Below are 223213 nucleotides of genomic sequence, written 5' to 3'. Positions count from 1 at the left end.
CGATCGTGCGGTGGAACGCGAGGTCGTGGGAGAGGATCTCCTCGGGGTCCTCCGTGGCGTTCATCGCCTCCAAGTGCTTCTCCACGTCCGCCAGTTGATCGGACGAGATGCGCGCCGCCGCCAGCGCCGTCGCCGTGGACTCCAGGACCCTGCGTACCTCCAGGAGCTCCACCAGGCGTGGGCCGCGTGACAGGTCCGCCACTACGCCGAACGTCTCCAGGAGGTCCCCGGCCTCCAACTGCGTGACGTAGATGCCCGAGCCGTGCCGGGCCTCCAGGACCCCCATCACCGTCAGCGCGCGGATCGCCTCGCGCATCGAACTGCGAGAGATGCCCAGCTGGGTGGCCAAGTCCCTTTCCGTGGGGAGGCGTTCACCCGGTTCGAGCCTGCCCTCGCCGATCATCGCCTTGATCTGCTCGATGGCCCGCGCAGTCACGGTGCCCTTCTGCGGGGCGGTCTGGTCCACGTAACGCTCCTCCACTAGCCGAGTGCGCCGCAGTCTAATCAGAGATGTGGTCGGACCACTACGGCCTGAAAGCAGGAAAACTTGGCGCCGAGGGGTGTTGTGAGCGTCAAGTGGTCTGATAAATATTCGCCCATCGGTCGCTAGGACTCACTAGGACTCACTAGAACTCGCCAGGACCCGCCAGGACTTCGTCCGTTCACGCTCGATGAGGAGCCGTCAGATGGCCGGCAGAACAGTGCGCAACAGGAGCAGTAGGCCGGAGACTTCGCGGGTGGTGCGGATCGCCGCCGCGGCCGCCTGCGCGTCCCTCGTGCTCACGGCATGCGGCAGTACGAAGGACAGTGCGGCGCCCGCGGGTGGTGCGGGCGGCGGCGAGGGCAAGGTGGGGGTGATCCTGCCCCTGCTGACCTCGCCGTTCTGGCAGTCGTACAACGACTACGTGCCGAAGATGGCGAAGTCCGAGGACGTCGACACGAACAAGACGGTCAACTCCAACAGCGACCCCTCGCAGCAGATCACCGACATCAACAACCAGCTCAATCAGGGGGTCAAGGGCCTCGTCGTCGCACCCCTCGACAGCGCGGCGATCTCCGCCGGACTCGACCAGGCCGAACGCAAGGGCGTGCCCGTGGTCGCCGTCGACGTCGCCCCCGAGAAGGGCAAGGTCGCGATGGTGGTGCGGGCCAACAACGTCGCGTACGGCGAGAAGGCCTGCGACTACCTCGGTGACCAGGTCAAGACCGGCAAGGTCGTCCAGATCATGGGAGACCTCGCCTCCGTCAACGGCCGTGAGCGCTCCGAGGCGTTCCGCACCTGCGTGAAGAAGAAGTACCCCAAGCTCAAGGTTTTGGAGATCCCCGCCAAGTGGGAGTCCGACACGGCCGCGTCGAAGCTGGACACGCTGCTCAACTCCAACCCCGACATCAAGGGCATCTACATGCAGGCGGGCGGCGTCTATCTCGCGCCCACCCTGCAGACCCTGAAGTCCAAGGGAATGCTGAAGAAGGCGGGCGAGCAGGGGCACATCACCGTCATCTCGAACGACGGCATCCCGCAGGAGTTCGACGCCATCCGCAAGGGCCAGATCGACGCCACCGTCTCGCAGCCCGCCGACGCGTACGCCAAGTACGGGATGTACTACATCAAGGCCGCGATGAACGGGAAGAAGTTCAAGCCGGGCCCGACCGACCACGACTCCACGATCGTGAAGCTGCCCAGCGGCATCCTTGAGGACCAGCTGCCCGCTCCACTGGTCACCAAGGAGAACGTGGACGACTCCAAGCTGTGGGGCAACACGGTCAAATGAGTACGCCGATGACCAAGTCCCCGGATCCGGGGCCGACGGCGCTCGTCGAAGCGACCGGCATAGCCAAGCGGTACGGGCCCACCGTCGCGCTGCAGGACGGTCAGCTGGCCGTCCTGCCCGGTGAGTCCCACGCCCTCGTCGGCCGCAACGGCGCGGGCAAGTCCACCCTCGTCACCATCCTCACCGGCCTCCAGGCCCCGGACGCGGGCACCGTCCTCTTCGACGGCGAACCGGCGCCCGCGCTCACCGACCGCGACGCCTGGCGCCGCAAGGTCGCCTGCGTCTACCAGAAGCCCACGGTGGTGCCCGACCTCACCGTCGCCGAGAACCTCTTCATCAACCGGCAGCCCGAAGGGCGCGGCGGCTTCATCAGCTGGCGCAAGCTGCGGGCGCAGGCCGCCGAGGTGCTCGACACCTGGGACGTCCGGGTCGACCCGGACGCACGGACCGCCGACCTCAAGGTCGAGGACCGGCAGATGGTCGAGATCGCGCGGGCGCTCAGCTTCGGGGCGCGGTTCATCGTCCTGGACGAGCCCACCGCGCAGCTCGACAACCGGGAGATCGAGCGGCTCTTCACGCGCATGCGGGCGCTCCAGGAATCCGGCGTCACCTTCCTCTTCATCTCGCACCACCTCCAGGAGGTGTACGAGGTCTGCCAGACCGTCACGGTCCTGCGCGACGCCCGCTGGATCACCACCGCGCCGGTGGCCGACCTGCCGCGCGCCGCCCTGGTCGAGGCGATGGCGGGGGAGGCACTGCGGGAGAAGGAGGCCGCCGAGGAGTCTGTCGCCCGGACCGAGGTCCCCGCCGACGCCCCTGTGATGCTCGACGTCACGGGCCTCACCAGCGAGTCGTACGAGAACATCGACCTGACCGTCCGCAAGGGCGAGGTCGTCGGCCTCGCCGGATCCAGCGGCAGCGGCAAGATCAACCTCGCGGAGACCTTCGCCGGGCTGCACACGCCGACCGGAGGCAGCGCTCAACTGGACGGCAAGCGGCTCCCGTTCGGGGATGTCTCCGCCACGCTGCGGGCCGGCGTCGGGTGCGTACCGCGCGACCGGCACGACCAGGGTCTGGTCTTCGGGATGACGATCGGCGACAACGCCACGATGACCGTGCTCGACCGGCTCGGGAAGTACGGCTTCGTCCGCACCGAGCGCAAGCGCGGCTTCGCCGAGGAGCTGATCGACCGCCTCGACATCCATGCCGAGGGACCCGACCAGCCCGTGTCCGACCTCTCCGGCGGCAACGCCCAGAAGGTGGTCATGGCCCGCGCCCTGGCCTCCGACCCACGGCTCCTCGTCCTCATCAACCCCACCGCGGGCGTCGACGTGAAGTCCAAGGAGTCACTCCTCGCCCGCATGGACAACGCCCGCGAGGACGGCACCGCCGTCCTCGTCGTCTCCGACGAGCTGGACGACCTGCGGCGCTGCGACCGCGTCCTGGTCCTCTTCCACGGCCGGGTGGTCGCCGAGCATGCGGCGGGCTGGCACGACCACGAGCTGATCGCGTCGATCGAGGGCGTGGAAGAAACCGAAGGAGCGCAAGGAGTGAATGACCGTGGCTGACACGAAGGCCCCGTCGGCCTCGACCGCACCGGAGCTGACCGAGAAGACCGACAACGCCCGAGCCCAGGCACGCTCCGTGCTGCTGCGCAGGGCGCGCGAACTCGCCCTGGTTCCCGCCCTGTTGCTGCTCATGCTGCTCGGCACGCTGGTGAACGACTCGTTCCTCACCGAGCGCAACCTCATCTCCATCCTCGGCGCCTCCGCCGCCCTCGCCATGGTGGTGCTCGCCGAGTCGCTCGTCCTCATCACCGGCAAGTTCGACCTGTCCCTCGAATCGGTCGTCGGCATCGCGCCCGCCGTCGGCGCGCTGCTCGTGCTGCCCGCCGCGCAGGCCGGGTTCGGCGCCGAGATGCCCGTCGCGGTGTCGCTGCTCGCGATCCTCGTCGTCGGCGCGGTCATCGGCGCCTTCAACGGCATCCTCGTGGTGAAGCTCAAGCTCAACGCGTTCATCGTGACGCTGGCCATGCTGATCGTGCTGCGCGGACTGCTGGTCGGCGCGACCAAGGGCAAGACGCTCTTCGGCATGCCCGAGGCCTTCTACACCCTCGCCACCTCGACGTTCCTGACCATCCCGCTCTCGGTCTGGCTGGCCGCCGTCTCCTTCGGCGTCGCGGGTTTCGTCCTCAAGTACCACCGCGTGGGTCGCGCGCTGTACGCCATCGGCGGCAACGCGGACGCGGCACGCGCGGCCGGCATCCGCGTCGAGCGCGTGATGCTCGGCGTGTTCATCGTCGCCGGATGCCTCGCCGCCGTCGGCGGACTGATGCAGACCGGTTACGTCGGCGCGATCAACGCCAACCAGGGCCAGAACATGATCTTCACCGTGTTCGCGGCCGCGGTCATCGGCGGCATCAGCCTCGACGGCGGCAAGGGCACCATGTTCGGCGCACTCACCGGCGTCCTGCTGCTCGGCGTCGTGCAGAACCTGCTCACTCTCGCCCAGGTGCCGTCCTTCTGGATCCAGGCCATCTACGGCGGAATCATCCTGGTCGCCCTGATGATCGCGCGCGTCACCACCGGCCGCGCACAGGACTGACCCCGCTCCGGGTTCCCCGTCTCCTTGCCCCTTTCCGGAAAGGCCTCCTGTGTCCCCGACTCCCGCCCGCATCACCGCGGTTGACACCTATGACGTACGGTTCCCGACCTCGCGGGAGCTGGACGGATCCGACGCGATGAACCCGGACCCCGACTACTCCGCCGCCTATGTGGTGCTTCGCACCGACGCCGACGACGGCCTGGAGGGGCACGGCTTCACCTTCACCATCGGGCGCGGCAACGACGTCCAGGTCGCCGCGATCGAGGCGCTGCGCCACCACGTGCTCGGCCGGTCCGTCGAGGAAGTCTGCGCCGATCCGGGGACGTTGAACCGCGACCTCATCGGAGACAGCCAACTGCGCTGGCTGGGACCGGAGAAGGGCGTGATGCACATGGCGATCGGCGCCGTCGTCAACGCGCTGTGGGACCTGGCGGCCAAGCGTGCGCGCAAGCCGCTGTGGCGCTTCCTCGCGGACGCCGAACCCCAGTGGCTGGTCTCCCAGATCGACTTCCGCTACATCGCCGACGCCCTCACCCCGCAAGAGGCCCTGGACATCCTCCAGTCGGGCAGACATGGGGCCGCCGAGCGCGACGTCCTGCTGCGCGAGCGCGGCTACCCCGGCTACACGACGTCGCCGGGCTGGCTCGGCTACAGCGACGAGAAGCTGACCCGTCTCGCCCGCCAGGCCGTGGCGGACGGCTTCACCCAGATCAAGCTGAAGGTCGGCGCGGACCTGGCGGACGACGTACGCCGCTGCCGCACCGCCCGCGAGGCGATCGGACCCGGCATCCGGATGGCGATCGACGCCAACCAGCGCTGGAACGTCGGCGAGGCCGTCGAATGGACGCGCGCCCTCGCGGAGTTCGACCCGTACTGGGTCGAAGAGCCCACCAGCCCCGACGACGTCCTCGGCCACGCGGCGATCCGCACGGCGGTCGCCCCGGTCAAGGTCGCCACCGGCGAGCACGTCCAGAACCGCATCGTTTTCAAGCAGCTCCTCCAGGCGGGCGCGATTGATGTATTGCAGATCGATGCCGCCCGCGTCGGCGGCGTCAACGAGAACCTCGCGATCCTGCTGCTCGCCGCCAAGTTCGGCGTCCCGGTCTGCCCGCACGCGGGCGGCGTCGGCCTGTGCGAACTAGTCCAGCACCTTTCCATGTTCGACTACGTGGCGCTGACCGGGACCACCGAGAACCGCGTCATCGAGTACGTCGACCACCTCCACGACCACTTCATCGACCCGGTCGTGCTGCGCGAGGGCCACTACGTCGCGCCCACCGCACCGGGCTTCTCGGCCACCATGCGGGCCGAGTCCCTCGCCGAATTCACCTATCCGGACGGCGCCTTCTGGGCCGCCGACCTCGCACAGGGCAAAGGAGCAGCCGCATGACGGACGCCCAGGACTTCGAGGGCCTGAAGGCCCTGGTCACCGGCGGAGCCTCCGGCATCGGCCGGGCCACCGCCGAACTGCTCGCCGCGCGCGGCGCCCGGGTCGCCGTGCTCGACCTCGACCCGAGCGGCGTGGAGAAGCCGCTCACCGGTCACCGCGCCGACGTCTCCGACGACGCCTCGGTGCGCGAAGCCGTCGCCGCCGCGGTGGCCGACCTGGGCGGACTCGACGTACTGATCAACAATGCGGGGATCGGCGCGCAGGGCACCGTCGAGGACAACGACGACGCCCAGTGGCACAAGGTGCTCGACGTGAACGTCCTCGGGATCGTCCGCACCACCCGCGCCGCCCTGCCGCACCTGCGTGTCTCCGCCCATGCGGCGATCGTCAACACCTGCTCGATCGCCGCCACCGCGGGCCTCCCGCAGCGCGCCCTGTACTCGGCGTCGAAGGGCGCGGTGCTCTCCCTGACGCTCGCCATGGCCGCGGACCACGTCCGCGAGGGGGTGCGCGTGAACTGCGTCAACCCCGGCACCGTCGACACCCCGTGGGTCGGCCGCCTCCTGGACGCCGCGCCCGACCCGGCGGCCGAGCGCGCCGCGCTCGCGGCCCGCCAGCCCACCGGGCGCCTCGTCTCGGCGGCCGAAGTCGCGGGCGCCATCGCCTACTTGGCGAGCCCGCTCTCCGGCGCCACCACAGGCACCGCGCTCGCCGTCGACGGCGGCATGCAGGGCCTGCGGCTCCGGCCGGCCGGCCGGTGAGGGGCATGGCCCGGCGCGGCATCGGACCCGGCGGCGTCGAGGTGACCGAGCTGTCCTTCGGCGCCGCCGGACTCGGCAACCTCTACACCCCGATCACCGACGAGGAGGCCGCCGCGGCGATCGACGCCGCATGGGACGCGGGCATCCGCCACTTCGACACGGCGCCGCACTACGGCATCGGCCTGTCCGAACGCCGGGTGGGCGAGGCACTGCGGACACGCCCCCGGGAGTCGTACACGCTCTCCACCAAGGCGGGCCGCCTCCTCGAAGCAGTGGAGCGGCCCGTGGGCGACGACCTTGCCCACGGCTTCGCCGTCCCCGCCACACACCGCCGCGTCTGGGACTTCAGCGCGGACGGCATCCGCCGCTCCCTGGAGGCGAGCCTGACCCGGCTCGGCCTCGACCGCGTCGACGTCGTCTACCTCCACGACCCGGACGACCACGCGGAGGAGGCCTTCCGTGAGGGGTATCCGGCCCTGGAGCGGCTGCGTTCGGAAGGTGTCGTGGGCGCGATCGGCGCGGGCATGAACCAGACGGCGATGCTCACCCGCTTCGTCCGTGACACGGACGTCGACGCGGTCCTGTGCGCGGGCCGCTACACGCTCCTGGACCAGAGCGCCCTGACCGACCTGCTCCCCGCCGCGCACGAGTACGGCAAGGCGGTGGTGATCGGGGGCGTCTTCAACTCGGGCCTGCTCGCCGACCCCCGGCCCGGCGCGACCTACGACTACACGACCGCGCCCCGGGCTCTGGTGGACCGCGCCTGCCACCTGAAGGCGATGGCGGAACGGCACGGCATCACGCTGCGTGCCGCCGCCCTCGCCTTCCCCTTCGGCCACGCGGCGGTCGCCACCGTCCTCGTCGGTGCCCGATCACCCCACGAAGTCCGGGACGCGGCAGCGCAGTTCGCGCATGTCGTCCCCGACGACTTCTGGAAGGAAGCCCGCGCCGAAGGGCTGCTGCCCCTCGGCACCCCCGTCCCCGGAGAGGACCCCGCGTGAGAATCGCCCTGCACACCAAGGTCCGCGCCGACCGCCTCGCCGAGTACGACGCCGCGCACCGCGAGGTGCCCGCCGAGCTGGTCGCCGCCATCCGCGCGGCGGGCGCCACCTCCTGGACGATCTGGCGCGACGGCACCGATCTCTTCCACGTCCTGGAGTGCGAGGACTACGCCCGCATGCTCGCGGAGCTGGACAAGCTGCCGGTCAACATCGCCTGGCAGGCCCGTATGGCCGAGTTGCTGGACGTCGTCCACGACTACTCGGCCGAGGGCGCGGACGCGGGACTGCCCGTCGTATGGGAGCTGCCGTGACACCGGACCTCGTCGACGCCCATCACCACGTGTGGGACCTCTCCGTGCGCGACCAGGAATGGATCACCGGCGAGGCGCTCGCCCCGATCCGCCGGAACTTCTCCCTTGACGACCTCCTGCCCGAGGCGCGTGCCGCGGGCGTCGGCGCGACCGTGCTCGTCCAGACGGTCACCGTCGCCGAGGAGACCCCGGAGTTCCTCGCCCTGGCCGCGGAGAGCGACCTCGTGGCGGGCGTCGTCGGATGGACCGACCTCACCCACCCGGATGTCTCCGACGCGCTTGCCGGAATGCGTCAACTCCCGGGCGGGCAGCGCCTTGTGGGCATCCGGCATCAAGTCCAGGCAGAGCCCGACCCGCAGTGGCTGCTGCGGCCGGACGTGCGCCGGGGCCTGGCCGCGGTCGGCACGGCGGGCCTCCCCTACGACCTCGTGGTCCTGCCCCATCAGCTCCCGGCCTGCGTCAAGGCGGCTCAGGAGCACCCCGAACTCACCTTCGTGCTCGACCACCTGGGTAAGCCGCCCATCGCATCCGGCGCCCTCGAACCCTGGGCGGCGGCCGTACGCTCGCTGGCCGCGCTCCCCAACACCTTCTGCAAACTCTCCGGCCTGGTCACCGAAGCCGACCCGAAGACCTGGACGGTGGACGACCTGCGCCCGTACGCGGACACCGTCCTGGAGGCCTTCGGCCCCGACCGACTGATGTTCGGATCGGACTGGCCCGTCTGCACCCTGGCCGCCACGTACGCCCAAGTCATCGAGGCGGCACAAGAGTTGACCGAGTCACTGAGCGCCACCGAACGCGCCGCGCTGTTCGCCGGGACCGCGACCCGCGTCTACCGCCTCCGGCCGCCCCGGCTCAGCGTGGTGGGCTGACCCGGGTCGGCGGCCAGAACTCCCGCACGTACGTCCGCTCCCAGCAGGCACCCGTCTTCCGCAACTCACGCCAGGTCGTGTAGCGGTAGCGGTAGAGGCGGGCGCGGATGTACGCGGGAGGCTCGTCCGGCGGGAACGGGACGTGGCGCAGCAGCCGCAGCGTGTCCCGGTCGCCGTCCAGGAGCCGCTCCACCAGCGGGCCGAACCACGGGCGCGCGTAGGCGGGGGAGAGCGCCGCGAACCACATCATCCAGTCGAGCCGCAGATGGTACGGCGCGAACTGGCGTGGCCAGCGGCGCACATCGCCCGGCTTGCCCTTGAACCCGTACTCGCGCCACTCCGAATCCTGGCGGGGGGACGTGTCCGACGTCCCCTCGATGACCACTTCCTGGCGGACGCGGCTGACGCTGCCGAACGCGCCGTACGTGTTGACGAGATGCAGCGGGTCGAAGGAGGAGTTCATGATCTGCCGGCGCGAGAACAGATTGCGCGCGGGCCGGTAACTCAGCCCCAGGACCAGGGCCGTCGCCGCGATGACGACCACCTCGTACCAGAGCGGGGCGGCGGGCGACGTCGACGGGGTCCCCGTGCCGCCCAGGTCCACGACGGACACGGCGAGCACGATCGTCATCCAGTTCAGCCAGGAGAAGTTCCCCGAGAGGACCAGCCACAGCTGGGTGACGATCATCAGGCAGGCGGCGGCGGTCGCGACCGGCTGGGGCGTGAACAGCAGCACGGGAACGACGAGTTGGGTGAAGTGGTTCGCCGCGACCTCCATCCGGTGGACCGGCCGCGGCAGATGGTGGAAGAACCAGCTCAGCGGGCCCGGCATCGGCTGTGTCTCGTGGTGGAAGTACAGGCAGGTGAGCTTGCGCCAGCACGCGTCGCCGCGCATCTTGATCAGCCCGGCCCCGAACTCGACGCGGAACAGCACCCAGCGCAGCAGGAAGAGGACGAGCACCGGCGGCGCCGTCTCGTCGTTGCCGAGGAAGACCGCGAGGAAGCCCACCTCGAGGAGCAGTGACTCCCAGCCGAAGCCGTACCAGGTCTGCCCCACGTTCACGATCGACAGGTACAGGGCCCACGGCACCACCCACAGCAGCATGCCGCCCCAGAGGGGGAGGAGACCGTCGGCGCCCGCGAGCAGCGCGACCGCGCAGGCGCAGCCCGACCACGCGACGAAGGCGAAGAAGCGGTCCGAGTAGTGCAGCTGGAAGAGGCTCGGCGCCCGGCGGAACGGCACGCGCCGGACGTGGCGCGGCACCGGCAGCATGCCACGCTCCCCGATCAGCGCCCGGAACTGCAGCGCCGCGCCCAAAAACGCGACGAGGTAGACCGCGGCGAGAGCCCGCTGGAAGACGAGGCGGCCGAGCCAGTACTGATCCGCTGTGAACCACTCCACAAGGCCATCTTGCGCCCTGACCGGACCGACGCCCTCCGGGCTCGTCCCCACCCGGCTTGCGCGCCGGCCGTGACTGCCTCAGAGAATGGGGCAAAGTGTCCGATAGCAGGCGGGAGAACGCGGTGCGTGTGCCCACCAGGACCTATGCGACGGCCTTCGCGATATCCGCGGCCCTCGCCGTCGCGGGATGCTCCGGCGGAGGCGACAAGAACTCCGCCGACGGCGGCTCCGAGCTGTTCATGCAGCCGGTCGCCGCCCAGGGCCCCGACCCGTTCACCGACTCCACGGCGACGTCCACGGCGACCCCCTCGCCCGTCACCCGTTCGCAGCAACCCTCGCCGAGCGGAACCTCCTCGCCCACGGCCCAGGGCGTGCGCTCCCTCTCGGGCGGTACGCCCGGCCTCTACGGCGGCACGCACTCCGTGAGCAGCTGCGACATCGCCGCCCAGGTCCGCTTCCTCACCGCCGACCAGGGCAAGGGCCGCGCCTTCGCCCAGGCATCGGGCATCTCGCAGGCCGACATCCCGGGCTTCCTGCGCGGCCTGACACCGGTCGTGCTGCGGGCCGACACCCGCGTCACCAACCACGGCTACCGCGACGGTGCCGCCACCGCCTTCCAGTCCGTGCTCCAGACGGGTACCGCGGTCCTCGTCGACAACCGGGGACTGCCCCGTGTGCGGTGCGCCTGTGGGAACCCCCTGAAGCCGCCGGTCGCGCTCAAGGGCACCCCGAGCCACCAGGGCAGAGCGTGGTCCGGCTACCGCCCGGCGCAGGTCGTGGTGGTGACTCCGGCCCCAAAGATCATCGTGAACATCACCATCGTGAACATCGTCGACAACACCTGGATCGAGCGGAAGATCGGCGACCAGGACGGCGGCAAGGACCACACGGTGCCGCCGCCGCACCCGACCCCCACGCCCACCCCGACCACGCCCACCCCGACCGACCCGAGCGACAGCGACACCCCGAGCGGCAGTGACACCCCCAGTGACAGTGACACTCCGAGTGACAGCGACTCGCCGAGCGGCAGCGACTCGCCCAGTGACAGCGACTCGCCGAGCGGCAGTGATACCCCCAGTGACAGCGGCACCCCCAGCGACCGGGGCAGCAGCACCTCCACGGACTGCCCCACGGCCCTTCCCGCCACGGGTACGCAGCCGCCCCCCGGCACCCCGTCCGGTATCCCGCCCGGCTGTCCGACGCCCACGCCCAGCGGCTGAGCGTGCGCGCTCGGGCCCGACAGCGAAGAATCATGATGTGTCATGACGCCCACGTCACCGCCGGACGACTGGCCAGCGGATCCACGGTCGATCCTGGCGTCCAACAGCACAGGCTGCTTCGACTGGGACCTCGACAGCCGCCTGCTGCATTTCGACGCCTCGGCACTGGACGTCTTCGACCTGCGGGCCGACGAGTTCGACGGTCACCCGGAGAGCCTCGCCATCCGGGTCTCCGCGGTCGAGTCCCACCGCCTGGACGCCCTCGTCTCGCGCGCGCTGAAGGACGGCAGCGAGACCTACGGCGTCTACTTCCGGGTACGGCTGCGCGCCGGGGGCCTGCGCTGGACCCATACCCAGGGCTTCATCCACCGGGACGGGACGGGGCGGCCGTACCGCATCGTGGGCATCGTCCGTGACGCCACCCAGGAACTGCGCGACAGCTCGGCCCGCCACCAGCGCGCCGACGAGGAGGAGGACCGCCGCCGCCGTACGAGCATCGTGCAGGGCACCACGGCGGCCCTCGCGCACGCCCGTACCGTCCGGGACGTCATCGACGTACTCAAGGACACCCACGGCCTCGCGCACCTGGGCGCGTCGAATCTGGTCATGGGCCTGGTCGAGGCCGGGCGGATCCGGCTGGTCGCCGAGGGGCCCGTGGGCAGCTTCGTGCCGGGCACCAAGTTCACGCGCATCGACGAGCGGTATCCGATGAGCGACGTCGTGCGCACGCTCTCGCCGCGCTTCATCGAGACGGCGGCCGAGTTCGCGGCCTCGTACCCCGACCTGTGGCCGCACATAGACAAGCTGGGCATCACGTCGGCCGCGTATCTGCCGCTGATCGCGCAGGCCAAGCCGATCGGCGTGCTCGGCCTGCTCTACCAGGACAAGACCGGCTTCACCGAGGAGGAACGCGACGTCCTGGTCGCCCTGAGCAGCGGCATCGCGCAGAGCCTGCAGCGCGCCATGTTCTACGAGCAGGAGAAGGACCTCGCCCAGGGACTCCAGCAGGCGATGCTGCCGCGCACCATCCCCGGCGTGCCCGGCGCCGACATCGCGGTCCGCTACCGCTCGGCGGCGCTCGGCCGGGACATCGGCGGCGACTGGTACGACGTGATCCCGCTGCCCGGCGGTCGCGTCGGGGCGGTCATCGGCGACGTACAGGGCCATGACACCCACGCGGCGGCCGTCATGGGCCAGCTGCGCATCGTGCTGCGCGCCTACGCCGCCGAGGGGCACACACCGGCCACCGTCATGGCCCGTGCCTCGGGCTTCCTGCACGAGCTGGACACCGAACGCTTCGCCACCTGCCTCTACGCGGAGGCCGACCTGTCGTCGGGCGTGGTCCAGCTCGTGCGGGCCGGCCACATCGACCCGCTCGTCCAGCAGACCGACGGGAGCTGCCGCAGGGTGCCGGTCGACGGCGGTCTCCCGCTGGGCCTCTCGGCCGAGTTCGGCCGTCTCGAATATCCGGTCACCACTTTCGAACTCGACGTGGGCCAGACCCTGTTGCTCTTCACCGACGGGCTCATCGAGGAGCCGGGCGCCGACCTCGACGACGGTCTCCGGGCCCTGGGCGAGCTCGCCTGCTCGGGGCCGCGCGACCTCCAGCAGCTCGCGGACCGGCTCTGCGGGATCGTGGACGAGCGGGGCGGCGAGGACGACGCGGCGCTGCTCCTCATGCGCCGCCGCCTGAACGACGCGCCCCGCTCCGGGGGCCGTCTCCAGCAGCACGTGGGCCCCGGGGACCCGGAGGCGCTGGCCGAGGCCCGGCACATGATCCGGGCCGCGGTGCGCGCCTGGGGTGCCCGGGAGCGCGCCGACGAGGTCGAGCTGGTGGCCGACGAGGTGATCACCAACGCGCTGATGCACACCGACGGCGCGGCGGTCGTGACCCTGCGGGTCGTCAGCGGCACCGACCGGCGCCTGCGCGTCGAGGTCGAGGACTCCTCCAGCGCACTGCCGCGCCGCCGGGAGGCGGGGGAATCCGGAGTGTCGGGGCGGGGGCTGCTCCTGGTGGACATGCTCGCGGACGCCTGGGGCGTCGAGTCGCGGGGCAGCGGCAAGTGCGTGTGGTGCGAGTTCGTCGTGCCCCCGCGGGAGAGCCAGGGTTAGGGGCGAGCTGATGACGCCGTCGGAACTGGGTCAGGAGTGAACGGATGCCGGAACTTCCCGAGGTCGAGGCGTTGCGTGCCTTCCTCACCGACCACCTCGTCGGCCACGAGATCGTCCGGGTGCTGCCCGTGGCGATCAGTGTCCTCAAGACGTACGACCCGCCGCTCACCGCCCTCGAAGGGCGCACCGTCACGGCCGTGGGGCGCCACGGCAAGTTCCTCGACCTCGACGCGGACGGCCTGCATCTGGTCACCCACCTCGCCCGCGCGGGCTGGCTGCACTGGAAGGACCGCCTCCCCGACGGCACGCCACGCCCCGGCAAGGGCCCCCTGGCGCTGCGCGTCGCCCTGGAGACGGGGGAGGGCTTCGACCTGACGGAGGCGGGCACGCAGAAACGCCTCGCGGTGTACGTGACCGGCGCCCCGGCGGAGATCCCGGGCATCGCCCGCCTGGGCCCCGACCCGCTGGCCCCGGACTTCGACGAGGCCCGCTTCGCCGCCCTCCTGTCGGGCGAACGCCGCCAGATCAAGGGCGCGTTGCGGGATCAGAGCCTGATCGCGGGCGTCGGGAACGCGTACAGCGACGAGATCCTGCACGTGGCCCGCATGTCCCCGTTCAAGCTCACGTCGAGCCTCACCGAGGAGGAGGTCCACGGGCTGTACGCGGCGCTGCGGACCACGCTGACCGAGGCGGTGGAACGCTCGCACGGAGTCGCGGCGGGCCGCCTCAAGGCGGAGAAGAAGAGCGGCCTGCGCGTCCACGGCCGCACCGGCGAGCCGTGTCCCGTGTGCGGCGACACCATCCGCGAGGTCTCCTTCAGTGACTCCTCGCTGCAGTACTGCCCCACCTGCCAGACGGGCGGGAAGCCGCTGGCCGACCGGAGGATGTCGCGGCTCCTGAAGTAGCCGCGGGCGAAGCCGGGTTCAGGGCCGTCGCAAGGTCAGCAGGCGCTGTCCGTCCGTCGTGCGCACCTCGTAGCGTGCGATGTCCTGGCGGGGCAGGGCCGCGCCGCCTCGGGTCGAGAGGGCGGCCCACGGCTCGTCCGCGGGCACCTTCCACGTCGTCACCGTCTGCTCGGAGCCGTCGGTGCCGACGGCGACGAGCTCGCAGACATGGGCGCCTTCCGGATCGCGGACGCGGAGCCCGATGTCCGTGCCCCAGTCACGGCCGCGCGCGGTCAGGGTCGCCGAGACGCCGGTGCGGCCGTCCCGTGCGGTGATCTGTTCAGGGCCGGGTCCCTCGGCGTGCAGGAGGGCCGCCGCGGGAGCCGCGAGCGCCAGTGCGACGGCCGCCGCGACCGCGCACAGCCACCGTCTGCGCCCGGCCCTGCGCAGCCGCACGGCCTCGACGAGCAGCCGGCCGAGGAGGCCGGGGCCGGGCACGGCCAGCGGTTCCACGCGGGGCGGCGTGAGACGGTCGTAGGCCGCCAACTGCTCTGCCGCCGGGCCGAGTTCCGCCACCAGGGCCCGGCATTCGGGGCAGTCCATGAGGTGGTCGTCAAAGCGGAAGGTGTCCGCCGCGTCGAGGACACCGAGCGCGTAGGCGCCGGCGTCGCGATGCCGCTCCAGGGACCTCATGGCGTTCCTTGCGTGACGAGACGGGCAGGGGGTGCTTCCTGCCCTCCCGTACGCAGCGGACCGCCGAATCACTCAAGGCATGGGGCGCGAACACACGCGCGGGGCGCCAGAACAGATCAGAACAGATGGATCGCCAGGTGCCCGAGCGGCAGCCCCAGGCGCCAGGCCGCCGTCCACACCTTGGGTCCGTCGTCCTCGCCGCACGGCGAACCGCCGCCCGGCACCGCGTCCAGATCGGGTGCGAGCAGCTCCGTCTCCTCCAGCCATCGCCATGCCAGGTCGGCCAGTTCCAGGTCGGGTGCGGGTTCACCGGAGGCGACCGCATCCGCCGCGAGCACGGCCATCCGTTCGCCGACCCAGTCCAGCCATGGCTGGTCGTAGGCCGTCAGGGACAGCCAGGTCTCCAGCTGCGAGACCACGCGGATGCCCGACAGCTCTCCATTCATGTCGGAGAGGAAAATAGTCAGGGCCAGAGCATCACGCCCCGCGCGGTATTCGAAAGATGTCGGCGGCATCAAATCGCCGGTGCGCAGCAATTCGTCCGCGATGTACTCGGCGTACAACCACGCCATCGGCACGGCCAGTTCGCCACCACTCGGGCCCTCCGTGTTTCCTCGGCTCTCGTGCAGCATCCCGTCTCGCCTTCCTCCGATCCGTGCGCGTCGCCGGCCTCTGGCCCCCAATCCGGAACACGGATGAGGACAGCCGATTACCAGAAGGGGGCGCTGAGCAAGGCGCTTTACGGAGCCTTGACCCGGCCCTCGGTTTCGTCGCAGGTCGGAGCCAGTCTGTTCTTCGTGTCACATGGCTGGATGATTTACATCCTTTTCGGGGAGTATGACGGCATTGCTGCTTGACTCGACAGTGTGTCCGAATGTGGATTCGTTTCGCCGAATATCCCCCATTCACGGAGCCTGGTCGATGACGCAGCGAACACCGCGGAAAACCGCCGTTCTGACCGCCGTAATGATCGGAGCCGCACTCACCACGACCGCCGCCTGCACGGCGAATGCGGAGCCCGAACAGGAGCGGGGTCCGAAGCACGGAAGCGAGAGACACCAGGAAGGCGCCCGGGACGGAAATCGGGACGCTTCGCCCCCCGCCCCGTCGGCCGCCGGCGGCGCTCAAGAGGCCCGGCGCGCCTTCACGCTCGTCGCCTCCGGGGACGTGCTCCCGCACTCCTCGATCATCAGCAGGGCCAACGCCGACGCGGGGGGCGACGGCTACGACTTCGAGCCGATGCTCAAGGGCGTCAAACCCGTCGTGTCCAAGGCCGACCTGGCGATCTGTCACATGGAGACGGTCTACGGGGAGAACGGCGACTACACCGGCTACCCCAACTTCAAGTCCCCTCCCCAGATCGCCCACGCCCTGAAGGCCACCGGCTACGACGCCTGCTCCACCGCCTCCAACCACACCCTCGACGACGGCGCGGCGGGGGTGCGCCGGACGCTTCACGCGCTCGACAAGGCAGGCGTCAAGCACGCGGGTTCGGGCCGCACGGCCGCCGAGGGCAGGTCCCCGGCCTGGCTGAGCGCGGGCGGCGCGAAGGTGGCGCAGCTCGCCTACACGTACGGCACGAACGACTATCCGCTGCCCAAGGGCAAGCCCTGGACGGTCAACCTCATGGAGCGCGGGCGGATCGTCGCGGACGCGCGCGCCGCGCGGAAGGCGGGCGCGGACGTGGTCGTCGTCTCGGTCCACTGGGGCACGGAGTGGCAGGACACCCCGGACAGTCAGCAACTGAGCCTGGGCAAGCAGCTCACGGCATCCCGGACGCGGGGCCGCCCCGACATCGACCTGATCCTGGGCACCCACGCGCACGTCCCGCAGGCGTACGAGAAGGTCAACAAGACCTGGGTCATCTACGGCATGGGCGACCAGATCGCCGGCGACATGATCAACGACGAGGGCGCGCACGACCCGCGGGGCAATCAGGGCACGCTCGGCCGCTTCACATTCGCCCCGCCCGCGGCGCCCGGCGGACGCTGGGAGGTCAGGAAGGCCGAGTTCATCCCCCAGTGGTTCGACACGGGGACGGGACGCGTGACGAACCTGAACGCGGCGCTCGACCGGGGTGCCGACGTCTCCGCCGTCCGCGACCGCATCCGCCGGATCGTGCTGGGCCGGGGCGCGGCCAAGGACGGCCTGGTCATGGGCCAGTAGGCGGGACGCCGCCCGCGAGAACCTCCGTATGTCACAGACGTCCGGGGCTGCCTCGTCTCTGGAGTGAGAGGCAGCACCTGACGTCCGTATCCGGCCGTCAGGTGGCCGGAGATCAGGAAGGTGATGCGGGATGCGCGTTTTTGTGGCCGGTGGGACCGGGGTCCTGGGGCGGCGCCTGGTGCCCCAGCTCGTGGCCAGGGGGCACCAGGTGACGGCCACGACGACGAGCGCGGCCAAGACGGTCCTGCTCGCGCGGCTGGGCGCCGAGGCGGTCGTGATGGACGGGCTCGACGCCATGTCGGTCGGCGAGGCGGTGGCCGGGGCCCGGCCGGACGCGATCGTGCACCAGATGACCGCCATCTCCGTGGCGCACGCGGGCAAGCCCGACATGAAGCACCTGGACCGCTGGTTCGCCACCACGGTGCGGCTGCGCACCGAGGGGACGGACCACCTGCTGGCCGCCGCCGAGGCGACCGGCGTGACCCACGTCGTCGCACAGAGCCACGCGAGCTGGAACGGCATCCGCCGGGGCGGCTGGGTGAAGACCGAGGAGGACCCGCTCGACCCCGAGACGGGCACCCTCGCCCACGCGGGCGCGGACGCGCTGCGCCACGTCGAGACCGCGGTCGTCGAGGCAGGCGGCGCGGCTCTCCGGTACGGCGGGCTCTACGGCCCCGGCGCCACCGACGACCAGGTCGAGCTCGTGCGCAAAAGGCAGTTCCCGCTCGTCGGCGGCGGGGCGGGCCACAGCTCCTGGGTGCACCTCGACGACGCGGCGAGCGCTACCGTCCTGGCCGTGGAGCAAAAAGCGAGGGGTGTGTTCAACATTGTCGACGACGAACCGGCTCCGGCGAGCGAGTGGTTGCCGTACCTGGCCGCCTGCGCGGGCGCGAAGCCTCCGATGCGGGTGCCCAAGTGGCTGGCCCGCCTCCTCGCCGGAGATGTGGCGGTGACGATGATGACCGAGGGGCGCGGTTTCTCCAACGCCAAGGCCAAGCGGGACCTCGGCTGGGAGCTGCGCCATCCCTCGTGGCGCCAGGGGTTCAAGGAGGACCTCAGGTGAACCGGACCGAGGAATTCGAGGAGCTGCGGCCCCTGCTGTTCGCGATCGCCTACCGGATCCTCGGCAGCGTGAGCGAGGCGGAGGACGCGGTGCAGGAGAGCTGGCTGCGCTGGGAGGCCTCCCCGACGGAGCCCCGGTCGACCAAGGCCTTCCTGTCGGCGGTGGTCACCCGGGTCTCGATCGACGTGCTGCGCTCGGCCCGCGTCCGGCGGGAGGCGTATGTCGGGCCGTGGTTCCCCGAGCCGCTCCTGACCGACCCCTACCAGGACCCGGAGCGTTCGGCGGAGCTCGCCGATTCGCTGTCGATGGCGGCACTGGTGCTGCTCGAACGGCTGACCCCGCTGGAGCGCGCGGTGTTCGTGCTGCGGGAGGTGTTCGGGTTCGGCTTCCCGGAGATCGCGTCGTCCGTGGAGCGCTCGGAGTCGGCGTGCCGCCAGCTCGCCGTGCGGGCGCGGCGGCACATGGACGCGGGTCGGCCCCGGTTCGAGGCCGACCGCAGGGATCGGGAGGAACTCGCCGACCGCTTCTTCGGCGCGTTCAGGGAAGGCGACGTCGACGGGCTGCAGGAGCTCCTGGCCGCCGACGTCACCATGGTCGGGGACGGCGGCGGCAAGGCACCGCAGTTCGCCCAGAGCATCATCGGCGCCGCGAACGTGGCCCGGGTGTTCGCCGCGCTCGCCCCGCAGTTCCTCAGCATCGGCGTGGTGGTGGAGCCGCGCCGGATCAACGGCCAGCCCGGCGCGATCTTCCGGGACCGGGAAGGCAAGGTCGTCAGCACCTTGGTCCTGGAGTTCCTGGACGGGCAGATCCAGACGATCCGCTCGGTGCTCAACCCCGACAAGCTCGCCCACGTGGGCCCGGTGGCGGACGCCTGGGCGCTCAAGCGGGAGGCGGGCGAGGCCCGCAGGCCACGGACCGGCCGGCAGGGCTGAACCGTTCCGGTGGGGCCGGCCGCACCTCGGCCGCCCCCACCGGAAGGCGCGCCTCAGCCGATCCGCACCAGCCACCCCCGCCCCGGCTCCACCCGCATCGCCTCACCCGCGGCGAACGTCCGCTCCGGCTGGAACCCCTCGATCGCGGGAGCGTACGCGGCGAGGGGCCCGCTCTCCGAGGAGAGGACCACGTCCACCGCTTCGGGGGCCCACGAGGCGAGCGCCGTCACGGTCCCGCCGGGCCCCTCCCACGTGGTGGCGAGGACGTCGTCCCGCCCGGTCCGCACCGGCGGCGTGCCGGTGGCCCACCACCCCGTCATCTCCGCCTCCGGGAGCCGGAGTCGGTCGAAGGCCCGCCACAAGGGCCGTACGTCCGTCATGGGTGCCCGCGCGGTCATCCCGAAGACGAGTCCGCGCCAGGGATTGCCGCCGCCCTCCAGCATCTCGCCCATCAGGCCGAAGGGGATGCCCGAGATCTCCACGAGCCAGTACGCGGGGTCGGCTCCGGCGGACCCGTCCGCGCCGTCGTAGTCGAAGAGCTCGCCCAGCCAGAGCCGGTCGACATAGGGCAGCAGTTCCGCGTACAGGTTCGCGCTCGACGCGAAGCCGTCCGGCTCGCGGAACTGGTTGCAGGAGTGCAGGTCGACCAGGGGCGGCGTCTCGCCGGACGCGGAGAGCACCTTCCGGACCCGCTTCATGGTCGTCCGGTCGTACGCGACGTCGTCGAGGTAGAGCCCGTCGACGCCCACGACCCTGCGCAGCCGCTCGATCCCGTTCACATAGGAGTTGTGCCACCGCGAGTCGCCGCACGTGACGACCGCGACGTCCCCCACGTCGGGCGCCACCCACCCGGGCACGTAGTCCCCGCCAAGATGCTCGCGCAGCCACGCGTGCCCGCCGCCGGGACCGGGCGCGAAGATCTCGTCGCCCAGCGACGCGAGCACCGGCAACTCCGGTGTGTGGCGCGTCAGTTCGCGCACGGTGTCATACACCTTGACCTGGATCCCGAGCCGGTGCGCCTCCTCGGTGTAGGAGCGCAGGGCGTCCGCGCCCAGGAGCGGGTCGTTGATGTACGGATTGGGCGGCGTGGCGTGGTGCAGATTGGCGACGTTCGCGCCGTACTCGGCGATCTCCGGCGGTGACGCGTACGCGTGGTAGTAGCGCTCGGAGAGCTGCCGTGCCGGGTCGAGCGGCTTGAACGGGGTCAGGAGCAGCCGGAATTCGAAACACCGGATCTCGCCCGCGCGCAGCACGAGCGGCCCGCTGAAGGCGGTGAGGCGGCGCACCCCCTCGCTCGTGCGCAGCCGCACCCCGCCCGCCCCGTCGCCCGCCCAGGAGCGGGGGGTGCGCAGGGGCTTCTCGCGGTAGTAGTTGGTGTTGAGCGGCCGTGCGTAGTGCTCGTCACGGAGGCTGAGCTGGAGTCCCGCCGCCGGGTCGCCGAGCCAGAACGCGTCCTGGTTGCGGGTGGGCGTGTCCCACTCCCAGTCGTACGCCGCCGGGCACGCCCGGCCGGTCAGGCCGAGCCCCATCGCGTACCGGGCGATCTCCTCGTGGACCGGCACCTCCAGTGTCACGTCGAGTTGGGTGTCGGCGGTGGCCTCGACGGTGGCGCGGATCACGAGGAAGCCGTCGGCCTCCAACTCACCCTCGGTGCGCAGGAGTACGTCCTGCCCGGCGGCCCGTGCCGACCAGCACACCCGCGCCGGTCCCGGCCGGTCCAGGCTGAGCGGCCCGTGCTCCAGGGGGCGGCCGAGGTCCATGGTGACGGGTGCGGCGAGCAGGTCGCGCGGCGGTCCGTCGGCGCGCGTGACGGTCGGTGTGAAGGTGGAGACCAGCCGCCGGGGGAGTCCCTGCGGGCCGAGCTCGACCGTGCGGCCGAGCAGCGTCAGCCGCTGACCGCCGGCCGTGGTGACCGCCTCGACCGGGGTGAACGGCGCGACCGGCTCGTCGTCCTGCGCGAGCGTCGAGTCCAGCCATCCGAGCCGCGAGAGCCGCCATGGTTCACCGGCACCGCCGTCGCGGACGAGGCCGGGGCCGACGGTCAGGCGCAGCGGCAGCACCTGCTCCGGGACACCGGTCGCGTGGACGGCGACCTCCCCTTCGTACCGGCCGGGCCGGGTGTCCTCGGGTACGTCCACGCCGAACCAGAGCGATCCCGCGCGCCCCTCGCCGACCGTGACGCGCCGTTCGAAGGTCCGGCCGCGCGCATCGGTGCCGCCCGTGCTGACGCACCGGGCGGAGAAGGGCAGCCCGCGGATCTCGGCACGCACGTCCGTCAGCTCCTGGAGCGCGTACACGCCGACCTGCACCGCGAGGAACTCCCCGCGGTCCGCCGTGACGTCGAGCGGCGCGAAGGGAGTGGCCAGCGCCCAGCGCGCGGGCAGCCGTTGGTAGCGGCCGAGCGGATGGGCGCGGTCCTCGCCGAAGAGCAGGAGCCGGGCGTCGCCGTGCTCCTGCCGGAGGCGGGCGCACTCGTCCTCGGTGGCCGCGAAGCCGAGCGGCGCGAAGGAGTCGACCGCGCTCGCAGCCTCGTAGCCGAAGGCCTCGGCGCGCGGCAGCTTGTCCCATCCGGAGTCGTCGTGCAGGCCGCAGCGGTGGACCCAGCCAGGGTCCGCCGTGCGTGTCGGAGGCCGGTAGGCGGCCTGCGGATAGTAGGGCTTGCCCGTGTGCGCGTACGGGAGGTAGTGCACGGCGTAGGTGCCCGGGCCGTCCACCGGCTCGAAGGCGATGCGCCCCACCTCGCCGGTGACCTGCACGGCGACGGTGTTGCGCACACGTTCCCCGGAGGGCCCGACCACGATCACGTCCACCGCCGCGGGGGCCGGGTCCTGGCGCCGCCACGGAAGTTCGGCCGCCACGGCGGGTGCCGCGGTGTCGGAGGCTTCGGCGCGCACGAGAAGCCGGTGGTTACCGTAGACGTCGCTGTCCCAGGAGCCGATCCCGCAAGCCAGCTCCGGATGACCAGTCTCACCCATCTGTGCTCCCCCAAGGGCGCTATTTATTAGGTAAGTTTCTCAATCGCTCCGGGTCACCCTGGAGATCAACCGACCGCGCTGTCAAGGGGGACGCCTTGAATCGCGGAGACCGGGAGCGGAGTCCATGAAGAAGGAACCCATGAGCCCCACGAGTGCCGCGGGCGCCCTGAGCACCACGGGTGCCATGAGCGGTGACCCGTCGCTGCTGCGCCGCCTCAACGCGGCCGCCGCCCTGCGGGTGCTGCGCGAGCGGGACGAGATCACCGTGCCCGAACTCGCCTCCCTCATCGGGGTGTCGAGGCCCACGGCCCAGGACCTCACGGCCCAGCTCCTGCGCGAGGGCCGCCTGGTGGAGCTGACGCCGGGCAGCGGCAGCGTGGGCAGGCCCGCCCGCAGGTTCCGCTTCCGCGCCGAGGCCGCCCATGTCCTCGGCGTGGACATCGGCGCGCACAAGATCCTGGTGCACGCCGCCGACCTGCTGGGCCGCACCGTGGCAACCCAGCGGGTCGCCGTCACGCCCGAACTCCCGGCGGACCGGCGCCTCGACGCCGTCCGCGAGGCGATCGCGGGCTGTCTGGCCCAGCCCGCGGCGGCGCACGTGCGCCCGCTGGCGACCGGCGTCGGCACCAGCGGCATGGTGGATGCCGCGGGCCGGGTCGTGGAGAGCGACTCGCTGCCCCAGTGGACGGGCCTGGACCTCACCCGCGAACTCGCCGACCCGGGTCACGGCCCCGTCGTCGTGGGCAACGACATCCAGCTCGCGACCCTCGCCGAGTGCACCGGGGGAGTGTCGGTGGGCACGGGCGACTGCGTGTACCTGTACGTCGGCAACCGGCTCGGCATCGGCCTGTGGCTCCGCGGCGAGCTGCACCGCGGACACCGTGGCGCGGCGGGGGAGATGGTCGCCGGGGACGGCTGGGAGCGGTGCTACCAGCGGCTTCTGGACTGGTTCGCGGGGCACGAGGGCGCGGACAGGCCCACGCGGGAGAACGCCGCCCGCGCGGTGGTGACCGCGGCGGCGGCGGGCGACGGCGGGGCCCGGTACACCCTGCGTGCCTTCGCCGAGGCGCTGGCCGACAGCCTGGCCCGCCACGTTGCCGTACTCGACCCGCGGTCCGTCGTGCTCGGCGGCGGCATCTCCCGTGCGGGCGCCCTGCTGAGCGAGCCGTTCGAGGCACGGCTCGGCGCGCTCTGCCCCTACCGGCCGACGGTCCAAACCTCCGTACTCGGCGAGGAATCCACCGCAATCGGGGCAGCTCGTCTCGCACTGGAGCACATCGACCACGCCGCGGAGAAAAGTCCAACTCTCTAGGACCGGCAGGTGGTTGACGGGCGGGAGTCACGCTTCGATGATGTGGCTCTCTTTCGGCAAGTTGGCTTCTTAATTGGCCGGCTCTCGACGGCCGTCCCGGCTGTCGGCTGCCATTTTTCTGTTCCGTCGTGCCGCCAGGCCAGGGAGTACGTGTGACATCCCCAGCAACGCAACGCAGGCCACGCGCCGCGTCGCCGCCACCGTCCGTGTCGGATCCGAAGTCCCCGAACCCGCCGCGCCACCGCCGCGTCCCGCTCCGCGTCCGACTGCGGAACAACTGGGTGATGCTGGCCCTCATGGCCCCTGGCCTGCTGTTCTTCCTGCTGTTCTTCTATCTGCCGATGCTCGGCAACGTCATCGCCTTCCAGGACTACCAGCCCTTCATCGGCTTCAAGGACAGCCCCCTGGTGGGCCTCGCCAACTTCCAGGAGCTCTTCGCCGACCCGGCGTTCTGGGAAGCGGTCCGCAACACCCTCGCCTTCGCCGCGCTCCAGCTGATCTTCTTCTTCCCGGCACCGCTCGCCCTCGCCCTGCTCATCAACAGCCTGGTCAGCCCGCGCATCAAGAAGTTCGTGCAGAGCGTCGTCTATCTGCCGCACTTCATCTCCTGGGTCCTGGTCGTCGCCCTCTTCCAGCAGGTCCTCGGCGGCGCGGGCCTGTTCAGCAACTACCTGCGCGACCACGGCATGTCCGCCCTGGACGTGATGACCGACCCCAGCACCTTCTCCCTCCTCATCACCGGGCAGGTCATCTGGAAGGACATCGGCTGGGGCATGATCATTTACCTGGCGGCGCTCGCGAGCGTCGACCAGAGCCTGTACGAATCGGCGGCCGTCGACGGAGCCGGACGCCGGCGCCGCATGTGGCACGTGACCCTGCCCGCCGTGCGCGGCGTCACGATCATGCTGCTCGTGCTCCGCCTCGGTGACGTCCTGTCCGTGGGCTTCGAGCAGTTCCTGCTCCAGCGCGACGCGGTCGGCGCCCGCGCCTCGGAAGTCCTCGACACCTACATCTACTACCACGGCGTCGTCTACGGCGACTGGGGCGTCGGCGCCGCCGCGGGCCTGGTCAAGGGCGTCATCGGGGCCCTGATGATCTACGGCGCCAACAAGGTCGCCCACGCCTTCGGAGAGCACGGGGTGTACAGCAAATGAGCAGCTTCGGATTCCCCCTGCGATCGCCGCGGCCCCGCGAGGAGCGGCCCGCCTGGGAAGAGCCGCCGACGAAGATCGGCTCGACCGCCAAGGCCGTCGTCATCACCGTCATCTGCGCCGTGATGATCCTGCCCTTCCTCACGGTCCTCTCCACCAGCCTCGCTTCCCGCGAGGAGATCACCGAGGCGGGCGGCTTCGTCCTCTTCCCCACGGACCCGACCCTGGAGGCGTACCGCACGATCCTCTCCGGCGGCATCGTCTCCCGCGCCGTCGTGGTCAGCGTCCTGATCACGCTCGCCGGCACGGCACTCTCGCTCCTGACGACGATCGCGCTCGCCTACGGCCTCAGCAAGCGCGGCGTCCCCGGGAGCAAGCCGATCCTCCTGATGGTGCTCTTCACGCTGCTCTTCGTGCCGGGCATGGTGCCGATGTACGTGGTGGTCAAGGAGCTCGGACTCCTCGACTCCTACTGGTCGTTGATCCTCCCCGTCATGATCAACGCCTTCAATCTCGTCGTTCTGCGGGCGTTCTTCATGAACATCCCCGAGGAGCTGTACCAGGCGGCGCGCATCGACGGCGCGGGCGACTGGCGGATCCTGACCCGCATCGTGCTGCCGCTCTCCAAGGGAGTCGTCGCCGTCGTCGGCCTCTTCTACGCGGTGACGTACTGGAACGCCTTCTTCAACGCGATGCTCTACCTGAACGACTCGGGCAAGTGGCCCATCCAGCTTGTTCTGCGCACCTACGTCGTCCAGGGCAAGTCCATCTCGGGCGACCAGCTCGGCGTCAGCCACATGCCGCCCCAGCAGTCGATCTCCATGGCGGTCGTCATGATCGCGCTCATCCCGATCCTGCTGCTCTTCCCCTTCCTGCAGAAGTACTTCACCAAGGGCGTGCTCACCGGCGCCATCAAGGGCTGAACCTCCCTCCCCCTCCGAGACCCCCCTGACACCTTTCGCGGAGATTCCCATGACAGGCATGTCCCGACGCACGTTCCTGAGCCTCTCCACCGCCGTCGCCGCGGGCGCGGCGGCCACTTCGCTGACGGGCTGCGGCTCGGGTGCGAAGAAGACCGGCGAGGCGGCATCGTCGAAGGTGAGGCTGCCTTCGTACGTCCCCTACACCAAGGTCAAGCCCGACCTGCCGCCGAACGCGAAGGGCCTGTCGGCGGGGTTCCTCTCGTACCCCAAGGACCTGGTGCGCAGCGTCCCGAAGAAGCCCGGCGACGGCTCGAAGATCACGCTGCTGACCGAGATCTGGACCCAGCCGCCGGCCCCCGCGGGCTCCAACTCCCACTGGAAGAAGGTGAACAAGGAACTCGGCGTCGACCTGGAGGCGATCCTCGGCACCGATCCCGGCTACGAGGAGAAGTTCTCCGCCGTCATCGCGGGCGGCGATCTGCCCGACCTGATGTGGATACCGCCGAACCAGGGCATCCAGCACGTCGCCGAGCTCCTGGAGGCCAAGTGCGCGGACATCACGGAGTACGTCTCCGGTGACGCGGTGAAGGACTATCCGAACCTCGCCGCGATGACCCCCGCCCACTGGAAGACCGCGGTGGTCAACGGCAAGATCTGGGGCGCGCCCAGCCCGTACCCGGCCCTCGGGCAGGTCTACGGCGGCAACCCCAGGATCTGGGAGAAGGCGGACGGCTTCTCGGCGAGCAGCCCAGAGGAGTTCCTCGCCAAGTGCAAGGAGGTCACGGGCGGCAAGGTCTGGGCCCTTGAGCCGATCTACGTCAACGCGGCCAGTGTGCTGAGCCAGTGTTTCGGCGCCCCCAACAAGTGGCGCAAGAACAAGGATGGTTCGCTCACCTGGTTCCAGGAGACCGACGAGTACACCGAGGCCCTGAACTTCGTCCTCAAGCTGAAGAAGGCCGGCGTCTTCTACCCCGGCAACCCCAAGATGGCGGACGCGAACACCAAGCTGGCGCAGGGGTCGATCGGCGCGGTCGTCTTCGCCAACCCGTTCAACGCCCGCAAGGACATCCGGGTCCAGGACCCCGGCCTGGCAGCCGAGATCCTGATCCCGTTCGGCGCGGGCGGCAACAAGCCGAACCACCACTACCACCTCGGCACGATCGGCTACACGGCCATCAAGAAGGGCGACGAGAAGCGTGTGCGCATGCTGCTCGGCGTCCTCAACTACCTGGCCGCACCCTTCGGGACCACCGAGCGCGAGTTCCTCGAGTTCGGCACCGAGGGCGAGGACTTCACGTACGACAAACACGGCTTCCCGGAGCGCTCGAAGCAGGGCAAGCAGCAGGTCGAGGGCCTCTTCAGCGGGCTGACCACGGCAACCACCTCACCGTTCGCGCTGGTCGCCTCGACGTTCCCGGGCAGCGACCGTGCCCAGGACGTCGAGGACCTCTACGCCGCCGAGCAGAAGCTCATCGAGACCGCCGTCCAGAACCCGGTCGTCGGCCACTACTCGGACGCGTACACCCAGCACTACGGCCGCATGTCGACGGAGGCGAACGACCTGGTCAACGACATCGTCAGTGGCCGCAAGAAGCTGAGCGAGTGGAAGCCCTTCTGGGCGGAGTGGCGGAACAAGGGCCTGGAGCAGATGGCGCGGGAGTTCCAAAAGTCCATCGAGAGCGCCTGACTCCCGGCCCGCCCCGCCGCGACCCGCGTCCCCGGCGCACCGCGCCGTCCGGGACGCGGAACGCGGGTCGTGGTTCAGGGAGCGACGGGCTTGTGGAGGAAGCCGGTCAGCGGTGCGAGGGCCTTCCAGTCGAGCGTTTCGTAGAGCGCCCGGCCCGCGACGGTCGCGCCCAGGAGGCCGGTGGCCGCACCGCTCTCGATGGCCGCGTCGGTGAGTGCGCCCATCACGAGGGTGCCGAGGCCGAGGCGCTGGTGCGCCTCCTCGGTGACGATCTGGTCGAAGACGCAGGCGGCATCCGTCAGACCGATCTGACCGCGCGCGGCGAGCTCCCCGTCGGCGGCCAGGACGCGCACGGTGACCACACCGTCGGCGGTCTCGGTGGTGGCCGTATAACCGTCGGGTGCGCGCACTGGGGACGGACGCAGGTCGACCGCCATCAGGAAGCCGGGATCGGTCGGCTCCCACTCGGGCGGGAACCAGGGCTCCATGACGTCCGGTTCCAGAAAGGCCTTGATGCAGGTGGCCGGTTCGGTGACCGATCCGATGAGCTCGCGGGCCGTCCCGGTATCGGCGTCGAGCAGGACGTGACGGACCGTCTGGGTCGGCAGTCCGACCTGGATGCTCAGCCCCCACGGTTCGTCCACCGGCTTCGGTGTCCGCCGCGAGACGGTCCATCCCTCGACCCACGCGCGCGCGAGCTCCCCCATCAGAACACCCCTCCGAGTAATGACTGAAACCCGAAAGTGGATGTTACACAAGCTCCCTGCTCGTGTGTGCGCCGGCCGGAGCCCGGCCCTTCCGGAGCCCGGCCCTCAGGGAACGCGGTCGGTCTTGGCAAGCTCCGACTTCCGGTAGGAGTACCCGAAGTACACGATGAGGCCGACCACGAACCACACCGCGAACCGCACCCACGTCTGCCACTGCAGGAACGTGATCAGCCAGATGGAGAAGACGACCCCGATGGCGGGTACCACCGGCATGCCGGGGCAGCGGAACGTACGCGGCAGGTCGGGCTGCTTGTAGCGCAGCACGATCACCGCGACGCACACCACGACGAAGGCCAACAGGATGCCGATGTTGGTGAGTTCGGCGGCCTCGCCGATCGGCAGGAACCCGGCGATGGCGGCCGACGCGAAGCCGACGATCCAGGTCACGCGGGTCGGCACGTGCCGGGTCTTGTGCGTCTTGGCGAACCACTTCGGCAGCAGCCCGTCGCGCGACATGCTGAACCACACGCGGGTCACGCCGAGCATGAAGGTGAACATCACGGTGAGGATGCCGATGATCGCGCCGACCGCGATGACATCGGCGAGACCGCCCAGGCCCACCGACTTGAACGCGGTGGAGAAGCCGCTCTCCGGGTCGATGTCCTCGTAGCTCTGCATGCCGGTGAGGACCAGGCAGGCCAGGACGTACAGGACCATCGAGATGCCCAGCGAGTAGAGGATCGCCTTCGGCATGTGGCGCTGCGCGTCCTTGGACTCCTCGGCGGCGGTGCTCATCGCGTCGTAGCCGAAGACCGCGAAGAAGACCGTCGCCGCACCCGTGAACGCCCCGCTGACCCCGAAGGGGAAGAACGGCTTGTAGTTCCCGGTGTTGATGTGGAAGAACCCGACCGCGATGACGATGAGCACCACGATGACCTTCAGGACGACCACGATCATCTCGAAGCGGGCCGCGTTCTTGATGCCGAGGGTCAGCAGGTACGCGATGAGCAGGCAGAGCACCGCCGCGAACAGGTCGACCCTGTGGCCGTCCCCGGTGCCGGGCGCGCCCAGCATCCAGTTCGGCAGCTCGGCGCCCATGTCCTCGATCAGGAAGTTGAAGTAGCCGGAGATGCCGATCGCGACCACCGCCACGATCGCCGTGTACTCCAGGAGCAGGTCCCAGCCGATGAACCAGCCGGTGAGCTCGCCGAGCACCACATAGCCGTACGTGTAAGCCGATCCCGCCTTCGGGATGAGGCCCGCGAACTCGGCGTACGAGAAGGCCGCTGCCGCGCTCGCGACACCGGCGATGAGGAAGGAGATGAGGACGGCGGGTCCGGCCGTGCCGTTGGCCACCGTCCCGGCGAGCGTGAAGATGCCGGCGCCGATGATGCCACCGACGCCGATCGCGGTGAGCTGCCAGAGGCCGAGCGAGCGGGAGAGTCCACCGCCCGCTTCTGCCTCGGTCTCTTCGATGTTCTCGATGGGCTTGCGGCGCAGTACGCCATGCCCCATCCGGAGTCCCGCCATGAGCTCCACCTTTTCGCGGACGGCAGTCGGCTGATGGCGGATCATGATGGCGCAGGCATGGGCATGACGGAAGACGCCACACCCCCTGTACCTGTGCGGGTTCAGCAGTCTGGCGGCTGTGGGCTACGGCACCACGGTGACGGGCCAGCGGCCCGCCTTGACGAGGCGCACCGCGACCGAGCCGACGATCCGATGGCCCGCCTGCTCGGATGCGCCGACGACGACGGCGTCCGCCTTGAGGTCGTCCGCCGCGGTGACCAGACCGCTGTAGGGGTCACCGCGGAAGGTGTGGAACTCCCAGCGGATGTCGAATATGTCCTTCACCCGCTCGGTCGCCTCCCTGATGTCGGCGATCAGGCCCTCCGCGATCTCGTCCGTCGTCTCGGCCACCGGGGCGCCGAGGGCGGCGCCCGCGGCCATCACCGGCTGGATGTAGACGACGGCGAGCAGGGCGCGCTGCCTCCGCGCCAGACCACCGGCATATGCCGCGGCCCGGAGGGAGGAGTCCGAACCGTCGACGCCGACGACGATCACCTTCGGCCCGTCGGTGCCGCGTTCGAACTGGTGGGAGTGGTCTTCAGTCACAGCCGAGAGGTTAACGGAGAGCGCCGTTCCCGTTGACGGCGCCCACGGCCGACGCGGTGTGCCCGTCCCGACGGGCGCACGGTCCCGACGGCGTGATCCGTCTCGACGGGCGGCACCGGCCCACCCTTCCTAGGGTCGGTCCATGAGCATCACCGTGGAGAGGCCGACCGCCGAGCCGCCGCAGCACGCACGAGACCGCTTCCTGAGGCGCGTGCCCGAAGGGTTCGCCACCTTCTTCGGCACCCTGGGCCTCTTCTGCGCGATCCTCGCGGTCATCGCCCCGCTGCGCCGTCTCCTGCGCCCGGTGGTCCGCGTCCTCGACCTCCTCACGGTCCCGGTCAGCCCCAACCTGGCGTACGCCGTCTTCCTCTTCCTTCTCGCCGCGGCCACCGCGGCCCGCAAGAAGGTCGCGTGGTGGCTGGTCATCAGCTACCTGGGGCTTCTCCTCGCCTTCGACGTACTGGGCATCGCCCTCGGCTTCTGGGCGGACTCGCTCCCTTCCCTCATCGTCTGCGCCCTGGCCTTCGTCCTGCTGGTCCTGGCCCGCAAGGAGTTCTCCGCGGACTCGCGCCGCGGGGCGGTCCGGCGGGCCGTCCTGGTGCTCGTGGCGGGCCTCGCCGTGGCGGTGCTGGTCGGCTGGGGGCTCGTCGCGCTCTTCCCGGGGACGCTGCCGCGCGGGCAGGCCCTGCTCTGGGCGGCGGACCGCGTCTGCGGCGGGCTCTTCACCGGCGGCGACTACTTCGACGGCAGACCGCCGCGCGCCCTGCACTTCTGGCTCGGCCTGTTCGGCGCCCTCGCCCTCCTGAACGCCGCCGCGACCCTCTTCCGCTCCCAGCGCATGGAAGCCGCCCTGCACGGCGACGAGGAGCCCCGCATCCGCGCGCTCCTCGGCACGTACGGCGCCCAGGACTCACTCGGGTACTTCGCCACCCGGCGCGACAAGGCCGTCGTCTTCTCGCCCAGCGGCAAGGCCGCCGTCACCTACCGCGTCGAGGCGGGCGTCTGCCTGGCCAGCGGCGACCCCGTGGGTGACCGCGAGGCCTGGCCGCACGCGATCGGCGCCTGGCTCGACGTGGCCCGGCGGTACGCCTGGGCGCCCGCCGTGATGGGCGCGTCCGAGGAGGGCGCCACCGCGTATGCACGCTCCGGGCTCGGCGCGCTCCAACTCGGCGACGAGGCGATCCTGCAGGTCGCCGGCTTCGACCTGGACGGCCGCGACATGCGGGTCACCCGCCAGGCGGTGAACCGCGTCCGCCGCACCGGCGCCACCACCCGCATCCGCCGCCACTCCACCCTCACCGACGAGGAGATGGAAGAGATCATCGACAAGGCGGACGCCTGGCGGGACACCGAGACCGAACGCGGCTTCTCGATGGCGCTCGACCGCCTCGGCGACCCCGAGGACGGCGACTGCTTGCTCGTCGAGGCGCTGGACGGCGACGGCCGGCTCATCGCCCTGCTCTCCCTCGTCCCCTGGGGCAGGGACGGCGTCTCCCTCGACCTGATGCGCCGCGACCGCGCGACCGCGCCCAACGGTGTCATGGAGTTCATGGTCGCCGAACTCTGCGCGGGCGCGGCGAAGTTCGGGGTGCGCCGCGTCTCCCTGAACTTCGCCGTGTTCCGCTCGGTCTTCGAGGAGGGCGCCCGCATCGGCGCCGGTCCCGTCCTGCGGCTGTGGCGCAAGCTGCTGCTCTTCTTCTCCAAGTGGTGGCAGCTCGAAGCGCTCTACCGCTCCAACGCCAAGTACCACCCCGAGTGGTATCCCCGCTTCATCTGTTACGGCGACGCGGGTGCCCTCGCCCGGATCAGCCTCGCCTCGGGCATCGCCGAAGGCTTCGTCTCCGTGCCCTCGCTGCGCAAGCTCTGGGGCAAGGGCCGGGGCCCCAAGGGCGTCACCAAGCCCACCAGCACCGAGGGCCTCCCGCCGATCTCCGCCCTCGGCCTCGCGGGCCACGGCGACACCACGGACGCCGACCCCCTGGCCGCGCTGTCCGACCAGGTCCGCATCCGCCACCGCAAGCTCGACCGGCTGCGGGCCGACGGCATCGACCCCTACCCCGTGGGCCTCCCGCCGCGCACCCACACCCTGGCCGACGTGGCCCCCGCCCTGGCGGGGGAGGAGGTCACGGTCGCGGGCCGCGTCATGCTCGTACGCGACTTCGGCGGGGTCGTCTTCGCCGTCCTGCGCGACTGGTCCGGCGACCGCCAACTCGCCCTGACGCGCGACCGGTCGGGCCCCGCAGTCCTGGACCGCTTCACCTCCGGCACCGACATCGGCGACCACATCACCGCCACCGGCACGGTCGGCACCAGCGACCAGGGCGAGCTCACCGTCTTCGTCACCGCCTGGCAGCTCACCGGCAAGTGCCTGCGCCCGCTGCCCGACAAGCGCCGCGGCCTCACCGACCCCGAGGCCAAGGTCCGCCGCCGCTACCTCGACCTGGTCGCGAGCCCCGGCGCTCGCGACGTCGTCCGGGCCCGCTCCACCGCCGTACAGGCCCTGCGGCAGGGGCTGCTGGACCGCGGCTACCTGGAGGTCGAGACGCCGATGCTCCAGCAGATCCACGGCGGCGCCAACGCCCGCCCCTTCACCACCCACATCAACGCCTACGACCTCGACCTCTATCTGCGCATCGCACCCGAGCTGTATCTCAAGCGGCTCTGCGTCGGCGGCATGGAGAAGGTCTTCGAGATGGGCCGCACCTTCCGCAACGAAGGCGTCTCGTACAAGCACAACCCCGAGTTCACGATGCTGGAGGCCTACCAGGCGTTCGCCGACTACGACGTGATGCTCGACCTCACCCGCGAGCTCATCCAGGGCGCCGCCACCGCCGCCTTCGGCGCACCCGTCGCCCGCAAGGCCGACGCGGACGGACGGCTCACCGAGCACGACATCTCGGGGCCCTGGCCGGTCAAGACGGTCTACGGCGCGATCTCCGAGGCGCTCGGCGACGAGGTCGACGCGGACACCCCGCTGCCGCGGCTGCGGCAGCTCTGCGACCGCGCGCACGTCCCCTACCAGCCGGACGACGGCCGCGGTGACGTCGTACTGGAGATGTACGAGCGCCTCGTCGAGGAGAAGACCACGCTGCCCACCTTCTACAAGGACTTCCCGACCGACGTCTCCCCGTTGACCCGCCAGCACCGCACCGACCCGCGCCTCGCCGAACGCTGGGACCTGGTCGCCTTCGGCACGGAACTCGGCACCGCCTACTCGGAGTTGACCGACCCCGTCGAACAGCGCCGCCGCCTCACCGCGCAGTCGCTGCTCGCCGCCGGGGGAGACCCGGAGGCCATGGAGCTCGACGAGGACTTCCTGGACGCCCTGGAGTACGCGATGCCGCCCACCGGCGGGCTCGGCATCGGTGTCGACCGCCTCGTCATGTTCCTCACCGGCCTGACGATCAGGGAGACGCTGCCGTTCCCGCTCGTACGCCGCCGCTGACCCCTTTGCCGCTGCTGGTCCCATCGGGTGCTTTCGGCGCCCGCCCCGGTGTTGATGTGCCGTGTCGGCCTTCCGCCATGCGAATGATTAGTAATGAAAAAGGATCAAATGACTCCAGGGCGTCGCGCGCTCCTGCGCGGCGCCGCTGTCTTCGGTCTGGCCGCGACCGCCGGCTGCGCGGGCACGGAGCGCTCGGCTGCTCCAGGACCCACGGCTCCCAGCGGTGCGGCGGCCGGTGGCCCGCCCGCCGCGCGTGCCGCCCTCAAGCCCTCCGCGTACCGCCTCCAGCCCATGGCGGGCAACGGCCCGCCGCGCGCCGCACGCGCACTGCCCCGGGTCCGCAAGGCGCCGATCCTGCGCATGGACGGGCAGGGCCGCACCATGGTGCTGACCTTCGACGACGGGCCCGACCCCCTCTACACGCCGGGCATCCTGAGGACGCTGCGCAAGTACGACGTTCGTGCGACGTTCTTCGTCTGCGGCGAGATGGCCGTCGACAACAAGGACCTGCTGCGCGAGATGGCCGACGACGGGCATGTGATCGGCAACCACACCTGGACGCATCCGCTGCTCCTGAAGATGAGCCGCAACGCGATGCGCGCGGAGATCGAGCGCACCTGCGAGGTCATCGAGGACGCCGTGGGCGAACCCCCCGCCTGGTTCCGCGCCCCCTACGGTGCCTGGAACCGCAACGCCTTCCAGCTCGGCGCCGACCTCGGCATGGAGCCGCTCGCCTGGACCGTGGACACCCTGGACTGGACCGAGCCCGGCACCGCCACGATCATCCGGCGCGTACGGGCCGGTGCGGCGCCCGGCGTCGTGGTGCTCTCGCACGACGCGGGCGGCAACCGTTCCCAGAGCGTGGAGGCCCTGCGGACGTATCTCCCGGAGCTCATCGATTCCGGTTACCGGCTCACGGTGCCGAGCCGCCACGGGATGTAACGGAACGCAGGACGGGATTTCGCCCGCCCGGTGCCGTGTGCCGCCGCCGCATGCGCCGTCAGCGCACGTCCACCAGGCGGGCGAAAGCGACGACGTTCCCGTCGTATCCGGACCGCTTCGAGAATCCGCCGCCGCAGGTGATGACGCGCAGTTCCGGGGCCCCCTTGTCGCTGTAGACGCGACTGCCCGGGAAATTGCTCTTCTCGAAGACTTCGATTCCATAGATCTCGAAAACCGCGGTCTTGCGGTCCCTGCGCAGGACCTCGACGCGATTTCCCTTCTTCAGCGAGCCCAGGCCGTAGAAGACAGCAGGGCCCTGCTGATTGTCCACATGGCCGACGATCACGGAGGTGCCCCGCTCGCCCGGCGAGACGGCTCCGGTGAACCAGCCGGCCAGGTTCGGGTCCTCCGGGGGCGGCGCGTCCACCCAGCCGTCCTGGTCGAGGCCGACCGGCACGACCGGCGCGTCCACCTGGATGCCCTTGATCCCCACACGTTCGGCGGGCGAGAACGTCAGCGGCGCGACGCCCTGCCCCGACCCGTCGGGCGCCTGGTCCGCCGCGGCGGCCGACGCCGGCTGCGGAGGACCCACGTCGAATTCCCCTGAGCCATTCCGGATCAGCGCGAGGCCGGTCAGCAGAACCAGCGCCATCACGCCCCACGGCGCGCGCTTCCGCTGCGGTTCCTCTTCATCGGCCGGCTGGGACGAAGGCATTCTCTGATCCCCTCTCAACGCGGCATTCGAACCGCGTCCGTTGCGCGTACAAGAACGCTAAGCGCGGCGCGCGCGACGGGCGACAGAGCGGGAGCGAACGGGTGGCGGCCATACCGGGCATGCGCCATCCGAGTCGCGGTCTGCAGGAAATTTCTGACGGTCCGTGACCTGCGGCAATATCGGCTTGTGCGTGCGCGCTTCGGCGTGTCGCCTCACCAGGACGGCCGAGCGCCGAAATGCGGGTCTGTGCAGGGCAACTGAGGGTCGGTTTGGGAGGCGCTCTCGCCGATCGACCGGGGACGGTTACCCCGGGGCGTCTTCCGCGGAGGATTCACATGCGTGCTTCTCGTATGCGCACCACTCGTGCCCTCGCGGTAGCAGTCACCGCGGGTGCCGTCGTCGGCCTCGCCGCCCCGACGGCATCGGCCTGGGCCGACCCGTCCAACATCGTCGCCATGCCGAGCGTGATCCCCCGCGGGGGACAGCTGACGGTCACGGTCGACGGTTCGGCCTGCCACACCCCTGGCAGCAAGGTCACGTCGGACGCCTTCCCCGACACGAACCTGCGGACCATGGGCGGCGGCACGGCCAGCGCGAACCCCATGATCCACCACCACGCCACTCCCGGGGCCCACAGCATCACCGTGCACTGCGGCGGCAAGACCCTCACCAAGCCCGACGCGTTCACCGTCATCCACGGTGGTGTCCGCGGTGGTCTCGGCGGCAGCAACAGTTCCGGGGCGACCGGCACCGACATGGCGATCGGCGGGGCGCTGGTGACGGTCGCCCTGGTCGGTGGCGGGGTGTTCTGGATGCGCCGCCGCTCGGAGAACGCGGGGCGCGGATTCTGACGTCGGGTACCGGCTACCGGCACGCCCGTCACTCGCACGGAGGGCGTCGCCCACTCGCCTCCTGCCTTGCTCGCCCGCTCGCTCACGCCGGGTGACAACCGTTCCGCCTCGCCTCCCCGACCGGTGCGTCCCCCTTCCGTGCCGGTCGGGCGGCGGTCCGCGCCCGGCCCGGCCGCATGCCGCTGCCCGGTCACCCGCTGAGCGCAGCGGGCGACCGGGCAGCGGCATGCGGTTGAGTCAGGAGTCGCCGTTCCCGGTGCGGCGGCGCGTCCGGTAGTACGCGGTGCCGAGTGTGCCCGCGATCAGGGCGCCGCCGAGGGCGATCTCGTGCAGGTCGAGCCCGCCGAAACTGCCGCCGACGCCTGCCTTGACCCCGTGGTGGGTCGGGCCGGTGGGGTGCGAGGTGGGGTGATGGGTGGGCCGGCCCGTGGCGATGGTGAGGTCCGTGGTCCCCTTCTCGCCCTTGCAGTCGAAGGTCACCTCGTACATCGCGCCCGGCTTGGCGTCCTCGAAGACCGTCGCGGTGGCCGACTGCTGCCCCTGGGTGATCTTGGTGTCGTCGAAGACGCCGGAGGTGACGGTCGCGTCGCCCTCGCAGCCGTCCACGCTGAGCGTGACCTGGCCGCCGGCGGCGATGGTGGACGGGGTGACGCGGAAGCCGAACGAGGTGATGTTGCTGTCGGAGCCGCCGTCGTCCGCGAAGGCCGTCGTAGCGGTGAGGGTCAGGGTGGTGGTGGCGGCGAGCAGAGCGGCCGAGGCGACGCGTATCGCGCGCATGATGATTCCTCCGGGTCCCCGAGGAGCAGCCGCGGACCTTCTTCCGCTTTCACCTGATATGCACCTCGATACCGCAGACGCTAAGCACCCCCCTGCCGCCCCGCGATCGCAGCCGCGCGAACGGGGCAACGGTGTGGGCCGGACAGGGGAACGGGGCGGGGTGTCGCGGGGGTGGCGAGGGGGTTCGGGGGGTGGGGCGTGTAGGGGGTGGGGCGAGCTGGGGGGCTCGCGCTCGGCGAAGGGGGAGTGCGGCTTCTGGGTCGACTGGGCTGGGCGTGGGGGCGGGGCCCAGTGAGGCGTGGGGCGGCCGGTCAGGTACGTCGCGTCCGTGAGGGCTGCTACGTCGCGTCCGCGAGGGCTGCACCGAGCTCGTGCCGAGTGTGCGGGAGAGGCGGGGCGAGTCCGAGGACTCGGGCTCGGCCCACATCAGGTCCCGCTCTCACGGCGACGGTACTGAGCTCGTGCTGAGGGCTGGGGCGAGGGCGCGAGAGCGGCGGGGTGAGCTCTCCGGTGGGGCCAGGCTCGAACACGGGTAGGTGCAGCGTCTGCGACTGCGCGTGGGTCGTGCGGGAGGGGCAGACCGGCACCGGGCGAGTCCTGCCCTGTGCCGTCTGCCGTTAGTTGGTGGGGCGCCGGTAGGCAGTCCGGAGTCGCTCGTCGGTCTTGCTTCGCACGTTGCCGCCCCTTCGGTGCCGGTACGGGCTGAGTGCTCGCCGGATGACCGCATCGCCCTACGCGGCGACGGCCAAGGCGGCAAGGCCCCGGGATACGTTCCCGGAAACCGCCGCGGCGCACGTCGCAGTGTGATCCGCACCAGGTGGCCGTGTTCAACCCGCCCTCCTCGCAGAGGAGTCCGGGCCCGCGGACGCTCGGGGGACGCGCACCCCGAGGCCGGGTCAGGAGCTCTTCGCCCATTCATGTGCCCCGCCGCCGCGCCACTCCACGAGGTGGGGGTCGTCGAGGGCCATGTCGGCGTCGCCGAGGCCCGCGCGGCGCAGGAACTCCACCAGGTCGCGGTCGTCACGCGCGACGCCGACGTCCTGCCCGCGCACGGTGATCCGCCGTCCGCCGTCGGGAGCGGGCGGGTGAACGATGATGGGTGTCTGCCAGGTCATGCCACCAGAGTGCGCCGCGCGAGGCCGCCGCGCAGCCCGGTTTACGGACCTGTGTGCGAAGCCGGTGCCACGGAGCCGGGCTCGGAGCCCGGGCGGGGCCCTGGGTACCCCCTGCATCGGCCTCCTCCCCGGGCGCGCCCGCCGACCGGCGCGCCAGCGCGTCGGGGTGCCATGCCTCGGTCAACTCCTTCGCGGTCCGGGTGGGTTCGAGGCTGTCCATGGCTCGGCTCTGCCGCATCTTCGTGGCGTACACGTGAACCCGCCTGCGCGGCGCGGGCCAGGCGGCCGGTCGGGGCGGGGTGGGCCCATAGGCTGGGCCCGATGATTGAGACCGTCGTGTTCGCCGTGGGGGAGACCCTCACCAAAGATGACCGCTACTGGGCGTCCTGGGCCGATTGGCTCGGCGTGCCCCGTCACACTGTCTCCGCGCTCGTGGGAGGTGTCGTCACGCGGGGCCGCGACAACACCGAAGCGCTGCGGCTGCTGAGCCCGGACATAGATGTCGCCGCCGCCTATCAGGCCCGCGAGGTCGCGGGGCGCGGCGAGCACCTGGCCGAGACCGACCTCTACCCCGATGTGCGTCCCGCTCTCGGCGGGCTGCGCAAGCAGGGTCTGCGGGTCGTCATCGCGGGGAACCAGACGCCCCGCGTGGGCGAGCTGCTGCGTGCCCTGGATCTGCCCGCCGACCTCGTCGTCACCTCGGGGGAGTGGGGCGTGGCGAAGCCCGACCCGACGTTCTTCTCCAGAGTGATCGAGGTGGCTCAGGCCGCGCCGGAGCAGACCCTGTACGTGGGCGACCATCCCGCGAACGACATCTACCCCGCGAAGGCCGCCGGGCTGCGGGCGGCGCACATCCGGCGCGGGCCCTGGGGGCACTGGTGGGCCGACGACCCGACCCTCGTCGAAACCGCGGACTGGCGGATCGACTCCCTCACCCAGGTAGCTTCGATCATCGCTGAGTGAGCGTCAGCCCGGAGCCGACGCCAGACCTGCTGCCCCACCCGGCACTTGAGGGCGGGGCAGCAGCGCATCCCTCATCTTCCGAGATTGCTGAACAGCGCCTGGAAGGGCTCCGGAGTCGCCGCGACGCCGCGGCTGTACGGCGCGTCGAAGTCCCAGATGAGGAAGAGCAGGAACGCGAACAAGGCCGAGAACAGCCCCGCGAGGACGAGTTCGCGCGGGGTCCGGCGGATCTGCAGGACGAAGATCATGCCGATGGTGACGAGACCGCCCGCGATCAGGCCGAACCAGACCACGCCGGGCATGGTCGCCCCGGCACTGTCGCCCCGGGAGGAACGCGCGTCGTCGGCGGCGGCGACCTGGTCGACGAGCGGCTGGTAGGCCTGGGCCTCGAAATCGGATTTGGGCTCGTAGTCGGTGACGTCGTGGCGTACCCGGGACAGGAGTTGGGAGCCGCGGTCGGTGAGTGCGCCGTGCTCGGACATGTAGTCCCACTCGGTGGTGACGACATGGCTGACGTACGCGTGCACGTCCGTACGGATACGCTCGCGTACGTCGGCCGGATAGACCCGCGCACGCTCGGACACCTCGTGCAACGCCTGGGCCTCGGCGTGCACATGGTCCTGGGCGACGCTGCGGGCCTCCCAGACACCGGCGATGGCGAGGCCGAGGACGATGGCGTACACCACGCCGATCATCATCGTCATGTACTCGATGACGTCCGGGGTCTCCGAAGCGTCATAATCCGGACTCGTCCTGCGGTGCCGCAGGAAGGTGACGACCAGGACGACGCCGCACGCGGCTGCCATCGCGAGGGTGAGAACAAGCCATTCCGACATGTGACCTCCTACGGTCAGCGAGGCCGCAGCGCGGCGACGGCGAGCACCGCGGGCGCGGTGATGAGCAGGGTGAGGGTGACCAGGGACGGACCGCCCCGTGGCGGCGGTTTGCGGGGCGCGGCCCGCTGCGAGGGGTAACTCACCGGCTCCGGCGTGATCTTGGCGCGCACGGAGGGGGTGGGCTTCGGCTTCGGTGCCGGACGCGGCGGCGGGGGCGGCGCGGGCTCAGGAGGGGCCGGGCGCACGGGCAGTGGCGGAGGCGGCGGAGGTGGCGGCTGCGGCGCCGGTGGCTCCGGGCGGGGCGGTGGAGCCGGAGCGGGCGGTGGCGGTGGTGGAGGCGGCGGAGGTGGTGGTGGCGGCGGTGGCTTCGGGTGCCGGGTGGGGCCCGCCCTGCAGACGACTCCGTCCCCCGCGACCGCCACCGCGTCACCGCCGGGATCGTCGCCGATCGAGGCATAGGCGCAGTTGTCGGCGGGCGCGATGGCAGGCGAGATCGCCGGCGCCGCGGCGGCCGTCGGCGCACCGAGCAGCCAGGCCAGCACCAGAAGCGCCAGTAAGCGTGTGACCAGGCCGGACGAGGCTCTAGTGGATCCATGCACGACAGGGATCATGGGCAGCATGTCGCCCTGCCACGCCGCTACGGCCCTCCTGTGACCCGAAGGGGGGAGACGCCGGGTGTCAGATTGACGAACAAAAGAATTTTGCACCCGGGTTGAACGCATCAGCTGTTCCCACCCGTACCTAGGGCCATGCGTGACGCACTCAGCGGCGCGACACCCAAGCGGACAGCGGGAGTTAGAGATGCTTCATCCATCAGGGGGTTCCCCCCGAGCCTGGCGGAGCGCCTCGCTCGTAGCGACGGCCGCGGCCATGCTGGCGCTGACGACGGCGTGCGGTCAGGACCAGGGTGACCAGTCGCCGACCGGACAGAACGTGGGCAACCAGGCCCCGGCCAAGCAGGGCGGATACGGGGCGGGCGACGGCTACGGCGCCGACACGGGTGACGCGAAGGAAGGCGCGGGGAAGGCGAAAGCCGCAGGTCAGCTCGCTGTCTGGGACAGCAAGAAGCTCGGCAAGGTTGTCACCGACAGCGAGGGCTTCACGCTCTACCGCTTCGACAAGGACACCGCCCAGCCCCCCAAGTCGAACTGCGACGGCGCCTGCGCCACGACCTGGCCCGTCGCGTCGCCCGATGGCGTGGTCGCCCCGCCCGGCGTCGACAAGTCCCTGCTGGGCGAGGTCACCCGGTCCGACGGCAGCAAGCAGCTCACCATCGACGGCTGGCCGATGTACCGGTACGCCAAGGACACCAAGGCCGGCGACGCCAAGGGCCAGGGAGTGGGCGGCACTTGGTACGCCTCCGCCCCCGACGGCAAGAAGGCCGCACCGGCGGCCGAGGCCGAACCCCCCGCCGAGAAGGCCCCCGTCGACCCGGCGGGGCTCTCCACCCGCAAGGACCCCAAGCTCGGGGAGATCGTCGTCGACAAGAACGGCATGACCGTCTATCGCTTCACGAAGGACTCCGCCTGGCCGATGAAGTCCGCGTGCACCGGCGCCTGCCTCCAGAAGTGGCCGGTGGTTCCGCCCGTCGAGAAGAACGACACCAAGGGAATCCTCAAGAAGGGGTTCGTCGTCTTCGACCGCCCCGACGGACAGCGTCAGCAGACGATCGACTGCTGGCCGATTTACACCTTCGCCGGTGACAAGAAGCCCGGCGACACCAACGGTCAGGGCGTGGGCGGCACTTGGTACGCCGCCGGGCCTGACGGAAAGCCTGTCGGCGCCCCGAAGTAGGCGTACAGGAAATAGACGTACAGGAAATAGAGGTACAGAAGCAGGGCGCCGAAGGGCACGTGCGAAGAAGAAGTCAGCCAGGAAGGGGGGTCGGTCAGAAGTACCTCGCGTACGGTCTACCGGTCCGTTCCTTTCCCCCTCCCGGGGAGGAACGGACCGGTTCTTTGGGTTGATATTCGGCACTTGCCACAGGCAGTGACCGAGAACGGACGGCCAATTTCCGTTTTGACTCGCTCCCTTGGCGGACGATCAGTAGCCTCACCTTCGAACACCGGCTCGTCTCGCCTACGTCTTGGAGTCCTGATGGAGCGTCCCGCCTGGGCCCCGCAGGGCATCGACATCACGATGCCCAGCGTGTCCCGCATCTACGACTACTACCTGGGCGGTTCGCACAACTTCGAGGTCGACCGGGACGCGGCCCGCCGGGCCATGGAGTTCATGCCGGGACTGCCCAAGATCATGCAGGCGAATCGTGCCTTCATGCGCCGAGCGGTGCGTTTCGCCGTGGACGAGGGCATCACCCAGTTCCTCGACATCGGTTCGGGCATCCCCACCTTCGGCAACGTCCACGAGGTCGCGCGGCGGGCGGACCCCGAGGCCCGTGTGGTGTACGTCGACCACGACGCCGTGGCCGTCGCGCACAGCCGTGCCGTGCTCGACGGCGACGAGAAGGCCGCCGTCGTCGCCGCGGATCTGCGCAAGCCACAGGACATTCTGGGCAGTTCGGAGGTCAACGGACTGCTCGACCTGGACCGCCCGGTGGCCCTTCTCCTCGTCGCCGTCCTGCATTTCGTGGAGGACGCGTACGATCCCTACACAGCGGTCGCCGAACTGCGGGACGCAACTGCGCCCGGCAGCGTGATCGCCCTCACGCACGCCTCGTACGAAGGGATGCCGATCCCCGCCGAGCAGGCCGGTCAGGCCGTCGGCGTCTACAAGGACATCCGCAATCCACTGATCATGCGCTCGCGCGAAGAGATCGCGCGGTTCTTCGAGGGATACGACATGGTGGAACCCGGCCTCGTGCCGATGCCGCGCTGGCGGCCCGAGACCGCGCCCGAGGAGGAGGATCCGTACTCCTTCTCCGGGTTCGCCGGCGTTGGGCGCAGGGCATGAGCGGGGAACCGGACGGCCCCGAGGGCAGAGTGCGCAGGTTCGCCACGATATGGAGCCGCGCGATCTTCCCGGTCACGGCGACGTCGCTGACCCGTCCCGAGTTCGAGCTGCAACTGGTGCCGCTGGCCCAGAGGTTGCGTGCCGCGCTGCACGAGCGGATCTTCGACGCCGCCGAGGGCCAGGCGATCGGCGCCGCGCTCGTCGGTACGCACTGCACCGACCCCGAGGCGCTCAGCCGCACGCTCGACTGCGTGGACGCCTACCTCGTCCTGTACTGCGGCGACGACGGCCCCCAGGAGGAGCTGCGGGCCCGGTGCGCACGCGTGCAGCACGCCGTGGCCGCGGGGTTCGCGGCAGCCCTGCGCGAGCGGACCCTCGCCGAGCAGGAGGCGATATCCCGGGCGGCCCTGAACGCCCGCAGTGCCGTCGCCGAAGCCCTGCACGCGAGCGAGGCACGCTTCCGTGCCGTCTTCCACGGCGCGGCGATCGGCATCGGCATCGCCGACCTCACGGGCACGGTCCTCGAGGTGAACGACGCGCTGATCCGCATGTTCGGCGGCCTGGAGAGCCAGCTGCGCGGACGCAACGTCGCGAACTGGACGCACCCCGACGACTCACCCCACGTATGGAAGCTCTACGAGGAGCTGGTGCGCGGGGAGCGCGAGCACTACCGCGTGGAGAAGGCCTTCTACCGGCCCGACGGCACCGTCCTGTGGACCAACCTGACCGTCTCGCTGCTGCGTGACGCGGACGGAGTGCCGCAGTACCAGCTGGCGTTGATGGAGGACACCACCGAGCGCCGGCTGCTCAATCTGCGCCTTCGCTACGAGGCCACGCACGACGCGCTCACCGGCCTGCCCAACCGCACCCTGTTCTTCGAGCGCCTGGAGAAGGCCCTCGCGGCGGGCGACGGCGCCCGGTTCGGGCTCTGCTACCTCGACCTCGACGGCTTCAAGACCGTCAACGACAGCCTCGGGCACGCCGCGGGCGACCGGCTCCTCGTCGAGGTCGCCGACCGGCTCCAGTCGTGCGCCACCGCCCCCGGCGAGATGGTCGCGCGGCTCGGCGGCGACGAGTTCGTGGCGCTGACCACCGGCCGCGACACCGAGGCCGAGGTGGACGAGCTCGCCGGGCGCATCATGCACGCGCTCTCCACGCCCATCCGCGTCGAGGGCCGGGAACTGACCGTGCGCGGCAGCATCGGCATCGTCGAGGGGCCGGCCGGGGAGCGCGGCGCGGCGGAGGTGCTGCGCAGCGCGGACATCACGATGTACCGCGCGAAGTCCGCGGGCGGCAACCGCTTCGAGCTCGCCGACCCCGAGGCCGACGCCCGCGCCATCACCCGGCACGGACTGACCACCGCACTGCCCGCCGCCCTGGAGCGGGGCGAGTTCTTCATCGAGTACCAGCCCCTGGTGCACCTCGGTGACGGCAGCGTGCGCGGGGCGGAGGCGCTGGTGCGGTGGCTGCATCCGCAGCACGGCATCATCGGCCCCGACCGGTTCATCCCGCTCGCCGAGCACACCGGTCTGATCGTGCCGCTCGGCCGCTGGGTCCTGGAGGAGTCGGTCCGCCAGGCCCGTACGTGGGAGGCGCGCCACAAGGACGCCGGGCCGCTGCGCGTGAACGTCAACCTCTCGCCCATGCAGCTGAGCCACCCCGGCCTGGTCTCGGACACGGTGGAGATCCTGGAGCGCGCCGGGCTCGAACCGGGCGCCCTGTGCCTGGAGGTGACCGAGTCCGCGCTGATCGGCGCCGACGACGACCTGCTCAAGCCGCTGCGGCGGCTGGCCGAGATGGGCGTGGACATCGCGCTCGACGACTTCGGCACGGGCTACTCGAACCTCGCCAACCTGCGCCGCCTGCCGGTGAGCATCCTCAAGCTCGACCGCTCCTTCACGCAGGGCATGCAGCACTTCCCGGCCGACCCCGGGGATCTGAAGCTCGTCGAGGGGATCGTCTCGCTCGCCCACAGCCTGGACCTCGCGGTCACGGTCGAGGGCGTGGAGACGGGCGCCCAGGCGGATCAGCTGCGAGAGTTGGGCTGCGACACGGCCCAGGGCTGGTACTACGCACGGCCCGGCCCGCCGGACCAGCTGCACGAGCTGGCCCTCGCGGACGCGACGACCTGAGGAGCACGAGCATGGCGCCCGGAACGATCCAGTGGGTGTATGCCTTCGTGGACCGGCCCAAGGACTGGTTCGCGCAGGCGCACGCCTTCTGGGCGGCGGTCACCGGGACGCGGCTCTCCGCGTTCCGCGGCGAGGACGAGCAGTTCGTGACGCTGCTGCCGGACGGGGCCGACGCCATCCTCAAGGCGCAGGCCGTCGGCGGCCCAGGCGGCGCGCATCTCGACTTCGCCGTGGACGACGTGGTCGCCAAGGCGGGCGAGGCCCGCGCGCTCGGGGCCACGCCGGTCTTCGCGGAGGAGGGCCTTGAGGTCCTGCGCTCTCCGGGCGGGCAGTTGTTCTGCGTGGTGAAGTGGCAGGGCGAGCGGGTACGCCCCGTGCCGCTCGCCCAGGCGGACGGCACCACGAGCCGCCTCGACCAGGTGTGCCTCGACGTGCCGCCTGCGGTGTTCGAGGCGGAGAAGGCGTTCTGGCCCGCCTTCACGGGGTGGTCCGACCGCCCCGGTTCGCGCCCCGAGTTCCACCTCGTCGAGCCCGACCCGCGGCTGCCGATGCGGATCCTGCTCCAGCGCCTCGACGATGACGGATCCGCCGGAGCGCACCTGGACTTCTCCTGCTCCGACCTCGACGCGGACCGCGTCCGGCATGAGCGGCTCGGCGCCGAGACCGTGTGGCGCGGCCCGCACTGGATCGTGATGCGGGACCCGGCGGGCGGGACGTACTGCCTGACGATCCGGAATCCGGAGACCGGCGGTCTGCCTGACGCGCGCTAGCTCCACCGGAACCTGCGGGCCGGTGGGGACTGGTCGCGCAGTTCCCCGCGCCCCTGAAGGGGCGCTGTCGCTCACCGCTCCAGCAGCATCCTCTGCAGCTCCCGTGCAGCCCGCGGCGGAGCCACATCGCTGCGGTGGGCCAGCGCGATCGTGCGGTGCAGGGCAGGGCGGGCCAACGCGGTCATCCGCAGGCCGCGCCCGGCGCGCTCGGCCACCATGCGCGGCACGACCGCCACCCCGAGCCCGGCCCGCACGAAGCCGAGGACCGCGTCCATCTCGCCGCCCTCGACCGCGAATTCGGGCTCGAACCCCTCGGCGCGGCAGGCGGCGACCGTCAGCTCCCGCAGGTCGTAGCCGTGCCGGAACATCACCAGACGCTCCCGCTGCAGATCCGCGACGCGCACCGTCCTGCCGCCGAACCCCGGCGCGTCCGGCGACGACACCACGACCAGGTCCTCACGCAGCAGCTCCACGGTGGTCAGGGCGGGCGACGGGCTCGGCAGCGGCAGCACGACGACGGCCAGATCCAGGGCGCCGCGCGCCAGCTCGCGCACGAGGTCGTGGGAGCCGCTCTCCTCGAGAAGGAGCTGGATGCCGGGGTGTTGGTCGTGGAAGGCGCGAAGGACCTCGGGCAGCAGACCGGTGCAGACGCTGGGCGTCGCCCCCAGGCGGATCCGGCCGCGCCGCAGCTGTGCCAGCTCCTGGACCTCGATCCGCGCGGTGTCGGCGTCCGCGAGGATCCTGCGGGCCAGCGGCAGCAGCGCCTCGCCCGCGTCGGTCAGGGCGATGTTGCCGCGGGCCCTGCTGAACAGCTCGGCGCCCAGCTCCTTCTCCAGGGCGCGGACCTGCTGGGAGAGCGAGGGCTGGGAGACGTGGACCTGCTCGGCGGCCCGGGTGAAGTGCCGGGTCTCGGCCACCGCGACGAAGTAGAGGAGCTGCTGGAACTGCATACACGCAGCGTACGGCCGATGATAGCCAATCGCTATCGAGATGAGCTGATCCATCTCTTGGACCGATCGGGACCTTCGGCCTTAGCGTCGGTCCCATGGCTCTGGCAACGCGGACGGACCGAAAACGGTCGTCGATGACGCGCACGATCTGGGACTCGTCCGTCGGCAAGAAGACAGTGATGGCGGTGAGCGGCCTGATCATGCTGCTCTACCTGATCGCCCACATGATCGGAAACCTGAAGATCTTCTTCGGGCCGGAGGAGCTCAATCACTACGCCCACTGGCTGCGCACGGTCGGCGAGCCGTTCATGCACTACGAGTGGACGCTCTGGCTGATCCGTGTCGTCCTCGTCGTCGCCGTGGTCGCGCACGCCGTCTCCGCGTACCAGCTCAGCCGCCGTGACATCAGGGCGCGCCCCGCCAAGTACGTCAACAAGAAGGCGGGCAAGAGCTTCGCCACGCGCACGATGCGCTGGGGCGGGATCATCCTCGCCCTGTTCATCGTCTGGCACATCCTGGACCTGACGACCGGCACCGTGCACCCGGGTGGCTACGAGCACCTGCACCCGTACCAGAACATCATCGACACGTTCTCCACGTGGTACGGCAACGCCGTCTACATCGTCGCCGTCGTCGCCCTCGGCTTCCACGTCCGCCACGGGCTCTGGAGCGCCGCGCAGACCCTCGGCGCGGGCAGGGCGACCCGCGACCGCGCCCTCAAGATCATCGCCAATGGCGTCGCGTTCGTCCTGACGGCGGGCTTCGTCGTCGTCCCCGTGGCCGTCATGACCGGAGTGGTGAGCTAGCCCATGAATTCCTCCCGTGATCACGCCTCCCGTGAGTACGCCGATTACGCGACCGGGGAGCCGGTGGCCGATACCAAGGCCCCGGCAGGGCCCGTCGCCGAGCGCTGGGACACCCGCCGCTTCGAGGCCAAGCTGGTCAACCCCGCCAACCGCCGCAAGCACACCGTGATCGTCGTCGGCACCGGCCTCGCGGGTGGCTCCGCCGGCGCCACGCTCGCCGAACAGGGCTACCACGTCGTGCAGTTCTGTTACCAGGACTCACCGCGCCGAGCCCACTCCATCGCCGCGCAGGGCGGCATCAACGCCGCGAAGAACTACCGCAACGACGGCGACTCCGTGCACCGCCTCTTCTACGACACCGTCAAGGGCGGCGACTTCCGCGCCCGCGAGTCCAACGTGCACCGCCTCGCACAGATCTCGGTGGAGATCATCGACCAGTGCGTCGCGCAGGGCGTGCCGTTCGCCCGCGAGTACGGCGGCCTGCTCGACACCCGCTCCTTCGGCGGCGTACAGGTCTCCCGGACGTTCTACGCGCGCGGCCAGACGGGCCAGCAGCTCCTCCTGGGCGCCTACCAGGCGCTCTCGCGGCAGATCGCGGCCGGGAACGTCGAGATGCATCCGCGCACCGAGATGCTCGACGTCATCGTCGTGGACGGGCGCGCCCGCGGCATCGTCGCCCGCGACCTGATCACCGGCAAGATCGAGACGTACTTCGCCGACGCGGTGGTCCTTGCCTCCGGCGGCTACGGCAACGTCTTCTACCTGTCGACGAACGCCATGAACTCCAACGCCACGGCCGTGTGGCGGGCCCACCGGCGGGGTGCCTACTTCGCCAACCCCTGCTTCACACAGATCCACCCCACGTGCATTCCGCGCACCGGCGACCACCAGTCGAAGCTGACGCTGATGAGTGAGTCGCTGCGCAACGACGGCCGCATCTGGGTCCCGAAGGCGCAGGGCGACGACCGTCCGGCCAACCAGATCCCCGAAAACGAGCGCGACTACTACCTGGAGCGCATCTACCCCGCCTTCGGCAACCTCGTGCCCCGCGACATCGCCTCGCGCGCCGCCAAGAACGTGTGCGACGAGGGCCGCGGGGTCGGCCCCGGCGGTCAGGGCGTCTATCTCGACTTCGCCGACGCCATCAAGCGCATGGGCAAGAAGGCCGTCGAGGAGAAGTACGGCAACCTCTTCGACATGTACGCGCGGATCACCGCGGAGAACCCGTACGAGACGCCGATGCGGATCTATCCCGCCGTGCACTACACGATGGGCGGACTCTGGGTCGACTACGACCTGCAGACCACCGTCCCCGGCCTGTTCGCGATCGGTGAGGCCAACTTCTCCGACCACGGCGCGAACCGGCTCGGCGCCTCGGCCCTGATGCAGGGCCTCGCAGACGGCTACTTCGTTCTGCCGTCCACGATCAACGACTACCTCGCGCGCAATCCGCACCACGAGGAGGTCTCCGACGAACACCCCGCCGTACGGGAAGTTCTCGACGAGACCTCGGAGCGGCTCGCGAAGCTCCTCGCCGTCGACGGCGACCGCACCCCCGACTCCTTCCACCGTGAACTCGGCGAGCTGATGTGGGAGTTCTGCGGCATGGCCCGTACGGAGACGGGGCTGCGCAAGGCCCTGGAGCGCATACCGCAGATCCGCGAGGAGTTCTGGCGCCGCCTCAAGGTCCCCGGCACCGGCGAGGAGTTCAACCAGTCCCTGGAGAAGGCGAACCGCATCGTCGACTACCTGGAGCTCGCCGAGCTGATGTGCCTCGACGCCCTGCACCGCGCCGAGTCCTGCGGCGGCCACTTCCGCGAGGAGTCGCAGACGCCGGACGGCGAGGCGGCACGCGTGGACGAGGAGTTCTCGTACGCCGCCGCCTGGGAGTTCACCGCCACCGGTGATGCCCCCGTCCTTCATAAGGAAGACCTCGTCTTCGAGTACGTCCACCCCACTCAGCGGAGCTACGCATGAAGCTCACCCTGCGCGTCTGGCGCCAGCAGAACGCCGACGCCGACGGCGCCATGTCCACGTACGAAGTAGACGGCATCTCGTCCGACATGTCCTTCCTGGAGATGTTGGACACCCTCAACGAAGAGCTCATCGTCAAGGGCGACGACCCCGTCGCCTTCGACCACGACTGCCGCGAGGGCATCTGCGGCGCGTGCTCGCTCGTCATCAACGGCGACGCGCACGGGCCCGAGCGCACCACCACCTGCCAGCTGCACATGCGGTCCTTCGACGACGGCGACACGATCGACATCGAGCCGTGGCGCGCCTCGGCCTTCCCGGTGGTCAAGGACCTGGTCGTGGACCGCTCCGCCTTCGACCGGATCATCCAGTCCGGCGGCTACATCAGCGCCCCGACCGGCGCGGCACCCGAGGCGCACGCGGCGCCCGTGCCGAAGCCGGACGCGGACTTCGCGTTCGAGCACGCGGAGTGCATCGGCTGTGGGGCGTGCGTGGCCGCCTGTCCCAACGGCTCGGCGATGCTGTTCACCTCGGCCAAGGTCAACCACCTGAACGTCCTGCCGCAGGGTGCGCCGGAGCGCGAGACGCGGGTCCTGGACATGGTGGCGCAGATGGACGAGGAAGGCTTCGGCGGCTGCACGCTTACTGGCGCCTGCGCCACTGCCTGTCCCAAGGGTATCCCGTTGCCTTCCATCTCAGCGATGAACAAGGAGTGGCTGCGGGCTACCCGGAAGGTCAATCGCTAGCCGAACCACCAGGTCCTCTACGGGGTCTGACGTCCCGTCAAGGCGCTCCTGTACCGTCGCCGCATGCATCCGGGAGCGTACGACCCCGCCAGGTTGGCCGTCGTCACCGCCGACGGCACACGGACCCTCACCTACGGACAACTCGAAGAACGCTCCCTGCGGCTCGCGGATCATCTGCGGGCCGCAGGTCTGCGTCGGGGCGACCACTTCGCCCTCCTCTGCGACAACGACCCGCGCGCCCTTGAGGTCTACTGGGCGGCGCTGCGCTCGGGTCTCTATCTGACCGCCGTCAACCATCACCTCACCACGGACGAAGCCGCGTACATCGTGAAGGACTGCGGGGCGAAGGCGCTGATCGTCTCCGGGTCGCTGACCGAACTCGGCGCGGCCGTGCGGGAGATGGCGGGCGGGCCGCCGATCGTGCTCGGTCTCGACGACGGAACGTACGAGAAGGCCCTGGAAGCCGCGTCCGCCGAACCGCCCGCCCACCAGCCGCGCGGCACCGACATGCTCTACTCCTCCGGCACCACGGGCCGCCCCAAGGGCATCAAGCCCGCGTTGCCCGAGGGTGACGTGCGCGACGAGCCGAGCACCTACGTGCTGATCTTCCAGGCCATGTACGGCTTCGGCGAGGACACCGTCTACCTCTCGCCCGCCCCGATCTACCACGCGGCGCCCCTGCGCTTCTGCGGGGTCGTCACGGCGCTCGGCGGCACGGTCGTCCTCATGGACGCGTTCCACGCGGAAGGCGCTCTCGCCGCCATCGAGAAGCACCGGGTCACGCACAGCCAGTGGGTGCCGACCATGTTCGTACGGATGCTGAAGCTGCCCGCCGAGGTGCGCGAGCGCTACGACCTGTCCTCGATGACGACCGCCATCCACGCCGCCGCGCCCTGCGCCGTCGAGGTCAAGCGGCGGATGCTGGAGTGGTGGGGCCCGATCCTGTACGAGTACTACTCCTCGACGGAGGGCAACGGCATCACGTTCATCTCGCCCGAGGAGTGGCTGCGCAAGCCGGGCTCCGTGGGTCGGGACGGGTTCCTCGGCGCGCTGCGGATCTGCGACGAGACGGGTACGCCGCTGCCGGCCGGCGAGACCGGCATCGTCTACTTCGAGCGCGACGAAACGCCCTTCCGCTACCACAACGACGACGGCCGCACCCGCGAGGCCCAGCACCCCGAGCATCCGAACTGGACCACCACGGGGGACATCGGGCACGTCGACGAGGACGGCTACCTCTTCCTCACCGACCGCAAGGCGTTCATGATCATCTCGGGTGGCGTGAACGTCTATCCGCAGGAGGCCGAGGACTGTCTCGTCCTGCATCCGGCGGTGGCGGACGTCGCGGTGATCGGCGTACCCGACCCGGAGATGGGGGAGGCGGTCAAGGCGGTGGTGCAACCGGCCGACGGGGTGGCCACCGGGCCCGAACTGGAGCGGGAGTTGGTCGAGTTCGTACGGGAACGCCTCGCGCACTACAAGGCGCCGCGCTCGGTGGACTTCGCGGAGTCGCTTCCTCGTACCCCCACCGGCAAGCTGGCCAAGTCCTCCCTGCGGAAGTCCTATTGGGCGTGAGCGGCCCCCGTCTCGGGAGTGTGCGGGTCCGCGTCTCAGTCGATCGTGCCGCCCTCCAGGACCGTCTCACGGAAGGACGCGACCACCGGGCGCAGGTCGATGGAGTGCCACGCCGCCCAGAGGTGAACGGATGCCTTGTGCCAGGGCAGTTCGCGTACGGCGACTCCGTCCGTAGTGCCGCGCACCATGCTCTTCTGGATGAGGGCGAGGCCGAGTCCGGACGCCACCAGGCCGAGCGCGGTGAGCGGTTCGGCGGCGTCGAGGCGGATGTCCGGGGTGAAACCGGACGCCACGCAGGAGGCGAGGAACGCGTCACGCCAGGCCGGATCCTGGGAGTTCTCGACCGCGATCCACGCCTGGCCGTCCAGGTCGCCAGGCGTCAACTCCTCCCGCGCGGCCAGCGGATGGTGTGCCGGCAGGGCGAGCAGCAGCGGGTCTTCGAGGAGGGGTGCGGCGAGCAGATCCGGATCGTCCTTCGCGGGGGGCTCCTGGACGAGCGCGATGTCGAGGCTCCGCTGCCGCAGCCCCTCGAACTGCTCCGCCGTGGAGAGGCTGTAGAGCGCGACGTGGATCCCCGGACGCTCCTCCTGGAGGCTCCGCAGCGCGCCCGGCAGGACGCCGGTGTGCATGGCGTCGCCCACGTACCCGATGCAGAGTCCGCCCTCCTCGCCGCGCCCGAGCCTGCGGCCGAGGTTTTCCAGCCGGTCCGCGTGCCGCAGCAGGGCGCGGGCCTCGCTCAGGAAGACCCGGCCGTCGGCCGTGAGGCGGATGCGCTGCTGGCTGCGCTCGAACAGGACGAGACCGAGCTGCTTCTCCAACTGGGCGATCTGGCGGCTGAGCGGCGACTGCGAGATGTGCAGCGCCTCCGCCGCCCTTCCGACGTGTTCGGTCTCGGCGACGGCCACGAAATAGCGGAGTTGTCGCAGGTCAAGCATGTAAGACCTCGGGGGACTCAAGTGTGTCCAAGCGAGTCTTGGACAGTCTCAAGCATCGATCCTAACCTCGAACTCGCAAGGCCGACGGATCACCTGAACCGCCGGGAAACACCAGATAACCCCCATCAGATACCCGCCATCGCGAGGACCCCTCATGAGCATCAAGTCCCTCCTCCCCGGAGCACTCGGCTTCGGCACCGCCCCGCTCGGCAACATGTTCCGCGCCATCCCCGACGAAGAGGCCGCGGCCACCGTCGAGGCCGCCTGGGACCAGGGCATCCGCTACTTCGACACTGCCCCCTTCTACGGCGCGGGCCTCTCCGAGATCCGCCTCGGCGACGTCCTCGCCGGCCACCCCCGCGACGCATACGTCCTGAGCACGAAGGTCGGCCGCGTCATCCTGGACGAGGTCGAGGACCCGGCCGCGCGCGACCTCGGCGAGAAGGGCGGCCTCTTCGAGCACGGCCGCCCGAACAAGATCGTCAACGACTACACGGCCGACGCCACCCTCCGCTCCATCGAGGACAGCCTGAAGCGGCTCAGGACGGACCGGCTCGACATCGTGTGGGTGCATGATGTCGCGCAGGACTTCTACGGCGACGAATGGCTGGCCGCCTATGAGCAGGCCCGTACGGGCGCTTTCCGCACCCTGGACCGACTGCGCGACGAGGGTGTCATCAAGGCCTGGGGCCTTGGCGTCAACCGCGTGGAGCCGCTCGAACTCACCCTCGACCTGGACGAGCCGAAGCCCGACGCGTTCCTCCTCGCGGGCCGCTACACCCTCCTCGACCACGACCGCGCCCTCCAGCGCCTGCTGCCGGCCGCCGCCGCGCGGGACGTCGACGTCGTCGTGGGCGGGCCCTACAGCTCGGGCATCCTCGCGGGCGGGCAGCACTTCGAGTACCAGAAGGCGCCCACGCAGATCGTCGCCAAGGTCGAGCGCATCAAGGCGCTCACCGAGCGGCACGGCGTCGGCATCAAGTCCGCCGCCCTGCAGTTCTCCCTCGCCCACCCGGCGACGGTGGCGGCGATCCCCGGCGCCACCAGGCCGAGCCGCATCGCCGAGGACGTCGCAGCGCTGGGCGAGAAGGTCCCGGCCGCGTTCTGGGCGGACCTGCGCGCGGAGCAGCTGATCGCCGCCGACGCGCCCGTGCCCACCGCCTGACCCGCCAACTGCCCCCGCCCACAACCCCGTACCCCTCTCAAGGAGCAACCATGGCTTCCACCTCCGCGTCCATCGAGATCCCCGTACCGGCCGACCGTGTCTGGCAGCTCATCGGCGGCTTCGACTCGCTGCCCGACTGGCTGCCGTTCATCCCCGCCAGCGAATCCAGCGAGGGCGGCCGCGTCCGCAGCCTCACGAGTGAGGACGGCGGCGTCATCGTCGAGCGGCTGCTGACCTTCGACGAGAAGGCGTGCACCTACAGCTACTCCATCCTCAAGGCCCCCTTCCCCGCCACCGACTACGTCGCCACTCTCGCGGTGCACGAGGTGCCCGGCCAGGATGTGTCGCGGGTGGAGTGGTCCGGCGTCTTCACGCCGGTGGGTGTCGAGGAGGAAGAGGTCGTCGCCTTGTTCCACGGCATCTTCAGCGATGGTCTCGCCGCCCTGAAGCAGACCCTCGCCGCCTGAGCGGACACCGGATCCGCCGTCGCGTTCCGCACTCGCGTTCGCAGCCGCCCCCGCCCCCGGAATGATCTACTGGACCGGGGGCAAGGCGGGCCCGCGCACGGAGTCCCGCCCCGTCACACCACAGCAGGAGGTACGCAGCATGCTCGTCGATCTCTCCGGCAAGACCGCCCTCGTCACCGGATCGACCCAGGGAATCGGGGCGGCCATCGCGGTCGGCCTGGCCAAGGCGGGGGCCCGGGTCGCCGTCAACGGACGGTCCGCCGCCTCTGTCGACAAGGCCGTCGAACGGCTGAAGGAGGAGCACGGCGGCGCCGAGTTCATCGCGTCTCCCGGTGACATCTCCACCGACGAGGGCGCCGCACAGGTCTTCGCGGCCGTTCCCCGGGCGGACATCCTCGTCAACAACCTGGGCATCTTCGGCGCGGAGCCGGCGCTCGACATCAGCGACGACGAATGGCGCCGCTACTTCGAGGTCAACGTACTGACCGCCGTCCGCATGATCCGGCACTACCTGCCCGGGATGAAGGACCGCTCCTGGGGGCGGATCCAGAACATCGCCAGCGACTCGGCGATCGTCACCCCCGCCGAGATGATCCACTACGGCACCTCGAAGACCGCGCTCCTCGCGGTCTCCCGAGGCTTCGCGAAGGAGGCCGCCGGTTCGGGCGTGACCGTCAACTCCGTGATCGCGGGCCCGACCCACACCGGCGGAGTGGAGGACTTCGTGTACGAGCTGGTCGACTCCGCACTGCCCTGGGACGAGGCGCAGCGCGAGTTCATGGTCAAGCACCGCCCGCAGTCCCTCATCCAGCGGCTCATCGAGCCGGAGGAGATCGCGAACATGGTCGTCTATCTCAGCTCGCCGCTCGCCTCGGCCACGACGGGCGGCGCCGTGCGGGTCGACGGCGGCTACGTCGACGCGATCGTCCCGTAGCCGTGACCTCCGCCACCGAGCCGTCACGCACCGGCTTACTGCTCGGCGTCGATATCGGGACGTCCTCCTCCAAGGGTGCCCTCGTCCGCCCCGACGGCACGCTCGTCGCCCAGGCGCAGCGCGAGCACACGACGTCCACCCCGCACCCCGGCTGGTTCGAGCACGACGCGGATGGCGTGTGGTGGGCCGAATTTCGTTCTCTGGCACGGGAGTTGCTGGCCGGTATGCCCGCGGGCGAGTCGCTCGCCGCGGTCGGCGTCAGCGGCATCGGACCCTGCCTGCTCCCTGTCGACGAGAAGGACACGCCGGTCCGCCCCGCCATCCTGTACGGCGTCGACACCCGGGCCGGCGCCGAGATCGCCGAGCAGAACGAGCGCTACGGCCCCGACGAGATCATCCGCCGCTGCGGCTCGCCCCTGACCAGCCAGGCGATCGGCCCGAAGCTGGGCTGGCTGCGGAGCCAGGAACCGGTGGCCTATGGGCTCACCCGCCGCTGGTACATGGCGAGTTCGTACCTCGTGCGCCGCCTCACCGGCCGGTACGTCCTCGACCACCACTCGGCGAGCCAGTGCACCCCGCTGTACGACTTGGCCGCCCGGGAGTGGATCGGCGAGCGCTGCGAGGAGATCGCCCCGGGTCTCGAATGGCCCGAGCTGGTCTGGCCGTCCGATGTCGTCGGCGCCGTGACTCCGCGGGCCGAGGCCCTCACCGGCCTTCCCGCGGGCACCCCCGTCGTCGCGGGCACGGTCGACGCCTGGGCGGAAGCGGCCGGTGTCGGTGTCGCCGCTCCCGGCGATCTCATGCTCATGTACGGCACGACGATGTTCCTGGTCGGCATCCTGGCGGAGCCGCTGACCAGCCCGCACCTGTGGGGCACGGCGGGCGCGTTCCCCGGCACGTACTGCCTGGCCGCAGGGATGGCGACGTCGGGGGCGGTCACCGGCTGGCTGCGTGACCTCACCGGCAGCTCGTACGAGCAACTGACAGCGGAAGCAGGGGAGTTGCCGCCCGGCGCCGAGGGGCTGCTGATGCTGCCGTACTTTGCGGGGGAGCGCACCCCGCTCTTCGACCCCGACGCGCGGGGCCTCGTGCACGGCCTGACGCTGCGGCACGGCCGCGGCCACCTCTACCGGGCCGCCCTGGAGGCCACGGCGTACGGCGTCCGGCACAACCTCGCCGCCATGACGGAGGCGGGCGCCACCGCCGAGCGCCTGGTCGCGGTCGGTGGTGGCGCCCGTGCGCTGTGGACCCGGATCGTCTCCGACGTGACCGGACGCGAGCAGCACCTGCCGCGCCACACCGTCGGAGCCGCCTACGGCGACGCCTTCCTCGCGGCGGTCGGCGCCGGGCTCGCCGGGCCCGGCGACATCGCGCACTGGAATCCGACGGTCGAGGTGGTGGCTCCGGACGCCACCACCTCGACCGTCTATGACCGGCTCTACGGGCTCTACCTGGACCTGTATCCGGCGACCCGCGAGGCCGCGCACCTGCTGGCGCGGCTCAACTAGCGTGCGCTGCCTAGGTGTTGGTGGTCACGTGGACGTAGTCGACGACGAGCTGCTGGGGGAAGCTCGTGCTGCCGTCCGGGTCGCCGGGCCAGTAGCCGCCGACGGCGAGGTTGAGGATCAGGAAGAAGGGCTTGTCGAAGACCCACTGCTTGCCGCTGACGTCGGCCGGGGTGCGGGTCTGGTAGACGTTGCCGTCCACGGACCATGTGACCTTGTTCGGTGACCAGTCCACAGCGAAGGTGTGGAACTTGTCCGCGAACGCCTCGCCGCCGGGCAGCGTGTAACCCGCGCCGACGCCACCCGAGCCCGAGTAGCCGGGCCCGTGCAGGGTGCCGTGGACGGTCCCCGGTTCGAAGCCGACGTTCTCCATGACGTCGATCTCGCCGCTCTGGGGCCAGCCCACGCTGCCGATGTCGGCGCCGAGCATCCAGAACGCGGGCCAGATGCCCTGCCCCCGCGGGATCTTCATCCTGGCCTCGACATGGCCGTACGTCTGCGTGAACTTGCCGGAGGTGTTGAGCCGGGCCGAGGTGTACTCGCAACGCCCGTACCAGCACTGGTAGTTGGCGGGGTTCTCCTTGCGGGCGGTGATGACCAGGTTGCCCTGGCCGTCGAGGGCGGCGTTCTTGTTGCCCGAGGTGTAGTACTGCCGCTCGTGGTTGTTGACGTTGTCGCCGGTCTCGACCTGCCACTTGCCGCCGTCGACCGCCGAGCCGGCGGGCCCGTTGAAGTCGTCGGTGAAGGTGGCGGCCGCGGCGGAACCGGTGGGGGAGGGGGCCGCCGACGCTCCGGCGGGCAGTCCGGCCAGGGCCGTGGCACAGCAGGCCAGGGCGGCCGTGGAGAGCGCCGCACGGCGGCGCCAAGAGGTGTGCACTGTCATCACATCGCTTCACGTGGGGGTGGCGAGGGAGTGGGGGGTGCTGGCGGGTAGAGGGAGGCGCCAGGCAAGGAGACATGCGCATGACAACTCGGTGTCGAGAACTGAACGCGGCGGGCGATCAACCCCGACGCTTTGTTCAGTACTTGATTTAAGGCAGACTCCGGTGCGCAGTCAAGGAGTTGGTGCGGACCAACCTCACCGGCTGCCGGTCGTCGCCCGCGCCAGATACGGCGCCGTCCGGCTCCCCGCGGCCTCCGCCACCACCGCGGGCGGCCCCGACGCGACGACACGTCCGCCCTCGTCGCCGCCGCCCGGCCCCAGGTCGATCACCCAGTCCGCGCCCGCCACCACCGCCATGTCGTGCTCGACGACCACCACCGAATGGCCCCCGTCCACCAGGCCGTGCAACTGGCGCATCAGGACCTCGACGTCCGCCGGGTGAAGACCGGTCGTCGGCTCGTCCAGGAGGTAGAGCGTGTGACCGCGCCGGACCCGCTGCAGCTCGCTGGCCAGCTTGATGCGCTGGGCCTCGCCGCCCGACAGCTCCGTCGCGGGCTGCCCGAGGCGCAGATAGCCCAGACCCACGTCCAGGAGGGTCCGCAGGCTGCGGGCCACGGCCGGCGTGTCCGCGAAGAACTCCGCCGCCGCCTCCACCGTCAGGTCGAGCACCTCCGCGATGTTCCGTCCCTGGTAGGTCACTTCGAGGGTCTCGGGGTTGTAGCGCGCACCCCCGCAGTCGGGGCACGGCGCGTACGTACTGGGCAGGAAGAGCAGCTCCACGCTCACGAACCCCTCGCCCTGACAGGTCTCGCACCGCCCGCCCGCGACGTTGAACGAGAAACGCCCGACGCCGTAACCCCGGCTCCGTGCCGCGTCCGTGGCCGCGAAGACCTTGCGCACGACGTCGAAGAGGCCGGTGTAGGTGGCCAGGTTGGAGCGGGGCGTGCGGCCGATCGGCTTCTGGTCGACGCACACCAGGCGCCCCACGCCGTCCAGTTCCTCGGTGACCTCGCCGATGAGCGTGGACTTGCCCGAGCCGGAGACGCCGGTGACGGCGGTGAAGGCACCGAGCGGGAACTCGGCCGTCACGTCGCGCAGGTTGTGCCGGGTGACGGGCCCGACCTTCAGCCAGCCGCGCGGGACGCGCACCTCGCGCGGCCCGCCGGTCTCACGGCCGAAGAGGAAACGGGCCGTCGCGGACTCCGTGACGGCCTCCAGATCCGCCACCGGGCCGCTGTGCAGCACCTGCCCGCCGTGCTCACCCGCGTCAGGACCCACGTCGACGAGCCAGTCCGCGTGGCGCATGACGTCGAGATGGTGCTCCACGACGAAGACCGAGTTCCCCGCGGCCTTGAGCCGGTCCAGGACGGTGAGCAGGGACTCCGTGTCCGCCGGGTGCAGGCCGGCCGACGGCTCGTCCAGGACGTACACGACACCGAAGAGCCCGGAACGCAACTGGGTCGCAAGGCGCAGCCGCTGCAGCTCGCCCGTCGAGAGGGTGGGCGTGGCGCGGTCCGGGCTCAGATAGCCGAGGCCGAGTTCGGTGATCGTGGCGATGCGGGCCAGGAGGTCGTCGGACAGGACGCGGGCCGCCTCCGAGCCCGTGCCGCTCTCCAGCGCCCTGGCCAGCTCCGACAGGGGCAGTGCGGCGAGGTCGGCGATCGTGTGGCCCGCGAACGTGACCGCCATCGCCTCCGGGCGCAGCCTGCTGCCGCCGCACGCCGGGCAGTCGGCGCTCGCCAGGAACCGCTCGGCCTTGGCGCGCAGCGTCTGGCTCTTGGAGTCCGAGAACGTCTTCAGCACATAGCGCCGGGCGCTCATGTACGTGCCCTGGTACGGGCGTTGGATGCGGTCCGCGTCCCGCACCGGGTGCACCGTCACCACCGGCTGCTCGTCCGTGAACAGGATCCAGTCCCGGTCCGTCTGCGGCAGCTCGCGCCAGGGCCGGTCGACGTCGTACCCGAGGGCGTCCAGGACGTCGCGGAGGTTCTTGCCCTGCCAGGCACCGGGCCAGGCCGCGATCGCGCCCTCGCGGACGGAGAGGGTCGGATCGGGGACCAGGAGCTCCTCGGTGGTGCCGTGCACCCGGCCGAGGCCGTGGCACCGGGGACAGGCCCCGGCGGCCGTGTTCGGTGAGAAGGCGTCCGAGTCGAGCCGCTCGGCGCCCTCGGGGTAGGTGCCGGCGCGGGAGAACAGCATGCGCAGGGAGTTCGACAGGTTCGTGACCGTGCCCACCGAGGAGCGCGACGTGGGCGCCGAGCGGCGCTGCTGGAGCGAGACCGCCGGGGGCAGCCCGGTGATCTCCCCGACCTTCGGCGCCCCCACCTGATGGATCAGCCGCCTGGCGTACGGTGCGACGGACTCGAAGTAGCGCCGCTGCGCCTCCGCGTAGATCGTCCCGAAGGCGAGGGACGACTTCCCCGATCCCGAGACGCCGGTGAAGACCGCGAGGACGTCACGCGGGACGTCCACGTCGACGTCCCGGAGATTGTGCTCGCGGGCACCCCGGACGCGTACGAACGGATCGTGGGGGCTGTGCATGGGGACTCCGTACGCGGCTCGGGGGCAAACCCCACGATTCTAGGTCCCGGCCAGACCCGCGACCCGGGCCAGGCGCCGGAAGGAGTCGAGGAGGCCTTCGCGGTCGTACGTACTGGTCGTGACCAGCACTTCTTGTGCGCCGCTCTCCTTGATCAGCGTTTCAAGCTCGTCGGCCACCTGTTCCTCCGTGCCGTGGATGTGGCCGGCGAGACCGGATTCGTAGAAGCCGCGCTCCTTCTCGGTCATCGTCATCGCCGGTGACTCGACGCGCTCGGCGGGCGGCAGGGGCGGGAAGGTGCCGTGGGTGCGTGAGTACGCCATCGACCAGGCTTCCGGTATCAGCAGGCGGCGGGCCTCCTCGGGGGTCCCGGCGACGGCGATCGTGCCCGAGACGACCACGTACGGCTCGCTCGACCACTCCGAGGGGCGGAAGGAGGCGCGGTAGTGCTCGATGCCGCGGAGCATCTTGTCGCGGCTCCTGATGTCGCCGATGACCATGGGAAGCCCGGCCCGTGCCGCGATGGTGGCGCCCTCGCCGATGGCCAGGACGAACGGCGGGACGGTCATGCCCTCGCTGGGGCGGGCGTGCGCTCCGGTGTCCGAGGTGCCGCGGAACCAGCCGAGGAGCTCGGTGAGCTGCGCCGCGAAGTCCTCGGCGTCGTGCTTGTCCCGGCCCAGGGCCTTGCGCACCCCGTCGGTGAACCCCACCGAGCGGCCGAGCCCCATGTCGACGCGTCCGGGGAAGAGCGCTTCGAGGACCCCGAACTGCTCGGCGACGACGAGGGGTTGGTGGTTGGGCAGCATCACGCCGCCGGTGCCGACCCGGATGGTGCGCGTCGCGGCGGCGACCGCCGCGGCGAGCACGGTCGGCGCGGAGCCCGCGACGCCCGGCACCGCGTGGTGCTCCGACACCCAGAGGCGGTGGTACCCGAGCCCTTCGAGCTCCTGGGCCAGGCGCACGGTGTCGCGCAGCGCCTCGGGGCCGTCGTGCCCCTCGCGGGTGCGGGAACGGTCGAGGACGGAGAACCGGGTCGTTTCCACGCGAGATCCCTTCGCCTGCGCTGTGCTCTCCATGATCCGCGAGGTTCGGGGTGCGGGCAAAGTGATTTTGGTCGCCGCGGGGGGCGGGGGCGGCTATTCCTCGGGCATCCTCTGCCGCAGCCCCTGGACACGGACCACGAGCGCGGAATGCGCCTCGGTCCACTGGACGGCGGGTGCCATGGCCGTCAAGAGTTTCCGGGCCGGCGGGGCGAGGCGGTACGTCGTGGCGTACGGGTGGCCCACCGGCCGTACGCGTTCGATGAGTTCTCCCTGCGTGAGACGCTGCAGGGTCCGGCTCAGTATGCCCTCCTGGAGGTACTGGTGGGCATTCCCGGGCCAGTTGCTGACGGGGGTCTGCGCGCGAACCGTATTCAACAATTCCGTGTACCGCAGTGGTCCGTCATTCAGGGCCACCAGGACATCCCAATGCCATTCGCCATTCAATAAGTGGAAAAGGTCGTGGATTTGCTGGAGGTATCGTTCGCCGATCGGTGGCAGCTCCGTGTGAACCGGGTGCCCTGTTTTTGATTTCAACTTACGTGCTCTCACGGAAAGTTGATCATTCCTTCTCTCGGCCCGGTCCTGGGCTTTCGCCATAGGGAATAGGGACATACAAAGGGTTGTGCGCAGCGATTGCAAGGTACAGAGTGTGCACTGTCCATAGATTGCGGCAAGTGCCGGAAGGGCGGAGGTGTTTGTGGCTCGTGAGCGATCCGGAAGGACTGTCGCGCACCTGGTTCTGGCCACTCGGCTGAAGACTCTGCGCGAGTCCGCGGGGCTGAGTTTCGGACAGGCCGCCGAGGCCCTCGGTGCCCATCCGGCGACCGTCCGCCGTATCGAGCAGGCCCAGACATCCCTGGACGCGGGCCAGGTTTCCACGCTCCTTTCGGTGTACGGGGCGAGTGCGGCGGAGACCGAGGAATTCCTCGGCAAGCTGGCGGCCGCCAACCGCCCCGGCTGGTGGCACCCGTGGCGCGCCGTCATGGACGCGTGGCAGCTCGACCTGATGAGCGTGGAGTCCGCCGCCAGCATCATCCGCACCTGGCACCCGGCACTCGTGCCCGCCCTGCTGCGCACCCCGGCATACTCCCGTGCCGTCGACGACATCCTGCGCCCGGACCTGTCCCCCGCGGACAAGGACCGCCGGACCGAGTTCCTGATGGAACGTCAAGAGCGGTTGCGTACCCAGCAGACGCGCATCTGGGCCCTGACGTCGGCGGCGGCCCTGCGCACGCGGGTAGGGAGCGCGGAGGTCATGGCCGGGCAGGTGCGGTCGCTCAGATCAGCCGCCGACCGGCCCGAAGTGACCCTGCAGATCCACCCGTTGGACGGACCGGCGCACGCCATGACCGGCAGTCCGCCGCTGACCGTGTACCGGGTCGAGGTGCCGGAGATCTCCGACCACGTCGTCCGGGAGGGCGGCCTGCCCGGCACGGCCGACGTCTGCGACGCGCACGAGACCGTGACGGCCTATCTCATGCTCCTTGACTACTCCTGCACCGCCGCACCCCACCCCCACGAGTCGAAAGAGGAACTGGCGTGACCGAACCGACCAAACTGCCCCCGGAGATAGACACGTCCGTGGCGCACAGCGCGCGTGTCTGGAACTACTGGCTCGGCGGCAAGGACAACTTCCCGGCCGACCAGCAGGCCGGTGACGCCTACCGCGACAAGTACCCGCTGATCGAGCAGTTCGCCCGGGAGTCCCGGGACTTCCTGCGGCGCACCGTCAGCCACCTGGCACGGGAGGCGAAGATCCGGCAGTTCCTCGACCTGGGTGCGGGGTTACCGACCGCCAACAACACCCACGAGGTCGCCCAGCGCATCGCCCCCGAATCCCGGGTGGTCTACGTGGACCACGACCCGCTCGTCCTGCTGCACGTGCACGCGATGCGTACGAGCACCCCCGAGGGCGCCACCGCCTATGTGCTCGCGGACATGCGCGACACCGAAGCCGTCCTGCGGGGAGCGGCCGAGACCCTCGACCTGACCCGGCCTGTCGCCCTGGTGATCAACGACGTCCTCGGTCACATCGTCGACTGGGACGACGCCCTGTCCCTCGTACGCCGCCTGGTGGAGAAGCTCCCCTCGGGGAGTCATCTCGCCCTGAGCCACTCCACCGCGTCGGACGAGGAACACCGCAAGGTCCAGGAGGAGTACAACAACTCCGGCGCGATTCCCTACATCTTCCGCGAGCCGGAGGTGACGGTCGCCTTCTTCGAGGGCCTTGAGCTCGTCGAACCCGGCTTCGTCTCCTGGCCCAACTGGCGACCCGACTCCACCACGGACCGCACCACCGAGCGGGCGGGCTGGGGCGCCGTCGCACGCATTCCGTGACACCGAGCAAGGCGGGCCGCGCGCAGGACGGCGCGGGGCCCGCGCCCGCCGCTCCTGCCCCTTCCGGCTCGCCCGCGCCTCCCGCCTTCCCCGTGGAGGACACGGCGTACGGAGTGGCGCGTCGGCTCACGCAGGCGGCGGGCCGCTCCGGTGCCGAGCTGATCGCCGAGGCCGCCGCCCTGGCCGACGGCTGGGCCGCCGTGGTGAACCCCGTGGTGGGCGCCGTGCACAGCCACCCGCACACCGCGGGGCCCGCGGCGGTGCGGGCCGCCGCGCACCCTCGGACCCATCCGCACCTGACCGTTCAGCAGGTGGCCGACGCCGTGCTCGTCCTCGGCCCCGGGGAAGCGACGCCCGCACCGCGCGTCGCCCTGATCGCGCAGTGCACCGCCGACCTGCTGCTGGTGCGGGCCCGGCAGGCGGAGGAGACACGAGGCGCCGAGCAGCGACTGCACGGCGCCGCGCTGCACCTGCTGCTGAGCGGCCGGCACCGCCTGGCCACCGAGGTGCTCGGCGTCGGCGGCGGAGGAGGCAGCACGGCCTCGCACGCCGCACACGCAACACACCCCACGCCCGCCCCGCTCCCCACGCACGCCACCGTGTACCGGCTCACCGGCAGCAACGCGCACACCGCCCACCAGGCCCTGTGGCGAGCGGCGCAGCCCGCCCTGCCCCCCGGCGGCCCCCGCATCCTGATCACCCGGGACGACAACGAACTGGCGGTGGTCGCCCTGCACGGCGCCCAGGGTGACCAGAGCGCGACGCTCACGCTCCTGGCCCGCATCGCCGAGCGCCACCAGCTGGCCGGAGGAGCGGCGGACCCCGTACCCCTGGACATGCTCCCCACGGCGTGGACCGAGGCCGGGACCGTGCGGAACGGCGCTGCCGCCGGACAGCTCGTCCCCGCGGCCGGCCTCGGCGCACACGGGCTCCTCCGCGTCGTGCCCACGGACCGGCTCACCGCATGGTCCGCCGCCGTCCTGCGGCCCCTGGGCCGTGCGCAGCGCCGGACCCTGGAGGCCTGGCTGCGGTCGGGCTCGGCCCAGGCCGCCGCCCCGGCCCTTGACGTGTCCGAGGGCACGGTCCGCTCACGCCTGCGCGGCATCAGCGCCCTGCTCACCGCCGATCTCGACGACCCCACCGTCCAGGCGCAGCTCCTGCTCGCCCTGCGGGCCCCGGAGCCACCGGAGCCGGCCGCTGCGCCCGTACGCCTTCCCGCCTCGCCGCTGCCCGCCGACCTGCTCGGCTGCGATGAAGCCCGGCGCTGGGCCACCGCCCTCCTCGCACCGTTGGACACACGCCTGCGCACCGCGCTCCGCTGCTGGCTGAGGCAGCGCGGCCGGACGGCCCCCGCCGCCACCGAGCTGGGACTGCACCGGTCCACCCTGACCGCGTGGCTGGCCAAGTGCGGCACGCTCCTGGGCGTCGACCTGTCGTCCGCGACCGTCAGGACCGAGCTGCATTTGGCCGCCGAGACGATCGCGGTTCCGGGGGATGCGGTCGCGGCGTTGCCACGGCGCGGGGGTAGGACCTACCGGGGTCCGCGGTCCTAGGAATGTCTACGCTGGGCGCGTGACGGACGACAGCAGATCCCTGGCCGTGTTCGACCTGGACGGCACCCTCGCGGACACCGCGCACCGCCAGCGCTTCCTGGAACGCAAGCCGCGGGACTGGGCCGCCTTCTTCGCGGCGGCACCGGACGACCCGCCGCTGGAGAAGGGCGTGGCGCTCGCCCTGGAGAGCGCGCGGGAGTGCGAGGTCGTCTACCTCACGGGCAGGCCCGAGCGGTGCCGCCAGGACACCGTGGCGTGGCTGGCGGCCCAAGGGCTTCCGGAGGGGCGCGTCTGGATGCGCCGCAACGACGACCGGCGGCCCGCCCGCCGTACCAAGCTGGAGATCCTGCGGAGGATCTCCCGGTCCCGCGAGGTCCGGATGCTGGTGGACGACGACGAGCTGGTGTGCGACGAGGCGGAGCGGGCGGGCTTCACGGTCGTACGGGCGCGCTGGACGAGCACGTCCGCCGCGCTCAAGGACGCTCAGGAGCGTGAGGGGCGGACGTGAGGGCCCGGCGCCCAGGTCAGGCGCTGTCGCCGTCGTCGAGGCGGAACCCGACCTTCAGGCCCACCTGGTAGTGCTCGATCTCGCCGTTCTCGATGTGGCCTCGCACCTGGGTGACCTCGAACCAGTCCAGCGAGCGCAGCGTCTGCGAGGCGCGGGCGATGCCGTTGCGGATGGCCTGGTCGACTCCTTCGTGCGAGGTGCCGACGATCTCGGTGACCCGGTAGGTGTGGTCGGACATGAGGCTGTTCCTCTCCGCCGTGTGGTGACCTCACAGCTGTGGGGTGACGTCACTCCACCGTGCCCCACCACGCGGCGGTGCGCGAGACGGTGGGCGCAAGGCCTTGACCGACTCATTGGTACAGACCAAAATCCAGACATACCCGTTCGAGCCATCAGCTCACCCCCCCGCGTCGGGCCGACCTTCCCTGTCCGCAGGCAGAAAGTGACCCACGTGAAACCGCACCGCCGCGTCGCCATGTCCCTGACCCTCGTTCTCGCCGCCACCGTGCTGCTCCCCGGCTGCGGCGTCCTGCCGGGCGGAGAGGACGAGCGGCGGACCGTCACCGTGTGGCTCATGCGGGGCAGCGCGTCGCCGGAGTTCATCAAGCGGTTCACCACGGACTTCGAGAACCGGAACGGCGACATCGACCTGGAGATACGCCTCCAGGAGTGGACGGGCATCGGCGGCAAGGTCAAGGCCGCGCTCAAGGCGGAGGAGGGGCCCGACGTCATCGAGGTCGGCAACACGCAGGTGGCCCAGTACGTCGACGAGGGCGGGCTCTACGACCTCACCCTGGAGTCCGCCCGCGACCTCGGCATGAAGGACTGGCTGCCGGGCCTGGCCGAACCGGGGCGCTACAACGGCAGTCAGTACGGCATCCCTTGGTACGCCGCCAACCGCGTCGTCATCTACAACAAGGACCTCTTCGCGCAGGCCGGAATCGAGGAGCCGCCGAAGACCCGCGCCCAGTGGCTCGATGCCACGGAGCGGCTCAACTCCGGTGGCGGCCAGGGGATCTATCTGGCAGGCCAGGACTGGTACACCCTGGCCGGATTCATCTGGGACGAGGGCGGCGAACTGGCCACCGAGGCCAAGGGGTCCAGAGGCGTGTGGGAGGGCAGCCTGCACGCGCCCGCGGCACTACGGGGGATGGACTTCTATCAGCGGCTGCAGGCGCTGGGCGAGGGTCCGCGGGACGCGGACGAGGAGCATCCGCCGCAGGCCGGGGTGTTCGCCGAGGGAGACGTGGCGCAGATCGTCGCCGTGCCCGGGACGGCGCGGGCCATCGAGGAGGCGAACCCGAAGATGAAGGGGAAGCTCGGCTACTTCCCGATCCCCGGCAAGACGGCGGCGAAGCCGGGAGCCGTCTTCACCGGCGGCTCCGACCTCGTGGTGCGCGGGAAGACGGACGACCGCGCGGGTGCGGTCGCCGTCATCGAGGCGCTCGCGGGCAAGAAGTGGCAGAAGGACCTGGCACGGACCATGAACTACGTGCCGAACAAGACGACTCTCGCCTCCGCCGTCTCGGACGAGGAGGGCGTCGCCGCGATGGCCGCGGGCGCCGCGCGCGGGCGGGCGACACCGGCCTCGCCGAAGTGGGCGGCCGTGGAGGCGGACAACCCCATCAAGGAGTACATGTCGAAGGTGCTCGCCGGGGGTGATCCGGCGACGGAGGCCAAGGCGGCCTCGCGCCGGATCACCAAGACGCTGGACGTCAGCGGCCCGTGACGGTCACGGGCCTCCGGCCGGCCTAGCGCGCCTCACTCAGCGACAGCGCGAAGCGAGCCCGCTCGTCCGTCCACCAGTGGGTGAGCTTCAGGTCCGCCGCGGACAGCTCGGCCCGTACCGTCTCCTCGCGGAACTTCGCCGAGATCTCGGTGCGCATCTCCTCGTGGCGGTCGAAGTCGACCGCCAGGTCGAGCGCGGGGATCTTCACCGTCTGGGCGGCCAGGGAGCGCAGCCGCATCTCGATCCACTCGTGCTCGCGGTCCCAGACGGCCACGTGCGAGAACGCGTCGGGGTCGAAGTCCGCGCCCAGCTCACGGTTGATCACGGCCAGGACGTTCTTGTTGAAGGAGGCGGTGACGCCCGACCCGTCGTCGTACGCCGAGACGAGGACCGACTCCTCCTTCACCAGGTCCGTGCCGAGCAGCAGCGCGTCACCGGGGGAGAGGAGAGTGCGCACCGACGCCAGGAACGCCGTGCGCTCGGCGGGCAGCAGGTTGCCGATCGTGCCGCCCAGGAAGGCGACGAGCCGCGGGCCCGGGGTGCCCGGCAGGGCGAGGCCGCGGGTGAAGTCGGCGATCAGGGCGTGCACGTTGAGCGAGGGGCGCGAGGCGATCAGGGTGTTCGCGGCGCCGGTGAGCGCGCTCTCGCTCACGTCCACGGGTACGTACGTGTGCAGGTCCGCGAGCGCGTCGATCAGGTGGCGGGTCTTCTCCGACGAGCCAGAGCCCAGCTCGATCAGCGTGCGCGCGCCCGTCGCCGCGGCGATCTCCGCGGCGCGGGTCTGCAGGATCTCCCGCTCGGCGCGCGTCGGGTAGTACTCGGGCAGCGTGGTGATCTCGTCGAAGAGCGCGCTGCCCCGCGCGTCGTAGAACCACTTGGGCGGCAGCGTCTTGGGCGTGCGGGTGAGGCCGTGCAGGACATCGGCGCGCAGGGCGGCGTCCGTGGTGTCCTCGGGCAGGGTGCGGGTCAACTGGAACGGGCTCACGCGGATGGCTCCTTGAGCGGGGTCAGCAGGACATCGGTACGGCTGGCGGCGAGCAGGGTGCGGTCGGGCACCTGACGCCAGTGCGGATCGTCGTCGTAGGGCTCGGAGGCCACGACGGTGCGGCGGCCCGGTTCGGAGAGGTACCAGAGGGTGTCGCCCCAGGCGGTCGCGGCGATCGTCTCGCCGTTGGTGAGCAGCAGGTTGAGGCGTGATCCGGGGGCCGCCTCGGCGACCTCGACGACTGTGTCCGCGAGAGCCTGGCCCTCGTCGTCGCCGCTGCGCAGCCGGTGCAGGACGAGCGCCCACACCAGGGCGGAGTCGCAGCGCGCCTCCATGGACAGGAGGTCATCGGGCGGCAGCAGACGGGACACCGGGGCCAGCGAACGGGGCCAGCCCGTGACCGCGCCGTTGTGGCTGAACAGCCAGGTCCCGGCGGCGAACGGTGCCGCCGCGGCCTCGCCGTCCGCGCCCGCCTCGGTGGCGTCACGCACCGCGGCGAGCAGCGCACCGGACCGCACGACCCGGGCGAGGTCCGCGAAGGACTGGTCGCCCCAGATCGGCCCGGAACGGCGGTAGCGGGCGGGCACCGGGTCGTCCCCGGCGTACCAGCCCACCCCGAACCCGTCGGCGTTGACCGTGCCGTGGCGCTGCTGCCGCGGCGCCCAGGACTGGCGGAACAGGCTGTGCAAGGGGTCCACGAGGAGCTTGCCCAGTGGCTCCTCGGGACCCAGGAACGCGAGATGACGGCACATCAGGGAGCCTCCGTCGGATCCGCGTCGCGAGCGGTGCGGAACCCGGAGAAGATCTGCCGCCGGACCGGGTGGTCCCAGTTGCGGAACGTGCCCCGGCAGGCCACCTCGTCCACGGAGAACGCCCCGCCGCGCAGCACCTTGTAGTCGCCGCCGAAGAAGACGTCGGAGTACTCGCGGTAGGGGAAGGCGGCGAACTCCGGATAGGGCAGGAAGTCGCTGGAGGTCCACTCCCACACGTCGCCGATCAACTGGCGCACGCCGAGCGGGGATTCCCCGGCGGGATAACTGCCGACGGGCGCCGGACGGAGATGGCGCTGGCCCAGGTTGGCGCGCTCGGGCGTGGGGTCCGCGTCGCCCCACGGGTAGCGCATCGAGCGGTCGGTGGCCGGGTCGTGCCGGGCGGCCTTCTCCCACTCCTCCTCGCTGGGCAGCCGCCGGCCCGCCCACCGGGCGTAGGCGTCCGCCTCGTACCAACTGACGTGCAGCACCGGCTCGTCGGGCGGAACGACTTCGACGGTCCCGAAGTGGCGGCGCAGCCACTGGCCGCCTTCCCGGCGCCAGAACAGCGGAGCCGAGAGGCCGTTGCCGCGGACCACGTCCCAGCCCGCCGGGGCCCACCACCGCGGCTCCTCATACCCGCCGTCGGCGATGAAGCGCTGGTAGTCGGCGTTGCTCACCGGCGTCGTGTCGATGTGGAACGGCGGCACGAGACGGTGGTGCGCCGGACGTTCGTTGTCCAGTGCCCACGGCTCGGTGGACGTGCCCATCGTGAACGGGCCGCCCGGCACGAGGACTTCGGCCGGTCCGCTGAACGCCGGGGCGGGCGCGGGATCCGGTGCCGTGAGCGCCGTGGGGCCCGAGCGCAGCTGATGAGTGATCAGCATCGTCTCGTCGTGCTGCTGTTCGTGCTGCGCGATCATGCCGAACGCGAAGCCCGCGTCGGTCAGCGGGGAACCGCGGAACGGCGTGCTCTCCAGGACGTCCAGTGCGCGCCCGCGCACCTCGGCCGCGTAACGGCGGGCCTCGACGGGGGCGAGCAGCGGCAGGCTCGGCCGCTCGGAGCGCGGGTGCTCGAAGGCGTCGTACAGGCCGTCGATCTCGGGCCGCATGGCGTCACGGCCCGCCACCGCCCGCAGCAGCCACAGCTCCTCCTGGTTGCCGATGTGCGCCAGGTCCCAGACGAGGGGCGACATCAACGGGGAGTGCTGTGCGGTCAGTTCGGGTTCCTCGACGCAGGTGGTGAGGAGCGAGGTGCGGTCCCGGGCGGTGAGGAGCGCCGTCAGGGCGCGCTGTCGAAGCGCATCGGGGTCGCTGACTGTTCCGGTCATCGGAGGATGCCCTTCTCGTGCTCGTGGTCGTAGGTGTCGCCCGCGAGGTGCCCGTCGAGCAGGTCGTCCGCCGGGCAGCGGCCCCGCGCGACATACCGCTCGGCGTACGCGGCGACCGCGTCGCACACCTCGGCGCTCGCGCCCATCCGGGGCAGCGCGTCGGCGGCGGCCGCGAAACACACGGTCGCGGCCTCCCGCAGCTCCGGGTCGGCGAGCCCGTGCCGGGCCGCGTCCAGCCACAGCGGGCTGCGCGGCGCCGCGGGCGCGCCGGGCGGGCAGGCGCGCTCGGCCAGCGGCTTCACGGTGCGGTAGGCGGTCTCGGCGGCCTGCGGGTCGTCGAACAGGGCGCTCGTCACCGCCAGCGGCACGATCCAGCCGTGCCGGCCCGGCTGGGCGTCGACCATCCGCAGCTCCAGATGGCCGCGCGGGCGTACGGGCGGGAACAGCGTGGTCAGGTGGTAGTCGAGGTCGTCGCGTGTGGGCGGGCGCGGGCCGCCGGAGCGGGCCCAGGTGCGAAACGTCAGCCCCTCCGGGACGGCCCAGGGCGTCTCGCCGCCGTCGTCCCCGCCGGCGCCCCGGATGAACATCACCGGGGCGTCCAGCACGTGCCGCGCCCAGGCCTTCCGTGGCTCCGCGTCCAGCGGCGGTGCGCCGGACGTGCCCGGGTCGATCGACGCCCACACGGCCTGCCGCGTGGAGCGCCAGCCGGTGGAACGCCCGTCCTGGACCGGCGAGTTGGCGAAGGCGGCGACCAGTACGGGGCCCAGCAGATGGGAGAGCCGCCAGCGCCGTCCGTAGCCGAGCGGACCGGGCTCCTCGTGCCCCGCGTCCAGGCAGATCTGCACGGATGCCGTGGAGCACATCATGCGGCGGCCCGCGGGGCCGGTGCGGTCGAGATAGCGCTCCATCGCGTCATAGCGAGGGCGTTGCAGAATGCGGGACGGCGGGCGCCAGGGATCGGCACCGAGGCCGGTGAGCGTCAGATCCAGGGTGGCAAGGCGGTCGCGTACCAGGGAGAGATCGGCCGATACGGCGGATACGCACTCCATGAGCGAGGCGGCGGGGAGCGAGCTGAGCTCCAGCTGGCCGCCTGGTTCGACGGTGATCAGGGAGTGCAGGGGCAGGGCCCGCAGTGCGGCGTAGGCCGCTTCCAGGCGGGCGGGGGACACGGGCAGATGGAGCCGGTGCGGCTCGTGGATCAGCCATTCCAGTTCGACACCGGTGATGCGCGGTGGTCCGGTCTTGAAGCAGATGCCGGTGACCAGTGCCTCCGCCTCTGACTCGGATACCGCGGTGCCGTACCTCGCGCGGTAGGTCGTACAGTCGCCCTCGGGCATGCAGGGGTCCTCCTGTTCAAGTTCTGCCTGGTCCAGCGGTTGTGGACCACCCGGTCAACTCGACATGGGGTCGATCGGGCCGGTCTGGGTCGGCAGCGCTCGTACCACCCAAGACCCTGTCGGCCAATCGCACAAGAGTGCCCCTAAGGCCAAATCGGTGCCATCGAATTCTGTTGCGGCGGGGGACGCCGAGAGCTCACGATGCGTTCATGTGCGAGACGGGGGACAGGACAGCAGTGGTCGGAACGGGGGAGCGGGCATGAGTGCGCGACTGCGTGGCATCGCCGCGCAGACCGAGGACATCGTGGCGGCAGGGTGGTACGCCGCTCCGGGGGGCCGCGAGGTGGTGATAGCGGATGCGGTGGACGCCGCGCGCTCCGGCACGCGGATGTTCGGTCCGGCGGCCCTGGACGTGACGTCCGTGACGCCGCCCGAGCTGATCTCCACGGTAGTCGAGGTCACCGGGGAGAGCAGCTTGGAGGCCGCGCGCCGCCTGACGGGCGGGGAAGGGGGCCCGGTGGCCGTCCTGAACTTCTCCTCGGCACGCAATCCCGGCGGCGGCTATCTGAACGGCGCCCAGGCGCAGGAGGAGGCGCTGTGCCGGGCATCGGCGCTGTACACGTGCGTGCGGTCGGTCAGGGAGTTCTACGACCACCACCGCGCCCACCGCGACCCGTTCTACACGGACCGCGTGATCCACTCCCCGGCCGTGCCGGTCTTCCGCGACGACCGAGGGCGGCTACTGGACGAGGCGTACAGGGTCGGCTTCCTGACCTCGGCGGCGCCGAACGCGGGCGTCGTGCTGCGCCAGTCCCCGGAGCGCGCCGCCGACCTGCCGTCCGCCCTGGCCCGGCGCGCGGAGCGGGTCCTGGAGACCGCCGTGGCCTGCGGCTACCGGCGGCTCGTGCTCGGCGCGTGGGGCTGCGGGGTCTTCCAGAACGATCCCGCCCAGGTGGCGGACGCGTTCCGGGTGCCGCTCGACGAGGGCGGCCGGTTCCACGGGTCCTTCGAGCACATCGTGTTCGGGGTGCTCGACCGTACGCGCGGCGCGGTGACGCGGGCCGCCTTCGAGGAGGCGTTCGGGGCGGGGTTCAAGGGCGCGGCTCGGCCCGCTTAGGGGCTACCGCCAGCCGTAGCGCTCCTGGAGCCGCCGCACGACCAGGTTGAACCGCATCCGGTCGAGCGCGCACGCCTCACGCCGCATGCCCGCGTCGTGCACCCGAAGCACCCGGTCGATGGCGACCCAGGATTCACGGCCCTCGCGGTCCCAGGGACCGCTGCCGATCGGCACCCACTCCCTGTCGTTCGCGTGCTGCTTGCTGGAGAGCTGCACCGCGAGCAGCGTGCCGCGCGCCTCGCGGGCGACGACCAGGACGGGACGGTCCTTGCCGCGCCCGTCGTTCTCCTCGTAGGGAACCCACGTCCAGACGATCTCGCCGGGGTCGGGATCGCCGTCGTGGGCGGGGGCGTACGTCGTCTGGACCCGGCCGACCTCCCGGGGCTCGGCCTCGGTGGTCGCGGCGGGGCCCATGCGGCCCGGATGCTCGGACATCTGCTGGTCATCGGTGTTGGCAGTCACGCGGGCCACCGTAGAACCTGTCTGGCCCAACCCGCAGGGCGGGTCCGCCCGATGGGCCGCAGGCTCGGTCCATGGCGCACCGACGACACCTCAGCCGAGCCCGGGTCATCGCCGTCCTCGCCCTCTGTGGCACGGCACTTGCCCCGACACTCCCGCAATCCGCCGACCGACCCGTGCCGCCGCCGCGCACCGTCTCCGGCTGGCTCCCCTACTGGGACCAGGAGACCGCTTACCAGGACGCCCTGCGCCACGCCGGCCAGCTACACACCGTCAGCCCCTTCTGGTACGAGGCGAAATCGGCCGGAAGCGTGGCGGGCCACACCGGGGCGGGCTCGCGTCGCGTCATCGACGGACTCCACAGGGCGGGCATCAAGGTCGTGCCGACCGTCATGGAGCGGATGCGGCCGGGAGCGCTCGCGGCGGTCGTCACGGACAAGGCGCGCCGCGCCGAACACATCGACGCTCTCCTGCGGATCGTGCGCAGCCGTTCGTACGACGGGATCGACCTGGACTACGAGTCCATCGCGCCCACCGGTGACGCCGCCTACAAGAAGGTGGGGGCGGGTTACGCGACGATGGTCACCGACCTGTGCGCGCGGCTGCACGCGCTGCGCAAGCAGTGCCTGATCACGGTGTCGCCGAAGACGCGGATCAGCGGGCGTGTCTGGGACTACCGCCGACTGGGCGCCGCCGCCGACCGGTTGCGCATCATGGCCTACGACCAGCACTGGGCGTCCGGCTCACCCGGCCCGCTCTCGTCGCCCGCCTGGTACGAGGAGATCCTGCGCCGCGCCACCGCCGAAGTCCCGGCCGCCAAACTGGAGATGGGCCTGCCCGGCTACGGCTGGGACTGGCAGGTCGGCAGCCGCGACCGCGCCAGGCACGTCACCTGGAAGGAAGCGGAGGCCCTGCGCCGGCGGGTCGGCGCCCCTTACCGGATCGACCCCGAGTCGAGCACGCCCCACTTCACGTACAAGGAGGGCGGCAAGAGCCGCACGGTCTGGTACCAGGACGCGCGCGGGACGGCCGCGCACCTCCCGATCCTACGGAAGTACGGCGTGCGCCACACCGTCCTGTGGGCCCTCGGCTTCGAGGACCCGGCGGTGTGGCGGACCCTGGCCACCGGTTAGGCGGCCTGCGGCCACTGCTCGTACCACCGCTGGTCCGCCTCCAGCTGTGCGGCGAGCGATATCAGGAGCGGCTCGCTGCCCGCGGGGCCAAGGAGCTGCGCGCCGACCGGCAGGCCCCCGTCCGCCTTGCCCGCGGGCACGTTGACGCCGGGCCAGCCCAGCACGTTCCACGTCCACGCGTAGGGGCAGGCTGCGATCATGGCCTGGTCGGTGCGCCAGCCGCTGAGGTCGGCCATGGTGCCGATGCGCGGCGGCGGAGTGGCGGTGGTGGGCGTGAGGACGACGTCGTACGTCGAGAAGATCGCGCCGACCCGGCGGTGCAGGGCTGCTTCCGCGCGGCGGGCCAGGCGCAGCGGGGCGCCGCCGAGCACGCGCCCCAGGCGCGCCGCCTCCTTGGTCCGCGGGTCGAGGAGGTGCGGGTGGGGGATCTCGCGGGCCCATTCGGTGATGCCCGCCGTGGCGCGCGGCACGAAGTCGAGGCCGATCTGGCCGTAGCGCGGGTCGGCCTCCTCCACATCGTGGCCGAGCGCGGCGAGCCGGTCCGCCAGGACGATGACCTTCCGGCGCACGACGGGATGCAGGCGCTTGGGGGTCGCGGTGAACGGCATGCGCAGGGAGAGGGCGATCCGCAGCCGCCCCGGTTCGCGGGTCGCCGCGTCCGTGGCGCTGATGGCGGGCGGCTGGTGCAGGTCACCGCTGTGGTTGCCGCTCGCCGCGTCGAGCAGCAGGGCAGCGTCGGCGACGGTCCTGGCGAGCGGGCCGTTGACGGTGATGCCGTTGAAGGACTCGGGCCAGGGCCAGGTCGAGATACGGCCGCGCTGCGGTTTGATCCCGACGAGGTGGGTCCAGGCGGCGGGGATGCGCACCGAGCCCGCGCCGTCCGAGCCGAGCGCCGCGGGGACGAGGCCCGCGGCGACCGCGGCCGCCGAGCCGCCCGAGGAGCCGCCGGGGGTGTGTCCGGTGTGCCACGGGTTGCGGGTGTCCCCGAAGCCGGGACCCTCCGTGAAGGGCCACTGCCCCAGCTCGCAGGTGTTGGTCTTGCCGACGATCACGGCTCCGGCCGCCCGCAGCCGGCGCACCGACTCGGCGTCCTCCGTCTTCGGCGGGAAGTCACCCCGGCAGCCGAACGCGGTTGGTTCGCCAGATATGTCGGTGTCGTCCTTTACGGCGAGCGGCACACCGAGCAGCGGCCGCCCCGAACCGCCGGCCGCCAACTCCCGGTCGGCGGCGTCCGCTTCGGCGAGCGCGTCCTCGGCCCGCACCAGCTTGAAGGCGTTGAGCACGGGCTGCGAGGCCTCGATCCGCGCCAGCGTGCGCTCCGTCAGCGCACGCGAGGACACTTCTCCGTCGGCCAGCGCGCGAGCGGTGCGCGCGAGTCCATCGGCACGGTCGACAGTCATGTGGGGCACCTTTGATCGCCGGACAAGTGCACGCACGCTAACCGGCGCGGGAGGAACGCGGTACGTGGGCGGGGCAGTTCACGCCGTGCACGGCGGTCGTGAGCGCCCCGCCGCAGGCCGGTGGCGCTGTGGCGCCCGCCTGGGAGCGCGCCCACACCGTCTGGAAAGATGAGCCCTGCCATGGCGCAGATACCGAACAAGACCGCACACCAGTCCGAGCAGTATTCCGTGCCGACGAGCGCCGACGTGGCGCGTCTGGCGGGAGTCTCGCGCGCGACCGTCTCGTACGTCCTGAACAACACGAGCGCCGTCCGCATCAGCGAGCCCACCCGCCGCCGTGTCCACGAGGCCGCCAAGGAACTGGGGTACGTCCCGCACGCCGCGGCCCGCAGCCTGCGCGCCGGGCACACGCGGGTGGTCCTCATGCCCACGCCGCAGATCCCGGCGGGCCCGCTCTTCAGCGAGTTCTTCAACGAGCTGCAATGGGCACTCAGCAGGTTCGACTACACCGTCGTGCAGTACGGCAGCCTCGGCCTGACCGGCGAGGAGGCGGCCCGCGCCTGGGCCGAGCTGCGCCCGGTGGCGGTCCTCGCCCCCGACGCCTCGGGACTCGGTGCGCGCGGTGTGAGCGTCCTGAAGCGCTCGGGCGCCAAGGCCGTCTTCACGATCGGCCCGCAGCGGGCCGAGGGCGCCCACGCCCTGCTCATGGACCAGCGTCTGGTGGGGCAGTGCGCCGCCACCCACCTCCTGGAGCGCGGCAGCCGGCACATCGGCGTCGTGATGCCCGAAGAACGGGGCCTTGAGCCTTTCGCCCGTCCGCGCGCCGAAGGCATCCGCGGCACCGTCGCACGGCACGGCACGGACGCGACGGTGACCGATCTGCCCCTGGCCTACGACGAGGGGTCGGCGGCCCGGCTCGCGGCGCGCTGGCGCACACTGGGCGTCGACGGAGTGTTCACGTACAACGACGAGTACGCGATGCTGCTGATGCGGGCGCTGCAGGACGAAGGCATCGCCGTCCCCGAGGAGACGGCGATGATCGGCGCCGACGACTTGATGCTCGGCAGGCTCCTGCGGCCGCGGCTCAGCACGGTCCGCATCGAGCTGCCGTCGGGTCAGAAACTCGCGGAGCTCGTCGACCGGGTCGTGCGTGACCCGGGCATGGAGCCCGAGGTGCACGACGTGCTCGGTGCGACGGCAGTGCACCGCGAGTCGAGCTGACCCTTCTGCTGGTGGGTCTTCCTTACTGCTCCTGCCCCTGAGCCTGCGCCTTGGCCTGCTCCTCGGCGACGGACTGGCGGACCTCGTCCATGTCCAGCTTCCTGGCCTGCCCGATGACGTCCTCGAGGGCGGCCTCCGGCAGGGCGCCGGGCTGCGCGAACACGGCCACCTGATCGCGGACGATCATCAGCGTGGGGATCGACTGGATGCCGAAGGCCTGAGCGAGCTCAGGCTGCGCCTCCGTGTCCACCTTGCCGAAGACCATGTCGGGGTTGGCCTCGGCGACCTTGTCGTAGACGGGCGCGAACGACTTGCACGGACCGCACCACTCCGCCCAGAAGTCGATCAGGACGAATTCGTTGTCCGTGACCGTCTGGTCGAAGTTTTCCTTGGTGAGCTCCACAGTCGTGCTGCTCATGGTGTTTCCCTCTTCCTGCTGCTGTCGGTCGAAGCCGCTGTGCACAACGGCCCGGGCGGCGGACGTATTCCACGCGCTCACCCGATGCTCGTTCCGCGCGCGTACCCATGTGGCCACGTCGCACACCTGCGACCACACTGGCTTCCATGACGGATTCGAAGACGTACGACGTAGTGGTTCTGGGTGCGGGTCCAGTGGGGGAGAACGTCGCGGACCGCGCCCGTGCGGGCGGCCTGAGCGTGGCGATCGTGGAGAGCGAACTCGTCGGGGGCGAATGCTCGTACTGGGCGTGCATGCCGAGCAAGGCGCTGCTGCGCCCGGTCATCGCCCGCGCGGACGCCCGCAAGGTGCCCGGGCTGCGCCAGTCGGTGCAGGGCCCCCTGGACGCGGCGGCGGTCCTCGCGCACCGCGACTACTACACCTCGCACTGGAAGGACGACGGCCAGATCGGCTGGCTGGACTCGATCGGCGTGGACCTCTACCGCGGCCACGGCCGCATCGCCGGAACACGACAGGTGACCGTCGCGGGCTCCGACGGCACCGAGCACACCCTGAACGCCCGCCACGCGGTGGCGGTCTGCACCGGCACCCGTGCCGCCCTGCCCGACCTGCCGGGCCTGGCCGAGGTGAAGCCCTGGACGAGCCGCGAGGCCACCAGCGCGGACCACGTGCCCGGCCGCCTCGCGGTGGTCGGCGGCGGTGTGGTCGCGGTGGAGATGGCCACGGCCTGGCAGGCGCTCGGCTCGCAGGTCACCGTGCTCGTCCGCGGCGATGACGGGCTGCTCCCGCGCATGGAGCCGTTCGCCGGAGAGCTGGTCACCAAGGCGCTGACGGAAGCGGGCGCGGAGGTCCGCACCGGCGTCTCCGTCACGGGCGTGCGGAGGGAGGACGGCACGGTCACGGCGACCCTGAGCGACGGCGGCACCCTGGAGGCCGACGAGATCCTGTTCGCCACGGGCCGCGCCCCGCGCACCGACGACCTCGGCCTGGAGACCATCGGCATGGACCCCGGCTCCTGGCTGCCGGTCGACGAGAGCCTGCGGGTGCAGGGCAGCGACTGGCTGTACGCGGTGGGCGACGCCAACCACCGCGCGCTCCTCACCCACCAGGGCAAGTACCAGGCCCGTATCGCCGGCGCCGCGATCACCGCCCGCGCCCAGGGGGTGCCGCTCCTGGAGACCGACGCCTGGGGCGCGCACGCGGCCACCGCCGACCATGCCGCCGTGCCCCAGGTGGTCTTCACCGACCCCGAGGCGGCATCGGCGGGCCTCACCCTCGCGGAGGCGGTAGCCGCGGGCCGCCGGGTGCGTGCCGTGGACTACGACATGGCGGGCGTGGCGGGTGCCGGGCTCTACGCGGACGGCTACGAAGGCCGGGCGCGCATGATCGTCGACCTCGACCGCGAGATCCTGCTCGGCGTGACCTTCGTGGGTCCGGGCGTCGGCGAACTCATCCACTCGGCGACGGTGGCGATCGCGGGGGAGGTGCCGATCGACCGCCTGTGGCACGCGGTCCCGGCGTATCCCACGGTCAGTGAGGTGTGGCTGCGGCTACTGGAGACCTATCGCGGGGCGTGACCCCGCGCCGCTCGAACCACTAGGAGCCCGTCACCACTGCGGTGACGGGCCCCGCCGCGTGCGCGTGCTTCAGGAACTGCCTCAGGAGCTCCGGGCCGGCTGGAGGAGGCGGAGGATGAGGGGCGCGATCTCCTGTGCGGGGCGCACGTGGTCGACCTGGCCGGTCCCGATGGCGGACTTGGGCATGCCGTGGAACTCGGCGGTGGCGGGGTCCTCGACGATGACGATCCCGCCACGTGATTTCACCGCCTCGACTCCCCGGGCGCCGTCGCCGTCGGCTCCGGTGAGCACACAGGCGATGATCTGCGTTCCGTAGACCTTCGACGCGGATTCGAAGAGGGGGTCGGCGGCCGGGCGGGCGTAATTGACCGGGCCCTGCTGGGTCAGCGCCAGCGTGCCGCCCTCGGTCACGCACAGGTGGTGGTCGGGCGGCGCGATGTGGACACATCCGGCCTGCGGGTGCTCGCCGTCGTCGGCCAGTTTGACGCGGAGGCCGGTGGCGCGGGACAGGACGGCGACGATGTGCGTGCGCCGGGAGCGGCGCAGGTGCTGGGCCACCAGCACGGACGCCGGAAGATCGGCACCGAGGCCGCCGAGCAGGGTCTGCAGCCCCTGAACGCCACCGGCGGACGAGGCGACCATCACGATCGCGCGGTGCCCGGGGGACGGTTCGCTCTGCCTGCTGTTCACGCGTCGACCCTAGCCCGGTCAGGTCGTCGCGGCGGGGACGGCTGCGGGTGTCGACGGATCGGCGGATGGCGGATGGCGGACGATGGATCCTGAGGTGGGCGGCGCCGCCCGGTCGACGCCCCCAAGGCTCGGCGCGGATGCCGCAGGCCGGGGGCGTTCGGTCAGTGGCGTGCGTTCTGCCGTGCCGCGTCTCGTAGGAGTCGTAGTCCGTTGAGGCCGACGATCGCGGCGGCGGCTTCGTGGCCGACGGTGCCGAGGGCGGGGCGGGAGGTTGCCGGGCGGTTCCCGGTGGGCCGGGAAGGTGGATGCCGTAGGCCGGGGGCGTTCGCTCAGTGGCCTGCGCCCTGCCACGCCGCGTCCCGTAGGAGCCGCAGCCCGTTGAGGCCCACGAGCACCGTGGAGCCCTCGTGGCCGAGTACGCCGAGGGGGAGCGGGAGGTTGCCGAGCAGGTCCCAGGTGACCAGGGCCGCGATGAACGTTCCGGCGATCACCAGGTTCTGCACCACGAGCCCGCGGGCGCGCCGGGACAGGGCGATCACCCTCGGCACGGTGGCGAGTTCGTCCCGCACGATGACGGCGTCGGCGGTCTCCAGGGCGAGGTCGGAGCCGGTACGGCCCATCGCGATGCCGGTATGGGCCGCGGCCAGGGCAGGCGCGTCGTTGACTCCGTCTCCGACGACCAGGACCCTGCGCCCGGCGGCCTCCGCCCCGCGCACCGCCGCGACCTTGTCCTGGGGGAGCAGCCCGGCCCGTACGTCGTCGATGCCGACCTCCGCCGCGATGCGGGCCGCGGCCTGCGCGTTGTCGCCGGTGAGCAGCATCGGAGCCGTGCCGGTGAGGGATTCCAGGGCGGCGACGGTCGTCGCGGCGTCCGGGCGCAGGCGGTCGGCGACGCCGAGGACACCCGCGGGGATCCCGTCGCGCAGGACGAGCACGGCGGTCTGACCGTCCTCGCCCAACTGCCCTGCCCGACGCAGGACTTCGGCGCTAGCCGGGTCCTCGCTCCCATCGGTCGGCCCGGTGCCGAGCAGCCGTGCCGGGGCGCCCACCTCCACGGTCGCGCCCCCGACCGTGGCACTCACCCCAACCCCCGGCGCCGACGCGAAGTCCGCCACCGGCGGAAGGTCCAGGCCGCGAGCGCGCGCCGCGCTCACGACCGCGCGGGCCAGCGGGTGTTCGCTGCGGTGCTCGGCCGCCGCCGCGAGAGTGAGGAGGCCGTCGTCGGTCAGGCCGCTGCCGGGCAGCGCGTGGACGGCGGTCACCCGCGGCGTGCCCTCGGTCAGGGTGCCCGTCTTGTCGAGGGCGACCGCGTCGACCTGCCCCAGACGCTCCATCACGATGGCCGACTTGACCAGAACACCGTGCCGTCCCGCGTTCGCGATCGCCGAGAGCAGCGGCGGCATCGTGGCAAGGACCACCGCGCACGGCGAGGCCACGATCATGAAGGTCATCGCCCGAAGCAGCGCCCCGGTCAGGTCGTCGCCGAACGCCAGCGGCACGGCGAACACGGCGAGCGTGGCGACGACCATGCCGAGCGAGTACCGCTGCTCGACCTTCTCGATGAACAGCTGGGTGGGCGCCTTGGTCTCCGACGCCTCCTCGACCATCGCCACGATCCGCGCGATCACCGATTCCGACGCGTCACGCCCGACCCGCACCCGCAGCGCCCCCGCCCCGTTCAGCGTGCCCGCGAACACCTCGTCCCCGGCCTCCTTGACGACCGGCAGCGGCTCCCCGGTGATCGTCGCCTGATCGACGTCGCTCGCACCCTCAAGTACCTCGCCGTCCGCGCCGACCCGCTCACCGGGTCGTACGAGGATGACGTCGCCGACCTTCAACTCCGCCGTGCCGACCGTCTCCTCACCGCCCGCGACGGTCAGCCGCGTGGCCGTGGCGGGCGCCAGGTCGAGGAGGCTGCGCACCGAGTCGGCGGTGCGCGCGGTGGCAAGGGCCTCAAGGGCGCCCGACGTGGCGAAGATGACGATGAGCAGCGCCCCGTCCATCACCTGCCCGATCGCCGCCGCGCCGAGCGCCGCGACGATCATCAGCAGATCGACGTCCAGGGTCTTCTCGCGCAGCGCCCGCAGCCCGGCGAGCGCGGGCTCCCAGCCCCCGGCACCGTACGCGACGGCGTACAGCGCGCCCCACAGCCATGAGGGAGCCCCGGCCGGCTGGAGGGGCAGCGCGATCAGGAACGCGGCCGTGGCCGCCGCCGCCCAGCGGGCCTCGGCCAGCGCGAGGACACGGGTGCGGCGGCGTGGAGCCCCGCCGGGACCGGCGGAAGTTCCCTGGTCGGAGCGGGGGAGCAGGGCAGTGGGCATGGCGAAGGAACCCTTCACGGGCTGGGGAACGGCAACGCCCCCACCGTACAGGAATGAATGAACAGCTTTTCATGAGTCATCGATAGGATGGCGCCATGGGCCACGGAGTCGACGACAAGAGCACCGCCACCACACGCGAACGCCTGGACACCGTGGGGGCCGCCGACGTCGCCGCCACGCTCCAGGCCCTGGCGACGCCCTCACGGCTGCTGATCCTCGCCCGTCTGCAGGAGGGCCCCTGCGCGGCCGGCGATCTGGCGGAGGCGGTCGGCATGGAGCAGTCGGCCTGCTCGCACCAGTTGCGTCTGCTGCGCAATCTCGGCCTCATCACGGGCGAACGGCGCGGCCGTTCGGTCATCTACGCCCTCTACGACCACCACGTGGCCGAACTCCTCGACCAGGCGCTCTTCCACGTCGAGCACCTGCGCCTCGGTCTGCGGGACACCCCGCAGGGCGGTTAGCCTGACTGTGATCTTCAGTCATGACTTCAATCATGATCTTCAGGTGAGGGAGAACGGCGTGTGGCCCGTGGTGGCGGTCGTGGCCGTCGGCGGAGCGATCGGCGCGTCGGCGCGCTATGGGGCGTCCCTGATCTGGCCCACCGTCCCCGGCGCCTTCCCCACGACGACGCTCCTGGTGAACGTCATCGGATGCGCGGTCATGGGTGCCTTCATGGTGATCCTCGCCGAGGTGCGGACACCGCACCGTCTCCTCCGGCCCTTCTTCGGTACCGGCGTGCTCGGCGGCTTCACCACCTTCTCCACCTACGCGCTGGACATCGAACGCCTGGTGGACGCCGGCCACGCCCGCACGGGCCTGGCCTATCTCGGCCTCACGCTGCTCGCGGCCCTCGCGGCGGTGTGGAGCGCGGCATGGGCGACGCGTCGCCTGTTCCTGGCGAGGCGGGCGTGACCGGCCGGGGCGGGGCTCGCCGGTGAACTGGCTCTGCGTGGTGGCCGGGGCGATGATCGGAGCCCCGCTGCGCTTCCTCACCGACCGCGCCGTGCAGGCCAGGCACGACACCGCGTTCCCGTGGGGAACGTTCACCGTCAACGTGCTGGGCAGCCTGATCCTCGGCGTGCTCACCGGCGCGACGGTCGCGGGCGCCGCCTCCTCCCACACCCAACTGTTCCTGGGCACCGGCCTGTGCGGCGCCCTGACGACGTACTCGACCTTCTCGTACGAGACGCTGCGGCTCTCCGAGGGCGGGGCCCGGTTCTACGCGGCGGCCAACGTCCTGGCCAGTGTGGCCGCCGGGCTCGGCGCGGTCTTCGTGGGCGTCGCGTTGGCGGAGGCGTTGTGGGGCTGACAGGGCGCCGGTGGTCAGTGCCACCGGCGCCCTGTGCACGCAGTCGCTCCCGGGATCAGACCTCGGTGAAGTCCCCCGAGAGGGCCGCCGCCATCCGCAGGTGCGGGGCCGCGTCGGTGTCCCGTCCCTGCCGTTCGAGCGTGCGGCCGAGGAGCAGCCTGGCGTACCGCTCCACGGGGTCGAGCTCGATGACCGTACGCAACTCGCTCTCGGCGCGCCGCAGTTGCGCCGAGTGGTAGTAGGCGCGGGCCAGCAGCAGACGCGGGGCGACCTGCTCCGGTACCTCGTCGGCCAGGGTGCCGAGGATGCGCGCCGCCGTGGCGTACTCCTTGGCGTCGAAGAACTGCCGCGCGCGCTCCCAGCGCTCCGCCGCGGTTCCGTGGTCGTAGTACGTCGTGTCCACTCTTGCCTCCTTCGAGCCGTCCAACGGGCACGGGTAGTTAAATATTCCACTACCTACGTCCATCCCCGCCTCTGCCTCCTCCGGGACGGCATCGGTCAACACGGATACGGCGGTTCCGCCGGAATGACCGGGGCGGACGCCTGACGGTCGGTGTCCCACGGGTCTAGGTTGTGCGACATGAGCAATCTTGATCGCGAGGCGGTCCCGTCCCTGTGCGGCGGTCGCGGGTTCGTCGTCGCCGAACCGGTACGGGAACTCCTCAGCCCCCGGAAGGTCAAGCTCGGTGAGTCCACCGAGGTCCGCCGCCTGCTGCCCAACCTGGGACGCCGCATGGTCGGAGCCTGGTGCTTCGTGGACCACTACGGCCCTGACGACATCGCGGACGAGCCGGGCATGCAGGTGGGTCCGCACCCGCACATGGGCCTGCAGACGGTGAGCTGGCTGCACGAGGGCGAGGTCCTGCACCGCGACTCCACGGGCAGCCTCCAGGCGATCCGCCCCCGCGAGCTCGGCCTGATGACCTCGGGCCGGGCGATCTCGCACTCGGAGGAAAGTCCCAGGTCCCACGCCCGCCTCCTGCACGGCGCCCAGCTGTGGGTGGCGCTGCCCGACATCCACCGCAACACCGACCCGCGCTTCGAGCACCACGCGGAACTGCCCCTGGTCACGGCCCCCGGCCTCACGGCGACCCTCATCCTGGGCACGGTCGACGGCACCACGTCACCCGGTACGACCTACACCCCGATCGTCGGCGCGGACCTCGCCCTGACCCGCGACGCGGACGTACGCCTGCCACTGAACCCCGACTTCGAGTACGCGGTCCTCGGCATGTCCGGCGAGACCCGGGTGGACGGTGTCCCCGTCCTGCCCGGCTCGATGCTGTACCTGGGCTGCGGCCGCACCGAACTGCCACTGCACGCCGAGTCGGACGCGGATCTGATGCTGCTGGGCGGCGAGCCGTTCGACGAGGAACTCATCATGTGGTGGAACTTCATCGGGCGGTCGAACGAGGACATCGCACAGGCCCGCTCGGACTGGATGGCCGGCTCGCGCTTCGGTGAGGTGAAGGGGTACGACGGCGGTCGGATTCCAGCCCCGGAACTCCCGGCGGTTCCCCTGAAGCGCCGGGGGCGGGTGCGCTGATCGGCGCGGACGCCGGCACGGGGAGGGGCAGGACCGAACGGCATGGGGCCCAGAACGCGTCGCGCAGAGTCTCCAGGAGGCGGGCGATGTTCGCCTCGTCGCGGCGGTAGTGCGACGTACCCCTTCCTCTTCGTCAGCCCCGGACGGGCGAAGCTCGAGGCCCTCGGCCGGCTGGTCGACCAGGGCGGACTCCGGCCGGTGATCGGTGCCGTGCTGCCGCTGGCCGGCATCGCGCGGGCGCACGCACTGCTGGAAGGCGGCTCCGGCGGCGCGGGCCGCGGACGCCCACGCGGCAAGATCGCGATTGCTGTGCACCCCCTGGGCGAGTCGTCGCGCGGGGCAACGTCCTTGTCTTGACTCGAAGTCTTGACTCGAAGCGTCCGGCAGGGCGCGCCCGATTCCGCACCGCTTGACGCATGCCCATATGGGAATATGATGTTGCCATGGCACGAGCAGCGACGACGTCGGACGTCTTCAACGCGATCGCCGAGCCGCAGCGGCGGGACATCCTCCTGCTGCTGCGGGCGGGGGAGCGGCCGGTGACCGAATTGGCCGAGGAACTGGGGATGACCCAGCCGGGGGCGTCCAAACACCTGCGGGTGCTCCGGGAGGTCGGGCTGGTGCGGGACCGCAAGGCGGGCAAGCAGCGCCTGTACGGCCTCGACGCCCGCGGGCTGCGACCGGTCCACGAGTGGACCGGCGGGTTCGAGCAGTTCTGGAGCGAGAGCTTCGACCGGCTTGACGCATACGTGCAGGACCTCAAGCAGGCACAACAGGAGGAGTGACCGATGGCAGCGACAGGACGGGACCACGCGTCGGCGCAGTCGGCGACGGCCGACCGCGAGATCGTGATCTCCCGGGCCATCAGCGCCCCACGGGAGCTGGTGTTCGAGGCGTTCACCGAGGTGCGGCACCTGTCACGGTGGTGGGGGCCGGAGGGGTTCACCACCACCACGCGGGCGTTCGAGTTCCGCGTCGGCGGGGAGTGGGACTTCGTGATGCACGGCCCGGACGGGACGGACTACCAGGAGTGGATCTCCTGGACGCAGCTCACTCCACCGGAGCGGATCGAGTTTCTGCACGGCGAGTCCCGCGACGACCCGAACGCCTTCGAGTCGGCTCTCACGTTCGCGTCCGAGGGCGAGGCGACCCGGATCGAGATGCGCACGCTGTTCCCCACCAAGGAACTGCGCGACGAGGCGGTCGAGAAGTACCACGCGATCGAGGCCGGCGGGCAGACCCTGAGCAACCTGGCTGACTACGTCACCGAGATCGTTTCGAAGGGAGCGGAGGGCTGATGGCCGGCAAGGTGTTCTTCAGTGTGTCGATGTCGCTTGACGGGTTCATCGCGCCCGAGACCTCCGAGGAGTTGATGGGGAAGCAGTGGATGGAACTGCAGCAGTGGGTCTTCCCGCTGCGGTTCTTCCGGGAGAACCTGAAGCTCGGCGGGGGCGGCGAGGAAGGGCGCGACAACGACATCGTGCGGGAGACGTTCGAGCGCACCGGCGCGAGCGTGATGGGCAAGCGCATGTTCGACGCGGGCGAGCAGATGTGGCCGGCGGAAGCGCCGTTCCACACGCCGGTGTTCGTCGTCACGCACGAGAAGCGTGACCCCTGGGAGCGGCCCGGTGGGACCACCTTCCACTTCGTCAACGACGGAATCGAGACCGCGCTCGACCTGGCCCGCGAGGCCGCCGGCGACCGGGACGTCCGCATCGCGGGCGGTGGCGCGACGATCCTGGAGTACGTGAACGCGGGCCTCGTCGACGAGTTCTCGATCGCGCTGTCACCCGTGCTGTTCGGCTCCGGCATCCGCCTGTTCGACGGCGTGGACGCGTCCAGGGTCGCGCTGGAGCCGGTCCGTTCGGAGCCGTCGTCGCGGGTGACGCACCTGACCTACGCCGTGCGCCCGCGGTAGCCCCGGCAAACACACTGATGTCCCCGAAGTGCACGCTGTCCGCGTCGGTGACCGGTCTCCATACCGGTCCGACTCCGATGGCCCGCGCCTACGCTGGCCGTGCCCAAATGTGTCGCGGACGGCGGCCACGCGGCACCAGTTGGAGCCTGAGAGTTGGAGCCTGAGAGTATGACCGACCCGACTCAGGACCCCCGCTTCCTCCGGGATCCGTATCCGGCCTACGCGGCCATGCGGGCCACCTGTCCGGTGCAGCCCATGCCCACCGGATCTACGGGACCCGCCGGCTCCGGGAAGCATTCCAGCTACGTGGTCACCGGCTACGCGGAAGCCCGAGAAGCCCTCGCGGACGCCCGACTCTCGAAGGACACGGCCGCCTTCTTCGCGGGCAAGGCATCACGGCGTCGCCTGCACCCTGCCGTCGCTCACAACATGCTGGCCGGCGATCCGCCCCAGCACACCCGGCTGCGCAAGCTGGTGACCAAGGCATTCACGACCGGGGCCGTCAAGGAACTGCGTCCGTTCATCGCCCGCGTCACCGATGAGCTGCTCGATCGGTGGCCCGCCGACGAGCAGTTCGACTTCGTGGCCGGCCTGGCGGTACCACTGCCGGTCAGTGTGATCTGCGAACTGCTCGGAGTTCCGGAGACGGACCGGGCCGATGTCCGGCGCTGGTCCGCGGAGCTGTTCGCGGCGGGGGAGCCCGACGTCATCGACGCCGCCTCGCACGCGATGGCCGAGTACATGACGGGCCTCATCGCCGCCAAACGCCTGGAGCCGGGCGGCTCACTCCTCGACCGGCTCATCTCGGCCCGCGACGGAGGCGATCAGCTGAGCGAGGAGGAGCTGGTCTCCCTGGCAGTGCTGCTGCTCGTGGCCGGACACGAGACCACCACCAACTTCCTCGGCAACGCCGTCCTGGCGCTGCTCCAGCACCCGGCCGAGCTGAATCGCCTGCGGGTGAATCCGGACGAGGTCCCTGCCTCACTGGATGAGCTGCTGCGCTATGAATCCCCCGTGAGTACGGCCACTTTCCGGTTCACCACGGAAGACCTCACGCTCGGCGGTACCGGGATTCCGGCCGGTGTCCCGGTCCACGTCTCTCTCGGCGCGGCCAACCGGGACCCCGAGCGCTTCCCGGCACCGGACCTGCTCGACCTGGACCGGGACGCCTCGGCCCACCTCGGCTTCGGCCATGGAATCCACCGCTGTGTCGGCGCGCCCCTGGCCAAAGCCGAAGCGGAGATCGCCCTCAGAGCGGTGCTGACTCGCTTCCCCGGGATCCGTCTCGCCGTACCGGCTGATCAACTGACCTGGCGGCGCACTCGTCTCGTCCGAGGCCTCGCATCGCTTCCTGTCCTGGCGTAGACAGCCAGCGACGTGCGGCGGACAGCGTCACCTCGGCTGAGGTACGGAACCTGCCTGCGGAGCGCGGCATGCGCCTGATCGTCCGTGTTCAGGACAGGGGCCAGCACGTCGGCCACGTCCGCTGGCAGGCTCTCGTTCATCTCAAGGGATCAGCGCAGTCCGGCGAAGAGGTCGGTCTCGGGTTCGGCCGCGCCGGTGGCGTCCTTGACCCGTACGAAGGTCTCCACGCCCATCAACTCGCCGAACCGCTCCTTGCCCATCTTGAGGAAGAAGATGTTCTCGCCCTGGCTGGCGTGCGCGGCCAGCGCGTCGAACTTCTGACCGCTGAACGCGGTGGTGTCCACCCAGGTGGTGATCTCGTCGTCGGGGAGGCCGATCTCGGCCATCGCGGCGGCCTCGGCCGGGTCCGGCTCCGGCATGTCACCGAGCTCGCGCATGGTCTCCCCGAAGCGCTGCATCGCCGAGCGGGGCATCGTCGTCCAGTACACCTTAGGGGTCAGGTCGACCATCTCCAGCGCCGCCATCGTGATGCGGTGGGCCTGGATGTGGTCGGGGTGGCCGTAGAAGCCGTTCTCGTCATAGGTGACGACCACGTCGGGCCGGTAGTGCCGCATGAGTTCCGCGAGCCGGGCGGCGCCTTCCTCCACGGGGGTCTGCCAGAAGGAGCCGGGGGCGTCGTTGCTCGGCCAGCCGATCATCCCGGAGTCGGCATAGTCCAGCATCTCCAGATCGCTGATCTTCAGGACGTCACAGCTCGCCTCGAGTTCCTTGCGGCGCATCGAGGCCACGGCCGCCGGATCGTGCCCGGGATCGCCGGGCTTGACACCCCCCGGTCCGTCACCGCAGCCGCCGTCGGTACAGGTCACGAGAACCGTGCGGATTCCTTCCGCCGCGTACCGCGCGAGGACCCCTCCGGTCCCGGTGGCCTCGTCATCGGGGTGGGCGTGTACTGCCATGAGCGTCAAAGGCCGGTCGGTCATGGTGAAAGTCCTCCTGCGGAAATTACGTCGTGGTCCACGTGCCAAGCATGGTGGGTGTATCGCGGTGCCGGGCCCGGCCCTGGCGAGGCGGGCCGAGGCGGACGACCTGGTGGTCTCCCGTGTTCCCCGCCCCCGTACGCCACCGGTCCCTCGGGTGATGCAACAGTGCGGGCCGGGCCGACTGTTCCCGGCACGGCCGCTTGATCTTCCGGGGAAGCCGGTGGGGCGGGCGGAGCTGTCCCCTTGCGGCAGCGGCAGCGGCAGCGGCAGCGGCAGCGGCAGCGGCAGCGGCAGCGGAGGCGGAAGCGGACAGCGCACCAGACCGCCGCCCAGGGTGCCGTCGCCGGTGTGTCCCTGGGGTTCTCCCCACCCCGGATCCGGGCGATCGCCCCATCCCGTCGCCCCGCACGCCCCGACCACCATGGGACGACGCAGAGGGACGGGCACACACGGTGGCCCCGACGGGGACGCACCGCCCGCCCACCACGCCTCGCCCACCCGAGGACGCACATGACCCCCTACAAGCGAGCGTTGGGCTGCCTGCTCGCGCTGGCGGCGACGGCCGGTGTCACCCTGGGCGCGCTGCCCGACGACGCCCGGGCGCGGCCGAAGACCACCGCGTCCGCTACCGGCGACCACCCTCAACTCCGCGCGCTCCTGCACCGGTTGACCACGGCCGACGGCAGCCCCGGCGCGCTGGTCACGCTGCGGGACCGGTCCGGCGGCACCGTGCTGACCAGTGGGCTGGCGGACGTAAGGCGGCACACGCCGGTGCGCGCAGACAGCAGGTTCCGGATCGGCTCCATGACCAAGCCGTTCGTGGCGACCGTCGTGCTCCAACTGGTGGGCGAGGGCCGCGTGGTCCTCGACGCGCCGGTCGAGCGCTACCTCCCCGGCGTCGTCCGCGGCCACGGCAACGACGGGCGGAAGATCACGGTCCGCCGGCTTCTCCAGCACACCAGCGGCCTGTCCGACTACCTCAACCACCTCAAGCCGCAGGGCGTCATCGACGACCCGCTGGCCCACCACGACACCCGCGACCTCGTGCGCCTCGCGCTCGCCCACCGCCCGGACTTCGCGCCCGGCACCGACGTGCGCTGCTCCAGCACGGGCTATCTGCTGGCCGGCATGCTCATCGAGCGGGTCACCGGGCACACGTACGGCCAGGAGATCCGCCGACGCGTCATCGAACCGCTCCACCTGCGCCGGACGTCCGTCCCGGGCGACGCCCCGGGGATTTCGGGCCCGCACCCGCGCGGCTACGTGCGGACGCACAAGGACGCGCCGCTCAAGGGCAGCACCGCGCTCAACCCCACGTTCGCGGGCCCGAGCGGCTCCATGATCTCGAGCGGCGCCGACATGAACCGCTTCATGGACGCGCTCGTCCGCGGCAAGCTGCTCCGCCCCGCCCAGCTCCGGCAGATGATGAACACCCGGCCCACCGGCTCCCCGGACGGCGGGGCCTACGGCCTCGGCCTGGAGAGCCACCCGCTGCCGTGCGGCGGGCTCGCCCGGGGGTACGACGGCGGCGTACCCGGCTACCAGACGATCGGCGCGGTCACGGTCGACGGCAGGCAAGCCACGGCCATGGCGAACGTCTTCCCGGGTGAGACGGACGCCCAGGACGACGACATGAGGGCCGCCATCCCGATGGCGCTCTGCGAGGACGGTCCCTCGCCCTGACACCAGCGGGGGCTCCTCGCCGAGGACCACCTCACTGCGAACCCGCGGCCACCAGCGTCGCGGTGATGGGTTCGAGTTCGGTGACCAGCTCGTCGAGCTCGGCGGGGGACAGGGCGTCGTACGGCGGGGCGGCGAGCTCGTCGGTGAGGGCTTCGATGCGTTGCTTGGTCTCGCGGCCGGCGTCGGTGAACCGCCCGTCGGCGTCGACGAGCCCGCGTTCGCGCAAGCCGTCCATGACCGCCACCAGCCGCTCCTTCGGCAGGTGATGGATGCGCCCGAACGATTCCGGCGGGTGGATGCCCATCTCCAGCGCGCTGAGCACGTGGGCCTCCGCGCCCCCGATGTGTGCGCCGACGAGTGCGGCCACGTGCCCGTCACCTCGGTGCTCGCGCAGCATGGTCGCGGAATGCCACAGCCGCGCGACCGGATCACTCGGCACCGGCAGGGAGCGCATCCCGGCATACATCACCCGGCCCTCCATGGGCGCGTTCACCGCGGCTCTGGTGGTCAGGTCGGCGGCGCGCACCAGGCCAGGGGAGCCGGCGAGTTCGGCGCCGAGGATCCGCCGCAGGGAGGCCGCGCTGCCCCGCTCCCGCGCGGCGACGGACGCCTCGGGCGGGATCGTCTCCCACGCGCTCGGGATGTGCCGCGCGGCCTCCCCGTCGGCGAAGTTGTAGAACGCCGCGTGCACGACCTGCGCGGGAACCCGCCCCAGCGGCGCGGCCCGGCTGGCGAAGTAGCCGTCCCAGTAGGTGCGGTGGCCGAGCGCGGCCAGCTCCTCGTTGCACTCGTCGGCGAAGAAGGTGACCAGGCAGATCGGTTCCAGGAGCTCGAACATGCGGCGGGCGGTGTGCGTCATGGCCGACATCATGCCCGCGACGTGTACGAGGAACCGTGTCGCCGTATAGGCCTGGGCGCAGAGGTGGGTGGGTCTGGACCCACTTCATGGCTGACCTGGGAGGCATCGGGCTCCGTGCCGTGCAGAGTGGAGTCACCGGGCCGGACCGGCCGGGGGTGATGAAGCCGAGGGAAGAGTCATGAGACAGGTCGTGTCGTGGGCTGCGGGTGCCTGCACGGGGTTCGTGCGGGCATGCGTGGTGGTGGGCGTCAGCATGCTGGTCCCGGCGGTGTGGGCCGCCGCTGTGGCGCTGGGTATCTGGTGGGGCGCGGGAAACCCCTGGTCGTGGCTCGCGCCGGTGGTGCTGGTGATGGTGGGATCGCTCGCCCTTTCCCGTCCGGTCTGCCGGATCTTCCGCCATCTCGTCGCGCGGTGGACGGCCACCGTCGTTCCGGCCGGGTACCGGCAGGCCGAGCCGGTGGTGCGGATGTCCACCGGGTACTGGTGGAACGGCTTCTCCTATGAGCGCACCCGCCGCGACGCCCTCATGGACCAGCGGTGGCGGATCTGGCGCAGCGACCCGGCCAACTGGCGTGACCTGCGCTTCACGGGGATCGCGCCGTTCACCGCGGGCCTGGTCGCGGCCGTCCCGCCTGCCGGTGCCGCGGTGGCAGTCCTGGGGCTCGGCCAACCGGGTCTCGGCGTACGCCTTTTCGGGGTGGTCGGCCTGGCCGTGGCCATCGGGAGCGCTCCGTACGCCTGGCGGGTCGTGGAGCCGGTGACCGCACGTTTCCTGCGGCCGTCGGCCGCGATGGTCCTCGCGGACCGGGTGGATGAGCTGACGGCCCAGCGGGCGGACACGACGGTCGCGCAGGCCGCCGAGATCCGCCGGATCGAGCGGGACCTGCATGACGGGGCACAGGCCCGCCTGGTCGGGCTCGGGCTCTCGCTCGCGACCGCCGAGAAGCTGATGGAGAGCGACCCCGAGCAGGCCAGGGCGCTGATGAGGGAGGCACGGGTGGGCGCCACGACGTCCCTGACCGAGCTGCGCGAACTGGTCAGGGGCATCACCCCGCCGGTGCTCAACGACCGCGGGCTCATCGACGCCGTACGCGCCCTCGCCCTGGACTGCCCGGTCGAGGCGACGGTCAGCTCCGACGTCCGGCTGCGGCTCGACCCACCCATCGAGTCCGCCGTGTACTTCGGGATCGCGGAACTGCTCACCAACGCGGTCAAGCACGCCCGGGCGACCCGGGCGCGGATCTCCGTCGCGTGGGACGGCACCGGCCTCGTCGTGGACGTCGAGGACGACGGCCGGGGCGGGGCGAGCGCGCGCCCCGGCGGTGGACTCGCGGGGCTGCGCCGCCGGCTCGCGGTCTTCGACGGCACCCTGGAGATCACCAGCCCGGCAGGCGGGCCGACCCGCATGAGAATAGTGGTGCCATGCGAATCGTTGTAGCCGAAGACCTCTACCTCCTGCGCGACGGAATGGTCCGCCTGATCGAGGCGTGCGGACACCAGGTGGTGGCCACGGCGGGCACCGGTCCCGAGACGCTCGACGCGCTCCTGACCTGGCGCCCGGACGTCGCCGTCGTCGACGTGCGGATGCCGCCGACCCAGACCGACGAGGGCCTGCGGGCGGCCATTGCCGCACGCGCCGAACTGCCCGGTCTGCCGGTCCTGATCCTCTCCCAGTACGTCGAACAGCTCTACGCCCGGGAGCTGTTGGCCGACGGCACCGGCGGCATCGGCTACTTCCTCAAGGAGAGCGTGTTCGACGCCGACCAGTTCGTGGACGCCCTGGAACGCGTCGCCGCAGGGGGAACCGCCATGGACCCGGCCGTCATCGCGAAACTGCTGTCCAGCGGGTCGTCCGGCCGGCTGCTCGAACGGCTCACCGAACGCGAACACTCCGTGCTCGGTCTCATGGCCGAAGGGCTGTCCAACCAGGCCATCGCCCGGCGGCTCTTCCTGAGCGACAGCGCCATCAGCAAGTACACGACGTCCCTGTTCGGCAAGCTCGGCATCACCGATGACGACAACAACAACCGGCGCGTCCTCGCCGTCCTCACCTATCTGAACAATCCCTGACGGGGCGCGAAAAAGGATGGGCCGGCGGGCAGAAGAGAGGAAGCAGAGCCGCCCGCGCACCACCGATCAGGGAGAGCGCCCCTCATGACCAGTCGGAAGAGCACCGCCGAGCCCGTGGAGGACGGAACCGTCGACGACGGCGCGCCCTGGACGCGGGGCCTCCACGGCGACACGGGATATCTGCTCTACCGTCTGGGCCTGCGCTCGGGGCAGCTCTTCAACGCGATGCTCCAGAGATCCGGTCTGCGCCTGCGCCACTACGCACTGCTGCGCCACCTGGCCACCGTGGAGGGCGCGGCGCAGCGCGAGCTGAGCCAGGAGCTCGGGCATGACCCCAGCGCGATCGTCGGCCTGGTCGACGACCTGGAACGCCTCGGCTTCGTCGAACGCCGCCCCGCCCCCGACGACCGCCGCCGTCGCATCGTCGTCCTCGCCCCGGCGGGCCACGACTTCCTGCGCGAGTCGCACGAGGCGGCCCGCGGCGTCACCGACGAACTCCTGTCCCCGCTCGGCCCGGAGGAGCGGGAGACGCTGCACGGGCTGTTGTCGCGCATGGCTCACGCGGGTGGCGGATCGTCCAGGAGCGCATTCATCCGGCGGTCGAGTTCAGGGCCCGCAGTGTCGCCGGAATGATTGGTGCGCACGATGGCCATGGTCCGCTCTATCCACGCCTCGCCCGGGTGACGGCCCATCTCCCGCCACTCGTGGAGCACGGTACGGAGGTAGCGTTCGCCGGGCCGCACAGAGCTGGAGCAGGGCGTGCGCCGCCGAGACCTCCTCGCCACCCCTCATCCAGGAGATGCCCCCACGCTGCTCGCCGCCGGGCGCCATGCCGTACGTCCAGTACGGATCGATCGCCGGAGTGACGGGAGGCATGCCGAGTCGATGTCCGCCAGTGTGACCCGCACGTCCTTGAGCTCCTCCAACCAGGAACGGGGCGGCCGTTCCCTCTCGAACGGCCGCCCCGTTCCGCGCGTTCAGGTCACAGACGTGGGGGCAGCTCCGCCCGCACCTCGCGTGCCGCCGCGACCAGGTTCTCCAGGGAGGCCCGGGTCTCGGGCCAGCCCCGGGTCTTGAGGCCGCAGTCCGGGTTCACCCACAGCCGGTCGGCGGGGATGGCCTCAAGTCCCTTGCGCAGCAGGGCCGCTGCCTCCTGCGTGCTCGGGACGCGCGGGGAGTGGATGTCGTAGACGCCCGGCCCCGCCTCGCGCGGATATCCGTGCTCGGCCAGTTCGCGGGCCACCTGCATGTGCGAGCGGGCGGCCTCCAGGCTGATGACGTCGGCGTCGAGGTCGTCGATGGCTTGGACGATGTCGCCGAACTCGGCGTAGCACATGTGGGTGTGGATCTGCGTGTCCGGTCGTACGCCGCTGGTGGTGAGACGGAAGGATTCCGTGGCCCAGTCGAGGTACGCGGCGTGTTCGGCGGCGCGCAGGGGGAGCGTCTCGCGCAGCGCGGGCTCGTCGACCTGGATGACCGAAGTGCCCGCGTTCTCCAGGTCGTTGACCTCGTCGCGCAGGGCGAGCGCGACCTGGCGCGCCGTGTCACCGAGCGGCTGGTCGTCGCGGACGAAGGACCAGGCGAGCATGGTGACGGGACCGGTGAGCATGCCCTTCACGGGGCGGTCGGTGAGGGAGTTGGCGTACGAGGTCCAGCGCACCGTCATCGGCTCGGGCCGGGAGATGTCGCCCGCGAGGACCGGCGGGCGCACATAGCGCGTGCCGTACGACTGGACCCAGCCGTGCTGCGTGGCGAGATAGCCGGTGAGTTGCTCGGCGAAGTACTGCACCATGTCGTTGCGTTCGGGCTCGCCGTGCACCAGGACGTCGATGCCCGCCTTCTCCTGGAAGGTGAGGACGTCGCGGATCTCCGAGCGGATCCGCTCCTCGTAGCCGTGCGTGTCGATGCGGCCCGCTCGCAAGTCGGCGCGTGCGGTGCGCAGTTCGGTGGTCTGCGGGAACGAGCCGATGGTCGTCGTGGGCAGTTGCGGCAGCCCCAGGCGGGCTCGCTGGGCCGCCGCGCGCTCCGGGTAGGCGTGGGCGCGGCGGGCGTCGGACGGGGTGACGGCGGCGACGCGGGAGCGTACCGCCGGGTCGTGGGTGAGGGACGACCCCGAGCGGGACGCCAGGTCGGCCCGGTTGGCGGACAGTTCGGCGGTGATGGCGCCCGTGCCCCGGGCGAGGCCGCGGGCCAGCGTGGCGATCTCGGCGGTCTTCTGCCGGGCGAAGGCCAGCCAGCGGGCGACCTGCGGGTCGATGTCCCGCTCGGCGGTGGAGTCCAGCGGGACGTGAAGCAGCGAGCAGGACGCGGAGACGTCGACCCGGTCGGCGAGGCCCAGGAGCGTGCCCAGTGTGGCCAGGGACTTCTCCAGGTCGTTGATCCAGATGTTGCGGCCGTTGACGACGCCCGCGACCAGACGCCTGCCGGGCAGCCCGCCGACGGCGGCGAGATCCTGGAGCTGGCCGGCGGCGGCCTCCGTGAAGTCCAGGGCGAGGCCCTCGACGGGCGCCTTGGCGAGCACGGGCAGTGCGTCGCCGAGCCTGCCGAAGTAGGAGGCGATCAGGAGCTGGGGGCGGTCGGTGAGGGCGCCCAGGTCGCGGTAGGCGCGGGCGGCGGCGTTGAGTTCCGCCGGGGTGCGGTCCTGGACCAGGGCGGGCTCGTCCAACTGCACCCACTCGGCGCCCGCGGCACGCAGATCGGCGAGGACCTCGGCGTACACGGGCAGCAGCCGGTCGAGGAGCGTGAGCGGCTCGAAGTCGGCGGCCACGCCGGGCGCGGGCTTGGCGAGCAGCAGATAGGTCACCGGGCCCACGAGGACCGGGCGCGCGGCGAGGCCCACGGCGACGGCCTCCTTGAGCTCGGCGACCTGCTTGGCGGAGTCGGCGGTGAAGACGGTGTCGGGGCCGAGCTCCGGCACGAGGTAGTGGTAGTTGGTGTCGAACCACTTGGTCATCTCGAGCGGCGCCACGTCCTGGGTGCCGCGGGCCATCGCGAAGTACCCGTCGAGGGCGTCGGTGTCGACGGCCTCGCGGTGCCGCTGCGGGACGGCCCCGACCATGACGCTGGCGTCCAGGACATGGTCGTAGTACGAGAAGTCGCCCGTCGGTACTTCGTGGATGCCCGCGTCGGCGAGCTGCCGCCAGGTGGACCGGCGCAGCATCGCCGCGGTCTCCCGGAGGGCGTCGGCGGTGACGCGGCCCTTCCAATAGCCCTCGACGGCCTTCTTCAGCTCCCGGTCGGGGCCCTGGCGGGGGTAGCCGTACACGGTGGCCCGTGCTGCCGCGGCTGCGGACTTCGCTGTCACGGAAATCTCCTTCGCGAGATGACTCCTGAGAATCCCGGGGACGGGACACGGACGCGAAGGGATGACGGACCGGGCGGACCGGACGCGCGCCACCGGCGCGGTGCTCCACCTGATCTGTACGCCGACCCGCCCACGAGGTCACCGGGATGTCCGCACATGAGGGATCACGTACGGGCAACGGGCAGGTCTTCGGACTCGCGGGCACACCTGCCGAGGCAGGTTCCTACTGACCGTCGCTTCCCGGGTCCGCGACGGACCCAGTGCGTATGACGGCGGTCGTTCCCACTCACCGCTGCGGGGCAGTCCCGGATTTCCACCGGGTTCCCTCTTGCGACGCGTCTGCCTGGCGGGCAGGGCGAACCAGCTGCACCCATCAGGCTAGAGGGTGGTCGGCGTCTTGGGCAGTACTGATCACATTCCGGACCGTGAGGTGAGACACGGAGCCACCCGGCGGTGGGGACACCGCCCGGAGGTCTTATTGCACATGGCTTGCAACTACACTTCCCACGCAGAAAGTCTGTGGGTGAAGGAGATGCCGGTGGCAGCGGGGCGCATTGTGCTGGGGATCGAGTCGTCCTGCGACGAGACCGGAGCGGGGATCGTCTCGCAGGGGCGGCTGCTCGCCCATGCGGTGGCGTCCAGCATGGACGAGCACGCCCGGTTCGGCGGCGTGGTTCCCGAGATCGCCGCACGAGCGCATCTGCACGCGTTCACCCCGGTCGTCCAAAACGCCCTCGACCAGGCGGACCTGAAGCTGTCCGACATCGGAGCGGTGGCGGTCACCACGGGTCCCGGCCTGTCCGGCGCGCTGCAGGTCGGCCTCGCGGGGGCGAAGACCCTCGCGTACGCGCTCGACGTCCCGTTGTACGGCGTGCACCACCTGGCCGGGCATGTCGCCGCCGACACGCTGGAGCACGGCCCGCTGCCCGATCCCTGCGTGGTCCTGATCGTCTCCGGCGGGCACACCTCGCTGCTGCTCGTCCGGGACCTGGCGCGCGATCCCATCGTGCACCTGGGGGACACCCTGGACGACGCGGCGGGCGAGTGCTTCGACAAGGCCGCCCGCGTCTTCGGCCTGCCCTACCCGGGCGGCCCCGCCATCGACCGCGCGGCCCGCAGCGGTGATCCGCGCGCGGTCGCCTTCCCGCGCCCGCTCACCGGACCGAAGGACGCCCCGTACGCCTTCTCCTTCTCCGGACTCAAGACCGCCGCCGCGCGCTGGGCCGAGGGGCACGCGGGGCGCGAGCTGCCGGTGGCCGACGGCGCGGCCTCGCTCCAGGAGGCCGTCGCGGACGTACTGACCCGCAAGGCGCTGGCCGCCTGCCGCGATCACGGCGTCCGCACCCTCGTCGTGGTCGGCGGTGTCGCCGCGAACTCGCGGGTGCGTGTGCTCGCCGAGGAGCGGTGCGCGGCCGAAGGTGTGCGGCTGCGCGTGCCCCCGATGACCCTGTGCACGGACAACGGTGCGATGATCGCCGCCGTCGGCGACCTGCTCGTACGGGCCGGGGCCGAGCCCGCCCCCTGGGACGTGTCGGTCGACCCGTCCGCCCCTCTGACGTACGCGGCCCTGCGGCCGGGGGCGGCCGCGGCGAGGGCCGCCTGATGGCGGCGGTCGTCCGGCTACTGCGGGGCCATCAACTCCTCGCGTACGGCGCCGCCTTGCGCACCGTCTACGCCGATGCCTTCCGTGTGCCGCCCTGGCACGAGGACGAGGAGAGGGTGGCGGAATTCATGGTCCGGCTCGGCGACGACGTACGCCGTCCCGGGTTCACCGCGGTGATCGCACTGGAGGGGACGGACGTCGTCGGCTTCACCACCGGGTGGACCACGCCCGAGCCCTTTCCCGCCGACCGCTGCTATCCGCAGGCGGCGGCCGGACTCGGCGCCGGGCGCGCCCGGTCGTGGCTGTGCGGGGCCCGTGAGATAGACGAACTCGCCGTGCACCCTGCGGCGCAGGGCACCGGAATCGGAGCCGCCCTGCTGGCGGCGATGGCCGAAGGCGCTCCCGACGACCGTGTCTGGCTGCTGACTTCGGTCCGGTCGGCGCAGGCCATGGGCTTCTACGAGCGCCAGGGCTGGACCCAGGCGACCCACCCCTCACCCGACGGCAAAGGCGTCGTCGTCTTCCTCGGGCCCCGCCACCCCGCCCGGACGCTCGCGGTGCTGCGCGGCGGGGAGGCGGCGGTCTCCCGCGAAACGTGGCCCGTTTCGGGTGTGCACGAGCCGATGCACAGGGGTTGATCAGGGGCGTACGCCCCTGGTCGTGTGCGCTCGCGCGTGCCACAGGTGGGGCGACCCCACAAGTTGTCAGGAAACTCGGATGCGCACTATGGTCACCACGCCTTGGTGCTCGGGAAATCCGGTGTGATGCCGGTGCGGCCCTCGCCACTGTGATCGGGAAGTCCGGCTCCAGCCCTCGCGGCAGCCACTGGGTGCACACGCACCCGGGAAGGCGGAGTCCGGTCGGTACGACCCGTCAGCCAGGAGACCGGCCAAGGCGCGTTGTCCATCCACGAGGTGCTGGAGAGGGTCTGCTTAGCCATGCACATTGCCGAGGGTTTCCTCCCACCGGCGCACGCGATCGCCTGGGGTGTAGCGTCCGCGCCGTTCGTCGTCCACGGAGTCCGCTCCCTGACCCGTGAGGTCAAGGAGCACCCTGAGAGCACGTTGCTCCTGGGCGCCTCCGGAGCCTTCACTTTTGTCCTTTCCGCACTGAAAATCCCTTCCGTCACGGGCAGTTGCTCGCACCCGACGGGCACCGGGCTCGGCGCGATCCTGTTCCGGCCGCCGATCATGACGGTGCTCGGCACCATCACACTGCTGTTCCAGGCCCTGCTGCTCGCCCACGGCGGACTCACCACACTCGGCGCCAACGTCTTCTCCATGGCGATCGTCGGGCCATGGGCCGGATACGCCGTCTACCGCCTCCTGAAGCGGTTCGACGCGCCGCTCATGGTCGCCGTGTTCTTCGGCGCGTTCGTCGCCGACCTGTCCACGTACTGCGTCACCAGCGTCCAGCTCGCCCTGGCCTTCCCGGACCCCAGCAGCGGATTCGTCGGCGCCCTGGGCAAGTTCGGCGGCATCTTCGCCGTCACGCAGATCCCCCTCGCGGTGAGCGAGGGACTGCTCACCGTGCTGGTGATGCGGCTGCTCGTGCAGTCGAGCAAGGGCGAGCTCACACGGCTCGGCGTCCTGCTGCAGGGGAAGAAGACGGACACGAAGACGGAGTCGGGGGCCAGCGCCTGATGAGCCGGAACGCGAAGATCAACACTCTGCTCCTCGTCATCGTCGCCGCGCTCGCCGTGCTGCCGTTGGCGCTCGGCCTCGGCGACGACAAGAAGGAGCCGTTCACCGGGTCCGACTCCCAGGCCGAGACCGCGATCACCGAGAACAAGCCGGACTATGAGCCGTGGTTCTCGCCGCTGTACGAACCCCCCTCCGGGGAGATCGAGTCGGCGCTCTTCGCGCTGCAGGCGGCGCTGGGCGCGGGCGTCCTCGCGTACTACTTCGGTCTGCGCAGGGGGCGCCGGCAGGGCGCGGAGATCGCGTCGGCGAAGGAAGCCCCCGCGAAGAGGACCGCAGAAGGAACCGCGGAAGGAACCGCGGAACGGACCGCCGACGTGGACAGCACCCGGACCACGACCGAGCAGGTCTGATCCCGCGTGCTGCCCATCGACGCGGCGGCGCACAGCAGTCGCTGGCGCCGCCGCCACCCCGTGGACAAAGCCGTGCTCGGGCTCGGCCTCACCGTCCTTGCCGTCTCCCTGCCGCCCTGGCCGGGCGCCGCCCTCGTGCTCGTCGCCGCGCTCGCCGTGCTGCTCGGACCGGCCGGTGTGCCGCCCCGAAAACTGTGGCGCGCCTACCGCGTGCCGCTCGGCTTCTGCGTCACCGGCGCCCTGACCCTCATCGTCCAACTCGGCGGGCCCGAAGGGTTCGTCACGCTCGCCGATGGCGGCCCCGCGCGAGCGGGCGGTCTGCTCCTGCGCACGTCGGCGGCCTCGCTGGGCGTCCTGCTTTTCGCCTTCACCACACCCATGTCGGACCTGCTGCCCCGCCTGGTGAAGGCGGGCGTGCCGGCACCCGTCGTCGACGTGGCCCTCGTCATGTACCGGATGAGCTTCCTGCTCCTGGACTCCATGAGCCGGATCCGGCAGGCGCAGGCCGCGCGGCTCGGCCACACCACCCGTGCCGCGACCTGGCGTTCCCTCGGCGGCCTCGGGGCCACCGCGTTCGTACGGGCCTTCGACCGGGCGACCCGGCTGCAGGCCGGGCTCGCCGGACGCGGGTACGACGGAACCCTGCGGGTGCTCGTGCCGGAGGCCCGGATCTCCCGGCGCTTCGTGACCGCGAGCGCGGTCCTTCTCACGGGCCTCGCGGCCCTCACCCTCGTACTGAAATGGCTTCTTCCATGAAGGCTTCCTCCCTGAGCGAGCCGCGCGCCTCCAGCGATCCGAGCGGGCCCCTGGTCGCTCTGCGCGCCGCTTCCTACGCGTACGAAGACGGGCCCACCGTGCTCAGCGGCCTGGACTTCGACGTCATCGAGGGGCGCGCCCTCGCGCTGCTCGGGCGCAACGGCAGCGGCAAGACCACCCTCATGCGGCTGCTGAGCGGCGGACTCCGGCCGGACCGGGGCGGATTGACCGTCGGGGGAGCCCCCGTGACGTACGACCGCAAGAGCCTCACCCGGCTGCGGACGACGGTTCAGCTGGTGGTCCAGGACCCGGACGACCAGTTGTTCGCCGCCTCGGTCGAACAGGACGTGTCCTTCGGGCCGCTGAACCTGGGGCTGCCGGACGGTGAGGTGCGGGCCCGGGTCGCCGAGGCGCTCGCCGCGCTCGACATCAGCGCCCTGGCGGACCGCCCCACGCATCTGCTCTCCTACGGCCAGCGGAAACGGACGGCCATCGCGGGCGCCGTGGCGATGCGGCCCCGCGTCCTGATCCTCGACGAGCCGACCGCAGGGCTCGACCCCGACGGCCAGGAACGCCTCCTGACCACCCTGCAAGGCCTGCGGGACGCGGGGACGACCGTGGTCATGGCCACCCATGACGTGGATCTGGCCCTGCGCTGGGCCGACGACGCTGCCCTGCTGACTCCCTCCGGAGTGCGTACGGGGCCGGTCGCGGAGATGCTCGCCCAGCGGGACCTCCTGGGCCAGGCGGGGCTCCGCCTGCCCTGGGGGATCGCGGTCACGGAGCTGCTCCGGACGAAGGGCCTGCTGACCGAAGCGGGCCCTGGGCCGCGCACCCCCGAGGAGTTGGCCGCCCTCACGACGGCCCCGGCGATTCCCGGAGCGTCAGGCGGCTGACCGGGGCGCGGGCCCGCGTCGTCCGCTCAGCCGAACCGCAGGATCCTCGGGGCGAAGGTGCCCTCGGGTCCGGCGGCGCGGCCGACCGACCACACCGTCTCCGTGCCCGGCACCGGCGCGAGCCGCTGCATCGAGGAGTCGCCCTCCCCGGGCACCGCCGGTTCGTCGTACGCGGCGAACGACTGCCCGTTCCAGGCAAGGAAATCCGGCCCGGGGACGAGCGGCGGACTGCTGCCCGGCGGGCCCCACTTCAGCGAGCGGGCCACCGAGACCCAGCCCAGCTTTCCGGAGCCGGCGGCCGACAGCGAGGAGATGTAGCCGAAGTCGGTGGGCATGGTCACCCGGCTCCACTCCGTCCCGTCCCAGCGCATGAGCAGCGGCGGGATCGGCTTGCCCGGCGGGCCGCCGACGAACCCGGCCGTGCCGCCCGCCCACACCTCCGTCGGTGAGACCGCCAGCACGCTGGCAACGGCCGCCCGCGGGAATCCGTCCACGACCGTCTGCTGCCATGCCTGCCCGTCCCAGTGCGACACGGTCGCGCCCGAGCCGCTGGAGCCGGCGGCCCAGACGTCGTCGGCCGCCACGATGTCCAGGCCGCTCACGTACCCCGGCGGCGCCGGAACGTCCTGCCACGCGCGCCGGTCCCAGCGCAGCAGCACCTGCACGCCGTCCCGCGAACCGATCAGCCAGGTCTCACCGCCGCCGGCGACGACCTTGTCAAGGACGACACCGCGCGGCGCCCGGCTCTCCTTCCAGGCACCGCCGTCGAAGCGGAGCAGGCGGGAGCCGCCCGCCGAGTCGCGGCCGACCGCCCAGACCGCGGTCGGCGAGGTCCCGGCGACCGACACCAGGTCGCCCTGCCAGCCGATGCCGGGCAGGCTCTGGCGCTGCCACGCCGTTCCGTCCCAGCGCAGCACCAGCGGGAAGCCCGGCGCCTCACGGCCGACGGCGTCGGCGCCCACCGCCCACGCCCGGTCCGGCCCGAACGCCACGGCTTCGTTCAGCCCGGCCTGCGGGCGTACCTGTGCCGGGACCGGAACGTGCTGCCAGGCTCCGGGTTCCGCCGCGGCCGAACTCACGACGGCCATGACGGCCAGGACGACGGCGAGCGCCGCGACGAGAAGTCTGTGTGCCATGGTCAGCCTCCCAGCCGCTCGCTCATCAGGTTCGCCTTCGAGCCGTAGATCTCGACGGTCCCGAAGGACAGCAGCGCGGACCCGGCCCTCGTCAGGGCACTCGGTTTGACGAGGATCGCGTTCGTGCGCTCCGGGCCGTAGGAGAAGGTGGTGCGGCGGCCGTCCACCCGCGCGTACTTCGACTGGAACGCGCGGTCGCTGCGCACCGGCAGCCACAGCGCGCCGTCCGGGCCGCGCACCATGTCCTCCGTATAGGTGTCGCCCAGCGCCGGGTCAGTGGTGCGCCAGGCCTGGCCGTTCCACGTCATCAGATAGGTGCGGGACACGCCGTCGGTGTACTGGCTGCCGCCGATCGTGGCCCGGCCGTTGGGTTCGAGCAGGATCGTGTGGATGTTGCTGTTGGCCGGCAGCGGCACCTTCGCGTCCCGCCATGCCGTGCCGTCCCAGCGAAGGACGGCGGTCCCGGTGTCGGTGTCCGCCCAGGCCCAGGCATCGGTGGCCGTGCGCGCGGTGATCCCCATCAGGTAGCGCACGCCGTCCGGGGTGGACTGTTCGGTCCAGCCGGAACCGTCGTAGTGCAAGACCTTCAGGCCGGTCTCGTCCTCACCGACCACCCACGCGGCACCCGGTACGGCGGTGAAGTCCTGGTAGGTCCACAGGGTCTGGGGCAGGGGGACGGTGCTCCATCCTCCTGTCGCCGAGCGGCGCAGGATCTCCCCTTCACCGGCGCGGTTGTGGAAGATCCACGTTTCCTTGCCGACGAACTGCACCCCCCTGAGGTAGCCCGGCTCGCCGGCGCCGGGGAAGGTCGTGTCCCGGCTCCACGTTTTGCCGTCCCACCGGTACAGGAGAGGCCGCTGCCCGTCGGCGGCCTGCTCGTACCCGGTGGCCCACGCCTCGCCGGGTCCGCGGGCCCCGAGGTCGAGCACGGTCACCGGCGGGCTGGCCGCGGGTACCGGCAGCGCCGACCAGCTCGGTGCCACGGGCGCGGCTCGCGGCACGGCGGCGGCGGGTGACACCACCGCGGTACACGCGAGCACGAGACAGACGAAGACCGCACGGAGACCGTTCACGAGACCCCCCAGTACGCGAAGGCCGCTCACCTTATGGGCATGCACCCGTCCGTGAATAGACGGGTGCATGCCAATCTGGCGTTCGTCTTCGAGTGCCGGCTCCCTGTTTCGGGTGCCGGCTCCTCACGTCGTCGTCCGGTCCTGCCGCGCGCGGGAGATGAGGTGGAAGTGACGGGCGACGCGCCGGTAGGGATCCATGCGGCCGGCCTCCCACTCCGCCTCCAGGACCTGGTCGAAATCCTCGCCGACGCACTCGTCCTCGAGGTGGTCGGTGAACACCCGCACCCCGTACCACTGCAGGAGGTCGAGATCGTGGTCGGCGAAGAGCCGCAGGACCATGGTCCGGTCCACGCCACGGCTGATCGTGCCGATGCTGTTGTGCTCCACCGGGCTGCGCAACGCCTCCAGCGCGCCGCTCCAGTCACGCGTCAGTCCGCGCCGTATGGCCAGGGCGTCGGCCTGATAGGCGAGGACGGAGATGATGCCGCCGGGGCGCAGGCACTGGGCGAGGACGTGCAGCAGCGGGGCCGGGTCCTCCAGGTACATCAGGACGCCGTGGCACAGCACCGCGTCCCATCCGGAGCCGACCAGCTGCGGGGCCTGCTCGCCGAGGCCGCGGTGAAAGGTGATGCTGCCCGGTGCGTCGGGGGCGTGCGGCAGCCAGGCGGTGCGGGCTCTGGCCAGCATGGTCTCGTCGGGATCGAGCACGGTGACGTGGTGACCGCGCAGGGCCAGCATCCGGGCCTGGACGCCGGTGCCGCCGCCGACGTCAAGCACCCGCTGCGGCGGTACGGCGGGCAGGTGATCGGCCAGAGCCCGGTCGACGAGCCGGTGGCGGATGGTGCCGCGGAGCGAAGTGCTGCGGCGGGCGTAGCGGTCGGCGAGCGGTTCACCGGGGCGGTCGGGCGTGGTCCAGGAGTTCATCACTTGGGTCTCTAGTCCGAGGCCGGGTGCGTGCAGTGCCGGGGTGCGTGCGGTGACGAGAGGGGCGTACCCCTTGAAGAGTGAAGGGAATCGCGTGGGGCCGAGAGCCGCGGCCAACCGGCGAAGGGTAGGACGTTGCATGGTCATGCGAAGTCATGCATACTCTTCCTATGTCCAAGGTCCTCACCTCCCTCCCCACCGGCGAGCGCGTCGGCATTGCCTTCTCCGGCGGTCTCGACACCTCCGTCGCCGTCGCCTGGATGCGTGACAAGGGCGCCGTCCCCTGCACGTACACCGCCGACATCGGCCAGTACGACGAGCCCGACATCGCCTCCGTGCCCGGCCGCGCCTCGGCGTACGGCGCCGAGATCACCCGGCTCGTCGACTGCCGTGAAGCGCTGGTCGAGGAAGGGCTCGCGGCCCTCGCCTGCGGCGCCTTCCACATCAGGTCGGGCGGGCGCCCGTACTTCAACACCACGCCGCTGGGCCGGGCCGTCACCGGCACGCTCCTGGTGCGGGCCATGCTCGAGGACGGGGTGCAGATCTGGGGCGACGGTTCCACGTTCAAGGGCAACGACATCGAGCGGTTCTACCGCTACGGGCTGCTCGCCAACCCGCACCTGCGGATCTACAAGCCCTGGCTGGACGCGGACTTCGTCACCGAGCTCGGCGGCCGCAAGGAGATGTCGGAGTGGCTGCTCGCGCACGAGCTGCCCTACCGGGACTCGACGGAGAAGGCGTACTCCACGGACGCCAACATCTGGGGCGCCACGCACGAGGCCAAGACCCTTGAGCACCTCGACACCGGGCTCGAGACGGTCGAGCCGATCATGGGCGTGCGGTTCTGGGACCCCTCGGTGGAGATCGACACGGAGGACGTGACGATCGGCTTCGATCAGGGGCGCCCGGTCACGATCAACGGCAAGGAATTCGCCTCCGCGGTCGATCTCGTCATGGAGGCCAACGCGATCGGCGGCCGGCACGGTCTCGGCATGTCCGACCAGATCGAGAACCGGATCATCGAGGCCAAGAGCCGTGGCATCTACGAGGCGCCCGGCATGGCGCTCCTGCACATCGCCTACGAGCGCCTGGTCAACGCGATCCACAACGAGGACACGCTGGCCGCGTACCACAACGAGGGCCGGCGCCTCGGCCGGCTGATGTACGAAGGTCGTTGGCTGGACCCGCAGGCGCTGATGATCCGCGAGTCGCTGCAGCGCTGGGTCGGCACGGCGGTCACCGGCGAGGTGACGCTGCGGCTGCGGCGCGGCGAGGACTACTCGATCCTCGACACCACGGGCCCGGCGTTCAGCTACCACCCGGACAAGCTCTCCATGGAGCGGACCGAGGACTCGGCGTTCGGCCCGGTGGACCGCATCGGCCAGCTCACCATGCGGAACCTCGACATCGCCGACTCCCGTGCGCGCCTTGAGCAGTACGCGGGCCTCGGCCTCGTCGGCTCGGGCCACCCCACGCCGATCGGCGCGGCGCAGGCGGCATCGACCGGCCTGATCGGCGCGATGGACGGTGGCGGCGCCGAGGCGATCGCCTCGCGCGGCGAGACCACGGACGAGGAGTCCATGCTGGACCGTGCCGCGATGGAGTCCGGCACGGACTGACACGGCTCACCGGTCGTACGTGTCATTGGCCGTACGTGCCTTGTTCGTACGTACCTGAACGGCGGGCCCCGGCGGATTCGATCCGCCGGGGCCCGCCGTCGTCGCGTCGTGGGTTCGTGGGTCAGGAAGCGGCAGCCGTGCGGTCGGCGCGGACCACGCCGAAGGCGTCCGCCATGCGCAGCCCCGCCTCCGGGTCGCCGCTGACCTCGATGACCTGGGCGCTGAGCGCGTCCTCCAGCGGCAGGGAGCCCACACCCAGCTGAAGAAAGGTGCCCAGGTCGGTGACGATCGTCGCGACGGCGTCCGGGGCGGGGCCGAGGTCCATCTTGACGGTCCCGTCGTCGACGCGAGCATGGAAGACCAGGTCGCCGACCACGAACTCGTACGTCTCGCGTACGCCGAGAGCGTGGTCGGGGCGGAACGTGGCACCGACGGCTCCGACGATGCCGTGGCGCCCGCCGGTGGCCTCGGGGTGCGCGCCGAGGATGGCCACCACCCGTGCGGCGGCCGGGAGTTCACCCTCCAGGCGGGCCAGGCCGCGCGCGACGGCGTCCTCGATGTCCACCAGGCGGGCGCCGATGGCGAGGAACGAACCGAGGTCGGTGGTGATGGCGCAGACGGGGTCCGTGGCGCTGCCGTTCTGGATGTCGAGCACGCCGTCGTCGACGCGGAGGTGGAACGTGTCGCCGTCCACCCGGAACTCGTACGTCTCCCGTACGCCACTGGCCTCTTCGGGCCGGAAGCTGGCGCGCAGGCAGCCGAGCACCCAGCTGAGCCGGAAGGTGTCGCCGGGCCGGGGCGAGGTCGGCAGCCGCATGCCCCAGCGGGTCAGCTCGTCGAGCACCGGACGCATGGCGGTGCCGAGTTCGGTCAGTTCGTAGACCGCCGACGACGCCGGGGGCGGCAGTTTGACCTGACTGAGGATGCCCGCCTTGCGCAGCGCGCGCAGCCGCTCGGCCAGGACGTTGGGGCCGATGCCGGGCAGGCCCGTGACGAGGTCGGTGTACCGCCGGGGGCCGAGCAGCAGTTCGCGCACGATCAGCAGGGACCACCGGCCGCCGACGACGTCCAGGGCCCGGGCCGCCGGACAGGACTGGTCATAGCTGCGTGTCATGCGCGCCGGGCCGCCTTCCCCATTGATAGCAGGCACTTAGGTTTTCTATAGTACCGATCAACTCGGGGGTCACGTCGGTCTGTTGAGTCGCACCGGGGAGTGACTGCCCCACGCGGCGCACCGTCACCATGAGGTAAGACGGCGTGCGGGAACGGGAACTCCGGCCGGAAGTACGGAACATGGAACAACGGGGGAACAGAGCGGCATGAGCGGTGACCATGGCGACGAGCGGGACAGCGGCGACGGCGGCAACGGCGGTGACGGCGGCGGCATAGAGCCGCTGACGCCGGGCGACCCGCGTCGGATAGGCCCCTACCCGCTGCTGGGACGGCTGGGCTCCGGCGGCATGGGCCGGGTCTACCTGGCCCGCTCCGAAGGCGGCCGTACGGTCGCCGTGAAGGTGGTGCACGAAGAGCACACCTCCAACGGGGAGTTCAGGGCACGGTTCCGCCGGGAGATCGAGGCGGCGCGGCGCGTCGGAGGCCGCTTCACGGCACCGGTACTCGACGCGGACCCGGACGCCGCACGGCCCTGGGTGGCCACCGGTTACGTGCCGGGACCCTCCTTGGAGCAGGCGCTCCTGACGTACGGTCCGCTGCCCGCCTCCTCGGTGTACGCGCTGGCCGACGGATTGCTGCGGGCGCTGCAGGGTATCCACGGCGCCGGAATCGTGCACCGGGATCTGAAGCCGTCCAACGTGCTGCTCACCGTTGCGGGCCCGAAAGTCATCGACTTCGGCATCGCGCGGGCGCTGCAGGTCTCCGTGGAGTCGATGCTCACCAGCACGGGCATGGTCATCGGCTCGCCCGGCTTCATGGCGCCCGAGCAGATCCTGGGCGAGGAGACGGGCACCCCGGCCGACGTCTTCGCGCTCGGCTGCGTCCTCATGTACGCGGCGACGGGGCAACTGCCCTTCGGGCACGGCGCGAGCAACCAGCACGCCGTGATGTACCGCATCGTCGAGGCCGCGCCCGACCTGACCCGCATCGAGGACGAGCCGCTGCGCACGTTCATCGCTCGCTGCCTGACCAAGGAGCCCGCTGAACGCCCCGGCGTGGAGGAGCTGTTGGCGGGCCCGGAGCGACCGCGCCCCTCGGGAGCGGAGAGCGCCGCGTGGCTGCCGCCCGCGCTGGTGGCTCGTCTCGCGCAGGACGCGGCGAGGCTGCTGGACGTGGAGGCGCCGGAGGCCTCAAATCCATCGGAACCCGCAGCGGCACCGGAGGCCTCGAAGGCGTCAGAGCCCGCCAAGGCGTCGGACGTCGCGACCTTCGGGCTGCGGGCGGCGCCGAAGCCGCAAGCCGGTGCCGACGTGCCCGGGTCACCCGGGAAGGCTGAACCGGCAGTCATCTCTCCTGTCACGGCCGCGCCCGAGCGCACCCACCGGCGCACCCGCAGAAACTGGGCCGTGGCGGTCGCCGTCATCGCCGTAGTGGCGGCCGGCGGCACCCTGGCCCTGCTCGACGGAGAGGACGGCACCCAAGGCGCCCCCGGTGCCGACGGCGCACCACCCGGCGCCGACAACTCCCCGACGGCTCCCACCCCTTCGGGGTCCAAGGGCTCTGACGGCAAGGGCAAGGACCGCAAGGACGGAAAAGACGGAAAGGACGACAAGGAGAAGGGCAAGGGCAAGGACGACGACTCCTCACCGGGCAGGGACGGCACCTCGTCCGGCGGCGCCGCCGGCGATGAGCAGGCCTCGGGCGACGGCGCCGCGTCCACCGGAAAGGGCGGGGGCTCGGACCCCGATGCGTCCTCGGGCGGCGGGAGTTCGGGCTCCGGCGGCTCGTCGGGATCCGGCTCGGGTTCCGGCTCGGGTTCCGGTTCGGACTCGGGCTCCGGCGACTCCGGCAACCGCGTCCCGCAGGGCTTCACCGGAACCTGGACCCTCAACTCGCCCTACGTCCAGCAGCCGCAGAAGGTGATCATCTACCGGGTCGCGCCGGGCAGCCGCGCCGTCAAGCTCATCACCGATTCGGGCAGCGGCGGGCACTGCGAGAACGTGGCCAAGCTGGTGTCAGTGACGGACGGCGGGAAGCGCATCAACATCGGCACCGCCCATCTGGACGAGGGTCGCTCTAGTCAGATCGTGTGCGGGGACATGGACCCCTCCTACTTCATCCTCGATGAGCCGAGCGGCATCCGCCACAACGTCGGGCCCTCCCACGGCGACGGTTACCACTACGACCGCGGCTGAGTCCGTACGAGGCCCGAAACATCAGATGTCTCAATGGGTCACATGTCTCAATGGGACGTCACGAGGAGTACAGTCGGAGACAAAGGGGGACATCAGGCGCACAGCACGAAGAACGAGAAGAGGCATCCCAGATGTCAGCGCAAGAGAGCCCCGGCCTGCCCGCCGAGATGAAGGCCGTCCAGTACCGCGGCGTCGGCGCCGCCCCCGAGGTGGTCACCGTCCCGCGCCCGGAGCCGGGCCCCGGCCAGGTACTCCTCAAGGTCACGGCAGCGGGCGTCTGCCACTCCGACATCGCCGTGATGAGCTGGCCCGCGGAGGCGCTGCCCTTCCCGCTGCCGCTCACCCTCGGCCATGAGGGCGCGGGGACCGTCGCCGCGCTGGGCGAGGGCGTCACCGGCTTCGAGGTCGGCGACTCCGTGGCCGTCTACGGGCCGTGGGGCTGCGGAGCCTGCCTGATGTGCGCGCAGGGCAAGGAGAACTACTGCACGCGCGCCGCGGAGCTTGGCATCCGCCCGCCCGGACTCGGGGCGCCCGGCGCCATCGCCGAGTACATGATCGTGGACGACGCGCGCCATCTGGTCCCGCTGGGCGGCCTCGACCCGGTGACGGCCGTGCCGCTCACCGACGCGGGCCTGACCCCGTACCACGCCATCAAGGCCTCCCTGCCCAAGCTGACGCCCGGCAGCACTGCCGTGGTCATCGGCACCGGCGGCCTGGGGCACGTCGCCATCCAGTTGCTGCGCGCGCTGACCCCGGCACGGGTGATCGCCCTCGACGTCACCGACGGAAAGCTGCGACTGGCCCACCAGGTCGGCGCCCACGAGACCGTCCTGTCGGACGAGCACGCGGCGGCGAAGGTCCGTGAGCTGACCGGCGGCCTCGGCGCGCAGGCGGTGTTCGACTTCGTCGGCGCACCGCCCACCGTCGCCACGGCCACCGCCTGCGCGGCGGTGGAGGCGGACGTGACCATCGTCGGCATCGGCGGCGGAGCCGCGACCGTCGGCTTCGGCGCGACTCCCTACGACGCGGCGGTCCGCGCCCCGTACTGGGGCAGCAGGTCCGAATTGATCGAGGTCCTCGACCTGGCCCGGTCCGGCGCGATCGACGTCCAGGTGGAGACGTACGCACTGGACGACGCGCCCAAGGCGTACGAGCACCTGCACGAGGGCCGGATCAACGGCCGCGCGGTCATCCTGCCCAACGGCTGACCCGCACGCGCGTGACGTGGGGCCCGAGGCGAAAGCCCCGGGCCCCACGTCGTGCCGTTCGTCGTGATGTTCCCGATGTGCTAGATGCGCAACAGCCGTTCCGTGGCTTCCCGGTACTGCCGCAGCGCGAGGCGCAGTTCTTCCGTGTGCGCTTCGGTGTCGTGGCCCTGCCAGCCCTCGCGCAGGGTGCGCCGTCGTTCCGTGAGGGTTTCGGTCAGGTGCCTGACGGCGTCGTCGAAGAGGCCGTCGGCCTCCTCCACCGCCTGGCGCGGGCTGTCCACGAACGTGCTGAGTGCCTGCTGGAGCCGCAGCCCGAGCTTGTCCCGCTCATCCTGCGCGAGCCATACGGGACCGGATTCGGAGCCGGGTCCGGCGGCGTGAGCGGGAGAGCCGGTGGCCGGGGAGCCGGCGGCGGGGGAGCGGTGCGCGGCGGGAGCGTGAGCAGGGGCCGGAGCGGGGGCGCCGCTGCCGATGCCCGGCTCGCGGGGTGTGCCGCTGCCGATGCCCGGCTCGCGGGGTGTGCCGCTGCCGATGCCCGGCTCGCGCGGCGTGCCGCTGCCCATGGCCTGTTCGCGGGGTGTCAGGTGCTCGGCGTCCGTCATGACGTGCCACTTCCCTTCGCGTGACGTCGGGGCAGTGCCCACGGCGTGTGGCCGCGGTCGGCGGTGGAGTGCCCGCCGTTCCGGCTGGAGTCGACCGTGTGCTCGGCGACCAGTGCCTCGAAGAGGCGACGGGCCTCGACCATGGCCTCGCGCATTTCCTCGGTGCCGCCCTGCCCGCGGGTCGCCGTGTGCACGGCGCGGTAACCGTGGACGGAGTGGGCGTGGTGGACGGAGAGCGCGGCCATCTGCTCGTCGAAGCGCTCACCGTCGGGGAAGCCCCGGTCCCTGGCCAGTCGGGCAAGAAGCGCGTCGGCCTCGGCCACGGCCTGCTGCGGTGATTCGACGAACTGCTCCTGGACGCCGGCCCACTGGGCCACGTAGCGCTCGCGCGCCCCGGGCGGCAGCGGCTCGGGCTTGACGGAGCCGTGGAGTCGTACGCGCTCGCGGAGCTCCTGTTCGGCTGCCCGTACGTCGCCGTCGTGCCGGGCGACGGTGTGGTCGTACTCGGGCCCGAAGCGGCGCTTCAGGCTGCCTCCGCCGCCCCGGGCTCGCCGCAGTCCGACGAAGAGGACGACGGCTGCCGCGATGACGACCACGGCGATGATGACGGCGGTGATCATGGCTGCCTCCCTTGCTGTCGTGGTCCGTTGAGCTTTCTCGTGTTTCGTTCGGCGCCGAAGCCGGCCGATGGGCACCCACGCGACGCGGGCACCGATCGGGGCGTCTGTGATCAGCGGTCGAACGACTGCTTCCGGGTTCGCACGGCGGCCGAGTACCCCCATGTCCGGCAATCAGTCGGACGAGGGGCACAGCACGAGGTTCGCCGGAGCACCGGGACGAGCCGACCGTCGCTCAGGAGGCGCCGAAGGTACGCCGGTAGGCCTCGGGCGGCAGACCCGTGACCCGCGTGAAGTGCCGCCGGAGCGTGGCGGAGGTTCCCATGCCCGTGCGGGTCGCGATCCGTTCGATGCTCTCGTCGCCCGACTCCAGCAACTCCTGTGCCAGCCGCACCCGTTGGCTGAGCAGCCAGCGCAGCGGTGCCGTACCGGTGACGGCATGGAAGTGCCGGGACAGATTGCGGCTGCTCATGCCCGCCTGCCGGGCCAGATCCTCGATGGTGAGGGGCTGTTCGAGGCGGCCGAGGACCCAGGGCAGCAGATCGGCCAGCGGGTGGTCGCGCCCGTGCGCCACCGGTGCCGGGATGAACTGCGCCTGGCCGCCGTCCCGGTGGGGCGGGGTCACGAGCCGCCGGGCCAGTGCGTTGGCCACCGTCGCCCCGTGGTCGGCACGGACGAGGTGCAGACACAGGTCCATGCCCGCGGCCTTGCCCGCCGAGGTGAGCACGCTGCCCTCGTCGGTGAAGAGGACGTCGGGGTCGACCGTGACCCGGGGATGGAGCGTGGCGAGCCGCTCGGCGTGGGCCCAGTGCGTGGTGGCCCGGCGGCCGTCGAGGAGTCCGGCGGCGGCGAGGACGAAGGCGCCGGTGCACAGCGAGACGATTCGGGAACCTGCCGCGTGGGCGGTCCGCAGGGCCTCGATCAAGTCGCCCGGCGGCTGCGTGCCGATGTCGCGCCAGGCCGGGACGATCACCGTCTGCGCGGCGGCGACGGCCTCCAGGCCGTGGGCCGGCTCGGCGCGGAGCCACTCCCCGACGCGGGTGCCGTTGGCGCCGCACACGGTGAACGAGTACCAGGACCCGGCCAGGTCGGAGTGGTCCGAGCCGAAGACCTCGAAGGCCGCCGCGGCCTCGAAAAGCATGCTGCCCTCTGGAAGTGCCATCGCCACGGTTTTCATGTCCGAAACTGTATGCCCCTCGTCATTCCGGCCACTGGTGGGGCGTGGTCCGTACGCGGATCATGGTGCGTGCAGGGCGCACCGCCCTCCGGACACAGGGAGCCAACGATGAGCAACACCCCTTTCACGACTGCCGTTTCGGACGCCGGTGTGCGACCCGAGGGACGGACGGTCGCCGTCGTCGGCGCGTACGGCCACACCGGCCGCTTCGTCGTGGCGGAACTGCTGCGCCGCGGCGTCACACCGATCCTCGTGGGAAGGGACCGGGAGAAGCTCGAAGCGCTGCGCGGCCTGGCCCCCGGCGCGCCGGTGCGGGTGGCGTCCACGGAGGACGCGGCGTCCCTCGACCGCGCACTCGACGGCGCGTCGGCGGTCGTCAACTGCGCCGGACCGTTCCTGGAGACGTCCCTGCCCGTCGCCGACGCGGCGCTGCGCGCAGGCATCCCGTACCTGGACGTCGCCGCCGAACAGGGCGTCAGCGCCGCCCTGTTCGACACCTACGGCGACCGTGCGCGAGAGGCGGGCGTCGTCATCGCCCCGTCCCTGGCGTTCTACGGTGGCCTGGGCGACCTGCTGGCCACCGCGGCCCTGGGGGACTGGCCGGACGCGGACGAGATCACTCTCGCGTACGGCCTCGACAGCTGGCACCCGACCCACGGCACCCGGCGCACCGGCGAGACCAACGCCGGGCAGCACCTCGTGTACACCGGGGGTGAACTGCGTCCGTTCGACTACTCCCCGGACGTCTTCCCGTGGGACTTCCCGGAGCCGCTGGGCACCCAGGACGCCTCGGCGTTCGCGACGGCCGACCAGGTGACCCTGCCGCGCCACGTGCGCACCCCCGAGGTGCGGGCGGTGATGAACCTCGCGCCGCTGCGGGACATCCGGGCCGAGGACACCCCGGAGCCGCGGCCCGCCGACGCCGTGGGGCGTTCCGCGCAGACCTTCCTCGTCGAGGCGGTCGTCCGGCGCGGCACGGAGACCCGCCGCGCGGTCGCCGGCGGACAGGACATCTACGCCGTGACGGCACCGCTCGTGGTGGAGGCTCTGGAGCGCGTCCTCGACGGACGGGGCGGGGCGCCGGGCGTGCGGGCGGCCGGGGAGGCGTTCGACGCCGCGGACTTCCTGCGTGCGCTCGCCCCCGAACACCTCACGCGGCTCGACCTGCCGGCGAGGCCGGCCGTCTAGTCCGGCCGCAGCGAGCGCCAGATCCGGTCGGGCAGGAACCGTGCGGCTTCGTTGAGATCCATGTCGTACGTACTGGCCAGCCAGCGGTGCGCGGCCTCGGCGACCGGCCCCATGACCAGGACCTCGATGACGGGGGCGGGCAGGGGTGCGATCTCGCCCGCCGCGACCCGCGGCAGCATCCATTCCGCGATGACCGCCAGCTTGTCGGCCTTGGCCCCGCGGATCTGGTCCGCGTGCGCCGCGAGGTAGCCCGAGTGGGCGGAGGCGTGCAGGAAGAGGGCGGCGTCCGGGTGCTCCTCGGTGAACCGCAGATAGGCGGTGACCAGGGCGCGGACGCCGCCGCGGGCGGTCCGCGCAGGGCCGAGGGCGGCGATCATCTCGTCGAAGAGCTGCTCGACGCAGCGGGTGTACAGCGCGGCGGCGAGGCCGTCGATGCTGCCGAAGTGGTGGTAGAGGCTGCCGAGACTGACGCCGCCCGCCGCGGTCACCGCGTTGACGGTGAACCCGGGCCTGCCCGACGTGGCGTACACCTTGAGCGCCGCGTTCAGGAGCCGGCCGACGGTGGCTTCGCCGCGTTGCTGCTTAGGCGACATATCGCGCCGTGCCCGCTCTGCCACTAGGCGTCATGATCGGAGACTATCCCATGAAACTAGAGCAGGTATCTAGAAATCCACTCCACAAAACACTCCACGATCGAGCCGACACGCCAGCGCTCCGGGGGTCGCCGGATCCGCCGCGTCGGATGACATGCTGAAACGATCAGCGAAGTCGAGATCGCCGGTGAAACCTGGACCACGCGAAGGGCAAGTGCGAAGTGCTGACCGTGCTGGTGCTGGCCGCCGATCACCGGGCGAGCGACCTGATCCCGCAGATCGAGGCCGTCCCCGGCGTGTACGTCATCTCCCAGACGGACGACAGTTTCCTCGCCATGGCGCGGGCCCGCGCCCTGCTGCCCGACGTCCTGGTCATCGACCTCAGCGCCCGCTTCGCCGGGGACGCCGCGACGGTCATCGACCAGGCCCGCCAACTCCGGCCGCCCAGCCACATCCTGGTCCACTCGGGCGACTCCGTGGTGGGAACCATCTCCCCCGCGGGGGCGGTCGGACCCGCTTCCCCCGGCTCACCGCCGGGGCTCGCGGACGCGCTGGGGCGCCTCGCCGGCGACATGGCCCCGCCGCCATGACCCGGCGGCCGCGCGGGGCCAGGCCTCCCTACGCCTCCGCGACCCGCACCGAGAGCCCGTAGTCCAGCTCGGACCCGTCGACCAGGAGCGCCTCGACGGTGCGGGTCGCGGGATCGATGTCGGCCTCCATGCCGTCACCCGCGTACCGGGGGAACCCGGAGGCCCCGGTCTCGCCCGTGGCCACCACGACGGCCGAGCGCAGGGCGTCGCGGGCGTCGGTCGTGCTCACGCCGTCCCCCGAGAACTCGGGAACCACCAGGATCTCGAAACGCTGCGGGTCAGTGTTCATGCTCGTGACGCTAGACAGGAGTCGCGCCGCACGCACGTCCACCGCTGCCGCCCGGCGCGGAACACGCCACTACCCGAGGGTCAGGTCGACCCGCAGCCGCCCCGGCGCCGCGGCCCCCGCGGACGGCTCGACGCGGACGGTGGCCTCGGCCGTGCCGGGCGGGCCCATGAGCGGGTCCGCCCGGCACAGGAGCGTGTACTCGCCCGCTGAGGGTGCGCCGAGGGAGAACCGGCCCTCGGCGTCGGTCAGGGCAGCGATGTCCGGCAGGGGCTGTGGCCCGTCGCTGAACAGGACGTGCGCGCCCGTCACCGGGGCGCCCGACGTGTCGCGGACGACGCCGCTGATCTCCACTGCCCCGCCGCTGCCGTTCATGGGTTTCCGCTCACGCCTTCCATGCCACGTAGTTGTTGAAGACCGGTGTGGTGAACCGGGTCCCCGAGTTCACCCGCGATCCGCCGTAGGCGTGTATCGCGAAGCCGTAGCGGCCGCTGCTGTCGATGCGGTAGACGGAGCTGCCGCTCTGCCCACCGGCGGTGTCGATGTCGTAGTACACCTTGCGCGCGGCCACCGAGTCGATCCCGCGGGCCCCGTACCAGAGTGTCCCGGACGGCTTGTCGCCCGGATAGCCGGCGATGTTCCCGGTGGTCTTGAGCAGGTCCGAGTCCGAGTAGACGCCGAAGCCGAACCAGCCCGTGGTGGAGCCGATGTTGGACGGCGTGATGATGGCGCCGTAGTCGAAGTTCTCGTCGCCGTTCTCGGTCCAGCCGATCACGGAACGGAAGCTCGTGCAGGTGATGCTGCCGTACGGCAGCGAGGCGCCGTTGCGTCCGGGCATGACCTGGATGCTCTTCACCCAGCCGTCCCGGCCCGCCACGCCGCTGCCCTTGATGTAGACGACGTGACCCGCCGTGGCGAGCGTGTGTGGTCCGAGGAGCCAGCCGGTGCCCTGGTAGAGGGCGTTGTCGCGGGCCGTGATCAGCAGGTAGCAGTGCACTCGCCACGGGTAGACGCTGGTGGTGCTGATCTGTACGCGGTCATCCGGACCGTGCACCGTCTCCTGGGCCGGCGGCGGCGCGCCGAACGACGCTTCCCCGATGTCGGGCAGGGTGGCGGTCGGGGCGGTCCAGGCCTCCGGGGCGAAGTGCTCCGGACGCCGGTAGCCCTCCACGTGCTCCAGGCCCTCACCCGTCGAGTGCTGGGCCTCGCCCTGCGTCCCCTCGGAGGGCGGCTGCAGGATCGCCTCCTGCTCGGTGGCGAGAGAGACGGCACTGTCCTCGGGCTCGTTCGATACTGCGCTGTGCGGGTCTTGCGGCATTCTGGATCACCCGGCTTCTCTCAGAGCTGCGATGTGATGCCTTTCCGAACGCCGCGGCCGCAACGTTTAGGGTCAATGCCCCTTCTACTGCTGCCGGAAGAGTGCCGCAATGAGCCTTTTGCGCCGACCCGTCGCGCGGGTGCACGCGCTTCCGGACGGTGCTGAACGCGCCGCACCGGGGCTCGGCTGCCCCGGCCCGGCACCCGCGCCCCGCCCGCCACGGGAGCGGCCGCGGCGCGACGCCGCAGGGGCGGGCCGGGGGTGGCCGAAGACGCTAGGGGCGGGCGTAGGGCCGGGTCATGATCTCCATGTTGTGGCCGTCCGGGTCGGCGAAGTACGCGCCCCGGCCGCCGGGCCCAGGACGACGGCGATGAACTCGGCCGACAGCTGCCGGCCCTTGGCGTGGACAGCGGTGTGGTTCAACTGGACGGTTGTGACAGGGGAAAGGGAGTCGTGCGACATGTGTGGCTTCTCTCATGTCCGCCGACGGCCGGTGCAATGCCCTTTTGCGCGTGCACGATCATGGGCCCGTGCCGTGCCTGACGCGCCGACCACCGGCGTCCGGGCGTTAGCCTCGTCCCGGACGGCAAGGCAGTGGAAGGGAGACGGGCGTGGCGGAGCAGCGGCGGCGTTCCCGGCGGCGGGGGCAGGGTGAGCTGGAGGCGCAGGTCCTGTCGGCCCTGCGCGAGGCGGAGGGTCCCGCGACCGCGGGCTGGGTGCAGGAGCGGCTCGGCGGGGACCTCGCGTACACGACCGTCGTGACGATCCTGAGCCGGCTCCTGGGCAAGGGGGCGGTGACCCGCGAGCGCGCGGGCCGCTCCTTCGCGTGGACGCCCGCGGCCGACGAGGCGGGCCTCGCGGCACGCAAGATGCGCAAGGTGCTCGACGGCGAGGACGACCGGGAGGCGGTCCTCGCCAGCTTCCTCACCGCGCTGCCGCCGGGCGACGAACAGCTGCTGCGCGAGCTCCTGCGGCAGGCCGAGGCGCAGGCCGCGACGGAGAGGGACGACTGAACCGTCATGGGGATGTTCGTCCTTCTGCCGCTGGTGCTGCCGCTGACCGCCTGGCCGGTCGCCCGGCTCGCCGAGCAGCGTCTGCACCCGCGGACCGCGACCCGGCTGCTGACGACGGTCGCCGCGGTCATGGCGCTCTGCAGCACCCTGTGCCTGGGCCTGCTGATGGTCGTCGGCACGGCCCAGCTGCCCGGGAACCCGCTGCCGGACGGCTGGTCGGACCCCGAGGTGCGCGCCGCGGTCCCGTACGACGAGATCGCGGGACGCCTCGCCATTCCGGGGCTGCTCGCCGTGGCCCTGGCGTGCGGCAGGACGCTGTGGCGCCACCACCATGTCCGGCACGCCGCCCACCGCGCCCTGGCCGGGATGCCCGGCACCGCCGTCGCCGTCCTGCCAGACGACGTGCCCTACGCGTACGCGCTCCCCGGCGGTACCCGCGACCGGGTCGTCGTCACCACCGCCCTGCTCGACTGTCTCGCACCCGCCGAGCGACGCGCCCTGTTCGCCCATGAACGCGCCCACCTCGCGACCCGGCACCACCGCTACCTCCTCGCCGTGCAGCTGGCCGCGCGCGCCAATCCGTTCCTGCGCCCGCTGCGCACCGCCGTGTCGTACACCACCGAGCGCTGGGCGGACGAGGACGCCGCCCACGCCGTCGGCGACCGCAAGGCCGTCGCCCGCGCGATCGGCAAGGCGGCACTCCACTCCCGGGGCGCCCCGGCCCCGACCCTGGCCGGACTCGCCGCGCCGGGGCCCGTGCCCCGCCGGGTCGCGGCCCTCCTCGGCCCGGCTCCCACGGCGCGCAGCTGGCCGTCCCTGTTCACCGCGGTGGGACTCGCCGCGTGGGCGGCCACCGCGGGGGCGGCGGCCTCCGCCATGTCGTCGGCGAACTCCGCCGTGACGATGGTCCTGATCCTGCACGCGGCCACGCCGCTCTAGACGCGAAGGACAGGGCCGCCACGCTGCCGGTTCATTTTGCCTTTCCTTTACAGTGGCCGTAGAAGCCCTACCGCTTCCACGCCACCGCCCTCGTACGACACCACGTACGAGTACGAGAAGGAGCCACGGACCCGCAATGGGTGAGCCTCCCAGTACGAACCGTGTCACGTCCCGCCCGCTGTCCGAGCGCGAGGGAACGGGGGTGGCACGGTGACCGAGATCCTGCTCCTGCTGCTCGCCCTGCTCCTCACGCTCGCCTGCGCGCTCTTCGTGGCGGCCGAGTTCTCCCTGACCACCGTCGAGCGCGGTGACCTGGAGCGCGCCGCCGCCGCGGGGGAGCGGGGCGCCGAAAGCGCCCTGAAGGCGGTCCGGCGGCTGACCTTCCAGCTCTCCGGGGCTCAGCTCGGCATCACCGTCACGTCGCTGGTGATCGGCATGCTCGCCGAACCGTCCCTCGCGGCGCTCCTGCGCGGACCTCTGGAAGCGGCCGGTCTCGGCGGCGCCGCCCCGACCGTGGCCACCCTGCTCGGTGTGGTCCTCTCCACCGTGGTCCTGATGGTCGTCGGCGAGCTGGTGCCGAAGAACTGGGCGATCTCCCGGCCGCTGGCCGTCGCCAAGGTGGTGGCGGCACCGCAGCGCGGCTTTACCGCCGCCTTCGGCCCGTTCATCCGGCACCTGAACAACACCGCGAACCACGTCGTACGCCGCTTCGGCCTGGAGCCCGCCGAGGAGCTCGCCTCCGCGCGCACCCCCGAGGAACTGGTCGCCCTCGCCCGGCGCTCGGCCGCCGAGGGCGCCCTGGAGGCGGACTCCGCCGAACTGTTCGTCCGCACCCTGCACCTGAGCGAGCTGACCGCGGAGAACGTGATGACCCCGCGGGTGGACGTACGGGCCCTGGAGGCGCACGCCACCGCGGCCGACGCCGCGAACCTGACGCACGCCACGGGCCTGTCCCGCTTCCCCGTCTTCCGCGACAGCCTGGACGAGGTCATCGGCACCGTCCACATCCGCGACGTGCTCGCCCTCGACCCGGCGAAGCGGCAGCTCACGCCGGTCACCGATCTCGCCACCGAGCCCCTGCTGGTGCCCGACAGCCTGCCCGCGGACCGGCTCCTGGAGCGGATGCGGGAGACCCGCACGATGGCCGTGGTCATCGACGAGTACGGCGGCACGGCGGGTGTGGCGACGGTGGAGGACATCGTCGAGGAGGTCGTGGGCGAGGTCCGCGACGAGCACGACCCCGTCGAGGTCCCCGACCTGCTGCCCTCGCGGACGGCCCCCGACGGCCGCACCGCGTGGGAGGCCGACGGCGGCGTCCGCATCGACCAGCTCGCGGCGATAGGACTCGCCGCGCCGGAAGGCCCGTACGAAACCGTGGCCGGACTGATCGCCACCCGGCTCTCCCGCATCCCGGCCGAGGGCGACGCCCTCGACCTCGACGGCTGGCAACTGGCGGTCCTGACGGTCGAGCACCACCGCGCCGACCGGATCCGCATCACCGAACCGGCACTCCACGTGCCCCGCCAGGCCGTGGAGGAGGCGCGATGACCACCCTGCAACTCGTCATCGGGGCCCTGACCCTGCTCACCAACGCGTTCTTCGTCGGCGCCGAGTTCGCCCTCATCTCCGTGCGCCGCAGCCAGATCGAACCCCGCGCCCAGGCAGGCGACAAGCGCGCCCGCGTCACCCTGTGGGGCCTGCAGCACATCTCCGCGATGATGGCCACCGCCCAACTCGGCATCACCGTCTCCTCGCTGGTGCTCGGCGCGGTCGCGGAACCCGCCATCGCGCACCTCCTGGAGCCCGGCTTCGAGGCGGTCCACATCCCGCACGCCCTGGTGCACCCGATCGCCTTCGTCATCGCCCTGACCGTGGCGACGTATCTGCACATGCTGATCGGCGAGATGGTCCCCAAGAACATCGCGCTCGCCGCGCCCGCCCGGACCGCCCTGCTGCTCGGCCCGCCGCTGGTGGCGCTCACCCGCGCGCTCAAGCCGTTCGTCTTCGGCATCAACGCCTTCGCCAACACCCTCCTCAAGCTGCTCAGGGTCGAACCGAAGAACGAGGTCGAGTCCGTCTACACCGACGACCAGCTCGCGCGCATGGTCGTCGACTCCAGCGCGGCCGGGCTCCTCTCGGCGGCCGACGGCGAGCGGCTGCGCGACGCGCTGGAGCTCGGCACCCGTCCGGTCGGCGAGATCCTCGTACCCGCCGCCAAGATGCGCACCGTCGACCACACGGTCACCCCGGCGCGTCTGGAGCGGGTGGCAGCGGACGCGGGCTTCTCCCGCTTCCCGGTCACCGGACCCGACGGCACCCTTCTGGGCTACCTCCACATCAAGGACACGCTCGGCATCGCCGAACGGGACCGGCCCTTCCCGCGCGGCGCGTTCCACGTGGTCACGCGGGTGCACATCGACACGCCGCTCGACGACACCCTCACCGCGCTGCGGGCCGCGGACAGCCATCTGGCCGCGGTCACCGGCGCGAGCGGCACGGTGCTCGGCTTCGTCACCATGGAGGACGTCCTGTCCGAGCTGGTCGGACCCTCACCGGCGACACTCGGCTGATTCACAGGTGGCGCGACTGTACGCGCGGGGGCTTCGGTGGCTAGGGTGCCCGTGATGTTCTACACAGGTGTAGCACCCGCATTCAACGCAAGACGCGAGACCGCGGGCCCGGGTTCCCCCGGGAGGTCCCGTGAGTGAGCCGGTCCGCTCGATGGACCGGACCGGAGCACTGCGCGCGCCGCTGCCCGCCGCGCGCAGTGCCTCTCCGCAGGCTCCGGCACCCACCACCGTGGCGCCGGAGCCTCCGGTCAAACGCCGGGACTCGTTCTTCGACAACGCCAAGTACCTGGCGATCGTCCTGGTCGCGATGGGCCACGCCTGGGAGCCGCTGCGCGGCGACAGCCGGGCGGCGGCCGCGCTCTACATCACCGTCTACACCTTCCACATGCCGGCGTTCATCGTCATCTCCGGCTATTTCTCGCGGAGTTTCGACGCGAGCCCGGGCCGGCTCAAGCGCCTGGTGACGGGCATCGCCGTGCCGTACGTCATCTTCGAGGTGGCGTACACCTTCTTCAAGCGTTACGCGGGCGACGACCCGGCATACCCGATCAGTCTGCTCGACCCCTGGTACCTCACCTGGTTCCTGGTCGCGCTCTTCGTCTGGCGCCTGACGACCCCGCTGTGGAAGCTGGTCCGCCGGCCCCTGCCGATCGCGCTCGCCATCGCGGTGCTCGCCTCGGTCTCGCCGGACATCGGCGACGACCTGGACCTGCAACGGGTGCTGCAGTTCCTGCCGTTCTTCGTCCTCGGCCTGTGCCTGAAGCCCGAGCACTTCCGGATCGTGCGTCGCAGGGAGGCCCGCATCCTGGCGCTGCCCGTCTTCGCGGCAGCCCTGCTGTTCGCGTACTGGGCGGCGCCGCGCATGAACGCCGCCTGGTTCTATCGCCGGGACAGCGCGCAGGAGCTGGCCGCGCCCGGCTGGTCCGGGGCCGTGATGACGCTCGGGATGTTCGGCTGCTCGGCGATCCTCGTCGCGTGCTTCTTCGCCTGGGTGCCCGGCCGCAGGCTCTGGTTCACCGTGCTCGGCGCGGGCACGCTCTACGGCTATCTGCTGCACGGCTTCGTCGCCAAGGGCTCCCGCTTCTGGGACTGGTACGAACTCGACTGGCTGCACACCCCGCTCGGCGAGATCACCGTCACCCTCGGCGCCGCGGCCCTCATCACCGTTCTCTGTACGCCACCGGTGCAGCGCCTCTTCCGGTTCGCGATGGAACCCGACATGGAGTGGGCGTTCAAGAACGACGCGAAAGCGGTGGCGCGGGACCGAACCGGCACCGGTACGCCGACGGGGTGAGCCCCGTGGCGCGGCGCATCAGGGCCCGCAGGTTGGCGGTGGTGCCGAGACCGCTGCGCCGGGCGACCGCATCGAAGGGCGCCACGCCCCGCTCGATCAACCACCAGGCCAGCGCGAGGCGCTCGCCGGTGAGCCAGGCCAGGGGCGTGGTGCCGAGCTGGCCCTACCGAGCGAACCGATCGCCCTGAGCAAGGCCCTGGCCTCCTTCGACGCCCTGTGGAGCCCCCGCATCGTCACCCGCGTCAACGACTACGACGTACGCGTGGCCACGGTCGAGGGCGACCACCTCTGGCACGTCCATGACGACACCGACGAGTTCTTCCTGGTCCTCGAAGGCGAACTGCGCATCTCCCTGCGCGAGTCCACCGGCGAAATCTCTGACAGGCCCGTCGACCTTCTGGGCATCGGCACACAACAGCGGTATGCCAAGGGTTGACCCGTCAACCACGAGAGGGTGGGCCAGACATGTGGACCGCTGGATTCTGGAAGGCCACCGCGGAGCGTGCGCTCCGTACCTTCGCGCAGTCGCTCGCCGCCGTCCTGGTCGCCGGGGCGACCACCCTCCTGGACGTCGACTGGAAGGCGGCGCTCGCCACCGCGGGAATGGCAACGCTGCTCGCCGTACTCACGGCGGTCGGCGCCGCGAACGTCGGAGCACACGGCCCCGGCATCACGGAAACGCCGACCGCCCGGCACGGGCAGGCCACACCCTAGGGCCCGGCCACCCGGCCGGACGTGACCGAGAGGCGCCGGCCCCGGAACCGTTCCCGCAGCCGCCGGTCGTGGGAGACCACGATCAGCGTGCCCCGGTATTCCGCCAGTGCCTCGTCGAGTTCCTCGACCAGGGCAGGGGAGAGGTGGTTCGTCGGTTCGTCGAGCAGGAGCAGGTCGGCCGGGCGGGTCACCAGGCGGGCGAGCGCCAGGCGGCGGCGCTGACCGACGGAGAGGCCCTTCACCGGCACGGTCAGGTCCTCCTCGCGGAACAGGCCGAGCGACAGGAGTGCCTCCGCGTGGTCGTCGGGCGGCCCGGCGAGCCCCGCCGCGAAGGCGTCGAGCAGCGGCCTCGCCGTGTCCTCGTCGGCGATGTACTGGACTTCCTGCGGCAAGTATCCGATGCGGGCCGGGAGTTGGACCTCGCCCCGGTCCGGGGCGAGCGCTCCGGCAAGGACGGCGAGCAGCGTCGACTTGCCCGCGCCGTTCACCCCGGTCACCAGTGTGCGCGAGCCCGGATCGAGGATCAGCCGGTCGACCGCCAGGCGCTCGCTCACCACGACATCCGTCAGCGCGACCGGGCGTACGAAGGGATGGTCGCCGCCCGCCAGGCCGTCACCGGCCGTGAAGTGCAAGGGGTCGGGCGGGCGCGGCACCGGCTGCGCCCGCAGCCTGCGCAGCCGCTCGCGGGCGTTGCGCACGATCCCGGAGAGCTGGCCCTCCACCGACCGCTGATGGCCCGCGAAACGAGGGCTCTCGCTCATCCGCCAGCCCCCCGAGAGCCGGTCGGAGCCGCCATCGGCGAGCCGCTCCTGGCGCGCGACCTCATCGCTCCACTCGCGGTAGCGCTCCTCCCAGCGGCGCCGGGCCGTGGCCCGCTGCTCCAGGTAGCCGTGCCAGCCGCCGCCGAAGCGGGCCACGGACCTGCGGTCGCCGTCGACCTCGACGATCACCTCGGCGACCCGGTCCAGGAAGACCCGGTCGTGGGTGACGGCCACGACCGTGCCCCGGTGCGCGCGCAGCCGCTCCTCCAGCCAGCCGAGCGCCTGGTCGTCCAGGTGGTTCGTCGGCTCGTCCAGGAGGAGCAGCTCGGGCCGCGGGGCCAGGACGCACGCGAGCGCGAGGCGTGCCGCCTCGCCCCCGGACAGCGATCCCAGGGTCCGCGCACGGTCCAGATGCGGGACGCCCAGACCGTGCAGCGCCGCGTCGAGGCGCGCGTCGGCGCGGTAGCCGTCACGTGCCTCGAAGGCGGCGATGAGATCCCCGTACGCGGCGAGTCCGTCGGGTCCCGCCGCGCCGAGTGAGTCCTCCGCCTGCCGGATCCGCCGCTCCAGGTCCCGCAGTTCGGCGAGCGCGTCGTCCACCGCGTCCTGCACGGTGGCGTGCGGCGGAAGCCGCAGGGTCTGCGCGAGATGGCCGGTGCCGCCGTCCGAGACGACGGCCACCTCACCGTCGGCGGGCGCGAACTCGCCGGCCATCAGGCGCAGCAGCGTCGACTTGCCCGAGCCGTTCTCACCGATGACGCACGCCTTCTCGCCGGGGCGCACCGAGAGGGAGATCCGTTCGAGCACGGGCCGCTCGGGATAGCCGTACGACACGTCGCGCAGGACGAGTTGACTCACGGTGCGCATCCCCCTCGCTTCAGAGCGCTTCGGCCGGGCCTCAGACGGGCTGACCGAACAGCTCCCTGAGTACGTCCTCCATCGTGACCATGCCGGCCAGCCTGCCGTCCGAGCCGAGCACCGCCGCCACGTGCGTGCGGCTGCCGCGCATCGCGGTCAGCACGTCGTCCAGCGGCGTGGCCTCACGGACCTGGGCGATCTTGCGCATGTCCGGCACCCGGAACGGCAGATCGCGCGGCATCCGGTCGAGCGCGTCCTTGACGTGGAGATAGCCGACGATGCGACGGCCGTCGTCCACGACGGGGAAGCGCGAGAAACCCGACTCCGCCGAAAGCCGCTCCAGCTCCTCGGGCGTCACGCCCACGCGGGCGTAGACCACGCTCTCCAGCGGCAGCACCACATCCCTGACGGGACGACGGCCCAGCTCAAGGGCGTCGTGCAGCCGCTCCTGGGCGCGGTCGTCGAGCAGGCCCGCGTCACCGGAGTCCTTGACCATCCGGGCGAGTTCGTCGTCCGAGAAGGACGCGCTCACCTCGTCCTTCGCCTCGACCCTGAGCAGCTTCAGGAGGCCGTTGGCGAACGCGTTGATCGCGAAGATGACCGGGCGCAGCGCCCGTGCGATCGCGACCAGCGGCGGACCGAGCAGCAGAGCCGTGCGCACCGGCTCGGCCAGCGAGATGTTCTTGGGGACCATCTCGCCGAGCAGCATGTGCAGATACGTCGCGACCGCCAGGGCGATGACGAACGAGATCGGGTGGACCAGACCGTGCGGCACCCCGACACCGTCGAAAATCGGCTCCAGGATGTGCGCGATCGCGGGCTCGGCGACGATGCCGAGCACCAGCGTGCACAGCGTGATGCCGAGCTGCGCTGCGGCCAGTAGCGCCGAGACGTGCTGCAGGCCCCACAGCACGCTCTTGGCACGCCGGTCGTCGTCCTCGGCGTACGGCTCGATCTGGCTCCTGCGTACGGAGATGAGGGCGAACTCGGCGCCCACGAAGAAGGCGTTGACGACGAGGGTCGCAAGGCCGATCAGCAACTGGATGACGGTCATCGCTCCTCCTCCTGGTGGTCGTCGTGCAGGGGCGCGTGCAGCAGGACGCGGGCCGCGCGGCGGCCGCGGGCGTCCACGACGTCGAGCCGCCAGCCGCCCACCTCCAGGCTGTCGCCCTCGGCAGGGATACGGCCGAGCTCGGTCGCGACGAGTCCGGCGAGCGTCTCGTACGGCCCGTCCGGCGCGCGCAGGCCGACGCGGGCCAGCTGGTCGGTGCGGGCCGAGCCGTCGGCGGAGTACCGCGTCCGGCCGTCGTCGTCCGTGCCGTCCGAGGCGATGTCGGGCGTCTCGTGCGGGTCGTGCTCGTCCCGTACCTCGCCGACGACCTCCTCGACGATGTCCTCCAGGGTCGCCACGCCGGCCGTGCCGCCGTACTCGTCGATGACCACGGCCATCGTGCGCTTGCCGGAGAGCCGGTCGAGCAGGCGGTCGACGGTCAGCGACTCCGGTACGAGGAGCGGCTCGCGCATCAGCTCGGCGACGGGGTAGCGGGCCCGGCGCTCGGCCGGGATGGCGAGGACGTCCTTGATGTGCGCGACGCCGACGACCGAGTCGAGGTTGCCACGGTAGACGGGGAAGCGGGACAGGCCCGTCGCCCGGGTGGCGTTCGCGACGTCCTCGCAGGTGGCCATCACGTCGAGGGCCATGACCTGGACCCGCGGCGTCATCACGTTCTCCGCGGAGAGGTCGGCCAGGTTCAGGGTGCGGACGAACAGCTCGGCGGTGTCCGCCTCCAGGGCGCCCTCCTTGGCGGAGTGCCGGGCGAGTGCCACCAGCTCCTTGGGGCTGCGGGCGGAGGCCAGCTCCTCGGTGGGCTGGATGCCGAAGCGGCGTACGGAGCGGTTGGCGGTGTTGTTCAGGTGCGCGATGAAGGGGCGGAACAGGGCGCTGAACCAGCGCTGCGGGGTCGCCACCCGTTTGGCGACGGCCAGCGGCGACGAGATCGCCCAGTTCTTGGGGACCAGCTCACCGACGACCATCAGGAAGACCGTCGACAGAGCCGTGCCGATGACGAGGGCGATCGAGGAGGCCGCCGATGCGGGGATGCCCAGGGCACGCAGCGGGCCCGAGATCAGCTTGGCGATGGAGGCCTCGGAGAGCATGCCGACGACCAGGTTGGTGACGGTGATGCCCAGCTGGGCCCCGGAGAGCTGGAACGTGAGGTTCTTGACGGCCTTGAGGGCGCCGGCGGCACCGCGCTCGCCGCGTTCGGCGGCGCGCTCGAGCTCGCTGCGCTCGACCGTCGTGAGGGAGAACTCGGCCGCGACGAAGACACCACAGGCCAGCGACAGCAGCACCGCCACAAGGAGCAGGAGCACTTCGGTCATCGGGTCACCTCCGTCCCATGATCGGACAGGAGGCGGGGGAATGCGCGATGTCGGGTACTGGGAGGCTCGCCCATGGGCGGACGCTCACACCTTTCGTAGAGGGCCGAGTGGTCCGTCCATTTTAAAGGATCAGCAAAGCCCACTCGGGCGGACCGGACACGGGTACCCGCGGTCCGGCCGCTCAGGCGGTGAGGTGCTTCACCCAGCGGCTCCACTGCGGCTGGGGCGCGTAGCCCGCGGCATGCCATGTGTGATGGGCCTGCTCGTTGCGGTTGAGGACCATGGCGTCGCCGCGACGCCCGCCCAGGCCCACGAAACGCTCCTCCGCCGCGGCGAGCAGCGCCGAGCCGATGCCCTGGCGGCGGTGGTCCGGGTGCACGGCGAGGCGGTAGAGGTGGCAGCGCCAGCCGTCGAAGCCGGCTATCGCGGTGCCGACGAGGAGGCCGTCGCGCTCGGCGAGCAGCAGGGCCTCGGGGTCGCGGGCGACGAGGCGCGCCACCCCGTCCTGGTCGTCGCTGATGCTCGTCCCTTCCGCGGCATCGCGCCAGAATCGCAGGACGGGGTCGATGTCCGAAGGGGTCGCGCAGCGGATGCGGAGATCACTCATGGAGAGATGTAAGCAGGCCCGCCGCCTGTCCGGCCAGCGATTTCTGCCGGTCCTGCTGGTGCCGTCCGGCGCGGAACGGAAACCTGCGTTAAAAACTTTTTCTAGAAAATGTCTCTAGATAGGGTGCTCCTTGGTCCAGAATCTCGGTCATGGTCAATCGTGAGTCCGAGCCGGTGCATCAGCCCGTGCCCGGCAACCCCTACGTCCAGCCGGCGCCCCCGGCCGGCACCCCGCGAAAGCTCCGCTACGCCCTAGGTGCCGGCGCCGTCGCCCTGGTCCTGATCGGTGTGGGTCTCTACGCCGTCACACAAGCAGACGGAGACGGGGACGGGAGCGGTTCCCGTCGGCCCGTGGCCGGGCAGACACGTCAATCGCCGGACGGCGGGCGGGAGTCGGCCGGTCCCGGGCAGGACGCCGGCCCCGACGCCGACGGGAAGGACGAGGGGTCGGGCGCCGTGATCGACGTCAACGCGGGGCGCAAACCGGGCGAGGCCAAGGCCTGGGTCGCGATGAACGACATCAAGCTGCCGGGCAAGGGCGCACAGCTCCTCGACCTCTGGCACGTGGACGGGATCGTGGCGCAGGCCGAGTACGACGAGGTCACCGGGTACCGGACCGCCGACGGCTCCAAGGCCTGGTCGGTGCCGCTGCCCGGCACGGTCTGCGACACCCCTGTGAACCCCACACCGGACGGCAAGGTCGTCGTCGTGTACACGAAGCGGAAGTCCGAGCGGAACACGGAGTGCGACCAGCTGCGGATGATCGACCTGAAGACCGGCGAGAAGGGCTGGCACAAGGAGCTCGTCGACGGCGGTTTCTGGGACGACACGAGCATGACGCACGTCTCCATCACGGGCAGCACCGTGATGGTCGACCAGAGCGCCACCATGCGCGGCTACCGGATCGGCGACGGCAAGCGGCTGTTCACCACCGAGCGGGAGCGCAAGGGCGGCTGCTCCCTGGACGGCGTCGCGGGCGGCTCGCAGCTGCTCCAGGTGGAGGGCTGCCAGCCGGGCAGCCCCAGCACGCACGGCCGCCTCAAGAAGCTCGATCCCCGCACCGGTGACGTCAAGTGGAGCTACCGGACGAAGAAGGGCTGGAACATCCGGAAGGTCTACTCCGTGGACCCCGCCGTGATCGTCGTCCAGAACCGTGACGAGATGGACGAGTGGGCGGCCGTCGCCGTCGACGACAAGGGGAAGCAGCGCTCCTGGATCCGCCTCGACAAGGGCCCGGACGTCTTCTCGATGTGTGCCGGGGCGGGTGACTCCGGCGAGGGCATGCAGAACTGTCCGGGTGCCGCCGTCGGCGCGGACACCCTTTATCTGGCGAGCGAGCCCAAGGACGGCATCCTCGGGCCCAACAAGATCGTCGCCTTCGACCTCCGTACGGGGAAGTCGAAGTGGACCGGCTCGGTCGGGGGCGGGCGGCAGATCACGCCGGTCGCGGTGACCGGGGGCGACCGGCCCGGACTGATCTCCTACGCGTTCGCGCAGGACGGCAAGAGCGGTCAGACCGTGCGGTTCGGCCCCAAGGGTGGCAAGCCCGACGTGCTGCTGCGGCACACCTCGTCGGCCCAGGAGATGGAATCCGGGATGCTCGCGGGCAACACCCTGTACGCCGACGGGCGGTTCTTCGTGACCCCGACGCGCCTGGAAGGCAAGGCGCACGGCGGCAAGGGGGAGGAAGGCAGCGCCCGCATGCTCTCCTTCGCCCGGTGAGGCCCCGGTCGAGCAGCAGACATCCCCACCCCCACCCTCACCAGCAGTGGAGTCACGATGACGCAGCCCCCGCCACCCCCTGAGCAGCACCCCCAGCACCCCCAGGGCCCGATGCCCCCGCAGCAGGGAGCCTTCGGTCCACCTCCACAAGGCGCCTTCGGACCGCCCCGGCAAGGGCAGGCACCGGGCTTCGGCCCGCCTGCCGCCCCGCCGCCGGACGGCTTCGGCCCTCACCAGGTCTACCAGCCGATACCGGGGCCCGCGCGATCACCGGGCGGAGGCGGACGGCCCGGCCGCCGCACCGCGATCGTCGTCTCCGTCGTCACCGCGATCGCCCTGATCGTCGGCGGCGGCGTCTGGTATGCCACTTCGGCGGGCGGCGGCTCGAAGGACAAGACCGCGGCCAAGCCGGGCGGCGACAATGCGGCACCCAAGTACGAGAAGCCGAAGGAGACGGCACCGAAGGCCCCCAAGGCCTTCTTCACGACCAAGGCCCTCCAGCCCAAGTTGCCGAAGGGGGAGACCACTTGGAAGGCGCAGGGGTCCTGGCTCACCGACAAGGTGTACGCGAAGGCCTCGGTCGAGGCGATCGTCGGCGTCGATGCCACGTCGGGGAAGGGGCTCTGGCGCCTGCCGAAGCCGGGGGAGTCCTGCGCGGGCTCCCCGGATGTCGGCAAGGGCAACATCGCCGTTGTCGTCACGGGGGCGAAAGTGCATGACGACAGGGGCTTCAAGGACGCGTGCACCGAGGTCACCGCCTTCGACGTGGACACCGGCAAGAAGCTCTGGACCAAGTCGATCACCATCGGCTACCAGAAGAAGAAGACGGCGTTCAACCAGGTCACCATCACCGGTGACACGGTCGCCGTCGGAGGCCTCTACGGTGGCGCGGCTTTCGACCTGCGCAGCGGCGATGTGCGGTGGGAGCCGAAGCAGGGGGACAAGTGCCGCGACGTCGGGTACGGCGGCGGCGAGCGGCTCCTGGCGGTCCGCTCCTGCGGTGACTACGGATCGGAGCGATTCCAGGTCCAGCTCCTCGACCCCACCACGGGAAAGTCGAAGTGGACCCACAAGCTGCCCGCGGGCGTCCGCAGCCCCAGCGTGGTCTCCACCAAGCCGGTGGTTCTCGCTCTCGACTCCGGTGAGATCAGCTCGTCCGGCGCCACGGACGTCTTCTCCATCGACGAGAAGGGCGAGCGGCGCACGAGGATCGCGCTGCCGGACGACAAGTACCTGCACGAGTGCGGCACCGTGTCCATCGTCCAGGACTGCCGGGGCATCGTGGCGGGCAACGACAAGCTCTACGTCCCCACCGAGCAGCGCGACGGGGCGAAGGAGTACTCGTCGACGAACGACATCGTCGTCTTCTCCCTGGCCACCGGAAAGACCACGGGGGAGAGGGTGGAGGCGGGCGACAGCTCCCCCATCTTCCCGATCCGCATGGACGGCGGGAACGTACTCGTCTACAAGAGCGGCCCGTACGCCCAGGTCGTCTCCCTCGACGGCAGGGACCTGAAGAAGGAGACGGTGCTCCTCGACGCCGGCACCCGGCCGACCGCGCTGCCGCCCCTGATCTCCGAACTGCGCTTCCACCGCAACAAGCTGTTCCTCAGCTCCGATCTGCTCGGCCAGTACTCCGACGACAAGAAGACGATCATGATGTTCGGATTCGCCGCCAAGTAGCTCGCCAAGTAGCTCGCCAAGCAATCCGCCAGGCCCGGCCGCACGCGCGGCCGGGCTATTGGCTCACTCATGTGGCTCACTCGTGCGCGATGGCCGCGAGCACATTCATGCGTGATGCGCGCAGCGCGGGCAGCAGGGCCGCCGCCAGACCGACGACCACCGAGCCGGTCAGCACCGCGATCACCGTCGTCCAGGGGACCGCGAACGCCGTCATGCCCTGCAGGGCAAGGACTTGCTGTGCCGAGACGCCCCACACCAGGCCGAGTGCGAGTCCGAGCAGCGCCCCGAACACCGCGATCACCACCGACTCCAGGCGGATCATCCGGCGCAACTGCCGCCTGCCGAGCCCGATGGCGCGCAGCAGACCGATCTCGCGGGTGCGCTCCACGACCGACAGGGCAAGGGTGTTGACCACGCCGAGGACCGCGATGATGATCGCGAGGCCGAGCAGCGCGTAGACGAGATAGAGCATCACGGCGATCTGCTGGCGGATCAGGTCCTTGTAGTCGGCCTGGTCGCGGACCTGTACCTGCGGATACGGGTCGAGCGTCTTCTCGAGCCGGTCGCGCAGTGTGTCCGTGTCCGTGCCCGATGCCGCGTTGACGTACAGCGCGGAGTCCTGGCCGCCCGGCACGTACTTCTCGACGGTCTTCATGCCGAAGAAGATCCCGCCCTCGACGCCGAACCCCTCGGCTCCCGGCTGGTCGGTGAGCGCGCGCACCGTCAGCTCCGTCTTGCGCCCGCCGGGGAACTCCACGGGCAGCCTGGAGCCCATCCGCGCCTTGTGGTCCCGCGCGAAGTCCCGCTGCATGGCGATGCTTCCGGGCGCGAGCGCCCGGGCGGTGCCGCCGTCGGTGTACGTGACGCGGGCGACGTCGTCGAGGCGCGGGTCGTAGCCCGCCGCGGTCGTCTCCACGTTCTTGCCGTCCGGCATGGACACCTTGACGGGAGCGAACCGCTGGCGCACGACGAGCCCGGCGCCCTCGGTGTCCCGCACCTTCTCGGTGATCTCCTGCGAGAAGGGCATGAAGTTGCTGTTCTGTACGACGAAGTCGGCGCCCAGCGTCTTGTCGATCTGCTCGTCGAACGACTTGGTCATCGACGCGCTCGCCACGGACATGCCGCACACCAGGGCGAGGCCCACCATCAGCGCGGCGGCCGTGGCACCCGTACGGCGTGGATTGCGCAGCGCGTTGCGCTGGCTCATCCGGCCGACCGAGCCGAACAGGGCGGGGAACGCGCCGCCGAGCACCCGGATCACCGGGCGGACGAGGAGCGGTCCCGCGACGACGGTGGCGATCAGGGTGAGGACGAGCCCGAGACCGAGCAGGGACGCCGCCGATGAGGTCTTCTCGGCGGTGGCACAGCCCACGAGCGCGGCGGCGCCCGCCGCCGCGACGACCGCGCCGGCCACCGCGCGGATCTTCAACGGCCGTCCCACGCCCGCGATCTCCGCGTCGGCGAGTGCCGCCATCGGCGAGACCTGCGCGGCCCGGCGTGCCGGGAGATACGCCGCGACGAACGTGACGCCGACCCCGACGACGTACGAGACGACGGGTGTTCCCCACCCGATGACCATCTCGGTGGACTTCAGGTTCATCCCGAACAGGCCCATCAGCTCGATGAGTCCGGCCGCGAGCCCGATCCCCGCCGCGAGACCGACCGTCGAACCGACCACGCCGAGCAGTACCGCCTCGGTCAGCACGGAACGGCGGACCTGCCTGCGGTCGGCGCCGAGCGCACGCAGCAGGCCCAGCTCGCGGGTGCGCTGCGCGATCAGCATCGAGAAGGTGTTGACGATCAGGAAGATGCCGACCAGGACGGCGATCCCGGCGAAGCCGAGCATCACGTACTTGATGACGTCCAGGAAACCGCCCAGTTTGGATGCCGCCGATTCGGCCTGCTCGTCCGCGGTCTTGAGGTCGTAGCCCGAACCCAGTTCGGCGCCGATACGGCGCTTGAGCTCGGTGTCGCTCACGCCGGGGGCGGCGTCCGCCGAGATGCCCGTCGCCGCGTCCTTGTCGCCGAGGAGTTCGCGCTGGGCGGTGGCGGTGTCCAGGAAGACCAGGGCGGCACCGGGGTTGGTGGTGGTGAAGGTGACGATGCCGACGACCCTGACCTTGAACGAGCCGGGCGCGGCGAGCACCGTGAGGGTGTCGCCGATCTCGATGTCCTTCTTGTCGGCCGTGTCCGCGTCGAGCAGCGCCTGGTGGCTGCCGCGAGGAGCGTGCCCCGAGGTGAGTTCGACGGGGCTGCGGTCGGTGACCTGCCAGTTGGTGGCGATGGTGGGGGCGCCGGTGGTGGAGCCCACCGGGTCGTTGTCGCTGTCGACGACCGTGATGTTCTCGACGGCCGCGTCGACACGGGTCCTGGCGACCCCGTCGACCTCGGCGACACGGTCGGCGAGCTTCGCCGGGACCGTCGGTGTCTGCCCCGAGGGCACCGCCTCGTCGAGGTTCTCCTTCGGCTCGACGGTCACATCGGCGGACGTCGAGGCGAAGAGCCGGTCGAAGGTGCGGGCCACCGTGTCCGAGAAGATGAGGCTGCCCGCTACGAACGCCACCGAGAGGATCACGGCGAGTGCGGAGAGCAGCAGTCGGCCCTTGTGCGCGAGGAAGCTCCTGAGCGTCGCCTTCAGCATGGCCGCGGGCCGCCTCAGTCCCGGTCCGGCGAGCTGTCGGCGTGCTGACCGCCGTCGTTTTCGGGACGGCTCTCCTGTTCGGGACGGCTTTCCTGGGGCACCATTTGGATCACTTCGAACTGCTTGAGACGTTCCAGGACCGACTCCGCCGACGGGCGCGGCATCGTGTCGACGATGCGGCCGTCCGCCAGGAAGAGCACCAGGTCGGCATGGGCGGCGGCGCCGGGATCGTGGGTCACCATCACGACGGTCTGCTCCAGCTTGTCGACGGCCTCGCGCAGGAAGCCGAGCACTTCGAGGCCCGCGCGCGAGTCGAGGTTGCCGGTCGGTTCGTCCGCGAAGATCAGTTCGGGGCGCGAGGCGAGCGCACGCGCGCACGCCACGCGCTGCTGCTGGCCGCCGGAGAGCTCGGCGGGCCGGTGCTTGAGGCGGTCGCGCAGGCCGAGCGTCCCGATGACGTGGTCCAGCCACTCGCGGTCGGGGTGCTGGCCCGCGATGTCCATCGGCAGCGTGATGTTCTCTAGGGCGTTCAGGGTGGGGATGAGGTTGAAGGACTGGAACATGAATCCGATGCGGTCCCGCCGCAGCTGCGTCAGCTCCCGTTCCCTGAGCCCGGTGATCTCGGTGTCGCCGAGCCACACCTGTCCCGCGGAGACCGTGTCGAGTCCGGCGAGCAGATGCATGAGCGTGGACTTCCCCGAGCCGGACGGGCCCATGACCGCGGTGAAACGGCCGCGTGCGATGTCCACGTCGACCGCGTCGAGGGCGAGCACGGCGGTCTCGCCGGAGCCGTACGCCTTGGTCAGACCGCGTGCCCGTGCGGCGACCCCGGCGGGTTCCGCAAGGCCCGTGGCCGATGTCGAAGCAGGTGTGGACAAGGCCGCCTCCTGGGTCGTAGCCGCTCCAACTCCCGTAATCCTGCCGAGAGTAGAGGGTGGGGACGGGTGCCGGTATCCCTCCAAGGTCGTGAACCGGAGACGTATGTAAGGGGCACTGGACCGGCGCCTCGTGTGCGCCTCTGCGCCCTCCCGTGCCCTCTTGCCGGGGCTAGCGCCCCGGCGCTAGCTTGAGGGAATGGCGAAGACCCAGTTGAACGTGCGGGTGGACGAGGACACCGCCCGGGCCGCCCGCGAGCGCGCGCTCGCCCGCGGCATGAGCGTGAACCGCTACATCGAGGAACTGGTCAAACAGGACGCAGGCGAGATCGGCCACACGTTCGTCGAGGCCGCCGCCGACTTCATGAAGCAGTACGAATCCGTCTTCGCCGAAGAGTTCGGTGCTGAGCGCGAGGGTCGTCGTTAAGCCCTTGAACCTCAGAATCGATCTTGCCTGGCTGTTGATGATCGCCGAACACAAGACGCCCGGAGACCCGCAGGTCACCGACTGGGGTGCCCTCGTGGCCGCCGTCAGCCGGCACGAGGCGGAGATCTTCGGCGTGCCCGTCTACGAGAGCCCGCACGACCGGGCCGCGGCCCTGCTCCAGGTCCTCCTGCACATCCCGGCGCTGGAACGCTCGAACGCCCTCTTCGCCTCGTCCGTCGCCTACGCCTATCTGGTCGCCAGCGGCATGAAGGTCGTCACCTCGCCCGAGCAGGTGCGTGAGCTGGCGCGCCTGGTGAAGGAGGACGGGGCGAGCGTGCGGGCCATCGCGGACGAGCTGCGGAAGTGGAGCCTGTAGCCGCGGGCCCACCCCGGGGGGCTCTCACAGATCGGTGGCCCGCGGGTGGCGCGGCTCGTACAGGCCGACCTCGCCGCCGCCGGGCAGCTTGAAGCGGGTGAGCAGGCCCCAGCCGGCGTCGGTGACCGGCGCGGTGAACTCCACGCCCCTGGAGGCCAGTTGCGCGACCGTGTCCTCCACGTCGTCGCACATCAGATAGAGCTCGTGCGACTCCGGGCCCGGCGTGGGATGGACGGCGGCTTCCGTCGGCGGCAGCTTGAAGATCAGCCAGCCGCCGCCCGCGTCCACGTGGGGGTACTCCAGTACGTCGCGGAAGAAGGCCCGGTCGGCCTCGGCGTCGTTGCTGTAGATGATGAGGTGTGCGCCATTGATCATGCGGCGAGGATAGGTTCGGCGGGAGAGAGCCGCACTTCAGGAGGACGCCCATGCCTGCCGCCATCCAGCCGATGATCATCACCCCGGATCTCGACCGTCTGCTGCGCTTCTACCAGGAACTCCTCGGGGCCGTGGAGGTGTCCAGGACCCCGGAGGAGGGGCCCGCGTTCTTCGTGGACCTGCGCATCGGGGACTCGGAGCTCGGCGTGGTCTCGGACACGAGCGTGCCCCTGGACTCGCCCCAGCGCATTCTCCTGAGCGTGGCGGTGCAGGCCGTGGACGACCTCCTGGAGCGGGTGGATTCCCTCGGTGGTGAGGCGCTCGGGCCCGCCAACGACATGCCGTGGGGGCAGCGCGTCGCGCACATCAAGGACCCGGACGGCAACGCGGTCAACCTCACGCAGGTGATCTGACGCCGGGCCCGTCGGCGCAGCTCGGTTCGGCGCAGCTCGGTTCGGCTCGCGCCCGGCCGTGTCAGTCGGTCTCCGGCCGCCGGGCGCTGCCCAGCACGCAGTAGGAGGAGGGCAGCCGCGGGCCCTTCGGGGGCACCAGCAGCTTCCGGTACGGGCCGATCTCGAAGCCGGCGGCGCGCAGGGCATCCAGGGGGTTCCGCGCGACGTGACAGCCGCCGAAGAGCAGGGGCCAGACCGTGCGGTCCAGGGCGCGCTGCGTGGCCGCCATCGCCGCACCCCCGGCTACGCCGTGCTCGAAGAACCGCAGCTCGCCGCCCGGCCGCAGGACGCGCCGCAGCTCGCCGAGGGCACGGGGCACGTCGCGCACGCTGCACAGGACCAGCGAGGCCACGGCGCCGTCGAAGGCCTCGCTCTTGACGGGCAGGGCCTCGGCGGCGCCGGGCACCACGTCGACCGGTACGTCGGCCCGCACGGCCGCGTCCGCGGCGAACTGGCGCAGGATGCGCTCCGGTTCGATGGCCACGACCTCGGCGACGGCCGCCGGATAGTGCGCGAAGTTCAGCCCGTTCCCCGCACCGACCTCGATCACCCGACCGGAGAGCCCGGCTAGCAGCTCCTTGCGGTACGTGGCGATGACGCGCTCGGCGGCCACGCTCTGCCGTGCGTAGAACCGGGCGAAAACGGGATGGTGCACCGCGTCCCGTGACACGGCCTTGGCGAAACGAGGTGACATGGGCCCTCCTCGGCGCAACGGATACCGCAATGGTGCCCCGGCACACCCGGTTTCCCCCACGCGGAGAGCTGCGAGGACCGTGGCGGCGCCGGAACGCGGGGCGTGGCGGCGCCGCCGGTGGTTCAGGGGGCGGGTGGTGCCTCCTGAGCCGTGAATGCCCGGGCGTCCCACGTGCCGCCCAGCTCCGGTCCCAGCCACGTGGCCGCACCGGTACGGAAGGCGGTGCGAGGGAGGGATCCTGCGCCCTCCGGCAGCGCGCCGAGGAGCGGGGTGCCCGCGGAGTGGGGCAGGTCCGCCAGGTTGCAGCGGGATGCCAGGTCGGGGGTGGCGGGCCAGCTGCCGACCGTCACGCCCAGCGGGGCCAGGCCGCGGGCCCGCAGTGCCTCCGTGGTGAGGGTCGTCGTGTTCAGCGTGCCGAGACCCGCGGTCGCGACCACCAGGACCGGGGCCGAGAGGAGCCGCGCCGCGTCGGCGAGGGTGGCGCCCTCGTCGTCGTACTGGACGAGCAGCCCGCCCGCGCCCTCGATCAGGACCAGGTCGTGGTCGACCGCCAACTTCGCCGCCGCCTCGGCCACTTCATGGGGGCGGACCTGCGCCATGCCCGCCCGCCGAGCGGCGGTATTCGGAGCCAACGGCTCCGGAAAGCGGGCGAGTTCGAGCGTCGTGATCTCGTCGCCCGCGAGCCGCGTCACCTCCTCCGCGTCGCCCGGCTCACCAGGGGCCACCCCGGTCTGCGCGGGCTTGAGCATGGCGACACTGCGCCCGGCGGCCAGCGCCAGGGCGGCCACGGCGGCCGTCGTCACCGTCTTGCCGATCTCGGTGCCCGTCCCGGACACCACGATGACCGTCATCTCAGCCCTCCTTCGCCGCCGCGCACACCGCGCGTCCGATCCGTGCCACGTCGTCGTCGCTCGTGATGAACGGCGGCATCGTGTAGATGAGGTCGCGGAACGGCCGCACCCACACCCCCTCGCGCGTCGCGGCGCGGGTGGCCGCCTCCATGTCCACGGCGTGGTCCAGCTGTACGACACCGATCGCGCCGAGCACCCGTACGTCCCGGACGCCCGGCAGGCCGGCCGCCTCGGCCAGCGTGCCGCGCAGACCCGTCTCGATCCGCTTGACCTCGGTCTGCCAGTCCTGTCCGAGCAGCAGCTCGATCGAGGCGGAGGCCACCGCGGTGGCCAGCGGATTGCCCATGAACGTCGGGCCGTGGGCCAGGACCGGCACCTCGCCCTGTGAGATGCCGTCCGCGACCCGCGCCGTGCACAGCGTCGCCGCCAGCGTCAGATAACCGCCGGTCAGCGACTTGCCCAGGCACATCACATCGGGCGTGACACCCGCGTGGTCCGCGCCGAACAGCGCGCCCGTGCGGCCGAACCCCGTGGCGATCTCGTCGAACACGAGCAGGACGTCGTGCTCGTCGCAGGCCTCCCGCAGCACCCGCAGATAGGCGGGGGAGTGGAACCGCATACCACCCGCCCCCTGCACCACCGGCTCCACGATCACACCGGCCAGCTCGTGGGCGTGGCGTCCGATCACCTCGCGCAGATGATCGGCGTAGGCGTCGTCGTACGCCTCGAAGCCCGCGGGCGGCGCGTCCGCGAACACCTGCTGGGGCAGCGCCCCCTGCCACAGCTCGTGCATGCCGCCCTTGGGGTCGCACACCGACATGGGCTGCCAGGTGTCCCCGTGGTAGCCGCCGCGCCAGGTCAGCATCCGCCGCTTTTCCGGGCGGCCCAGGGAGCGCCAGTGCTGCAGGCACATCTTGACCGCGACCTCGACCGACACCGAACCGGAGTCCGCGAGGAAGACGTGTTCGAGGCCGTCCGGGGTTATGTCGACCAGGCGTTTGGCCAGGCGCACGGCGGGCTCATGGGTGAGCCCGCCGAACATGACGTGGCTCATCCGGTCGAGCTGGCCGCGCACCGCGTCGTTGAGCACGGGGTGGTTGTAGCCGTGGATCGCCGACCACCAGGACGACATGCCGTCGACCAACTCGCCGCCACCGCCCGCGAGCCGGAGCCGCACGCCGCTCGCCGCCTCGACGACCAGGGGCTCCTGGCGGCCGGGCATGGGGCCGTACGGATGCCATACGTGGCGTCGGTCCAGGTCGAGCAGTTCGGGCACGGAGAAATCAGGCATTGGGCGCCAGATCCGTTCCCGCGCCCCGGCGGCGTACCGCCACCAGGTCCGTGCGCGCATCGGACGTCTCGGACGTCTCCTCTGAGGCGGCCGCTTCGACCGGCTCGGGCTCCGCGGAACCGCACGGCCCGCAGCCGCCCCCGCCCTCGCCGTGCGACCCGCACCCGGCAGCCGCGATCGCGTCCGCACGGTGCTCCGGCAGCGTCACCGTGTCCGTGCCCTCGACCTCGAAACCGGCGTCCGCGATCATCTCCAGGTCGGTCTTGCCGGCCTGGCCCTCACTGGTCAGATAGTCGCCCAGGAAGATCGAGTTGGCGAGGTGCAGCGCCAGGGGCTGCATCGTGCGCAGGTGCACCTCGCGGCCGCCCGCGATGCGGACCTCCACGTCGGGGCAGACGAAGCGGACCATCGCGAGGATGCGCAGGCAGCGCTGCGGGGTGAGGTTCCACTCCTTGGCCAGCGGTGTGCCCTCGAAGGGGATCAGGAAGTTGACCGGCACCGAGTCGGGGTCGAGGTCGCGCAGCGCGAAGACGACGTCCACCAGGTCGTCATCCTTCTCGCCCATGCCCGCGATCAGGCCCGAACAGGCGGAGAGACCCGCGGCCTGCGCCTGCTGCACGGTGTCCACGCGGTCGGCGTAGGTGTGGGTCGTGGTGATCTCGCCGTACGTCCCCTCGGACGTATTGAGGTTGTGGTTGTACGCGTCCGCGCCCGCCGTGCGCAGTTTGTCCGCCTGGCCCGCGGAGAGCAGCCCGAGGCACGCGCACACCTCGACGTCCTCGTTCTGCTCCTTGATCGCCTCGATGGTCTGCGAGACCCGGTCGACGTCGCGGTCGGTCGGACCGCGCCCGCTGGCGACCAGACAGACCCGCTTGGCGCCGCCGGCCACTCCGGCGGCCGCCGCCTGCGAGGCCTCGTCGGGCTTCAGCCAGGTGTACTTGAGGATGCCGGCCGTCGAGCCCAGACGCTGCGAACAGTACGAGCAGTCCTCCGGGCAGAGGCCCGACTTCAGATTGACCAGATAGTTGAGTTTCACCCGGCGCCCGAACCACTGCCGCCGTACCTTCCCGGCGGCGGCCACCACGTCGAGAAGCTCGTCGTCGGAGGTGGCCAGCACGGCCAGCGCCTCTTCACGGGTCGGCAGCTCGCGCCGAAGCCCCTTGTCCACCAGCGTGTTCAGCAGATCCATGGCGCTGATCCTTACGTACGAGAGCATCGGTTTCCAAGGAGAGTTCGCACAACAGAAACGCTGAGAGGTGTGGGTATTGCCACATCCTGGCCCGGTGGCCGGACGGCTAGGGTCTGTGCACTGTCTACAAACCGGCCAGTCCTTACGACCCGGAGGAACCCTCATGGTGAGCTCGCCGTTCGACTGGATCGACGAGCAGGCGAACCTGCGCGCGCAGGCCGGACTCGTCCGCACCCTGCGCCCCCGCCCCGCCGACGCCGGTGGCCTCCTCGACCTGGCGAGCAACGACTACCTGGGCCTGGCCAGGCACCCCGAGATCACCGGGGGAGCCGCGGCCGCGGCCCGGCGCTGGGGAGGCGGAGCGACCGGTTCCCGTCTGGTGACGGGCTCCACCGAGCTGCACGCGGAACTGGAGCGCGAGCTCGCCGAGTTCTGCGGCTTCGAGTCCGCCCTGGTCCTTTCCTCCGGATACGCCGCGAACCTCGCCGCCGTCACCGCCCTCGCCCCGCACGGTTCGCTGATCGTCTCGGACGCGGGCAACCACGCCTCGCTGATCGACGGCTGCCGCCTGGCGCGCGGCACGACGCAGGTGGTGCCGCACGCCGACACCTCAGCGGTGCGCAAGGCGCTGGACACGCACGCGGGTCCCGCGGTCGTCGTGTCCGACACGGTCTTCTCGGTCGACGGTGACGCCGCCTCGCTGGCCGAACTCAGTTCCGTTTGTACGGAGTTCGGCGCCGGTCTCGTCGTCGACGACGCCCATGGGCTCGGCGTGCTCGGCGACGGCGGCCGGGGCGCCCCGCAGGCGGCCGGACTCGCGGGCACCGCGCACACGGTGGCCACGGTCACCCTGTCGAAGTCCTTCGGCAGTCAGGGCGGTGCGGTCCTCGGGCCCGCCAAGGTCATCGACCATCTGGTCAACGCGGCCCGGACCTTCATCTTCGACACGGGGCTCGCTCCCGCCGCGGCGGGAGCGGCGCTGGCGGCCCTGCGGCTCCTTCGCGGGGAACCGGAGCGCGCCGCACGGGCCCGCGAGGTCGCGGCCGAACTGCATGAACGCCTCACGGCGGAAGGCCTGTCGGCGGTACGTCCCGACGCCGCCGTCGTCTCCGTGCGCGCACCCTCACCGGAAGCGGCCGTGCGATGGGCCGCCGACTGCAGGGGCGCGGGCCTCGCTGTCGGCTGCTTCCGTCCGCCGTCGGTGCCCGACGGCATCTCGCGGCTGCGGCTGACCGCCCGTGCGGATCTCACCGGCACACAGATCGCCGATGCCGTACGAGTGATCAGCCGCACCGCACCCCGGTAGTCACCGGAGGCCGTGGACGAAGGCCTCCCATGTCGTGGGTGAGAAGAGCAGGGCGGGCCCTGCCGTGTTCTTCGAGTCGCGTACGGCGAGCTGCCCCTGCTTCGGCCCTGAAGCGAGCGAGGCTGTCTCCACACAGTTGTTCATGCCGTTGCTGCGACTGCTGCGGTACCACCGTGCGCCGTGCAGAGAAGTGCTGGAAGGTACGTGCCGAGGCAGTGCCGTCATGGTGCCCCCTTACGCGCCGTCACGTATCCCGGCGATGTGATCCGTTGATTCCTCGGGTGAAAGTGCCTTTCCTTGAAGGGAGTTGAAGGCCTCCGTGTATGCCTGGAGGTCTTCTTTCCGTTCGAGGTAGAGGCTACTCGTCAAGTGGTCGAGAACAACCACATCCAGATCAGCAATGTTCGGAAATGAGAAGATAACGAAAGAACCGATGAGTCCTACGTGCTCTCCGGCGGCGAACGGCAACACCTGAAGTCGTACATGAGGCAACTGTCCGGCTTCCAGTAACCGTTTCAACTGACCCGCGAGCACCTGACGGCCGCCCACCGGCCGGTGCAGCACCGCCTCGTCCAGGATCACGCTCAGTAGCAGCGGTGGAGCCGCGCGCAGCACGTCCTGACGGGCCAGACGCACCTCCACCAGCGCGTCCACCTGCTCGTCCGGCAGTCCGTCGAGCGCGGCCCGCGTCACCGCACGCGCGTAGTCCGGCGTCTGCAGCAGGCCGGGTACGACGGTGGTCTCCAGGCTGCGCATCCGGCAGGCCTGCGACTCCAGGCTGATGAAGTCGCGGTAGGCGGGCGGCAGCAGCTCGCGATAGGCGTGCCACCACTGGCGGCGACCACCGTCGTCGTCCGAGCCCGCCAGCGCCACCAGCAACTGGCGGAGCCGGGAATCGCGCACCTCGTACGCATCGAGCAGCAGACGTACGTCGGCCGCCTTGACGCTGCTACGTCCTGTCTCGATCCGGCTGACCTTCGACTGGTGCCAGCCGACCCGGCCCGCCGCCTGGCCACTGGTGAGCCCGGCGTGCGCGCGCAGCGCGCGCAGTTCGGCGCCGAGTTTCCGGCGGCGCACCGCGGGACCGTACCGCATGTCCGTCTCCTCCCGACGGAGCGCTTCTTTTCGGCCTCCCCCGGGCCGCTCAGGGGCGACAGTAGAGGAAGTGCCGACGTCGCGCCCAAATACGGTCTTCCGTAGCAGAGTTCACCGCTTCGAGCGACAGATATATGCACATCTTGGTGGTTGGCCACCTGTGAGGGGTCCAAGAGTGGCAGGCTGGCGCGAAGCACCATTCCGGGACTGTCCTCGTGCCTTCCGCTACGAGTCGGAGCCGAGCCCCGGTGGGAAAGGGACAACGTCGCCATGGCAGACCTTCAGGAAGCATCCGTCACCCTGCCGAGCGATCCTGCCTCGGTCTCCGCGGCCCGGAAATACGTCTCGAGCGTCTTGGCCGAATGGGGATTGCCGGGCGAAACCGAAGCGGCCGACACGGTCCGGCTCATCGTCTCCGAACTCGCCACGAACGCCGTCCAGCACACCCGCGGCCAATCGCCCACCTTCCGGGTGGACATCGAGCTCGACCGGGACGAACAGCTGCGCATCGGCGTCACCGACAGCCATCCCCGCTATCCCAAGCGGCTGCCCGCCGCCGTCCAGCAGGACAACGGCCGCGGTCTGGTGATCATCCGCTGGCTGACCATGGAGTGCGGCGGCAGGCTCTCGGTCACGCCCACCGCCGAGGGCGGCAAGACCGTCTGGATCGCGCTGCCGTGGACGGCCCCGGTCCGTGGCGAGGCGGCCACCCCCTCGGTCTCGCCCTCACCCCGCTGAACGTCCGAAGGCCCCCCGGAGCAGCGCCCGGAAGGTGTCCGCCGCCGGATGCGACTCGTCGGTGCGGTGGACCACCGAGATCGTGCGGCGCAGACTCCCCGGCTCAAGCGGCCTCATCCCCACCGGGGTGGCCGCCGTCCGCGCCACCATCTCCGGTACGACGGCGACACCGAGCCCCGCGCTGACCAGCGCACACACCAGTGCGTAGCCAGGAGTCTCGACCAGCACCGAGGGCGTCGCGCCGGCCCGGACGAGCGCGGACTCCACCCCCTGCCGGGACGGATGCTCAGGCGCCATGCTGATCAGCGGCTGCCCGGCGAGTTCGGTCAGGGGCAGCCGCGACGACGAGCTCGCGAGAGCGTGACCGGGCGAGGTCACCAGGACCAGCTCCTCGACCAGTACCGGCTCGGCGGTCACGGACGCGGGCAGCGGCACCGGATCCGCCGGTTCGTACGTGTGCGTCAGGGCGAGATCGACCTCACCGGCGGCCACGGCCGCGATGCCGAGCGGCGGTTCATAGGCCCGAACGGTCAGATCGACGTCCGGATGGGCGCGGCGGAACGCGGTCAGCGCGGGCGGCACCAACTGGATCCCGGCGGTGGTGAAGGTCCCCACGCGCAGCCTGCCGCCGGAAAGCCCCGCGAGCCTGGCCAGTTCGTGCCGGGCCTGCTCCATCTCGTCCAGGACCCGGCGCGCCCGCGCGAGCAGCAGCTCACCCGCGCCGGTCAGCCGTGCCCCGCGGTGATGCCGGACCAGGAGCGCGGTGCCCGCCTCCCGTTCGAGCTTGGCCAGCTGCTGGGAGAGGGCGGGCACGGTGTAGCCGAGACGCTCGGCGGCGCGGGTGATCGACCCGGCCTCGGAGACCGCCACCAGTGCGGCGAGCCGCGTCGGGTCGTACATGGTCGCTCCCGGTGCAGGAGCCGACGGGCGGTGCGGCTGTCCGTCGGCCGTGAGGCTAAACGACTGCTTAAGGCAGACCCAGGATATTCCACATACCTGCTGAAGGCAGAAGAACGGCAGGCTTGGCGCCATGGACGCACAACTGGTCGCCTTCACCGGAGTCGCCGCGGGCATGGTCGCCATGCCGGGCGCCGACTTCGCCGTCGTCGTGCGCAACGCCCTCGCATCCCGCCGCGCCGGAGTGACGTGCGCGATCGGTGTGGCGGGCGGGCTCCTGGTGCACACGGCGCTCGCGGTGGCCGGGGTCGCGGCGGTCCTCGCGGCGGTCCCCACGCTCTTCCGTGCGCTGCAGGCCGCGGGCGGGGCCTACGTGCTCTACCTCGGGTATCGCGCGCTGCGGTCGGCGGCGCGGCCCCTGGGGAGCTTCGGGACGGCGGACGGCGCGGAGGGGGCAGCGGTCGGGGGCAGCCTGCGGCAGGGCTTCTTCACCAACGCCCTCAACCCGAAGGCACCCATCACGTTCCTCAGCGTGCTGCCGCAGTTCGTGCCCGCGGGCAGCCCCGCGATGCCCAGGACTCTGCTGCTCGCGTCCATCATCGTGGCCCTCGCCCTGGTGTGGTTCCCGGTCGTCGCGCTCCTGGTCGACCGGCTCGGCCGCTGGCTGCGCAAGCCGCGCACGGCCCGTGCGATCGAGGGCGGCACGGGCGTCGCGCTCAGCGTGCTGGGCGCGGTGCTCCTCATCGAGGCCCTGTTGGCCTGACGTCGTCCGGCGTGTCCGATCCTGTGGCCTCGGCGCCATCAGTGCCCTCGTCCTTGCTCGCGCGGCGCAGCAGCAGGGGGAGCACTCCCCACAGGCCCGCGCACACCAGGAGCGTGCCCGCGCTCGCGATGATCCCGCCGGTCCTGCCCACCGCCACGTCCACCACCAGGAGCACGGAACCGGCGAGCGCGAACATCAGGACCCCCATACCGAGGACGGCGAGGCGGGACGAGACCCGCACGATCCGCGGCTTGGAGTGCTGCCCGAAGAGCGACCGGTGCACGGCGGCGGGAGCCGTGAACAGCGCCGCGGCGAGGACGGCAAGGAGCAGCGTGGTCACGTAGGTGGCGCGCTGCACGGTGTCGAGCGAGGCGAAGCGCTCGGTGAAGGCAAGCGTCAACAGGAACGCGAAGAGGATCTGCACCCCGGCCTGAGTGACCCGCAGTTCCTGGAGGATCTCCGCGAAATTGCGGTCGGCGCGTTCGAAGCGTGTCTCGTTGCGGGGCGCGTCGCCTGCCGTGGAGGAGCTGTTGTTTTCGGCCATGGCGCACGAGTATCCGCGTCGGCGCCCTGTACGCCCGGCGGGCGCGCCGATCGGCGGGCCGGGCGGGAGCCACGCGGGGGCAGTCCGGGCGGTGGCGGTGGCGGGGGTTGGTGAGCCCCCGCCACCGCCGTCCTGCAGCCGACGGCCGGTGACGGGCGATCAGCGCACCCTGCCGTACCAGACGCTCTTGGTCCAGATCTTCTCGAGCCGCACCACGGTGTTCGACTTGGGGGCGTGCCAGATCCGGCCCTTACCGGCGTAGATGCCGACGTGGTAGACGTTCCGGCCGGAGTGGAAGAAGACCAGGTCGCCGCGGACGCGGTTGGAGGCGGAGATGTGGCGGGTCTTGTTGTACTGCTGTGCCGCGGTGCGGGGGAGCTTCTTGCCCGCGCGCTTGAACGAGTAGAGGGTCAGACCCGAGCAGTCGAACCGACGCGGCCCCGTCGCTCCGTAGCGGTACGGAGCGCCCTTCTTGGAGGCGGCGATCTTGAGCGCCTTCGTTCCGTGCGTCGCGGCCTCCGCTTCCGACGTGAGCCCTGGGCCCACGAGGGTGCCGCCCACGACGGCGAGCGTGAGGGCCGATACGGAACCGGCCCTGGTCAGCAGCGACGGAACATGATTCAGCGCAGTCATGCGCAACCCTTCGTCAACCGCCTGTGAAGGATGACCTGTCGGATTCGGGCTGACAAAGTTGCCCGGCCGCGTGTGCGGCTTCACCCCAAGGGCCGTGGTCCGGACTCTCCGGACCGACCCGTCATGCCTGGGTCCTCCACTCCTGCCGATGCACCGATGTCGACCGGTCATCCGGGTGGCGGCAGGACTCGGCGTCCGCCCGGACCGCCCCGCCGCTGTGGCGGGGGCTTGTCGTCGGAAGGGATCTTGACCCGTGAAGGGCAGGAATTCCGAGCCGAAACGGCGTTTTGTGAGGCTCCTCACGGCTGAACCGTTCGGGTGGACAAGGTCGGATACGGGATCAGGTCAAGGCGCCGGACGATCGTTCGACCAGCACCGGAACGAGGAATTCCGCCCCCCGCGTACACATCTGACGCAACTGAAGACGGCTTCAAGAACGACGATCGTCTACGCCGAACGAGGTAGCCCGTTTGGTTCGTTTGAACCCGGCCCCGGACGGCTCGGAGGCCGGGCGACGGGATGACGGGTGCTCAGGAGCGTGGAGTGACGGGTCTTCAGGACGCCGACGGTGGCGGCACGGTGACCCGCCCGGCCCGCCGCTCCCCGTCGAGCACCCGCAGCGCCCTGGCCAGCGTCGGCGCGTGCACGGCGCTCTCACCTCGCTGGTGCATGAGCGTCAGCGCGTCCAGGAGGGCGGCCGCCCTGCCGACCAGGGCCTGGGCGGCGCGCAGTCCGCCGTACGTGTCCGAGGCGCGGGCGGGGTTGATCCGGCCCACCAGGTCGACCACTTCGAGGTACCGGTCGATCAACTCGCCCTCGGCGCGGGTGAGTGCGGGCAGCGGGGGAAGTTCGGGCGGCAGCACCGGCGGTTCACCCCACGTCCGGGGTGCGCGGGGACGACTTGCGGCTCGCGATGATCCGGTCGACCAGGCCGTACTCAACTGCCTCGGCCGCACTGAGGATCTTGTCCCGCTCGATGTCGGCCGCGATCCGTTCCGCGCTCTGGCCCGTGTGCTGAACGAGCAGCCTCTCCAGTTGCGCGCGCGTGCGCAGGAGTTCGTCGGCCTGGATCGCCAGGTCGGACGTCTGGCCGTGGATGGGCTCGGCGAGCGAGGGCTGGTGGATCAGCACCCGGGCGCCGGGCAGCGCGAACCTCTTGCCGGGGGTGCCCGAGGCCAGCAGGACGGCGGCCGATGAGGCGGCCTGCCCGAGACAGGTCGTCTCCACGTCGCAGGTGACGAACCGGATCGTGTCGTAGATCGCGGTCATCGCGCTGAACGAGCCGCCGGGCGAGTTGATGTAGAGCGAGATGTCGCGGTCGGGTGCCAGATATTCGAGGTGCATGAACTGCGCCATCACGTCGTTGGCCGACGTGTCGTCGATCGGCGTCCCCAAGAAGACGATGCGCTCCTCGAGCAGCTTCGAGTACGGATCGAGGGTCCGCTGCCCCGCGCTGGTGCGCTCGGGGAACTCGGGCAGGACATAGCGGGCGAACGGTCGGTTCATGGCACGTCTCTCCTCTACCGGGGTCGGCTGCTCCCCAAGGCTTCCTGTAAAAAATGTACAGGATGTACGTAACAGTGTGGTGAGGAGCATGTTCGGGTGATCAGCCGGAGTCAACAGTCGCGCCGCGTTTCAGCCGCTCGCTGAAAGCGAAGTCCCCGGCGCGCGGGGCGGGATGGCCGGCGCGGCGACGCGGGCATACTCCGCCTCGTCGCGATCTCAGCCGCCCCGAGCCGAAGGCGTCGTATGAGCCCCGAAGCACATCAGGTCCGCGAAGCCTCCGGGCTCGTCCACCTCACCGCCCGCGAACTCGCCGCCAGGATCCGCACCCGTGAGCTGTCCGCGCGCGAGGTCGTCCAGGCGCACCTGGACCGGATCGACCAGGTCAACGGCCCGGTGAACGCGGTGGTGACCTGCGTGGCGGAGCGCGCGCTCGACGAGGCGCGCACCGCCGACGAGGCCGCGGCGCACGGCGCGCCGCTCGGCCCGCTGCACGGGCTGCCCGTCGCCCACAAGGACACCCACGACACCCGAGGCGTCCGGACCACCTACGGGACGCCGCTCCTCGCCGACAACGTCCCGGACCGGGACGAGCTGATCGTCGAGCGCATCCGCGCGGCCGGGGCGATCACTATCGGCAAGACCAACGTGCCCGAGTTCGCGGCCGGTTCGCACACCGTCAACCCGGTCTTCGGGGCGACCCGCAACCCGTACGACCTGAGCAGATCGGCGGGCGGCAGCAGCGGGGGAGCGGCGGCCGCGCTCGCCTGCGGCATGCACCCCCTTGCCGACGGCAGCGACATGGGCGGCTCGCTGCGCAACCCCGCCTCGTTCTGCAACGTGGTGGGCCTGCGCCCCTCGCCGGGCCGGGTGCCGAGCTGGCCGGACACCACGCCCTGGTCGACGATGGCCGTGCAGGGTCCGATGGCGCGCACGGTCGCCGACGCGGCCCTGCTGCTGTCCGTCGTCGCCGGACCCGACCCGCGCTCACCGATCGCTCTGGAAACGCCGGGCAGCGCGTTCGGCGGGCCGCTGGAACGGGATCTGCGGGGGCTGCGGATCGCCTGGTCACCCGATCTGGGAGGAGCGGTGCCGGTCGACCGCGAGGTCCGCGACGTGCTCGCGCCCGCCGTCACGGTCTTCTCCGCGCTGGGGTGCGCGGTCGAGGAGGCATGCCCCGAACTGTCCGGCGCCGACGAGGTGTTCAGGACCTTCCGCGCCTGGCAGTTCCACCTGGCTCTCGGCGCGCTCCTGGAGACCTCGGCGGACCGGATGAAACCCAGCCTGGTCCGGAACGTACGACAGGGGGGCACGCTCACCGGCATCGATCTGGAGCGGGCCACCGTGCTCCACGGCGAACTCTTCCACCGTGTACGGGAGTTCTTCGAGCGGTACGACGTGTTGGTCCTGCCGACGAGCCAAGTCGTGCCGTTCCCGGTGGAGTTGGAGTACCCGGGCGACGTCGACGGGGTGCCGATGGCGGACTACCTGGACTGGATGCGCTCGGCGTACCTGGTGTCGGCGACCGGCAGCCCGGCGCTGTCCGTGCCCGCCGGATTCACCCCGGGCGGACTGCCGGTCGGGCTGCAGATCGTCGGGCCGCACCGCGGCGACCTGAGAGTTCTGCAGATCGGTCACGCCTTCGAACAAGCCACCCGGCACGGCGAGCGCAGGCCCGGCGTGCCGCGTTAAGCGTCCGGACGCCCGGGTACCCGGGCGCCATGAATCGCTTGGAGCATATGGACAAGAGCCTCGTCGATGAACTGACACACGCGGCCCGCGAGGCCGTACGGGACGAACTGAGGGAGCAGACGCGCAAGCAGCGCCGCAAGGCCGCGCTGTACGCCGGTGCGGGGGCCGTCGGCCTCTACGCGGGCGCCGCGCTGGCGCTCGCCTTCGGTCTCGCGCTCGCCCTGGGGCTGCCCGACTGGGCGGCCGCGCTGATCACCGCGGTGGTACTCGGCGTGGTGGCCTTTCTGCTGCGCGGCGCGGCGCGTCCCTCCACGGATGGCATGGACGGCATGGACGGGCCGTCCCGGACCCCGCAGTCCGTGACGCCGCCCGTGACGCCTCCCGTGACCGCGCCGGTGCCCGAGCGGCCGGCGACGCCGCCGACCGTGGACGCGACGCGTCCGGGCGCCGTCGACCCCGAGGCGTCGCCCCGACGGAGCCGGTGACATGCGACACCCGAACCAAGATGTTTGGCCAACGGATTACGGGCCACTCGAAAGACCGAGGTGGCCATATTGAATACATCGCCAGATCCAGAAAAGAAGAAAACGAGTTCACCGAACTCGAGGAATACAACCGAACGTGCGGAAAGCAGCAGGCCGAAGCGTCGGCCGGGCCCCATGGAGGTGCTGCGCACGGCGCGCACCCAGCTTGCCGAGCTCACCGGAATGGCCGCCGAGTCCGTGTCGTCCTTCGAACAGACCGATGACGGCTGGACGTTGGAGATCGAGGTCCTGGAACTCTCCCGGGTTCCGGACACGATGAGTCTCCTGGCGAGCTACCAGGTGGAGTGCGACCCGCAGGGCGAACTCCTGGGCTACAAGCGCATCCGCCGCTATGAACGCGGACGCGCCGACGGCAAGAAGTAGGGCAGAAAGCACAGCGCCCGGCAGAGCACTTCCGCGGGAATCCCGCGGCATTCCGCAGCTTTCCACAGACTTCCCAGACTAAGGAGGGCCGATCGGCATGACCGTAGTCCCTGCACAGCAGTCCGGCGGATCGGGCGGCACCAGTGGCCTGTACGACGTCCTGGAGCTCGTTCTCGACCGTGGCCTCGTCATCGACGCCTTCGTGCGTGTCTCGCTCGTCGGCATCGAGATCCTGAAGATCGATGTGCGTGTGGTCGTCGCCAGTGTCGACACCTATCTGCGCTTCGCCGAGGCGTGCAACCGTCTCGACCTGGAGGCGGGCCCGCACAAGAACCCCGGGCTCCCCGACCTCATGGGCGAGATCACCGAATCCGGTGCGCGCGGCAAGTCCAAGGGCGCCCTGTCCGGCGCCGCCGAGACCATTTCCGACGCGTTCAAGCAGTCCCGTGAAGAGAGCCAGTCCGAGTCCCGTCCGCGCGCCCGCAAGAGCACGTCCGCGCGCAGGAAGGAGGAGCAGGAATGAGCACCTACGTCTACGGCATCACCGCCGCTTCGCACCCGTCGCTCCCCGAGGGCATGGACGGCGTGGGCAAGCCCGCGCGCTCCGTGCGCATCCTCAAGGAAGGCGACCTGGCGGCGATCGTCAGTGACGCGCCCGAGGGGCTGCGGGCCAAGCGCAACGACCTGCTGGCCCACCAGAACATCCTGAACGAGGCGGGCGCCGCGGGTCCGGTCCTTCCCATGCGGTTCGGCAACGTCGCCCCGGACGACGCAGCCGTCGCGAGCGTCCTCGCGGAGCGTGCCGAGCACTACCTCGAGCGGCTCTCGACGCTGGCGGGCAAGGTCGAGTACAACGTCAAGGCCAGCCACGAGGAGCAGGCCGCACTGCACCGCGTGATGGCCGACAACCCTGAGGTGCAGGCGCTCGCCGAGGCCAACCGGCAGGCAGGCGGCGGCAGTTACGAGCAGAAGCTGCAGCTCGGCGAGATGGTGGTGGCCGCACTCCAGGCCCGTGAGGCCGAGGACGCGGTGGAGCTCCACCGCATCCTGGAGCCGGCCGCGCACTCCGTCAGCGTGGGCCCCGAGTCCACCGGATGGCTGGCCAACCTCTCGTTCCTCGTGGAGCGCAAGACGGCCGAGGTGTTCCTCGCCGCCGTCGAGGAGGCCCGCAAGACCCACCCGCACATCGAACTGCGCGTCAACGGCCCGCTGCCGCCCTACAGCTTCGTCGAGCCAGGGCCCTCCGAACCGGCGGGTGCCACGCCGGAGTCCGCGAGCTCGCAGGCGGGCCGGGAGTGACGCATGGGACTCATCGGCGAAGTACTGATGCTGCCGCTCGCCCCGGTGCGCGGCGGTCTGTGGGCGGTGAACCAGGTACTGGCCGAGGCTGAGCGCCTTTACTACGACCCGGCCACCGTCCGGTCCGAACTCGCCCTTCTCGAGCAGCAGCTCGAGTCGGGGGAGATCGGGGAGGAGGAATTCGACCGCCGGGAGGACGAGTTGCTCGACCGCCTGGAAATAGGCCTGCGCTCCGGCGCGGGAACCGACAACGGGACCACACAATGAATCGACTGGGACTTGGCCTCGCGGTAGGGGCCGGATACGTCCTCGGACGTACGAAGAAGATGAAGCTGGCGTTCGCCGTCGGCACGATGGTGGCCGGCAAACGGATGAACCTGAGCCCGCGCGCGCTGGGCGACCTGCTGTCTCAACAGCTGCAGAACAACCCGCAGTTCAAGGAGATCGGTGACCAGCTGCGCCAGGACCTGCGCGGAGTCGGCAAGGCCGCTTCCGGTGCGCTGGTCGAGCGGCAGATATCGGGTCTCGCGGACCGGCTGCACGGCCGGACGGCGGATGTGCGCGACCAGCTCGCGGGCGTGACGCCGGACATCCCGGGTCGCGGCGGCAAGGAAGAGGCGGAAGAGCCGGACGACGAGTACGAGTACGAGGACGAGGAAGAGGACGGGCGGGAGGACCGGGAGGCGCGGGACGACCGCGACAACCGCGACGACCAGGACCGCGAGGAGTCCCCGGAGGCGGAATCCGATGAGGAGCCGCGGCCGAGGAAGCGCGCACCCCAGCGGAAGCCCGCCCCCAAGAAGGCGGCGGCGAAGAAGAGCACCGCCAAGAAGACAGCGGCACGGCAGAGCCCCGCGAAGAAGACGGCGAAGAAGGCTCCGGCAAGGGCCGCGGCGAAGACTTCCGCGCGCCGTGCCACCGGGGCCCGGTTGCCGAAGGAGGGCGGTCGTGATGAGTGACACCATGAAATCCGCCACCGGCAAGGCGAAGGAGAATCCGCTCGCCGGCATCGCACAGAGCGAGGCCGCCGACCGGCTCAAGTCAGAGGTCCAGGAGTATCTCGGCGCGCAGGCCCAGCGACTGCTGGTCGGAGTGGGCCACAAGCTCGGCGAGACGACGGGCAAGCTCAACGACATCGCCGAGGGCAATAGCCCGGGCTTCGCCAAGCTCGCCCTCGACGGTGGCCGCAAGATGGCCGAGGGCAAGGGACCGCTGCGGTCCGCCGTGGAGGTCGGCGCGGGCCGGGCCAAGGACAGTGTGGTCGGCGCCTTCAAGAACATGACCGGGGGTAAGGGCCGCCGCAAGGGCGGGGCCGGCAAGAAGCCGACGGTCATCATGGAGTTCATCGACGTCGGCGTGCCGCTGCGCACGGCCTACGATCAGTGGACCCAGTACCAGGACTTCAGCACCTTCGCCAAGGGCGTCAAGAGCGCGAACCGCGCCGACGACACCACCTCCGACTGGCAGGCCAAGGTCTTCTGGTCCAACCGGAGCTGGAAGGCGCACACCACGGAACAGGTCGCCGACGACCGGATCGCGTGGACCTCGGAGGGTGCGAAGGGCACGACGAAGGGCGTCGTCTCCTTCCACTCGCTGGCCGAGAACCTCACGCGCGTCCTGCTGGTCCTGGAGTACTACCCGAAGGGCCTCTTCGAGAAGACCGGCAACATCTGGCGCGCCCAGGGTCGCCGGGCCCGGCTCGACCTGAAGAACTACGCGCGCTTCATCACCATCAAGGGTGAGGCGGAGGACGGCTGGCGCGGCGAGATCCGCGACGGTGAGGTCGTCCACAGCCACGAGGACGCGGTCGCGGAAGAAGAGGAAGCGCAGGAGCAGGACCAGTCCGAGGGCGAGTCGGACGACGTGGCCGAGGACGAGTACGAGCACGACGAGGACCGGCCCGAAGAGTCCTACGAGGACGAGGAAGACGAGCACGACGCCGAGGACCAGCCCGAGGAGTCCTACGAGGACGAGGAAGACGAGGGCGATGAGGACGAGGCGAGGTACGAAGACGAGGAAGAAGGAGAAGCAGAGGACGAAGATGACCCGCGGTACGAAGAAGAGGCCGCAGTGAGCGGGAGTCGTCGATGACGATGCCCAGCCGGATGCCCGAACCGTACGGGCAGGGCGGCGGTGCGAACCTCGCCGACATCCTGGAGCGCGTGCTCGACAAGGGTGTCGTGATCGCCGGGGACATCCGGATCAACCTGCTCGACATCGAACTGCTGACCATCAAGCTGCGGCTCATCGTCGCCTCCGTCGACAAGGCGAAGGAGATGGGGATCGACTGGTGGGAGGACGATCCCGCGCTGTCCACCCGTGCGCGTCGCGACGAACTCACCCGTGAGAACGCCGAGTTGCGTGCCCATGTCGCCGAACTGGAGCAGCTGGACCAGGGCAGGACGGAGCGCGGCAAGGTGGAGCGGGGCAAGACCGAGCGGAGCAAGCCCCGGCAGAGCAAGACGGAGGAAAGCACATGAGCGGACTGCGGTACGTCTACGCGATCTGCCGGCCCTTCGACGCGCCGCTCCAGGCGCAGGTGACCGGGGTGGACGGAGGTCCCCCCGGTCAGCTGTCGCACCACGGCCTGATCGCGGTGGTCGGCACCGTGCCGGAGCGGGACTTCGCCGAGGAGCCGCTCCGGCGCCACCTGGAGGATCTGGACTGGCTGAGCGCGACCGCTCGCGCTCACCAGTCCGTGATCGACGCGCTGACGGTGGTCACCACGCCGTTGCCGCTGCGGCTCGCCACCGTGTTCCGGGACGACGCGGGAGTGCGCGCGATGATGGAGGCACGGGAGGACTCCTTCAGGCGCACGCTCGACCGGCTCGACGGCCGCGTGGAATGGGGCGTGAAGATCCATGCCGACGCGGAGGCCGCCCGCCCGGCGGCCGAGCCGGAGAAGGCCGCGTCGGGCCGGGACTACCTGCGCCAGCGCCGACAGCGCAATCGGGCGCACGAAGAGATGTGGGAGAGCGCCGAGAAGTTCGCCCACCAGCTGCACGACACGCTCTGCGAGCACGCGGAGGACGCCCGGCTGCACGCGCCTCAGAACTCCGCGCTCTCCAAGGAAGCGGGCCGCAATGTCCTCAACGCGGCCTACCTGGTGCCGCGTTCGGACTCGGAGGCCTTCGTCGAGCTGGTGGAAGGCGTGAAGAGTCAGGAGTCCGGCATGCGCGTGGAGATCACGGGTCCGTGGGCCGCGTACTCCTTCGCCGGCCTCGACGCCGAAGGGGACGCCGCGGCGGGGGAGGGGGGACCGTGACCGTCTTCGAACGCCGGGAGGTCGCTCTCGTCGACCTGCTCGACCGGTTGCTCGCGGGTGGGGTCGTCATCACCGGCGACCTCACCCTGCGCATCGCGGACGTCGATCTCGTCCGCATCGACCTGAACGCACTCATCAGCTCGGTGAACGAGCAAGTCCCCTCACCCTTCGAGGAGTTGCTGTGAGCGAAGAGGAGCGGGAGCGGGAGCAGCTGCGGAAGCACTCCCGGACGACGGGGAAGAACCGGCTGGAACTCGAACCGGACACGGTGGAACGCGACCTGATCAAGCTTGTCCTGACCGTCGTGGAGCTGCTGCGCCAGCTCATGGAGCGGCAGGCCGTGCGCCGGTTCGACACCGGAGAGCTGGACGAGGACCAGGAGGAGCGCATCGGCCTCACGCTGATGCTGCTCGACGACCGCATGGCCGAGCTGCGCGAACGCTACGGCCTGCGGCCCGAGGACCTGAATCTGGACCTCGGGCCGCTGGGGCCGCTGCTTCCGAGGGACTAGGGCCCTTCTCTTCTCGTCTCTTCCCGGGTCAGGAGGTTTCGGGTCAGGAAGCGGTCGGCTTCGCGAACTCCGTCAGGAACGCCTCGCAGAACGCCTTCAGGTCGTCCGGCTTGCGGCTGGTGATCAGCGCGTTGGGGCCGTCGTGACAGACCTTCACCTGCTCGTCGACCCAGGTGCCGCCCGCGTTGCGGATATCCGTACGGAGGCTGGGGAACGACGTGAGTCCGCGGCCCGAGACGACGTCCGCCTCGACGAGGACCCACGGGGCATGGCAGATGGCGGCCACCGGCCTGCCGCTGTCGAAGAAGCCGCGTACGAAGGAGACGGCCCCCTCGTCCAGGCGCAGCGCGTCCGGGTTGGCCACGCCGCCCGGCAGGACGAGCCCGTCGAAGGAATCGGCCGACACATCGCCGACGACCTCGTCCACGGGGAAGGTGTCGGCCTTGTCGAGATGGTCGAAGGCCTGTACGCGGCCCGGCTCCGTCGACACCAGGACCGGCTCGCCGCCCGCGTCGGTCACCGCCTTCCAGGGGTCGGTGAGTTCGATCTGCTCCACGCCCTCGGGGGCCATCAGGAATGCGACACGCATGGCTGCTCTCTCTCCTTGTGGGGCCCGGACGTAACGCCCGGGCCTCTTACTGATGTGTGGGTGTGTGGGTGTGTGGGTGGGTGCTGGGTCTACCGGTGGCCCCTCAGGGGGCCTGGTCCCGGACGACCCGCACGGTGTCGAGACCGGGATCCGCGGCGTCAGGCAGGTTCATCCCGGCCGCCTTGCCGGTACGCAGATAGCGCAGCACCGGCTCGGTGAGACGTTCACCGGGGAGCGCCGCGGGAATTCCGGGCGGATACGGCGTCAGCATCTCGGCGGCCACGCGTCCCGCCGCCTCGGCCACCGGAACGTCGACGGTGGGCCCGAAGTAGGCGTCACGGGGCAGATGGTCCTGGGAAAGACGCAGGGCGGTGGGGGAGGGGACATCCACGGCCGGTGCCGGACGCAGTCCTGGAGCGGCCTGGGCCAGGTCCCGCAGCGCGGCCAGGAGCTCGTCCGTCGTCTCCCGGTCATCCGCGTGGGTGAGCTGGGTGCTGATGCGGCGGTGATCGGCCAGGTGCGCCTCGACCGAGCGGTGCTCGCGCAGCCAGTCCGCCGCCCGGAAGCCGGAGGTTCCCAGTCCGCTCACGTCGATGACGACCGGCAGCGGATCGAAGTCGGCCGCGGGCCCGCAGAAATCGTCGCTGTCGTTCACGTGCAGTCCGGGGATCTCCTCGATCGCCGCCCGGACGTCTGCTGCCAGATCGAGGGCGGCTCCCATGAGTTCCTTGCCGTGCAGAGCCATCTGGCGGCGCCAGCCGTCGAGCCCGGCGTAGATGAGCACGGACGGGCTGGTGGTGCCGAACAGATCCGCCCTGGACTTCAGCACCGTCGGATCCATCAGGTCGCCCTGGAGGTGGAAGACGGACCCCTGCTCCAGGCCGCTGCCCATCTTGTGGATGCTGGTCACACAGACGTCGGCGCCCGCGTCCATCGCCCAGGACGGCAGGTCGGGGTGGAAGGGGAGGTGTGCGCCCCAGGCCTCGTCCACGATCAGCGGACGGGAGTGCCGGTGGCATTCCTCCGCGATGCCGCGCAGGTCGGCGCAGCTCCCGTACGGGGTGGGGCTGGTGACCAGGGCACCCTTCGCGTCCGGATGGGCGGCGAACGCCTCGGCGAAGGCTTCGGCCGTGGGCGGGTGCGCCAGGTGCCGTTCGGGATCCCAGGAAGGGTCGACCCAGACCGGGCGGATGCCGGAGAGGATCAGGGCCGATACGACGGACTTGTGGGCGTCGCGTCCGATGAGCAGCTTCTCGTGCGGCCCCGCGGCCGAGAGCATCGCTGCCTTGACCGACAGGGAACTGCCGCACGTCGAGAAGAAGGTGTACGACGCGTGCACCGCGTCGGCCATCAGCTGCTCGGCCCGTTCCAGGACCCGGCCACGGCCGAGACGGTCGTCGAGGCTCCCGGAGGCGAGGAGATCGCCGTGGAAGACGGCGTCGCCAAGCACCTCCCGCACCAGTGGATCGGCTCCCCGGGCCTGTTTGTGGCCCGGTGGGGTGAAAGCGACGCGGCCCTTGCTGCGGTGGTCCGCCAGGGCTTCGAGTACGGGGGCTCGGGCGTGATCGACGGTCATGGATCACGAGTTCCCTGGCCCCGCGAAGGTCAATCAGCGTGACTGATCTCTGGCCTGATGGGTACTCAGAGTGACATGCGGATGAGTGTGATGGATGTGGGTTCGAATGCGGTCCGGCTGGTCGTCGTGGACGCTGAGGACGGTGTGCCGTTGCCGGTCCACACCGCCAAGTGGAAGGTGAGGCTCTCCGAGGAGGTCGGGCCGTGCGGGGTGATTCCCGAGGAATCGGTGGGGCAGCTCGCCACGGCGGTCGCCGCGGCTGCCGGGACCGCCCGAAGATGGGGCGCGGCGGAGCCGCTCGCCTTCGCCACGACGGTGGTGCGCAGTGCGCCCAACCGGGTGGACGTGCTGCGGACGATCGGCGAGGAGACCGGCGTACGGCTGTGCACGCTGCCCGGAGAGGTGGAGGCCGAACTCACCTTCCTGGGCGCCCGTCAGTGGATGGGCTGGCGGGCCGGGCCGCTGGCCATGTTCGACATCGGCGGCGGCTCTCTGGAGGTGGCCTTCGGGCGCGGGCGGCTCCCGGACTACGTGGCATCGCTGCCCCTCGGCGCGCGCCGTCTCACCCGGGAGTTCTTCGACGGTGAGGACCTGCCGACCGAGCAGAGCGTGAAGGCGCTGCGGCGCAAGGTGCGTCACCAGTTGCGTGACGTCGCCGCGCGGATCCGCTGGGAGGGGCCCCGCACCGCCGTGGCGACCTCCCGGACGTTCCAGCAACTGGCGCGGCTCGGGGGCGCCGCCCCGGGCCGCCATGGACCCTTCATGGAAAGGCAGTTGAGCCGGGCCGACCTGCGCCGCTGCCGTGACCGGCTCGCCGCGCTGCCGGCGTCCGAGCGGGCCACGCTGCCGGGGGTCTCGGCGCCGCGGGCCGCGCAGAGCCTGGCCGGGGCGATCGTGGGGCATACGGCGATGAAGCTGACGGACGTCAAGACGGTCACCCTGTGCCCTTGGGCCATCCGTGAGGGTGTACTCCTGCGCCACATGGAGGACGGCGGGGAGTGGTGGGCTGAGGTCAGCGGAAGGGAGGCCGCGGCGCCCGCGGTCCAGCCGGTTCCGCTGCGGATCGCGGCGCTGCAGCACTGACGCGGGCGGCGCTGCCGGGGGCGAGCCGGGTGCCGGCGCCGCCACCCGGTGGCGCAGTACCGCACCCTCCGGGGCAGCGCAGGCAGATTCGTTTCGCGGCCGGCTCCTCGCGCAGAGTGCTCCCGTCATCCAGTCCATCAACGCCTCCCCTCGGGGGTGGAGTTCGCCGCAGCCCGGTCCGGCACCAGGGGCCGGGTGCTCGCACCGCGCTCATTCCTCGCCGGTGCGGGCCGCTGTCGGTGATGTTCGGAGCCCGTCGATCGTCGCGGCCAGTTGCCGGCGGAACGGCTTCGGGATCTTGCCTCCCGTGACGGCGCCGACCACCTCGTCCGCCACGAGGTGCAGCTTGGTGTTCGTGTTCTGGGAGAGCGAGACCAGCACGCTCCACGCGTCGTCGGCGCTCAGGCCGAAGGACGCCATCAGGACGCCGCGCGCCATGTCGATGACGGGGCGCGTCTCCATGGCCCGCCGCAGCTGGCCGAGTTCGACGCGGGGGTCCTGCTCGACGTCGGCGTCCGGCACGGTCACCAGGTCACCGGTGAGGACCGGTGTGATCGGCGGCAGCGGCCGATCCGGCCCGTCCGGCGCGCGGGAGGGGGTGGCGCGGGTGGCTTCGCGGACCTCCGCGAGCCGCGTGAGAAGCACACGTTCTGTCATGGCGGCCACTCCGTAGGCGTCCGGGTGTCATCACCTCACCCAGCGTCGACCCGAGGAGGCACACCCGTCAAGAGATACCGGAAATATAGTTCGTCCTTTTGAATGCGTGAATCAATGGCCCTATCTTGGGGGGATGGCTGCAGTACCTGAATCACACAGCGGTTGGACATTCCTCACCAATCACGCCCGCGTGCTGGCCGCGATCGCCCACGACCCGGCCACTCGCATCCGGGACATCGCCGCTCGCTGCCGACTCACCGAGCGTGCCGTACAGAAGATCGTTTCCGACCTGGAGGAGGGCGGATACCTCTCCCACACGCGTCAAGGCCGCTCCAACACGTATCGCATCGAATCGGGGACCATCCTGCGTCACCCCGCCGAATCGGGGCTCGCCGTGGCGGAACTCCTCACGCTCCTCGCCCAGCACGACGACGGCCGGGGTGAGGATGCCCGGCCGTTGGATTCGGCGCGCGAATCCGCTGACCGACCCCTCTGACCTGCGGCGCATCTGTTCCGCACGGACCGGATGGCCGTAGCGGACGACGGTTAAGCTGGGGAGCATGGCCTACGAGATTCCGGTGACGCAAGCCCGAGCAGAGCTCGCCGACCTGATCAACCGCGTCGTGTACGGCGGTGAGCGGGTGGTCGTCACCCGTCATGGCAAGCCACTCGTGGCCCTCGTCTCCGCCGCAGACCTGGAACGCCTCGAGGCGTCGGGGGTGGCGGACGACGAGCAGGTGGTCAGTTCCGTCTCATCGCTCGGCTCCGCGTCGTCCTCGTCGTCCGGCGCCGGTGAGCGGCAGCGGTTCGGCATCGCCGCCGAGCACCGCGGACCCAACACGAAGTAGCCGTACGGCATTTGGGCGTCATTTGGACGCAGGGAGGCCGTACGCCCCCGTCCGCTACAGCGGGGGCGTACGGCTGTCTTCGTGTGCCGGGGGAGGGCAGGTGTCACGGGGTCAGGCGACCGGCACCGCTTCCCTCGCCGCCGGAGCCTCGTCGCGCGCCGCGGCGGCGGGCCGGCGGAGCACCCCGAGCAGTACCGCCGTCAGTCCGAGCAGGGCCCAGACGGCGAGGGTGACGAGCGGGCCCGTGATGCGCGCGCCGTCGAAGAAGGAGACCGAGCGCAGCAGGGTGCCTCCGGCGCCCGGCGGCAGCAACTGGCCGAGGAATCCGACCGGTTCGGGCAGCAGCCGCGGCGCGGACGTCACACCGGAGAACGGGTTGCCGAGCAGCACCATCGTCAGTGCGCCCACCCCTATGCCCGCCGGGCCGAGGAGTGCGGCACACCCGGCAACGGCGGCGCCCACCGTGAGCGTCGAGAGCCCCAACACCCCTGCTTCCGCCCACCAGTTGCCCGACAGGATGCCCAGCCAGCTGTGGGCCACGGCGACGGCCACCACGCCGGCCATCGCGGCGGCGAGCGTGAGGGAGGCCACCGCGCGGACACCGCGCAGGCCGAGCATCGTCACGACCGCACCGGCCGCTACCCCCGCGATCACCAGCGGCAGCATGCTCGCGGCGAATGCGGAGCCCCGTGGGTCGGCCGCGGGTGCGGCCACCACATCGGTGGTCGGCACCTCGGTCCCCGCCGGGGCCTGACCGGCCACCGCTTGCTCCAGGAGCTGGGCGACCACCGGGCTCGCCGCCGTCGCGGTCAGCAGCTTCATTCCCTTCGGCGTGACGACGACCGCTCCGTACACGGCCCGGTCCTCGATCGCGTCGCGGGCCGCAGCCTCATCGGCGTACCCGTGAATCTCGAACGCGCCCTCACGGTGCTCCAACTGCGCCTTCAGGGGAGCCGTCGCCGCGGCGGGTCCCGCGACGCCGAGGGGCAGGTCGCGCGGGGCGGTTCTGGCGGCGGGCCAGGCGAAGGCCCACAGGGCGAGGGCCACGAGGGCGGAGACCAGGACGGCCACCGCCACCATGCGGCGGCCCTGCGGGGGAGGAGTGGCGACGGGCGTGGACATGTGCGGAGCTCCTTCGTGCGCTCTTGCTTGCGACGTGCGCTCTTGGTCGAAGCGTTGCCTTAAAGAGAAGGATCGTTCGTTTTACGTGATGCCCACACTGTCCTGCCGGTCGTGGCGCTTGTCAAGAAGGAATGTTCGTTTTAGTTTGGCGGCATGGCCCGCGTATCCCAGGAGCACCTAGACGCACGCCGCCGCCAGATCCTCGACGGCGCCGCCCTCTGTTTCGCCCGCAACGGCTTCCACGCCACGTCGATGCAGGACGTACTCAAGGAGGTCGGACTCTCGGCCGGGGCGGTCTACCGCTACTTCAGCGGCAAGGAGGAGCTGATCGGGGCGATCGTCGGCGAGGTCCTCGAATGGATCCAGGCGACCTTCGAGGCGGCGGCCGAGGAGACCCCGCCGCCTCCGCCGGACGTGCTCGTCGGCCGGGCGCTGACCCAGGTGCTCGGCCGTAAGACCGGCGTCCACGAGGGGGAGTCCTCGTACCTTCCGCGTCTGATCGTCCAGGTGTGGGCGGAGACCCTGCGCAACGAAGAGCTCGCGGCCGTGATGCGCCAGGGGTACGCCAAGGTGCGGGTGGCCTGGGTGAAGATCGTCGAGGGGTATCGGGCGGCGGGCATGATGCGGGACGACATCCCGGCCGACCATGTCGCGCGGGTGATGATCGGCGCGGCCCAGGGATTCGTCGCGCAGCTCGCACTGTTCGACGAGGTTCCGGTCGAGGCGCTGCAGGACGGTCTGCGCGGTCTGATGAGTATGGGTCGGCCCAGCTGATGGTCATGGAGTGGTCAAGCGCTGGTTAACCTCGTTGAAACTCCTCCCAACTAGCCTGCGAGCCCACGCCACCAGGGGTTTTCGTAACCGGGGTGCGCAAGATCAAGCGCGCTGTTTGTGTGTTACATCTATATCCGTCGCGGTGGCCGCGGCAACCGGACCCCGCACGGTCCGGAGCGAAGGACTGTGAGGTGGGACGCGTGCAACTGACCCCGCACGAGCAGGAGAGACTGCTCATCCATGTGGCCGCGGACGTGGCCGAGAAGCGAAGGGCGCGGGGGCTGCTGCTCAACCACCCCGAGGCGATCGCGCTCATCACGTCCCACATTCTCGAAGGCGCCAGGGACGGCCGTACCGTCTCCGAACTCATGTCGTCGGGACGCAAGGTGCTCACCCGTGACGACGTCATGAGCGGCATCCCCGAGATGATCCACGACGTCCAGGTAGAGGCCACCTTCCCGGACGGCACCAAGCTCGTCACCGTCCACGACCCGATCGTCTGACGGGGGCCGCCAGATGAGTTCCGCGCATCCCGTCATCCCGGGCGAGATCCTCTTCGCCGACGAGCCCGTGGCCTACAACGTAGGCCGCGAGGTCACCGCCCTCACCGTCCTCAACGCCGCCGACCGCCCCGTCCAGGTCGGCTCCCACTACCACTTCGCCGAGGCCAACCCCGGTCTCGACTTCGACCGTGCCGCCGCGCGCGGCAAGCGGCTCAACATCGCCGCCGGCACCGCCGTGCGCTTCGAGCCCGGAATTCCCGTCGACGTCGAACTCGTCCCCCTGGCCGGTCTGCGGATCGTGCCCGGTCTGCGCGGCGAGACCGGAGGTCCCCTCGATGCCTGAGCTCTCCCGCGCCGCGTACGCCGACCTGTTCGGGCCCACCACGGGCGACCGGATACGGCTTGCCGACACCGACCTCCTCGTCGAGATCGAGGAGGACCGCTCCGGCGGCCCCGGACGCTCCGGCGACGAGTCCGTCTTCGGCGGCGGCAAGGTCATCCGTGAATCGATGGGGCAGTCGCGCACGACGCGCGCCGAAGGCGCCCCCGACACCGTCATCACCGGCGCCGTGGTCATCGATCACTGGGGCATCGTCAAGGCCGACATCGGCATCCGCGACGGCCGCATCACCGGCATCGGCAAGTCCGGCAACCCGGACACCACGGACGGCGTGCACCCCGATCTCGTGATCGGCCCGGAGACCGAGGTCATCGCGGGCAACGGCAAGATCCTCACCGCCGGCGGCATCGACACCCACATCCACTTCATCTCGCCGACCATCGTCGACGAGGCGCTCGCCTCCGGGGTCACCACCCTCATCGGCGGCGGCACCGGACCGGCCGAAGGCAGCAAGGCGACCACGATCACGCCCGGCTCCTGGCACCTGGCCCGGATGTTCGCGGCGATGGAGTCGAGCCCCGTCAACATCGGCTTCCTCGGCAAGGGCAACACGGTCTCCAGCGAGTCCATGCACGCCCAACTGCGGGCCGGGGCCGTCAGCTTCAAGATCCACGAGGACTGGGGCGCGACACCCGCCACCATCGACGCGTGCCTGAACGTCTGCGAGGACACCGGCGCCCAGCTCGCCGTCCACACCGACACCCTCAACGAGGCGGGCTTCATCGACGCCACGTTCGCCGCCGTCGCGGGCCGTACCCTGCACGCCTTCCACGTCGAGGGCGCGGGCGGCGGGCACGCCCCGGACATGATCACGGCGGTGTCGCTGCCGAACATGCTGCCCAGCTCCACCAACCCGACCCGGCCGCACACCGTCAACACCGTCGAGGAGCACCTCGACATGCTGATGGTCTGTCACCACCTCAACCCGGCGGTCCCCGAGGACCTCGCCTTCGCCGAGTCGCGGATCCGGCCCACCACCATCGGGGCGGAGGACATCCTGCACGACCTCGGCGCCATCTCGATCATGTCGTCGGACTCGCAGGCCATGGGGCGCATCGGCGAGGTCATCATGCGCACCTGGCAGACCGCGCACGTGATGAAGCGGCGGCGCGGCTTCCTGCCGGGGGACACCCGGGCGGACAACCGGCGCGCGCGTCGCTATGTCGCCAAGTACACGATCAACGCGGCGGTCGCGCAGGGCGTCGACCACGTGATCGGCTCGGTCGAGAGCGGCAAGCTCGCCGACCTGGTGCTGTGGGACCCGAAGTTCTTCGGCGTCAAGCCCCAGCTGGTCATCAAGGGCGGACAGATCGCGTACGCGCAGATGGGCGACGCCAACGCCTCCATCCCCACGCCGCAGCCCGTCCTGCCGCGCCCCATGTTCGGTGCGCACGGCAAGGCGCCCGGGCTCAACTCGTACAACTTCGTGACGCAGTCGGCGCTGGACGACGGGCTGCCGGAGCGGCTCGGTCTCGCCAAGGAGTTCACCGCGATCCGCTCCACGCGCGGGCGCACGAAGGCCGACATGCGTGAGAACGACGCCCTGCCGAGGGTGGAGGTCGCTCCCGACAGCTTCGCCGTCACCATCGACGGTGAGCTCGTCGAGCCGTCGCCAGCCGCCGAACTGCCGCTCGCGCAGCGGTATTTCCTCTTCTGATGGCGGTCGTACGTCATGTCTAGAGGAGCGCTGCTCGTCCTCGCCGACGGCCGCTTCCCTGCCGGAGGGCACGCGCACTCCGGCGGGGCCGAGGAGGCCGTCAAGGCGGGCCGGATCACCGGTGCCGCGAGCCTGGGGGAGTTCTGCCGCGGGCGGCTGCACACCACGGGGCTCGTGTCCGCCTCGCTGGCGGCCGCCGCCGCGCTCGGCCTCGATCCGCTGGAACTGGACGAGGCCGCCGACGCACGCACGCCATCGGCCGCGCTGCGGGTGGCCGGACGGCGGCTCGGGCGGCAGATGATGCGGGCCGCCAGGGCCACCTGGCCCGATCCCGCCCTCGACCGGCTCGCGGCGGCGCTGCCCAAGGGCGCGCATCAGCCGGTGGTGCTCGGACTCGCCGCCCGCGCGGCGGGGCTCGGGCCGGAGGACGCCGCGTACTGCTCCGCGTACGAATGTGTGAGCGGGCCCGCGACGGCGACCGTGCGGCTGCTGAGCCTGGACCCCTTCGACGCGACGGGTGTGCTGGCCCGGCTGGCCCCCGAGCTCGACCTGGTCGCGGCCGAGGCGACGGAGGCGGCGCGCCGCGCGGTCACCGACGGGATCGACGCGCTGCCCGCGGCTTCCGCGCCGCTCATGGAGATCGGGGCGGAGGCACATGCCGCATGGCCTGTGCGGTTGTTCGCGTCGTAGGAGAGCTCCCGCTCCCCCCACCTGCCTCCTCCGAGGCCAGGTGCTCCCCCCGGCCCGCGGACCGGCCGGCCCCGCCGGGCGGCGCGTGCCCAACTGAACCACTGAATCTTCTGGAGTAACCACCATGCACCTCGACCACTCCCACGACGGACCCGCAGCCATCAGCGCCGACGCGCACCGCCCCGACGGACGCCGCCGCGCCCTGCGGATCGGGCTCGGCGGGCCCGTCGGGTCCGGCAAGACCGCCACCGTCGCCGCGCTCTGCAAGACCCTGCGGGACGAGCTGTCGCTCGCCGTCGTCACGAACGACATCTACACCCGCGAGGACGCCGAGTTCCTGCTCCGCGAAGCCGTTCTGCCGCCCGAGCGGATCACCGCCGTGGAGACCGGCGCCTGCCCGCACACCGCGATCCGCGACGACATCTCCGCCAACCTGGAGGCCGTCGAGGACCTGGAGGACGAGATCGGGCCGCTGGACCTGATCCTCGTCGAGTCCGGCGGTGACAACCTCACCGCCACCTTCTCCAAGGGACTCGTCGACGCACAGATCTTCGTCATCGACGTCGCGGGCGGCGACGACATCCCGCGCAAGGGCGGCCCCGGCGTGACCACCGCCGACCTGCTCGTCGTGAACAAGACGGACCTCGCCCCGCACGTCGGCTCCGACCTCGCCGGGATGGCCGCGGACGCCAAGGCCCAGCGCGGCGAACTGCCCGTCGCCTTCCAGTCGTTGCGCTCGGACGAGGGCGTCGGCCCGGTCGCCGCTTGGGTGCGTGCGCAGTACGCGGCCTGGACCGCGTCCGCATGAGCGTGGACACCGCCGTGCCGTCCGGGGTGCGCGGCATCGCCCGTATCTCCGCGCGGGGCGACGGGCGGGGCGGCACCGCCCTGCCCGTGCTCGACGGAGAGGGGCAGCTGGCCCCGCGCCGCACCCGGTCGGCCGGGAGGGGCGCCACGGTCACCCTCGTCGGGGCCATGAGCGGCCCCCTCGGGGGCGATCACCTCACGGTCGAGGCCGCCGCCCACGACGGGGCCCGGCTGCACATCGGCTCGGCCGCCGCCACACTCGCCTTGCCGGGACAGTCGAAGGAGGCCGCGCGCTACGACGTGCGGCTCACGGTCGGCGAGGACGCGGAACTGTTGTGGCTGCCGGAGCAGTTGATCTCCGTACGCGACAGCGACCTGCGGGTGACCACGCGGGCCGACCTCGCCGGGAGCGCGAGCCTGGTGCTGCGGGAGGAGCAGGTGCTCGGCAGGACCGGCGAGGACCCGGGACGCCTCAGCAGCCGCCTCACCGTGCGCCGGGCCGGCCGCCTCCTCCTCGACCAGGAGCTCTCCTGCGGGCCCGGCGCACCCGGCGGATGGGACGGCCCCGCCGTCCTGGCAGGGCATCGCGCGATCGGGCAACTCGTCCTCGTAAGGCCGGAGTTCGAGCACGGCCTGCCCGGGTCGGCACTCCTCGGCGAGACGGCGTCGCTGACTCCGCTCGCCGGACCCGCCGTGCTCGTCACCGCCGTCGCCCCCGACGCTCTACGGGTCCGCCGCGTCCTCGACGAGGCCGTGCGCACACTCACGTGAACAGGGGCATAACCGCTCAGCGGGGTTCCCAGCACCGTCTATCGGATTGGTAAAGAAACACCTGCCCGGTCTGTCGCACTGAACCCGTTGACCGACAGGATCCTCCTACTGTTCGAAATTCGACAGGGAAATCGACAGGGGGAGGAACCAGTTGAGACGCACCACAGCATTCGGCGCCGCCGGCACGCTGATCACGGGCTCGCTCATAGCGGGCGCGATCATGGCGCCCGTCGCCAATGCGGACGCCCGCCGGAGCAGCGGCAGCGCTGACGCCCGCCAGCGCACCAGCTCCGAGGCGCGCGGTGTCGCGCTCGCGGCGCAGCGTGCCGCCAAGGCCGGCATCGACTGGCAGGCGTGCCCCGACGACTGGGGACTGGACAAGGCGATCAAGTGCGGATGGGTCACCGTCCCGCTCGACTACGCCAAGCCCAACGGCAAGAAGATCAAGCTGGCGGTCGACCGCATCGGCAGCACCGGGACGAAGGAGGAGCGCCAGGGTGCTCTCCTCTACAACCCGGGCGGCCCCGGCGCCTCCGGCCTCCGCTTCCCCGCCCGCGTGGTCACCAAGGCCAAGCTCTGGGAGAAGACGGCCAAGGCGTACGACTTCGTGGGCTTCGAGCCGCGCGGCGTCGGCCACTCGGCGCCCATCTCCTGCGTGGACCCGCAGGAGTTCGTCAAGGCCCCCAAGGCCGACCCGGTGCCGGACTCCGCGGCGGACAAGCGCGCCCAGCGCAAGCTCGCGGCCGAGTACGCGGACGGCTGCGCCGAGCGCAGCGGCGACATGCTGGATCACATGACGACGCCGAACACCGCACGCGACCTGGACGTCATCCGGGCCGCGCTCGGCGAGAAGAAGCTGAACTTCCTCGGCGTCTCCTACGGCACCTACCTCGGCGCGGTCTACGGGACGCTGTTCCCGTCGCATGTGCGCCGCATGGTCGTCGACTCGGTGGTCAACCCGTCGAAGAAGAAGATCTGGTACGAGGCCAACCTCGACCAGGACGTCGCCTTCGAGATCCGTCTCAAGGACTGGATGACGTGGGTCGCCAAGTACGACGCCACCTTCCACCTCGGTGACACCGCGGCGAAGGTCGCCAAGAACTGGGACGACCTGCGCGCCGCCGCGAAGAAGGAGCCGCTGGGCGGAGTCGTCGGCCCCGCCGAGCTCATCGCCTACTTCCAGAGCGCGCCGTACTACGACTCCGCCTGGGTCGGGATCGCGACGAACTTCAGCAAGTACGTCGCCGGTGACGCCAAGCCGCTGATCGAGGCAGCCAGCCCCGACCTGTCGGACACCGCGGGCAACATCACCTCGGAGAACAGCAACGCCGTCTACACGGCCGTCGAGTGCGCGGACGCCAAGTGGCCGACCAGCTGGAAGAAGTGGGACCGCGACAACACCCGCATCCACCGCGACAACCCGTTCATGACGTGGGCCAACGCCTGGATGAACCTGCCCTGCGCGACCTGGTCGGGCAAGCAGCACGAGCCCGTCGAGGTCAAGACCGGCAAGGGCCTGCCTCCCGTGCTGATCGCGCAGTCGACCCGCGACGCGGCCACGCCGTACGAGGGTGCCGTCGAGCTGCACAAGCGCTTCAAGGGCTCGCGCCTGATCACGGAGAAGGACGCCGGTTCGCACGGCATCACGAACCTGGTCAACCCGTGCCTCAACGAGCGTGTCGACACCTACCTGCTGACCGGCAAGGTGGACAGCAAGGACGTGACGTGCACCCCGCACGCCACGCCCAAGCCGTGATGTCCTGCCGCTAGGCATCGGGCGAGGGGCGACCGGGACCACCCGGTCGCCCCTTCGCTATGCCGCCTCCTGCGCGATCACGGCCGTACGCGGCTCCGCGATCGCCTCGTAGTCCGCGGTCCGCAGCGCCAGCGAACGGTCCAGGCGCGCCGCGTTGAAGAAGAGCTCCTCGTGGGCGAGCAGCGCCGGGTCCACGACCAGTTCGAGCTCGGGGTCGAAGGAGAACGGCAGGATCGTGCCGCTCACGCTGCCCGCGAGCCGTTCGGCGACCTCCTGCGTGGCGAAGCCCGCGTACGTCCCGCCGAGGAGCTGCTTGACGGCGTTCAGGTCGACACGCCGGTCACCGGGCACCACCGCGAGCACGTAACGCTTCGTCTTCTTGCCGGTCTTCACCATCACCACGATGCACTTGGCGGCCTGCTGGAGGGTGTTGCCCCGCAGCGCGCTCACCGCCTCCGTGGCGCCCTGTTCCTCGTGCTCGATGACGCGGTAAGCCGCGCCCCGCTCGTCGAGCAGCCCGATCAGCTTGGTGTACAGGCTGTGTTCGTTCATCCGCTTCTTCTCCCCTGATGCCGGCAAGGCGTCTTGTCCGCGCGGTGCCGCCCGTTGGCAGGACCGTATGTCACGGCATCAACTCAGCGGCATCCGGGGGAATTTCCGCCGGCTCGCCGCGGCGGCGCGCTCGGCCTCCTCCGCCTTCACGACCGCCGCGTACTTGTCGACGTACTCCTGTCCGGAGAGCCCGAGGATGGCGTACATGATCTCGTCCGTGACCGCACGCAGGACCGCCTTCTCGTTCTCCATGCCCGCATAGCGCGAGAAGTCCAGCGGGGCGCCGAACCGGATCTCCACGCGCCGGAAGTTCGGCACCTTCTGGCCCGGCGGCTGGGCCTCGAACGTGCCGATCATCGCGCACGGGATCACCGGAGCCTGCGCCTTGAGCGCCATCGCGGCGACGCCGACCTTCCCCTTGTAGAGGCGCCCGTCGTGCGAGCGGGTGCCCTCCGGATAGATGCCGAGCAGCTCGCCCTTGCGCAGCACCCCGAGGCCCTCGCGGATCGCGGCCTGGCCCGCCTCCTTGCCGGAGCGGTCCACCGGGATCTGCCCTGCGCTGCGGAAGAACGTGGCCGTCAGGCGGCCCCTGATGCCGGGGCCCGTGAAGTACTCGGCCTTCGCGAGGAAGGTGATCCGCCGCTTGATGATGGCGGGCATCAGGAAGTGGTCCGAGAACGAGAGATGGTTGCCCGCCACGATCGCCGCACCGGACTCCGGTATGTGCTCGAGGCCCTCGATGCGCGGCCGGAACATGAGCCGCAGCAGCGGCCCCAGGACGACGTACTTGAGCAGGTAGTAGAACACCCGTTGCTCCTCACTCAGGTGGACCGGCCTGGGTTCTGCGTCGTCGCAGGTCACGGGTCCTCGCGCAGCGGTCAGTTTAGGTGCGCCGCCCCGACGGGAGAAGGGAGCGAAGCCTGGCGGCCTCGGTCCCTTCGTGCACGTGTGCGGTCCGGGTGGCGGGGCGCCCATCCGGAGGGCACGCCGGACTCGTCCGGGTGACCGAGCGGCGTGTCGGGCGCGCGGGCCGCGGATGCGGGGGTGGCCTGGCTTCTCTCCGACGCAGCACGCCACCGCCCCAGGAGGTCTCCATGAGGTCCCGTCCCACGTCCCGCCTGCGCCCGGCCGCGGCCGTCGCCGCCGCCCTGGTCTCCCTCGTCGTGGCCGCGCCCGCCCACGCGGCACACGAAACGGCCCCCGAGCGGGGGAGCGGCGTCTTCCTCACCGTCACCGGGCAGGACAACGCCTGGGTACGCGGGGTGCTCCTCGACTGCGTGACCCGCCGGCCCGCACACCATCCGCACGCGGCCGAGGCGTGCGCGGCCATCGACGCGGCGCACGGCGACTTCGACGCACTGCCCGCGAAGCAGGGAATCTGCACAAAGCAGTACGCCCCGGTCACCGTGAGCGCGACGGGCCACCACCGCGGCAAGCCGGTCAGCTGGAACAAGACGTACGGCAACGCCTGCGAGATGGGGTACTCGACGGGCGCCGTCTTCCGCTTCTGACGCGCTTCTGACGGCCCCTGCCGACGCCCCCGCCCCCGGCGCCGCCCCGCACCTTTCCTCACTGCCGCGCGGCGCCTCAGGGGGTGCTGCGCGAGAGCACCATCGCCAGCGTGAGCATCCCGATGACGACCCAGCCGAACCACAGCCAGCCGTTGCTCCCGAGCGCGACCGTGTACGCGGTCACCGCGACCAAGCCTCCGATGGTGAATACACCCATCGTCTTCGTAGAATCAGGCATCGCCCTGCCTCCTCCCGGCAGCCCCGGCGCCTCGACGCCAAGACCGCGGCCTGAGACCATCCTCGCCTGCGAAGACCCTTTGCCGCTAGCGCCCGCGCGCGGCCAGTGAGGCCAGATAGGCGTTGTACGCCTCCAGCTCCTTGTCACCGTCACGGTCCGCCGCCCGGTCCGTACGCCGTGCCTGGCGCTGATCGGAGCGGTACCACTGGAAGAGCAGCGCGAGCAGCACGAGGACCGAAGGCACCTCGCTGAACGCCCACGCGATGCCGCCGGCGGCGCTCTGATCAGCGAGTGCGTCGATGCCGAGCGAGGCAGGCGGGTTCTTGTAGGTGCCGATCATCGGCTCGGAGGCCATCATCAGGGCGATGCCGAAGAACGCGTGGAAGGGCATGCCCGCGAACAGCTCCAGCATCCGCATGATGTATCCGGGCCGGTGCGGACCTGGGTCGACGCCCATGATCGGCCAGAAGAAGACCAGGCCGACGGCCAGGAAGTGGACCATCATCCCGATGTGGCCCACCTTCGACTCCATCAGGGTGTCGAAGATCGGCGTGAAGTACAGCGCGTACAGGCTCGCGATGAACAGCGGGATCGTGAACGCGGGGTGCGTGATGATCTTCATGTAGCGGCTCTGCAGGATCCACAGGAGCCACTCGCGGGGGCCCTTGTGGCCGCGGCGGGCCGCGACCGGCAGGGCGCGCAGGGCGAGGGTGATCGGAGCGCCCATCAGGATCAGGATCGGCGACAGCATGCTGATGATCATGTGCTGCACCATGTGCACGCTGAACATGACCATGCCGTAGTCGTTCAGCTTGGTGCACATCACGAGCAGGATGGTCAGCACGCCCACCACGAAGGAGATGGTGCGGCCGACCTGCCACTTGTCACCGCGCCGTACGAGCCGGACCACACCCCAGCCGTAGAGCGCGAGCGCCACCAGGCAGCTGATGAGGAAGAAGGGGTCGGCGGAGAGCTCGAGCCCGCGCCCCAGCGTGAACGGCGGCAGATCCATGTTCATGCCGTGCCCGCTGTGATCCATCCACTGGCTCCTGATTCGTGCGGTTGTGCGCTGTGTGTCCGCACCAGACTAGAACGGCCCCCGGACGCCGACGCGTCCGGGGGCCGTTCGAAAAGGGCCTCGCTCTACAGCACGCACTCCGCCTCGGCGTACCGCTCGTCCGGCACCGTCTTCAGCGTCTCGACGGCCTCGGCGAGCGAAACCATCGTGATGTCCGTGCCGCGCAGCGCCGTCATCTTGCCGAACTCGCCGCGGTGCACGGCCTCCACGGCGTGCCAGCCGAAGCGGGTGGCGAGCACACGGTCGTACGCGGTGGGGGTGCCGCCGCGCTGGACGTGCCCGAGGATCACCGGACGCGCCTCCTTGCCCAGGCGCTGCTCCAGTTCGCCGGAGAGCCGCGTGGCGATGCCCGCGAACCGCTCGTGGCCGTACATGTCCTTGGTGCCCTCGTCGAAGTCCATCGTGCCCTCGCGGGGTTTGGCTCCCTCGGCGGCCACGACGATCGCGAACTTCTTGCCCGCGGAGAAGCGTTCGCCGACCTTCCGCGCCAGTTCCTCGATGTCGAAGGGCCGCTCCGGCACGACGATCGCGTGCGCGCCCGCGGCCATGCCCGAGTGCAGCGCGATCCAGCCGGTGTGCCGGCCCATGACCTCGACGATCAGGACCCGCTGGTGCGACTCGGCGGTCGTCTTCAGCCGGTCGAGGGCCTCGGTCGCCACGCCGACGGCGGTGTCGAAGCCGAAGGTCACGTCGGTCACCGCGATGTCGTTGTCGATCGTCTTGGGCACCCCGACGATCGGCAGACCCGCGTCCGACAGGAGCCGGGCGGCCTTCAGCGTGCCTTCGCCGCCGATCGGGATGACCGCGTCGAGGCCCAGGTCGGCGAGGTGGCCCTTGGCCCGCTCGACGCCGTCGCGCAGATGCGCGGGCTGGACACGGGAGGAGCCGAGAATCGTTCCGCCACGGGCCAGGATGCCGCCCACCGCGTCGAGATCGAGCTTGCGGTAGTCGCATTCGAGCAGGCCGCGCCACCCGTCGTGGAAGCCGATGACCTCGTCGCCGTGGTCGACGACGGCGCGGTGCACGACCGAACGGATGACGGCGTTCAGGCCGGGGCAGTCGCCGCCGGAGGTGAGGACACCAATGCGCATAGCCCGGAATACCTTTGCAACGTGGGCCGGAGTCCGGACCACGTCGTCCGGCTGGAACCCCGCCACCCTATAGGCGTCAGGGGGCGGGGCAGCACCGGGCGTCCGACTGCTGGACTGTGCCGCTCACCTGTGCGGTGGGGGCATCATGCGGGCTGCTGTGCCGCGTTCATGCGCTCGGCGCGCAGCGCCTCGTACCAGCGGTCGTCCGTGGGCGGCAGCGCGTTCACGTCGAGGGCCAGCTTCAGGAGCAGGTCCGCGATGAGCGGGTTGCGGGCGAGGACGGGACCGTGCATGTACGTGCCGAAGACGGTGCCGTTGTACGCGCCCTCGGTGCCGTCGCCCGTGCCGTTGCCCCGACCGAGGCTGACGCGTGCGAACGGCCGCGCGGACGGGCCGATGTGCGTGATGCCCTGGTGATTCTCGAAGCCCGTCAGCGGGGGCAGGCCCAGCTGCGGGTCGATGTCGCCCAGGACGTCGCCGACGCACCGGTCGCCCTCGCCGCGGGTGGAGATCACGTCGAGCAGGCCGAGGCCCGGCTCGCGCTGGCCGAGGTCGTTGATGAACTCCTGGCCCAGGATCTGGTAGCCCGCGCACACCGAGAAGACGATCGCGCCGTTGCCCACGGCCCGCTGCAGTCCGCCGTCGCGGCGCAGCCGCTCGGCGGCCAGGCGCTGCGGGCGGTCCTCGCCGCCGCCGATCAGGTAGATGTCGCCGGAGGTGGGCACCGGCTGGTCGCTGCGCACGTCGTAGCGCTCGACCTGGAGGCCGCGCTGGTGGGCGCGGCGCTCCACGACCAGGGCGTTGCCCTGGTCTCCGTACGTGCTGAGCAGGTCGGGGTAGACCCACACCAGCCGCAGGCTGTTGTCGCTCATGCTCATTCGTCCCTACGAGGGTCTAGAGGGTCCGGTGGGGTCAGTTGCCGACGCGGCGGCGCAGGTCCTGGAACGCGGTGTAGTTCGCGATCGTCTCGATGCGGCCGGGCGGCGCGAGCTGCACGGCCTCGTCGAGGGACTCGCAGACCCGGAAGTCCAGGCCCGCGACCTCCAGGCGCACGGCGAGGTCCAGCTTGCGGTCGCCGAGCACGAAGATCGGGTGGCCCGCCAGCCGGGTGTAGTCGACGTCCCACAGCCAGGAGGTGTCGGTGCCGTCGGCGCCACGGGCGTTCACGGAGAGGATCACCGGGGTGGGCGGCGGGTCGATCAGCGAAAACGTTTCGAGCCAGCCCGCGGGGTTCTTCGCGAGCAGCAGACGCAGGTCGCGGCCCTGGAACTGCACGACGTCATAGCGTCCGGCGACGGCCTGCACCTGGTACATCCGCTCCAGGGCGACCTGCGGCGGCACGCCGAAGACGGCGGCGACGGCGGCGGACGTGGTGGCGTTCGCCTTGTTCGCCCGGCCCGGCAGCTGCAGATGGATCGGCCAGGCCGAGCCGTGCGGGTCCAGGACGTGGTCACCGGAGAGCACCCAGCTGGGCGCGGGGCGGCGGAAGCCGCACTCGCCGCAGAACCAGTCGTCCCCGGGGCGCTGCATCACACCGCCGCAGGAGGGGCACGACCAGGCGTCGTCCTTCCACTCCTGGCCGGCGGCCACCCACACGACGTTCGGCGACGAGGACGCCGCCCAGACGACCAGCGGGTCGTCCGCGTTGGCGACCACGACCGCCTTGGAGCCCGCCAGACCCTCGCGCCAGTTCTCGGCCATCATGCGGGTCTCCGCGGCGCGGTCCAACTGGTCGCGCGAGAGGTTGAGCAGCGCGATCGCCTTCGGCTCCACGTCGCGGGCGACACCGGCGAGATACTTCTCGTCGACCTCGATCACGCCGAACCGGGCGTCCGAACCGCCCGCGAGGGCCGAGGTGATCCCGGCCGGCATGTTCGCGCCCAGCGCGTTCGACACCACGGGCCCGCTGGCGCGCAGCGCCTCCGCGAGCAGCCGGGTCGTGGTCGTCTTGCCGTTCGTGGCAGAGACGAGCACCACGTCCAGGTGCGTGGCAAGACGCCCGAGCAGGTCGGGGTCGAGCTTGAGTGAGACGCGGCCGCCGATCACCGATCCGCTGCCGCGGCCCGCCGCGCGCGACACCGCCGCGGCCGCCTTGCCCGCCGTCACGGCCAGCTTGGCCCGCGGCGACAGCGGGTCCGTGTTGCCTGCCATCAGTTCTGGATCCTCCTTGCGTACGGCGCCGCGCCTGCCCCTGGCAACGCGATGAACCTCAGCCTATCGAGATCCACTGTCAAGCCCGAACCGCGGCACCACCCCGACCCCGGGGCTCTCCAAGGACCGTACCCTTGCGGCCATGCGACACGGCTCGATCCCGGGCGCCTCAGGGCGCGTACGACCTCTGACTCTGCTCGGTGACCCCGTGCTGCACAAGCGGTGTGCGGAGGTCACCGACTTCGGCCCCGAACTGGCCCGGCTCATCGAGGACATGTACGCCACGATGTACGCCGCCCAGGGCGTGGGTCTGGCCGCCAACCAGATCGGCGTGAGCCGGCGGGTCTTCGTGTACGACTGCCCGGACGACGACGATGTGCGCCATCTCGGGTACGTGGTGAATCCGCGCCTCGTGGACGTGGACGGGATCACCGTGCGCGGGCCGGAGGGCTGTCTGTCGCTGCCGGGCCTGGAGGCAAGCACCCCGCGTTTCGACCACACGGTGGTGGAGGGCGTCACCATGCTCGGTGAGCCCATGAGGGTGCACGGAACCGGCTGGTTCGCGCGCTGCCTGCAGCACGAGTGCGACCACCTGGAGGGCGGGGTCTACACCGATCACGTCACGGGCTGGCGGCGGCGCAGGGTTCTGCGGGCCGCCGCCAAGGCGCCCTGGAGCGGCTGACCTTCGACGGCCGATCGGTCCTCAGAACCCGGGGCCGCCGACGCGGTTGCCCGCCGCGGCGAGCCGTCCCCACAGCAGGTCGGCCAGGCTGCTGACCAACTCGGCGCGCGGGCACGGCCGTTCGCCGAGCCACCAGTCGCCCGCCGCGTGCATCATGCCGACGATGCCGTGCCCCCAGACGCGCGCGAGCTGCGCGCTGCCGGGGCCGAGGTCGACCCGCTCCTCGATGACCTGCGCGAGCTCCTCGCCCATGCGGCGCAGGACGGGCGCGGAGTGCAGGCCCACGTCGAAGCCCTGCTCGCCGGGTGCGGCGCCGTCCGAGGGGTGCATGAGGAAGCGGTAGACCTGCGGGCGGGACTCGATCGCCGCGAGGTAGGTGTCAAGCGTCTGCTCGACCCGCTCCCGGCGCTCGGCCGGGGCGTCCAGGGCGGCGCGCAGCGATTCGAGGAGTGCGTCGGTGTGCCGCTTGGCGAGCGCGGCGTACAGTCCGCCCTTGTCGCCGAAGTGCCGGTACAGGATCGGCTTGGTGATGCCTGCCTCCGCGGCGATGGCGTTCATCGAGGCGCCGGGCCCGTCACGCAGCACCACCCGGTCGGCTGCCTCCAGCAGCTCGCGCCGCCGACGCTCGGCAGACCGCTGCTGATCGGTCTGCTGTGTGGTGGTCTCCATAGCGTTTCTCTCCCCGCCCATGCGATTGCGCCCCGCACGCGCAACGTAACACCCCGCGCGAGGCGGCGATCGAACGGGCGGCCGGGAGTTGACAGCGGCTACCGGCCGGTAACAGACTCCAGTTACCGCAAGTAACGCACGTCTTCACCGCAGGTCCTGGAGGGGTCATGGCCGAGTTCACCATGGAGCTCAACGACGAACAGAAGGAGGTCCGGGACTGGCTCCACGGGTTCGCCGCTGACGTCATCCGCCCTGCTGCCGCCGAGTGGGACGAGCGCGAGGAGACCCCCTGGCCGATCATCCAGGAGGCGTCGAAGCTGGGGATCTACTCCCTCGACTTCTACGCCCAGCAGTTCTTCGACCCCACGGGCCTCGGCATCCCGATGGCCACCGAGGAGATCTTCTGGGGTGACGCGGGCATCGGCCTGTCCATCATGGGCACGGGCCTGGCCGCCGTCGGCGTCCTCGCCAACGGCACCGAGGAGCAGATCGGCACCTGGATCCCGCAGATGTACGGCGACGTGAACGACGTCAAGGTCGCCGCCTTCTGCTCCTCCGAGCCCGACGCGGGTTCCGACGTGGCGGCGATGCGCACCCGCGCCGTCTACGACGAGGCCAAGGACGAGTGGGTCCTCAACGGCACCAAGACCTGGGCGACCAACGGCGGCATAGCCAACGTGCACGTCGTCGTCGCGGTCGTCGACCCCGAGCTCGGCTCCAAGGGCCACGCCTCCTTCATCGTCCCGCCCGCCACCCCCGGTCTCTCGCAGGGCCAGAAGTTCAAGAAGCACGGCATCCGCGCTTCGCACACCGCCGAGGTCGTCCTGGAGGACGTGCGCGTCCCGGGCCACTGCCTCCTCGGCGGCAAGGAGAAGCTCGACGAGCGCCTCGCCCGCGCCCGTGAGCGTGCCAAGACCGGCGGCGAGCGCGTGAAGAACGCCGCGATGGCGACCTTCGAGGCGTCCCGCCCGGCGGTCGGCGCCATGGCTGTGGGCACGGCCCGCGCCGCGTACGAAGAGGCCCTGGAGTACGCCAAGACGCGTACGCAGTTCGGTCGCCCGATCATCGACAACCAGGGCGTCGCCTTCCAGCTCGCCGACATGGCTACGCAGATCGACGCAGCGCGTCTGCTCGTCTGGCGCGCCTCGTGGATGGCGAGCACGGGCAAGAAGTTCGAGTCGGCCGAGGGCTCCATGTCCAAGCTGTACGCGAGCGAGGTCGCCAAGAAGGTCACCGCGCAGGCGGTGCAGATCCTCGGCGGCAACGGCTTCACGCGTGAGTACCCGGTGGAGCGCATGCACCGGGACGCCGCGATCTACACGATCTTCGAGGGCACGAGCGAGATCCAGCGCCTGGTGATCGCGCGCACGCTGTCGGGGATGCCGATCCGCTAGCGTGCCCGCTGCACGTGAGCCTTCCGCCCCTGTCGCTCCCGCGACAGGGGCGGTCTGCGTGCGGGGTGCAGCGTGACGGGAGTGCCGGGCCGGGCTGCGCAGTAAGACTTGCAAGTTTACCTGTCTACCTCGTACGGTGCTGAGCATGAGCGCACACTCCGGTGACCCCACCCCCGAGCAGCTCGCCGCCGATCTGTCGGGCGCCGTCCGGCGGCTCGTACGGCGCTTCCGGGGCGTCTCGCCGCAGACCGGCCTCAGCCCCTCGCAGCGCTCCGTGCTCGCCCGGCTCGACGGTGACGGCCCCACCACCACCGCGGGCCTCGCCCGCGCGGAGCTCGTACGGCCGCAGTCGATGCGGATGACCGTGTCCGCGCTGGAGGAGATGGGGCTCGTCGGACGCAGTCCGGACCCCGACGACGGGCGGCAGTCCGTCGTCTCCGTGACCGATCAGGGGCGGCGCACCCTCACCGAGATGCGGGCCGCCAAGCGCGACTGGCTCGCCGCGGCACTCGCCGACGAGCTCGACCCGGCGGAACGCCGCCAACTGGCCGATGCCGTCGAGCTGTTGGAGCGGCTGGTGCGCAAGTGAGGGCGGTGCCGTCCGCACCGGCCCGCCCGATACCGGGCACGCGTCCCGCCTTCGGGGCCCGGCTCACCGCGCCCCTCCTGCTCGGCTCCCTGCTCAATCCGCTCAACACCACGATGATCTCCACCGGCCTGGTGGCGATCGGACACGACTTCGGCGTCGGCGCCTCCGACACCGCCTGGCTCGTCTCCGTCCTCTACCTCGCCAGCGCCGTCGCCCAGCCCGTCCTCGGCAGACTGGCCGACAGCATCGGGCCGCGCCGGGTCTTCCTCGGCGGGCTCGTGGTCGTGGTCGCCTCCGGCCTGGTGGGCGCGTTCGCCCCCGGATTCCTGTGGCTCCTCGTCTCGCGGCTGCTGCTCGGCATCGGTACGTCGGCGGCGTACCCGGCCGCGATGGCCGTCCTGCGCGACGAGTCACGCAGGCTCGGCACACCGACCCCGCGCACGGTCCTCGGACGCCTCTCCTTCGCCGCCCTCGGCAGCGCGGCGATCGGCCCGACGCTCGGCGGACTGCTCGTGGCGACGGCAGGATGGCGCGGGATCTTCGCGGTCAACGTCCCCGTCGCGCTCATCGCGCTCGGCTGCGCGCTGCGCTGGATCCCGGCGGACGGGCCACGGGCCGAGCGGGCGAAGGGCGGTGGTTCGAACACGCTCGACCCGCTCGGGATACTGCTCTTCAGCTCCGCGCTGACCTGCCTCGTCATCTTCCTGCTCGACCTGGCCCACCCCACCTGGTGGCTGCTCGCCCCCGTGGCGGTGCTCTCCACCGCCCTCACCTGGTGGCAGCTGCGCCACCCGCATCCGTTCATCGATCTGCGCATGCTGGGCACCAACCACGCGCTCGCCCGCACCTACCTGCGGCACGGCCTGAGCTACCTCGTCGTGTACTGCGTGATGTACGGCTTCACCCAGTGGCTGGAAGAGGCCCGCGGCCTCTCGTCCCTGCACACCGGCCTCGTCATGCTGCCCATGTCCCTTGCCGCGCTGGCCTGTTCGCTGCTCGGAGCCCGTACGAAGGGCATCCGAGCCCCGCTGGGCATCGCCTCCGTCCTCCTCGTGGTGGGCGGCACGCTGCTCTTCTTCACCACGGGCGGCACCCCGCTGGCCGTGCTCCTTCTGACGGGCGCGTGCTTCGGCATCCCGCAGGGATTCATGGGCACCAGCAACCAGGCCGCCGTCCAGATGTACGCCCCCGCCGACGCGATCGGCTCCGCGGCGGGGCTGCAGCGCACGGCCCAGTACATCGGGGCCATCGCCGCGTCCGGCCTGATCGGCCTCGCCTACGGGCAGCGGGCCGACGACGCCGGACTGCACCTCATGGCCGGGGTCGGCACCGTACTGGCGCTCGCCCTGGTCGTCCTGACCCTCACCGACCGGGCGTTGCGCGCCCGCACCTGACCCTCCCGATCACCCCGAATTCCCCGCCCCGTAAGCCCGTAAGAGAGAGACCAGCACCATGACTGCCACCACCCTCGACCCCACCACCGCCCTCGTCCTCGTCGACCTCCAGAAGGGCATCACCGCCCTGCCCACGGCCCACCCCTCCGCGGAGATCGTCGAACGGTCCGCCCGCCTCGCCGACGCCTTCCGTGAGCGCGGCCTGCCCGTGGTCCTGGTCCTGGTCCGGGTCACCGGCGGCGCCCCCGGGCGCACCGAAGGCCCCGCCCGTGGCGGCGAAGTGCCCGCCGACTGGGCGGACCTGGTGCCCGAACTCGGCCGCGAGGACAGCGACATCGTCATCACCAAGCAGCAGTGGGGCGCCTTCTACGGCACCGACCTCGACCTCCAGCTGCGCCGCCGCGGCGTCACCCAGGTCGTGGTCGCCGGTATCGCGACGAGCATCGGCGTCGAGTCGACGGCCCGCGCGGCGCACGAGCACGGCTACCACGTCACGGTCGCCGTCGACGCCGTGACCGACATGGACGCCGAGGCACACCGCAACAGCATCGAGAAGATCTTCCCGAGGCTCGGCGAGACGGACACGGCGGACGCGATCGCGAAGCTGCTGCCGGCCGCCGGCTAGGGCTGGTACACGTACGGCGTCGTGACGCTCAGCGGCACGAAGCCCAGGCGTTGGAGGATCGGGCGGCTGTCGTCGGAGGCGTCCACCTGGAGATAGCGGCAGCCGCGTTCGGCGGCGACGCGGGTGCGGTACGCGACCAGGGCGCGGTAGATGCCCTTGCCGCGCCACTCGGGAGCGGTGCCGCCGCCCCACAGGCCCGCGAAGTCGGTGCCGGGGTAGAACTCGATCCGGGCCGAGCTGACCGGCACGTCGCCCGCCATCGCGACCACGGCGACGATCGTCTCGGGGGTCTCGGTCAGCTGGGTCAGGACCCGCTTGCTCAGCCGCTCGCTGAGCCCCGAGCCGTCCTCGCCGAAGGCGATCTCATGGGCGTCGGCCATGAGCCGCACGCCTGCCGCGTCCGTCACCGGTACCAGGCGCACCCCCTCCGGCACCTCGGGCTCCACGGACAGACCGGCGACCTCGGCCACCATCACCGTCTCCGGCGGCTCGGGGACGAAGCCGGCTGCCAGCAGGTGCTCGGCGAGGTCGGCGGGCCGGTCGTGGGAGTACAGCTTCCACTCGAACTCGCGCCCTGCCGACGTGAAGTACCGCACCTGCTCGGCGATGACGGCATCCGCCGTGGCCGCATCGACGTCCGCCCAGTGCACACCGTTCCAGTCGTGCTCCGCGCCGATCTGCCGGATGACCGCCCCGGCATGCTCGACGCGTGCGCCGGGACTGTCCGTGCGCACCTCGCGCCGGAGCTGCCGGTCGTACGTCTCCAGTACCGCGTCTTGATTCATGCGAGCACTTCAGCAGGGGCAGTGGGCCGGGGCAAGGGGATTACTGCCGCCGGTCACGCCTGCCAGTGGCAGCGCAGCGCCGCGGTGGCGAAACCGGGTCCGAAGGCGACCATGACGCCCTCGGCACCATCGGCGGGGGGAGCGGCGTGGGTGCGTTCGAGGACGCGCAGGACGCTGACGCCGCCGAGGTTGCCCTCGTCGGCCAGGGTCTCGCTGGAGTGGCGCACGTCGTGCGAGCTCAGGCTCAGGGCGGTGGCGGTGTCGGAGATGATGCGGGGGCCGCCGGGGTGAATGACGGCGAAGTCGGGCTTCTGCGGGCCGTGCCAGTCCAGGACGGCGGGCAGCACGTCGTCAGTGGCGGCGAGGGCCTTCTTGGTGGAGTCGAAGTGGAATCCGTCGGTGCCGATCCGTCCTTGATAGCGGTCGAGGCTGTCGGGCAGGACGTACTCCAGGCTGTCGTCGATCGCGATCCCCGGCCCCAGCGGTTCGCTGGTGAGAACGGTCGCGGCTGCCGCATCCCCGAACAGCGCCTTGTAGATCATCGATTCGATCGTGGTGTCGGCATGGTTGTAGACAGTGGATATGACCTCCGCGGCGACCACCAGGACCTTGCTGCCGGGTCGGGCGGCCACGAGGTCGGCGGCGCGCAGCAGGGCCTGGGCGCCGCCGGCGCAGGCCAGGGTCGTCAGTGCGATGCGGCGCACGGTGGGACGTAGTCCCAGGCGAGCCACGAGATGTACGTCGAGGTTGGGCACCGCCCAGCCGGTGACATGGGCGGTGACGACCGCGTCGATGTCCTCGGCCGCGAGCCCGGCGGTGTCGAGAGCCGAGTGGGCCGCGCGCTCGGCCATGTCGACGGAATCCTGGAACGCGGTCTCGGCGCGCAGGCTGATCCCGCCCCGGCCCGCGATGCCGGGGGAGTCGACGGGGCGCGTGAAATAGCGGGTGTGAACACCACAGTTGCCCACGACCCGGAGGATCGCGGCGAGCCGTGGGTGGTCGGGGTGGTGTACACGTATGTCGTCCGCGATCTCTGCGGTCGTGACCTTGTGGTCGCCGAATACGGTCTGGGGTCTTGAGACGTAGGCGGGCACGAGGTGACTCCCACTGGTTGGTCGGATGTGGGGGGGTGCGGCACAACGTACTTCACCGCACTGATCTGGTACCCCTCCGACAACCGGAGTCCTGGAGATCGTGTCGTTCGGTCAGTGGGCCCGCAGCATGGGAGCCCGCGTGTGGGAGCGCTTCTCGCCGGGGTGGAACACCATGATGATCAGCCGGGCGCCGGGCGCCGTCATGGGCTGTGCGGCGCACATGGTCAGCCAGCCGGGGCCCTGCTGGGCGTGGTGCAGGGGACGCTCGTCGCCGTCCGGGTGCGAGACGAAGTCACCGGCTCCGTAGAGGGGAGCGGCTTCGGGGTCTTCGAGTACTTCCTTCTCGATCTGGCGCAGGGATTCGTCCTCCGGCCGCGCCGCGAGCGCGGCACGCAACTGGGGCAGGACCATGGGGGCCCATGCCGTGTGCCAGTCCGTCAGGGCCTCGCGTCCCTCGGGATCGAGGAGCATCCAGCGCATCGTGTTGCCGGGCACGTTCCCGTTGGGGAACAGGTCGGCGAAGGGCTGGTTGTAGGCGAGCATGTCCCACGAGGCGTCGGTGACGTAGGCCATGTGCCCGATGCTCTCGACGGCCTCCTGCCAGACCCCCGGGATCTCCTTGCCGGACGACAGGTGCAGCGGCCCGGGGGGTTCCTGCAGCAGCGCGAACCGGCAGAGCGACACCCACTCCTGCTCATTGAGCCCGAAGAGCCGTGCGACGTCCCGCAGCAGCGAAGCAGGCGGATTGGGGTAACTGCCCGACTCCAGGCGGTGATACGTCCCGATGGCACGGTGCAGCAGCTGGTCGACCTGGTGCTGGGAGAGGCCGCGGGCGCGCCGCCCCTGGCCCGTGGGGCGGCTGAAGCCGTGCGATTCGGGGGCGATGAGGGCACGTCGTTCACGGAGCAGAGCGCGGAGCGCCGTCTTGTTCATGGTGAGTAATCCCTCTTGGTGCACGCCGAGTTGAGCATCAGCAGTCTAAATATTCTCACCAGCTTTAATAGTAAAGATTGCCCGAAGAAAAACGATCAGTGGGTGCGGCATCATGGGTGGAGCGGAACCACCGACCTGCGAGTTCGAACGTCGGTGGGCACGCGGACACAACTGTGGGGCACCTTGACCGAGGAGCTCGAAATTGGCTGAAATTCCTCGGCGTTGGGTACCCCCTAGGCCTATTGGGCCGCTGCGGGAAGAGTATGGATCGGTTGTTCGTATTCCGATGCGTGTGGTCGGAAACGTCGCACTCGGGACGTACGACGCATGACTTCCCGAATCGGTTCCTGGGCCCACTGGCTGCGGCCGGTGCCGTCACTCGCCATTACGTAGCGGCCACGGTACCGGCCGCCCGCGGTTGTCCCCGGGCGGTTCACCCGGCGGGAAGCTGTTCCTCGGCCCGCGCCAGGATCTCCGTCACGCGCAGACCGAACCGCACGTCACATGCGTGTGGTTGGCCGGATCGCGCCGATGCGACGAGCGCGTCGACCGCCGAGCGGAAGGCGTCGAGCGCTCCGCCTCCCGAAGGCATCAGCGCCGTCCCCGCCTCGCCGCGCAGCTCCACCGTCACCCCCGCCGCCTTCGGCGGCGTGCTCAGGCTCAGCGCCGCCGTGCTCGACGCCCCGCCGTCGTGCCGCAGGACCAGATGCACCAGATCTCCCCGGCCGGGCACCGCCGTCACTTCGGTCACGTCGCCGAGCACCGGCAGCAGGATGGAGAGGGCGTGCGGGCCGACGTCCCACAGGCCGCCCCGCTGGGCCCGCCACGGCGAGGAGAACGGGCTGGTCCCGTCCGCCGAGTAGAACGAGCCGTACCAGTCGGCGCGGCCCGCGAACCAGCCTTCCGCCGCCGCCTGTTCCGTCACCCAGGCCGACGTCGGTCCGGCGAAGCGCAGGGTGAAGAAGACGACGGACGCCACCCGGGCCGCCCCGGCCGCTTCCGCGAGATCGCGCGCCGCGGCCACCGTCGTCGCCACCGGCTTGTCCAGGAGCAGATGGCAGCCCGCCGCCGCGGCCCGCGCGGCCAGCGGCGCCTGCACGTCCGGCGGCACGGCGAAAGCCACCGCGTCGCTCGCGGCGAACAGTTCGTCCACGTCCGCGTATGCCGTGGCCGCGTGCGCCGACGCGAGCGCGTCCGCCGCGTCGGGGCGCCTTCCCCACACGCCGTGGAACTGCACGTCCGGGTGCGCGGCGAGCGCCGGAGCGTGCGTGGACGAGGCCCACGGACCCGTTCCGACCAGTCCGCATCGCAGTTTTTTCATGGTCGGCATTATGGCTGACTCCATACCGTCGGCGATGGCGAGGCCCAGTGGTGGCAAGGCAGTCGAGCGCACTTCGCTCTCGCGCCCAAGCGGCGAGTGGCTTGATCTCGATTCCGAACTCAACGGTGGTGAAATCCGATTCACCCACTATGGTGAATTCCAATTCACTTGGCTTTGCCTCCCTTTACTTCTGGACACCCGGGCCCGTGCCGGAGGGATCATGAAGTTCGCCCCGATATCTTCCGCACATAGCGCTGGCATGTGCGCCCGTCCGACGGTTCCGGTGCTGGCCTTCGGCGGCATTCTCATGGCGGTCACGCAGACGGTGGTCGTGCCGCTGCTGCCCGATCTGCCGCGCCTGACCGGCAGTTCACCCGGCGCGGTGTCCTGGCTGGTCACCGCCACCCTCCTGGCCGGCGCCGTCCTCACGCCCGTGTTCGGCCGGGCGGGCGACATGTACGGGAAGAGACGGGTGCTGCTCGCCGCGCTCGGCCTGATGACCGTGGGCTCGACCGTGTGCGCGTTCACCTCCGACATCCGGGTGCTGATCGCGGCCCGCGCGCTGCAGGGAGCGGCGGCCGCCGTCGTCCCGCTGTCGATCAGCATCCTGCGGGACGAACTTCCGCCGGAACGCACCGGTTCCGCGGTGGCGCTGATGAGCTCGACGGTCGGGATCGGGGCGGCGCTGGGCCTGCCGCTCGCCGCGCTGATCGTGCAGTACGCGGACTGGCACGCCATGTTCCGGGCCACGAGCGCGCTGGGCGCGATCGGTCTCGCCCTCGCCTGGTGGACCGTACGCGAGTCACCGGTCCGCTCGCCGGGGCGCTTCGACACCTGGGGTGCGCTGGGGCTCGCCGTCGGTCTGGTCTGCCTCCTGCTCGCCGTCTCGCAGGGCGGCCAGTGGGGGTGGGGCAGCGTGCCCGTGGTGAGCCTGTTCGCCGGCGCCTGCGTCGTCCTGGCGGTGTGGTGCAGGCAGCAACTCCGCGCGAAACAGCCCTTGGTGGATCTGCGCCTGGCGTCCGGGCGCCGGGTGGCGCTGCCCCATGTGGCGGCGCTCCTGGCCGGATTCGCCTTCTACGCCAACTCGCTGGTGACCGCCCAGCTGGTGCAGGCACCTGTGGCGAGCGGCTACGGACTCGGCCTGTCGATCGTGGCGACGGGGCTCTGCCTGCTGCCCAACGGCCTGATCATGCTGGTGCTCTCGCCCGTGTCGGCCCGCGTCTCCACCGCGTACGGCGCCCGTGTGACGCTGGCGATCGGGTCCGGTCTCATCGCCCTCGGCTACGTCGTGCGCATCATCGACAGCCGCCACCTGTGGGTGATCATCCTGGGGGCGGCCGTCGTGTCGACGGGAACGACGTTCGCCTACTCGGCCCTGCCCACCCTGATCCTGCGGGCGGTTCCCCTCGCGCAGACCGCGTCCGCGAACGGCGTGAACGTCCTGATGCGCACCATCGGGCAGAGCGTGTGCAGCGCCGCGGTCGCCGCCGTGCTCGTCCGGCACACCACCATGATCGAGGGGGTGCACGTGCCGACCCTGCCGGGCTACCAACTGGCCTTCGCCATGGCCGGAGCCATCGCACTCGTCGCCTGCGCCGCGGCCATCGCCATACCCTCGGACGCGGCACCGGACGGCCCTCGGCGGCCCGCCGGACGGCCAGGACCCACGCAGGAGACGGCCCTGGAAGGAAGCAGTTGACGCCATGGAGACCTCTGACCACCCGGCCGCACCCGCCCCCGGCGCGGCAACGGCATCCGGCGCTCCCGCTCCCGCCCCTGCCCCCGCCCGCCGTGACGCCGAAGCGACCAAGGCCGCCATCGTCCGCGCCGCCCGCCACCTCATGGCCCGGCACGCCCACGCCGACATCACGCTCAAGGCGGTGGCCGAACGGGCCGGTGTGAGCGCGCCGTTGATCCTGAAGTACTTCGGCAACAAGGACGCGCTCTTCGCCCGCATCATGTCCTTCGAGGCCGACGCCGAGGCCCTGCTCGACGCACCGCTGCCCGTACTGGGCCACCACATGGTCCACCACCTGCTGACCGGCCAGGCCGAGCACGGCGCCGACCCCATCCTGCGGATCGTCTTCGCCCCCCTCCACCGCGAACAGGGCGACACCCTGCGCGGCAACTTCCGTACGCAGGTGGTGCGCCGCCTAGGTGAACGCCTCGAAGGGCCGGACGCGGGTCTGCGCGCCGAGCTCGCGGTGGGCACGCTGCTCGGCCTGGGCGTGATGTACGGAATAGCCCGCGGGCCCCACCTGCGCGGCACACCCGTCGCCGAGATCACCGAGCGGTACGCGCCCACGGTGCAGGCCTTCCTCACCCCGCCGTGAGGGCGGCCGGCGAGCGAGTGCGGTGTGTCCGCCGCATGCGCCGCCCCGGCTGCGTATCGTCGGCCGTGCGGTCGCGCCGACAGCCGGAGAGCTCCTCGGCCTCCGTGTCCCCACCGACCTCCGGAACGGAGAGCACGCATGAACGACGCGAGTGAACGCCCCGCCCTGGCGAGCGAGTTGGGCATGGAGCCGCATCCGGAAGGCGGCTGGTTCGTCGAGACCTGGGCGTCGGGCCACTCCTTCACGCCCACCGGCTACCCCGGCGCGCGGACGGCGGCCACCGCCATCTACTTCCTGCTCTGCCCGGGAGAGGAGTCCCGCTGGCACGTGGTGCGCTCCGACGAGATCTGGCTGTGGCACCGCGGCGGAGCCCTTGACCTGCGCCTGGGAGGTGACGGCGAGCTCCCGAAGGAGGGCGCGGCACCCATGCGCCTGGGCCCGGGAGTCGAGCACGGCGAGCGCCCGCAGATCCTGGTCCCCGGCGGTGTGTGGCAGGCGGCGCGCCCCACCGGCGACGAACCGGTCCTGGTGAGCTGTGTCGTCGCGCCCGGCTTCGACTACGCGGACTTCCGGCTGGCGGACTGACGCGGCGCGGCGGTGGCCGCCTCCGCCTCCCGCCCGGAGCGCACCACCGTGGCCGTCGAGTCCTTGCCCCGGTGCACGACCGCGACCGCCGCGAGCCCGACCGCGAGGCCCAGCGCCGTCTGTACGCCGAAGGGTTCGCCGAACATCAGGGCGCCCCACAGGGCGGTCACCGGCGCCATCAGGAACATGAGCGTGTTGACCTGCGTGACACCGGAGCGCCGCAGGATCAGCCAGTAGAGCCCGTACCCGCCGAAGGTGGAGAGGGTCACCAGCCAGCTGATCGCCGCCCAGAACGACGACTCGGCCGGCGGTGTCGCGGCGCCCGCGCCCACGGCGAGCGCCGTGAAGATGACGGCGCTGGTCACGCAGTGGACCGTCATGGAGACCGCCGGGGCGACCGGGTGGGGGGAGCGGCGGTCCAGGAAGGTCGCCGCGACCAGCGAGAACATCCCGAGGAACGGCACCAGGTAGGCCCACCAGGGCGCATCGGTGCCGCCCATGGCGTCCGCCGCGGTCACGATGACGACCCCGGTCACGCCGAGGCCGAGGCCCACCCACTGCGTGCGCGAGACGTACTGGCCGAGCAGGGGGCCGGCCAGGGCGCCCGCGACCAGCGGCTGGGTGCCGTCGATCAGGGCGGTGGTGCCGCTGGAGACGCCGAGCTGGATCGCGTAGTACACGGTGAGCAGATAGCCGCTCTGCGACAGCGCCCCGACCACCGCCTGCCGTAGCGCGTCGCGGGCCGTGAGTCCGCGCCAGGAAGCCCGTGCCACGGTGAGGGCGACGACCACGAGCACCAGGGCCAGCGGCAGGAACCGCCACATCAGGACCGTGACGGCGGACGCGCTCCCGGCGCCCAGCTTGGCTCCGATGAAACCCGAGCTCCAGGTCAGTACGAACGCGATCGAGAGCAGGACGTTCATGGCGTTCCTCCGATGGCGGTTGCGGTTCTTGGAGGCCGTCAGGAGTGGACGGTGAAGTAAACCGATCTGTTTACTGGCTGCCGAGTATACAGATCGGTTTACTATGGAGGTATGGGTGACAGGGTGAGTGGGATCGCGAAGGCCACCGCGGGTGCCGGGAGCGCGCCGCGCAGGATCGCCATGACGTCGGGCGCGCGGCGCGTGCTCGATGCCGCGAGCGCGCTGTTCTACGACCGCGGCATCCACGCCGTCGGGGTGGATCTCATCGCGGCCGAGGCCGGGGTCACGAAGAAGACGCTGTACGACCGGTTCGGCTCCAAGGAGCAGATCGTCGTCGAGTATCTGGCGGCCCGAGACGAGCGCTGGCAGGTCTTCCTCGCGCCGTACGTCGAGGGCGCGACCACTCCGCGGGCCAGGATCCTGGCCGTTTTCGATGCCGCGCGCGACTGGGCGGGCGCGTTCAGCACCAAGGGCTGCAGCATGGTCAAGGCGCACGCCGAGATCAGTGACCCCGCGCACCCCGCGTATCAGGTCATCGCCGGCCAGAAGGCCTGGATGCTCGCCCTGTTCACCGACCTCGCCCGCGACGTCGCGCCCCGGCGTGCGGCGAAGCTCGGCCGCACCCTCATGTTGCTCCACGAGGGTGCGCTGGTCGCGCACGGCTTGAACGTCTTCCCGGACGCGATCGGGCACGCTCGTGACGAGGCGGCGACGCTGCTGCGTGACGCTCTCCGAGCCGCCTCCGCCGCTGAAGAAAAGCGCAGGTGAGAGCCCCTTTGGGGAAGTCTTTGCCGTTGGCCGGAATGCGCCGTTCCGTGTTACCGGCGCATTGACCGTATGCAGGTGACGGGCCCACGCTGGCGATATAGCTGCTGTCTACACCTAGTGTGATCTGCATTCAGTTTCTCGGGTGCGGCGCACAGGCAGCGTGATGCAGGAGGTAGCGCATGTGTGGCATTACTGGCTGGGTCTCCTTCGACCGCGATCTGCGGTCCGCATCCGGGACGCTGGACGCGATGACCGAGACGATGTCCTGCCGCGGCCCCGACGACCGCGGAACCTGGATCGAAGGCCCCGCCGGGCTCGGTCACCGCAGGCTCGCGATCATCGACCTGCCCGGTGGGCGCCAGCCCATGACCGTGCGGACACCGCACGGCACCGTCGCCCTCGTCTACTCGGGGGAGACCTACAACTTCACCGAACTCCGCCGCGAACTGGCCGGGCGCGGCCATGAGTTCACCACCGAATCCGACACCGAGGTCGTCCTGCGCGGCTATCTGGAGTGGGGCGAGGCGCTCGCCGAGCGGCTCAACGGCATGTACGCGTTCGCGGTGTGGGACGGCAGGCACGACAAGCTCGTCATGATCCGCGACCGGATGGGCATCAAGCCCTTCTACTACTACGAGACCCCGGACGGCGTCCTGTTCGGCTCCGAGCCCAAGGCGATCCTCGCCAACCCGCTGGCGCGCGCCCGCGTGACCGCCGACGGGCTGCGAGAGCTCTTCGCCATGGTCAAGACCCCCGGCCACGCCGTGTGGGACGGCATGAACGAGGTCGAGCCCGGCACCGTCGTGACCGTCGACCGCGCCGGTCTGCGCCGCCACGTCTACTGGCAGTTGGAGACCCGTCCGCACCCCGACGACCGCGTGGAGTCCGTCGCCAAGGTGCGCGAGCTCCTGGACGACATCGTGCGCCGGCAGCTGGTCTCGGACGTGCCGCGCTGCACCCTGCTCTCCGGCGGCCTCGACTCCTCGGCGATGACCGCGATCGCGGCACGTCAACTCGGCGAAGCGGGCGAGACCGTACGCAGCTTCGCCGTCGACTTCGTCGGCCAGAGCGAGAACTTCGTCGCCGACGCGCTGCGCTCCACCCCCGACACGCCGTACGTGCACGACGTGGCCAAGGCGGCCGGCACCGATCACCGCGACATCGTCCTGGACTCGCACGCCCTCGCCGACCCCGAGGTCCGGGCCAGGATGATCCGCGCCCGCGACCTGCCCATGGGCTTCGGCGACATGGACGCCTCCCTCTACCTCCTCTTCCGGTCCATCCGCGAGCACTCGACGGTCGCGCTCTCGGGGGAGTCGGCGGACGAAGTCTTCGGCGGCTACCTGCAGTTCTTCGACGAGGACGCCCGCAACGCCGACACCTTCCCCTGGTTGGTGCGGTTCGCCGAGCACTTCGGCGACGACGCCGACGTCCTGCGGCCGGACCTGACCGCCGCCCTCGACCTGCCCTCGTACATCCAGGGCAGCTACGACACCGCCGTCGCCGGGATCCGGCGCCTCGACGGCGAGAGCGACTTCGAGTTCCGGATGCGCAAGATCTGCCATCTGCACCTGACCCGGTTCGTGCGCATCCTGCTCGACCGCAAGGACCGCGCGAGCATGGCCGTCGGGCTCGAGGTGCGGGTGCCGTTCTGCGACCACCGCCTGGTCGAGTACGTCTACAACGCCCCCTGGTCCCTGAAGTCCTTCGACGGCAGGGAGAAGAGTCTGCTGCGGGAGGCGACGGCGGACGTCCTGCCGCGCTCCGTGTACGACCGGGTGAAGAGCCCCTATCCCTCCACGCAGGACCCCAAGTACGCCCTCGCCCTCCAGGAGCACGTCAAGGATCTCCTCGCCGAGCCCGCCCACCCGGTCTTCGACCTCGTCGACCGGGACCGGGTGCTGCGGGCGGCAGGACGCGACGTGCCGCAGATCACTCAGGTGTCCCGGCGTGGCCTCGAACGCACGCTCGACCTGGCGCTCTGGCTCGACCTCTACAAGCCGGAGATTTCCCTGGTCTGAGCCTCACCGCCCCGGGTTCACTGCTCGGAGCAGCTGCGGACCGTCGGCTGGGGTGGAACCCGCTCCTCGGGGGCGGGCTCCACCGTGGTCGCGAGGGTGTCGAGGAAGCGCTGGAGCGCCGGGGCGCCACCGGGTCCCAGGCTGCGGCGGATGGGCGGCACGGCCGCCGGGGCGCCGGAGCCGGGCCGGGACCCGGCGGTGGGGCAGGGGAGTTCCGTCGCGTCGACGGTCACGGCCCGGCGTATGAACTCATCGACCGGGAGGCCGAGTTGGTCCGCGTTCCGCAGGACCGCTTCGTACTCGTCGGGTGTGAACAAGACCTGCACAGGCTTGGCGCCGTCCATGAACGCATGATGCCGCTCCGGAGGTGCGCCGCGCGGTGCGGTTGGCATATTCGCGCTCGAAGGCGTGAAACGGACCGAAATGGACATGGGCGGTCGAAAATAGAGGTAGGCCCCGACCGGACGGGGGAATCGCGATCGGGACCTACGTACTGTTCAACGGTGAACCAATAGCCGGTGTTCCCAGGTCGGGGGCCTGTTCCTGTGAGCTGCGTTACGTCCAGGACGCCCTCGGCCGGCGTCGGCACCGCGCGCCGGACGCTGCGCACCCCGGCGGCGGAGGCGGTGACCCTGGCAGCCTGACGACTCCGGATCAACGGGTGGGGTTCCGTGCGACGCGGAAGCCTACGTCGTCGATCCGGAACGTCGGATGGCTGCGGCGCCGCACCGACGCCCGGCAGCTCCAGTGCTCGTCGAACCAGCCACCGCCGCGGAGCACCCGATAGGTGCCGTAGACCTCCGGGTCGTAGAGGTCCCAGCACCATTCCCAGACGTTGCCCAGCATGTCGTACAGGCCCCACGCGTTGGGCTGCTTGCCGCCCACGTCGTGGATCCGTCCGGAGCCGTTGCCACCGTGCCAGGCGATCTCGTCGAGCGGCCCGTACCGCGCACCAGCCGTACCGGCCCGGCACGCGTGCTCCCACTCCGCCTCGGTCGGCAGCCGGTAGCCGTCGGCGGACGCGTCCCACCCGGCGTCGTCATCGCCAGAGGGCAGGCGGTAGGCGGGGGTCAGCCCCTCCCGCAGGGACAAGGCGTTGCAGTAGTGGACCGCGTCCAGCCAGGAAACGCCCTCGACGGGCAGCCGGTCGCCGCGCGCGGTGCTCGGCCGCTCGCCGGTGACCTGCGCGTACTGCTCCTGCGTGACGGGGAACCGCGCGAGGTCGTGGGCCGCGACCTCGACCGGCCAACTGCGTTGCGTCCGCCGGTCCGACAGCGTCACCCGCCCCGCCGGGACGCGGATCATCTCGTTCTCCGTACTCATGCTCATCTCGACAGCAGGCGGGCCGCGCGCATCTGCAGGTAGCGCGTCTCGGGGATGCTCAGCGTACGCCTGGCCGCCAACTGGTAGGCGGCGCGGGCCGCGTCCGTCGCGCCCGCCCGCTCCAGGAGATGGGCGCGCACGGCATCCAGCCGGTGATGGCCCGTCAACCGCTCCTCCAGCTCGGCGACTTCGGCGAGACCGGCGCGGGGCCCGTGCACCATGGCGACGGCCACGGCCCGGCTGAGCAGGGCCATGGGTTCGGGAGTACGGCGTACGAGGATGTCGTAGAGGGCGAGGATCTGCGGCCAGTCGGTGTCGTCGGCACGCTCGGCCTCGTCGTGCAGCGCCGCGATCGCCGCCTGCAACTGATAGGCCCCCGCGGGGCCTTGGGACAGTGCCTCCTCGACGAGGTCGCAGCCCTCCTCGATCGCACGCCGGTCCCAGCGCGAGCGGTCCTGTTCGTCGAGCGGGACGAGCTCCCCGTGCGGTCCGGTGCGTGCCGCGCTGCGCGCCTCGGTGAGCAGCATGAGTGCGAGCAGCCCGGTCACCGCGCCCTCCCCGGGCAGCAGCGTGCGCACGGACCGGGTGAGCCGGATCGCCTCACGCGCCAGGTCCGCGCGGTGCAGGGCATTGCCGGAGGTCGCCGTGTACCCCTCGTTGAAGATCAGGTAGAGCACCTGGAGCACCACCGCGAGCCGCTGGTCACGGTCCGCGGGGCCCGGCTGCCGGAAGGGCATGCCCTTGACCTTCGCCTTGGCCCTGCTGATCCGCTGTGCCATGGTCGCCTCGGGCACGAGGTGGGCGCGGGCGACCTCGGCCGTGGTCAGACCGCCGACCGCGCGCAGCGTCAGCGCGACCTGCGCGGCCGGGCTCAGCACTGGGTGGCAGCACAGGAAGAGCAGGGTCAGCGTGTCGTCGTCGGACGGTGCGCGGCTCTCGCCGGGCGCGGGCGCCGTGAAGGTGTCCCGCGGCGAGAGCTGGGCGGCCTCCTCCTCCCGCCTGCGCCGCGCCTCGTCACTGCGCAGCTGATCCATGAGCCGCCGGGAGGCGACCCGGATCAGCCACCCGCGCGGATTCTCGGGAGCGCCCTGCTCGGGCCACTGCCGCGCCGCGGCGAGCAGAGCCTCCTGCGCGGCGTCCTCGGCCTCGCCGAAGTGCCCGTACCGGCGCAGGAGTGCGCCGAGGACCTGCGGCGCGTGCAGGCGCAGCAGGTCCTCGACCTCGGTTTGAGGTGTCAGCACGCTGCGTCGGGGCCGCCCATGATGGGGCGGATCACGACGGGATACAGGGGAGCGCCCTCGGGAACCGGGCACTGCTGGATCCGGTTGGCGATCTCCGTGACGCGGTCCAGGCTCGCGCAGTCGAGGACCCAGTACCCGGCGAGCACTTCCTTCGTCTCGCCGTAGGGACCGTCCGTGATCACGGGGCGGCCGTCCTTGTCCACGTCGACCAGGCGGGTCCGGGCGGGCTCGGCCAGACCCTGTGCGTCGACGATCTCGCCGGACTCGGCCAGATCGTCGTTGAGCGCGCCCATGAAGGCGAACATCGACTGCAGGTCCTTCTCGCTCCACGCCGGGCTGGTCGCGTTGGCCTTGCCGCTCTGCGCCGCGTAGTCCGCCTGCGTGCCCTGAACCATCACCAGGTACTTCATGATGTTGCTCCTCGGCTGTGCGGTGGTCACCCCTGGTGGGCAACTCTCACAGGGGACGTCGGAGCGGACGACCCGTTCTCGACACTACGCCGGAACAATTTCCCCGCCCTGCCGAAGCGCGCCGCCCGGCCGCCGCACGGACCGCTCCCGCCGGGGACGATTCGGTGGTCCCCGAACCGATGCGCGGCTACGGTCCGACCATGACGTACGCACAGCGAGCCGAGCAGTTCCGCGCCCTGCACCGCACCGGCGAGCCCCTCCTGCTGCCCAACGCCTGGGACCACGCCTCCGCCGCCGCGCTCGTCCACGGCGGCTTCCCGGCGATCGGCACCACCAGCCTGGGTGTGGCCGCGGCTGCCGGCAAGGCGGACGCCACGGGCGACACCCGGGAGGAGACCCTGCGCCTCGCCCACGGCCTGGCCCGGCTGCCCGCGCTGGTCACCGTGGACATCGAGGGCGGCTTCAGCGACCGGCCGGGCGAGGTGGCGGCGCTCGCGGCGGAACTCGCCGGGGCGGGCGTCGTGGGCGTCAACATCGAGGACGGCCGCCCGGACGGGACGCTGACCGACACGGCTCTGCAGTGCGAGCTGATCCGCGCCGTCAAGGAGAGGGCCCCCGACCTGTTCGTCAACGCGCGCACGGACACGTACTGGCTGCGCGCCGGGGGAGCGGGCGAGACCGAGCGCCGGGCGGCGGACTACCAACTGGCGGGCGCCGACGGCCTGTTCGTGCCCGGACTCCAGGACGAGAAGGTCATCGCGGGACTGGTCGAAGGGGCGCTCGGCATCCCGCTGAACATCCTCTACGCGCCCGGTGCGCTGACCTACCCGCGCCTGGCGGAGCTCGGCGTGCGTCGGGTGAGCAGTGGATCGCTGCTCTTCCGTGCCGCGCTGCACGGAGCTGTCGAGGCGGCGCGCTCGATCGCCGCGGGCGGCGCCGTGCCGAAGGACCTGCCCTCGTACGCGGACGCCCAGGCACTCTCGGCGGCCTACGGAGAGGCGGAGTAGCGGGCCGTACGCGCTACCGGCGCACCCCGTCCGCGTCCAACTCCGCGCCCCCGTCCGGCCGTTCGTCCCCGCCGCCTCCGTCGCGCTGCCGGTCGCCGTGCCCCGGCCACCAGGCCGCGTGCCCGATCACGGCCGTCAGCGCGGGCGTGAAGATCATCGCCATGACGAAGGCGGCGACGAGGATGCCGAAGGAGAGGGAGAAGCCCATCTGGGAGAGCGTCGAGTTGCCCGCGAGCATCAGTGTCGCGAACGTGCCCGCGAGGATCACGCCCGCCGAGCCGATCGTCGGGCCGGAGTGCCGGACCGCTGTGCCCGCGGCGTCGTGCGGGGTGCGGCCCTCGCGGGCCTCCTCGCGCAGCCGCGACACCATCAGGATGTTGTAGTCCGTGCCGAGGGCGACCACGAACAAGTACATGATCACGGGCAGCATGAACATCAGCCCGGGCTGGCTGCCGATCTGCTGGAACAGCAGCGAGGTCGCGCCGAGCGTCGCGCCGAAGCCGAGCGCGACCGACAGCATCAGGTACCAGGGCGCCACCAGGCTCCGCAGGAGCAGGCCGAGGATGACCATGATGGCGAGCGCGGCCACCGGGAAGACCACCGAATAGTCGCGGTCCACGGCCTTGTTGATGTCGACGTACACCGCTGTGGTGCCGCCCACCAGCGCCTCGGTCCCGGACGGCGCGTCCTCGTGGGCGAGCGGGCGCAGCCGGTCCTTGACCGTGGCAAGGGCCTTGTCGGATGCGGGCGGGTCCGAGAGGACCACGGAGTACGAAGCCGTCGTACGGTCCGGGCTCAGGCGGGGCGCGGAGACCTCGCCGACGCCCTCGACGCCGTCCAGCTTGCCGCGGAAGGCGGCTGCGCGTGCCGCGGGGACCGGTGCGTCGTCCGTCGAGGTGAGGTAGACGGAGGTCGGGTCTGTGGTGCCCGCGGGGAAGCCCTTCTGGAGGTTGTCCAGGGCGACCATCGACTCCTTGTCCTTGGGCAGTGAGGAGCCCGCCAGGTCGAAGTTGGCCTTGTAGCCGAGGGCGCCCAGCGTGAGCGCGCCCATGAACAGTGCCGACACCAGGGCCCAGATCGCGGGCTTGCGGGCGATGGACGCGCCGAGCCGGGCGAACCCGGTGCCCTGCGGCTCCCGCTGCCACGACTTCGAGGGCCAGAACACCTTCGTGCCGAGCAGCGAGACGACCGCGGGGACCAGCGTGAGCCCGGCGAGCAGCGTCACGAAGACCGCGATGGCAAGGGCGGGGCCCATGGAGCGCAGCATGCCGAGCGAGGAGAGCGTCAGCGCGGCGAAGGCGACGATGACGGCGCCGGCCGCCGAGGTGATCGCCTCACCGACCCGCTCGACGGCATGCACCATGCCGCCTTTGGGGTCCTCGCCCGCCCGCAGGGCCTCTCGGTAGCGGAAGAGCAGGAACAGGATGTAGTCCGTGCCGACGCCGAACAGCACGACGGTCAGGAGTTCCTGGATGGAGGAGTCGGCCTTCATGTCGAAGGCCTTGTTGGCGGAGGCGATCAGGCCGGTCGCCATCGGCGAGATCAGGCCGATCAGGACCACGGGCAGCAGCGCGATGATCGGGCTCCGGAAGATCACCAGGAGCAGCACGACGATGATCACGATGGTGCCGACGCCGACAAGGAGCCCGGCCCGCGCCGATGCGTCGCTCTCGTCCAGCGCCTGGGCGGCGGATCCGGTGATCCCGGCGGACAGGTCCGTGCCCTTCAGCTCGGGCTTGAGGCCGGAGCGCAGATCCTTGACCGCGTCCTGCTGTGCGGTGTCCTCGGGGTCGGTGATCTTCGGCATCGCGACGACCGACGTCCGCACGAGCTTGTTCGGCGAGACCGCGCCGGGCACGACCGCCTGCACCTCGGGGATCTTCTTGGCCTGCAGATCCTTGGAGATACGGGTGACGTCCGCGGAGTCGGCCGCCGTCAGCTTCCCGCCGTCGGAGCGCTGGAAGACGATGATCGCGCCGACGTTCTGCTGTGTGGGGAATTCCGATTCCTGCACGTCCGCCGCGCGGATGGACTCGTAATGGTCCGGGAGGAAGCTTGCCTCGTCGCTGCTTGAGGTGAGGCTCGGCGCCAAGGAGATCACGGCACCGGCGGCCACGACCCACGCCAGGATGATCCACCACGGGCGACGGACCACGAACCGGCCCAGGCCAGAGAACATCGGCTGCTGCCTCTCCCTCGCCCCCGAGGCGGAACAGAGCGTTCTGACCAAGGATCTTCCGGAGCGGGCGGCCCCGCCACTTGGGCCGTTCGGCGCAAGGGCGGGGCGTGCCGGGGGAGGCAGGCTGCCGTCAGAAGTTGATCATGTGCCCGGCCAGGCCGTGCACCGCTTCCTTGACCGCCTCGCCGAGCGTCGGGTGCGCGTGCACGTTGCGCGCGACCTCGTGCACGGTCAGGTCCCACTGCTGGGCCAGGGTCAGCTCGGGCAGCAGCTCGGTGACGTCCGGGCCGATCAGGTGGGCGCCGATGATCTCGCCGTACCGCGCGTCACTGATGATCTTGACGAAGCCGACGGTGTCGCCGAGGCCGTGCGCCTTGCCGTTCGCCATGAACGGGAACTTGGCGACCTTGACGTCGAAGCCCTTCTCCTTGGCCTGCGCCTCGGTCCAGCCGAAGCTGGCGATCTGCGGCTGGGAGTAGGTGGCCCGCGGGATCATCGGGTAGTCGAGTTCCATCGTCTCGGCGCCGGAGAGCGTCTCGGCGGCCACGACGCCCATGGACTCGGCGGTGTGCGCCAGCATCAGCTTCGCGGTGACGTCACCGATGGCGTAGATGTGCGGGACGTTCGTCCGCCCGCGGCCGTCGATGTCGATGGCGCCGCGCTCGGTCAGCGCCACGCCCGTCGCCTCCAGGCCGAAGCCGGTGACGTTCGGCGCGAAGCCGATGGCCTGGAGGACCTTGTCGGCCTCCAGGATCTCCTGCTTGCCGTCCTTGCCCGTCACGGTCACCTTGACCTTGGGGCCGGACTCGTCGATGGACTCGACGCGGGTCGAGGTCTTCACGTCGATGCCGAGCTTGCGGTACTGCTTGGCCAGCTCCGTCGAGACGTCCGCGTCCTCAAGGGGCGCGATGCGGTCGAGGAACTCGACGATCGTGACCTTCACGCCGTAGTTGTGCAGGACGTAGGCGAACTCGATGCCGATGGCACCGGCGCCCGCGATCACGATCGACTCCGGCACGCTGTCGGCGAGGATCTGCTCCTCGTACGTCACCACACGCTCGGACCGCGCCGTGCCCGGCAGCAGCTTCGGCGTCGCGCCGGTGGCGATGATGCAGTTCTCGAACGTGATCGTGTCCGTGGAGCCGTCCGACTTGGCGACCTGGAGCGTGTTCGCGTCGAGGAACGTGCCCCGGCCGTCGAACTCGGTGATCTTGTTCTTCTTCATCAGGAAGTGGACGCCCTTGACGCGGCCGTCCGCGACCGTACGGCTGCGGTTGAACGCCTCTCCGTAGTCGAAGGAGATGTTCCCGTCGACCTTGATGCCGTACGTCTTCTGCTCGTGCGTGAACAGATGCGCCAGCTCGGCGTTGCGCAGCAGGGCCTTGGTCGGGATACAGCCGACGTTGAGGCAGACACCTCCCCAGTACTTCTCCTCGACGACCGCTACCCGCTTGCCCAGCTGGGCGGCGCGGATGGCGGCCACATAGCCGCCGGGTCCTGCTCCGAGCACGACGACGTCGAAGCGGTCTTCCATGGGGAGGTCCTCTCTGATGGAACGTGACTCACGTACGAGTGATGGTGCCGCTGGTGGGACGCGACCGCTGGTGCGGACGGCCCGATGCCACGATCATGCGTCATGTGGCCGCCCCGGTGGCGGGCGGGTGCCCCCGGTGGCGCGGCGCGCGAGAGGGCCGCGTGGCCGGTCGGTCAAGTAGCTGCCCTCTGCCGGAGGTTCACTGTGCCCCACGATCCGCGTCCGCCGCATGTCACGCACAACCCGGACGAAGGAGCCGCTCTTCCTGATCTCCTTGTGAAGGACGCCTCACTGCTCGTGGTGGACGGTGAGCGCGAACTGCCCGGCGGCTGGGTTGGGATACCTGCGCCCCGGCGCCTGTGCGGACCTCGTCGTCCGGGACCTCCACGAGGTGGCGTCGGCAGGGGCGTTGAGCGTTTCCGTCGAGTGGCTGCGCTGCGGCTCCGCACGGGCATGGGCCACGGTCGTCGCGGGCCGCGTCCTGGTGGACCGGGCAGCAAGAGGATCTACGAGTAAGGGGGTTTGCACCGCACGGCATGGCCATACACAATGGTGTGCATGATCCAGCACCTGACCGCCGCCGTGAGGACCTTCGGGGTCCCGTGGCGTCGTGGGTGCGAGCGATCGGGTCGCTAGCTGCCGGAGTCACCCTCCAGCCGGCCGGAGTTCCCTCTCCGTCCCGCCACCCGTTCACTCACAACTGAAGGATCACCATGACCGTGGTTTCCCCTGCCGTCTCTCCAGCCTCTGCGGGCGCTCCCGTGACGCTCCGTGACGCCCGCGTCCCCGCCGACGGCATGTACGAGGGCCGTCGCACCCTGAACCGCGTCCCCGAGGGCTGGGAAGAGCGCCCGTACGAACTGATCGACGTCGTTCCCCAGGGGCGGCTCATCGGCGCCGAGATCCGTGGTGTCGACCTCGCGGAGCCGCTCACGCCCGCGCTGCGCGAGGAACTCAACCGTGCCCTCCTGGAGTGGAAGGTGCTCTTCTTCCGGGGCGCCGGGATCACGTCCGAGCAGCAGCGCGCCTTCGCCCTGAACTGGGGCGAGCTGGAGACCAATCCGCTGCTCGCGCGCGGCTCGGCCGAGGACGTCGTCCGGTTCGACAAGGGCGGCAGCGCAACACCCACGTACGAGAACGTCTGGCACGCCGACGTCACCTTCCGCGAGCGTCCCGCGCTCGGCGCCGTCCTGCAGTTGCGCGAGGTCCCGCCGGTGGGCGGCGACACGATGTGGGCGGACATGGCGGCGGCGTACGACAACCTCCCCGACGAGGTGAAGGCCCGCATCGAGGACGCCCACGCGGTGCACGACTTCATCCCCGGCTTCGTCCGCTTCTACGGGCCCGAGAAGCTGATCCCGCTCCAGGAGCAGTTCCCGCCGGTCACGCACCCCGTGGTGCGCAGGCATCCGGAGACCGGGCGGCGGATGCTCTTCGTGAACACGTCCTTCACCACGCACATCGTGGGCATGGAGCGGGCCGAGAGCGACCGGCTGCTGAGCTATCTGGTGCGGCAGGCGCAGGTCCCGGAGTACCAGGTGCGGTTCCACTGGCAGGCCGGTGACGTCGCCTTCTGGGACAACCGCTCCACCCAGCACTACGCCGTCGACGACTACGCCCCGCACCGTCGCGTGGCCGAACGCGTCGCGATAGCGGGCGACCGCCCCTACTGATCCTCCCCCCTCGGAAGGAACCCCATGTCAGCCGCAGTGCGCTTCCCGTTGACGCCCGAGCCGATCCACGTCCCCGACGCGGTGCTCGACGACCTCAGGGCGCGGCTGCGGCTGACGAGGTGGCCCGACGACGTGGGCAACGACGACGGGTACTACGGCGTCCGCCGCGGCTACCTCAAGGAGCTGGCCGAGTACTGGCTGCACGACTACGACTGGCGCAAGGCCGAAGCGGCGATCAACTCCTATGAGCAGTACAGGGTCACGGTCGACGGCGTGCCGGTGCACTTCATGCGCAGGCCCGGCGTCGGCCCCGCCCCCACCCCGCTCATCCTCACGCACGGCTGGCCCTGGACCTTCTGGCACTGGTCCAGGGTCGTCGACCAGCTCGCCGACCCCGCCGCGTTCGGCGGCGACCCGGCCGACGCGTTCGACGTCATCGTCCCCTCCCTGCCGGGCTTCGGTTTCTCTGCGCCCTTGCCGGACCACCCCGACATGAACTTCTGGAAGGTCGCCGACCTCTGGCACACCTTGATGACCGACACGCTCGGCCACGAGAAGTACGCCGCCGCGGGATGTGACATCGGCGCCCTCGTCACCGGTCAGCTCGGCCACAAGTACGCCGCCTCGCTGCACGCCATCCACATCGGCTCGGGCCAGAAGCTCACCATGTTCAACGGCGACCGGGGCTGGGACCTCAGCGGCGGACAGCCCATCCCCGAAGGCCTGCCCGAGCCCGCGCACCGCCAACTCCTCTCCCTGGAACGGCGCTTCGCCGCCCACCTGGCCGTGCACGTCCTCGGGCCGAGCACCCTCGCCTACGGGCTCAGTGACTCACCGGTCGGCATGCTCGCCTGGATCCTGGAGCGCTGGGACAAGTGGAGCGACAGCAAGGGTGACGTTGAGAGCGTCTTCTCCAAGGACGATCTCCTCACCCACGCCATGATCTTCTGGGTGAACAACACCATCGGTACGTCGATCCGCTATTACGCCAACGCCAACCGCTATCCCTGGACGCCGTCCCACGACCGCCGGCCCGTCATCGAGGCGCCCACCGGCCTCACGTTCGTCGCCCACGAGAACCCGCCCGGTGTCACCACCACCGAGCAGCGGATCCAGAGCTGGCTCGCCGGTGACCGGGCCGAGTGGTACCACCACGTGAACCTCACCGCGCACGAGAGCGGCGGTCACTTCATCCCGTGGGAGATCCCCGACGGCTGGGTGGACGACCTGCGCCGCACGTTCCGCGGCCGCCGCTGAGCGCTGTCGCCCAGCTCAACGCTCCAGCGTCCGCTGCCACTTGACCTCGCCGTCCTGCCACTCGTCCGTGGGGGCCAGCCCCGCGGCAGCGGCGACGGCGGCCGAGGCCCGGTGGTCCGGATGGACATGGGCGATGACACTGCGCACGGCCGGCTGCCCCGCCAGCCACGCGACGAGAGCGCGGGCAGCCTCCACGGCGATACCCCGCCCTTGCCAGGGGGTTCCGACGACCCAGGCAATCTCGGCGACGAGGGCGCCGGGCTCGGCGGAGTCCGGAACGACCGTCGCCTGCACGGTCCCGACGAGGCACTCCTCGTCGCGCATCCGCAGCACCCAGTTGCACCAGGAGACCGCAGGGTCGGGGGACCCGGCGGTCATCCGCAGGTAACGGGCACGCAGCGCCTGCGGATCATCGGGAGAGCCACCGATAAAGGTGTGCAATCCCGGTTCAGCAAGCACGCGAGCCATCTCCTCGGAGTGCTCAACCTGAAGGGGTACGAGGACGAGGCGATCGGTACCGATCTCCTGGGCGCGGACCTCATGCATGGACGAACGACACCCTTCACCTGGCCGAGTCACTCAAGCGCGAGGAAGCGTAGCCCAACGCGGTGACGTCGGCGTCAGTCATGCGAAGGGGGTGGTGTTCCGGCGCTTGAGCAGGAAGGCCCGCTCGGCCGCGTTGTCGGTGTGGGCCAGGGCGGCGTCGTAGGCCCGCGTTGCTTCTTCGGTGCGGTTCAGGCGGCGGAGCAGGTCGGCGCGGATGGCGTGGAAGACGTAGTAGCCGTCGAGGGCCAGTTCGTCGACGAGGGGCAACGCCTCGGCGGGGCCCTTGACTTCGGCGACCGCCACCGCGCGGTTGAGCGCTGCCACCGGGCTCGGAGCAACGGCCAGGAGCTGGTCGTACAGCCGGAGGATCTGGCCCCAGTCCGTGGCGGCCGCGGTCGGCGCGTCGCTGTGGACCGCGTTGATCGCGGCCTGGATCTGGTACGGCCCCGGGCTGCCGCGGCGCAGGCAGCGGTGGACCAGCTCCTGCCCCTCCGCGATGAGGGCCGGGTCCCACGCGCCGCGGTCCTGGTCGGCGAGGAGCACGAGCCCGCCGTCCTCGGTCGTCCTTGCGGCCCGCCGCGACTCGGAGAGCAGCATGAGCGCGAGCAGGCCCAGGGCCTCGGGCTCGTCGGGCATCAGCTCGGTCAGCAGCCACCCCAGACGGATCGCCTCCGCGCAGAGGTCGTCGCGGACGAGCGCGTCACCCGCGCTCGCCGTGTGCCCCTCGTTGAAGACGAGGTAGACCACCGCGAGGACCGCCCGAAGCCGTTCCGGCAGGTCCGCGTCGCTGGGGATCCGGTACGGGATGTGCGCGTCGCGGATCTTCCCCTTGGCCCGCACGATCCGCTGGGCCATCGTCGGCTCCGGCACCAGGAAGGCGCGGGCGATCTCCGTGGTGGTGAGACCGCCCAGGAGACGCAGCGTGAGGGCCACCCGCGCCGCGGGGGCGAGCGCCGGGTGGCAGCAGGTGAAGATCAGACGCAGTCGGTCGTCACGCACGGGTCCCTCCCAGGCCGGTGCCTCGTGGACGTGCAGCAGGGCGGCCTGCGCGTGCCGGTCCTCGCGGGACGCCTCCCTGCGGAGGCGGTCGATCGCGCGGTTGCGGGCGGTGGTGATGATCCAGCCCGCCGGGCTCGGCGGCAGGCCGGCGGACGGCCACCGCTGCACCGCCGTGGTGAAGGCCTCCTGGACCGCTTCCTCGGCGATGTCGATGTCGCCGAAGACGCGGACCAGTACGGCCACGGCCCGCCCGTACTCCGCACGGAAGACCCGCTCGATCACCCCCGGAGTGGCCTCCGGGGAACCCGATGTCACTGGCAGGCTCCGTGCTGCAGCGGCCTGACCTCGACGGGCAGGGTGATCGCACGGGCCACCTTCTCGCCCCAGGCGAGCGCCTCGTCCAGATCGGCGGCCCGGATGACGGTGAAGCCGCCCAGATGCTCCTTGCCCTCGACGTACGGCCCGTCGGTCGTGAGCACCTCGCTGTCCTTGAGGCGCAGCACGGTCGACGTGCTCGGCGGGAAGAGACCTCCGGCGAACACCCAGGCGCCCGCCTCCCTGAGTTCGGCGTTCACCGCCTCGACGTCACGCATGATCGGTTCGAGGATCTCCGGCTCCGGCGTGGGCCCGTCCGGCTGGTAGATGCTGATCAGATACTGGTTCATGGCTGCCTCTCCTCGGCGGATCGCCTCCGTGACCGGCCCGGTGCCGGTCTCCCACTCTCCGTCTCTCACCCTCTGTACGAACGCCGACCGGCCGGATCGACACGAGATTCGACATGAGGAGAGAAAAGATCCGACCGGTTCTTTCACCGGGCCGTACCCCCAGCCGTCAGAAGGGCCCCAGCCGTCGGAGATGACCGCGTCGAGGTGCCGCAGCGCCGCCGTCATCCGCGCCGGAGCATCGAAGAACGGATCCGCCCACCGGGGGAACTGCGCCGTGATCAGCCGGCGTGCAAAGTCCGTGTCGATCGACGGATCACGTTCGTCCGGTCCGTCTGTCGTCATGTGTGTGCAACCCCCGGCCATGGACAGCGCCTCGGACGTCGCTCAGGGCGTCGTCCGAGGCGCTGTCGTGGATGTCGAGGCCTCATCCCACCGTCAGGACCGAGGTCAGGTCCACCCGATTGCCGTCGAGTGCACGGCAGTCGGGGGCTCAGAACGTGAGGGCCGCGCCTCCCGCGAGGCTCGCCCGCATCTCGCAGCTGTTGCCGAAGGTCGTGGACCACGCGACCCGCTTGCCCTCCCACACACCGTCGACGGTGACCACGACGGGCCGCCATTCCCTCGTGCAGATCGCGCCGGGTGACTTGCCGACGAGCTGCGCGAACTCCCCGCCGACCGCCCGGAGTTCAGCACAGGCCGCGGTCGCGGCGGGGTGGGTGCCCGAGGCCTTGGGCGCACAGGTCAGGGTCACGGCGCGTTCCATGGTCGCGGTGTCCGCCTCTTCGCCCTGTCCGACGGCGAGGACCAGCGACGAGGGCGCGTAGAGGCCGGCGCCTGCGGCCTTGGGCTGGGCCTGCGCCGTGCCGGCGGTTCCGGACATCACGCAGGCTGCCACGACTGCGGTGGCGCCCACCGTCTTGAGGAAGAAACGCACGTCAACTCTCCTTTGATGCGGGTGTGTTCCTGGTTGCGGACAGGAGTCTTGCCGGTGCGGAGAGTGAGGATCAAATGCATGGTCGATTTCCGGATGCATGTGTCCGCTGAGCGGTCACGGGACAGCTGTTCGGGCAGCTCAGGGCGGGCGTCGGAGGCGCCGGAGGAGGCGTGAGGGGTGTCCAACATATGGACCGGAGGCGATAGTGCAAGCAAAAACAACTGTCTGAGCTGCGAAAACAGTTGTTTTGATTTTCTACCGGAATCGCGGGTCGACCGGAAAGCATCGGTGCTAAGGGCTGCGGGCCCGATTCTGGGGCCGGGTACGGGCCCGAGTCCGGGCCCGTACGCGCGCCTCAGCCCAGCCTGACCGTGATCCGCTGTGTGGCCCCCCTGGTCCCGCTGAGATCCCCGAAGGTCAGCTTGAGGGACGCACCCGTGACCGCGGCCGTGACCGTGGCGGGCTTGGCCGTCACCGCGGAGACGGCACGGTTCCAGCTGAGGGTCAGCGAGGTCTGCGCGCGCATCGGGTCGCTGACGCAGACGACCGCGGTGCCGTCGCCCTTCTCGCTGATCTGCACGGAGCAGGGCGCGCTCGCGGTCAGCTTCCCCACCGTGCCGCCGAACCAGAAGTTGACCCCGGTGAAGCCGAGGGCGGGTACGGAAACACCTTGCTGGCTGTCGGAGTTGGCGAGGACCTGCAGCCATCCGGCGTCCGCCGACCGCGCTGCCGTCTGCGCCGCACTCGCGCCCGGCATCAGGACGTAGGCGTACGTCCCGTTCGCCGGGGCCGTGCCGTGGTCGACGTACATCGTGAGGTACTTGCGGCTGATCGCGGTCGTCGCGCCGCCCTTGTTGATGTCGCTCCACTTGCCCGTGCGCTCCTCACGCAGCGCCTTCACCGTCGCGCCGCCGGGGAAGACATAGCCGCCGTGGCCCCCGATGTGCGCCCACTTGGCGCCGGTGAGGTTCGCCGACCAGGGGGTGGTGGTCGGCTTGGTGGCGCCGTCCACCTGGAAGGAAGTGGTGCCCGTCGGGCCCAGGTTGCGGTTCTCGACGGTCGTCTCGACCGCCGCGCCGTCCGCGCAGGCGATGCCCGCTCCCAGACAGACGATCGCGTCGTCCAGGCAGAACCACGACTTCTTCGCCCGCAGCGTGCTCTGCAGCCCCTTCAAGTACTGCCCGATGGCGGCGCGTTGGCCGTCGCTCGCGCCGCCCACCCACTTCACGTCCGGCAGGGACGCCCCCCAGTCGCCGCCCGCCGCGTCGGCGAGCGCCTTGCGTGACGCCGTGATGCCGGGCAGCCGGTACGGGTCCACGGTGGGCCAGAAGGCGTCGCTGTACTGCCCGTTGGCGTAGCTGTCGCCCCACCAATAGAGCATGCCGGAGCCGGTGTGCCAGCCGCGCAGATTCTCGCCGTTGCCCGTCTCGTAGTACGTGATGCGGGGATCGGCCATGCTGATCGACGCCGCCCAGCCGGGGCGCCGGTGCGTGGCGCGGGCCATGCCGGGGAAGAGCCGGTGGCCGGTGGGTTCGGCGATCGCGGTCACCGACGCGTCGTCCTCGACGCCTTTCAGGCGGGCCAGACTTGTCAGGCCGAGGGTGGCGTCGCTCAGCGGCGGGCTGTAGTAGTCGCGCCGCATCCAGCCCTTGACCAGGCCGCGCCAGCGCGCGTTCTCGGCCGTGCTCGCGCCCTGACCGAGGAGCACCACGGCCGCCATGATGGGGTGGCCGCGCCGGTGGTCGTCCGCCTGGATCTTCTTGGCGTCGGACGCGGCGAGGCCACGGCTGATGGCGCGGCCCGCGACGCCGTCCATGACGAGGCCGTTGTAGATGAACGGCGCCCAGGCCTTCTCGACGGCGTCGAAGATGATCTGCTTCTTGGTGTCCGTGACCTCCCAGCTGGAGCCGCGCAGCAGGGCGAAGAGCATGCCGAGACCGCCCAGCATCACCGATCCGTACGACCCCGTGTAGGGCACGGTGGTGTGCTGGATGAACGAGCCGTCGGTGTAGAGGCCGTCACCGGCCGTCACGTAAGGGAAGACGGGGGAGAGGGCGTCCCGGGCCAGCGCGATCTTCGCGGCATCGGCGCCGACGACCCCGCGCAGCGCGAGTACGCGGCACAGGTCGACGCGGTTCGCGCCGGTGCTCGTCCCGGTGTAGCTGCCCACCGCCGAGTCGGGCACGAAGTGGTCCACGGCCTTGCAGTAGTTGGCCACCTGGGTCGCCGACAGTTGGTCGTACATCAGCACGCAGACGTCGAGGAGGTTCTGCGGGGCGCCTATCTGCCAGCTGTACCAATTGCCGAAGCGTGCCTGGTTCTCGTTGTAGACCCCGGTGTAGAGGTGGTCGAGGCCGGTGAGGATGTCTGCCTTGAGGCCCGGGTCGCCGGTCAGGCCCGTGCCCGCCTGACGGTAGGCCTGGGCCATCGTGTTGAGCCGGCTGTAACCGGTTACCACGTTCGCCGAATAGCCGTACGACTCCTGGTCGGTGTCCGGGTCGGGATCCGCGTACGAGATGTCCGGCCACAAGGCCCCCGTAGTGGGCGCCATTGTGTCGCGCAACTCCTGTGCGGTGGCGCCGAGTTCGGCGAGGCGGCTCTTGAAGGGCTCGGCCGTCGGGGTGAAGCCCTCGCCGAGTATCAGGGTGCGCCACTTGGCCCGCAGCGCTTCGTACGCGTCCGCCTCCTCCTCCGCTGCTGCCCCCTCGGAGGGTAGTAGTCCCGCGGCTGTGAGGCCGAGCGCGGAGCCGCCGGTGGCAAGGAGGAAGCCGCGACGGGACCAGGGAGAGTGCATGGGGTCTCCGATGGTGAGGTGGGGGAGTCGGGTGACAGGAGGGGGCCGCTGGAAGAGCAAGCGCTTTCTAGCATGGGTCCGGGCCACTGCTCAATGGGTTGCGCAAGGCGCTGTAGCGTCAGGGGCATGAGCGATCACGCAGTGGTGGATGTGGGCGACGTACGCCTGGCCTATCGGACCTGGGGCGACTCGTACGGGGCACCCGTCGTGCTGCTGCACGGGCTCGGCGGTTCATCGGAGACCTGGGAGCAGGTCGGGGAGGCGCTCGGCCAGGAGTGGCGGGTGTACGCCCTCGATCTGCGCGGGCACGGGGAGAGCGACTGGCCGGACGAGTACTCGGTCGAGCTGATGCGGGACGACGTGCTCGGCTTCCTCGACGAGCTCAGCCTTGACCGCGTCGGCCTCGTGGGGCACTCCATGGGCGGCGTCGTGGCGTACCTGCTGGCCCAGGAGCACCCGGACCGCGTCGAGCGTCTCGTCCTGGAGGAGACGCCGCCGCCCTATCCGCGCGACTGGGTCGAGACCCCGCGCCCCGAAGGGGCCATCGACTTCGACTGGCCGGTGTCCCCCGCGGTCCGTGCCCAGATCTTCGACCCCGACCCCGAGTGGGCCGAGCGGCTCGGCGAGATCGTCGCGCCGACCCTGATCGTGGCGGGCGGCCCGGACAGCACCATGGCGCAGGATCGCATCCCCGACATGGCGACGGCGATTCCCGACTCCCGGCTGATCACGATCCCGGTCGGGCACTCGGTGCACGAGGGGAGCCCGCAGCAGTTCGCGGAGCAGGTCACCGAGTTCTTCACCAGCTGACCGTTCGCGGCATGGGCCAGGAAGGCATGGGCCGAGAAGGCGTGCGCCATGAAGGTGCGGGGTGCGGACGGCCGCGCCCCGCATCCCGCATGTCGTGGGTTACGCGGGCCGGGGTCGCGACTGGTACAGGCGCGTGTAGTAGCGGCCCTCCGCCTCCAGGCCCGTGGGATCGTCACCGGCCTTGAGCACCAGGTCCACTGCGCTGCTCTGCTCGCCGGGATCGGTGAACAGCCGCTGCGGATAGGTCCGTCGGGGGTCGGTCTCGGTGGTGAGGCCGTGGGCGTCCAGGGTCGCCAGGATCTGCCGGAAAGGCACCGTCCGCAGGACGAACGCGCTCACCCACACCGGAAGATCCGTCGCGCCGAGAAGCGCGTCGAAGGTCCGGTGGGTGATGTAGCCGATGCCGCCGGTGACCGTGATCAGGCCGACGCGCCCCACGGCACGGCGCAGCCCGTCGCTGGGCGGGTGACGCTCGAGGTTCTCGGCATAGGCCTTGTCGAGCAACCCCACCTCCAAGGCGTAGCGCGTCGCGTTCTCCGCCGTATCCAGGCCGATGACCGGGACCGCGTCCGCCCGCCGCCGCGACGCGTAGAACTCCTTGTCGGCCTCGATGAGCTCGCCCCGGGTGAGGGTGGCGGTCTCGTCGCTCGTGTAGTGCGCGTACAGGTCCGCGAGCGTGAGGTCGTGGTTGAGCAGCGCCGCGTTGATCCCGTAGGAGCAGCAGAGGTCGAGGACCGTGACGGGGAGGTGGGTGCCGCGCACCGCGGACCGCAGGCCGAGCGTGCGCCGGAAGACGTCCTGAGCCTGCTGCGGTATCTCGTACTCGAAGGGGGCCAGCGTGCGGAAGTACGTGCGGGGATCAGGCTGGTTGTAGATGTCGTCGAACCGGGTCTTGCCTGCCGCGGTGGTGGTTCGGGCACCGGTCATGAGGCATGCCTCCTCGTGCTGAGTGGCGGGTCTACGGCCGCGATACGTCTACCTGACCCATGGCTCAACCCGATAGACCTCCTGGCGGTAACCGGCCATCACACCGGCAAGGAGTCCCTGATGCCGCCCAGGCCCCATGTGTTTGCACGCTGGTCGAAGCCCGGTGATCCGCTGTCGGCCAAGGAAGCCTCCGAAGCTGGTTCAGGCCCGAACGGCTGGGACCATGCCTATGCCGCCGCCGGTCGTTCCGGTTTCGGCCCCGCCGCTGTGGCCGGTGGTGCGGGCGGCAACGCCTGTGTCTGCTGGGCCTTCTCCAGGAAGCGCAGGAGTTCCACGGGGAAAGGCAGCACGAGGGTCGAGTTCTTCTCGGCGGCGACGGCCACCACGGTCTGCAGCAGCCGCAGTTGGAGCGCCGCGGGCTCCTCCGACATCTCGTGTGCCGCCTGCGCCAGCTTCTTGGAGGCCTGCAGCTCTGCGTCCGCGTTGATCACGCGGGCCCGCCGCTCACGGTCCGCCTCGGCCTGCCGGGCCATCGACCGCTTCATGGTCTCCGGGAGCGACACGTCCTTGATCTCGACCCGGTCGATCTGCACGCCCCACCCCATGGCGGGAGAGTCGATCATCAGCTCCAGGCCCTCGTTGAGCTTCTCGCGGTTGGAGAGCAGATCATCCAGATCGCTCTTGCCGATGATCGACCGCAGAGACGTCTGTGCCATCTGCGAGACCGCGAAGCGATAGTCCTCGACCTTGATCACCGCGTCCGCCGCGTCGACCACCCTGAAGTAGATGACCGCGTCGACGCGCACCGTGACGTTGTCCCGGGTGATGCCGTCCTGCGCCGGGACCGGCATCGTCACGATCTGCATGTTCACCTTGTTCAGCCGGTCCACACCGGGGACGATCATGGTGAAGCCCGGCGGGCGGACGTTCTCCCGCAGCCGGCCCAGGCGGAACACCACGCCCCGCTCGTACTGCTTGACCACGCGGGCCGCCGACACCACGTACACGAACCCGGCAGCCGCGACCGCGGCCCCGGCTGCGAGCAGCTCTTCGACCATGACGACCCCCTTCTTTCGAGTCGCCCGTCTCATAACCAAGATATGCCCAGCTTTGTCCAGGGTCGAGCCCCGGCCGCCCCGCCGCTGACTAGGGTGGGGCCGGTGTTCACCTCCCAGGGACCCACGCTCCGCGAACTGGCCGTGCAGGCGCTCTCCTCCATCGAGGACGGCTACGACCTGCTGGCCCCGAAGTTCGACCACACCCCCTTCCGTACGCCGGACCGGATCCTGGCCGCGGTCGCGGACGCGCTGGGCGGCCTCGGCCCGTTCGACGCGGGTCTCGACGTCTGCTGCGGCACCGGCGCGGGTGTCGAGACGCTGCTGCCGTTGTGCCGGGAGCGGGTCACCGGTGTCGACTTCAGCGCCGGGATGCTGGCCGAGGCGCAGGCCGCTGTGGCTCCTCCGGGCGGTGGGCCCGCGGTGGAGTGGGTGCGGGCCGACGCGCGCGCCCTGCCCTTCGTCGAGGCCTTCGACCTCGCGGTGAGCTTCGGGGCGTTCGGGCACTTCCTGCCCGCCGAGCGGCCCCGGCTGTTCGCGGAGATCTGCGGGGCGCTGCGGCCCGGCGGGGTCTTCGCCTTCCCGATCGGTGCGCCGCCGCGCCTGACGTCGCCGCTGCATTGGGCGCTGCTGGGCTTCGACGGGTTGATGCGGGTGCGGAATCTGCTGTGGCGTCCGCCGTTCGTCATGTACTACAGGACTTTCCCGCTGGGGGGTGTCGTCGAGGACCTGCTCCGGGCGGGGTTCACGATGCGGTTGCACCCGCTGGAGGAGTTCGGGCGCCGCGCCGACGGCAGCCCCCGCTGGTGCCTTGTCGAGGCGCGGAAGGTCTGAGGTCACGAGGCGGTGTGGGCGCGGGGCCACTGAGGTCATGGGGTCACTGGAATGCCCTGCGGTACGCCTGCGGGCTGACTCCGGCGACGCGCTTGAAGCGGTCGCGGAACGCGGTGGGTGAGCCGAAGCCGACCTGGACGGCGATGCGCTCCACGGAGTGCCCCGTCGTTTCGAGCAGGTGCTGGGCCTGCCGGATGCGGGTGCGGTGCAGCCACTGCAGCGGCGTGCTGCCGGTCTGCTCCCGGAAGCGGCGCAGCAGGGTGCGGGTGCTCATGCCCGCCCGGCCCGCGATGTCCTCCAGGGTGAGCTCGCGCGCGGCATTCTCCTCCAGCCAGCGCAGGAGCGGTTCGAGCTCCGAACCCTGCGGCGTGGGCGGAGCCTCGGAGACGATGAACTGGGCCTGGCCGCCCTCGCGTTCCAGGGGCATCACCGAGAGGCGGGCGGCGTCCGCGGCGACGGCGGAGCCGTAGTCCCGGCGGATCAGGTGCAGACACAGGTCGAGCCCGGCGGCGGCACCGGCGGACGTCAGGATCTGCCCGTTGTCGACGTAGAGCACGTCCGGGTCGACGTCGATGTCGGGATGGCGTTCGGCGAGCGCCGCCGCGGCCATCCAGTGGGTGGTGGCGCGGAGTCCGGACAGCAGGCCGGTCGCGGCCAGCGTGAAGGTGCCCGCGCAGATCGAGGCGATCCGTGTGCCATCGGCCGCCGCGTCCCGCAGCGCGTCGAGCACCGCGTCGGGGACGGATCGGGACACGTCGGCGGTGCCGGGCACGATGATCGTGTCGGCGTCCGCGAGCCCTTCCAGGCCCCACGGAGCCCGCAGCGTGAACAGACCGGCGTCGATCTGCGGCGCGGCGGCACAGACGCGAACCCGGTAGCCGGCCCGACCGCCCGGCAGCCGGGTGCGGCCGAAGACCTCGATGGGCGTTGACAGGTCGAACGGGATGACGGTGTCCAGTGCCAGGACGGCCACGGTATGCATGGCGGCAACGTACGGCAGAGTCGTGATCCCGCCAAGCGCGTGCGCAGGTGATGTGACCCCGATGACCTCGTCGTCTTCGCGTGTACTGGCCCGGGGCTCGATGGCGGTATCTCTGCGAAGCATGTCACTAATGCCACTGTTCGCTGGGTGGGAACGCTGGCTAATCTCGGCGACCGGGTCCCGATCGGGAGCCGCCTGCCTCCGCCGACTCCACCGGACTCCGCCCGTCCGCGCCCGACTCCGCCGTTCTTCGCACTCCGAATCCCGAGGGCCCGCTGTGACCAAGTTCTTCCTGACGCTGCATGTGCTGGCCGCGATCCTGGCCGTCGGCCCGGTCACCGTCGCCGCCAGCATGTTCCCCGCGGCCCTGCGCCGAGCCCAGGCCGACCCGAATGACGCGGCGGCCGTCGCCTCGCTGCGCCTGCTGCAGCGCATCTGCTCGGTGTACGCGTTCGTCGGCGTCGCCGTCCCCGTCACCGGGTTCGTGACCGCGGGCAGCCTGGGCGTGCTCGGCAGCGCTTGGCTGATCGCCTCGATCGTCCTCACGATGGCGGCGGCCGTGGTGCTCATCGTCCTCGTCCTGCCGCGTCAGGAGGCGGCGCTGGACGCGATGACCGGGGGAGACGGAGACGGTGGAGACAGCGGCACCCGCGGTCAACTGGCCGAGGGGACGGGCGTGGTGGCCGTGGGGGAGCGCACTGGTTCCCAACTCGCCATGTATACAGGGGTGTTCAATCTGCTCTGGGCCACCGTCACTGTCCTGATGATCATCCGGCCAGGCTCCACGACCGGAGCCTGAACGCTGTTGACCCTCGCGGAACCAAAGCCCTAAGTTCGGTGAACGCGCGTTCACCAGCGCTTTCCTTACCACGGGGGTATCAGGAATGGTCCGTGCACGACATGCGCCACAGGCATCACAGGCCTCACAAGCATCACATGGTGCGAAGGCCTCCGAACCGGCCGCCCTGCCACCGGACGCCGCCCTGTATGTGGAGCTGGCGCTGGACGACGCCGACCAGGAGCGACTGCGTGCCGCCGCGCCGGGCCCGGTCTGGTTCACCGGACCGGACTCCGACTCCGAGGCCGACGCACGCGTCCTCGCCGCATCCCACATCGCGCTCGGCAACCCGAGGGCGGACCGGCTGGAGAGGGCGCCGCACCTGCGCTGGCTGCAGCTCGCGTCCGTCGGCATCGACCGCTATACGGGCCTCGACTGGCCGGTCCTGGGGCAGCGGCTCACCGTCACCAACCTCGGCGGTCTGTTCGCCGACCCGGTCGCGGAGACCTGCCTCGCGGGCATCCTCGCGCTCTGCCGCGGAGTCGACGTGCTGGCCGGACTCCGTGCGGGGGAGTCCTGGTCGAAGCTGGACGTGCGGCCCGGCCTGCGGCTCCTGAGCGAAGCGAACGTCCTCATCCTGGGCAGGGGAACCATCGCCCTGCGGCTCGCCGGACTCCTCGCGCCGTTCGGCTGCTCCGTCGCGCACTTCGCCCGGGGTGCCGCCGACATCAGCACCCGCGAGGAACTCGACGCCAGGCTGCCCGAGTTCGACGTCGTCGTGGGACTGCTGCCGGGCACGGACGAGACCGCGGACCTCTTCGACCGGCGGCGCATCGACCGGCTGCGCCCCGGCGCGGTCTTCGTGAACGCCGGACGCGGCACCCTGGCGGACGAGGAAGCCCTCGTCGCCGCCCTCGCCTCCGGCCGGCTCGGCGGCGCGGTCCTCGACGTGACCCGCGAGGAGCCGCTGCCCGCCGGACACCCGCTGTGGAGCTGCCCGAACGTGATCCTCACCCAGCACACCGCGGGCGGCTCACGCGACGAGACACAGCGGATCGTCGACCTGTTCCTGCACAACTGGCAGCGGCTCGCAGGCGGCGAGCCGCTGCGCAACGTCGTGCGGTGGTCCCAGGGGTACTAGCCGCGCCGTCCGAGGAGCACGCCGCGGGGCACGGGCGCTCAGAGGAAGTGGAAGCCGGGCCTGGGGTGCATGAGGAAGTCGTGGTGCGAGATGTTCCACGCGTACGCACCCGCCATCGCGAACACCACCCGGTCCCCGGCCCGCAGCCCCGCCACCGGAACCTGCCGGGCCAGCACGTCCTTCGGGGTGCACAGCTGCCCCGCGAACGTCACCCGGTCCCGCCGTGCCTCGGACCGGGGCCAGGGATGCGGCCACGGCTCGCGCGCCGGGAGCACGGTGCAGGGCTGGTCGTGGCCCTTGGCGGCGGGGGTGCGCAGATGGTGGGTGCCGCCGCGCACCACCGCGAACTCCTCGCCGTGGCTCTGCTTCACGTCCAGGACCTCGGTGGCGTACCAGCCGCAGTACGCGGTCAGCGCTCGGCCCGGCTCGATGCGGAGCGTCAGTCCGGGGTGCGCCGCGCAGAGCCGGGCGAGGCCGTCGCCGTAGGCGGCCCAGTCGAAGCGCGCGTCCGGGTCGGCGTAGTCCACGCTCATGCCGCCACCGACATTGACTTCCGCCAGTCCGGTGCCGTGCCGCCGGGCGAGCTCCTGCGACCACGTCACGATGGACTCGGCGACCGCGAGCTGCCGCGGCGCGTCGAGTCCGCTGGCCAGATGGGCGTGCACGCCGAGCAGACGCAGCTGGGGGAGGCTGCCGTCGGTGAGCGGGGCCATCACCGAGTCGGCGTCGGCCGCGTCGAGACCGAAGGGAGTGGGGCGCCCGCCCATCGCGAGGGAACTGCCCTCCAGGGCCTCGGCGTTGAGGTCGAGATTGAACCGGAGCAGGACGCCGACGCGGGTGTGCGGGACGACGCGGGCGGCGATCGAGGCCAGCATTCGCAGCTCGTAGCCGCTCTCGACGTGAAAGCGCTCCACACCGAGCTCAAGGGCCGCCGCGATCTCGTCCGGTGTCTTGCCCGGGCCGCCGAAGGCCAGCGGGCGCCCCGCCACCGCCTTGGCCACATGGGCGAGTTCGCCGCCCGACGAGACCTCGTAGCCGTCGACGTACGGGCCGAGCGTGCTCAGGATCGCCGGCTCGGGATTGGCCTTGGCGGCGTAGTAGAGCTGCACCTGCCGGGGGAGGGCGGCGCGCACCGCGACGGCATGGGCGTCCAGCGCCGACAGGTCGTACAGATAGGCGGGCAGTTCCTCCGTGGCGAGGCCGAGGGCACGGTCACGTACGGCAGGGGTGGGGGCGGTCATCCTGCGGAGCTCCAAGGTGCGTCGGTGCGGGCACCCAGGTCCCGTACGTGCTCGGCGAGCGGAAAGGGTGAGGTGAGACGGACGTACCCCGCGTCCCGGTCGGCCTTGCGCTCCCAGCGGGTGAGCAGATTGGCCTTGGCGGGCAGCGGCACTCCGGCGAGCAGGGCGCTGAGCCGGGGCGGGCAGCCATGCGTGTCGGCGAACTCCTGCAGGGTGGCGCGGACTTGGGACCAGAGCGCGGGTTCGGTGTGCGGGTGCAGGTCGGCGAGTGCGGCGAGCAGCTCGGCGACGTGGTTCACGAGGAGGCAGTAGACGACGCGGTCCCAGCCGCGCTGCGCGTCGTACGTCAGGGGCCCCGCGACCTCGGGCGGGAGCGCCGCCAGGGTCTCGGCGTGGCACTCGGGGATCAACTTGGTGCCCTCCAGGTCGCGGAAGAGCACCTGCGCGGGCATGCCGTCGTCGTCGACGCAGACGAGGACGTTCTGCAGATGCGGTTCGAGCACCAGGCCGTGGTCGAAGTACGCGGCGAGCACCGGCGGCAGCAGGAGCCGGAGATACGTCCGCCACCAGTCGAGTGCCCGCTCCGGACCCGCGCCTTCGAGGAGGCGGGAGATGTGGCCGGGCCCCGTCGGGTACTCGTCAGCTACGGCCGCTGCGAGCAGCGGGGTCGTGCCGGGAAGGAGCCGTCCGGCCAGGCCCTCGCGGACGATGACGCCGAAGCCCTCCAGGAGGGCCAGGTCGGGGTGACCGTCGGGCCCCGCCAGTGCCAGGCTGCGGTAGGCGGGCTCGCGGAGCATGGCGCTGCCCGGGAAGCGGGCGGCCAGGCCGTCCAGCGCGCCTTCGAGCGTGCGGGTGAGCGCGACGGCACCCGAAAGCTCGTAACTCGCGTTCTTGCGAAGGCAGTTGGTGATGCGGACGTTCAGGCTGAACTTCAGGAAGGTGTCACCGTCGTACAGCGTGCGCACGGAGGCCGTCGCCGCGAAGGGCGAGCCGCCGGCCCCCAGATCGATGACGTCCTCGCGCTCCAGGGCGGCACGCAGCCCCGGGTGCTCCCGCAGCAGGTCGTACTGCCAGGGGTGCACCGGCAGCAGCCGGTAGCCGTCCGGCACCGTCCCCAGGCGGTCGAGAGGGTCCGTGGCGCCCGGCCGCGCCGACTCCTCGGCGATGAGGTGATCCCGTACGGCGAGATGGCGCAGCGGGAAGACCGCCGCGGTCTCGGGGGCGTAGGCGGACCAGTCGGCGAGGTCGCCGCCGCGTGCCTTGGGAGTGGGGTGGAAGCGGTGGCCGAACAGCAGGGACTGCTCGGAGGCGAGGTAGTCCGCGAGCCACTCCGGGGTGGTCCCGGCTCCCTTGAACGCCTTCTCCCCGAGAACCTGCTCCGTGGAGAGCGCCGAACATCCGGCTGCGATCGCGGCGCTGACGCCTTCATGACTGGAGGCGATCTGCTCCAGGAACTCCTCGTTGCTCACGCCGGTACGCAGCGAGAGCTCGGCATGCGTGTACTCGGCGAGCCGCGGCCACTCCACCTCCACCCAGCTGCCGTCCCGCTGCTCGGTCACCGGGCCGGTGAAGCGGTGGGCGCCGAGGAGGGAGGCGCGGCGCAGCGCGACCCGCAGGAGGACCCCGCGGCGCGGCAGCCGGAGCAGGAGATCACCGTCGACGACGGCGGTCTGGTGCTCGGGGCCCGAGACCTCGCGCAGCAGGCAGTTGAGGAGGGTGTGCGTCACGGCCTGGTCGGCGCTGGGCAGGCGAGTGGGCGCGGCCCCGGCGACGGGGGCGCCGGTGACGAGGGCGGCGGACTGGGCGGGTGTTGCGGACGGGGCGGCGAACGTGCCGGTCGGCAAGGACATCAACGGCTCCAGCGGATGCGGGGCGAGCGGCGGAACAGGGCGGGAAGGGTGGCGGCGGCCAGGGCGAGCAGGGCGATCGCGGTGCCGGTGAGGAGGGGCGCGGACAGGCCGAGCAGGCTGTTGCCGGCCGCTGCCGCGAGACCGGCGGCGACCGCGCCCCCTTTGGAGACGAGCTCGAGCGTGCCGAACATCCCGCCGGGCGGTCGGCCGTGGGCGCACGCGGCGGCCAGTACGGACAGGCTGACCAGGCCGAGCGTGAGGCCCGCGCCGAGGAGCAGCCGCACGCCGGTGAAGGCGGCGAGCGAATCGGCGGCGCCGTGCCCGGCGAGACCGAGCGCGACCAGACCGAACCCGGCGGCGATCCCCTGCATGGGTCGGCGTTCGACGACCTGGTGCACCCGCAGCGCGAAGAGGAGGTAGCACAGGTGCGGCAGGGCGAACAGCACGCCGGACACGACCGGTGAGACGCCGGGTATTCGGTCCTCGACCAGCGCGATCAGGTACGGGAAGGAGATGACGGTGGAGAAGACGAAGGCGAACTCGAAGGCGTAGAGCGCCCTGAGAGGGGCGAGCGGTGCGGTGGCCGTGGGCCCATCGGCCGCTTCGGTGGCGTCCGGCAGTTCCGCCCTGGGCTCCGGTAGGGCGGCGAGCATCGCGGCGGCGGCCAGGGGCAGGACGGCGAGCAGGGCGTACTGGCGGTGCGGCGAGACCCAGGGGGACAGCGATCCGACGACGATCGGCGCCAGGACGAGCGCCGCCCGCGCGGCACCCTGCATCAAGGTGAGTGCCCTGGACAGGCCCGAACCGGTGAGCGCGGCGGCGAGATAACCGTTGGACGCGGCGAACGTGCCGCCCAGCACGCCCTGCAGCACCAGGGCCGTGACGAACGCGGCGAACGACTCGGCCCACCCGGCGAGCAAGAAGGAGACGGCGAGGCCGAGTTGCGCCCGCAGGAGCAGCCGTTTTCGCCCGAAGCGGTCGGCGGCGCGGCCCCACAGGGGCGCGCCGAGCGCGCCGAACACGGTCGGGACGACATACAGCAGCCCGGCCCAGCGGGCGCTGGCATCTCCCAACTCCGGGAGGATCTGGGTGAGATACGGGGGAAGGCCGAGGGCGGCGAACGACGCGACGAAGTAGCAGGCGGCGACGGCATGCACCTGGCGTCGGCCGAGTCCCGCGCCCATGGTCGGCTCCTCCGTAAGCACGTGCGCCGACGATGCGGTGGCAGCCATCACGAACTCCCCGTCATCCGAAGGTAGTTGGGCCCTGTCGTGTAGTGCTTGTTGATGTCGGCGGCCCCGGAGCGCTCCTTGGAGAGCAGGGTCCCCGCGGTGACCATCGCCTTCACGGGCAGCTCCGCCGCGTCCAGGACGTGCGCCCGCAGGAGTGCGCCCGGCTCGCCCGGCCCCGGGTCGAGCCGCTCCACGGCCTCGGCGAGCCGCTCGCGCACGAGCCGGAGCAGCCGCTCCAGCGGGGCGTGGCCGTGCCGGGCGAGCCCGAAGGCGTAGGAGCCCGCGCAGAGGTGGAGGGTGATGGTGGTGAAGAGGTCGAGTACGGGCCGGTCCCCGTCGACGAAGATCCGCGAGTCGTCGAACTCGTCCGGTGACGGTGCCTGTTGCCCCATCGCGTCACGCAGCCGGGCGAGGTTGACGCGGGGCCCGTCGTTGTCCTTGAAGAGAAGCCGCAGGCGCGCCGCTCGGCCCGCGCCTTCGTCCCCGTTTTCAAGGACCAGCGAGATGTTCTGCTGATGCGACTCCAGGGCGACCCCGTAGGCGAAGAGGGTGGTCTGCCAGTCGAAGAGGAGGGTGAGCGTGGCGTCGAGGAGGGCGAGCGGGTCACCGCCGTAGAAGCGGTCGGCGAGGTGGTCGACCAGCAGCCTGTCGCCACCGGGTGCCGGGCACATGAGGGCGGCCATCGGCACGACGACGGCGCCGTCGAGACCGGCGGGGTAGCGACGCAGGAGCACGGCGAGGAGCTCGTGCCCGGCGTGGGCGAAGCGGGTCTCGTCCGCGTGCAGGACGACACCCTGGAACCGGGGCTCGCGGCCGATGACGGCTTCGACGAGCCGCTGGCCCGCCGCGCCGTCGGTGAGGGTGCCCGGTTTGATGGTGCGCCGATTGCGCAGGCCCAGTGTGGCGGTGGCGAGCGGGAGCTTGAGGTGCTGGGCGGGGTCGGAGGCGAGGGCGACGGTACGCATCGACAGGGTCGGTACGACGTCGGGTCCGGGCCCTGTGATGAGCCGGGCCCGCTCGTGGAGCCCCGCTGCCCGCAGCGCGTCCCGCAGGGGGCCGTCCGCGGTCAAGGGGTGCACGGGCAGGAGGAGATGGCTTCCGTCGAGCTCGGGAACGCCGGCGGCACGCGGGGACAACCAGGCGGTGGAGCCGCCGCCGACCGTGACGGCATCGCGGGGCAGGGCGAGCCACCGCAGGGCGAAGGTGGGGTGGAACTCGGGCGCGTACGAGCGCAGTTGCGTGACGTCCAGCCCGGAACGGCCGCGCGAGGTCGGGTACACGGGATGATCCGCGCGCGCGGCGAGCGTGTCGAAGCCGAGCCCGCCCCCGAGCCCACGCCACGCGGCGGGATCCTCCCCGTACCGCCCGGTGAGCAGGGCGCCCACCTCACCCCTCGTCCTGTCATGCAGCCGCATGGCGTCGAGCGCCTGCGCACACTCCACGGCGAAGGCATCGAACCCGCCCCGGTCGACCGGGGCGGCGAGCCCACGCAGAGCGGACAGCACACTGCCCGCGTCACGGAGCTCACGCCCGTCGGACTCACGCCGGATGAAGGGAAGCCGGGCGGCGTACGCGGCTTGATAGCCGTCCGCACGGACGGGCATGAGCAAGGCATCACCGCCGGGCCGGCGCACGGCGCGGTCGGACCTGCCACCGGCCTCGGTTTGCGTGCCGCCACCACGCACGTCCGCACCTGGCCGTGGCGCGGGGATCGCGACGGCGTCCCTCTCCGCCGAGCCACGGGGCGTCGCCCCCGCGGGCGTCCGCGCAGGCTGCTCGCGCCCATGGCTCCCACTGTTGTCGACGGGGCGCCGGTGGGCGGCGTCGCTGGAGGCGGCTTCCTCCTGCGTGGAGGCACCGCCGGACGTATGCGGCAGGCTGCCTTCGTCGCTTCCACCGGTGTCCGCACCGGGCCGTGGTGCGGGGATCCCGGCGCCATTCCCTTCCGCGGACGCCCCCCGACCCGGTGCCACAGGCAGCCTCAGCCACAAGCCGTCCGGCAGTCGCACCGTCTCGCTCTGGGTGCGCCACCCCACCACGTCCTCGCGCAGGAGCGCGCTCAGGACGCGTAACAGGAGCTCACCCTCGATGCTCGTGGCCTTGGCCTTGGCCTCGCCCATGCCCGTCACCGTGCCCACGTCGGCCGTGGGTGAAGGCCTCACGGGGTGATCTCCCAGTGGTGCTCGGTGAGGAAGTCCGCCACGGCGCGGTCCACGGCTGTCTGGTCGGTGCCCGTGGCGCGGACCACACCGAGGAAGTCGCGGTTCGTGCCGTGGAGGTCGTGGCGTTCGCCGATCTCGCGCAGGGGGCGGTAGGTGAGCCGCACGCCGCCCGCCGTCACTTCGGTCGCGCGCGGCGCGGCGGTCAGCGTGCCCGCGCTCCGCGCGCACGGATAGTCGAGCCGTGCCCGGCCGTCGGTCCGCGCGCCCAGATCCGAGGGGAGCGGCTCGCCAAGATGCGTACGGAGGATGTGCTCGAAGAGCGGTATGTCCAGGAGCTGGGCGAGGAGCAGATCGCACTGGTCACCGATGGCCCGGTAGTTGACCTCTATGAGCCGGGCCCGCCCCTCCGCCACCACGAACTCCGTGTGGCACGCCCCGAACCCCACACCCAGCGCGTCCAGTTGGGCCAGTACCTGAGCGACGACCGGACCCGGATGCGCCGGGACGAACGTCATCCGCTCCTCTATGAAGTACGGCGGCGGCGACACCTCCGTACGGAAGCCGCCGAGCACGTGCCGCACGCGGCCGTCACCGAGGGTCTCCAGGGTGCACAACTCCCCGGCGAGGTACTCCTCGACGACCAGCGCCGCCCCGGGCCGCCGCGCCTGTATCTCCGCGCACCGCCGCACCAGCTGCCCCGGCCCTTCGACGAGCACCACGTCCTCGCTGGCCACGCCCTCCCGCGGTTTGACCACGCACGGGAACGGCACGTCGAGAGCCGTGAGTTCGGCCGGATCCCGGTCTGCGGAGAGCTCCGCAGACCAGACCGCGTCAGCGCCCGCCGATGCGAGATGGCGCCGCATCTGCGCCTTGTCCTTGGTGCGCAGTGCCGCCCGCCAGTCCTTGCCGGGAAGCCCGAAGTACT

General features: G+C 71.1%; 218 protein-coding genes, 6 pseudogenes and 3 riboswitches (2 of these 227 only partly in view). Of the genes and pseudogenes, 123 read left to right on the top strand and 101 right to left on the bottom strand.

Annotation, left to right across the window (positions count from 1 at the left end; genetic code table 11):
• Positions 1-466 carry the 5' portion of a FadR/GntR family transcriptional regulator gene (locus tag OG302_RS06665; protein ID WP_371525884.1) on the bottom strand. Its footprint begins 236 nt before the window's first position, so only the first 466 of its 702 coding nucleotides appear in the window; it begins with the start codon at positions 464-466; its stop codon lies beyond the left edge, outside the window.
• Positions 467-686: 220 nt separating this feature from the next.
• Here OG302_RS06665 and OG302_RS06660 point away from each other — a divergent pair, with 220 nt between their 5' ends.
• Genes OG302_RS06660 through OG302_RS06625 form a run of 8 tightly spaced genes read left to right on the top strand, consistent with a single transcriptional unit; the run spans position 687 to position 8711 of the window.
• Positions 687-1772 carry a sugar ABC transporter substrate-binding protein gene (locus tag OG302_RS06660; RefSeq protein ID WP_371525883.1) on the top strand — a complete coding sequence of 362 codons (1086 nt, stop codon included), beginning with the start codon at positions 687-689 and terminating at the stop codon, positions 1770-1772.
• Between the two features lie 8 nt (positions 1773-1780).
• A complete protein-coding gene (locus OG302_RS06655; protein ID WP_371525882.1) occupies positions 1781-3340 on the top strand; it encodes a sugar ABC transporter ATP-binding protein in 1560 nt (519 codons plus the stop codon).
• Positions 3333-4376, top strand: a complete 1044-nt coding sequence (locus OG302_RS06650) for an ABC transporter permease (protein WP_371525881.1) — start codon at positions 3333-3335, stop codon at positions 4374-4376. Before OG302_RS06655 ends, OG302_RS06650 begins: the two co-directional genes overlap by 8 nt.
• A gap of 49 nt (positions 4377-4425) precedes the next feature.
• On the top strand, positions 4426-5766 hold the full coding sequence (locus OG302_RS06645) for an L-fuconate dehydratase (RefSeq protein ID WP_371525880.1): 1341 nt from the start codon (positions 4426-4428) through the stop codon (positions 5764-5766).
• Positions 5763-6527, top strand: coding sequence for an SDR family NAD(P)-dependent oxidoreductase (locus tag OG302_RS06640; RefSeq protein ID WP_371525879.1), 765 nt, complete (start codon positions 5763-5765; stop codon positions 6525-6527). The genes OG302_RS06645 and OG302_RS06640 overlap by 4 nt, the downstream gene beginning before the upstream one ends.
• Positions 6528-6532: 5 nt before the next feature.
• Entirely contained in the window at positions 6533-7528 is a 996-nt protein-coding gene (locus tag OG302_RS06635) for an aldo/keto reductase (protein WP_371525878.1), read from the top strand.
• A complete protein-coding gene (locus OG302_RS06630; RefSeq protein ID WP_361831610.1) occupies positions 7525-7839 on the top strand; it encodes an L-rhamnose mutarotase in 315 nt (104 codons plus the stop codon). Before OG302_RS06635 ends, OG302_RS06630 begins: the two co-directional genes overlap by 4 nt.
• Positions 7824-8711 (top strand): amidohydrolase, encoded by an 888-nt coding sequence (locus OG302_RS06625; RefSeq protein ID WP_371525877.1) that lies wholly within the window; start codon positions 7824-7826, stop codon positions 8709-8711. Before OG302_RS06630 ends, OG302_RS06625 begins: the two co-directional genes overlap by 16 nt.
• Here OG302_RS06625 and OG302_RS06620 read toward each other — a convergent pair.
• Positions 8695-10113 (bottom strand): lipase maturation factor family protein, encoded by a 1419-nt coding sequence (locus tag OG302_RS06620; RefSeq protein ID WP_371525876.1) that lies wholly within the window; start codon positions 10111-10113, stop codon positions 8695-8697. The two genes, OG302_RS06625 and OG302_RS06620, sit on opposite strands and share 17 nt — an antisense overlap.
• A gap of 95 nt (positions 10114-10208) precedes the next feature.
• Here OG302_RS06620 and OG302_RS06615 point away from each other — a divergent pair, with 95 nt between their 5' ends.
• The 3 genes from OG302_RS06615 to OG302_RS06605 are packed head-to-tail and all read left to right on the top strand — an operon-like array spanning position 10209 to position 14350.
• A complete protein-coding gene (locus OG302_RS06615) occupies positions 10209-11333 on the top strand; it encodes a DUF6777 domain-containing protein (RefSeq protein ID WP_371525875.1) in 1125 nt (374 codons plus the stop codon).
• Between the two features lie 42 nt (positions 11334-11375).
• On the top strand, positions 11376-13445 hold the full coding sequence (locus tag OG302_RS06610) for a SpoIIE family protein phosphatase (RefSeq protein WP_371525874.1): 2070 nt from the start codon (positions 11376-11378) through the stop codon (positions 13443-13445).
• A gap of 44 nt (positions 13446-13489) precedes the next feature.
• Positions 13490-14350: an Fpg/Nei family DNA glycosylase gene (locus tag OG302_RS06605; RefSeq protein ID WP_371525873.1), complete on the top strand. Its 861-nt coding sequence runs from the start codon at positions 13490-13492 to the stop codon at positions 14348-14350.
• 18 nt (positions 14351-14368) lie between these two features.
• Here the strand turns inward: OG302_RS06605 and OG302_RS06600 are convergent, their stop codons facing one another.
• Both OG302_RS06600 and OG302_RS06595 read right to left on the bottom strand, forming a co-directional pair.
• Positions 14369-15022 (bottom strand): zf-HC2 domain-containing protein, encoded by a 654-nt coding sequence (locus OG302_RS06600; protein WP_371525872.1) that lies wholly within the window; start codon positions 15020-15022, stop codon positions 14369-14371.
• 116 nt (positions 15023-15138) lie between these two features.
• Complete coding sequence (locus tag OG302_RS06595; protein WP_371525871.1) at positions 15139-15654, bottom strand: hypothetical protein; 516 nt, start codon at positions 15652-15654, stop codon at positions 15139-15141.
• 289 nt (positions 15655-15943) lie between these two features.
• On the opposite strand from OG302_RS06595, the gene OG302_RS06590 reads away from it, so the two are divergent.
• The 3 genes from OG302_RS06590 (at position 15944) to OG302_RS06580 (ending at position 19183) form a co-directional block, all read left to right on the top strand.
• Positions 15944-17188: a CapA family protein gene (locus OG302_RS06590; RefSeq protein WP_371525870.1), complete on the top strand. Its 1245-nt coding sequence runs from the start codon at positions 15944-15946 to the stop codon at positions 17186-17188.
• Positions 17189-17318: 130 nt separating this feature from the next.
• Positions 17319-18251 (top strand): NAD-dependent epimerase/dehydratase family protein, encoded by a 933-nt coding sequence (locus tag OG302_RS06585; RefSeq protein ID WP_371525869.1) that lies wholly within the window; start codon positions 17319-17321, stop codon positions 18249-18251.
• On the top strand, positions 18248-19183 hold the full coding sequence (locus OG302_RS06580) for an RNA polymerase sigma-70 factor (protein WP_371525868.1): 936 nt from the start codon (positions 18248-18250) through the stop codon (positions 19181-19183). Before OG302_RS06585 ends, OG302_RS06580 begins: the two co-directional genes overlap by 4 nt.
• Before the next feature lie 53 nt (positions 19184-19236).
• On the opposite strand, the gene OG302_RS06575 is transcribed toward OG302_RS06580, so the two are convergent.
• Positions 19237-22158: a glycoside hydrolase domain-containing protein gene (locus OG302_RS06575; protein WP_371525867.1), complete on the bottom strand. Its 2922-nt coding sequence runs from the start codon at positions 22156-22158 to the stop codon at positions 19237-19239.
• Positions 22159-22297: 139 nt separating this feature from the next.
• Between OG302_RS06575 and OG302_RS06570 the strand changes: the two genes are divergently transcribed.
• The 4 genes from OG302_RS06570 to OG302_RS06555 all read left to right on the top strand — a co-directional run bounded on the left by OG302_RS06570 (position 22298) and on the right by OG302_RS06555 (position 27231).
• Complete coding sequence (locus OG302_RS06570) at positions 22298-23470, top strand: ROK family protein (RefSeq protein WP_371525866.1); 1173 nt, start codon at positions 22298-22300, stop codon at positions 23468-23470.
• A 152-nt stretch (positions 23471-23622) separates the two neighbouring features.
• A complete protein-coding gene (locus OG302_RS06565; RefSeq protein WP_371525865.1) occupies positions 23623-24624 on the top strand; it encodes an ABC transporter permease in 1002 nt (333 codons plus the stop codon).
• Entirely contained in the window at positions 24621-25544 is a 924-nt protein-coding gene (locus OG302_RS06560) for a carbohydrate ABC transporter permease (RefSeq protein WP_371525864.1), read from the top strand. The genes OG302_RS06565 and OG302_RS06560 overlap by 4 nt, the downstream gene beginning before the upstream one ends.
• Before the next feature lie 58 nt (positions 25545-25602).
• On the top strand, positions 25603-27231 hold the full coding sequence (locus OG302_RS06555; RefSeq protein WP_371525863.1) for an extracellular solute-binding protein: 1629 nt from the start codon (positions 25603-25605) through the stop codon (positions 27229-27231).
• Positions 27232-27305: 74 nt separating this feature from the next.
• Here OG302_RS06555 and OG302_RS06550 read toward each other — a convergent pair whose 3' ends face one another.
• From OG302_RS06550 to OG302_RS06540, 3 genes are all read right to left on the bottom strand, one after another.
• The gene (locus OG302_RS06550; RefSeq protein ID WP_371525862.1) at positions 27306-27938 is read right to left on the bottom strand and encodes a GNAT family N-acetyltransferase; all 633 of its coding nucleotides are present in this window, start codon (positions 27936-27938) and stop codon (positions 27306-27308) included.
• Positions 27939-28043: 105 nt separating this feature from the next.
• A complete protein-coding gene (locus tag OG302_RS06545) occupies positions 28044-29468 on the bottom strand; it encodes an amino acid permease (protein ID WP_371525861.1) in 1425 nt (474 codons plus the stop codon).
• Between the two features lie 123 nt (positions 29469-29591).
• Positions 29592-30053: a universal stress protein gene (locus OG302_RS06540; RefSeq protein WP_361831579.1), complete on the bottom strand. Its 462-nt coding sequence runs from the start codon at positions 30051-30053 to the stop codon at positions 29592-29594.
• Positions 30054-30195: 142 nt separating this feature from the next.
• On the opposite strand from OG302_RS06540, the gene lysX reads away from it, so the two are divergent.
• Both lysX and OG302_RS06530 read left to right on the top strand, forming a co-directional pair.
• On the top strand, positions 30196-33498 hold the full coding sequence (lysX, locus tag OG302_RS06535) for a bifunctional lysylphosphatidylglycerol synthetase/lysine--tRNA ligase LysX (RefSeq protein ID WP_371525860.1): 3303 nt from the start codon (positions 30196-30198) through the stop codon (positions 33496-33498).
• A 93-nt stretch (positions 33499-33591) separates the two neighbouring features.
• On the top strand, positions 33592-34440 hold the full coding sequence (locus OG302_RS06530; RefSeq protein ID WP_371525859.1) for a polysaccharide deacetylase family protein: 849 nt from the start codon (positions 33592-33594) through the stop codon (positions 34438-34440).
• A gap of 58 nt (positions 34441-34498) precedes the next feature.
• On the opposite strand, the gene OG302_RS06525 is transcribed toward OG302_RS06530, so the two are convergent.
• The gene (locus tag OG302_RS06525) at positions 34499-35155 is read right to left on the bottom strand and encodes a class F sortase (protein WP_371525858.1); all 657 of its coding nucleotides are present in this window, start codon (positions 35153-35155) and stop codon (positions 34499-34501) included.
• A 350-nt stretch (positions 35156-35505) separates the two neighbouring features.
• Between OG302_RS06525 and OG302_RS06520 the strand changes: the two genes are divergently transcribed.
• A complete protein-coding gene (locus OG302_RS06520; protein ID WP_361831574.1) occupies positions 35506-36006 on the top strand; it encodes a hypothetical protein in 501 nt (166 codons plus the stop codon).
• Positions 36007-36243: 237 nt separating this feature from the next.
• On the opposite strand, the gene OG302_RS06515 is transcribed toward OG302_RS06520, so the two are convergent.
• Both OG302_RS06515 and OG302_RS06510 read right to left on the bottom strand, forming a co-directional pair.
• On the bottom strand, positions 36244-36783 hold the full coding sequence (locus OG302_RS06515; protein WP_371525857.1) for a hypothetical protein: 540 nt from the start codon (positions 36781-36783) through the stop codon (positions 36244-36246).
• Positions 36784-37679: 896 nt separating this feature from the next.
• Positions 37680-37898 (bottom strand): hypothetical protein, encoded by a 219-nt coding sequence (locus tag OG302_RS06510; protein ID WP_371525856.1) that lies wholly within the window; start codon positions 37896-37898, stop codon positions 37680-37682.
• Between the two features lie 321 nt (positions 37899-38219).
• Here OG302_RS06510 and OG302_RS06505 point away from each other — a divergent pair, with 321 nt between their 5' ends.
• Entirely contained in the window at positions 38220-38861 is a 642-nt protein-coding gene (locus OG302_RS06505) for an HAD family hydrolase (RefSeq protein ID WP_371525855.1), read from the top strand.
• A 71-nt stretch (positions 38862-38932) separates the two neighbouring features.
• On the opposite strand, the gene OG302_RS06500 is transcribed toward OG302_RS06505, so the two are convergent.
• Complete coding sequence (locus OG302_RS06500; RefSeq protein WP_371525854.1) at positions 38933-39697, bottom strand: hypothetical protein; 765 nt, start codon at positions 39695-39697, stop codon at positions 38933-38935.
• A gap of 14 nt (positions 39698-39711) precedes the next feature.
• Positions 39712-40296 carry a hypothetical protein gene (locus tag OG302_RS06495; RefSeq protein WP_371525853.1) on the bottom strand — a complete coding sequence of 195 codons (585 nt, stop codon included), beginning with the start codon at positions 40294-40296 and terminating at the stop codon, positions 39712-39714.
• 202 nt (positions 40297-40498) lie between these two features.
• Between OG302_RS06495 and OG302_RS06490 the strand changes: the two genes are divergently transcribed.
• The 4 genes from OG302_RS06490 to OG302_RS06475 all read left to right on the top strand — a co-directional run bounded on the left by OG302_RS06490 (position 40499) and on the right by OG302_RS06475 (position 45509).
• Entirely contained in the window at positions 40499-41491 is a 993-nt protein-coding gene (locus OG302_RS06490; protein ID WP_371525852.1) for an SCO0930 family lipoprotein, read from the top strand.
• 303 nt (positions 41492-41794) lie between these two features.
• Positions 41795-42607, top strand: a complete 813-nt coding sequence (locus OG302_RS06485; RefSeq protein WP_371525851.1) for an SAM-dependent methyltransferase — start codon at positions 41795-41797, stop codon at positions 42605-42607.
• A complete protein-coding gene (locus OG302_RS06480; RefSeq protein WP_371525850.1) occupies positions 42604-44739 on the top strand; it encodes a putative bifunctional diguanylate cyclase/phosphodiesterase in 2136 nt (711 codons plus the stop codon). The genes OG302_RS06485 and OG302_RS06480 overlap by 4 nt, the downstream gene beginning before the upstream one ends.
• 11 nt (positions 44740-44750) lie before the next feature.
• Positions 44751-45509: a VOC family protein gene (locus OG302_RS06475; RefSeq protein ID WP_371525849.1), complete on the top strand. Its 759-nt coding sequence runs from the start codon at positions 44751-44753 to the stop codon at positions 45507-45509.
• Between the two features lie 71 nt (positions 45510-45580).
• Here OG302_RS06475 and OG302_RS06470 read toward each other — a convergent pair whose 3' ends face one another.
• Positions 45581-46459, bottom strand: coding sequence for a LysR family transcriptional regulator (locus OG302_RS06470; protein WP_371525848.1), 879 nt, complete (start codon positions 46457-46459; stop codon positions 45581-45583).
• 134 nt (positions 46460-46593) lie between these two features.
• On the opposite strand from OG302_RS06470, the gene OG302_RS06465 reads away from it, so the two are divergent.
• From OG302_RS06465 to OG302_RS06450, 4 genes are all read left to right on the top strand, one after another.
• Positions 46594-47265 (top strand): succinate dehydrogenase, encoded by a 672-nt coding sequence (locus OG302_RS06465; RefSeq protein WP_371750029.1) that lies wholly within the window; start codon positions 46594-46596, stop codon positions 47263-47265.
• Between the two features lie 3 nt (positions 47266-47268).
• Complete coding sequence (locus OG302_RS06460; protein ID WP_371525847.1) at positions 47269-49242, top strand: fumarate reductase/succinate dehydrogenase flavoprotein subunit; 1974 nt, start codon at positions 47269-47271, stop codon at positions 49240-49242.
• Positions 49239-49985, top strand: a complete 747-nt coding sequence (locus tag OG302_RS06455) for a succinate dehydrogenase/fumarate reductase iron-sulfur subunit (protein ID WP_371525846.1) — start codon at positions 49239-49241, stop codon at positions 49983-49985. Before OG302_RS06460 ends, OG302_RS06455 begins: the two co-directional genes overlap by 4 nt.
• Before the next feature lie 63 nt (positions 49986-50048).
• Positions 50049-51560 (top strand): acyl-CoA synthetase, encoded by a 1512-nt coding sequence (locus tag OG302_RS06450; RefSeq protein ID WP_371525845.1) that lies wholly within the window; start codon positions 50049-50051, stop codon positions 51558-51560.
• A gap of 35 nt (positions 51561-51595) precedes the next feature.
• Here OG302_RS06450 and OG302_RS06445 read toward each other — a convergent pair whose 3' ends face one another.
• Entirely contained in the window at positions 51596-52495 is a 900-nt protein-coding gene (locus OG302_RS06445) for a LysR substrate-binding domain-containing protein (protein WP_371525844.1), read from the bottom strand.
• Between the two features lie 154 nt (positions 52496-52649).
• On the opposite strand from OG302_RS06445, the gene OG302_RS06440 reads away from it, so the two are divergent.
• From OG302_RS06440 to OG302_RS06425, 4 genes are all read left to right on the top strand, one after another.
• Positions 52650-53660 (top strand): aldo/keto reductase, encoded by a 1011-nt coding sequence (locus OG302_RS06440; protein WP_371525843.1) that lies wholly within the window; start codon positions 52650-52652, stop codon positions 53658-53660.
• Between the two features lie 50 nt (positions 53661-53710).
• Complete coding sequence (locus tag OG302_RS06435; RefSeq protein ID WP_371525842.1) at positions 53711-54127, top strand: SRPBCC family protein; 417 nt, start codon at positions 53711-53713, stop codon at positions 54125-54127.
• Between the two features lie 139 nt (positions 54128-54266).
• Entirely contained in the window at positions 54267-55061 is a 795-nt protein-coding gene (locus OG302_RS06430) for an SDR family NAD(P)-dependent oxidoreductase (protein ID WP_371525841.1), read from the top strand.
• A 2-nt stretch (positions 55062-55063) separates the two neighbouring features.
• A complete protein-coding gene (locus tag OG302_RS06425) occupies positions 55064-56569 on the top strand; it encodes an FGGY-family carbohydrate kinase (protein WP_371525840.1) in 1506 nt (501 codons plus the stop codon).
• A 10-nt stretch (positions 56570-56579) separates the two neighbouring features.
• On the opposite strand, the gene OG302_RS06420 is transcribed toward OG302_RS06425, so the two are convergent.
• The 4 genes from OG302_RS06420 to OG302_RS06405 form a co-directional block, all read right to left on the bottom strand.
• Positions 56580-57449: a family 16 glycosylhydrolase gene (locus OG302_RS06420; protein WP_371525839.1), complete on the bottom strand. Its 870-nt coding sequence runs from the start codon at positions 57447-57449 to the stop codon at positions 56580-56582.
• Between the two features lie 195 nt (positions 57450-57644).
• Positions 57645-59990 (bottom strand): ATP-binding cassette domain-containing protein, encoded by a 2346-nt coding sequence (locus OG302_RS06415; RefSeq protein ID WP_371525838.1) that lies wholly within the window; start codon positions 59988-59990, stop codon positions 57645-57647.
• 39 nt (positions 59991-60029) lie between these two features.
• The gene (locus OG302_RS06410) at positions 60030-61064 is read right to left on the bottom strand and encodes an LLM class flavin-dependent oxidoreductase (protein ID WP_371525837.1); all 1035 of its coding nucleotides are present in this window, start codon (positions 61062-61064) and stop codon (positions 60030-60032) included.
• 60 nt (positions 61065-61124) lie between these two features.
• Positions 61125-61406: a hypothetical protein gene (locus OG302_RS06405; protein ID WP_371525836.1), complete on the bottom strand. Its 282-nt coding sequence runs from the start codon at positions 61404-61406 to the stop codon at positions 61125-61127.
• A 322-nt stretch (positions 61407-61728) separates the two neighbouring features.
• On the opposite strand from OG302_RS06405, the gene OG302_RS06400 reads away from it, so the two are divergent.
• From OG302_RS06400 to OG302_RS06385, 4 genes are read left to right on the top strand one after another with little or no spacing between them, the layout of a single operon-like run.
• The gene (locus tag OG302_RS06400) at positions 61729-62574 is read left to right on the top strand and encodes a helix-turn-helix domain-containing protein (protein ID WP_371525835.1); all 846 of its coding nucleotides are present in this window, start codon (positions 61729-61731) and stop codon (positions 62572-62574) included.
• Positions 62571-63368 carry an SAM-dependent methyltransferase gene (locus OG302_RS06395; RefSeq protein ID WP_371525834.1) on the top strand — a complete coding sequence of 266 codons (798 nt, stop codon included), beginning with the start codon at positions 62571-62573 and terminating at the stop codon, positions 63366-63368. The genes OG302_RS06400 and OG302_RS06395 overlap by 4 nt, the downstream gene beginning before the upstream one ends.
• Positions 63365-64921, top strand: coding sequence for a helix-turn-helix domain-containing protein (locus OG302_RS06390; protein WP_371525833.1), 1557 nt, complete (start codon positions 63365-63367; stop codon positions 64919-64921). The genes OG302_RS06395 and OG302_RS06390 overlap by 4 nt, the downstream gene beginning before the upstream one ends.
• A gap of 19 nt (positions 64922-64940) precedes the next feature.
• Positions 64941-65429, top strand: a complete 489-nt coding sequence (locus OG302_RS06385; RefSeq protein ID WP_371525832.1) for a hypothetical protein — start codon at positions 64941-64943, stop codon at positions 65427-65429.
• Between the two features lie 16 nt (positions 65430-65445).
• On the opposite strand, the gene OG302_RS06380 is transcribed toward OG302_RS06385, so the two are convergent.
• A complete protein-coding gene (locus OG302_RS06380) occupies positions 65446-65667 on the bottom strand; it encodes a dodecin (protein WP_361831529.1) in 222 nt (73 codons plus the stop codon).
• 237 nt (positions 65668-65904) lie between these two features.
• Between OG302_RS06380 and OG302_RS06375 the strand changes: the two genes are divergently transcribed.
• Complete coding sequence (locus OG302_RS06375) at positions 65905-67158, top strand: extracellular solute-binding protein (RefSeq protein WP_371750028.1); 1254 nt, start codon at positions 65905-65907, stop codon at positions 67156-67158.
• Positions 67159-67180: 22 nt separating this feature from the next.
• On the opposite strand, the gene egtD is transcribed toward OG302_RS06375, so the two are convergent.
• Genes egtD through egtA form a run of 4 tightly spaced genes read right to left on the bottom strand, consistent with a single transcriptional unit; the run spans position 67181 to position 71560 of the window.
• Positions 67181-68143, bottom strand: coding sequence for an L-histidine N(alpha)-methyltransferase (egtD, locus tag OG302_RS06370; protein WP_371525831.1), 963 nt, complete (start codon positions 68141-68143; stop codon positions 67181-67183).
• Positions 68140-68895 (bottom strand): ergothioneine biosynthesis protein EgtC, encoded by a 756-nt coding sequence (gene egtC, locus OG302_RS06365; RefSeq protein ID WP_371525830.1) that lies wholly within the window; start codon positions 68893-68895, stop codon positions 68140-68142. Before egtC ends, egtD begins: the two co-directional genes overlap by 4 nt.
• On the bottom strand, positions 68895-70223 hold the full coding sequence (egtB, locus tag OG302_RS06360; protein WP_371525829.1) for an ergothioneine biosynthesis protein EgtB: 1329 nt from the start codon (positions 70221-70223) through the stop codon (positions 68895-68897). The genes egtC and egtB overlap by 1 nt, the downstream gene beginning before the upstream one ends.
• Positions 70220-71560, bottom strand: a complete 1341-nt coding sequence (gene egtA, locus OG302_RS06355; protein WP_371525828.1) for an ergothioneine biosynthesis glutamate--cysteine ligase EgtA — start codon at positions 71558-71560, stop codon at positions 70220-70222. The genes egtB and egtA overlap by 4 nt, the downstream gene beginning before the upstream one ends.
• Before the next feature lie 259 nt (positions 71561-71819).
• Here egtA and OG302_RS06350 point away from each other — a divergent pair, with 259 nt between their 5' ends.
• On the top strand, positions 71820-72677 hold the full coding sequence (locus OG302_RS06350) for a TIGR02452 family protein (protein ID WP_371525827.1): 858 nt from the start codon (positions 71820-71822) through the stop codon (positions 72675-72677).
• Positions 72678-72680: 3 nt separating this feature from the next.
• On the opposite strand, the gene OG302_RS06345 is transcribed toward OG302_RS06350, so the two are convergent.
• Entirely contained in the window at positions 72681-73139 is a 459-nt protein-coding gene (locus OG302_RS06345; RefSeq protein WP_371525826.1) for a type II toxin-antitoxin system PemK/MazF family toxin, read from the bottom strand.
• A gap of 71 nt (positions 73140-73210) precedes the next feature.
• Between OG302_RS06345 and OG302_RS06340 the strand changes: the two genes are divergently transcribed.
• On the top strand, positions 73211-74269 hold the full coding sequence (locus OG302_RS06340) for a glycosyl hydrolase family 18 protein (protein ID WP_371525825.1): 1059 nt from the start codon (positions 73211-73213) through the stop codon (positions 74267-74269).
• Here OG302_RS06340 and OG302_RS06335 read toward each other — a convergent pair.
• Positions 74266-75669 (bottom strand): amidase, encoded by a 1404-nt coding sequence (locus tag OG302_RS06335; protein WP_371525824.1) that lies wholly within the window; start codon positions 75667-75669, stop codon positions 74266-74268. The two genes, OG302_RS06340 and OG302_RS06335, sit on opposite strands and share 4 nt — an antisense overlap.
• Before the next feature lie 180 nt (positions 75670-75849).
• Between OG302_RS06335 and OG302_RS06330 the strand changes: the two genes are divergently transcribed.
• Positions 75850-76890, top strand: a complete 1041-nt coding sequence (locus tag OG302_RS06330) for a LacI family DNA-binding transcriptional regulator (RefSeq protein ID WP_371525823.1) — start codon at positions 75850-75852, stop codon at positions 76888-76890.
• A gap of 22 nt (positions 76891-76912) precedes the next feature.
• Here the strand turns inward: OG302_RS06330 and trxA are convergent, their stop codons facing one another.
• Entirely contained in the window at positions 76913-77308 is a 396-nt protein-coding gene (gene trxA, locus OG302_RS06325; protein ID WP_361831509.1) for a thioredoxin, read from the bottom strand.
• 146 nt (positions 77309-77454) lie between these two features.
• Here trxA and OG302_RS06320 point away from each other — a divergent pair, with 146 nt between their 5' ends.
• Positions 77455-78885 (top strand): NAD(P)/FAD-dependent oxidoreductase, encoded by a 1431-nt coding sequence (locus OG302_RS06320; protein ID WP_371525822.1) that lies wholly within the window; start codon positions 77455-77457, stop codon positions 78883-78885.
• An 81-nt stretch (positions 78886-78966) separates the two neighbouring features.
• On the opposite strand, the gene OG302_RS06315 is transcribed toward OG302_RS06320, so the two are convergent.
• Together OG302_RS06315 and OG302_RS06310 are read right to left on the bottom strand one after the other, a co-directional pair.
• A complete protein-coding gene (locus tag OG302_RS06315; protein WP_371525821.1) occupies positions 78967-79575 on the bottom strand; it encodes a chemotaxis protein CheB in 609 nt (202 codons plus the stop codon).
• Positions 79576-79904: 329 nt separating this feature from the next.
• Positions 79905-81896, bottom strand: a complete 1992-nt coding sequence (locus OG302_RS06310; protein WP_371525820.1) for a heavy metal translocating P-type ATPase — start codon at positions 81894-81896, stop codon at positions 79905-79907.
• A 95-nt stretch (positions 81897-81991) separates the two neighbouring features.
• Here OG302_RS06310 and OG302_RS06305 point away from each other — a divergent pair, with 95 nt between their 5' ends.
• From OG302_RS06305 to crcB (OG302_RS06295), 3 genes are read left to right on the top strand one after another with little or no spacing between them, the layout of a single operon-like run.
• On the top strand, positions 81992-82357 hold the full coding sequence (locus OG302_RS06305) for an ArsR/SmtB family transcription factor (RefSeq protein WP_371525819.1): 366 nt from the start codon (positions 81992-81994) through the stop codon (positions 82355-82357).
• Between the two features lie 43 nt (positions 82358-82400).
• Positions 82401-82808 carry a fluoride efflux transporter CrcB gene (crcB, locus tag OG302_RS06300; protein ID WP_371525818.1) on the top strand — a complete coding sequence of 136 codons (408 nt, stop codon included), beginning with the start codon at positions 82401-82403 and terminating at the stop codon, positions 82806-82808.
• Between the two features lie 22 nt (positions 82809-82830).
• Positions 82831-83205: a fluoride efflux transporter CrcB gene (gene crcB / locus OG302_RS06295; protein ID WP_371525817.1), complete on the top strand. Its 375-nt coding sequence runs from the start codon at positions 82831-82833 to the stop codon at positions 83203-83205.
• Between the two features lie 55 nt (positions 83206-83260).
• Here crcB (OG302_RS06295) and OG302_RS06290 read toward each other — a convergent pair whose 3' ends face one another.
• Positions 83261-83608: a tetratricopeptide repeat protein gene (locus OG302_RS06290; protein WP_371525816.1), complete on the bottom strand. Its 348-nt coding sequence runs from the start codon at positions 83606-83608 to the stop codon at positions 83261-83263.
• 177 nt (positions 83609-83785) lie between these two features.
• Between OG302_RS06290 and OG302_RS06285 the strand changes: the two genes are divergently transcribed.
• On the top strand, positions 83786-84751 hold the full coding sequence (locus OG302_RS06285) for a pirin family protein (protein WP_371525815.1): 966 nt from the start codon (positions 83786-83788) through the stop codon (positions 84749-84751).
• A 52-nt stretch (positions 84752-84803) separates the two neighbouring features.
• Here the strand turns inward: OG302_RS06285 and OG302_RS06280 are convergent.
• Positions 84804-84884: pseudogene (locus OG302_RS06280) on the bottom strand (transcriptional regulator); the annotation flags it as partial.
• On the opposite strand from OG302_RS06280, the pseudogene OG302_RS06275 reads away from it, so the two are divergent.
• The 5 genes and pseudogenes from OG302_RS06275 to OG302_RS06255 form a co-directional block, all read left to right on the top strand.
• Positions 84854-85108, top strand: a pseudogene (locus OG302_RS06275) (zinc-binding dehydrogenase); the annotation flags it as partial. The pseudogenes OG302_RS06280 and OG302_RS06275 sit on opposite strands and share 31 nt — an antisense overlap.
• A gap of 86 nt (positions 85109-85194) precedes the next feature.
• Positions 85195-85536, top strand: coding sequence for an ArsR/SmtB family transcription factor (locus OG302_RS06270; protein WP_371525814.1), 342 nt, complete (start codon positions 85195-85197; stop codon positions 85534-85536).
• A 3-nt stretch (positions 85537-85539) separates the two neighbouring features.
• The gene (locus OG302_RS06265; RefSeq protein ID WP_371525813.1) at positions 85540-86049 is read left to right on the top strand and encodes an SRPBCC family protein; all 510 of its coding nucleotides are present in this window, start codon (positions 85540-85542) and stop codon (positions 86047-86049) included.
• Entirely contained in the window at positions 86049-86669 is a 621-nt protein-coding gene (locus OG302_RS06260; RefSeq protein ID WP_371525812.1) for a dihydrofolate reductase family protein, read from the top strand. The genes OG302_RS06265 and OG302_RS06260 overlap by 1 nt, the downstream gene beginning before the upstream one ends.
• Before the next feature lie 168 nt (positions 86670-86837).
• The gene (locus OG302_RS06255) at positions 86838-88034 is read left to right on the top strand and encodes a cytochrome P450 (RefSeq protein WP_371525811.1); all 1197 of its coding nucleotides are present in this window, start codon (positions 86838-86840) and stop codon (positions 88032-88034) included.
• 149 nt (positions 88035-88183) lie between these two features.
• On the opposite strand, the gene OG302_RS06250 is transcribed toward OG302_RS06255, so the two are convergent.
• Positions 88184-89014: a PIG-L family deacetylase gene (locus OG302_RS06250; protein ID WP_371525810.1), complete on the bottom strand. Its 831-nt coding sequence runs from the start codon at positions 89012-89014 to the stop codon at positions 88184-88186.
• 510 nt (positions 89015-89524) lie between these two features.
• Between OG302_RS06250 and OG302_RS06245 the strand changes: the two genes are divergently transcribed.
• A complete protein-coding gene (locus tag OG302_RS06245; protein ID WP_371525809.1) occupies positions 89525-90697 on the top strand; it encodes a serine hydrolase domain-containing protein in 1173 nt (390 codons plus the stop codon).
• A gap of 31 nt (positions 90698-90728) precedes the next feature.
• Here the strand turns inward: OG302_RS06245 and OG302_RS06240 are convergent, their stop codons facing one another.
• A complete protein-coding gene (locus tag OG302_RS06240) occupies positions 90729-91556 on the bottom strand; it encodes a MarR family transcriptional regulator (RefSeq protein WP_371525808.1) in 828 nt (275 codons plus the stop codon).
• A 178-nt stretch (positions 91557-91734) separates the two neighbouring features.
• Between OG302_RS06240 and OG302_RS06235 the strand changes: the two genes are divergently transcribed.
• From OG302_RS06235 to OG302_RS06225, 3 genes are all read left to right on the top strand, one after another.
• Entirely contained in the window at positions 91735-92994 is a 1260-nt protein-coding gene (locus tag OG302_RS06235) for a sensor histidine kinase (protein ID WP_371525807.1), read from the top strand.
• The gene (locus OG302_RS06230; protein WP_371525806.1) at positions 92979-93626 is read left to right on the top strand and encodes a LuxR C-terminal-related transcriptional regulator; all 648 of its coding nucleotides are present in this window, start codon (positions 92979-92981) and stop codon (positions 93624-93626) included. Before OG302_RS06235 ends, OG302_RS06230 begins: the two co-directional genes overlap by 16 nt.
• A gap of 84 nt (positions 93627-93710) precedes the next feature.
• The gene (locus OG302_RS06225; protein ID WP_371525805.1) at positions 93711-94259 is read left to right on the top strand and encodes a MarR family winged helix-turn-helix transcriptional regulator; all 549 of its coding nucleotides are present in this window, start codon (positions 93711-93713) and stop codon (positions 94257-94259) included.
• Between the two features lie 349 nt (positions 94260-94608).
• Here the strand turns inward: OG302_RS06225 and metE are convergent, their stop codons facing one another.
• Positions 94609-96930, bottom strand: coding sequence for a 5-methyltetrahydropteroyltriglutamate--homocysteine S-methyltransferase (gene metE / locus OG302_RS06220; RefSeq protein WP_371525804.1), 2322 nt, complete (start codon positions 96928-96930; stop codon positions 94609-94611).
• Between the two features lie 162 nt (positions 96931-97092).
• Positions 97093-97310: riboswitch (cobalamin riboswitch) on the bottom strand.
• A gap of 152 nt (positions 97311-97462) precedes the next feature.
• Between metE and tsaD the strand changes: the two genes are divergently transcribed.
• The 6 genes from tsaD to OG302_RS06190 all read left to right on the top strand — a co-directional run bounded on the left by tsaD (position 97463) and on the right by OG302_RS06190 (position 102238).
• Positions 97463-98533: a tRNA (adenosine(37)-N6)-threonylcarbamoyltransferase complex transferase subunit TsaD gene (gene tsaD, locus OG302_RS06215; RefSeq protein ID WP_371750027.1), complete on the top strand. Its 1071-nt coding sequence runs from the start codon at positions 97463-97465 to the stop codon at positions 98531-98533.
• A complete protein-coding gene (locus OG302_RS06210) occupies positions 98533-99171 on the top strand; it encodes a GNAT family N-acetyltransferase (RefSeq protein WP_371525803.1) in 639 nt (212 codons plus the stop codon). Before tsaD ends, OG302_RS06210 begins: the two co-directional genes overlap by 1 nt.
• A 72-nt stretch (positions 99172-99243) precedes the next feature.
• Positions 99244-99442: riboswitch (cobalamin riboswitch) on the top strand.
• Between the two features lie 29 nt (positions 99443-99471).
• Positions 99472-100176 (top strand): energy-coupling factor ABC transporter permease, encoded by a 705-nt coding sequence (locus tag OG302_RS06205; protein ID WP_371525802.1) that lies wholly within the window; start codon positions 99472-99474, stop codon positions 100174-100176.
• Positions 100176-100586 (top strand): energy-coupling factor ABC transporter substrate-binding protein, encoded by a 411-nt coding sequence (locus OG302_RS06200; RefSeq protein WP_371525801.1) that lies wholly within the window; start codon positions 100176-100178, stop codon positions 100584-100586. The genes OG302_RS06205 and OG302_RS06200 overlap by 1 nt, the downstream gene beginning before the upstream one ends.
• Positions 100587-100592: 6 nt before the next feature.
• Positions 100593-101342 (top strand): cobalt ECF transporter T component CbiQ, encoded by a 750-nt coding sequence (gene cbiQ / locus OG302_RS06195; protein WP_371525800.1) that lies wholly within the window; start codon positions 100593-100595, stop codon positions 101340-101342.
• Positions 101339-102238: an energy-coupling factor ABC transporter ATP-binding protein gene (locus OG302_RS06190; protein WP_371525799.1), complete on the top strand. Its 900-nt coding sequence runs from the start codon at positions 101339-101341 to the stop codon at positions 102236-102238. Before cbiQ ends, OG302_RS06190 begins: the two co-directional genes overlap by 4 nt.
• Positions 102239-102264: 26 nt before the next feature.
• Here OG302_RS06190 and OG302_RS06185 read toward each other — a convergent pair whose 3' ends face one another.
• The 3 genes from OG302_RS06185 to OG302_RS06175 form a co-directional block, all read right to left on the bottom strand.
• A complete protein-coding gene (locus OG302_RS06185; RefSeq protein WP_371525798.1) occupies positions 102265-103374 on the bottom strand; it encodes a hypothetical protein in 1110 nt (369 codons plus the stop codon).
• A 2-nt stretch (positions 103375-103376) separates the two neighbouring features.
• Positions 103377-104447: a hypothetical protein gene (locus tag OG302_RS06180; RefSeq protein WP_371525797.1), complete on the bottom strand. Its 1071-nt coding sequence runs from the start codon at positions 104445-104447 to the stop codon at positions 103377-103379.
• A 123-nt stretch (positions 104448-104570) separates the two neighbouring features.
• A complete protein-coding gene (locus tag OG302_RS06175) occupies positions 104571-105371 on the bottom strand; it encodes a methyltransferase domain-containing protein (RefSeq protein ID WP_371525796.1) in 801 nt (266 codons plus the stop codon).
• Positions 105372-105541: 170 nt separating this feature from the next.
• Here OG302_RS06175 and argG point away from each other — a divergent pair, with 170 nt between their 5' ends.
• Positions 105542-106990, top strand: coding sequence for an argininosuccinate synthase (argG, locus tag OG302_RS06170; protein ID WP_361831455.1), 1449 nt, complete (start codon positions 105542-105544; stop codon positions 106988-106990).
• Positions 106991-107111: 121 nt separating this feature from the next.
• On the opposite strand, the gene OG302_RS06165 is transcribed toward argG, so the two are convergent.
• Positions 107112-108104 carry a winged helix-turn-helix transcriptional regulator gene (locus tag OG302_RS06165; RefSeq protein WP_371525795.1) on the bottom strand — a complete coding sequence of 331 codons (993 nt, stop codon included), beginning with the start codon at positions 108102-108104 and terminating at the stop codon, positions 107112-107114.
• Positions 108105-108309: 205 nt separating this feature from the next.
• Here OG302_RS06165 and OG302_RS06160 point away from each other — a divergent pair, with 205 nt between their 5' ends.
• Positions 108310-110298 (top strand): serine/threonine protein kinase, encoded by a 1989-nt coding sequence (locus OG302_RS06160; RefSeq protein ID WP_371525794.1) that lies wholly within the window; start codon positions 108310-108312, stop codon positions 110296-110298.
• Between the two features lie 167 nt (positions 110299-110465).
• Entirely contained in the window at positions 110466-111506 is a 1041-nt protein-coding gene (locus OG302_RS06155; RefSeq protein ID WP_371750026.1) for an NAD(P)-dependent alcohol dehydrogenase, read from the top strand.
• An 80-nt stretch (positions 111507-111586) separates the two neighbouring features.
• On the opposite strand, the gene OG302_RS06150 is transcribed toward OG302_RS06155, so the two are convergent.
• The 3 genes from OG302_RS06150 to OG302_RS06140 form a co-directional block, all read right to left on the bottom strand.
• Entirely contained in the window at positions 111587-112108 is a 522-nt protein-coding gene (locus OG302_RS06150; protein ID WP_371525793.1) for a hypothetical protein, read from the bottom strand.
• A complete protein-coding gene (locus tag OG302_RS06145; protein WP_371525792.1) occupies positions 112105-112728 on the bottom strand; it encodes a hypothetical protein in 624 nt (207 codons plus the stop codon). Before OG302_RS06145 ends, OG302_RS06150 begins: the two co-directional genes overlap by 4 nt.
• Before the next feature lie 232 nt (positions 112729-112960).
• Positions 112961-113902: a helix-turn-helix domain-containing protein gene (locus OG302_RS06140; protein WP_371525791.1), complete on the bottom strand. Its 942-nt coding sequence runs from the start codon at positions 113900-113902 to the stop codon at positions 112961-112963.
• A 108-nt stretch (positions 113903-114010) separates the two neighbouring features.
• On the opposite strand from OG302_RS06140, the gene OG302_RS06135 reads away from it, so the two are divergent.
• Positions 114011-115090 carry a trans-acting enoyl reductase family protein gene (locus tag OG302_RS06135; protein ID WP_371525790.1) on the top strand — a complete coding sequence of 360 codons (1080 nt, stop codon included), beginning with the start codon at positions 114011-114013 and terminating at the stop codon, positions 115088-115090.
• Here the strand turns inward: OG302_RS06135 and OG302_RS06130 are convergent.
• Positions 115087-115683, bottom strand: coding sequence for a TetR/AcrR family transcriptional regulator (locus tag OG302_RS06130; protein WP_371525789.1), 597 nt, complete (start codon positions 115681-115683; stop codon positions 115087-115089). The genes OG302_RS06135 and OG302_RS06130 overlap by 4 nt on opposite strands.
• Before the next feature lie 221 nt (positions 115684-115904).
• On the opposite strand from OG302_RS06130, the gene OG302_RS06125 reads away from it, so the two are divergent.
• Positions 115905-116273, top strand: a complete 369-nt coding sequence (locus OG302_RS06125; protein WP_371525788.1) for a hypothetical protein — start codon at positions 115905-115907, stop codon at positions 116271-116273.
• A 28-nt stretch (positions 116274-116301) separates the two neighbouring features.
• On the opposite strand, the gene OG302_RS06120 is transcribed toward OG302_RS06125, so the two are convergent.
• The 4 genes and pseudogenes from OG302_RS06120 to OG302_RS06105 all read right to left on the bottom strand — a co-directional run.
• Positions 116302-116562, bottom strand: a complete 261-nt coding sequence (locus OG302_RS06120; protein ID WP_371525787.1) for a hypothetical protein — start codon at positions 116560-116562, stop codon at positions 116302-116304.
• Between the two features lie 69 nt (positions 116563-116631).
• On the bottom strand, positions 116632-116934 hold the full coding sequence (locus tag OG302_RS06115; RefSeq protein ID WP_371525786.1) for a carboxypeptidase-like regulatory domain-containing protein: 303 nt from the start codon (positions 116932-116934) through the stop codon (positions 116632-116634).
• 10 nt (positions 116935-116944) lie between these two features.
• Positions 116945-117877, bottom strand: a complete 933-nt coding sequence (locus tag OG302_RS06110) for a serine protease (RefSeq protein WP_371525785.1) — start codon at positions 117875-117877, stop codon at positions 116945-116947.
• 274 nt (positions 117878-118151) lie between these two features.
• Positions 118152-118229, bottom strand: a pseudogene (locus OG302_RS06105) (VOC family protein); the annotation flags it as partial.
• A gap of 259 nt (positions 118230-118488) precedes the next feature.
• Between OG302_RS06105 and OG302_RS06100 the strand changes: the two are divergent.
• The 5 genes from OG302_RS06100 (at position 118489) to OG302_RS06080 (ending at position 123693) form a co-directional block, all read left to right on the top strand.
• Positions 118489-118890 (top strand): BlaI/MecI/CopY family transcriptional regulator, encoded by a 402-nt coding sequence (locus OG302_RS06100; protein WP_371525784.1) that lies wholly within the window; start codon positions 118489-118491, stop codon positions 118888-118890.
• Between the two features lie 6 nt (positions 118891-118896).
• Positions 118897-119829 carry a M56 family metallopeptidase gene (locus tag OG302_RS06095; RefSeq protein WP_371525783.1) on the top strand — a complete coding sequence of 311 codons (933 nt, stop codon included), beginning with the start codon at positions 118897-118899 and terminating at the stop codon, positions 119827-119829.
• A 210-nt stretch (positions 119830-120039) separates the two neighbouring features.
• Positions 120040-121377, top strand: a complete 1338-nt coding sequence (locus OG302_RS06090; protein ID WP_371525782.1) for a hemolysin family protein — start codon at positions 120040-120042, stop codon at positions 121375-121377.
• On the top strand, positions 121374-122399 hold the full coding sequence (locus tag OG302_RS06085; RefSeq protein WP_371525781.1) for a hemolysin family protein: 1026 nt from the start codon (positions 121374-121376) through the stop codon (positions 122397-122399). The genes OG302_RS06090 and OG302_RS06085 overlap by 4 nt, the downstream gene beginning before the upstream one ends.
• 151 nt (positions 122400-122550) lie before the next feature.
• Entirely contained in the window at positions 122551-123693 is a 1143-nt protein-coding gene (locus tag OG302_RS06080) for an acyltransferase family protein (RefSeq protein ID WP_371750025.1), read from the top strand.
• Here the strand turns inward: OG302_RS06080 and OG302_RS06075 are convergent.
• Positions 123632-123853, bottom strand: a pseudogene (locus tag OG302_RS06075) (helix-turn-helix domain-containing protein); the annotation flags it as partial. The gene OG302_RS06080 and the pseudogene OG302_RS06075 overlap by 62 nt on opposite strands.
• Between OG302_RS06075 and OG302_RS06070 the strand changes: the two are divergent.
• Positions 123851-124066 (top strand): annotated as a pseudogene (locus OG302_RS06070) (cupin); the annotation flags it as partial. The pseudogenes OG302_RS06075 and OG302_RS06070 sit on opposite strands and share 3 nt — an antisense overlap.
• A 92-nt stretch (positions 124067-124158) precedes the next feature.
• Positions 124159-124407 carry a holin gene (locus OG302_RS06065; RefSeq protein ID WP_371525780.1) on the top strand — a complete coding sequence of 83 codons (249 nt, stop codon included), beginning with the start codon at positions 124159-124161 and terminating at the stop codon, positions 124405-124407.
• Here the strand turns inward: OG302_RS06065 and OG302_RS06060 are convergent.
• From OG302_RS06060 to OG302_RS06045, 4 genes and pseudogenes are all read right to left on the bottom strand, one after another.
• Positions 124404-126035 (bottom strand): ABC-F family ATP-binding cassette domain-containing protein, encoded by a 1632-nt coding sequence (locus tag OG302_RS06060; protein ID WP_371525779.1) that lies wholly within the window; start codon positions 126033-126035, stop codon positions 124404-124406. The two genes, OG302_RS06065 and OG302_RS06060, sit on opposite strands and share 4 nt — an antisense overlap.
• Before the next feature lie 31 nt (positions 126036-126066).
• Positions 126067-127080 carry a hemolysin family protein gene (locus tag OG302_RS06055; RefSeq protein ID WP_371525778.1) on the bottom strand — a complete coding sequence of 338 codons (1014 nt, stop codon included), beginning with the start codon at positions 127078-127080 and terminating at the stop codon, positions 126067-126069.
• Entirely contained in the window at positions 127077-128408 is a 1332-nt protein-coding gene (locus tag OG302_RS06050) for a hemolysin family protein (RefSeq protein WP_371525777.1), read from the bottom strand. The genes OG302_RS06055 and OG302_RS06050 overlap by 4 nt, the downstream gene beginning before the upstream one ends.
• Positions 128409-128589: 181 nt before the next feature.
• Positions 128590-129081, bottom strand: a pseudogene (locus tag OG302_RS06045) (GNAT family N-acetyltransferase); the annotation flags it as partial.
• 83 nt (positions 129082-129164) lie between these two features.
• Between OG302_RS06045 and OG302_RS06040 the strand changes: the two are divergent.
• Together OG302_RS06040 and OG302_RS06035 are read left to right on the top strand one after the other, a co-directional pair.
• Positions 129165-130736 (top strand): PQQ-binding-like beta-propeller repeat protein, encoded by a 1572-nt coding sequence (locus OG302_RS06040; RefSeq protein ID WP_371525776.1) that lies wholly within the window; start codon positions 129165-129167, stop codon positions 130734-130736.
• A gap of 57 nt (positions 130737-130793) precedes the next feature.
• Positions 130794-132419, top strand: coding sequence for a PQQ-binding-like beta-propeller repeat protein (locus OG302_RS06035; RefSeq protein WP_371525775.1), 1626 nt, complete (start codon positions 130794-130796; stop codon positions 132417-132419).
• 76 nt (positions 132420-132495) lie between these two features.
• Here the strand turns inward: OG302_RS06035 and OG302_RS06030 are convergent, their stop codons facing one another.
• Together OG302_RS06030 and OG302_RS06025 are read right to left on the bottom strand one after the other, a co-directional pair.
• A complete protein-coding gene (locus OG302_RS06030; RefSeq protein ID WP_371525774.1) occupies positions 132496-135060 on the bottom strand; it encodes an ABC transporter permease in 2565 nt (854 codons plus the stop codon).
• Between the two features lie 14 nt (positions 135061-135074).
• The gene (locus OG302_RS06025; RefSeq protein ID WP_371525773.1) at positions 135075-135938 is read right to left on the bottom strand and encodes an ABC transporter ATP-binding protein; all 864 of its coding nucleotides are present in this window, start codon (positions 135936-135938) and stop codon (positions 135075-135077) included.
• Between the two features lie 196 nt (positions 135939-136134).
• On the opposite strand from OG302_RS06025, the gene OG302_RS06020 reads away from it, so the two are divergent.
• Both OG302_RS06020 and OG302_RS06015 read left to right on the top strand, forming a co-directional pair.
• Positions 136135-136362: an antitoxin gene (locus tag OG302_RS06020; RefSeq protein WP_371525772.1), complete on the top strand. Its 228-nt coding sequence runs from the start codon at positions 136135-136137 to the stop codon at positions 136360-136362.
• Positions 136363-136366: 4 nt separating this feature from the next.
• Positions 136367-136738: a fic family toxin-antitoxin system, toxin component gene (locus OG302_RS06015; RefSeq protein ID WP_361831402.1), complete on the top strand. Its 372-nt coding sequence runs from the start codon at positions 136367-136369 to the stop codon at positions 136736-136738.
• Positions 136739-136762: 24 nt separating this feature from the next.
• Here OG302_RS06015 and OG302_RS06010 read toward each other — a convergent pair whose 3' ends face one another.
• Complete coding sequence (locus OG302_RS06010; RefSeq protein ID WP_371525771.1) at positions 136763-137113, bottom strand: VOC family protein; 351 nt, start codon at positions 137111-137113, stop codon at positions 136763-136765.
• Between the two features lie 50 nt (positions 137114-137163).
• Here OG302_RS06010 and OG302_RS06005 point away from each other — a divergent pair, with 50 nt between their 5' ends.
• The gene (locus tag OG302_RS06005) at positions 137164-137526 is read left to right on the top strand and encodes a VOC family protein (protein WP_361831398.1); all 363 of its coding nucleotides are present in this window, start codon (positions 137164-137166) and stop codon (positions 137524-137526) included.
• 61 nt (positions 137527-137587) lie between these two features.
• On the opposite strand, the gene OG302_RS06000 is transcribed toward OG302_RS06005, so the two are convergent.
• The 4 genes from OG302_RS06000 to bioB all read right to left on the bottom strand — a co-directional run bounded on the left by OG302_RS06000 (position 137588) and on the right by bioB (position 141590).
• The gene (locus OG302_RS06000) at positions 137588-138259 is read right to left on the bottom strand and encodes a class I SAM-dependent methyltransferase (RefSeq protein WP_371525770.1); all 672 of its coding nucleotides are present in this window, start codon (positions 138257-138259) and stop codon (positions 137588-137590) included.
• Positions 138260-138381: 122 nt separating this feature from the next.
• Entirely contained in the window at positions 138382-139110 is a 729-nt protein-coding gene (gene bioD / locus OG302_RS05995) for a dethiobiotin synthase (RefSeq protein WP_371525769.1), read from the bottom strand.
• 1 nt (position 139111) lies between these two features.
• The gene (locus OG302_RS05990) at positions 139112-140401 is read right to left on the bottom strand and encodes an adenosylmethionine--8-amino-7-oxononanoate transaminase (protein WP_371525768.1); all 1290 of its coding nucleotides are present in this window, start codon (positions 140399-140401) and stop codon (positions 139112-139114) included.
• Positions 140394-141590 carry a biotin synthase BioB gene (gene bioB, locus OG302_RS05985; protein ID WP_371525767.1) on the bottom strand — a complete coding sequence of 399 codons (1197 nt, stop codon included), beginning with the start codon at positions 141588-141590 and terminating at the stop codon, positions 140394-140396. The genes OG302_RS05990 and bioB overlap by 8 nt, the downstream gene beginning before the upstream one ends.
• A 163-nt stretch (positions 141591-141753) precedes the next feature.
• Between bioB and OG302_RS05980 the strand changes: the two genes are divergently transcribed.
• Entirely contained in the window at positions 141754-142896 is a 1143-nt protein-coding gene (locus OG302_RS05980) for an 8-amino-7-oxononanoate synthase (protein WP_371525766.1), read from the top strand.
• On the opposite strand, the gene OG302_RS05975 is transcribed toward OG302_RS05980, so the two are convergent.
• Together OG302_RS05975 and OG302_RS05970 are read right to left on the bottom strand one after the other, a co-directional pair.
• Positions 142897-143121, bottom strand: a complete 225-nt coding sequence (locus OG302_RS05975) for a DUF397 domain-containing protein (RefSeq protein WP_371525765.1) — start codon at positions 143119-143121, stop codon at positions 142897-142899.
• A gap of 9 nt (positions 143122-143130) precedes the next feature.
• Positions 143131-143991, bottom strand: a complete 861-nt coding sequence (locus tag OG302_RS05970) for a helix-turn-helix domain-containing protein (RefSeq protein ID WP_371525764.1) — start codon at positions 143989-143991, stop codon at positions 143131-143133.
• Positions 143992-144261: 270 nt separating this feature from the next.
• Between OG302_RS05970 and OG302_RS05965 the strand changes: the two genes are divergently transcribed.
• Positions 144262-144729 carry an ATP-binding protein gene (locus tag OG302_RS05965; RefSeq protein ID WP_371525763.1) on the top strand — a complete coding sequence of 156 codons (468 nt, stop codon included), beginning with the start codon at positions 144262-144264 and terminating at the stop codon, positions 144727-144729.
• Here the strand turns inward: OG302_RS05965 and OG302_RS05960 are convergent.
• The gene (locus OG302_RS05960; RefSeq protein WP_371525762.1) at positions 144718-145629 is read right to left on the bottom strand and encodes a LysR family transcriptional regulator; all 912 of its coding nucleotides are present in this window, start codon (positions 145627-145629) and stop codon (positions 144718-144720) included. The two genes, OG302_RS05965 and OG302_RS05960, sit on opposite strands and share 12 nt — an antisense overlap.
• Positions 145630-145759: 130 nt before the next feature.
• Between OG302_RS05960 and OG302_RS05955 the strand changes: the two genes are divergently transcribed.
• Positions 145760-146389 carry a LysE family translocator gene (locus OG302_RS05955; RefSeq protein ID WP_371525761.1) on the top strand — a complete coding sequence of 210 codons (630 nt, stop codon included), beginning with the start codon at positions 145760-145762 and terminating at the stop codon, positions 146387-146389.
• On the opposite strand, the gene OG302_RS05950 is transcribed toward OG302_RS05955, so the two are convergent.
• From OG302_RS05950 to OG302_RS05935, 4 genes are all read right to left on the bottom strand, one after another.
• Complete coding sequence (locus OG302_RS05950; RefSeq protein WP_371525760.1) at positions 146367-146933, bottom strand: DUF6328 family protein; 567 nt, start codon at positions 146931-146933, stop codon at positions 146367-146369. The genes OG302_RS05955 and OG302_RS05950 overlap by 23 nt on opposite strands.
• A 159-nt stretch (positions 146934-147092) precedes the next feature.
• Positions 147093-147566 (bottom strand): C40 family peptidase, encoded by a 474-nt coding sequence (locus OG302_RS05945; protein ID WP_371525759.1) that lies wholly within the window; start codon positions 147564-147566, stop codon positions 147093-147095.
• Positions 147567-147569: 3 nt separating this feature from the next.
• Positions 147570-147741: riboswitch (cyclic di-AMP (ydaO/yuaA leader) on the bottom strand.
• Positions 147742-148120: 379 nt separating this feature from the next.
• Positions 148121-148429, bottom strand: a complete 309-nt coding sequence (locus OG302_RS05940; protein ID WP_371525758.1) for a hypothetical protein — start codon at positions 148427-148429, stop codon at positions 148121-148123.
• A gap of 7 nt (positions 148430-148436) precedes the next feature.
• Positions 148437-149072, bottom strand: coding sequence for an ATP-dependent Clp protease proteolytic subunit (locus OG302_RS05935; protein ID WP_371525757.1), 636 nt, complete (start codon positions 149070-149072; stop codon positions 148437-148439).
• Between the two features lie 243 nt (positions 149073-149315).
• Between OG302_RS05935 and OG302_RS05930 the strand changes: the two genes are divergently transcribed.
• The 12 genes from OG302_RS05930 (at position 149316) to OG302_RS05875 (ending at position 156744) form a co-directional block, all read left to right on the top strand.
• On the top strand, positions 149316-150761 hold the full coding sequence (locus OG302_RS05930; RefSeq protein ID WP_371525756.1) for an amidase: 1446 nt from the start codon (positions 149316-149318) through the stop codon (positions 150759-150761).
• Between the two features lie 29 nt (positions 150762-150790).
• Entirely contained in the window at positions 150791-151246 is a 456-nt protein-coding gene (locus tag OG302_RS05925) for a phage holin family protein (RefSeq protein WP_371525755.1), read from the top strand.
• Between the two features lie 66 nt (positions 151247-151312).
• Entirely contained in the window at positions 151313-151669 is a 357-nt protein-coding gene (locus tag OG302_RS05920; RefSeq protein WP_371750024.1) for a gas vesicle protein, read from the top strand.
• 97 nt (positions 151670-151766) lie between these two features.
• The gene (locus OG302_RS05915) at positions 151767-152192 is read left to right on the top strand and encodes a gas vesicle structural protein GvpA (protein WP_363310939.1); all 426 of its coding nucleotides are present in this window, start codon (positions 151767-151769) and stop codon (positions 152190-152192) included.
• Positions 152189-152968, top strand: a complete 780-nt coding sequence (locus OG302_RS05910) for a GvpL/GvpF family gas vesicle protein (protein ID WP_371525754.1) — start codon at positions 152189-152191, stop codon at positions 152966-152968. The genes OG302_RS05915 and OG302_RS05910 overlap by 4 nt, the downstream gene beginning before the upstream one ends.
• 3 nt (positions 152969-152971) lie before the next feature.
• Positions 152972-153235 (top strand): gas vesicle protein GvpG, encoded by a 264-nt coding sequence (locus OG302_RS05905; protein WP_371525753.1) that lies wholly within the window; start codon positions 152972-152974, stop codon positions 153233-153235.
• Entirely contained in the window at positions 153232-153927 is a 696-nt protein-coding gene (locus tag OG302_RS05900; protein ID WP_371525752.1) for a DNA primase, read from the top strand. Before OG302_RS05905 ends, OG302_RS05900 begins: the two co-directional genes overlap by 4 nt.
• Positions 153920-155059, top strand: a complete 1140-nt coding sequence (locus tag OG302_RS05895; protein ID WP_371525751.1) for an SRPBCC family protein — start codon at positions 153920-153922, stop codon at positions 155057-155059. Before OG302_RS05900 ends, OG302_RS05895 begins: the two co-directional genes overlap by 8 nt.
• Positions 155056-155448 (top strand): gas vesicle protein, encoded by a 393-nt coding sequence (locus OG302_RS05890; RefSeq protein ID WP_371525750.1) that lies wholly within the window; start codon positions 155056-155058, stop codon positions 155446-155448. The genes OG302_RS05895 and OG302_RS05890 overlap by 4 nt, the downstream gene beginning before the upstream one ends.
• Positions 155445-156233 carry a GvpL/GvpF family gas vesicle protein gene (locus tag OG302_RS05885; RefSeq protein WP_371525749.1) on the top strand — a complete coding sequence of 263 codons (789 nt, stop codon included), beginning with the start codon at positions 155445-155447 and terminating at the stop codon, positions 156231-156233. The genes OG302_RS05890 and OG302_RS05885 overlap by 4 nt, the downstream gene beginning before the upstream one ends.
• Positions 156230-156418, top strand: a complete 189-nt coding sequence (locus OG302_RS05880) for a gas vesicle protein (protein ID WP_361831352.1) — start codon at positions 156230-156232, stop codon at positions 156416-156418. The genes OG302_RS05885 and OG302_RS05880 overlap by 4 nt, the downstream gene beginning before the upstream one ends.
• Complete coding sequence (locus OG302_RS05875) at positions 156415-156744, top strand: gas vesicle protein K (RefSeq protein ID WP_371525748.1); 330 nt, start codon at positions 156415-156417, stop codon at positions 156742-156744. Before OG302_RS05880 ends, OG302_RS05875 begins: the two co-directional genes overlap by 4 nt.
• A gap of 43 nt (positions 156745-156787) precedes the next feature.
• Here OG302_RS05875 and OG302_RS05870 read toward each other — a convergent pair whose 3' ends face one another.
• Together OG302_RS05870 and OG302_RS05865 are read right to left on the bottom strand one after the other, a co-directional pair.
• Positions 156788-157333, bottom strand: a complete 546-nt coding sequence (locus OG302_RS05870) for a type 1 glutamine amidotransferase domain-containing protein (protein ID WP_371525747.1) — start codon at positions 157331-157333, stop codon at positions 156788-156790.
• Positions 157334-157436: 103 nt separating this feature from the next.
• Entirely contained in the window at positions 157437-158909 is a 1473-nt protein-coding gene (locus OG302_RS05865; RefSeq protein WP_371525746.1) for an aminotransferase class I/II-fold pyridoxal phosphate-dependent enzyme, read from the bottom strand.
• Between the two features lie 75 nt (positions 158910-158984).
• On the opposite strand from OG302_RS05865, the gene OG302_RS05860 reads away from it, so the two are divergent.
• Positions 158985-159992, top strand: a complete 1008-nt coding sequence (locus OG302_RS05860; RefSeq protein ID WP_371750023.1) for a Ppx/GppA family phosphatase — start codon at positions 158985-158987, stop codon at positions 159990-159992.
• Positions 159993-160202: 210 nt separating this feature from the next.
• On the opposite strand, the gene OG302_RS05855 is transcribed toward OG302_RS05860, so the two are convergent.
• Positions 160203-160649, bottom strand: a complete 447-nt coding sequence (locus OG302_RS05855; protein WP_371525745.1) for an ANTAR domain-containing protein — start codon at positions 160647-160649, stop codon at positions 160203-160205.
• A gap of 133 nt (positions 160650-160782) precedes the next feature.
• On the opposite strand from OG302_RS05855, the gene OG302_RS05850 reads away from it, so the two are divergent.
• Together OG302_RS05850 and OG302_RS05845 are read left to right on the top strand one after the other, a co-directional pair.
• Positions 160783-161145, top strand: coding sequence for a helix-turn-helix transcriptional regulator (locus tag OG302_RS05850; protein WP_371525744.1), 363 nt, complete (start codon positions 160783-160785; stop codon positions 161143-161145).
• Between the two features lie 64 nt (positions 161146-161209).
• Positions 161210-161497, top strand: coding sequence for a type II toxin-antitoxin system Phd/YefM family antitoxin (locus tag OG302_RS05845; RefSeq protein ID WP_371525743.1), 288 nt, complete (start codon positions 161210-161212; stop codon positions 161495-161497).
• Positions 161498-161608: 111 nt separating this feature from the next.
• Here OG302_RS05845 and OG302_RS05840 read toward each other — a convergent pair whose 3' ends face one another.
• Positions 161609-162619, bottom strand: coding sequence for an ABC transporter permease (locus OG302_RS05840; protein ID WP_371525742.1), 1011 nt, complete (start codon positions 162617-162619; stop codon positions 161609-161611).
• A 153-nt stretch (positions 162620-162772) separates the two neighbouring features.
• On the opposite strand from OG302_RS05840, the gene OG302_RS05835 reads away from it, so the two are divergent.
• The 8 genes from OG302_RS05835 to OG302_RS05800 all read left to right on the top strand — a co-directional run bounded on the left by OG302_RS05835 (position 162773) and on the right by OG302_RS05800 (position 169977).
• Positions 162773-163393 (top strand): TetR/AcrR family transcriptional regulator, encoded by a 621-nt coding sequence (locus OG302_RS05835; RefSeq protein WP_371525741.1) that lies wholly within the window; start codon positions 162773-162775, stop codon positions 163391-163393.
• 200 nt (positions 163394-163593) lie between these two features.
• Positions 163594-163896: an urease subunit gamma gene (locus OG302_RS05830; RefSeq protein ID WP_361831764.1), complete on the top strand. Its 303-nt coding sequence runs from the start codon at positions 163594-163596 to the stop codon at positions 163894-163896.
• 13 nt (positions 163897-163909) lie between these two features.
• Entirely contained in the window at positions 163910-164239 is a 330-nt protein-coding gene (locus tag OG302_RS05825; protein WP_371525740.1) for an urease subunit beta, read from the top strand.
• Positions 164232-165953: an urease subunit alpha gene (locus tag OG302_RS05820; protein WP_371525739.1), complete on the top strand. Its 1722-nt coding sequence runs from the start codon at positions 164232-164234 to the stop codon at positions 165951-165953. The genes OG302_RS05825 and OG302_RS05820 overlap by 8 nt, the downstream gene beginning before the upstream one ends.
• A 15-nt stretch (positions 165954-165968) precedes the next feature.
• A complete protein-coding gene (locus tag OG302_RS05815) occupies positions 165969-166643 on the top strand; it encodes an urease accessory protein UreF (RefSeq protein ID WP_371525738.1) in 675 nt (224 codons plus the stop codon).
• A gap of 124 nt (positions 166644-166767) precedes the next feature.
• Positions 166768-167451, top strand: coding sequence for an urease accessory protein UreG (gene ureG, locus OG302_RS05810; protein WP_361831328.1), 684 nt, complete (start codon positions 166768-166770; stop codon positions 167449-167451).
• Positions 167448-168221 carry an urease accessory protein UreD gene (locus OG302_RS05805; protein ID WP_371525737.1) on the top strand — a complete coding sequence of 258 codons (774 nt, stop codon included), beginning with the start codon at positions 167448-167450 and terminating at the stop codon, positions 168219-168221. Before ureG ends, OG302_RS05805 begins: the two co-directional genes overlap by 4 nt.
• 151 nt (positions 168222-168372) lie before the next feature.
• A complete protein-coding gene (locus OG302_RS05800) occupies positions 168373-169977 on the top strand; it encodes an alpha/beta hydrolase (RefSeq protein ID WP_371525736.1) in 1605 nt (534 codons plus the stop codon).
• A gap of 57 nt (positions 169978-170034) precedes the next feature.
• Here OG302_RS05800 and OG302_RS05795 read toward each other — a convergent pair whose 3' ends face one another.
• Positions 170035-170529 carry a YbaK/EbsC family protein gene (locus tag OG302_RS05795; RefSeq protein WP_371525735.1) on the bottom strand — a complete coding sequence of 165 codons (495 nt, stop codon included), beginning with the start codon at positions 170527-170529 and terminating at the stop codon, positions 170035-170037.
• A gap of 78 nt (positions 170530-170607) precedes the next feature.
• On the bottom strand, positions 170608-171336 hold the full coding sequence (locus OG302_RS05790) for a lysophospholipid acyltransferase family protein (protein ID WP_361831320.1): 729 nt from the start codon (positions 171334-171336) through the stop codon (positions 170608-170610).
• Positions 171337-171623: 287 nt separating this feature from the next.
• Between OG302_RS05790 and OG302_RS05785 the strand changes: the two genes are divergently transcribed.
• Complete coding sequence (locus tag OG302_RS05785; RefSeq protein WP_371525734.1) at positions 171624-172040, top strand: SSI family serine proteinase inhibitor; 417 nt, start codon at positions 171624-171626, stop codon at positions 172038-172040.
• A 76-nt stretch (positions 172041-172116) separates the two neighbouring features.
• Here the strand turns inward: OG302_RS05785 and OG302_RS05780 are convergent, their stop codons facing one another.
• From OG302_RS05780 to OG302_RS05760, 5 genes are all read right to left on the bottom strand, one after another.
• Entirely contained in the window at positions 172117-172278 is a 162-nt protein-coding gene (locus OG302_RS05780; protein WP_190078913.1) for a hypothetical protein, read from the bottom strand.
• Positions 172279-172363: 85 nt separating this feature from the next.
• Complete coding sequence (locus OG302_RS05775) at positions 172364-173317, bottom strand: cytochrome c oxidase assembly protein (protein WP_371525733.1); 954 nt, start codon at positions 173315-173317, stop codon at positions 172364-172366.
• 104 nt (positions 173318-173421) lie between these two features.
• Positions 173422-174447 (bottom strand): 6-phosphofructokinase, encoded by a 1026-nt coding sequence (locus OG302_RS05770; protein ID WP_361831314.1) that lies wholly within the window; start codon positions 174445-174447, stop codon positions 173422-173424.
• A 143-nt stretch (positions 174448-174590) separates the two neighbouring features.
• Positions 174591-175319: a type 1 glutamine amidotransferase gene (locus tag OG302_RS05765; protein ID WP_249585951.1), complete on the bottom strand. Its 729-nt coding sequence runs from the start codon at positions 175317-175319 to the stop codon at positions 174591-174593.
• Between the two features lie 40 nt (positions 175320-175359).
• A complete protein-coding gene (locus tag OG302_RS05760; protein WP_371525732.1) occupies positions 175360-176598 on the bottom strand; it encodes a MurT ligase domain-containing protein in 1239 nt (412 codons plus the stop codon).
• A gap of 142 nt (positions 176599-176740) precedes the next feature.
• Here OG302_RS05760 and def point away from each other — a divergent pair, with 142 nt between their 5' ends.
• Positions 176741-177280, top strand: a complete 540-nt coding sequence (def, locus tag OG302_RS05755; RefSeq protein ID WP_371525731.1) for a peptide deformylase — start codon at positions 176741-176743, stop codon at positions 177278-177280.
• A gap of 21 nt (positions 177281-177301) precedes the next feature.
• Here def and OG302_RS05750 read toward each other — a convergent pair whose 3' ends face one another.
• Positions 177302-177949 carry a TetR family transcriptional regulator gene (locus tag OG302_RS05750; protein WP_361831308.1) on the bottom strand — a complete coding sequence of 216 codons (648 nt, stop codon included), beginning with the start codon at positions 177947-177949 and terminating at the stop codon, positions 177302-177304.
• A 167-nt stretch (positions 177950-178116) separates the two neighbouring features.
• Between OG302_RS05750 and OG302_RS05745 the strand changes: the two genes are divergently transcribed.
• From OG302_RS05745 to OG302_RS05730, 4 genes are all read left to right on the top strand, one after another.
• Positions 178117-179343 (top strand): acyl-CoA dehydrogenase family protein, encoded by a 1227-nt coding sequence (locus OG302_RS05745; protein WP_371525730.1) that lies wholly within the window; start codon positions 178117-178119, stop codon positions 179341-179343.
• A 145-nt stretch (positions 179344-179488) separates the two neighbouring features.
• Positions 179489-179932, top strand: coding sequence for a MarR family winged helix-turn-helix transcriptional regulator (locus OG302_RS05740; protein ID WP_371525729.1), 444 nt, complete (start codon positions 179489-179491; stop codon positions 179930-179932).
• Positions 179929-181326, top strand: coding sequence for an MFS transporter (locus OG302_RS05735; RefSeq protein ID WP_371525728.1), 1398 nt, complete (start codon positions 179929-179931; stop codon positions 181324-181326). The genes OG302_RS05740 and OG302_RS05735 overlap by 4 nt, the downstream gene beginning before the upstream one ends.
• A gap of 58 nt (positions 181327-181384) precedes the next feature.
• Complete coding sequence (locus OG302_RS05730; RefSeq protein ID WP_371525727.1) at positions 181385-181951, top strand: isochorismatase family protein; 567 nt, start codon at positions 181385-181387, stop codon at positions 181949-181951.
• On the opposite strand, the gene OG302_RS05725 is transcribed toward OG302_RS05730, so the two are convergent.
• From OG302_RS05725 to OG302_RS05710, 4 genes are all read right to left on the bottom strand, one after another.
• Positions 181948-182736, bottom strand: coding sequence for a GNAT family N-acetyltransferase (locus tag OG302_RS05725; protein WP_371525726.1), 789 nt, complete (start codon positions 182734-182736; stop codon positions 181948-181950). The genes OG302_RS05730 and OG302_RS05725 overlap by 4 nt on opposite strands.
• Before the next feature lie 53 nt (positions 182737-182789).
• Positions 182790-183830: a type III polyketide synthase gene (locus OG302_RS05720; protein WP_371525725.1), complete on the bottom strand. Its 1041-nt coding sequence runs from the start codon at positions 183828-183830 to the stop codon at positions 182790-182792.
• A 111-nt stretch (positions 183831-183941) separates the two neighbouring features.
• On the bottom strand, positions 183942-184763 hold the full coding sequence (locus tag OG302_RS05715) for a helix-turn-helix transcriptional regulator (protein ID WP_371525724.1): 822 nt from the start codon (positions 184761-184763) through the stop codon (positions 183942-183944).
• 433 nt (positions 184764-185196) lie between these two features.
• Positions 185197-186084, bottom strand: coding sequence for a Gfo/Idh/MocA family protein (locus OG302_RS05710; protein WP_371525723.1), 888 nt, complete (start codon positions 186082-186084; stop codon positions 185197-185199).
• Between the two features lie 259 nt (positions 186085-186343).
• Between OG302_RS05710 and OG302_RS05705 the strand changes: the two genes are divergently transcribed.
• The 3 genes from OG302_RS05705 to OG302_RS05695 all read left to right on the top strand — a co-directional run bounded on the left by OG302_RS05705 (position 186344) and on the right by OG302_RS05695 (position 189002).
• Positions 186344-187783 carry an MFS transporter gene (locus OG302_RS05705; protein WP_371525722.1) on the top strand — a complete coding sequence of 480 codons (1440 nt, stop codon included), beginning with the start codon at positions 186344-186346 and terminating at the stop codon, positions 187781-187783.
• A 4-nt stretch (positions 187784-187787) separates the two neighbouring features.
• Positions 187788-188417, top strand: a complete 630-nt coding sequence (locus tag OG302_RS05700; protein ID WP_371525721.1) for a TetR family transcriptional regulator — start codon at positions 187788-187790, stop codon at positions 188415-188417.
• 138 nt (positions 188418-188555) lie between these two features.
• Complete coding sequence (locus OG302_RS05695) at positions 188556-189002, top strand: cupin domain-containing protein (RefSeq protein WP_361831286.1); 447 nt, start codon at positions 188556-188558, stop codon at positions 189000-189002.
• Here OG302_RS05695 and OG302_RS05690 read toward each other — a convergent pair.
• Entirely contained in the window at positions 188975-189925 is a 951-nt protein-coding gene (locus OG302_RS05690) for a DMT family transporter (RefSeq protein WP_371525720.1), read from the bottom strand. The two genes, OG302_RS05695 and OG302_RS05690, sit on opposite strands and share 28 nt — an antisense overlap.
• Before the next feature lie 180 nt (positions 189926-190105).
• Between OG302_RS05690 and OG302_RS05685 the strand changes: the two genes are divergently transcribed.
• The gene (locus OG302_RS05685; RefSeq protein WP_371750022.1) at positions 190106-190693 is read left to right on the top strand and encodes a TetR/AcrR family transcriptional regulator; all 588 of its coding nucleotides are present in this window, start codon (positions 190106-190108) and stop codon (positions 190691-190693) included.
• Positions 190694-190872: 179 nt separating this feature from the next.
• Positions 190873-192714 (top strand): asparagine synthase (glutamine-hydrolyzing), encoded by a 1842-nt coding sequence (gene asnB, locus OG302_RS05680; RefSeq protein WP_371525719.1) that lies wholly within the window; start codon positions 190873-190875, stop codon positions 192712-192714.
• Positions 192715-192731: 17 nt separating this feature from the next.
• Here asnB and OG302_RS05675 read toward each other — a convergent pair whose 3' ends face one another.
• The 4 genes from OG302_RS05675 to OG302_RS05660 form a co-directional block, all read right to left on the bottom strand.
• On the bottom strand, positions 192732-193058 hold the full coding sequence (locus OG302_RS05675) for a hypothetical protein (protein ID WP_371525718.1): 327 nt from the start codon (positions 193056-193058) through the stop codon (positions 192732-192734).
• 310 nt (positions 193059-193368) lie between these two features.
• The gene (locus OG302_RS05670) at positions 193369-194043 is read right to left on the bottom strand and encodes a formylglycine-generating enzyme family protein (RefSeq protein WP_371525717.1); all 675 of its coding nucleotides are present in this window, start codon (positions 194041-194043) and stop codon (positions 193369-193371) included.
• Positions 194040-195278, bottom strand: coding sequence for an RNA polymerase sigma factor (locus tag OG302_RS05665; protein ID WP_371525716.1), 1239 nt, complete (start codon positions 195276-195278; stop codon positions 194040-194042). The genes OG302_RS05670 and OG302_RS05665 overlap by 4 nt, the downstream gene beginning before the upstream one ends.
• Positions 195272-195688, bottom strand: coding sequence for a YciI family protein (locus tag OG302_RS05660; RefSeq protein WP_371525715.1), 417 nt, complete (start codon positions 195686-195688; stop codon positions 195272-195274). Before OG302_RS05660 ends, OG302_RS05665 begins: the two co-directional genes overlap by 7 nt.
• Before the next feature lie 200 nt (positions 195689-195888).
• Here OG302_RS05660 and OG302_RS05655 point away from each other — a divergent pair, with 200 nt between their 5' ends.
• On the top strand, positions 195889-196695 hold the full coding sequence (locus OG302_RS05655) for an isocitrate lyase/phosphoenolpyruvate mutase family protein (RefSeq protein ID WP_371525714.1): 807 nt from the start codon (positions 195889-195891) through the stop codon (positions 196693-196695).
• A 13-nt stretch (positions 196696-196708) separates the two neighbouring features.
• Here OG302_RS05655 and OG302_RS05650 read toward each other — a convergent pair whose 3' ends face one another.
• Complete coding sequence (locus OG302_RS05650) at positions 196709-198874, bottom strand: MMPL family transporter (protein ID WP_371525713.1); 2166 nt, start codon at positions 198872-198874, stop codon at positions 196709-196711.
• Positions 198875-199004: 130 nt separating this feature from the next.
• Positions 199005-200408 carry a dihydrolipoyl dehydrogenase gene (gene lpdA, locus OG302_RS05645; protein ID WP_371525712.1) on the bottom strand — a complete coding sequence of 468 codons (1404 nt, stop codon included), beginning with the start codon at positions 200406-200408 and terminating at the stop codon, positions 199005-199007.
• A gap of 797 nt (positions 200409-201205) precedes the next feature.
• Here lpdA and OG302_RS05640 point away from each other — a divergent pair.
• Both OG302_RS05640 and OG302_RS05635 read left to right on the top strand, forming a co-directional pair.
• Entirely contained in the window at positions 201206-202081 is an 876-nt protein-coding gene (locus tag OG302_RS05640) for a TauD/TfdA dioxygenase family protein (protein ID WP_371750021.1), read from the top strand.
• A 24-nt stretch (positions 202082-202105) separates the two neighbouring features.
• Positions 202106-203338 (top strand): epoxide hydrolase family protein, encoded by a 1233-nt coding sequence (locus OG302_RS05635; RefSeq protein ID WP_371525711.1) that lies wholly within the window; start codon positions 202106-202108, stop codon positions 203336-203338.
• Positions 203339-203353: 15 nt separating this feature from the next.
• On the opposite strand, the gene OG302_RS05630 is transcribed toward OG302_RS05635, so the two are convergent.
• The 5 genes from OG302_RS05630 to OG302_RS05610 form a co-directional block, all read right to left on the bottom strand.
• On the bottom strand, positions 203354-203884 hold the full coding sequence (locus OG302_RS05630) for a GNAT family N-acetyltransferase (protein ID WP_371525710.1): 531 nt from the start codon (positions 203882-203884) through the stop codon (positions 203354-203356).
• A gap of 78 nt (positions 203885-203962) precedes the next feature.
• Positions 203963-205198: an RNA polymerase sigma factor gene (locus tag OG302_RS05625; RefSeq protein ID WP_371525709.1), complete on the bottom strand. Its 1236-nt coding sequence runs from the start codon at positions 205196-205198 to the stop codon at positions 203963-203965.
• Positions 205195-205548: a YciI family protein gene (locus tag OG302_RS05620; protein WP_371525708.1), complete on the bottom strand. Its 354-nt coding sequence runs from the start codon at positions 205546-205548 to the stop codon at positions 205195-205197. Before OG302_RS05620 ends, OG302_RS05625 begins: the two co-directional genes overlap by 4 nt.
• A gap of 490 nt (positions 205549-206038) precedes the next feature.
• Entirely contained in the window at positions 206039-206482 is a 444-nt protein-coding gene (locus OG302_RS05615; protein WP_371525707.1) for a subtilase-type protease inhibitor, read from the bottom strand.
• Positions 206483-206837: 355 nt separating this feature from the next.
• Positions 206838-209276 carry a polysaccharide lyase 8 family protein gene (locus OG302_RS05610; RefSeq protein WP_371525706.1) on the bottom strand — a complete coding sequence of 813 codons (2439 nt, stop codon included), beginning with the start codon at positions 209274-209276 and terminating at the stop codon, positions 206838-206840.
• A 126-nt stretch (positions 209277-209402) separates the two neighbouring features.
• On the opposite strand from OG302_RS05610, the gene OG302_RS05605 reads away from it, so the two are divergent.
• On the top strand, positions 209403-210086 hold the full coding sequence (locus OG302_RS05605; RefSeq protein ID WP_371525705.1) for an alpha/beta fold hydrolase: 684 nt from the start codon (positions 209403-209405) through the stop codon (positions 210084-210086).
• 99 nt (positions 210087-210185) lie between these two features.
• Here the strand turns inward: OG302_RS05605 and OG302_RS05600 are convergent, their stop codons facing one another.
• Entirely contained in the window at positions 210186-211013 is an 828-nt protein-coding gene (locus OG302_RS05600; protein WP_371525704.1) for a hypothetical protein, read from the bottom strand.
• A 227-nt stretch (positions 211014-211240) separates the two neighbouring features.
• Entirely contained in the window at positions 211241-212071 is an 831-nt protein-coding gene (locus OG302_RS05595) for a slipin family protein (RefSeq protein WP_371525703.1), read from the bottom strand.
• Positions 212072-212173: 102 nt separating this feature from the next.
• Between OG302_RS05595 and OG302_RS05590 the strand changes: the two genes are divergently transcribed.
• Positions 212174-212902 carry a class I SAM-dependent methyltransferase gene (locus OG302_RS05590; RefSeq protein WP_371525702.1) on the top strand — a complete coding sequence of 243 codons (729 nt, stop codon included), beginning with the start codon at positions 212174-212176 and terminating at the stop codon, positions 212900-212902.
• A 43-nt stretch (positions 212903-212945) separates the two neighbouring features.
• Here the strand turns inward: OG302_RS05590 and OG302_RS05585 are convergent, their stop codons facing one another.
• The gene (locus OG302_RS05585; protein ID WP_371525701.1) at positions 212946-213884 is read right to left on the bottom strand and encodes a GlxA family transcriptional regulator; all 939 of its coding nucleotides are present in this window, start codon (positions 213882-213884) and stop codon (positions 212946-212948) included.
• 277 nt (positions 213885-214161) lie between these two features.
• Here OG302_RS05585 and OG302_RS05580 point away from each other — a divergent pair, with 277 nt between their 5' ends.
• Both OG302_RS05580 and OG302_RS05575 read left to right on the top strand, forming a co-directional pair.
• On the top strand, positions 214162-214683 hold the full coding sequence (locus tag OG302_RS05580) for a DUF2269 family protein (protein ID WP_371525700.1): 522 nt from the start codon (positions 214162-214164) through the stop codon (positions 214681-214683).
• A gap of 190 nt (positions 214684-214873) precedes the next feature.
• Positions 214874-215803: a D-2-hydroxyacid dehydrogenase gene (locus OG302_RS05575; protein ID WP_371525699.1), complete on the top strand. Its 930-nt coding sequence runs from the start codon at positions 214874-214876 to the stop codon at positions 215801-215803.
• 38 nt (positions 215804-215841) lie between these two features.
• On the opposite strand, the gene OG302_RS05570 is transcribed toward OG302_RS05575, so the two are convergent.
• The 5 genes in view from OG302_RS05570 to OG302_RS05550 are tightly spaced (each overlapping or abutting the next) and all read right to left on the bottom strand, a layout consistent with a single transcriptional unit that may run on beyond the window.
• Positions 215842-217044: a type III PLP-dependent enzyme gene (locus OG302_RS05570; protein ID WP_371525698.1), complete on the bottom strand. Its 1203-nt coding sequence runs from the start codon at positions 217042-217044 to the stop codon at positions 215842-215844.
• Positions 217041-218894: an IucA/IucC family siderophore biosynthesis protein gene (locus OG302_RS05565; protein WP_371525697.1), complete on the bottom strand. Its 1854-nt coding sequence runs from the start codon at positions 218892-218894 to the stop codon at positions 217041-217043. Before OG302_RS05565 ends, OG302_RS05570 begins: the two co-directional genes overlap by 4 nt.
• Entirely contained in the window at positions 218894-220126 is a 1233-nt protein-coding gene (locus tag OG302_RS05560) for an MFS transporter (protein WP_371525696.1), read from the bottom strand. The genes OG302_RS05565 and OG302_RS05560 overlap by 1 nt, the downstream gene beginning before the upstream one ends.
• Positions 220126-222288, bottom strand: coding sequence for an IucA/IucC family protein (locus OG302_RS05555; RefSeq protein ID WP_371525695.1), 2163 nt, complete (start codon positions 222286-222288; stop codon positions 220126-220128). Before OG302_RS05555 ends, OG302_RS05560 begins: the two co-directional genes overlap by 1 nt.
• Positions 222285-223213, bottom strand: partial view of an acetyl-CoA carboxylase biotin carboxylase subunit family protein gene (locus OG302_RS05550; RefSeq protein WP_371525694.1) — the 3' portion only. Its footprint extends 313 nt past the window's final position; only the last 929 of its 1242 coding nucleotides appear in the window; its start codon lies beyond the right edge, outside the window — the gene reads right to left on this strand; the stop codon is at positions 222285-222287. Before OG302_RS05550 ends, OG302_RS05555 begins: the two co-directional genes overlap by 4 nt.

The organism is Streptomyces sp. NBC_01283, from assembly GCF_041435335.1.
Lineage (GTDB): Bacteria > Actinomycetota > Actinomycetes > Streptomycetales > Streptomycetaceae > Streptomyces.
The sequence above is the reverse complement of the archived record's forward strand: the minus strand, read 5'-3'. Positions and strand labels throughout refer to the sequence as shown.

What these genes read in the sequence shown, in the direction of transcription:
- OG302_RS06660 (WP_371525883.1), top strand. Translation starts at nt 687, where the DNA reads ATGGCCGGCAGAACAGTGCGCAACAGGAGCAGTAGGCCGGAGACTTCG.
- OG302_RS06655 (WP_371525882.1), top strand. Translation starts at nt 1,781, where the DNA reads ATGACCAAGTCCCCGGATCCGGGGCCGACGGCGCTCGTCGAAGCGACC.
- OG302_RS06640 (WP_371525879.1), top strand. Translation starts at nt 5,763, where the DNA reads ATGACGGACGCCCAGGACTTCGAGGGCCTGAAGGCCCTGGTCACCGGC.
- OG302_RS06635 (WP_371525878.1), top strand. Translation starts at nt 6,533, where the DNA reads ATGGCCCGGCGCGGCATCGGACCCGGCGGCGTCGAGGTGACCGAGCTG.
- OG302_RS06625 (WP_371525877.1), top strand. Translation starts at nt 7,824, where the DNA reads ATGGGAGCTGCCGTGACACCGGACCTCGTCGACGCCCATCACCACGTG.
- OG302_RS06610 (WP_371525874.1), top strand. Translation starts at nt 11,376, where the DNA reads ATGACGCCCACGTCACCGCCGGACGACTGGCCAGCGGATCCACGGTCG.
- OG302_RS06605 (WP_371525873.1), top strand. Translation starts at nt 13,490, where the DNA reads ATGCCGGAACTTCCCGAGGTCGAGGCGTTGCGTGCCTTCCTCACCGAC.
- OG302_RS06600 (WP_371525872.1), bottom strand. Translation starts at nt 15,022, where the DNA reads ATGAGGTCCCTGGAGCGGCATCGCGACGCCGGCGCCTACGCGCTCGGT.
- OG302_RS06595 (WP_371525871.1), bottom strand. Translation starts at nt 15,654, where the DNA reads ATGCTGCACGAGAGCCGAGGAAACACGGAGGGCCCGAGTGGTGGCGAA.
- OG302_RS06590 (WP_371525870.1), top strand. Translation starts at nt 15,944, where the DNA reads ATGACGCAGCGAACACCGCGGAAAACCGCCGTTCTGACCGCCGTAATG.
- OG302_RS06585 (WP_371525869.1), top strand. Translation starts at nt 17,319, where the DNA reads ATGCGCGTTTTTGTGGCCGGTGGGACCGGGGTCCTGGGGCGGCGCCTG.
- OG302_RS06575 (WP_371525867.1), bottom strand. Translation starts at nt 22,158, where the DNA reads ATGGGTGAGACTGGTCATCCGGAGCTGGCTTGCGGGATCGGCTCCTGG.
- OG302_RS06570 (WP_371525866.1), top strand. Translation starts at nt 22,298, where the DNA reads ATGAGCCCCACGAGTGCCGCGGGCGCCCTGAGCACCACGGGTGCCATG.
- OG302_RS06560 (WP_371525864.1), top strand. Translation starts at nt 24,621, where the DNA reads ATGAGCAGCTTCGGATTCCCCCTGCGATCGCCGCGGCCCCGCGAGGAG.
- OG302_RS06555 (WP_371525863.1), top strand. Translation starts at nt 25,603, where the DNA reads ATGTCCCGACGCACGTTCCTGAGCCTCTCCACCGCCGTCGCCGCGGGC.
- OG302_RS06550 (WP_371525862.1), bottom strand. Translation starts at nt 27,938, where the DNA reads ATGGGGGAGCTCGCGCGCGCGTGGGTCGAGGGATGGACCGTCTCGCGG.
- OG302_RS06545 (WP_371525861.1), bottom strand. Translation starts at nt 29,468, where the DNA reads ATGGCGGGACTCCGGATGGGGCATGGCGTACTGCGCCGCAAGCCCATC.
- lysX (WP_371525860.1), top strand. Translation starts at nt 30,196, where the DNA reads ATGAGCATCACCGTGGAGAGGCCGACCGCCGAGCCGCCGCAGCACGCA.
- OG302_RS06530 (WP_371525859.1), top strand. Translation starts at nt 33,592, where the DNA reads ATGAAAAAGGATCAAATGACTCCAGGGCGTCGCGCGCTCCTGCGCGGC.
- OG302_RS06525 (WP_371525858.1), bottom strand. Translation starts at nt 35,155, where the DNA reads ATGCCTTCGTCCCAGCCGGCCGATGAAGAGGAACCGCAGCGGAAGCGC.
- OG302_RS06520 (WP_361831574.1), top strand. Translation starts at nt 35,506, where the DNA reads ATGCGCACCACTCGTGCCCTCGCGGTAGCAGTCACCGCGGGTGCCGTC.
- OG302_RS06515 (WP_371525857.1), bottom strand. Translation starts at nt 36,783, where the DNA reads ATGCGCGCGATACGCGTCGCCTCGGCCGCTCTGCTCGCCGCCACCACC.
- OG302_RS06510 (WP_371525856.1), bottom strand. Translation starts at nt 37,898, where the DNA reads ATGACCTGGCAGACACCCATCATCGTTCACCCGCCCGCTCCCGACGGC.
- OG302_RS06505 (WP_371525855.1), top strand. Translation starts at nt 38,220, where the DNA reads ATGATTGAGACCGTCGTGTTCGCCGTGGGGGAGACCCTCACCAAAGAT.
- OG302_RS06500 (WP_371525854.1), bottom strand. Translation starts at nt 39,697, where the DNA reads ATGTCGGAATGGCTTGTTCTCACCCTCGCGATGGCAGCCGCGTGCGGC.
- OG302_RS06490 (WP_371525852.1), top strand. Translation starts at nt 40,499, where the DNA reads ATGCTTCATCCATCAGGGGGTTCCCCCCGAGCCTGGCGGAGCGCCTCG.
- OG302_RS06485 (WP_371525851.1), top strand. Translation starts at nt 41,795, where the DNA reads ATGGAGCGTCCCGCCTGGGCCCCGCAGGGCATCGACATCACGATGCCC.
- OG302_RS06480 (WP_371525850.1), top strand. Translation starts at nt 42,604, where the DNA reads ATGAGCGGGGAACCGGACGGCCCCGAGGGCAGAGTGCGCAGGTTCGCC.
- OG302_RS06475 (WP_371525849.1), top strand. Translation starts at nt 44,751, where the DNA reads ATGGCGCCCGGAACGATCCAGTGGGTGTATGCCTTCGTGGACCGGCCC.
- OG302_RS06470 (WP_371525848.1), bottom strand. Translation starts at nt 46,459, where the DNA reads ATGCAGTTCCAGCAGCTCCTCTACTTCGTCGCGGTGGCCGAGACCCGG.
- OG302_RS06465 (WP_371750029.1), top strand. Translation starts at nt 46,594, where the DNA reads ATGACGCGCACGATCTGGGACTCGTCCGTCGGCAAGAAGACAGTGATG.
- OG302_RS06460 (WP_371525847.1), top strand. Translation starts at nt 47,269, where the DNA reads ATGAATTCCTCCCGTGATCACGCCTCCCGTGAGTACGCCGATTACGCG.
- OG302_RS06455 (WP_371525846.1), top strand. Translation starts at nt 49,239, where the DNA reads ATGAAGCTCACCCTGCGCGTCTGGCGCCAGCAGAACGCCGACGCCGAC.
- OG302_RS06450 (WP_371525845.1), top strand. Translation starts at nt 50,049, where the DNA reads ATGCATCCGGGAGCGTACGACCCCGCCAGGTTGGCCGTCGTCACCGCC.
- OG302_RS06445 (WP_371525844.1), bottom strand. Translation starts at nt 52,495, where the DNA reads ATGCTTGACCTGCGACAACTCCGCTATTTCGTGGCCGTCGCCGAGACC.
- OG302_RS06440 (WP_371525843.1), top strand. Translation starts at nt 52,650, where the DNA reads ATGAGCATCAAGTCCCTCCTCCCCGGAGCACTCGGCTTCGGCACCGCC.
- OG302_RS06435 (WP_371525842.1), top strand. Translation starts at nt 53,711, where the DNA reads ATGGCTTCCACCTCCGCGTCCATCGAGATCCCCGTACCGGCCGACCGT.
- OG302_RS06430 (WP_371525841.1), top strand. Translation starts at nt 54,267, where the DNA reads ATGCTCGTCGATCTCTCCGGCAAGACCGCCCTCGTCACCGGATCGACC.
- OG302_RS06420 (WP_371525839.1), bottom strand. Translation starts at nt 57,449, where the DNA reads ATGACAGTGCACACCTCTTGGCGCCGCCGTGCGGCGCTCTCCACGGCC.
- OG302_RS06415 (WP_371525838.1), bottom strand. Translation starts at nt 59,990, where the DNA reads ATGCACAGCCCCCACGATCCGTTCGTACGCGTCCGGGGTGCCCGCGAG.
- OG302_RS06410 (WP_371525837.1), bottom strand. Translation starts at nt 61,064, where the DNA reads ATGGAGAGCACAGCGCAGGCGAAGGGATCTCGCGTGGAAACGACCCGG.
- OG302_RS06380 (WP_361831529.1), bottom strand. Translation starts at nt 65,667, where the DNA reads ATGTCCGACCACACCTACCGGGTCACCGAGATCGTCGGCACCTCGCAC.
- OG302_RS06375 (WP_371750028.1), top strand. Translation starts at nt 65,905, where the DNA reads ATGTCCCTGACCCTCGTTCTCGCCGCCACCGTGCTGCTCCCCGGCTGC.
- egtC (WP_371525830.1), bottom strand. Translation starts at nt 68,895, where the DNA reads ATGTGCCGTCATCTCGCGTTCCTGGGTCCCGAGGAGCCACTGGGCAAG.
- egtB (WP_371525829.1), bottom strand. Translation starts at nt 70,223, where the DNA reads ATGACCGGAACAGTCAGCGACCCCGATGCGCTTCGACAGCGCGCCCTG.
- egtA (WP_371525828.1), bottom strand. Translation starts at nt 71,560, where the DNA reads ATGCCCGAGGGCGACTGTACGACCTACCGCGCGAGGTACGGCACCGCG.
- OG302_RS06350 (WP_371525827.1), top strand. Translation starts at nt 71,820, where the DNA reads ATGAGTGCGCGACTGCGTGGCATCGCCGCGCAGACCGAGGACATCGTG.
- OG302_RS06340 (WP_371525825.1), top strand. Translation starts at nt 73,211, where the DNA reads ATGGCGCACCGACGACACCTCAGCCGAGCCCGGGTCATCGCCGTCCTC.
- OG302_RS06335 (WP_371525824.1), bottom strand. Translation starts at nt 75,669, where the DNA reads ATGACTGTCGACCGTGCCGATGGACTCGCGCGCACCGCTCGCGCGCTG.
- OG302_RS06330 (WP_371525823.1), top strand. Translation starts at nt 75,850, where the DNA reads ATGGCGCAGATACCGAACAAGACCGCACACCAGTCCGAGCAGTATTCC.
- trxA (WP_361831509.1), bottom strand. Translation starts at nt 77,308, where the DNA reads ATGAGCAGCACGACTGTGGAGCTCACCAAGGAAAACTTCGACCAGACG.
- OG302_RS06320 (WP_371525822.1), top strand. Translation starts at nt 77,455, where the DNA reads ATGACGGATTCGAAGACGTACGACGTAGTGGTTCTGGGTGCGGGTCCA.
- OG302_RS06310 (WP_371525820.1), bottom strand. Translation starts at nt 81,896, where the DNA reads ATGCCCACTGCCCTGCTCCCCCGCTCCGACCAGGGAACTTCCGCCGGT.
- OG302_RS06305 (WP_371525819.1), top strand. Translation starts at nt 81,992, where the DNA reads ATGGGCCACGGAGTCGACGACAAGAGCACCGCCACCACACGCGAACGC.
- OG302_RS06285 (WP_371525815.1), top strand. Translation starts at nt 83,786, where the DNA reads ATGAGCAATCTTGATCGCGAGGCGGTCCCGTCCCTGTGCGGCGGTCGC.
- OG302_RS06270 (WP_371525814.1), top strand. Translation starts at nt 85,195, where the DNA reads ATGGCACGAGCAGCGACGACGTCGGACGTCTTCAACGCGATCGCCGAG.
- OG302_RS06265 (WP_371525813.1), top strand. Translation starts at nt 85,540, where the DNA reads ATGGCAGCGACAGGACGGGACCACGCGTCGGCGCAGTCGGCGACGGCC.
- OG302_RS06260 (WP_371525812.1), top strand. Translation starts at nt 86,049, where the DNA reads ATGGCCGGCAAGGTGTTCTTCAGTGTGTCGATGTCGCTTGACGGGTTC.
- OG302_RS06255 (WP_371525811.1), top strand. Translation starts at nt 86,838, where the DNA reads ATGACCGACCCGACTCAGGACCCCCGCTTCCTCCGGGATCCGTATCCG.
- OG302_RS06250 (WP_371525810.1), bottom strand. Translation starts at nt 89,014, where the DNA reads ATGACCGACCGGCCTTTGACGCTCATGGCAGTACACGCCCACCCCGAT.
- OG302_RS06245 (WP_371525809.1), top strand. Translation starts at nt 89,525, where the DNA reads ATGACCCCCTACAAGCGAGCGTTGGGCTGCCTGCTCGCGCTGGCGGCG.
- OG302_RS06240 (WP_371525808.1), bottom strand. Translation starts at nt 91,556, where the DNA reads ATGACGCACACCGCCCGCCGCATGTTCGAGCTCCTGGAACCGATCTGC.
- OG302_RS06235 (WP_371525807.1), top strand. Translation starts at nt 91,735, where the DNA reads ATGAGACAGGTCGTGTCGTGGGCTGCGGGTGCCTGCACGGGGTTCGTG.
- OG302_RS06230 (WP_371525806.1), top strand. Translation starts at nt 92,979, where the DNA reads ATGCGAATCGTTGTAGCCGAAGACCTCTACCTCCTGCGCGACGGAATG.
- OG302_RS06225 (WP_371525805.1), top strand. Translation starts at nt 93,711, where the DNA reads ATGACCAGTCGGAAGAGCACCGCCGAGCCCGTGGAGGACGGAACCGTC.
- tsaD (WP_371750027.1), top strand. Translation starts at nt 97,463, where the DNA reads ATGCCGGTGGCAGCGGGGCGCATTGTGCTGGGGATCGAGTCGTCCTGC.
- OG302_RS06210 (WP_371525803.1), top strand. Translation starts at nt 98,533, where the DNA reads ATGGCGGCGGTCGTCCGGCTACTGCGGGGCCATCAACTCCTCGCGTAC.
- OG302_RS06205 (WP_371525802.1), top strand. Translation starts at nt 99,472, where the DNA reads ATGCACATTGCCGAGGGTTTCCTCCCACCGGCGCACGCGATCGCCTGG.
- OG302_RS06200 (WP_371525801.1), top strand. Translation starts at nt 100,176, where the DNA reads ATGAGCCGGAACGCGAAGATCAACACTCTGCTCCTCGTCATCGTCGCC.
- OG302_RS06190 (WP_371525799.1), top strand. Translation starts at nt 101,339, where the DNA reads ATGAAGGCTTCCTCCCTGAGCGAGCCGCGCGCCTCCAGCGATCCGAGC.
- OG302_RS06185 (WP_371525798.1), bottom strand. Translation starts at nt 103,374, where the DNA reads ATGGCACACAGACTTCTCGTCGCGGCGCTCGCCGTCGTCCTGGCCGTC.
- OG302_RS06175 (WP_371525796.1), bottom strand. Translation starts at nt 105,371, where the DNA reads ATGAACTCCTGGACCACGCCCGACCGCCCCGGTGAACCGCTCGCCGAC.
- argG (WP_361831455.1), top strand. Translation starts at nt 105,542, where the DNA reads ATGTCCAAGGTCCTCACCTCCCTCCCCACCGGCGAGCGCGTCGGCATT.
- OG302_RS06165 (WP_371525795.1), bottom strand. Translation starts at nt 108,104, where the DNA reads ATGACACGCAGCTATGACCAGTCCTGTCCGGCGGCCCGGGCCCTGGAC.
- OG302_RS06160 (WP_371525794.1), top strand. Translation starts at nt 108,310, where the DNA reads ATGAGCGGTGACCATGGCGACGAGCGGGACAGCGGCGACGGCGGCAAC.
- OG302_RS06155 (WP_371750026.1), top strand. Translation starts at nt 110,466, where the DNA reads ATGAAGGCCGTCCAGTACCGCGGCGTCGGCGCCGCCCCCGAGGTGGTC.
- OG302_RS06150 (WP_371525793.1), bottom strand. Translation starts at nt 112,108, where the DNA reads ATGACGGACGCCGAGCACCTGACACCCCGCGAACAGGCCATGGGCAGC.
- OG302_RS06145 (WP_371525792.1), bottom strand. Translation starts at nt 112,728, where the DNA reads ATGATCACCGCCGTCATCATCGCCGTGGTCGTCATCGCGGCAGCCGTC.
- OG302_RS06140 (WP_371525791.1), bottom strand. Translation starts at nt 113,902, where the DNA reads ATGAAAACCGTGGCGATGGCACTTCCAGAGGGCAGCATGCTTTTCGAG.
- OG302_RS06135 (WP_371525790.1), top strand. Translation starts at nt 114,011, where the DNA reads ATGAGCAACACCCCTTTCACGACTGCCGTTTCGGACGCCGGTGTGCGA.
- OG302_RS06130 (WP_371525789.1), bottom strand. Translation starts at nt 115,683, where the DNA reads ATGTCGCCTAAGCAGCAACGCGGCGAAGCCACCGTCGGCCGGCTCCTG.
- OG302_RS06120 (WP_371525787.1), bottom strand. Translation starts at nt 116,562, where the DNA reads ATGAACACTGACCCGCAGCGTTTCGAGATCCTGGTGGTTCCCGAGTTC.
- OG302_RS06115 (WP_371525786.1), bottom strand. Translation starts at nt 116,934, where the DNA reads ATGAACGGCAGCGGCGGGGCAGTGGAGATCAGCGGCGTCGTCCGCGAC.
- OG302_RS06110 (WP_371525785.1), bottom strand. Translation starts at nt 117,877, where the DNA reads ATGCCGCAAGACCCGCACAGCGCAGTATCGAACGAGCCCGAGGACAGT.
- OG302_RS06095 (WP_371525783.1), top strand. Translation starts at nt 118,897, where the DNA reads ATGGGGATGTTCGTCCTTCTGCCGCTGGTGCTGCCGCTGACCGCCTGG.
- OG302_RS06085 (WP_371525781.1), top strand. Translation starts at nt 121,374, where the DNA reads ATGACCACCCTGCAACTCGTCATCGGGGCCCTGACCCTGCTCACCAAC.
- OG302_RS06080 (WP_371750025.1), top strand. Translation starts at nt 122,551, where the DNA reads ATGGACCGGACCGGAGCACTGCGCGCGCCGCTGCCCGCCGCGCGCAGT.
- OG302_RS06065 (WP_371525780.1), top strand. Translation starts at nt 124,159, where the DNA reads ATGTGGACCGCTGGATTCTGGAAGGCCACCGCGGAGCGTGCGCTCCGT.
- OG302_RS06060 (WP_371525779.1), bottom strand. Translation starts at nt 126,035, where the DNA reads ATGCGCACCGTGAGTCAACTCGTCCTGCGCGACGTGTCGTACGGCTAT.
- OG302_RS06055 (WP_371525778.1), bottom strand. Translation starts at nt 127,080, where the DNA reads ATGACCGTCATCCAGTTGCTGATCGGCCTTGCGACCCTCGTCGTCAAC.
- OG302_RS06050 (WP_371525777.1), bottom strand. Translation starts at nt 128,408, where the DNA reads ATGACCGAAGTGCTCCTGCTCCTTGTGGCGGTGCTGCTGTCGCTGGCC.
- OG302_RS06040 (WP_371525776.1), top strand. Translation starts at nt 129,165, where the DNA reads ATGGTCAATCGTGAGTCCGAGCCGGTGCATCAGCCCGTGCCCGGCAAC.
- OG302_RS06035 (WP_371525775.1), top strand. Translation starts at nt 130,794, where the DNA reads ATGACGCAGCCCCCGCCACCCCCTGAGCAGCACCCCCAGCACCCCCAG.
- OG302_RS06030 (WP_371525774.1), bottom strand. Translation starts at nt 135,060, where the DNA reads ATGCTGAAGGCGACGCTCAGGAGCTTCCTCGCGCACAAGGGCCGACTG.
- OG302_RS06020 (WP_371525772.1), top strand. Translation starts at nt 136,135, where the DNA reads ATGGCGAAGACCCAGTTGAACGTGCGGGTGGACGAGGACACCGCCCGG.
- OG302_RS06010 (WP_371525771.1), bottom strand. Translation starts at nt 137,113, where the DNA reads ATGATCAATGGCGCACACCTCATCATCTACAGCAACGACGCCGAGGCC.
- OG302_RS06005 (WP_361831398.1), top strand. Translation starts at nt 137,164, where the DNA reads ATGCCTGCCGCCATCCAGCCGATGATCATCACCCCGGATCTCGACCGT.
- OG302_RS06000 (WP_371525770.1), bottom strand. Translation starts at nt 138,259, where the DNA reads ATGTCACCTCGTTTCGCCAAGGCCGTGTCACGGGACGCGGTGCACCAT.
- bioD (WP_371525769.1), bottom strand. Translation starts at nt 139,110, where the DNA reads ATGACGGTCATCGTGGTGTCCGGGACGGGCACCGAGATCGGCAAGACG.
- OG302_RS05990 (WP_371525768.1), bottom strand. Translation starts at nt 140,401, where the DNA reads ATGCCTGATTTCTCCGTGCCCGAACTGCTCGACCTGGACCGACGCCAC.
- bioB (WP_371525767.1), bottom strand. Translation starts at nt 141,590, where the DNA reads ATGGATCTGCTGAACACGCTGGTGGACAAGGGGCTTCGGCGCGAGCTG.
- OG302_RS05980 (WP_371525766.1), top strand. Translation starts at nt 141,754, where the DNA reads ATGGTGAGCTCGCCGTTCGACTGGATCGACGAGCAGGCGAACCTGCGC.
- OG302_RS05975 (WP_371525765.1), bottom strand. Translation starts at nt 143,121, where the DNA reads ATGACGGCACTGCCTCGGCACGTACCTTCCAGCACTTCTCTGCACGGC.
- OG302_RS05970 (WP_371525764.1), bottom strand. Translation starts at nt 143,991, where the DNA reads ATGCGGTACGGTCCCGCGGTGCGCCGCCGGAAACTCGGCGCCGAACTG.
- OG302_RS05965 (WP_371525763.1), top strand. Translation starts at nt 144,262, where the DNA reads ATGGCAGACCTTCAGGAAGCATCCGTCACCCTGCCGAGCGATCCTGCC.
- OG302_RS05960 (WP_371525762.1), bottom strand. Translation starts at nt 145,629, where the DNA reads ATGTACGACCCGACGCGGCTCGCCGCACTGGTGGCGGTCTCCGAGGCC.
- OG302_RS05955 (WP_371525761.1), top strand. Translation starts at nt 145,760, where the DNA reads ATGGACGCACAACTGGTCGCCTTCACCGGAGTCGCCGCGGGCATGGTC.
- OG302_RS05950 (WP_371525760.1), bottom strand. Translation starts at nt 146,933, where the DNA reads ATGGCCGAAAACAACAGCTCCTCCACGGCAGGCGACGCGCCCCGCAAC.
- OG302_RS05945 (WP_371525759.1), bottom strand. Translation starts at nt 147,566, where the DNA reads ATGACTGCGCTGAATCATGTTCCGTCGCTGCTGACCAGGGCCGGTTCC.
- OG302_RS05935 (WP_371525757.1), bottom strand. Translation starts at nt 149,072, where the DNA reads ATGAACCGACCGTTCGCCCGCTATGTCCTGCCCGAGTTCCCCGAGCGC.
- OG302_RS05930 (WP_371525756.1), top strand. Translation starts at nt 149,316, where the DNA reads ATGAGCCCCGAAGCACATCAGGTCCGCGAAGCCTCCGGGCTCGTCCAC.
- OG302_RS05925 (WP_371525755.1), top strand. Translation starts at nt 150,791, where the DNA reads ATGAATCGCTTGGAGCATATGGACAAGAGCCTCGTCGATGAACTGACA.
- OG302_RS05915 (WP_363310939.1), top strand. Translation starts at nt 151,767, where the DNA reads ATGACCGTAGTCCCTGCACAGCAGTCCGGCGGATCGGGCGGCACCAGT.
- OG302_RS05910 (WP_371525754.1), top strand. Translation starts at nt 152,189, where the DNA reads ATGAGCACCTACGTCTACGGCATCACCGCCGCTTCGCACCCGTCGCTC.
- OG302_RS05905 (WP_371525753.1), top strand. Translation starts at nt 152,972, where the DNA reads ATGGGACTCATCGGCGAAGTACTGATGCTGCCGCTCGCCCCGGTGCGC.
- OG302_RS05900 (WP_371525752.1), top strand. Translation starts at nt 153,232, where the DNA reads ATGAATCGACTGGGACTTGGCCTCGCGGTAGGGGCCGGATACGTCCTC.
- OG302_RS05895 (WP_371525751.1), top strand. Translation starts at nt 153,920, where the DNA reads ATGAGTGACACCATGAAATCCGCCACCGGCAAGGCGAAGGAGAATCCG.
- OG302_RS05890 (WP_371525750.1), top strand. Translation starts at nt 155,056, where the DNA reads ATGACGATGCCCAGCCGGATGCCCGAACCGTACGGGCAGGGCGGCGGT.
- OG302_RS05885 (WP_371525749.1), top strand. Translation starts at nt 155,445, where the DNA reads ATGAGCGGACTGCGGTACGTCTACGCGATCTGCCGGCCCTTCGACGCG.
- OG302_RS05870 (WP_371525747.1), bottom strand. Translation starts at nt 157,333, where the DNA reads ATGCGTGTCGCATTCCTGATGGCCCCCGAGGGCGTGGAGCAGATCGAA.
- OG302_RS05865 (WP_371525746.1), bottom strand. Translation starts at nt 158,909, where the DNA reads ATGACCGTCGATCACGCCCGAGCCCCCGTACTCGAAGCCCTGGCGGAC.
- OG302_RS05860 (WP_371750023.1), top strand. Translation starts at nt 158,985, where the DNA reads ATGCGGATGAGTGTGATGGATGTGGGTTCGAATGCGGTCCGGCTGGTC.
- OG302_RS05855 (WP_371525745.1), bottom strand. Translation starts at nt 160,649, where the DNA reads ATGACAGAACGTGTGCTTCTCACGCGGCTCGCGGAGGTCCGCGAAGCC.
- OG302_RS05850 (WP_371525744.1), top strand. Translation starts at nt 160,783, where the DNA reads ATGGCTGCAGTACCTGAATCACACAGCGGTTGGACATTCCTCACCAAT.
- OG302_RS05845 (WP_371525743.1), top strand. Translation starts at nt 161,210, where the DNA reads ATGGCCTACGAGATTCCGGTGACGCAAGCCCGAGCAGAGCTCGCCGAC.
- OG302_RS05840 (WP_371525742.1), bottom strand. Translation starts at nt 162,619, where the DNA reads ATGTCCACGCCCGTCGCCACTCCTCCCCCGCAGGGCCGCCGCATGGTG.
- OG302_RS05835 (WP_371525741.1), top strand. Translation starts at nt 162,773, where the DNA reads ATGGCCCGCGTATCCCAGGAGCACCTAGACGCACGCCGCCGCCAGATC.
- OG302_RS05825 (WP_371525740.1), top strand. Translation starts at nt 163,910, where the DNA reads ATGAGTTCCGCGCATCCCGTCATCCCGGGCGAGATCCTCTTCGCCGAC.
- OG302_RS05820 (WP_371525739.1), top strand. Translation starts at nt 164,232, where the DNA reads ATGCCTGAGCTCTCCCGCGCCGCGTACGCCGACCTGTTCGGGCCCACC.
- OG302_RS05815 (WP_371525738.1), top strand. Translation starts at nt 165,969, where the DNA reads ATGTCTAGAGGAGCGCTGCTCGTCCTCGCCGACGGCCGCTTCCCTGCC.
- ureG (WP_361831328.1), top strand. Translation starts at nt 166,768, where the DNA reads ATGCACCTCGACCACTCCCACGACGGACCCGCAGCCATCAGCGCCGAC.
- OG302_RS05805 (WP_371525737.1), top strand. Translation starts at nt 167,448, where the DNA reads ATGAGCGTGGACACCGCCGTGCCGTCCGGGGTGCGCGGCATCGCCCGT.
- OG302_RS05795 (WP_371525735.1), bottom strand. Translation starts at nt 170,529, where the DNA reads ATGAACGAACACAGCCTGTACACCAAGCTGATCGGGCTGCTCGACGAG.
- OG302_RS05785 (WP_371525734.1), top strand. Translation starts at nt 171,624, where the DNA reads ATGAGGTCCCGTCCCACGTCCCGCCTGCGCCCGGCCGCGGCCGTCGCC.
- OG302_RS05780 (WP_190078913.1), bottom strand. Translation starts at nt 172,278, where the DNA reads ATGCCTGATTCTACGAAGACGATGGGTGTATTCACCATCGGAGGCTTG.
- OG302_RS05775 (WP_371525733.1), bottom strand. Translation starts at nt 173,317, where the DNA reads ATGGATCACAGCGGGCACGGCATGAACATGGATCTGCCGCCGTTCACG.
- OG302_RS05770 (WP_361831314.1), bottom strand. Translation starts at nt 174,447, where the DNA reads ATGCGCATTGGTGTCCTCACCTCCGGCGGCGACTGCCCCGGCCTGAAC.
- OG302_RS05765 (WP_249585951.1), bottom strand. Translation starts at nt 175,319, where the DNA reads ATGAGCGACAACAGCCTGCGGCTGGTGTGGGTCTACCCCGACCTGCTC.
- OG302_RS05760 (WP_371525732.1), bottom strand. Translation starts at nt 176,598, where the DNA reads ATGGCAGGCAACACGGACCCGCTGTCGCCGCGGGCCAAGCTGGCCGTG.
- def (WP_371525731.1), top strand. Translation starts at nt 176,741, where the DNA reads ATGCGACACGGCTCGATCCCGGGCGCCTCAGGGCGCGTACGACCTCTG.
- OG302_RS05750 (WP_361831308.1), bottom strand. Translation starts at nt 177,949, where the DNA reads ATGGAGACCACCACACAGCAGACCGATCAGCAGCGGTCTGCCGAGCGT.
- OG302_RS05745 (WP_371525730.1), top strand. Translation starts at nt 178,117, where the DNA reads ATGGCCGAGTTCACCATGGAGCTCAACGACGAACAGAAGGAGGTCCGG.
- OG302_RS05740 (WP_371525729.1), top strand. Translation starts at nt 179,489, where the DNA reads ATGAGCGCACACTCCGGTGACCCCACCCCCGAGCAGCTCGCCGCCGAT.
- OG302_RS05730 (WP_371525727.1), top strand. Translation starts at nt 181,385, where the DNA reads ATGACTGCCACCACCCTCGACCCCACCACCGCCCTCGTCCTCGTCGAC.
- OG302_RS05725 (WP_371525726.1), bottom strand. Translation starts at nt 182,736, where the DNA reads ATGAATCAAGACGCGGTACTGGAGACGTACGACCGGCAGCTCCGGCGC.
- OG302_RS05715 (WP_371525724.1), bottom strand. Translation starts at nt 184,763, where the DNA reads ATGAACAAGACGGCGCTCCGCGCTCTGCTCCGTGAACGACGTGCCCTC.
- OG302_RS05710 (WP_371525723.1), bottom strand. Translation starts at nt 186,084, where the DNA reads ATGAAAAAACTGCGATGCGGACTGGTCGGAACGGGTCCGTGGGCCTCG.
- OG302_RS05705 (WP_371525722.1), top strand. Translation starts at nt 186,344, where the DNA reads ATGTGCGCCCGTCCGACGGTTCCGGTGCTGGCCTTCGGCGGCATTCTC.
- OG302_RS05700 (WP_371525721.1), top strand. Translation starts at nt 187,788, where the DNA reads ATGGAGACCTCTGACCACCCGGCCGCACCCGCCCCCGGCGCGGCAACG.
- OG302_RS05695 (WP_361831286.1), top strand. Translation starts at nt 188,556, where the DNA reads ATGAACGACGCGAGTGAACGCCCCGCCCTGGCGAGCGAGTTGGGCATG.
- OG302_RS05690 (WP_371525720.1), bottom strand. Translation starts at nt 189,925, where the DNA reads ATGAACGTCCTGCTCTCGATCGCGTTCGTACTGACCTGGAGCTCGGGT.
- OG302_RS05685 (WP_371750022.1), top strand. Translation starts at nt 190,106, where the DNA reads ATGACGTCGGGCGCGCGGCGCGTGCTCGATGCCGCGAGCGCGCTGTTC.
- asnB (WP_371525719.1), top strand. Translation starts at nt 190,873, where the DNA reads ATGTGTGGCATTACTGGCTGGGTCTCCTTCGACCGCGATCTGCGGTCC.
- OG302_RS05675 (WP_371525718.1), bottom strand. Translation starts at nt 193,058, where the DNA reads ATGGACGGCGCCAAGCCTGTGCAGGTCTTGTTCACACCCGACGAGTAC.
- OG302_RS05670 (WP_371525717.1), bottom strand. Translation starts at nt 194,043, where the DNA reads ATGAGCATGAGTACGGAGAACGAGATGATCCGCGTCCCGGCGGGGCGG.
- OG302_RS05660 (WP_371525715.1), bottom strand. Translation starts at nt 195,688, where the DNA reads ATGAAGTACCTGGTGATGGTTCAGGGCACGCAGGCGGACTACGCGGCG.
- OG302_RS05655 (WP_371525714.1), top strand. Translation starts at nt 195,889, where the DNA reads ATGACGTACGCACAGCGAGCCGAGCAGTTCCGCGCCCTGCACCGCACC.
- OG302_RS05650 (WP_371525713.1), bottom strand. Translation starts at nt 198,874, where the DNA reads ATGTTCTCTGGCCTGGGCCGGTTCGTGGTCCGTCGCCCGTGGTGGATC.
- lpdA (WP_371525712.1), bottom strand. Translation starts at nt 200,408, where the DNA reads ATGGAAGACCGCTTCGACGTCGTCGTGCTCGGAGCAGGACCCGGCGGC.
- OG302_RS05640 (WP_371750021.1), top strand. Translation starts at nt 201,206, where the DNA reads ATGTACGAGGGCCGTCGCACCCTGAACCGCGTCCCCGAGGGCTGGGAA.
- OG302_RS05635 (WP_371525711.1), top strand. Translation starts at nt 202,106, where the DNA reads ATGTCAGCCGCAGTGCGCTTCCCGTTGACGCCCGAGCCGATCCACGTC.
- OG302_RS05630 (WP_371525710.1), bottom strand. Translation starts at nt 203,884, where the DNA reads ATGCATGAGGTCCGCGCCCAGGAGATCGGTACCGATCGCCTCGTCCTC.
- OG302_RS05620 (WP_371525708.1), bottom strand. Translation starts at nt 205,548, where the DNA reads ATGAACCAGTATCTGATCAGCATCTACCAGCCGGACGGGCCCACGCCG.
- OG302_RS05610 (WP_371525706.1), bottom strand. Translation starts at nt 209,276, where the DNA reads ATGCACTCTCCCTGGTCCCGTCGCGGCTTCCTCCTTGCCACCGGCGGC.
- OG302_RS05605 (WP_371525705.1), top strand. Translation starts at nt 209,403, where the DNA reads ATGAGCGATCACGCAGTGGTGGATGTGGGCGACGTACGCCTGGCCTAT.
- OG302_RS05600 (WP_371525704.1), bottom strand. Translation starts at nt 211,013, where the DNA reads ATGACCGGTGCCCGAACCACCACCGCGGCAGGCAAGACCCGGTTCGAC.
- OG302_RS05595 (WP_371525703.1), bottom strand. Translation starts at nt 212,071, where the DNA reads ATGGTCGAAGAGCTGCTCGCAGCCGGGGCCGCGGTCGCGGCTGCCGGG.
- OG302_RS05585 (WP_371525701.1), bottom strand. Translation starts at nt 213,884, where the DNA reads ATGCATACCGTGGCCGTCCTGGCACTGGACACCGTCATCCCGTTCGAC.
- OG302_RS05570 (WP_371525698.1), bottom strand. Translation starts at nt 217,044, where the DNA reads ATGACCGCCCCCACCCCTGCCGTACGTGACCGTGCCCTCGGCCTCGCC.
- OG302_RS05565 (WP_371525697.1), bottom strand. Translation starts at nt 218,894, where the DNA reads ATGTCCTTGCCGACCGGCACGTTCGCCGCCCCGTCCGCAACACCCGCC.
- OG302_RS05560 (WP_371525696.1), bottom strand. Translation starts at nt 220,126, where the DNA reads ATGGCTGCCACCGCATCGTCGGCGCACGTGCTTACGGAGGAGCCGACC.